171 protein-coding genes, 2 tRNA genes and 2 pseudogenes are annotated in these 196,318 nt (G+C 66.9%); 110 read left to right on the plus strand and 65 right to left on the minus strand.

Going from position 1 to position 196,318, the window contains the following annotated elements:
* Positions 1 to 120, plus strand: a 120-nt coding sequence (locus AC1D2H_RS13980) for an IS3 family transposase (RefSeq protein ID WP_478011491.1), incomplete at its 5' end; no start/stop codon positions are given.
* Between the two features lie 64 nt (positions 121 to 184).
* Here the strand turns inward: AC1D2H_RS13980 and AC1D2H_RS13985 are convergent.
* Entirely contained in the window at positions 185 to 673 is a 489-nt protein-coding gene (locus tag AC1D2H_RS13985) for a fasciclin domain-containing protein (protein ID WP_477936660.1), read from the minus strand.
* A gap of 229 nt (positions 674 to 902) precedes the next feature.
* Here AC1D2H_RS13985 and pstS point away from each other — a divergent pair, with 229 nt between their 5' ends.
* The 7 genes from pstS to phoR all read left to right on the plus strand — a co-directional run bounded on the left by pstS (position 903) and on the right by phoR (position 7,535).
* The gene (gene pstS / locus AC1D2H_RS13990) at positions 903 to 1,943 is read left to right on the plus strand and encodes a phosphate ABC transporter substrate-binding protein PstS (RefSeq protein WP_477936658.1); all 1,041 of its coding nucleotides are present in this window, start codon (positions 903 to 905) and stop codon (positions 1,941 to 1,943) included.
* 165 nt (positions 1,944 to 2,108) lie between these two features.
* On the plus strand, positions 2,109 to 3,068 hold the full coding sequence (pstC, locus tag AC1D2H_RS13995; RefSeq protein ID WP_477936656.1) for a phosphate ABC transporter permease subunit PstC: 960 nt from the start codon (positions 2,109 to 2,111) through the stop codon (positions 3,066 to 3,068).
* Positions 3,065 to 3,928: a phosphate ABC transporter permease PstA gene (gene pstA / locus AC1D2H_RS14000; RefSeq protein WP_477936654.1), complete on the plus strand. Its 864-nt coding sequence runs from the start codon at positions 3,065 to 3,067 to the stop codon at positions 3,926 to 3,928. The genes pstC and pstA overlap by 4 nt, the downstream gene beginning before the upstream one ends.
* 12 nt (positions 3,929 to 3,940) lie before the next feature.
* Positions 3,941 to 4,726, plus strand: a complete 786-nt coding sequence (gene pstB / locus AC1D2H_RS14005; protein WP_477936652.1) for a phosphate ABC transporter ATP-binding protein PstB — start codon at positions 3,941 to 3,943, stop codon at positions 4,724 to 4,726.
* 14 nt (positions 4,727 to 4,740) lie between these two features.
* The gene (gene phoU, locus AC1D2H_RS14010) at positions 4,741 to 5,448 is read left to right on the plus strand and encodes a phosphate signaling complex protein PhoU (RefSeq protein WP_056195475.1); all 708 of its coding nucleotides are present in this window, start codon (positions 4,741 to 4,743) and stop codon (positions 5,446 to 5,448) included.
* Positions 5,449 to 5,450: 2 nt separating this feature from the next.
* Positions 5,451 to 6,152 carry a phosphate regulon transcriptional regulator PhoB gene (gene phoB, locus AC1D2H_RS14015; protein WP_478011384.1) on the plus strand — a complete coding sequence of 234 codons (702 nt, stop codon included), beginning with the start codon at positions 5,451 to 5,453 and terminating at the stop codon, positions 6,150 to 6,152.
* Positions 6,153 to 6,167: 15 nt separating this feature from the next.
* The gene (phoR, locus tag AC1D2H_RS14020; protein ID WP_478011385.1) at positions 6,168 to 7,535 is read left to right on the plus strand and encodes a phosphate regulon sensor histidine kinase PhoR; all 1,368 of its coding nucleotides are present in this window, start codon (positions 6,168 to 6,170) and stop codon (positions 7,533 to 7,535) included.
* On the opposite strand, the gene AC1D2H_RS14025 is transcribed toward phoR, so the two are convergent.
* From AC1D2H_RS14025 to trxA, 4 genes are all read right to left on the minus strand, one after another.
* Positions 7,529 to 9,169 (minus strand): hypothetical protein, encoded by a 1,641-nt coding sequence (locus tag AC1D2H_RS14025; protein ID WP_477936646.1) that lies wholly within the window; start codon positions 9,167 to 9,169, stop codon positions 7,529 to 7,531. The two genes, phoR and AC1D2H_RS14025, sit on opposite strands and share 7 nt — an antisense overlap.
* A gap of 146 nt (positions 9,170 to 9,315) precedes the next feature.
* Positions 9,316 to 9,567 carry a type B 50S ribosomal protein L31 gene (locus AC1D2H_RS14030; protein ID WP_477936644.1) on the minus strand — a complete coding sequence of 84 codons (252 nt, stop codon included), beginning with the start codon at positions 9,565 to 9,567 and terminating at the stop codon, positions 9,316 to 9,318.
* A 135-nt stretch (positions 9,568 to 9,702) separates the two neighbouring features.
* Positions 9,703 to 10,968 carry a transcription termination factor Rho gene (gene rho, locus AC1D2H_RS14035; protein ID WP_477936642.1) on the minus strand — a complete coding sequence of 422 codons (1,266 nt, stop codon included), beginning with the start codon at positions 10,966 to 10,968 and terminating at the stop codon, positions 9,703 to 9,705.
* 256 nt (positions 10,969 to 11,224) lie between these two features.
* A complete protein-coding gene (gene trxA / locus AC1D2H_RS14040; RefSeq protein ID WP_056195487.1) occupies positions 11,225 to 11,554 on the minus strand; it encodes a thioredoxin TrxA in 330 nt (109 codons plus the stop codon).
* Between the two features lie 151 nt (positions 11,555 to 11,705).
* Between trxA and AC1D2H_RS14045 the strand changes: the two genes are divergently transcribed.
* Both AC1D2H_RS14045 and AC1D2H_RS14050 read left to right on the plus strand, forming a co-directional pair.
* Positions 11,706 to 14,282, plus strand: a complete 2,577-nt coding sequence (locus AC1D2H_RS14045; protein ID WP_478011386.1) for a PD-(D/E)XK nuclease family protein — start codon at positions 11,706 to 11,708, stop codon at positions 14,280 to 14,282.
* Positions 14,279 to 17,494 (plus strand): UvrD-helicase domain-containing protein, encoded by a 3,216-nt coding sequence (locus AC1D2H_RS14050; protein WP_477935857.1) that lies wholly within the window; start codon positions 14,279 to 14,281, stop codon positions 17,492 to 17,494. Before AC1D2H_RS14045 ends, AC1D2H_RS14050 begins: the two co-directional genes overlap by 4 nt.
* Here AC1D2H_RS14050 and AC1D2H_RS14055 read toward each other — a convergent pair whose 3' ends face one another.
* On the minus strand, positions 17,495 to 18,067 hold the full coding sequence (locus tag AC1D2H_RS14055) for a TetR/AcrR family transcriptional regulator (RefSeq protein WP_477935859.1): 573 nt from the start codon (positions 18,065 to 18,067) through the stop codon (positions 17,495 to 17,497).
* Positions 18,068 to 18,201: 134 nt separating this feature from the next.
* Between AC1D2H_RS14055 and AC1D2H_RS14060 the strand changes: the two genes are divergently transcribed.
* Positions 18,202 to 18,933, plus strand: a complete 732-nt coding sequence (locus AC1D2H_RS14060; RefSeq protein WP_478011387.1) for a hypothetical protein — start codon at positions 18,202 to 18,204, stop codon at positions 18,931 to 18,933.
* Positions 18,924 to 19,000: transfer RNA gene (locus tag AC1D2H_RS14065), tRNA-Pro, on the plus strand. The genes AC1D2H_RS14060 and AC1D2H_RS14065 overlap by 10 nt, the downstream gene beginning before the upstream one ends.
* 78 nt (positions 19,001 to 19,078) lie before the next feature.
* Here the strand turns inward: AC1D2H_RS14065 and AC1D2H_RS14070 are convergent.
* Entirely contained in the window at positions 19,079 to 19,369 is a 291-nt protein-coding gene (locus AC1D2H_RS14070; protein ID WP_477935863.1) for a late competence development ComFB family protein, read from the minus strand.
* 43 nt (positions 19,370 to 19,412) lie between these two features.
* A complete protein-coding gene (gene nadA, locus AC1D2H_RS14075; RefSeq protein WP_477935865.1) occupies positions 19,413 to 20,513 on the minus strand; it encodes a quinolinate synthase NadA in 1,101 nt (366 codons plus the stop codon).
* Between the two features lie 131 nt (positions 20,514 to 20,644).
* Between nadA and AC1D2H_RS14080 the strand changes: the two genes are divergently transcribed.
* Positions 20,645 to 21,382, plus strand: a complete 738-nt coding sequence (locus AC1D2H_RS14080) for a substrate-binding periplasmic protein (protein WP_477935867.1) — start codon at positions 20,645 to 20,647, stop codon at positions 21,380 to 21,382.
* A gap of 3 nt (positions 21,383 to 21,385) precedes the next feature.
* Here AC1D2H_RS14080 and AC1D2H_RS14085 read toward each other — a convergent pair whose 3' ends face one another.
* Both AC1D2H_RS14085 and AC1D2H_RS14090 read right to left on the minus strand, forming a co-directional pair.
* Positions 21,386 to 22,159: a LytR/AlgR family response regulator transcription factor gene (locus AC1D2H_RS14085; RefSeq protein WP_477935869.1), complete on the minus strand. Its 774-nt coding sequence runs from the start codon at positions 22,157 to 22,159 to the stop codon at positions 21,386 to 21,388.
* The gene (locus tag AC1D2H_RS14090) at positions 22,156 to 23,220 is read right to left on the minus strand and encodes a sensor histidine kinase (RefSeq protein WP_477935871.1); all 1,065 of its coding nucleotides are present in this window, start codon (positions 23,218 to 23,220) and stop codon (positions 22,156 to 22,158) included. The genes AC1D2H_RS14085 and AC1D2H_RS14090 overlap by 4 nt, the downstream gene beginning before the upstream one ends.
* Before the next feature lie 84 nt (positions 23,221 to 23,304).
* Here AC1D2H_RS14090 and AC1D2H_RS14095 point away from each other — a divergent pair, with 84 nt between their 5' ends.
* Entirely contained in the window at positions 23,305 to 23,709 is a 405-nt protein-coding gene (locus AC1D2H_RS14095; protein ID WP_477935873.1) for a DUF1761 domain-containing protein, read from the plus strand.
* Between the two features lie 202 nt (positions 23,710 to 23,911).
* Here the strand turns inward: AC1D2H_RS14095 and AC1D2H_RS14100 are convergent, their stop codons facing one another.
* The 6 genes from AC1D2H_RS14100 to AC1D2H_RS14125 all read right to left on the minus strand — a co-directional run bounded on the left by AC1D2H_RS14100 (position 23,912) and on the right by AC1D2H_RS14125 (position 28,832).
* Positions 23,912 to 24,415 (minus strand): hypothetical protein, encoded by a 504-nt coding sequence (locus tag AC1D2H_RS14100; protein ID WP_478011388.1) that lies wholly within the window; start codon positions 24,413 to 24,415, stop codon positions 23,912 to 23,914.
* Between the two features lie 4 nt (positions 24,416 to 24,419).
* Entirely contained in the window at positions 24,420 to 26,003 is a 1,584-nt protein-coding gene (gene tnpC / locus AC1D2H_RS14105) for an IS66 family transposase (RefSeq protein ID WP_478011389.1), read from the minus strand.
* Between the two features lie 55 nt (positions 26,004 to 26,058).
* Positions 26,059 to 26,394, minus strand: a complete 336-nt coding sequence (tnpB, locus tag AC1D2H_RS14110) for an IS66 family insertion sequence element accessory protein TnpB (RefSeq protein ID WP_478011390.1) — start codon at positions 26,392 to 26,394, stop codon at positions 26,059 to 26,061.
* Positions 26,391 to 26,756 (minus strand): IS66-like element accessory protein TnpA, encoded by a 366-nt coding sequence (gene tnpA, locus AC1D2H_RS14115; protein WP_478011391.1) that lies wholly within the window; start codon positions 26,754 to 26,756, stop codon positions 26,391 to 26,393. The genes tnpB and tnpA overlap by 4 nt, the downstream gene beginning before the upstream one ends.
* Before the next feature lie 127 nt (positions 26,757 to 26,883).
* Complete coding sequence (locus AC1D2H_RS14120; RefSeq protein WP_478011392.1) at positions 26,884 to 28,038, minus strand: YbdK family carboxylate-amine ligase; 1,155 nt, start codon at positions 28,036 to 28,038, stop codon at positions 26,884 to 26,886.
* A 2-nt stretch (positions 28,039 to 28,040) separates the two neighbouring features.
* Positions 28,041 to 28,832: an SDR family NAD(P)-dependent oxidoreductase gene (locus tag AC1D2H_RS14125; protein WP_478011393.1), complete on the minus strand. Its 792-nt coding sequence runs from the start codon at positions 28,830 to 28,832 to the stop codon at positions 28,041 to 28,043.
* A 244-nt stretch (positions 28,833 to 29,076) separates the two neighbouring features.
* On the opposite strand from AC1D2H_RS14125, the gene AC1D2H_RS14130 reads away from it, so the two are divergent.
* From AC1D2H_RS14130 to AC1D2H_RS14155, 6 genes are all read left to right on the plus strand, one after another.
* Entirely contained in the window at positions 29,077 to 29,406 is a 330-nt protein-coding gene (locus tag AC1D2H_RS14130; RefSeq protein ID WP_478011394.1) for a hypothetical protein, read from the plus strand.
* A gap of 26 nt (positions 29,407 to 29,432) precedes the next feature.
* Positions 29,433 to 29,960 carry a hypothetical protein gene (locus AC1D2H_RS14135; RefSeq protein WP_478011395.1) on the plus strand — a complete coding sequence of 176 codons (528 nt, stop codon included), beginning with the start codon at positions 29,433 to 29,435 and terminating at the stop codon, positions 29,958 to 29,960.
* Positions 29,961 to 30,034: 74 nt separating this feature from the next.
* Positions 30,035 to 30,274 carry a hypothetical protein gene (locus AC1D2H_RS14140; RefSeq protein WP_478011396.1) on the plus strand — a complete coding sequence of 80 codons (240 nt, stop codon included), beginning with the start codon at positions 30,035 to 30,037 and terminating at the stop codon, positions 30,272 to 30,274.
* 191 nt (positions 30,275 to 30,465) lie between these two features.
* Positions 30,466 to 31,185 (plus strand): RsbRD N-terminal domain-containing protein, encoded by a 720-nt coding sequence (locus tag AC1D2H_RS14145; RefSeq protein WP_478011397.1) that lies wholly within the window; start codon positions 30,466 to 30,468, stop codon positions 31,183 to 31,185.
* A 5-nt stretch (positions 31,186 to 31,190) separates the two neighbouring features.
* Positions 31,191 to 31,559 (plus strand): sensor histidine kinase, encoded by a 369-nt coding sequence (locus tag AC1D2H_RS14150; protein WP_478011398.1) that lies wholly within the window; start codon positions 31,191 to 31,193, stop codon positions 31,557 to 31,559.
* A gap of 801 nt (positions 31,560 to 32,360) precedes the next feature.
* On the plus strand, positions 32,361 to 34,364 hold the full coding sequence (locus AC1D2H_RS14155) for a PAS domain-containing hybrid sensor histidine kinase/response regulator (protein ID WP_478011492.1): 2,004 nt from the start codon (positions 32,361 to 32,363) through the stop codon (positions 34,362 to 34,364).
* A 148-nt stretch (positions 34,365 to 34,512) separates the two neighbouring features.
* On the opposite strand, the gene AC1D2H_RS14160 is transcribed toward AC1D2H_RS14155, so the two are convergent.
* Positions 34,513 to 35,688 (minus strand): zinc-dependent alcohol dehydrogenase, encoded by a 1,176-nt coding sequence (locus tag AC1D2H_RS14160; RefSeq protein WP_478011399.1) that lies wholly within the window; start codon positions 35,686 to 35,688, stop codon positions 34,513 to 34,515.
* 182 nt (positions 35,689 to 35,870) lie between these two features.
* On the opposite strand from AC1D2H_RS14160, the gene AC1D2H_RS14165 reads away from it, so the two are divergent.
* Positions 35,871 to 36,446 carry a cysteine hydrolase family protein gene (locus tag AC1D2H_RS14165; RefSeq protein WP_477931439.1) on the plus strand — a complete coding sequence of 192 codons (576 nt, stop codon included), beginning with the start codon at positions 35,871 to 35,873 and terminating at the stop codon, positions 36,444 to 36,446.
* Positions 36,447 to 36,645: 199 nt separating this feature from the next.
* Here AC1D2H_RS14165 and AC1D2H_RS14170 read toward each other — a convergent pair whose 3' ends face one another.
* The 14 genes from AC1D2H_RS14170 to AC1D2H_RS14235 form a co-directional block, all read right to left on the minus strand.
* A complete protein-coding gene (locus AC1D2H_RS14170) occupies positions 36,646 to 37,191 on the minus strand; it encodes a DNA-3-methyladenine glycosylase (protein WP_478011400.1) in 546 nt (181 codons plus the stop codon).
* Positions 37,192 to 37,283: 92 nt separating this feature from the next.
* Entirely contained in the window at positions 37,284 to 37,772 is a 489-nt protein-coding gene (locus tag AC1D2H_RS14175; RefSeq protein WP_478011401.1) for an SET domain-containing protein, read from the minus strand.
* Between the two features lie 373 nt (positions 37,773 to 38,145).
* Positions 38,146 to 39,396: a ferritin-like domain-containing protein gene (locus AC1D2H_RS14180; protein ID WP_478011402.1), complete on the minus strand. Its 1,251-nt coding sequence runs from the start codon at positions 39,394 to 39,396 to the stop codon at positions 38,146 to 38,148.
* 60 nt (positions 39,397 to 39,456) lie between these two features.
* On the minus strand, positions 39,457 to 40,482 hold the full coding sequence (gene ku / locus AC1D2H_RS14185) for a non-homologous end joining protein Ku (RefSeq protein WP_478011403.1): 1,026 nt from the start codon (positions 40,480 to 40,482) through the stop codon (positions 39,457 to 39,459).
* Between the two features lie 17 nt (positions 40,483 to 40,499).
* A complete protein-coding gene (gene ligD, locus AC1D2H_RS14190; protein WP_478011404.1) occupies positions 40,500 to 43,868 on the minus strand; it encodes a DNA ligase D in 3,369 nt (1,122 codons plus the stop codon).
* Between the two features lie 4 nt (positions 43,869 to 43,872).
* A complete protein-coding gene (locus AC1D2H_RS14195; RefSeq protein ID WP_478011405.1) occupies positions 43,873 to 44,058 on the minus strand; it encodes a DUF3606 domain-containing protein in 186 nt (61 codons plus the stop codon).
* Positions 44,059 to 44,068: 10 nt separating this feature from the next.
* Positions 44,069 to 44,443: a hypothetical protein gene (locus AC1D2H_RS14200; protein WP_478011406.1), complete on the minus strand. Its 375-nt coding sequence runs from the start codon at positions 44,441 to 44,443 to the stop codon at positions 44,069 to 44,071.
* A 559-nt stretch (positions 44,444 to 45,002) separates the two neighbouring features.
* Entirely contained in the window at positions 45,003 to 46,124 is a 1,122-nt protein-coding gene (locus AC1D2H_RS14205) for a zinc-binding metallopeptidase family protein (protein WP_478011407.1), read from the minus strand.
* 73 nt (positions 46,125 to 46,197) lie between these two features.
* A complete protein-coding gene (locus AC1D2H_RS14210) occupies positions 46,198 to 46,758 on the minus strand; it encodes a hemerythrin domain-containing protein (protein WP_478011408.1) in 561 nt (186 codons plus the stop codon).
* A gap of 63 nt (positions 46,759 to 46,821) precedes the next feature.
* Positions 46,822 to 47,073 (minus strand): hypothetical protein, encoded by a 252-nt coding sequence (locus AC1D2H_RS14215; protein ID WP_478011409.1) that lies wholly within the window; start codon positions 47,071 to 47,073, stop codon positions 46,822 to 46,824.
* A gap of 49 nt (positions 47,074 to 47,122) precedes the next feature.
* The gene (locus AC1D2H_RS14220) at positions 47,123 to 47,653 is read right to left on the minus strand and encodes a low affinity iron permease family protein (RefSeq protein WP_478011410.1); all 531 of its coding nucleotides are present in this window, start codon (positions 47,651 to 47,653) and stop codon (positions 47,123 to 47,125) included.
* Between the two features lie 33 nt (positions 47,654 to 47,686).
* Positions 47,687 to 50,098 (minus strand): catalase, encoded by a 2,412-nt coding sequence (locus tag AC1D2H_RS14225; protein ID WP_478011411.1) that lies wholly within the window; start codon positions 50,096 to 50,098, stop codon positions 47,687 to 47,689.
* Between the two features lie 406 nt (positions 50,099 to 50,504).
* Positions 50,505 to 51,503: a hypothetical protein gene (locus tag AC1D2H_RS14230; RefSeq protein WP_478011412.1), complete on the minus strand. Its 999-nt coding sequence runs from the start codon at positions 51,501 to 51,503 to the stop codon at positions 50,505 to 50,507.
* A 1,109-nt stretch (positions 51,504 to 52,612) separates the two neighbouring features.
* A complete protein-coding gene (locus AC1D2H_RS14235; RefSeq protein ID WP_478011413.1) occupies positions 52,613 to 53,533 on the minus strand; it encodes an alpha/beta fold hydrolase in 921 nt (306 codons plus the stop codon).
* 161 nt (positions 53,534 to 53,694) lie between these two features.
* On the opposite strand from AC1D2H_RS14235, the gene AC1D2H_RS14240 reads away from it, so the two are divergent.
* Positions 53,695 to 54,141 carry a winged helix-turn-helix transcriptional regulator gene (locus tag AC1D2H_RS14240; protein WP_478011414.1) on the plus strand — a complete coding sequence of 149 codons (447 nt, stop codon included), beginning with the start codon at positions 53,695 to 53,697 and terminating at the stop codon, positions 54,139 to 54,141.
* A gap of 150 nt (positions 54,142 to 54,291) precedes the next feature.
* On the opposite strand, the pseudogene AC1D2H_RS14245 reads toward AC1D2H_RS14240, so the two are convergent.
* Both AC1D2H_RS14245 and AC1D2H_RS14250 read right to left on the minus strand, forming a co-directional pair.
* Positions 54,292 to 54,623: pseudogene (locus tag AC1D2H_RS14245) on the minus strand (transposase); the annotation flags it as partial.
* Between the two features lie 482 nt (positions 54,624 to 55,105).
* Complete coding sequence (locus AC1D2H_RS14250) at positions 55,106 to 56,668, minus strand: methyl-accepting chemotaxis protein (protein ID WP_478011415.1); 1,563 nt, start codon at positions 56,666 to 56,668, stop codon at positions 55,106 to 55,108.
* 331 nt (positions 56,669 to 56,999) lie between these two features.
* Here AC1D2H_RS14250 and AC1D2H_RS14255 point away from each other — a divergent pair, with 331 nt between their 5' ends.
* The 3 genes from AC1D2H_RS14255 (at position 57,000) to AC1D2H_RS14265 (ending at position 59,879) form a co-directional block, all read left to right on the plus strand.
* Entirely contained in the window at positions 57,000 to 57,755 is a 756-nt protein-coding gene (locus AC1D2H_RS14255) for a hypothetical protein (protein ID WP_478011416.1), read from the plus strand.
* A 167-nt stretch (positions 57,756 to 57,922) separates the two neighbouring features.
* Entirely contained in the window at positions 57,923 to 58,285 is a 363-nt protein-coding gene (locus AC1D2H_RS14260; protein WP_478011417.1) for a hypothetical protein, read from the plus strand.
* A gap of 52 nt (positions 58,286 to 58,337) precedes the next feature.
* On the plus strand, positions 58,338 to 59,879 hold the full coding sequence (locus AC1D2H_RS14265; protein ID WP_478011418.1) for a methyl-accepting chemotaxis protein: 1,542 nt from the start codon (positions 58,338 to 58,340) through the stop codon (positions 59,877 to 59,879).
* Between the two features lie 306 nt (positions 59,880 to 60,185).
* Here AC1D2H_RS14265 and AC1D2H_RS14270 read toward each other — a convergent pair whose 3' ends face one another.
* On the minus strand, positions 60,186 to 60,968 hold the full coding sequence (locus AC1D2H_RS14270) for a S1/P1 nuclease (RefSeq protein WP_477935877.1): 783 nt from the start codon (positions 60,966 to 60,968) through the stop codon (positions 60,186 to 60,188).
* Between the two features lie 353 nt (positions 60,969 to 61,321).
* Between AC1D2H_RS14270 and AC1D2H_RS14275 the strand changes: the two genes are divergently transcribed.
* From AC1D2H_RS14275 to AC1D2H_RS14290, 4 genes are all read left to right on the plus strand, one after another.
* On the plus strand, positions 61,322 to 63,319 hold the full coding sequence (locus AC1D2H_RS14275; RefSeq protein WP_478011419.1) for an OPT family oligopeptide transporter: 1,998 nt from the start codon (positions 61,322 to 61,324) through the stop codon (positions 63,317 to 63,319).
* 13 nt (positions 63,320 to 63,332) lie between these two features.
* Positions 63,333 to 63,409: transfer RNA gene (locus AC1D2H_RS14280), tRNA-Arg, on the plus strand.
* Positions 63,410 to 63,713: 304 nt separating this feature from the next.
* The gene (locus tag AC1D2H_RS14285) at positions 63,714 to 63,956 is read left to right on the plus strand and encodes a DNA-binding protein (RefSeq protein ID WP_477935881.1); all 243 of its coding nucleotides are present in this window, start codon (positions 63,714 to 63,716) and stop codon (positions 63,954 to 63,956) included.
* Between the two features lie 2 nt (positions 63,957 to 63,958).
* Positions 63,959 to 65,296, plus strand: a complete 1,338-nt coding sequence (locus AC1D2H_RS14290; RefSeq protein WP_477935883.1) for a type II toxin-antitoxin system HipA family toxin — start codon at positions 63,959 to 63,961, stop codon at positions 65,294 to 65,296.
* Position 65,297: 1 nt separating this feature from the next.
* Here the strand turns inward: AC1D2H_RS14290 and AC1D2H_RS14295 are convergent, their stop codons facing one another.
* Positions 65,298 to 65,966: an NUDIX hydrolase gene (locus AC1D2H_RS14295; RefSeq protein ID WP_477935885.1), complete on the minus strand. Its 669-nt coding sequence runs from the start codon at positions 65,964 to 65,966 to the stop codon at positions 65,298 to 65,300.
* 125 nt (positions 65,967 to 66,091) lie between these two features.
* On the opposite strand from AC1D2H_RS14295, the gene AC1D2H_RS14300 reads away from it, so the two are divergent.
* The 4 genes from AC1D2H_RS14300 to AC1D2H_RS14315 are packed head-to-tail and all read left to right on the plus strand — an operon-like array spanning position 66,092 to position 70,882.
* Positions 66,092 to 66,934, plus strand: coding sequence for a cysteine hydrolase family protein (locus AC1D2H_RS14300; protein ID WP_477935957.1), 843 nt, complete (start codon positions 66,092 to 66,094; stop codon positions 66,932 to 66,934).
* Positions 66,935 to 66,945: 11 nt separating this feature from the next.
* Positions 66,946 to 68,142 (plus strand): nicotinate phosphoribosyltransferase, encoded by a 1,197-nt coding sequence (pncB, locus tag AC1D2H_RS14305; protein ID WP_477935887.1) that lies wholly within the window; start codon positions 66,946 to 66,948, stop codon positions 68,140 to 68,142.
* Positions 68,139 to 69,851 carry an NAD+ synthase gene (locus tag AC1D2H_RS14310; protein ID WP_477935889.1) on the plus strand — a complete coding sequence of 571 codons (1,713 nt, stop codon included), beginning with the start codon at positions 68,139 to 68,141 and terminating at the stop codon, positions 69,849 to 69,851. Before pncB ends, AC1D2H_RS14310 begins: the two co-directional genes overlap by 4 nt.
* The gene (locus AC1D2H_RS14315; protein ID WP_477935891.1) at positions 69,848 to 70,882 is read left to right on the plus strand and encodes a bifunctional nicotinamide-nucleotide adenylyltransferase/Nudix hydroxylase; all 1,035 of its coding nucleotides are present in this window, start codon (positions 69,848 to 69,850) and stop codon (positions 70,880 to 70,882) included. Before AC1D2H_RS14310 ends, AC1D2H_RS14315 begins: the two co-directional genes overlap by 4 nt.
* 18 nt (positions 70,883 to 70,900) lie before the next feature.
* On the opposite strand, the gene AC1D2H_RS14320 is transcribed toward AC1D2H_RS14315, so the two are convergent.
* Positions 70,901 to 71,587: an N-acyl amino acid synthase FeeM domain-containing protein gene (locus AC1D2H_RS14320; protein ID WP_477935893.1), complete on the minus strand. Its 687-nt coding sequence runs from the start codon at positions 71,585 to 71,587 to the stop codon at positions 70,901 to 70,903.
* Between the two features lie 439 nt (positions 71,588 to 72,026).
* On the opposite strand from AC1D2H_RS14320, the gene AC1D2H_RS14325 reads away from it, so the two are divergent.
* The 7 genes from AC1D2H_RS14325 (at position 72,027) to AC1D2H_RS14355 (ending at position 78,424) form a co-directional block, all read left to right on the plus strand.
* Complete coding sequence (locus AC1D2H_RS14325) at positions 72,027 to 72,227, plus strand: hypothetical protein (protein WP_477935895.1); 201 nt, start codon at positions 72,027 to 72,029, stop codon at positions 72,225 to 72,227.
* 11 nt (positions 72,228 to 72,238) lie between these two features.
* On the plus strand, positions 72,239 to 72,562 hold the full coding sequence (locus tag AC1D2H_RS14330; protein WP_477935897.1) for a hypothetical protein: 324 nt from the start codon (positions 72,239 to 72,241) through the stop codon (positions 72,560 to 72,562).
* 275 nt (positions 72,563 to 72,837) lie between these two features.
* A complete protein-coding gene (locus AC1D2H_RS14335) occupies positions 72,838 to 73,407 on the plus strand; it encodes a PEP-CTERM sorting domain-containing protein (RefSeq protein WP_477935899.1) in 570 nt (189 codons plus the stop codon).
* 141 nt (positions 73,408 to 73,548) lie between these two features.
* Positions 73,549 to 75,609 (plus strand): SPFH domain-containing protein, encoded by a 2,061-nt coding sequence (locus AC1D2H_RS14340; protein WP_477935901.1) that lies wholly within the window; start codon positions 73,549 to 73,551, stop codon positions 75,607 to 75,609.
* Between the two features lie 12 nt (positions 75,610 to 75,621).
* The gene (locus AC1D2H_RS14345) at positions 75,622 to 76,905 is read left to right on the plus strand and encodes a sensor histidine kinase (RefSeq protein WP_477935903.1); all 1,284 of its coding nucleotides are present in this window, start codon (positions 75,622 to 75,624) and stop codon (positions 76,903 to 76,905) included.
* A complete protein-coding gene (locus AC1D2H_RS14350; protein ID WP_477935905.1) occupies positions 76,902 to 77,588 on the plus strand; it encodes a response regulator in 687 nt (228 codons plus the stop codon). Before AC1D2H_RS14345 ends, AC1D2H_RS14350 begins: the two co-directional genes overlap by 4 nt.
* A gap of 8 nt (positions 77,589 to 77,596) precedes the next feature.
* On the plus strand, positions 77,597 to 78,424 hold the full coding sequence (locus tag AC1D2H_RS14355; protein WP_478011420.1) for an alpha/beta fold hydrolase: 828 nt from the start codon (positions 77,597 to 77,599) through the stop codon (positions 78,422 to 78,424).
* Between the two features lie 7 nt (positions 78,425 to 78,431).
* Here AC1D2H_RS14355 and AC1D2H_RS14360 read toward each other — a convergent pair whose 3' ends face one another.
* The 4 genes from AC1D2H_RS14360 to AC1D2H_RS14375 all read right to left on the minus strand — a co-directional run bounded on the left by AC1D2H_RS14360 (position 78,432) and on the right by AC1D2H_RS14375 (position 82,736).
* Entirely contained in the window at positions 78,432 to 79,211 is a 780-nt protein-coding gene (locus tag AC1D2H_RS14360) for an SDR family NAD(P)-dependent oxidoreductase (protein ID WP_478011421.1), read from the minus strand.
* An 18-nt stretch (positions 79,212 to 79,229) separates the two neighbouring features.
* Positions 79,230 to 81,545, minus strand: a complete 2,316-nt coding sequence (locus tag AC1D2H_RS14365; protein ID WP_478011422.1) for a xanthine dehydrogenase family protein molybdopterin-binding subunit — start codon at positions 81,543 to 81,545, stop codon at positions 79,230 to 79,232.
* Positions 81,542 to 82,009 carry a (2Fe-2S)-binding protein gene (locus AC1D2H_RS14370; RefSeq protein WP_478011423.1) on the minus strand — a complete coding sequence of 156 codons (468 nt, stop codon included), beginning with the start codon at positions 82,007 to 82,009 and terminating at the stop codon, positions 81,542 to 81,544. The genes AC1D2H_RS14365 and AC1D2H_RS14370 overlap by 4 nt, the downstream gene beginning before the upstream one ends.
* A 136-nt stretch (positions 82,010 to 82,145) precedes the next feature.
* Positions 82,146 to 82,736, minus strand: a complete 591-nt coding sequence (locus AC1D2H_RS14375; protein ID WP_478011424.1) for an outer membrane beta-barrel protein — start codon at positions 82,734 to 82,736, stop codon at positions 82,146 to 82,148.
* A 214-nt stretch (positions 82,737 to 82,950) separates the two neighbouring features.
* Here AC1D2H_RS14375 and AC1D2H_RS14380 point away from each other — a divergent pair, with 214 nt between their 5' ends.
* Both AC1D2H_RS14380 and AC1D2H_RS14385 read left to right on the plus strand, forming a co-directional pair.
* Positions 82,951 to 83,631, plus strand: coding sequence for a response regulator (locus AC1D2H_RS14380; RefSeq protein WP_478011425.1), 681 nt, complete (start codon positions 82,951 to 82,953; stop codon positions 83,629 to 83,631).
* Entirely contained in the window at positions 83,631 to 85,028 is a 1,398-nt protein-coding gene (locus AC1D2H_RS14385) for an ATP-binding protein (protein ID WP_478011426.1), read from the plus strand. Before AC1D2H_RS14380 ends, AC1D2H_RS14385 begins: the two co-directional genes overlap by 1 nt.
* Here AC1D2H_RS14385 and AC1D2H_RS14390 read toward each other — a convergent pair whose 3' ends face one another.
* Complete coding sequence (locus AC1D2H_RS14390) at positions 85,029 to 85,778, minus strand: type 1 glutamine amidotransferase domain-containing protein (RefSeq protein WP_478011427.1); 750 nt, start codon at positions 85,776 to 85,778, stop codon at positions 85,029 to 85,031. It lies immediately after the preceding gene.
* Positions 85,779 to 85,861: 83 nt separating this feature from the next.
* Here AC1D2H_RS14390 and AC1D2H_RS14395 point away from each other — a divergent pair, with 83 nt between their 5' ends.
* The 7 genes from AC1D2H_RS14395 to AC1D2H_RS14425 are packed head-to-tail and all read left to right on the plus strand — an operon-like array spanning position 85,862 to position 91,183.
* Positions 85,862 to 86,356 (plus strand): (2Fe-2S)-binding protein, encoded by a 495-nt coding sequence (locus tag AC1D2H_RS14395; RefSeq protein ID WP_477859669.1) that lies wholly within the window; start codon positions 85,862 to 85,864, stop codon positions 86,354 to 86,356.
* Complete coding sequence (locus AC1D2H_RS14400) at positions 86,353 to 88,521, plus strand: xanthine dehydrogenase family protein molybdopterin-binding subunit (RefSeq protein ID WP_478011428.1); 2,169 nt, start codon at positions 86,353 to 86,355, stop codon at positions 88,519 to 88,521. The genes AC1D2H_RS14395 and AC1D2H_RS14400 overlap by 4 nt, the downstream gene beginning before the upstream one ends.
* Positions 88,521 to 88,889 carry a sulfur oxidation c-type cytochrome SoxX gene (gene soxX, locus AC1D2H_RS14405; RefSeq protein ID WP_477935925.1) on the plus strand — a complete coding sequence of 123 codons (369 nt, stop codon included), beginning with the start codon at positions 88,521 to 88,523 and terminating at the stop codon, positions 88,887 to 88,889. Before AC1D2H_RS14400 ends, soxX begins: the two co-directional genes overlap by 1 nt.
* Positions 88,886 to 89,296: a thiosulfate oxidation carrier protein SoxY gene (locus AC1D2H_RS14410; protein ID WP_478011429.1), complete on the plus strand. Its 411-nt coding sequence runs from the start codon at positions 88,886 to 88,888 to the stop codon at positions 89,294 to 89,296. Before soxX ends, AC1D2H_RS14410 begins: the two co-directional genes overlap by 4 nt.
* Before the next feature lie 2 nt (positions 89,297 to 89,298).
* Positions 89,299 to 89,622: a thiosulfate oxidation carrier complex protein SoxZ gene (locus AC1D2H_RS14415; protein ID WP_478011430.1), complete on the plus strand. Its 324-nt coding sequence runs from the start codon at positions 89,299 to 89,301 to the stop codon at positions 89,620 to 89,622.
* The gene (gene soxA, locus AC1D2H_RS14420; protein WP_478011431.1) at positions 89,619 to 90,341 is read left to right on the plus strand and encodes a sulfur oxidation c-type cytochrome SoxA; all 723 of its coding nucleotides are present in this window, start codon (positions 89,619 to 89,621) and stop codon (positions 90,339 to 90,341) included. The genes AC1D2H_RS14415 and soxA overlap by 4 nt, the downstream gene beginning before the upstream one ends.
* A 44-nt stretch (positions 90,342 to 90,385) precedes the next feature.
* Entirely contained in the window at positions 90,386 to 91,183 is a 798-nt protein-coding gene (locus AC1D2H_RS14425; RefSeq protein WP_478011432.1) for a hypothetical protein, read from the plus strand.
* Between the two features lie 2 nt (positions 91,184 to 91,185).
* On the opposite strand, the gene AC1D2H_RS14430 is transcribed toward AC1D2H_RS14425, so the two are convergent.
* Entirely contained in the window at positions 91,186 to 91,878 is a 693-nt protein-coding gene (locus tag AC1D2H_RS14430) for a glutathione binding-like protein (RefSeq protein WP_477935934.1), read from the minus strand.
* 91 nt (positions 91,879 to 91,969) lie between these two features.
* Here AC1D2H_RS14430 and AC1D2H_RS14435 point away from each other — a divergent pair, with 91 nt between their 5' ends.
* Positions 91,970 to 92,677 (plus strand): hypothetical protein, encoded by a 708-nt coding sequence (locus AC1D2H_RS14435; protein ID WP_478011433.1) that lies wholly within the window; start codon positions 91,970 to 91,972, stop codon positions 92,675 to 92,677.
* Positions 92,678 to 92,830: 153 nt separating this feature from the next.
* Here AC1D2H_RS14435 and AC1D2H_RS14440 read toward each other — a convergent pair whose 3' ends face one another.
* Positions 92,831 to 93,904 (minus strand): phosphotransferase, encoded by a 1,074-nt coding sequence (locus AC1D2H_RS14440; protein WP_477935938.1) that lies wholly within the window; start codon positions 93,902 to 93,904, stop codon positions 92,831 to 92,833.
* Positions 93,905 to 93,966: 62 nt separating this feature from the next.
* Positions 93,967 to 94,671 carry a Crp/Fnr family transcriptional regulator gene (locus AC1D2H_RS14445; protein WP_477935940.1) on the minus strand — a complete coding sequence of 235 codons (705 nt, stop codon included), beginning with the start codon at positions 94,669 to 94,671 and terminating at the stop codon, positions 93,967 to 93,969.
* Positions 94,672 to 94,799: 128 nt separating this feature from the next.
* Here AC1D2H_RS14445 and AC1D2H_RS14450 point away from each other — a divergent pair, with 128 nt between their 5' ends.
* Complete coding sequence (locus tag AC1D2H_RS14450; protein ID WP_478011434.1) at positions 94,800 to 96,521, plus strand: type IV pilus assembly protein FimV; 1,722 nt, start codon at positions 94,800 to 94,802, stop codon at positions 96,519 to 96,521.
* Here the strand turns inward: AC1D2H_RS14450 and AC1D2H_RS14455 are convergent.
* The 4 genes from AC1D2H_RS14455 to lptF are packed head-to-tail and all read right to left on the minus strand — an operon-like array spanning position 96,518 to position 100,045.
* Positions 96,518 to 97,462 carry a CysB family HTH-type transcriptional regulator gene (locus AC1D2H_RS14455; RefSeq protein WP_478011435.1) on the minus strand — a complete coding sequence of 315 codons (945 nt, stop codon included), beginning with the start codon at positions 97,460 to 97,462 and terminating at the stop codon, positions 96,518 to 96,520. The genes AC1D2H_RS14450 and AC1D2H_RS14455 overlap by 4 nt on opposite strands.
* The gene (locus AC1D2H_RS14460) at positions 97,459 to 97,824 is read right to left on the minus strand and encodes a sirohydrochlorin chelatase (RefSeq protein WP_478011436.1); all 366 of its coding nucleotides are present in this window, start codon (positions 97,822 to 97,824) and stop codon (positions 97,459 to 97,461) included. The genes AC1D2H_RS14455 and AC1D2H_RS14460 overlap by 4 nt, the downstream gene beginning before the upstream one ends.
* Positions 97,821 to 98,948, minus strand: a complete 1,128-nt coding sequence (gene lptG / locus AC1D2H_RS14465; RefSeq protein WP_477935947.1) for an LPS export ABC transporter permease LptG — start codon at positions 98,946 to 98,948, stop codon at positions 97,821 to 97,823. The genes AC1D2H_RS14460 and lptG overlap by 4 nt, the downstream gene beginning before the upstream one ends.
* Positions 98,945 to 100,045: an LPS export ABC transporter permease LptF gene (gene lptF / locus AC1D2H_RS14470; protein ID WP_477935949.1), complete on the minus strand. Its 1,101-nt coding sequence runs from the start codon at positions 100,043 to 100,045 to the stop codon at positions 98,945 to 98,947. The genes lptG and lptF overlap by 4 nt, the downstream gene beginning before the upstream one ends.
* Positions 100,046 to 100,075: 30 nt before the next feature.
* Here lptF and AC1D2H_RS14475 point away from each other — a divergent pair, with 30 nt between their 5' ends.
* The 32 genes from AC1D2H_RS14475 (at position 100,076) to AC1D2H_RS14630 (ending at position 146,339) form a co-directional block, all read left to right on the plus strand.
* A complete protein-coding gene (locus AC1D2H_RS14475) occupies positions 100,076 to 101,539 on the plus strand; it encodes a leucyl aminopeptidase (protein WP_478011437.1) in 1,464 nt (487 codons plus the stop codon).
* A complete protein-coding gene (locus tag AC1D2H_RS14480; protein WP_477935953.1) occupies positions 101,540 to 101,962 on the plus strand; it encodes a DNA polymerase III subunit chi in 423 nt (140 codons plus the stop codon).
* 117 nt (positions 101,963 to 102,079) lie between these two features.
* The gene (locus tag AC1D2H_RS14485; RefSeq protein ID WP_477935955.1) at positions 102,080 to 103,222 is read left to right on the plus strand and encodes a branched-chain amino acid ABC transporter substrate-binding protein; all 1,143 of its coding nucleotides are present in this window, start codon (positions 102,080 to 102,082) and stop codon (positions 103,220 to 103,222) included.
* Between the two features lie 712 nt (positions 103,223 to 103,934).
* The gene (locus AC1D2H_RS14490; RefSeq protein ID WP_478011438.1) at positions 103,935 to 105,317 is read left to right on the plus strand and encodes a TIGR03013 family XrtA/PEP-CTERM system glycosyltransferase; all 1,383 of its coding nucleotides are present in this window, start codon (positions 103,935 to 103,937) and stop codon (positions 105,315 to 105,317) included.
* Positions 105,318 to 105,419: 102 nt separating this feature from the next.
* Positions 105,420 to 107,534: an XrtA/PEP-CTERM system histidine kinase PrsK gene (gene prsK, locus AC1D2H_RS14495; protein ID WP_477937824.1), complete on the plus strand. Its 2,115-nt coding sequence runs from the start codon at positions 105,420 to 105,422 to the stop codon at positions 107,532 to 107,534.
* Entirely contained in the window at positions 107,531 to 108,892 is a 1,362-nt protein-coding gene (gene prsR / locus AC1D2H_RS14500) for a PEP-CTERM-box response regulator transcription factor (RefSeq protein ID WP_478011439.1), read from the plus strand. The genes prsK and prsR overlap by 4 nt, the downstream gene beginning before the upstream one ends.
* A complete protein-coding gene (gene prsT, locus AC1D2H_RS14505; RefSeq protein ID WP_478011440.1) occupies positions 108,889 to 111,681 on the plus strand; it encodes an XrtA/PEP-CTERM system TPR-repeat protein PrsT in 2,793 nt (930 codons plus the stop codon). The genes prsR and prsT (AC1D2H_RS14505) overlap by 4 nt, the downstream gene beginning before the upstream one ends.
* A gap of 150 nt (positions 111,682 to 111,831) precedes the next feature.
* Entirely contained in the window at positions 111,832 to 113,013 is a 1,182-nt protein-coding gene (locus AC1D2H_RS14510) for a PilZ domain-containing protein (protein WP_477937818.1), read from the plus strand.
* A 168-nt stretch (positions 113,014 to 113,181) separates the two neighbouring features.
* On the plus strand, positions 113,182 to 113,898 hold the full coding sequence (locus AC1D2H_RS14515) for a S1C family serine protease (protein WP_478011441.1): 717 nt from the start codon (positions 113,182 to 113,184) through the stop codon (positions 113,896 to 113,898).
* 191 nt (positions 113,899 to 114,089) lie between these two features.
* On the plus strand, positions 114,090 to 115,025 hold the full coding sequence (locus tag AC1D2H_RS14520) for an EDSAP-1 family PEP-CTERM protein (RefSeq protein ID WP_477937814.1): 936 nt from the start codon (positions 114,090 to 114,092) through the stop codon (positions 115,023 to 115,025).
* A gap of 179 nt (positions 115,026 to 115,204) precedes the next feature.
* The gene (gene prsT, locus AC1D2H_RS14525) at positions 115,205 to 117,997 is read left to right on the plus strand and encodes an XrtA/PEP-CTERM system TPR-repeat protein PrsT (RefSeq protein ID WP_478011442.1); all 2,793 of its coding nucleotides are present in this window, start codon (positions 115,205 to 115,207) and stop codon (positions 117,995 to 117,997) included.
* 25 nt (positions 117,998 to 118,022) lie between these two features.
* On the plus strand, positions 118,023 to 119,546 hold the full coding sequence (locus AC1D2H_RS14530; protein WP_478011443.1) for an FAD-binding oxidoreductase: 1,524 nt from the start codon (positions 118,023 to 118,025) through the stop codon (positions 119,544 to 119,546).
* Between the two features lie 268 nt (positions 119,547 to 119,814).
* Positions 119,815 to 120,384, plus strand: a complete 570-nt coding sequence (locus AC1D2H_RS14535; protein ID WP_478011493.1) for an XrtA/PEP-CTERM system exopolysaccharide export protein — start codon at positions 119,815 to 119,817, stop codon at positions 120,382 to 120,384.
* A gap of 66 nt (positions 120,385 to 120,450) precedes the next feature.
* Positions 120,451 to 122,043, plus strand: coding sequence for an XrtA system polysaccharide chain length determinant (locus tag AC1D2H_RS14540; RefSeq protein WP_478011444.1), 1,593 nt, complete (start codon positions 120,451 to 120,453; stop codon positions 122,041 to 122,043).
* Position 122,044: 1 nt separating this feature from the next.
* Positions 122,045 to 123,031: an XrtA-associated tyrosine autokinase gene (locus AC1D2H_RS14545; protein WP_477937312.1), complete on the plus strand. Its 987-nt coding sequence runs from the start codon at positions 122,045 to 122,047 to the stop codon at positions 123,029 to 123,031.
* On the plus strand, positions 123,012 to 124,535 hold the full coding sequence (locus tag AC1D2H_RS14550; RefSeq protein WP_478011445.1) for a TIGR03016 family PEP-CTERM system-associated outer membrane protein: 1,524 nt from the start codon (positions 123,012 to 123,014) through the stop codon (positions 124,533 to 124,535). Before AC1D2H_RS14545 ends, AC1D2H_RS14550 begins: the two co-directional genes overlap by 20 nt.
* A gap of 82 nt (positions 124,536 to 124,617) precedes the next feature.
* The gene (locus tag AC1D2H_RS14555) at positions 124,618 to 125,715 is read left to right on the plus strand and encodes an XrtA/PEP-CTERM system-associated ATPase (protein ID WP_477937316.1); all 1,098 of its coding nucleotides are present in this window, start codon (positions 124,618 to 124,620) and stop codon (positions 125,713 to 125,715) included.
* A gap of 13 nt (positions 125,716 to 125,728) precedes the next feature.
* Complete coding sequence (locus AC1D2H_RS14560) at positions 125,729 to 126,622, plus strand: XrtA system polysaccharide deacetylase (protein WP_478011446.1); 894 nt, start codon at positions 125,729 to 125,731, stop codon at positions 126,620 to 126,622.
* On the plus strand, positions 126,623 to 127,672 hold the full coding sequence (locus tag AC1D2H_RS14565; RefSeq protein WP_477937319.1) for a FemAB family XrtA/PEP-CTERM system-associated protein: 1,050 nt from the start codon (positions 126,623 to 126,625) through the stop codon (positions 127,670 to 127,672).
* A gap of 84 nt (positions 127,673 to 127,756) precedes the next feature.
* Positions 127,757 to 128,950: a TIGR03087 family PEP-CTERM/XrtA system glycosyltransferase gene (locus AC1D2H_RS14570; protein WP_478011447.1), complete on the plus strand. Its 1,194-nt coding sequence runs from the start codon at positions 127,757 to 127,759 to the stop codon at positions 128,948 to 128,950.
* Positions 128,947 to 130,506, plus strand: a complete 1,560-nt coding sequence (gene xrtA / locus AC1D2H_RS14575) for an exosortase A (protein ID WP_478011448.1) — start codon at positions 128,947 to 128,949, stop codon at positions 130,504 to 130,506. Before AC1D2H_RS14570 ends, xrtA begins: the two co-directional genes overlap by 4 nt.
* Before the next feature lie 43 nt (positions 130,507 to 130,549).
* Positions 130,550 to 131,830, plus strand: coding sequence for a nucleotide sugar dehydrogenase (locus AC1D2H_RS14580; RefSeq protein WP_478011449.1), 1,281 nt, complete (start codon positions 130,550 to 130,552; stop codon positions 131,828 to 131,830).
* Complete coding sequence (locus AC1D2H_RS14585) at positions 131,827 to 132,987, plus strand: TIGR03088 family PEP-CTERM/XrtA system glycosyltransferase (protein ID WP_477937327.1); 1,161 nt, start codon at positions 131,827 to 131,829, stop codon at positions 132,985 to 132,987. Before AC1D2H_RS14580 ends, AC1D2H_RS14585 begins: the two co-directional genes overlap by 4 nt.
* Positions 132,988 to 133,101: 114 nt before the next feature.
* Positions 133,102 to 135,039 carry an XrtA/PEP-CTERM system amidotransferase gene (locus tag AC1D2H_RS14590; protein WP_477937329.1) on the plus strand — a complete coding sequence of 646 codons (1,938 nt, stop codon included), beginning with the start codon at positions 133,102 to 133,104 and terminating at the stop codon, positions 135,037 to 135,039.
* On the plus strand, positions 135,036 to 136,250 hold the full coding sequence (locus AC1D2H_RS14595; protein WP_477937331.1) for a TIGR04063 family PEP-CTERM/XrtA system glycosyltransferase: 1,215 nt from the start codon (positions 135,036 to 135,038) through the stop codon (positions 136,248 to 136,250). The genes AC1D2H_RS14590 and AC1D2H_RS14595 overlap by 4 nt, the downstream gene beginning before the upstream one ends.
* Positions 136,250 to 137,443: a glycosyltransferase family 4 protein gene (locus tag AC1D2H_RS14600; RefSeq protein WP_478011450.1), complete on the plus strand. Its 1,194-nt coding sequence runs from the start codon at positions 136,250 to 136,252 to the stop codon at positions 137,441 to 137,443. Before AC1D2H_RS14595 ends, AC1D2H_RS14600 begins: the two co-directional genes overlap by 1 nt.
* Positions 137,436 to 138,758, plus strand: a complete 1,323-nt coding sequence (locus tag AC1D2H_RS14605) for a putative O-glycosylation ligase, exosortase A system-associated (RefSeq protein ID WP_477937335.1) — start codon at positions 137,436 to 137,438, stop codon at positions 138,756 to 138,758. The genes AC1D2H_RS14600 and AC1D2H_RS14605 overlap by 8 nt, the downstream gene beginning before the upstream one ends.
* Positions 138,755 to 139,735 carry a polysaccharide deacetylase family protein gene (locus AC1D2H_RS14610; RefSeq protein ID WP_478011451.1) on the plus strand — a complete coding sequence of 327 codons (981 nt, stop codon included), beginning with the start codon at positions 138,755 to 138,757 and terminating at the stop codon, positions 139,733 to 139,735. Before AC1D2H_RS14605 ends, AC1D2H_RS14610 begins: the two co-directional genes overlap by 4 nt.
* 11 nt (positions 139,736 to 139,746) lie before the next feature.
* Positions 139,747 to 141,012: a glycosyltransferase gene (locus AC1D2H_RS14615; RefSeq protein WP_478011452.1), complete on the plus strand. Its 1,266-nt coding sequence runs from the start codon at positions 139,747 to 139,749 to the stop codon at positions 141,010 to 141,012.
* Positions 141,009 to 142,493 (plus strand): oligosaccharide flippase family protein, encoded by a 1,485-nt coding sequence (locus AC1D2H_RS14620; protein WP_478011453.1) that lies wholly within the window; start codon positions 141,009 to 141,011, stop codon positions 142,491 to 142,493. Before AC1D2H_RS14615 ends, AC1D2H_RS14620 begins: the two co-directional genes overlap by 4 nt.
* 27 nt (positions 142,494 to 142,520) lie before the next feature.
* Positions 142,521 to 144,425: an acyltransferase family protein gene (locus AC1D2H_RS14625; protein WP_478011454.1), complete on the plus strand. Its 1,905-nt coding sequence runs from the start codon at positions 142,521 to 142,523 to the stop codon at positions 144,423 to 144,425.
* A 24-nt stretch (positions 144,426 to 144,449) separates the two neighbouring features.
* A complete protein-coding gene (locus tag AC1D2H_RS14630; protein WP_478011455.1) occupies positions 144,450 to 146,339 on the plus strand; it encodes an acyltransferase family protein in 1,890 nt (629 codons plus the stop codon).
* Between the two features lie 37 nt (positions 146,340 to 146,376).
* Here the strand turns inward: AC1D2H_RS14630 and wecB are convergent, their stop codons facing one another.
* Genes wecB through AC1D2H_RS14645 form a run of 3 tightly spaced genes read right to left on the minus strand, consistent with a single transcriptional unit; the run spans position 146,377 to position 151,409 of the window.
* On the minus strand, positions 146,377 to 147,492 hold the full coding sequence (wecB, locus tag AC1D2H_RS14635) for a non-hydrolyzing UDP-N-acetylglucosamine 2-epimerase (RefSeq protein ID WP_478011456.1): 1,116 nt from the start codon (positions 147,490 to 147,492) through the stop codon (positions 146,377 to 146,379).
* A gap of 18 nt (positions 147,493 to 147,510) precedes the next feature.
* Positions 147,511 to 149,187, minus strand: a complete 1,677-nt coding sequence (locus AC1D2H_RS14640; protein WP_478011457.1) for an asparagine synthetase B family protein — start codon at positions 149,185 to 149,187, stop codon at positions 147,511 to 147,513.
* 20 nt (positions 149,188 to 149,207) lie between these two features.
* Positions 149,208 to 151,409, minus strand: coding sequence for a GNAT family N-acetyltransferase (locus AC1D2H_RS14645; protein WP_478011458.1), 2,202 nt, complete (start codon positions 151,407 to 151,409; stop codon positions 149,208 to 149,210).
* Positions 151,410 to 151,716: 307 nt separating this feature from the next.
* Between AC1D2H_RS14645 and AC1D2H_RS14650 the strand changes: the two genes are divergently transcribed.
* Genes AC1D2H_RS14650 through AC1D2H_RS14660 form a run of 3 tightly spaced genes read left to right on the plus strand, consistent with a single transcriptional unit; the run spans position 151,717 to position 155,343 of the window.
* Positions 151,717 to 152,805 carry an NAD-dependent epimerase/dehydratase family protein gene (locus AC1D2H_RS14650; RefSeq protein ID WP_478011459.1) on the plus strand — a complete coding sequence of 363 codons (1,089 nt, stop codon included), beginning with the start codon at positions 151,717 to 151,719 and terminating at the stop codon, positions 152,803 to 152,805.
* The gene (locus AC1D2H_RS14655) at positions 152,802 to 154,223 is read left to right on the plus strand and encodes a GMC oxidoreductase (RefSeq protein ID WP_478011460.1); all 1,422 of its coding nucleotides are present in this window, start codon (positions 152,802 to 152,804) and stop codon (positions 154,221 to 154,223) included. The genes AC1D2H_RS14650 and AC1D2H_RS14655 overlap by 4 nt, the downstream gene beginning before the upstream one ends.
* Positions 154,224 to 154,233: 10 nt before the next feature.
* Complete coding sequence (locus tag AC1D2H_RS14660; RefSeq protein ID WP_478011461.1) at positions 154,234 to 155,343, plus strand: glycosyltransferase family 4 protein; 1,110 nt, start codon at positions 154,234 to 154,236, stop codon at positions 155,341 to 155,343.
* A 262-nt stretch (positions 155,344 to 155,605) separates the two neighbouring features.
* Here the strand turns inward: AC1D2H_RS14660 and AC1D2H_RS14665 are convergent, their stop codons facing one another.
* Genes AC1D2H_RS14665 through AC1D2H_RS14685 form a run of 5 tightly spaced genes read right to left on the minus strand, consistent with a single transcriptional unit; the run spans position 155,606 to position 159,236 of the window.
* Entirely contained in the window at positions 155,606 to 156,520 is a 915-nt protein-coding gene (locus tag AC1D2H_RS14665; protein WP_478011462.1) for a glycosyltransferase family 2 protein, read from the minus strand.
* A 10-nt stretch (positions 156,521 to 156,530) separates the two neighbouring features.
* Positions 156,531 to 157,199: a tetratricopeptide repeat protein gene (locus AC1D2H_RS14670; protein ID WP_477933852.1), complete on the minus strand. Its 669-nt coding sequence runs from the start codon at positions 157,197 to 157,199 to the stop codon at positions 156,531 to 156,533.
* A gap of 35 nt (positions 157,200 to 157,234) precedes the next feature.
* A complete protein-coding gene (locus tag AC1D2H_RS14675) occupies positions 157,235 to 158,182 on the minus strand; it encodes a hydrolase 1, exosortase A system-associated (RefSeq protein ID WP_478011463.1) in 948 nt (315 codons plus the stop codon).
* On the minus strand, positions 158,179 to 158,982 hold the full coding sequence (locus AC1D2H_RS14680; RefSeq protein WP_478011464.1) for a hydrolase 2, exosortase A system-associated: 804 nt from the start codon (positions 158,980 to 158,982) through the stop codon (positions 158,179 to 158,181). Before AC1D2H_RS14680 ends, AC1D2H_RS14675 begins: the two co-directional genes overlap by 4 nt.
* A complete protein-coding gene (locus AC1D2H_RS14685) occupies positions 158,979 to 159,236 on the minus strand; it encodes an acyl carrier protein (protein ID WP_477933846.1) in 258 nt (85 codons plus the stop codon). The genes AC1D2H_RS14680 and AC1D2H_RS14685 overlap by 4 nt, the downstream gene beginning before the upstream one ends.
* A gap of 124 nt (positions 159,237 to 159,360) precedes the next feature.
* Between AC1D2H_RS14685 and AC1D2H_RS14690 the strand changes: the two genes are divergently transcribed.
* The 3 genes from AC1D2H_RS14690 to AC1D2H_RS14700 all read left to right on the plus strand — a co-directional run bounded on the left by AC1D2H_RS14690 (position 159,361) and on the right by AC1D2H_RS14700 (position 163,210).
* Positions 159,361 to 160,950 (plus strand): acyl-CoA ligase (AMP-forming), exosortase A system-associated, encoded by a 1,590-nt coding sequence (locus AC1D2H_RS14690; RefSeq protein WP_478011465.1) that lies wholly within the window; start codon positions 159,361 to 159,363, stop codon positions 160,948 to 160,950.
* Positions 160,947 to 162,209 carry a pyridoxal-dependent decarboxylase, exosortase A system-associated gene (locus tag AC1D2H_RS14695; RefSeq protein ID WP_478011466.1) on the plus strand — a complete coding sequence of 421 codons (1,263 nt, stop codon included), beginning with the start codon at positions 160,947 to 160,949 and terminating at the stop codon, positions 162,207 to 162,209. The genes AC1D2H_RS14690 and AC1D2H_RS14695 overlap by 4 nt, the downstream gene beginning before the upstream one ends.
* Positions 162,210 to 162,283: 74 nt before the next feature.
* The gene (locus AC1D2H_RS14700; protein ID WP_477933840.1) at positions 162,284 to 163,210 is read left to right on the plus strand and encodes a hypothetical protein; all 927 of its coding nucleotides are present in this window, start codon (positions 162,284 to 162,286) and stop codon (positions 163,208 to 163,210) included.
* A 1-nt stretch (position 163,211) separates the two neighbouring features.
* Here the strand turns inward: AC1D2H_RS14700 and AC1D2H_RS14705 are convergent, their stop codons facing one another.
* The gene (locus tag AC1D2H_RS14705; protein ID WP_478011467.1) at positions 163,212 to 163,946 is read right to left on the minus strand and encodes an arginyltransferase; all 735 of its coding nucleotides are present in this window, start codon (positions 163,944 to 163,946) and stop codon (positions 163,212 to 163,214) included.
* Positions 163,943 to 164,674, minus strand: coding sequence for a leucyl/phenylalanyl-tRNA--protein transferase (locus tag AC1D2H_RS14710; protein WP_478011468.1), 732 nt, complete (start codon positions 164,672 to 164,674; stop codon positions 163,943 to 163,945). Before AC1D2H_RS14710 ends, AC1D2H_RS14705 begins: the two co-directional genes overlap by 4 nt.
* A 23-nt stretch (positions 164,675 to 164,697) precedes the next feature.
* Here AC1D2H_RS14710 and AC1D2H_RS14715 point away from each other — a divergent pair, with 23 nt between their 5' ends.
* The 3 genes from AC1D2H_RS14715 to AC1D2H_RS14725 all read left to right on the plus strand — a co-directional run bounded on the left by AC1D2H_RS14715 (position 164,698) and on the right by AC1D2H_RS14725 (position 167,155).
* Positions 164,698 to 165,066 (plus strand): ArsC family reductase, encoded by a 369-nt coding sequence (locus AC1D2H_RS14715; protein ID WP_477933834.1) that lies wholly within the window; start codon positions 164,698 to 164,700, stop codon positions 165,064 to 165,066.
* Between the two features lie 131 nt (positions 165,067 to 165,197).
* On the plus strand, positions 165,198 to 166,406 hold the full coding sequence (locus AC1D2H_RS14720) for an ammonium transporter (protein WP_478011469.1): 1,209 nt from the start codon (positions 165,198 to 165,200) through the stop codon (positions 166,404 to 166,406).
* Positions 166,407 to 166,453: 47 nt separating this feature from the next.
* A complete protein-coding gene (locus AC1D2H_RS14725) occupies positions 166,454 to 167,155 on the plus strand; it encodes a riboflavin synthase subunit alpha (RefSeq protein ID WP_477933830.1) in 702 nt (233 codons plus the stop codon).
* On the opposite strand, the gene AC1D2H_RS14730 is transcribed toward AC1D2H_RS14725, so the two are convergent.
* On the minus strand, positions 167,139 to 167,873 hold the full coding sequence (locus tag AC1D2H_RS14730; RefSeq protein WP_478011470.1) for a substrate-binding periplasmic protein: 735 nt from the start codon (positions 167,871 to 167,873) through the stop codon (positions 167,139 to 167,141). The two genes, AC1D2H_RS14725 and AC1D2H_RS14730, sit on opposite strands and share 17 nt — an antisense overlap.
* Positions 167,874 to 168,049: 176 nt before the next feature.
* Between AC1D2H_RS14730 and corA the strand changes: the two genes are divergently transcribed.
* From corA to AC1D2H_RS14775, 9 genes are all read left to right on the plus strand, one after another.
* Complete coding sequence (gene corA, locus AC1D2H_RS14735) at positions 168,050 to 169,018, plus strand: magnesium/cobalt transporter CorA (protein ID WP_478011471.1); 969 nt, start codon at positions 168,050 to 168,052, stop codon at positions 169,016 to 169,018.
* Positions 169,009 to 171,699, plus strand: coding sequence for a DUF4118 domain-containing protein (locus AC1D2H_RS14740; protein ID WP_478011472.1), 2,691 nt, complete (start codon positions 169,009 to 169,011; stop codon positions 171,697 to 171,699). The genes corA and AC1D2H_RS14740 overlap by 10 nt, the downstream gene beginning before the upstream one ends.
* Before the next feature lie 17 nt (positions 171,700 to 171,716).
* Positions 171,717 to 172,382, plus strand: coding sequence for a response regulator (locus AC1D2H_RS14745; protein WP_477933866.1), 666 nt, complete (start codon positions 171,717 to 171,719; stop codon positions 172,380 to 172,382).
* On the plus strand, positions 172,379 to 172,585 hold the full coding sequence (locus AC1D2H_RS14750) for a DUF3820 family protein (RefSeq protein WP_477933822.1): 207 nt from the start codon (positions 172,379 to 172,381) through the stop codon (positions 172,583 to 172,585). Before AC1D2H_RS14745 ends, AC1D2H_RS14750 begins: the two co-directional genes overlap by 4 nt.
* Positions 172,582 to 173,277, plus strand: a complete 696-nt coding sequence (locus AC1D2H_RS14755) for a phosphodiester glycosidase family protein (protein WP_478011473.1) — start codon at positions 172,582 to 172,584, stop codon at positions 173,275 to 173,277. Before AC1D2H_RS14750 ends, AC1D2H_RS14755 begins: the two co-directional genes overlap by 4 nt.
* A gap of 121 nt (positions 173,278 to 173,398) precedes the next feature.
* Positions 173,399 to 174,265 (plus strand): ABC transporter ATP-binding protein, encoded by an 867-nt coding sequence (locus AC1D2H_RS14760; protein WP_478011474.1) that lies wholly within the window; start codon positions 173,399 to 173,401, stop codon positions 174,263 to 174,265.
* A complete protein-coding gene (locus tag AC1D2H_RS14765; protein ID WP_478011475.1) occupies positions 174,262 to 175,842 on the plus strand; it encodes a hypothetical protein in 1,581 nt (526 codons plus the stop codon). Before AC1D2H_RS14760 ends, AC1D2H_RS14765 begins: the two co-directional genes overlap by 4 nt.
* 56 nt (positions 175,843 to 175,898) lie before the next feature.
* Positions 175,899 to 176,423 carry a hypothetical protein gene (locus tag AC1D2H_RS14770; RefSeq protein WP_478011476.1) on the plus strand — a complete coding sequence of 175 codons (525 nt, stop codon included), beginning with the start codon at positions 175,899 to 175,901 and terminating at the stop codon, positions 176,421 to 176,423.
* A 28-nt stretch (positions 176,424 to 176,451) separates the two neighbouring features.
* Entirely contained in the window at positions 176,452 to 177,195 is a 744-nt protein-coding gene (locus AC1D2H_RS14775; RefSeq protein ID WP_478011477.1) for an ankyrin repeat domain-containing protein, read from the plus strand.
* 1 nt (position 177,196) lies between these two features.
* Here AC1D2H_RS14775 and AC1D2H_RS14780 read toward each other — a convergent pair whose 3' ends face one another.
* The 5 genes from AC1D2H_RS14780 to AC1D2H_RS14800 form a co-directional block, all read right to left on the minus strand.
* Complete coding sequence (locus AC1D2H_RS14780; RefSeq protein WP_478011479.1) at positions 177,197 to 177,571, minus strand: hypothetical protein; 375 nt, start codon at positions 177,569 to 177,571, stop codon at positions 177,197 to 177,199.
* A gap of 51 nt (positions 177,572 to 177,622) precedes the next feature.
* Positions 177,623 to 180,259, minus strand: coding sequence for a TonB-dependent receptor (locus tag AC1D2H_RS14785; protein WP_478011480.1), 2,637 nt, complete (start codon positions 180,257 to 180,259; stop codon positions 177,623 to 177,625).
* 76 nt (positions 180,260 to 180,335) lie between these two features.
* Positions 180,336 to 181,568 carry an MFS transporter gene (locus tag AC1D2H_RS14790; RefSeq protein ID WP_478011481.1) on the minus strand — a complete coding sequence of 411 codons (1,233 nt, stop codon included), beginning with the start codon at positions 181,566 to 181,568 and terminating at the stop codon, positions 180,336 to 180,338.
* Entirely contained in the window at positions 181,565 to 182,512 is a 948-nt protein-coding gene (locus AC1D2H_RS14795; RefSeq protein WP_478011482.1) for a carbohydrate kinase family protein, read from the minus strand. The genes AC1D2H_RS14790 and AC1D2H_RS14795 overlap by 4 nt, the downstream gene beginning before the upstream one ends.
* 63 nt (positions 182,513 to 182,575) lie before the next feature.
* Entirely contained in the window at positions 182,576 to 183,826 is a 1,251-nt protein-coding gene (locus AC1D2H_RS14800) for an ROK family transcriptional regulator (RefSeq protein ID WP_478011483.1), read from the minus strand.
* Between the two features lie 261 nt (positions 183,827 to 184,087).
* On the opposite strand from AC1D2H_RS14800, the gene AC1D2H_RS14805 reads away from it, so the two are divergent.
* The 6 genes from AC1D2H_RS14805 (at position 184,088) to AC1D2H_RS14830 (ending at position 192,440) form a co-directional block, all read left to right on the plus strand.
* Positions 184,088 to 185,215, plus strand: a complete 1,128-nt coding sequence (locus AC1D2H_RS14805; RefSeq protein WP_477933800.1) for a hypothetical protein — start codon at positions 184,088 to 184,090, stop codon at positions 185,213 to 185,215.
* On the plus strand, positions 185,212 to 187,017 hold the full coding sequence (locus AC1D2H_RS14810; RefSeq protein WP_478011484.1) for a glycoside hydrolase family 9 protein: 1,806 nt from the start codon (positions 185,212 to 185,214) through the stop codon (positions 187,015 to 187,017). The genes AC1D2H_RS14805 and AC1D2H_RS14810 overlap by 4 nt, the downstream gene beginning before the upstream one ends.
* Before the next feature lie 57 nt (positions 187,018 to 187,074).
* Positions 187,075 to 188,025, plus strand: coding sequence for an RNA polymerase sigma factor SigJ (sigJ, locus tag AC1D2H_RS14815; protein ID WP_478011485.1), 951 nt, complete (start codon positions 187,075 to 187,077; stop codon positions 188,023 to 188,025).
* A gap of 49 nt (positions 188,026 to 188,074) precedes the next feature.
* On the plus strand, positions 188,075 to 188,554 hold the full coding sequence (locus AC1D2H_RS14820; protein WP_477933795.1) for a carboxymuconolactone decarboxylase family protein: 480 nt from the start codon (positions 188,075 to 188,077) through the stop codon (positions 188,552 to 188,554).
* A gap of 139 nt (positions 188,555 to 188,693) precedes the next feature.
* Positions 188,694 to 189,767: an NAD(P)-dependent alcohol dehydrogenase gene (locus AC1D2H_RS14825; protein WP_478011486.1), complete on the plus strand. Its 1,074-nt coding sequence runs from the start codon at positions 188,694 to 188,696 to the stop codon at positions 189,765 to 189,767.
* Between the two features lie 3 nt (positions 189,768 to 189,770).
* Positions 189,771 to 192,440 carry a bifunctional acetate--CoA ligase family protein/GNAT family N-acetyltransferase gene (locus AC1D2H_RS14830; RefSeq protein ID WP_478011487.1) on the plus strand — a complete coding sequence of 890 codons (2,670 nt, stop codon included), beginning with the start codon at positions 189,771 to 189,773 and terminating at the stop codon, positions 192,438 to 192,440.
* Between the two features lie 327 nt (positions 192,441 to 192,767).
* Here AC1D2H_RS14830 and AC1D2H_RS14835 read toward each other — a convergent pair whose 3' ends face one another.
* Positions 192,768 to 193,121: a hypothetical protein gene (locus tag AC1D2H_RS14835; RefSeq protein ID WP_478011488.1), complete on the minus strand. Its 354-nt coding sequence runs from the start codon at positions 193,119 to 193,121 to the stop codon at positions 192,768 to 192,770.
* 717 nt (positions 193,122 to 193,838) lie between these two features.
* Here AC1D2H_RS14835 and AC1D2H_RS14840 point away from each other — a divergent pair.
* The 3 genes and pseudogenes from AC1D2H_RS14840 to AC1D2H_RS14850 all read left to right on the plus strand — a co-directional run.
* Entirely contained in the window at positions 193,839 to 194,903 is a 1,065-nt protein-coding gene (locus AC1D2H_RS14840; protein ID WP_478011489.1) for a helix-turn-helix transcriptional regulator, read from the plus strand.
* A 110-nt stretch (positions 194,904 to 195,013) separates the two neighbouring features.
* Complete coding sequence (locus AC1D2H_RS14845; RefSeq protein ID WP_478011490.1) at positions 195,014 to 195,925, plus strand: hypothetical protein; 912 nt, start codon at positions 195,014 to 195,016, stop codon at positions 195,923 to 195,925.
* 151 nt (positions 195,926 to 196,076) lie between these two features.
* A pseudogene (locus AC1D2H_RS14850) lies at positions 196,077 to 196,318 on the plus strand (IS5/IS1182 family transposase); the annotation flags it as partial.

Consider the following 196,318-nt stretch of genomic DNA (forward strand, 5'->3'; position numbering starts at 1 on the left):
GTGGCAGAACTGCGTAGCGGCTTGCGTCGCTACATCCACTACTACAACCACCACCGCATCAAACTCAAGCTGAAAGGCCTGAGCCCGGTGCAGTACCGAACTCAGGCCTTGGGCCACTAGATCAACTGTCCAACTTCTTGGGGTCAGTTCAATCGGGCGGCCTTCTTGTTTCTCTCGGCAGCAGTTACTTCTTCGGCGGCATCAGCACGCGGTCGACGACATGGGCCACGCCATTGGTCGCGACGATGTCGGCCTGCTGCACGACGGCGTCGTCCACGGTGACGAAGCTGCCGGCCTTGGCCAGGGCCAGGGTCGCGCCCTGGTGGGTCTTGGCAACGCCCGGTTTCACATCGGCGGCAGCCACGCGGCCGTCGATGACGTGATAGCCCAGCACGGCTTTGAGCTGGGCCGGGTCGGCGGCCAGCGCTTCCAGCGTCTTGGCCGGCACGGCCTTGAAGGCCTCGTCGCTGGGGGCGAAGACGGTCAGCGGGCCGGCGGCGCGCAACTCGTCCACCAGGCCGGCCTGGGCCACCAGGCGGTTGAAGGTGCTGAGCTGCGGGTCGCGGGCCAGTGTGTCGGCCAGCGGCGCCGGGGCGGGCGCTGTGGGCGCAGAGGCGCAGGCGGCCAGCAGGGCGCTGGCGGCCAGGGCGATCAAGGAGGTGCGGCGGATCATGTCGGAAGCTCCGGTTGGGTCGGTAAACGGCTGGCCGGGACTCTAGAAGCGGGATATGACGATTGCATGAATCGAAAATGACAGTGTCACAAAGCGGTTCAGAGCGCTTCCCAGCCGCCCCTCGACGCGCTCCAATCTCCGGGTAGATGACGGGGAGGTCACTGAATCGTCACATTCGATCCCTAGGATGACGGTCATCGTCAAAACCGCCACGCGGAAGGTGTCTCAGATGAACTTTGTCCAGGTCAGCAAGTCGCTCGCAATCGTCGCGAGCCTGTTTGGCGCCCAGGTGGCCCTTGCCCAGGACGTGACCGGCGCTGGCGCCACCTTCCCGGCGCCCATCTACGCCAAGTGGGCCGATGCCTACAACAAGGCCACCGGAGCCCGCATCAACTACCAGTCCGTCGGCTCCGGCGCCGGCATCCGCCAGATCAAGGCCAAGACGGTCGACTTCGGCGCCTCCGACATGCCGCTGAAGGACGACGAACTGGCCAAGGACGGCCTCGTGCAGTTCCCGATGGTCATCGGCGGCGTCGTGCCCGTCGTCAACATCAAGGGCATCGCCCCGGGCCAGATCAAGCTGACCGGCCCTGTGCTGGCCGACATCTACCTCGGCAAGGTCACCAAGTGGAACGACGCGGCCATCACCGCGCTGAACCCGGGTGTCGCGCTGCCTGACGCGGCGATCGCGCCGGTGGCACGCGCCGACGGCTCGGGCACGACCTTCATCTTCACCAACTACCTGTCCAAGGTCAGCGAAGACTGGAAGACGAAGGTCGGCGAAGGCACGACGGTCAAGTGGCTGGCTGGCACGGCCGGCAAGGGCAACGAGGGCGTCGCCGCCTTCGTGCAGCGCCTGCCCAATTCCATCGGCTACGTCGAGTACGCCTATGTGAAGCAGAACAAGATGAACTACGTCCAACTGAAGAACAAGGACGGCCAGTGGGTCAACCCGAGCGACGACGCCTTCAAGGCCGCCGCCGCCGGCGCTGACTGGAACAAGACCTTCTACCAGATCACGACCGACCAGCCCGGCAAGACCGCCTGGCCGCTGACCAACCCGACCTACATCCTGATGTTCAAGTCGCAGGACAAGGCGGCCCAGGCCAGCGCCGCGCTGAAGTTCTTCGAGTGGGCCTATGTCAACGGCGACAAGGCGGCCGACGACCTCGACTACGTGCCCCTGCCCGCCGCCGTGAAGGACCTGGTGCGCAAGCAGTGGACCGACCAGATCAAAGACACCGCCGGCAAGGCCGTCGCCTTCAAGTGATCCCTGGGCGCTGACGCTGACCTGAATGCAGCCCGGCCCCGGCCGGGCTCCGCCACGTCCCAGCGCCCATCCCCTGACCCGACTTTCGGAGGTTCCTTGGCAGCCATCCTTCCAGCCGGCAGCGCAGGCGCTGATCGAGGCGAGCGGCGCTCGCATACTTCACCCATGGAACCCAAACCCCAGCGCCGCCGCGTCGCCCCCTGGGCCGACACCTTGTTCGCCGCCCTGTCGCAGGGCGCCGCCTGGCTGACGCTGGCCTTGATGGTCGGCATCATCGGTTCCCTCATCATCGGCGCGGCGCCGGCCCTGAAGGCCTTCGGCCTGGGCTTCCTGACCAGCGCGGAATGGGACCCGGTGCAGGAGAAGTTCGGCGGCCTGGTGATGATCTACGGCACGCTGGCCAGTTCCTTCATCGCCCTCGTCATCGCCGTACCGGTCAGTTTCGGCATCGCCATCTTCCTGACCGAGCTGTCGCCCAGCTGGCTCAAGCGCCCCCTGGGTGTCGCCATCGAGCTGCTGGCTGCCGTGCCGTCCATCGTCTATGGCATGTGGGGCCTGCTGGTCTTCGGCCCCATCCTGGCCACCTTCGTGCAGCAGCCGCTGCAGGCCGTGCTGAGTGGCGTGCCCCTGCTGGGTTCGCTGGTCTCCGGCCCGCCGGTGGGCATCGGCATCCTGTCGGCCGGCATCATCCTGGCGATCATGATCATCCCCTTCATCGCCTCGGTGATGCGCGACGTCTTCGAGGTCACGCCGCCGATGCTGAAGGAATCCGCCTACGGCCTGGGCGCGACGACCTGGGAGGTCGTCTCGCGCGTCGTGCTGCCGTATACCAAGACCGGTGTCGTCGGCGGCATCATGCTCGGCCTGGGCCGGGCGTTGGGCGAGACGATGGCCGTCACCTTCGTCATCGGCAACATGAACCAGCTGAACTCGCTGTCGGTCTTCGAGGCCGCCAACAGCATCACGTCCACGCTGGCCAATGAATTCGCCGAGGCCGGCGAGGGCCTGCACCAGGCCTCGCTGATGTACCTCGGCCTGGTCCTCTTCCTCATCACCTTCGTCGTGCTGACCATCTCCAAGCTGCTGCTGCTGCGCCTGAAGAAGAGCGAAGGAGCCCGTTCATGAGCTCGACCCTTGACACTCGCCGCCTGGCGATGCACCACAAGCGCAAGCGCACCAATGTCATCGCGCTGGCGCTGTCGCTGGGCGCGATGGGCTTCGGCGTGTTCTGGCTGGTCTGGATCCTGTTCGAGACCATCTATCTCGGCATCGGCGGCCTGAGCCTGGCCACCTTCACCGAGATGACGCCGCCGCCGCAGGGCGAGGGCGGGGGCCTGGCCAACGCCATCTTCGGCAGTTTCGTCATGGTCGGCCTGGCCACGCTGGTCGGCACGCCGGTCGGCATCCTGGCCGGCGTCTATCTCGCTGAATACGGCCAGAAGACCTGGCTGGGCAGCGCGGTGCGCTTCATCAACGACATCCTGCTGTCCGCCCCGTCCATCGTCGTCGGCCTGTTCGTCTACGCCATGGTCGTCGCCAAGCTGAAGAGCTTCTCCGGCATGGCGGGCGCGCTGGCCCTGGCGCTGCTCGTCATCCCCGTCGTCATCCGCACGACGGAGAACATGCTCAGCCTGGTGCCCAACGCGCTGCGCGAGGCCGCCTATGCGCTGGGCACGCCGAAGTGGAAGGTCATCCTGACCATCACGCTGAAGTCGGCGCGTGCCGGCGTGCTGACCGGCATCCTGCTGGCCCTGGCCCGCGTGTCGGGCGAGACCGCGCCGCTGCTGTTCACGGCGCTGTCCAACCAGTTCTGGACCAGCGACATCAGCTCGCCGATGGCCAGCCTGCCGGTCACCATCTTCAAGTTCGCGATGAGCCCCTACGAGAACTGGCAGAAGCTGGCCTGGGCCGGCGTCTTCCTGATCACCGTCGGCGTGCTGCTGCTGAACATCCTCGCCCGCGTGCTCTTCAAGAACAAACACTAAGGACCCGATCTCATGGACGCCAAGATCGAAACGCCCGTGGGCGAGCGCGCCAAACTCTCGGTGCGCAACCTGAACTTCTTCTACGGCAGCTTCCACGCGCTGAAGAACATCAACCTCGACATCCCCGAGAACAAGGTCACCGCCTTCATCGGTCCGTCGGGCTGCGGCAAGAGCACGCTGCTGCGCACGCTGAACCGCATGTACGAGCTCTACCCCGAGCAACGTGCCGAAGGCCAGATCCTGCTGGACGGCGAGGACGTGCTGGCCAGCAAGGACGATGTCTCGCTGATCCGCGCCAAGATCGGCATGGTCTTCCAGAAGCCCACGCCCTTCCCGATGTCCATCTACGACAACATCGCCTTCGGCGTGAAGCTGTTCGAGACGCTGCCGCGCGTCGAGATGGACGAGCGTGTGGAGTGGGCCCTGAAGAAGGCCGCGCTGTGGACCGAGGTGAAGGACAAGCTCAACCAGAGCGGCTCCGGCCTCTCCGGCGGCCAGCAGCAGCGCCTGTGCATCGCACGCGGCATTGCCATCAAGCCCGAGGTGCTGCTGCTCGACGAGCCCTGCTCGGCGCTGGACCCGATCTCCACCGGCAAGATCGAGGAGCTCATCCACGAGCTCAAGGCCGACTACACGGTCGCCATCGTGACCCACAACATGCAGCAGGCCGCGCGCTGCTCGGACTACACGGCCTATATGTACCTGGGCGACCTGATCGAATTCGGACCGACCGCTGAGCTCTTCATGAAGCCCAAGCGCAAGGACACCGAGGACTACATCACCGGCCGCTTCGGCTGATCAAGGAGGACGGTATGGTGGACAAACATCTCTCGACCCAGTTCGACGCCGAGCTCAGCGGCATCTCGACCCGCGTGCTCGAAATGGGCGGCCTGGTGGAAGCCCAGGTGGCCCAGGCCGTGCAGGCGTTGGTGGACTTCAGCGCCGCATCGGCCGACGAAGTGCTGACCAAGGAAAGCCGCGTCAACACGATGGAAATCGAGATCGACCGCGATCTCTCGACCATCATTGCGCGCCGCCAGCCGACGGCCCGCGACTTGCGCCTGCTGATCGCCATCAGCAAGAGCATCGCCAACCTCGAGCGCGTCGGCGACGAAGCCGCGCGCATCGCCCGCACGGTGCAGCGCCTGGTGGCCAGCGGTGTTTCGAGCCGCATGCGCCTGCCGATGTCCGACCTCAGCTTCGAGGCCGAACTCGCCACCACCCAGCTGCGCAAGTCGCTGGACGCCTTCGCCCGCCTGGACGTGGAGCGCGCGCTGGACGTGCTCAAGCACGACGACGAGATCGACAAGGAGTTTGATGGCCTGCTGCGCAAGCTCATCACCTACATGATGGAAGACCCGCGCACCATCTCCTCGTCCATCGACCTCGTCTTCGTGGCCAAGGCCATCGAGCGTGTCGGCGACCACGCCAAGAACCTGGCCGAGGTGGTCATCTACGTGGTCAAGGGCCAGGACGTGCGACACAACTCGCCCGAGGCCGTCGAAACCATGGTGCGTTGATCATGAGCCGAGTCCTTGTCGTTGAAGACGAATCGGCGATCGCCGAGCTGATCTCCATCAATCTCCGCCATGCCGGCTTCGAGGTGACGATCGCCGGCAGCGCCACCCAGGCCCAGTACGAGGTGGACCGCGTGCTGCCCGACCTGGTCGTGCTGGACTGGATGCTGCCCGGCCAGAGCGGCGTGGCGCTGGCGCGCCAATGGCGTGGCGTGGCCCGCACCAAGGAGCTGCCCGTCATCATGCTGACGGCGCGCGCCGAGGAAGGCGACAAGATCGCCGGCCTGGATGCGGGTGCCGATGACTACATCACCAAGCCGTTCTCGACCAACGAGCTGCTGGCGCGCATTCGCGCCGTGCTGCGTCGCAAGGCGCCCGAGGCGCTGGACAGCGCGGTCGAGGTCGGCCCCTTGCTGCTGGACCCGGGCACGCGCCGCGTCAGCCGCGATGGCGCCGAGGTCAAGCTCGGCCCCACCGAGTTCCGCCTGCTGCATTTCTTGATGACGCACCCCGAGCGTGTGCACAGCCGTTCGCAGCTGCTGGACCGCGTCTGGGGCGACCACGTCTTCATCGAGGAACGCACCATCGACGTCCACGTCAAGCGCCTGCGCGAAGCGCTGGAGCGCGTGCAGTGCGCCCGCATGATCGAGACCGTCCGTGGTGCCGGCTACCGCTTGACCCAACAGAGCAGCGCGCTCTCTGCCTGAGTTTCATCCGCCGACATGACCTGGTTACTGCCGCGACTCCTGATGGCCCTCGGGGCCGCGCTGTTCGGGTTTGTCATTGGAGTGGGGGTACGCACGGCCACGGGTATCGACAGCCTTGGGCTGGGCGTCGGCGTCGTCAGCGGCGTCGTGCTGACTTTGCTGGTCGACGCGGTGCGTGGCCACCGCCTGCTCAGCTGGCTGCGTGGCAACCAGCTCGAGAACGCGCCGCGCGACACCGGCCTGTGGGGCGAGGTCGGCTACCGCATCGAGCGTGCCGTGCGCGATCGGGACCGCAGCGTGGGGCGCGCCCGGCTGGAGCTGGAGCAATTCCTGTCGGCCATCGAAGCCTCGCCCAACGGCGTGCTGATGCTGGACTCGCACGAACAGATCGTCTGGTGCAACCGCGTCGCGGCCGACCACTTCGCGCTGGACCCGCAGCGCGACCTGCGCCAGCGCATCACCAACCTCGTGCGTGCGCCCGCCTTCGTGGCCTATCTGCAGGCCGGCACCTTTGCCGAGCCGCTGGTGCTGGGCAATGGCCGCGGCCCGGGCACGCTGTCCATCATCGTGCGCGAGTACGGCGAGGGCATGCGCCTCGTGCTGTCGCTGGACATCACCGAGCGCGTGCGCTCCGAGGCCATGCGGCGCGACTTTGTCGCCAATGTCTCGCACGAGATCCGCACACCGCTGACGGTGCTGTCCGGCTTCATCGAGACCATGCACACGCTGCCGCTGACGGCCGTCGAGCGTGAGCGCGTGCTGGTGCTGATGAACCAGCAGACCCAGCGCATGCAGACGCTGGTGGCCGACCTGCTGACGCTGGCCCAGTTGGAAGGCAGCCCGCGCCCGGCACCGGACCGCTGGGTGGGCCTGGACGGCCTGCTGCTGCGCATCGCGGCGGATGCCGAGGTGCTTTCCGCTGGCCGTCACCAGCTGCATCTGAGGCCGGAGACCAACGTCGAGCTGGCCGGCATCGAGAGCGAACTGCTCAGCGGCATCGCCAACCTCGTCACCAATGCCGTGCGCTACACGCCGGACGGTGGCGAGGTCGAGGTGGCCTGGCGGCTGCTCGAGGGTGGCAATGGCGAGCTGACCGTCATCGACACGGGCCTGGGCATCGCGCGCGAACACATCCCGCGGCTGACGGAGCGCTTCTACCGTGTCGACGGCAGCCGCTCACGCGAGACGGGGGGCACGGGCCTGGGCCTGTCCATCGTGAAGCACGTCATGCAGCGCCATGGCGGCGAGCTGATGATCCAGAGCGATGTCGGCAAGGGCTCGCGCTTTCGCCTCGTTTTCCCGGCCGCGCGCGTGCGCCAGGCCAGCGACTCGGCGCTGGGCGACGAGGCGGCCTTCAACGCGGCCGCGCTGTCGGATCACTGACGCTTCAGGAGCACGAGACTGGCGCTGCCGCTGCGGTCCGTTGGCCGCTTCACCTGCGCAACCACCTGCCAGCCCTGGGGTGTCGGTTGGCCGGCGCTGATGACGGCGTGGCTGCATGCGGAGGTGGTCAGCGAGCCACGGCCGCGAACCAGCCAGCCGCCATGCCATTCCAGCGCCGCCAGCGTCGCGAGGTTCTGGCCCGGTGCGGCCAGGCAGTTGGCGTCGGCCGGCACGCGCGCCTTCAGCCGGGCGACCAGCGGTGCCAGGCTGCGCGCATAGTCCAGCGGCGGCAGCAACAGGCTCATGACCAGCAGCCAGCCCAGGGCGACGCCGCCGGCCGGCAGGGCCAGGCTCTTCCACAGCGCATGGCGATGGCGGGCGGTGCGCCAGCGCACCAGGGCCAGCCAGGACAGCGTCGCGGCGATGGCGAACAGCAGGGCCAGCACGCTGAACTCCGGCTCGAAACCCTCCGCCAGGCGGCGCAGATTGGCCATCGGCCGCGCCGGCCAGCCGGTGTGCATGGACACGTAGTAAAGCCAGCCGAACAGCGCCACCGCGGAGAAGATGAAGACGCAGAACCAGTCCACGGCGGCCGAGACGCTGCGGCTCAGCGTCGGCAGTGCGAAGGCGGCCAGGATGGCCAGCGAGGGCAGGGCCAGCAGGAGCGCGCGCTCCGAGCCGTCCATCGTGATGCAGGCCACCAGCGGCACCAGCAGCGCAATGGCCGGCACGGTGATGTGGCGGCGCAGGCCATGGCGGCGCCAGCGCCACAGCGTCCACAAGGCCAGCGGCCCGGACGGCCAGCAGAACCAGGCCAGCAGGCTCAGCAAAGAGGCGAACTGCAGGCCGGGCCTGACGCGCCAGGCCCAGCCGTCGAAGGCCCAGGCCGCCAGCACGGCCAGCGTCAGCGAAGCCAGCAGCCAGAGCCTCTGGGCCTTGGCTTCGTCATAGCTGGAGCGGTGGTTGAGCAGCAGGCCGAGCAGGCCGAGGGCGCAGGCCACGGTCGGGGCGCCGCTGGCAGCCAGCGCAGGCAGAGCCAGCAGGATGGCTGCCCGTGCGCGGCCCTGCTTGAAGGGCGCTGCGGCCAGGCCATAGAGGTAGCCCGCGATGGCCAGCAGTTGCATCAGCTCGGGGGTCGTCTCGTGGCCCAACTGCAGCAGGCCGAGCGACGCCATCAGCGCCAGCAGGGCGCCGTCGGCCAGGGCCCGGGCGTAGTCGATGGCCTGGGCTTCGCCGCCAAAGGCGAAGGCCACCGGCTGGGCCGCCTCGGTGCGGGCCAGATGGAAGCAGGTGTACCAGACCGCCACGAGCACGCCGACCAGCACCAGGGCATAGGGCAGGCGGGCGGCGACGGGCGCGTCCAGGAAGGGCAGGATCTTGATGGCCAGCGCGCCCAGCCAGTAGGGCAGGGGGCCGCCCTCGGCGGGGATGCCGGCGATGGCCGGCTGCCACCAGGGCGCGTGCCCCTGGGCGATGCTGGCCATGAAGCCGAAGCTGCTCAGGTCGGCATTGCGCCAGGGGGCGCGACCGAAGATGCCCGGCAGCACATAGGCGGCGCACAGCAGGATCAGCGCCAGGCGTGGCAGGCGCTCGACGCCGCGCTCGGCGACGATGGCGGGGGTGGGGAGATTCACTCGCGAAACTTCGATGAAACCGGCCGGCATCATGCCGTCAAACGCCGGCCGAACGGCGGAGTCGGCAGTTTTGAGCTGCCAAAAAGCAAAAGGGCAGCCTGGGCTGCCCTTTGGACGTTGGTGCGGCGAAACAGCCGCGAGCCAATTTACTTCTTGAGGTGAGCGAACTTGTTGCGGAACTTCTCGACGCGGCCGCCCAGGTTGTCGATGCTCTTTTGCGTGCCCGTGTAGAAGGGGTGCGACTCGCTGGTGGTTTCCAGCTTCACCAGCGGCAGCTTCTTGCCGTCGATCTCAATGGATTCCTTGGTCTGCACGGTCGAACGCGTGACGAACTGGAAACCGTTGGACTGGTCGACGAACGCGACGTCGCGGTAGTTGGGGTGAATGCCGTCTTTCATGGGAACCTCTTGGCTAGGTCGGGAGCCACGCCGACGATGTCAATCGCTTGGTCGGCGCACTTTCCGGGGGTGTCAGGGCGGAAAACCCGCGATTGTAGCGGGCTTCCTTGCGGTTTGGCCAGTTTCGGGCTGAAGTTACCCGCCGCGCCGCATCATGTCGAAGAAGTCATGGTTGTTCTTCGACGCCTTCATCTTCTCGAGGATGAACTCCATCGCCTCGATTTCGTCCATGTTGTAGAGCAGCTTGCGCAGGATCCAGCTCTTTTGCAGGATCTCGGGCTTGAGCAGCAGTTCCTCGCGGCGCGTGCCGGACTTGTTGATCAGCAGCGACGGGTAGACGCGCTTCTCGGCCATGCGGCGATCCAGGTGGATTTCGCAGTTGCCGGTGCCCTTGAACTCTTCGTAGATCACCTCGTCCATCTTGGAGCCGGTGTCGATCAGGGCGGTGCCGATGATGGTCAGCGAGCCGCCTTCCTCGATGTTGCGCGCCGCGCCGAAGAAGCGCTTGGGGCGCTGCAGGGCGTTGGCGTCCACACCACCGGTCAGCACCTTGCCGGAGCTGGGCAGCACGTTGTTGTAGGCGCGGGCCAGGCGCGTGATCGAGTCCAGCAGGATGATCACGTCCTTCTTCAGCTCCACCAGGCGCTTGGCGCGCTCGATGACCATTTCGGCCACCTGCACGTGGCGGGCGGCGGGCTCGTCGAAGGTCGAGCTGATGACTTCACCGCGCACGGTGCGGATCATTTCGGTCACTTCTTCCGGGCGCTCGTCGACGAGCAGCACGATGAGGTGGCAGTCCGGGTGGTTGGCCACCAGCGCGTGCGCCAGGCTCTTCATCATCTCGGTCTTGCCCGTCTTGGGCTGGGACACGATCAGCGCGCGCTGGCCTTTGCCGATGGGCGCCACCAGGTCGATGATGCGACCGGTGATGTTCTCTTCACCCTTGTAGCCTTCACGTTCGAGCTTGAACTGCTCCTTGGGGAACAAGGGCGTCAAGTTCTCGAACATGATCTTGTTCTTGCTCTCCTCCGGCGTCTGGTTGTTGACGCGGTCGACCTTGACCAGAGCAAAGTAGCGTTCGCCGTCCTTGGGCACGCGCACTTCGCCTTCCACCAGGTCACCGGTGTGCAGGTTGAAGCGGCGGATCTGGCTGGGCGACAGGTAGATGTCGTCCGTGGAAGCCATGTAGCTGGCCTCGATCGAGCGCAGGAAGCCGAAGCCGTCGGGCAGGACTTCGAGCACGCCATCGCCGAAGACCTGCTCGCCAGCCTTGGCGCGCTTCTTCATGATGGCGAACATCAGTTCCTGCTTGCGCAGGCGGGTGACGTTGTCGATCTCCAGCGCCTCGCCCATCTCGATGAGGGCGGAAACGTGGAGCGCTTTGAGTTCGGAAAGATGCATGGGCGAATACCCGTCAGGGGCCGCAGCGCCAGCCAAGGCGCAACGGCGATTCCACGGCCGCCCCGGAGTAGGACCGAATAGCTACCGTCAAACAGCGAACGGCGCGGATCCGGAAACTAGCAAAGTGGTGGGAGGGGGAGCCGAGTCCACGCTGGCTGGGTGCTGAATTTGTATCCAGGAACCCGGGGCGTGTTGGCTTTGGCTGCTGCAGTGATCGCGCTGAGGGCGCCGGAATCACTGCAGCAGTTGGACGCGATTATAGGTTCGCGTCGAGGAAGGCGGTCAACTGGGCCTTGGAGAGGGCGCCGACCTTGGTGGCGGCGAGCTGGCCGTCCTTGAAAAGCATCAGCGTCGGGATGCCACGGATGCCAAACTTGGCCGGCACTTCGCGGTTCTCGTCGACGTTCATCTTGGCGATCTGCAGCTTGTCACCGTAGCCGGTGGCGACCTCGTCCAGGATGGGCGCGATCATCTTGCAGGGGCCGCACCATTCGGCCCAGTAGTCCACCAGCACCGGCTTGCCGGACTGGATCACGTCGGCGTCGAAGGACGCGTCGGAAACATGCTTGATCAATTCGCTGCTCATGGGAGGGTTCCTTGGCCTCAAAGGGTTGGCGGTCGCCGCGCAGGCGCCGTCCGAATAGGCAAAATCATTGTGACATAGCCACTTTTGCCCGGACGGTCACGAGGGTGACCGAAGCAATGGCAGACATCAGGGCGGGAGGCCCGCTTTACAAGTGCAACAAGCCATCAACCTGGGTCTGATCCCCGGGGAAGACATCGAAGCCTTCTGGCGCCGGGTTGCCGGCACCTGCGCCGGCTGGCTGCTCGAGCAGGGCGCGCCGCTGCGCGACGCCGTGCTGCTGCTGCCCTTCGCCCAGCAGCTCGCCCCGGCCCGGCGCGCCTTCCTGGCCCGTGGCGGCTGGATGCCGCGCATCACCACCAGCCACAGCCTGGCCTCGGCGCTGGGCCCGACCGCATTGGCCACCCCCGACCAGCTCTCCGGTGACGCCGTCATCGACGCCTTCACGGCCGACCGCCTGCTGGCCGAGCAGAGCTGGGTGCAGCCCCTCAAGCGCAGCAGCCCGCGCGACTACCGCGTGGCCCTGGCCCGCCTCGTCGACACCGCCCAGGCGCTGACCCGCGCGGCCGCCCAGGTGCCGCCGCAGGAGCGAGCTGCCTTTTTCGACACCGCCCACGAGCGGCTTGCGGCCCTCGATGCCGGCCCCGGCCTGCTGGAGCGTGCGCTGGCGCAGGTCGCGCTGGCCTGGGTGGCCTCCGACGAGCGCCGGCCGGCCACCGACACGCTGTTCGCGCTGCGGCCCAGCGCCTGGATCTGCCTGCGTGTGGGCGGCCCTGACCTGCTCGCCCGAACGCTGCTCGCCCAGGCCGGCGACGTGCCCACCCTGTGCCTGGACGGCGACCTGGACATCGACCAGGCCTGGGCCGGTTTCACGCCCACCGCCCGGGTGGAGGAGGCCGTCGCTCCCGATTTCGAGAACCTGGCCGAGCAGGCCGCCACCGCCGTCATCCAGCACCTGAACGCCGGCCGCCGGCCGGTCGCGCTGCTGGCCCAGGACCGCGTCGTCATCCGCCGCGTGCGTGCGCTGCTGGCACGCCAGGGCGTGCCCGTGCACGACGAGACCGGCTGGACGCTGGCGACGACGCCCGCCGCCGCTGCGGTGATGGCCCTGCTGCGCGCGGCCCTGGCCGGTGGCGCGGTCGACGACTGGCTGGCCTGGCTGAAATCGGCGCTGGCAACGGACTGGGACCTTGGCGACCTGGAGTCGCGCTGCCGCCGCTTCGGCTGGCGCCAGGCCGCCCAGCTCGACGCGGCCACGCTGCCGCCGGCCACCGGCGCCGCCTGGCAGCGGGCGCGGCGCCAACTGGAGCCGCTCGCAGGCGGCTCGCGTTCGCTCGGCGGCTGGCTGGTGGGGCTGGGCCAGGCGCTCAACGGCCTGGCGCCGCTGGCCGAAGTCGAAGGCGGGGAGGCGCTGCTCGAGACGCTGTGGATCTCTCGCAACCCCTGGGCCGGCAGCGCCCACGAGGCGGCGTTGGCGCAGACGCGGCTGCGGCCCGATGAATTTCTCGCCTGGGTCAACGACACGCTGGAGGCCGCCCAGTTCGAGCCCGCCGAGGAAGCAGGCGCGCCCGAAGTCGTCATCACGCCGCTGGCTCGCGCCATGCTGCGGCCCTTCGGCGCCATCGTGCTGCCCGGCGCGGATGCCGCCACGCTGGGGCCGGTCAACCCGCAGGCCGGCCTGCTGGCCGATGCGGACGCGTCCGCCCTGGGCTTGCCCAGCCTGCTTGAGCGGCGCGAGGCCGAGGCCCTGGGCTTTGCCCAACTGCTGCGCGCGCCGGTGCTGACGCTGTTGCGCTGCGCCTTTGCCGGCGCCGAGCCGCTGCCGCCCAGCCCCTTGCTGGAACGCCTGTCCGGCGCGGCGGCCAAGGCCGGGCAGGCGCTGCCGGCATGGGCCGACGAGCGCGAGACGGTCGTGCCGCCGCTTCATCCGCAGACCCGGCCCGCCGCCGACGCCGGCAGCCGCCTGCCCGCGGCGCTGAGCGCCAGCGCCATCGACGCACTGCGCAACTGCCCCTACCAGTTCTTCAGCCGCGTGCTGCTGGGCCTGCGCGAGGCGGATGAGCTGGAGCAGGAGCTGAGCAAGCGCGACTACGGCACTTGGCTGCATGCGGTGCTGAAGCGCTTCCACGAGGCGCGTGATGGCGACGACGACACCGCCCTGCGCGCCGCGGCAGAGGCCGAGCTGGCGCTGCTGGATGCGGCCGATTTCCTGCCTTTCTCGGCCGCCTTCGCGCGGCTGTGCCCGCTCTACCTGGCCTGGCTGGCCGAAACAGAAGCTGGCGGCCAGCGCTATGCCGAGGGTGAAGTCGCCCGCGAAGCCCGCCCTTTCGACGCGCCACTGGATGGTCTAGTCGTGAAGGGCCGCATCGACCGCATCGACGAGGCCGGCGGCCAGACCTGGCTGCTGGACTACAAGACCGGCGACGCCAAGGGGCTGAAGGACAAGGTGGCCGGCAAGCTGGAGGACACCCAGCTCGCCACCTATGCGCTGCTGACTGGCGCCGAGCCCGGGTTGAAGGCGGCCTATCTGGTGCTGGACGACGGCAAGGGCATCGCGCTACTGCCGCACGAGGATGTCAGCGACACGGCGCTGGCCCTGCGCGATGGGCTGCAAGCCGACCTCATGGCCATCAGCGAGGGCACGCCCTTGCCGGCGCTGGGTGAGGGCAAGGTCTGCGACTACTGCGAAGCCCGCGGCCTGTGCCGTCGCGACGACTGGAGCGCGACATGAGCGCCGAACTGGCCTACTGGGCCGACGGCTACCGCATCCCGCGCGAGCGCTTCTACGCGCTGGCTTGCGACCCCGCGCGCAGCATCGTTGTCGAGGCCTGCGCCGGCGCCGGCAAGACCTGGATGCTGGTCTCGCGCATCCTGCGTGCGCTCCTGGCCGGCACCGAGCCGCAGCAGATCGTCGCCATCACCTTCACGCGCAAGGCCGCTGGCGAAATGCGCCAGCGCCTGGCCGAATGGCTGGCCGAGTTCGCGAAGGCGCCCGAGGCCGAGCAGATCGTGGCGCTGCGCCAGCGCGGCATCTCGGCGGAAGACGCCGTCACGCTGCGGCCGCGCCTGGCCATGCTGCAGGCCGAGCTGTTGCGCGGCGGCCGGGCCGTCGAGGTGCGCACCTTCCACGGCTGGTTCTCACAACTGCTGCGTGCCGCGCCGCTGGCCTTCCTGCAGGCGCAAGCCATCGCCCCCGAGCTGCAGCTCATCGAAGACGAAGAGGAGCTGATGCCCACGCTGTGGCGGCGCTTCCACGTCGCCGTGTTGGCGGATGAGACGCTGCGGGCGGACTTCCAGGCGCTGACGCAGTCGCGCGGCCGCTTCAATCTGCGCGAATGGCTGCTGGGTGCCTTTGCGAAGCGCGTCGAGCTGCGCCTCGCCGAAGCCGCTGGCGTGCTCGAGGGCAGCCTGCCGGGAGCGGTGGACCTGCTGGGCACGACGCCGGAACAGTTCTTCGGGCATCTGCGCGAGCCGTTGATCGCGCTGGCCCGCCAGCTCGGCCAGGCCAAGGGCAAGAAGGCGCAGGACGCCGCCATGGCGCTGGAGCGGGCGCAGGACTTTGACGCCAGTTTCGCCGCGCTGTTCACGCTGAAGGGTGAGCCGCGCAAGCTCGGCGTCGACAGCGCGGACCTGGACGAGCTCTGCGAAGAGCTGCTGCTGCTGCGCGCGGCCATCGCCCAGCAGCGCGCCGCCGACGAACACGTCGCGATGCGCCGCCTGGCCCTGCAACTGGTCAACGCCTTCGAGGCGTTGAAGCGCGAACGCGGCCTCGTCGACATGAACGACCTGGAGCGCGGCGCCCTGGCCCTGCTGGCAGACGCCCAGACGGCTGGCTGGGTGCAGCAGCGGCTGGACGCCCAGGTGCGCCACCTGCTCATCGACGAATTCCAGGACACCAGCCCGCTGCAATGGCAGGCCCTGCATGGCTGGCTGCAGGCCTATGCCGGCGCGGGTGCGGGCTCGGCGCTGTCGGTCTTCATCGTCGGCGACCCCAAGCAGAGCATCTACCGCTTCCGGCGTGCCGACCCGCGCGTGTTTGCCGCGGCCCAGGAGTTCGTCTGCGAAGGCCTCGCCGGTGTGCGCCTGGCCTGCGACCACACGCGCCGCAACGCGCCCGAGGTGCTGGCGGCCGTCAATGCGACTTTCGACGGCGCCCAGCGCGCCGGTGCCTACGAGGGCTTTCGCGTCCACACGACCGAGCAGGCCGGTGTGGACGAGCTGGCGGGGCTGTGGGCGCTGGATGCCGACGTCAGGGCCGCGCCGGCCCAGGCGGACGTCGACCCGCTGCGCTGGCGTCCCAGCCTGACCGAGGCCCGCGTTGAAGCGGAGATCAGCCGCCGTGCGCCGGAGTGCGAACGCGTCTGCGGGGCCATCGTCGGCCTGCTGCGTGAGCGCCCCGAACTCAAGCCCGGCGACATCTTCGTGCTGGCCCGCAAGCGCGACCCGCTGCGCCAGCTCAGCGAAGCGCTGACGGCCGCCGGCGTGCCGCACGCGGCGCCCGAGGAGCAGCCGCTCGCCGAGCTGCCCGACGTGGCCGACCTGCTGGCCCTGCTGGACGTGCTGGCCTCGCCCGGCCACGACCTGTCGCTGGCGCATTCGCTGCGCAGCCCGCTGTTCGGCGTCACCGAAGCCGAGCTGCTGGCGCTGGCCGAAGCCGCCGGCACGGCCGAGTGGCTGGGGCGCCCGCCCGCCGAGCGCCGCCGCTGGTGGGACGCGCTGCAGGGTCTCGAATCACCCAGCCCGGCGCTGGCGCGCGCCCAGGCCCTGCTGCGTGACTGGGCCGCGCAGGCCCGCCAGCGCACACCGCACGAGCTGCTGGACCGCATCGTCGACGAAGGCGATCTGCTCGCGCGCATCGCAGCGGCCGTGCCGGCTGCCGATGCGGCAGTGCGCCTGCAAAGCGTGCACGCCCTGCTGCACGCGGCGCTGGACCTGGACGGCGGCCGCTACGCCCAGCTCTACGGCTTCGTGCGCGCGCTGAAGAGCCGGCCCGTCAAGTTCGTGCCCGCCGCAGCGCCCGATGCCGTGCAGCTGCTGACCATCCACGGCGCCAAGGGCCTGGAGGCCGAGGTCGTCTTCCTGCTCGACACCGATGCCGCGCCGCCCAAGGCCGAGACGCTGGGCCTGCTGCTGGACTGGCCCGTCGGCCAGCTCGCGCCCAAGCGCGCGGCCTTCCTGGCCTCCGAGGCCCGGCCGCCGCCTTCGCTGCAAGCCCTGGTCGACGAGGAACGTGTCGCTCGCGAGCGTGAGGAGCTGAACGGCCTCTACGTCGCGCTGACGCGGGCGCGACGCGCGCTGGTGCTCAGCCACACGCCCGGCCGCAGCCAGGCCACGAGCTGGTGGGACCGGCTGCAGCCGCTGGCGCGCCCCTGGCCTTTTGCGATGGACGCCGGCGCGCGCACCGACATGTTGGCACCTCGCCTCGCACCGCTGCCGCGCTGGCAGCCACCGCCCGCCGCGCCCGTGCGCGACGGCACGGCCCGCAACGAGCGGGAGGCCAGGGTCGGCGAAGCCCTGCACCGCGTGCTGGAGTGGGTTTCGGCACCCGGCCAGACCCAGGCGCTGGACGTGCTGCTGGCCGCGTCGGCCCAGGCTTTCGGCCTCGACGCCAAGGCCCGTGAGCAGCATGCCCAGGCGGCCCGGGCCATCCTGGCCAGCGCCGACTGCCGGCCCTTCTTCGATCCGGCCGACCTGCTCTGGGCCGGCAACGAGGTGGCCGTGGGGCAGGGCGGGGAAGACCAGCGCATCGACCGCCTCGTGCAGAAGCGCGACGGCACCTGGTGGGTGCTGGACTACAAGCTCGGTGCCACGCCCGAGCGGGAGCCGGCCTATCTGGCGCAGATGCGCGGTTACGTCGCGGCCGTGCAGCTGCTGCAGCCGGGAGAGCCGGTGAAGGCCGCGCTGATCAGCGGCACCGGCCGCTTTGTGCCGGTCGAGCTCTAGTCAGGCCGCCACCGCCGCTTCCAACCCCGGAAAGCTCAGGCGTTGGAACAGTGCGTTCAGGTCCTCGGGCGCCAGGGGTTGGGCGCTCTCCATCCACCAGATGAAACTGGACCACAGCGCGCCGACGACGTAGTGGGTGGCGAGGTCGAGCCGCGCGCCGGTGATGGGTGCGTGCCGGCGCCGCAGGTCCTGACGCACGAGGTCGGTCAGCATCGCCTTCACATGGCGCTCGACGCTGACCTCGCTCTCGCGCGCCACCGTCATCTCGTAGATGCGCCGATGGCTGGCCAGGTGCTGGAAGAAGGGCAGGGTGAAGCCCAGGGGCTCATCGCCCTGCGCCCGGCCGGTCTGCTCCAGCCAGCCGCGCAGCCGCCCGATGCTGGCGGCCAGCAGCTCGTCCTTGCTCTGGAAATGGGCGTAGAAGGTCGCGCGGCCGACGCCGGCGCGGTCGATGAGGTTCTGGATGGTCAGTCTCTCGTAGCCGCGCTCGAGCATCAGCGCGAACAGGGCTTCGAGGATGAGCTCGCGCGAGCGCTGGGCGCGGCGGTCGGTCTTGGCAAGCGTCTCTGGCATCGGAAGAGGGGTTTGCCGAACAAAGCGCAGGCGGTTGTTCGGTAGCGAACAACCGCCTGCGGCCTGTTCGGGCCATCGGCGGGGGCGCTGAGTATGGTCGGTTTCCTCATCGTTTCATTCCAGGAAACCGCTTCATGCACCATGACTCCCACCCGCAAGCGACCGCCCCGGCGGGCACGCGTGCAGCCGGCATCGCCATCGGCCTGGCCACCGTGCTGTCCACCGTCTTCGTTGCCCTCGATGAAAGCGGTGGCGGCCAGGGCCAGCTTGAGATCCTGCAGAGCATCGCGCGGCTGCAGTTGCTCAAGGCCGTGGTCCACGGCGTCRCCATCGCCAGCCTGTGCGCTTACGCCTTCGGCTATACGGCGTTGGCCCGGCGCCTGTCGCTGCGCCGTCCCGCGGTGCTGGCGGGCCTGGTTTGCTATCTGATGGGCTGCGTGGCCCTGGCCGGCGCCACCGTCGTTGACGGCTTCGTCATCCCGCACCTGGCGGCAGACGCAGCGGCCGGCTCGGCCACCCGGCTGCAGGTCGGCTATGAGCTGGTGCACGCCGCTGGCCTGGCCCTGACCGATGCGGCCAAGATCGGCTGGCTGCTGCAGGCCGCCGGCGCGCTGCTCTGGGCTGGCGTGTTGCTGGTCGAGGCAGGAGGGACTCGCATCGTCGGCACGGTAGGCGTTGTCGCCAATCTCGCGGTCGCTGCGGCGGTGCTGGGCGCAGGCGTCAACATGACGATGGCTTCCATCCTGACGGTGCTGCTGGCCCAACTGGTTTGGAACCTCGCGGCGGCTTTCTGGCTGATACGTGCACCCAGGCTTGGTGACGATCGCGAAACTGGCACTAGAATGGCGGGCTTGATCGGGGCGTAGCGCAGCCTGGTAGCGCATCTGCTTTGGGAGCAGAGGGTCGCGAGTTCGAATCCCGCCGCCCCGACCATCTATAACTGATTGATTCCCTTAAGGAATCTTGTGAAAGGCCCGCTTCGTGAGACGCGGGCCTTTTTCATGGCCGCGCCTACTTGCGCGACCTCAACGCCGTGCGTGCCTGCACAAAGTTGAACGCATACGACACCGCCTCAACAATCGCGTTGTCGATCTCCAGGCGTTCGTGCTCGGTCAGGTAGAAGCTGAAGTCCACCTCGTGGCGGATGTAGCGCGGGGGCAGGCGGTTCAGGGCGACGCAGGCGACGTCGCACAGCAGGTCTGCGCTGGCGGCAATGTCGGGATAGTCGGGTGCCGAGGCCAACACCGCCGCGAAGATCTCGCGCTCATGGTGGTTGTAGAGGGAGCTGAAGTCGGCGTTCATGGCGGGCCTCGTCAAAGACGTTGAATGCCGATTTATAGCCCCATCAGGCCGCGCCGATACCTGGGGTCATGCCCGCCGCGGCACTCTTTCTCGCGGCGACGAAATCCAGCATGCGCGTGATGCAGGCCTGGGCCTTCAGGCGCACAGCCTCGTCGACCTCGATCTCGGGCTGGCCGCTCTCCAGGCAGTCGACCAGGTTGGCCAGGCCGTTCATGGCCATCCAGGGGCAGTGGGCGCAGCTCTTGCACGTGGCGCTGTTGCCTGCCGTCGGAGCCTCGATCAGCACCTTGCCCGGCGCCAGCTGGCGCATGCGGTGCAGGATGCCGTTGTCGGTGGCGACGATATAGGCCGGCGCCGTGCCTTCGACGACGGCCTTGATGAGCGCCGAGGTCGAGCCGACGACGTCGGCCTGCTCGACGACGCTCTTGGGCGACTCGGGATGCACCAGCACCAGGGCGCCCGGGTGCTGCTCGCGCAGCAGCTCCAGCTCCAGCCCCTTGAACTCGTCGTGCACGATGCAGGCGCCGTTCCACATCAGCATGTCGGCGCCGGTCTGCTCCTGGATGTAGCGGCCCAGATGCCGGTCGGGCGCCCACAGGATCTTCTCGCCCTTGGCATGCAGGTCGGCCACGATCTCCAGCGCGCAGGAGCTGGTCACCATCCAGTCGGCGCGGGCCTTCACGGCGGCGCTGGTGTTGGCGTAGACGACGACCTTGCGGTCGGGGTGGGCGTCGCAGAAGGCCGCGAACTCGTCTTCCGGGCAGCCCAGGTCCAGCGAGCAGGTGGCGTCCAGGTCGGGCATCAGCACGCGCTTCTCGGGGCTGAGGATCTTGGCCGTCTCGCCCATGAAGCGCACGCCGGCCACGACCAGGGTCTGGGCAGCGTGGTCGCGGCCGAAGCGGGCCATCTCCAGCGAGTCGGACACGATGCCGCCGGTCTCCAGCGCCAGGTCCTGCAGGGCGCCGTCCACGTAGTAATGGGCGACGAGGACGGCGTTGTGCTTCTTCAGCAGGGCCTTGGCTCGCGCAGTCAGCGCAGTGCGCTCGGGCGGCGTCAGCGGCGCGGGTGTCTTGGCCCACGCAAAGGCCGTGGAGCAGGCGCCGGCGGCGTCCTGCTTGGTGTAGTCGAACAGCTGGGTTTCCATGGAATGCGAGCGGGTCTCTCGAGGGGATGCGGTGTGGCGGCGGCTGGGCTTCCTACACTCGGGGCATGGCGATTTCAGCGGATTGTCCGCCCGTGAGGGCCTTGCCCAGCGGCGGCGCGACAAAGCCCCTGATGCGAGGCCTGGCCACGGTCCTGGCACTCTGGGCCGGGTTGGCCGGTGCACAGGCGGCGCCAACGCTGCGCTTCATCGTCGGTGAGGATTGGGCTCCGCCCTATCTGGTGCTGCGCGACGGCCAGCCCGTCGGCGGCCTGGCCTTCGAGTTGATGGAGGCGGTGGCCCGCGCCGCCGGCGCCCGCCCCGAGTACCTGATGCTGCCGCCCAAGCGCACCCAGGCCGCCCTGCACGCCGGCGAGGCGGACCTGATGTGCATGATGAGCCCCAAGTGGCTGGCCCAGCCGCTGGGGCGGGATCGTGTCGGCCCGCCCATGGTGGTGGTGGAAGACGTGCTCGCCGTGGCCGCGGGGCGGGGCGATGGCAAGCCGCTGGACCTGTCGGCCCAGCGCGGCCTGCGGGTGGGCACGGTACTGGGCTATCGCTACACGGAATTGGGCCCGCTCTTCGATGACGGCCGTCTCGTGCGCGAAGACGCCGCCACACAGCAAGGTGTGCTCGACAAGCTGGCTCGCGGACGCACCGAAGCGGCGGTGGTCGATCGCTTCGTGCTCACCCAGTACAACCGCGGCCGCGCGCCCGCTGAGACGCTGCAAGCCCTGCAGGTCGTCAGCCAGACGGTGACGCATTGCCTGCTGGGTGGCAAGACCCGGTTGCCGGCCGGTCGCCTGCAGCAGGCGCTGCGGGCCGTGGTGGAGCGCGGTGAACTCACGCGGCTGATGCAGCGCTACCGTTGAGCCTCAGCCTTCCAGCCAGGCTCGAAAGGCCGCAGCCCGCTCCTGGCTGATCAGCAGCTCGCCGTCCAGGGCCGGGCTGAGGTCCAGCTTCAGTCGCCCCTTGCCGGCCGGCGCGAAGCGCTGCACGGCCCCGGCCGCCACCAGCAGCTGCCTGTTGGCGCGGAAGAAGCGCTGCGGCCCCAGTTCCTCTTCCAGCACACCCAGCGTCGGCTCGACCAGATAGCGTTCGCCCGCCTGGGTGACGGCGAAGCTGAGCTTGTCCACGGACACGAAATAGGCGATGTCGGCCAGCTCCAGCGCATGGAACTGCTGGCCCCCCTTGCGGCCGACGATGCGCTGGCGGCCAGTGGGCGGGCTCAACCGCTGCAACAGGCCGTCGAGCTGGTGATTCCAGCGCGCCTGAGCCTGCGCATCGAAATGGCGCCGCCACTGCTCGGCCTTGGCCAGCGCCTGAGCGAGTGCCGTGTCCGACACGGGCTTGAGCAGATAGTCCACCGCCAGGGCCTGGAAGGCCTGCAGCGCGAACTGGTCGTAGGCCGTCGTGAAGACCGTGGGCACGGTCAGGCTGCGGTCGCGGAACAACTCCAGCGACAGGCCGTCGGCGAGCTGGATGTCGAGCAGCAACAGGTCGGGCTTCGCGTTGGCAGCCAGCCAGGCCAGCGTGCCCTGCACCGTGTCGCTGTGGCCCAGCACGCGGGCCTCGGGCGCCACGCGCGTCAGCGTGGCCGTCAGGCGCTCGCGCGCCGGGGTCTCGTCTTCGGCGATGAAGATCTTCATGGGCGGGCCAGCAGCGGAATGGAGACTTCGAACACGCCGCCCGCGGCGCTGCGCTGCAGCGCACGGCCGGCCAGCAGGCGGCAGCGTTCGTCGAGATTGGCCAAGCCCAGTCCTGACGAGGGCAGGGCGCTGCGGCGCGGCTGCAGCGCATTGCGTGCGTTCACGTGGTCACCTTGCAGCGTGAAGCTGACGGTCAGCGGCTGGGCGATGCTCGCTTCGTTGTGCTTGATGGCGTTCTCCAGCAGCGTCTGCAAGGCCAGCGGCGGCACCAGCCACTGCGCGGTCTGCAGGGCCGGGTCCAGCACCAGCGGCATGGCGGCGCCAAAGCGCAGGGCCAGCAGCCGGTGGTAGTGGCGCAGGAAGGCGAGCTCCTCGTCCAGCGGCACCAGGTCGCGCTGGCGGCTGTCCAGCACATAGCGGTAGATCTCGGCCAGGGTGTCGCTGAACTCGCGGGCGCTGCGCGCGTCGCTTTCGATCAGATGGCCCAGCGTGTTCAGGCTGTTGAACAGGAAATGCGGATCGACCTGGGCCTTCAGCGCACCCAGCTCGGCCTGCGTGCGTGCGCGCTCCAGGCGCTCGACGCGCAGCATGTCCGACTCCCGTTCGCGGATCAGGAACATGGTCTCGTAGGCATGCGTCACGAACAGCACGCAGATGACATTGGTGGCCACGACGAGCTTGAGCGCATTCACGTCCAGCGGCAGGCCCGCAACCTGGAACCAGGCCCAGATGGCGGCCAGCGTCAGCGGCGCGGTGTAGAGCACATTGGCGCTGACCAGCATCAGCAGCTTGCGCAGCGGGTGGGCGAACCAGTTCAGGTGCTCGCGCTGCTTGAACAGCAGCCAGCGGTTGCCGCCCCAGATGGCAAAGGCCAGCGCGATGAAGCCGGCAAAGCCGACCCAGAAGCGCGCGTCGCCCGGTCCCAGCGGCCCGAACAGCCCGGTCAGCCAGGGGATGGCCAGGCCGAAGGCCAGCGAGCCGCCCGTCATCAGCAACCGGTCGTCCAGGCGTGCCTGCGTGGGCGGGTTCGGCAGCGGTTTGTCGGGCTTGGGCGTGCTCATCTTCGACTTGGGCGTGCGGCCACTGTTGCCGGCGACCGGCGCGCCTCAGCATCGCCGCACCAACAACTTCACGAGGGGACTGCGATGGACGCAGTGCAATTCAACTTCCCGGCGGTCATTGTGGCGGCGTTGACCAGCTTCCTGATCGGCGGGCTCTGGTACTCGCCCATCCTGTTCGCCAAGTCGTGGATGGCCGAGGCCGGCCTCACCGAAGCCCAGACCAGGCAGGCCAGCCCGGCCAAGGTCTTCGGCCTGTCGGGCCTGGCCTCGCTGGTGATGGCCTTCAACCTGGCCGCCTTCCTCGGCGCCAAAGCCACCCTCAGCTTCGGCCTGTTCGCCGGCTTCGCCACCGGCCTCGGCTGGGTGGCCATGAGCCTRGGCGTCATCTACCTCTTCGAGCAGCGCCCGCTCAAGCTCTGGCTCATCAACAGCGGTTACCAGGTGGTGGCGTACACGGTGATGGGCGGCATCCTGGGGGCATGGCACTGACGCGAGTCCGCGTCAGGCTGGCTGCTGCCGCTCGGATTCGTCAGTCGTGGGGCAGCAATGTGCCCATAGCGGACGTCGGTCGAACTACGGGGCCAGGCTGGTTTGCGACGTTCGCAGGCCGATGCTTGAGCCGCAGGAACCACGAACGACGTTAACCGTAAGCGTCCCGGCAAGTCAGGTTGACTCGTCGGCCAGTGACGCGCTAGACCTTCGAGGCAGTAGCCAATGCGCGAAAGCTCGTTAGGGAGACGACGACACAACCGACAACCGTTGGTACGCCCCAGAGCCACGTTGCGCCTCTTTGGAGTCTCCATAGGCCGAGCAAAGCCTCTGACCAGCCGACCTTCGCGAAGTTCGAATCAGCCACAAATGTTAAGTGCCGGGCAAGATCGCCGAACAACAAGGCGACGCAGATATACGTCAATGCGCCGAGTACCAGACCGGTGGTTGCTCGCTTCCAAGCGTTCGAGCTCGGCAATGTTGGCCAAGCCTTTGAACACGCCTTGAAAATTGCCGCCACCAGCACTCCGTTGGCTATCGCTGCTATGAGCAATACAGGAAGGGTTGCCGGCAATAGCGCCATGGTCACAGCCAGAGCATCAAGCCCTTGCGCGCCTTCGCGGGCTGCCATGACGGTAAATCCCGTGAGTGCTGCGGCAGCAACAAAGAGTACCGTGGAACGCCTGAAAAAGTCGCTGGTCTTCACCGAGTCATTGTGATCCTGAAGGCGTCCAGCGATGGGGCAACAGCTCGTCAATACTGCATGCGCGCTGCGTCGGCAGCCGCTGCAGAACGTCCCGAAGGTAGGCGTAGGGGTCGTGACCGTTGAGCTTCGCCGTCTGGATGAGGCTCATGATGGCCGCGGCACGCTGCCCGGCGAGCAGCGTTCCGGCGAAGAGCCAGTTCTTGCGGCCGGTGGCCCATGGCCTGATCTGCTGTTCGTCGAAATTGTTGTCGATGGGCAAAGTAGGGTCGCCGAGGTAGCGTGTGAGCGCCGCCCAACGGTGCAGGCTGTAGTCCAGGGCCTTGGCGGTCGCCGAGCCGTCGGGCACCTTCGGCCGGTACTCCAGCAGCCACCGGTGCAGGGCCTGCGCGACCGGTGTCGCGCGCGTTCGTCGCTCTCGTAGCCGATCCTCGGCTAGCAGGTCCTTCACTTCCCGCTCAATGCCGTAGAGCTGCCCGATGAACTCGATGGCGGTGGCCGCCAATGTGCTCTTGTTGGTCAGGTGCAGCTCCACGAACTTGCGGCGCGCGTGGGCCATGCAGCCTGCCTCCTTGATGCCGCCGTCGAGGAACAGCGCCTTGTAGCCCGAGTAGTCGTCGCACACGAGGCTGCCCTTCCAAGCGCTCTCCGAGCCGTGACCGAGGAAGGTCCGCGGATGCTGGCCGGAGCGGCTCTCGGTGAGGTCGTAGACCACGGCGCGCATGGCCTCGAAGGCGCCGCTGGCGTAGGCCCAAAGATAGGCGCGATGGGTCTTGCCCGTACCGGGCGCCAGCATGGCCACCGGCGTCTCGTCGGCGTGCAGCACCGGCAGGCGCAGCAGGTCAGCCTTCATGGCGTCCACCAACGGCTGCAGGCGCACGCCGCACACGCCCACCCAGGCCGCCAGCGTCGAGCGTGGGATAGCGAGGCCGGCCCGCTCGAAGATCGCTTCCTGCCGGTAGAGCGGCAGGTGGTCCGAGTGCTTGGCGACCAGCACATGTGCGAGCAGGCCCGAGGTGGGCAAGCCCTTGTCGATGATCTCCGCCGGCACGGGCGCCTGGGTCAAGGTGCGGCACTTCGCGCAGGCCCACTTGCCGCGCACATGGCGTTCCACGGTGAAGCTGCCGGGCGTGTAGTCCAGCTTCTCGCTGACGTCCTCGCCGATGCGCTTCATCTGGCAGCCGCAGGGACACATCGTGTCGCTGGGCTCATGGTGGCGCTCCACGCGCGGCAGATGGGCGGGCAAGGCGGCGCGCTTGGGTCGCTCGGGAGCCGGCTCAGCGTCCTTGCGCTTGGCTGCCATCAGCTCGGCCAGCTGCGCTTCCAGCGCGGCGAGGTCAGCATCGACCGCCTCGTCGAAGAGCGCCTTCTGCTCGGCATCGAGCTGCTCGCTCTTCTTGCCGAACTTCACGCGACGCAGCTGCGCCATCTCGAAGGTCAGCTTCTCTATCTTGGCGTCGCGCCATTCGATCTCGTGACGGTCGTGCGCCTGGCGGTCCAAGAGCGCTCGCGCCTTGGCGCCGATGTGCCCGAGCCCCGCGGCTTCCAGCGAGGCGATGTCTTCGGCACTGACGGGCTCGGCGACTGCCATGACGGCAGTGTGGAGCGTCGGCCAGTCACGCGCATCGGCGCGAGCACCGATTGCGTCACAGCAGACGGATCGAGCCGTCGTCTTCCACGCGCTGCCACGGCAGGCCCAGCACCAGGGCTTGCAGCTGCGGCTGCGTCAGCGGCATCTGGTCCAACGTGACTTCGCGAGGCCACACGAAACGACCCTGGTGCAGGCGCCGCGCCGCCAGCCACACGCCGATGCCGTCGTGCACGAGCACCTTCATGCGCGTGGCCCGCCGGTTGGCGAAGAGGTAGGCATGGTGCGGCTTGGCGCCGCCGAAGACCTGGACCACGCGAGCCAGGGCGGTCTCGGTGCCGGCGCGCATGTCCAACGGCGTGGTCGCAAGCCACACGGCGTCGATGCGGATCAACGCAGCAGCTCGCGCATCCAGGCTGCGCACGCATCGGCAGCGCTCGCTGGCCACGTCAGAGCGATGGTGGTCGAGCCGCGGCGGACCTCAACGCGGATGGGCTCAGCGCTTGGCGCAGGTGGCGCGGGTGGCGCGGGCATCGGCAGCGCGATGAAGCCAACAGGCTTCTCGCTGACGGTCACCGCATCGACAGGAGGCTGAGCCCTCTCATGAACCCAGCGCCGCAGCAGGTTGGCGTTGATGCCGTGAGCCATTGCAACAGCGGCCATCGACACGCCCGGCTGCTGCGAGGCCTCTACTACCTGATCCTTGAACTCGGTGCTGTGAAGTCGCCGCCGACGGCCTGGCACTGCTTGGTCCATAGTGCGTACGTACCCATCAAGTCGTTGATGGATACGAGCATCCTAGGCACCGGTCAGCGGATCAACGTGACTTGCCTGGACGCTTACCGTTAACCAGCCTCAACGAACCGTCCGATGCGTTCCACGCCTAGCGCGCGTCCAAAAGCATGTCGCACAGGTTCGCGGAATACGCAGCCAATGTCTCACCACTTGGAGACGACCCCTCAGGCAAGCGGCCGGACGGAGAAAGGTCCTGCCAGAGCTTGCGCATGCGTGTGTGGTCCTCTTCGTCGGGTATGCCAGCAGCCAGCCCTTCGAGCGCCTGCGTATCCCCCGCGGTGGGCTGGTAGCGCGCGATCTGTTCGCAGAGCGCCAGCGCCCAGTCGCGCGCGATCAACCACCGCCCGCTGACCGGATCGAACAGCCTTGCCTGCAGACCATCGCGGCAAGCTAAAAAGCGGCTGACCTTGCTTTCTGTGACGTGCTGGCCGGGCCTCGGCAGGTCGAGCTTGCCGCCCAGCACGAGGCCGGCGAGTGCGCGCGTCCAAGCAGCCAAGTTGACTGCCTTGGTCACGCTCAGAGGGGTATCGAACACCCGCACTTCCACAGTCCCGAATTCGGGCTTGGGCCGAACGTCCCAGTAGATGTCCTTGAGTGCGTCGGCGATGCCGGTGTCGAAGAACTCCTGCACGACCGACTCGAAATGTGGCCAATCCGCCAGGTGCGGCATGGGGCCGCCATGGGGATAGACCAGCGTCTCAAGAGGGCGGCAGGCGGCATAGCCCGAGTCGCCGTGCTGAAGGAATGGCGACGAGGCTGCCATTGCGATGAACAGCGGTGCGTGGGCTTGGAAAACGTTCGCCACTCGCAATGCGCTCTCGGGATCCGGCATACCAACGTGCACGTGCATTCCGTAGGTCGAGAAGCGCTTGGGCAGGAAGCCAAACCGGTCGTCCAGCTTGTAGGCCCGCTCCGAAGGGGTCAGTACACGCTCGTTCCAGAACTGCGCGACATGGGTGCCGCCTCCGCACACCGCCATGCCCTGTGACCACGCGACATCCTGGAGCTGTTTCACACGGTCAAACACCTCCTGGCGCATGGACTCCGCGTCCTTGTGAATGGACGAATTCAATTCGATCGTCGCCTGGGTCGCTTCCAAGGCGAACTGCGCGCCGTACGGGCTGGCTTGCAATTCCTGCCATATCGGCATGCTGGATGGCGACAACTGCCCGGTGGCAGGCTCGATCACCTCAAGCTCCAGTTCGAGCCCGAACGTCAGACTTTCTGATGCAGCGAAATCCATTTTCAGGACTGGCCCGACCCGGGCTCTGCCATCTTGCGATGCTGGGCCGCGAGGACTTCGGCCGGCATCACGTTGGCCAGGATCGCTTGAAGCTTGTTCTTCCATCCGGCGACAACGTCGCTTTCGCCGTCCAGCATCGCTTCGTAGCCGGCCTTGGCGACGTCGGCCGGATCGGCCTTCTTGTCGGTGCCGACCTTGGTGTCCGTCATGTCGGCGCGTTCGAAGAAGTGCGTGTCCGTCGGCCCGGGCATGAGGCAAGTGACGGTCACGCCGGTGTCCTTGAGCTCGTCGCGCAGCGCGTAACAGAAGGAGTCGATGAACGCCTTGGTGGCGTTGTAGACCGCCTGGAACGAGCCGGGCATCAACCCAGCGATGGAGCCCGTCACGAGGATGCGCCCTTGCCCCCGGTCTCGCATGCCGCGCGCCACTTGCTGGATCAGATCCACTGTGCCGGTGATGTTGGTGTTGATGACGTGACGGATGTCGTTGAAATCTTGGTCCAGCACGCCGCGGCCCAGGCCGTGGCCGGCATTGGCCATCAGTACGGCGACCGGGCGAGCGCCAACTGCTGCTAGAAGTTGTTCCACACCGTCTGCGGTAGCCAAGTCGACCTGCAATGCTTCGACATGTCCGCCGTGGGTGCGCATATGCGCGGCGACTTCCTCCAACGGTCCCTGGTCCGCGGCGAGGAATAGGTCGTAGCCGTCCTTTGCCAGCAGGTGGGCGAGTTCGCGACCGATACCAGACGAGGCGCCCGTGACGATGGCAATGGGGCGATGGGGAACGGTGGTCATGCTGCAAATCCTTGAGTGTGGGTGCACCAGGACTGACGTTGCATCGTTCGGGCGCCTCGCAGGTGTAGGACTCGACCGCCGTTACAGCCCTATCACTAGGGGCAGGTTCTTCTATCCGCCAGGAGGTTCCTGCCCGCTGGCTCTTCGGCGCCAGCCGACTCCTACATCTGAACATCGCTGCAGCCCACGACCATCGGCCCACGTCAGCACGAAAGTGCAGCTCTCTTTCAACCGGAGGCTAACCTTGAAAACCACCGCACGTATTGCCGCTTCCCTGGCACTTGCCGCCGCCTCGTACGCGGCGGTCGCGCAGACCACGGGCACGCCATCAGTAGCCGCGTCGCAGCCCAATGCCGTTGGCGTGACGCCGGAAACCGCGAAGGCCGCCAACGACAAGGCGATCCAACGTTCCGACGTGGCTACCGTCGTTCAGACCGGCCCCACAGCAGCGGATCGGGCGCGCCAGGCTGGCCACAAGGTCAAGACCACCACGGCTCGAACCACCAACGCCGACGGGACGACGGTGGCGGCCGCTGATGGCACCACGCTCGCTCCTCGTCCCGACCGCCACTGATCCACCCTCAACCTTCTGGAGTTCCCATGAGAACCACTGAAAGCAATCGCCTGGTCACTGGCCTGTTCCCCGACCGCACGAGCGCCGAAGCTGCGTACAACGCCACCAGCGCTCGCGGCTACGGCAATGAAGATGTCGACGTTGTGATGTCCGACGAGACCCGCAGTCGACACTTCGTGCCCGCCGGCACCGAGACCGAGCTCGGCAACAAGGCCGCCGAAGGCGCTGGCATCGGTGGCGCCATCGGCGGCACGCTGGGTGCCATCGCCGCCGCCGTCGCGGCCATCGGCACCAGCATTGCGATTCCGGGCCTTGGCCTGGTGGTCGCGGGCCCGCTTGCCGCAGCCATCGCCGGCGCAGGTGCAGGTGCCGCCAGTGGCGGCCTGGTCGGCGCCCTGGTCGGTTGGAACATGCCGGAAGAGCGCGTCAAGCACTATGAAGAAGGCATCAAGAACGGTGGCATCCTCGTCGGCGTCCGCGCCAAGAGCGATGAGGATGCCGAGCACTTCGAGCGGGAGTGGAAGGGTGTGAACGGCCAGCACGTCTATCGCTGACCGACCACGCTTTTAAAAGGGGGCGGCCTGGCCGCCTCTTTCCGTTTCCGGGCTGCTGGCCCTGAGGAGCCGCCATGGATCTGATGTTCGATGCCGTGCAATGGCCGGCGATGGTGGTGACCATCTGGGCGGCTTGGTTCGTGGGCTCCTCTGGCGAACGCAGGCGCGGAACCGGGTTTTGGTTGTTCCTCGTCAGCAATGTGCTGTGGGTCCTCTGGGGCTTGCACGCGCACGCCTACGCGCTGATCGTCCTGCAGGTGTGCTTGGCAGCAATGAACATTCGAGGCGCGTCGCGCACGCAGGCCGCCAGGTAGCGTCCGGCTTGCCGACCTCCCGGATTGCTCGGGCTAGGCATGCACACAAGTGCCATCAAATCCCCAGTCAACGAAACCAGACCACAGCCCACGATGCGAGCTCGGTGAGTTGTCGCTAGGCCTGTCACGCAGCGGTGTTCGCCCGAAGCGTATGCTCAATCATGCGCTTAGCCGAGTTCATCGAGTCCAACATGGAGGCAATCCTCTCCGAGTGGGAGCTTTTTGCCAGAACCTTGTTGCCGGCGGCTGGCGGGTTGGACATGGGTGCGCTGCGAGACCACGCAGAGCAAATCCTCCAAACTGTCGCGCGTGATCTTGGAACTAGCCAAAGTCTGCGTGAGCAGTCCGCCAAGTCGCGTGGAGAAGCTGTTCGGCCGGCTCAGGACCCGGAGACGGCAGCAGAAAGCCATGGGCTGCTGCGCGCCAGCGGTGGATTTACCTTGAAGCAGTTGGTGGCTGAATACCGTGCCCTTCGCGCTACCGTGCTGAGGCTGTGGGCGGATGCGCACGTACCGGGACCTCACACCATCGATGACATGACCCGGTTCAACGAGGCGATTGATCAAGCCGTTGCGGAGTCCGTCGATTTTTTTGCTCATGAGACCGAGCGTTGGCGCAACGTATTCCTCGGGGTCCTTGGCCATGACCTACGCGGCCCCCTGAATGCCATCCTGCTGACTTCCCAGCTGCTCTCCAAGCTCAACGACGGATCTCCGGGCGACAAACTCACAGCCCGCTTGATCAACGGTGGTGAGCGGATGAAGCGGTTGCTCGACGATTGCTGGACTACAGCCGCGCCTCGCTTGATCTGGGAATTCCGATTTCACCAATCGGCACCGATCTGGCACAGGTTTGTGAAGAAGAGATCGAACTCCAACGCGCGATCTGGCCGGCGCATGCGATTGACCTGACAAAGGTGGGCCCCACCCACGGGGTATGGGACGCGGCTCGACTGAAACAGGTCATCGGCAACCTCATATCCAATGCAGCGAAATACGGCGATCAAGGAGCGCCGATCATGATCCGGCTCGTGGGAACCGACCGTGACGTGGTGCTTTCCGTTGAAAACAACGGTCCAACAATCTCACCCGCGAACGTGGAAGTGTTGTTTCAGCCTTTGCAACGGGACTCCCATGGCGATGCCGAGAATGAGCGGACGAGTCTTGGCCTCGGCTTGTTCATCGTGCGCCATATCGTCAAGGCCCATGGCGGCACGGTGACGCTGACGTCGGTCAATCGACGAACAGCGTGCACGATTGCGCTGCCTCGAAACCTGCCACCATGAATGGCCGGACAGCTTGGGCTACCTGCAGCGTAGCGGCGTTTGGCTGCTGCTGGGCGTCTGGATGTCTGGCCAGTGCCGCTCCTTTGCGCCCAGCAGCCTCACCTCGAGAGCGTCTCGCTCGGTAGTGGCGAGACGCTGGACGTGCACGGCTGTAGGCCAGCCTAGTTCATTGCTGTCGAGGCTCGTCACCATCGCAGCTGCCTCGACGGCACGAGTTGCCGCTCGGCGAAAGTTTTGGGTGTCGATGGCGAAGCGTGCCGCGCTTGTTGCGTCATCAAAGGCTAGCTGCTCCGTAGGCCAGGACTTTGACAGCCCTACCCAAGCTGGAGACTGATCCTCACCCAGCAGAAGGTATTGCCCGAAGTAGGGCCCAGCACCAGTGGCGCGCCTCACAAATTTCTGCCCGTCATGAGTGAATATCACACAAGCCATAGGGCTCTCCTGATGCACCCGCCTTGGTCTCGCCGCCGCAGTCGTGCGCTGACATGCAGCCGTGCATGTTCTTGCTTCTGCCACGATCGGTCGGTGCGGTAACGCACTCACGGCGCCAGCGACAGGCGGAATGGCCCGGAATCACCGTCTGGTATGGCATAGGGGACAGCACGGGCGCCCGGGGTGCGCTCAGCTTCGCGCCGTTGTCCGACACAGGATATTGGCCGTTGAACCTAGCCTTGCCCTTGCCAGCAATCATTTTGTTTGCCAGATGACCAATTCCAATGCTGCGGTCGAGGTTGTCGGCGCTTCTTGAGGAAATGCCTGGTGCCCATTGCAGATAGACAGCCGAGCGAAGATCAGCACGACGTGTCGCGCGAGCGTGAAGACCGATTCCGACTGCTCGTCGAGGGTATTCAGGCCTACGCGATTTTCATGCTCGACCCCACGGGCCACGTTGTGACCTGGAACGCGGGAGCGGAACGGCTGAAGGGCTATCGCGCCGAAGAGATCATCGGCAAGCACTTTTCAACGTTCTACCCGTTGGAAGCGCTGGCCAGGAAGCTTCCCGAGCATGAGATGAAGGTCGCCGCCAGCTCAGGGTCGTTCGAGGATGAAGGCTGGCGCTTGCGCAAGGACGGGTCACGGTTCTGGGCCAATGTCGTCATCACGGCCATGAGGGAAGCGAACGGTCAACTCGTCGGGTTCTCCAAAGTGACGCGGGACCTGACGCAACGTCGCGTTCACGAAGAGGAGCTGAGACGTAGCGAGGAACGCTTCCGATTGCTTGTTGAGGGCGTGTCGGACTACGCCGTCTTCATGTTGGATCCGAACGGCCACGTCGCGACATGGAACGTCGGTGCAGAACGCATCAAAGGCTATTCCGCCAACCAAATCATCGGTCAACACTTCTCGAAGTTCTATCCGGCCGAGGTTCGCGAGGCGGGCTGGCCGGAGCACGAGTTGATGATGGCCACTGCAGAGGGCAGCTTTATCGACGAAGGCTGGCGCGTGCGCAGTGACGGCACGCAGTTCTGGGCCAACGTGACCATCACGGCTCTTCGAGATGATGCAGGCCGCTTGATAGGCTTCGCCAAGCTCACTCGCGACCTCACGGAACGAAAGCGGGCGGAGGCTGTCAAGCTGGCCAGTCAAGAGCGCGATGAGATACTCGAAGCCGAGCGCAGCGCTCGCATGACTGCGCAGCATGCGGTCCGGATCAAGGACGAGTTCTTGGCGACGCTGTCGCATGAGTTGCGCACACCGTTGAGCGCCATCCTGGGTTGGACCCAGGTGCTCCTGCGGCAGGGGGCGCCAATGTCACCGCAGCAAGTGCATCGAGCCCATGAAGTCATCGACCGCAACGCTCGCGCACAGGCGCAGTTGATCGACGACCTGCTGGATCTGAGCCGCATCGTCAGCGGCAAGGTAAGGCTAGAAGTCCAACAGGTCCAGATCGCGGACGTCGTTCAAGCCGCCGTCGATTCCGCCCGGCCTACTGCTGAAACGAAGGGCATCAAGCTGCGGGCCATGCTTGAGCCGATGCAATCGCTAATAAGTGCCGACCCATCACGACTGCAACAGGTCGTGTGGAATCTGCTCACGAATGCCATTAAGTTCACGCCCAAGGGCGGCCAGGTGCAGGTGCTCCTGCAGCGCGTGAACTCGCACGTTGAGTTGAGCGTTAGCGACACCGGCATCGGTATTCCGCCGAGCTATCTGCCTCATGTGTTCGAACGTTTCTCGCAACGGGAGGCCTCAACGACACGGAGCTACGGCGGACTGGGCTTGGGCCTGGCGATCTGCAAGCAATTGGTCGAGTTGCACGGCGGGACCATCCGGGCGGCCAGTCAAGGCGAGAACCTGGGCGCTACGTTCTTTGTCGACCTCCCGCTGTCAATCATTCAAATAGACCAAGAACAAGAGAAGCGCACTCATCCCACAGCACCAGTTCACCCGGAGCCCTTGAACTTGCTAAGGCTGGATGGCGTTCACATCTTCATCGTTGACGACGAACCCGATGCTCGAGAGCTGATGCGCCGGGTGCTCGAGGACCAAGGCGCCCAGGTGACAGACTTCACCAGTGCCGAAGACCTCCTGGTCGCGCTCGAGAGCACGAAGCCTTCCCTCATCGTGAGCGACATAGGCATGCCGAAGATGGATGGATTCCAATTCATGCGAGCGCTGCGAGCCGCGGAGCTAAGCAATCAGCGCATTCCGGCTCTTGCGTTGACCGCCTTCGCGCGCGCCGAGGATCGCAAGCGGTCGCTACTGGCTGGATATCAGGCCCACTTGGCAAAGCCTTTCGACGTCGCAGAGTTTCTTCTAGTTGTCGCCGATCTCGTTAGCGCGGCGCGCAGTGCACCTCGCTGACTGGGATCATCCGATCTGATACCTGCGGGGCGGTGCGGTCGAGTGGCACATGCCGGGCGGCGGAGGGGTGCCGGGCGGTGGAGGGTGATTGTCTGCTCTATGCCCGGCGACTGATCTCCTCTGGGGGAGAGATCGAAGCTACGCTCACTCAGACAGCGCCTGGTCGCAGGATCACCTTTCGGCAGTCCTCCAGCTTGTCGTTGAAGATCTCATAGCCACGGGCGGCGTCCTGTAAAGGCATGCTGTGCGTGACGATGACTCCCGGCTGCAGGGCTCCTGCGGAGATCCGTTCCAGCAGCTCCGGCATGAAGCGTTGGGCGTGCGTCTGGCCGCTCTTGAACGTCAGGCCCTTCTCGAAGGCGTCGCCGAACAGGAAGCCATGGATGAAGCCGGCATAAACGCCCGGCACGCTGACGATGCCGCCGCGGCGCGTGGCTGCAATGGCCTGGCGGAGGGCCGCGCCACTGGACCCTTCGAGCCGCATCGTCGTTAGCACGGTCTCGGTGGTGCTGCCCTTGGCCTCGAATCCCACCGCATCAATGGACGCGTCCACGCCATGGTGTCCGGTGGCATCGATGATGTAGGCGGCTGGATCATCGATCTCGTCGAAGTTGATCGGCACCACACCGTACGTCGCCACCGCGAAGTCCAGACGGTACTGGTGGTGGTCGATCATGAAGATCTGCTCGGCACCCAGCATGCGGCAGCAGGCGGCGGCCATCAGTCCCACTGGACCGGCGCCGAAGATTGCAACCTTCGACCCKGGACCTACCTCGGCGTTCACTGCCGCCTGGTAGCCCGTGGGCAGGATGTCGGACAGGAACAGCACCTGTTCGTCGCGCAGCGTTGAATCGGGAATGAGCAAGGGACCAACATTGGCCTTGGGAACCCGCACAAACTCCGCCTGCCCGCCCGGGTAGCCGCCGTACAGGTGGCTGTATCCAAACAGGCCTGCGCCGGGACGGATGTCTTTCTTGTTCAGGATGGCGCCACGGCCGGGATTGGTCGTCTCGCACGCAGCAAAGAGCTTGCGGCTGCAAAACATGCAGTCGCCGCATGAAATCGTGAACGGGACGACCACCCGATCGCCCTTACGGAGCTGCGTCACCCCCGGCCCGACATCCTCGACGATGCCCATGAACTCGTGGCCGAGGATGTCCCCGGTCTTCATGTCGGGGATCTTGCCTCGGAATATGTGCAGGTCCGAGCCACAGATCGCAGTCGCCGTGATGCGCAGGATGATGTCGTCGTCGGCATAGCGCACCGGGTCGGGAACGGTCTCGACGCGAACATCCTTGGAGCCGTGGTAGGTCAGTGCTTTCATGTGGGGTTCTCGGTGGTGAGCGCCGCGGAGGGCTTTCGGGTGTTGAGATCGATGTGGACGTCAAGGGCAAGCGCCATGCCGTTCTCATCGAAGGACCACCTACGTTCGCCCTGGTTTTTGTTGTTCGCGGGTGTTGAGGAAGTTTGCGCAACCGACGGCCTGCCGATTGCCAGGACGCGCCCATGAGCAAGATCAGGACCGACGCGTTGCAGCCGAGCAGAACTGTGCTGTTGCTGGTGGACTTCATAAACCCGCTCACCTTTGATGGCGGGGAGGCCTTGGCCCCGTCTGCACTTGAGGCCGCAAAGAAAGCCAGCAAGCTGCGTCGTCGACTAGGCGCCGAGGGCGTCCGCACCATCTATGCCAACGACAACTACGGGCAATGGACGTCTGACTTCCAAGCGCTCTGGCGGCACTGCCTGGCCGCACCAGGCAACGCTGGAAAGATTGCGAAACTCATGACGCCCCGGCGCGATGACTTCGCGCTGCTTAAACCGCGCCATTCAGCCTTCTACGCCACGCCGCTGGATCTGCTGCTGGGGCAGCTCCGCTGCAAGCGCCTCATCGTCACGGGTATCGCCGCCGACAGCTGCGTGTTCTTCAGCGCTATGGACGCCTATCTGCGCGGCTACTCGGTGTGGGTGCCCATCGACTGCGTGGCCGCCGAATCCACCGACGCGCGGGACAAGGCGCTGGAACAGATGGCGCGCGTGCTGAAGGCCGACATCAGGCCTTCAGAGGTTGCCCGAACGAGGTAGTTCCCGCGCCAGAGTGTGTTGACCCGCGTGGTTAGACCGGTGTGGTGTGCGGCTTCGTGGCCGAAGGCTCCACCGCCACCTCTCCGGCTGGTGTACTACTCGACCCAGGTGTTCCCGGTCGCCTGCGAGATTCAATTGGGTGTACGACCAGCGTATCGGGTCACGCCATGAGACGTCGCAGCAAGAACGGCGGTATCGGTCAGCTGAATCGCTTGCTGAGGAAGGAAGAGTTGGCCATGCCGAACCGCCACGGCAGATGCCCGGCTTTCGAGATGCCGATGCGCACCCCGACAGCCAACTCGATGTCGCTCCTCGGAGCCAGCAACCGAAACGGCGGCTCATCGAACGCCAAGGAGTTGAACGAGCGGTCGATTGCCAGCGCCTGGCCGACGCGCCCCGGACCGGATGCCAGCAGCTCCACGCGATCCACCCCGCGGCGTTCGCGCATCACGTCCAACCCCTGGGTGGGCTCAAGCGCGCGGATGAGCACCGCTGCACCGTGATGGGCCTCCCGGCACACGACATTGAGGCACCAGTGCAGGCCGTAGCTGAGATAGACGTATGCGCGGCCAGGCGGGCCGAACATGGGTGCATTGCGTGGCGTCGGACCTCGGTAGCTGTGTGACGCCTCATCGCCCATGTCATAGGCCTCCGTCTCGACAATGACGCCGCCGATGCCATCCACCAGCAGCGTCCAGCCGATGAGCTGACGCGCCACGGATTCAGGGCTCTGCGCGAAGTTCACGAAGGTGCATGCAGGCTTCACAACTTGGGCTGACGGTGTTCACCACGCGACGCCAGGCCATTGGCCGACAGGCCGTTTATGGCGGGTCGCGATCACGATTCTGGAGAGTGACCTTCCTCAGGGCTCACCATCGTCTGACGACACGTCGTTGCTCCGCAACGGCAGGGGTAGGCCATGGGTTGATCTGTCACGTCGACTATCAGCGAGTAGTCGAGAAAGAGTTCTTCCGCTATCGAAATAGCACGGAGCGTCTTGATGCGCACGCCCAGGCGTCCACCGGGCATGCGGTATTCCTCAGCGTGACAGTTGGGCTCGCAGGAATGGTTGATGAAACGAGTCGCGTTGCCTCCTTCCGCCCCGTCGATGTACCCGCCCTCCGATAGGGCGAACAGATAGGTCAGTCCGTCATCGCGGCACACGGTTTCATCGCTACCGATCAGCCGGCCAGCGTAGTCCCCGACGAGCTGCCCCCGCTTCAATTCCGACTTCGAAAAAGCTCCCATGCCGTGGACGCCGCTGGACCGGATTTCTATTGCATCGAGATCCAGCGAGCTTGGGTTGGTATTGCGAGCTTTTCTCATGGCGGAGCTGCAAGAATTTTTTGGGCCCCGATGCCAGAGCCTTGTCCGAAGCTAGGCCGGCCGAGCGGCCGTGCTGGCGCACGCTTACGACGCGCTTAACCTTGGCAACCGGCTCACGGATGCTTGGCTCCGCGGCCACTGTCAGCCCTTCTTGCCCGGTCCTGGCGTAACTCCCTTGGCGCCTCCTGTTATTCCCTTCGCGGTTTCCGACTTCTCGGCGGCCTTTGCCTTTTTGTCGTCCTTTGCAGGACGCTGCCCACCGACGTCCGCCTTCGAATGCTGCTGCCCGGATTTGGCCATGTGAAGTTCTCCAACGCGGCGAAGCTGCCGCAGCCAGCTCTGGCAAAAGATGTACCCGTTGTCTCGATCGCACTCACGAACCGGCCGCCGCTGACAACTTCTTCGCCATGCGGCGGAGGGCTTGGTCCAAGTGGTTCTTCCGCCCCTCATCGATGGGAAGGGCGCTGACCTGAACGCAGATCTCACTGGTTCGCTCCACGAGGTGATGGAGTGCGCAGTCGAGGTTTGCAGGGCCTTCCGAGTGCCTGTACATAGTGAAGCTAGGGCCGGCCATCAGGCCTGGCTCGTCACCCGCCACCTGCTCGGTCAGCGGGTCCGCCAACTCCCCAAGCAGGTGCATGCACGAGAGCATGTGCTCGACCAGAGCTTCGGCGGCGGTGGTGTTGGACCCGCTCGCGTACAGCGCGGTCAGAGTGCGGAGCATCATCCAGTACACGGCATTGAACGCGTCCAGGCAGGCCAAGGCGTGCTCTGCTTTGACCGGCATTCGCTCAGTGTCCTGGGGTGGCCGCATGACTGGGTTCGCGCCGACATTGCGTGACGGCTCGAAAGCCGGCCTCGCGCTTTGCAGGCGATCGAGTTCCTCCAACATGTCGGTGAACCGCGCAAAGTGCGAGTCCTCTGCGTGGTCGCTCCCTCCCTCGCCCTGTTCGACGATGCGGTCTATTGCAAGCAAGGCGTCGTCAAGCGTTCTGACGACAAGCAAGTCTTCCGATTCGATCAGCGCGCCTTCGAGTTGATACACGTCGGACACAAACGCGCCGTCGCCCTGCTGAGCCGCGAACGATTCAAGTGAGCGGCGCAGCACGCTGTAGAACTCGCCGATGGTCTCGTACTCCGGCGCCACCGGAATCAGCTTGGCACGCACTCCGCCCCGCTCGACCGCCGCGTCTGCGCTTGCGGAGAATCCGTCGGAATCGTGGCAGTCCGCGCTGTCCGGACGCTCAAGGAAGACAAAATGCTTCAGCGTCTCGACGTTGAAGGGCGTCAGCGCCACCACGATCGAGGCCGGGTGGTAGCCAGGTGCGGCGGGCAGGTTGGGTCGGTTGAAGTGCGGCGCGGCACCCAGCGACGCGGTGAGGTTGGCGACCTGGGTGAGGTGGACCATCTCTTCGACGCATACGCTCAAGAGCAGCTTGCGCCACCGCTGGACCGCGGCATGCTCTGCTTCAGACAGCCCCTCGTCCAGCCGCCGCTTCAGACTGAAGTAGGCGAATAGATAGCTGCAGAGCAGGTTGTGTTCGAGCTCGCTTGCTTCCGCGAGCAGATGCAGAAGCCGCTCCCGCGTAGCGGTTGGAAGTGTTTTCAGGTTTGGTACCGGCATACCTTGGAGAGCTCTTCCTGGTGTTCGCTGACGGCGACGTATCTGCGTTCTCAAAGCCGGCTAGGCAGACTTCTTGACCTTGGTGGCAGCGGGCGTGTCGGCCGTACTGCGGCCGGCGGACGTTTTCTCGGAGTGGGATGCCTGCTTGTCAGAATTTCGGCCCTTGTTGGCGCCAAGGCTTTGACGCAGCAATTCGCTGAGATCCACCACGTTCGACCCACTGATGTCCGGCGCTTCTTCAAACGGCGTGACCGCCTCCTTATCGCCAGCCTTGGCCTTCTTGTCGATAAGCGCTCTTACTGCGCTGGTGAAATCGTCCTTGAACTCCTCTGGGTTCCACGCCGACGTCATCTCGGCGATCAGTTGCTGCGCCATCTTGAGCTCGGCCGGCTTCAGGCTGTTGGCCTCCGCTCCTTCCTTGGGCAGCTCCAGCGCGTCTGGTGAACGGATCTCCTCAGCCCAGCGCAGCGTCCCCAACATCAACGCCGGACCGGCGGGGATCAGCGCGGCTAGATGTTCCTTGTTGTGCAGCACGAAGCGCGCGATGCCGATGACGCCGGCCTTGCTCAGCGACTCGCGCAGCAGCGCGTAGACACGGTCTGCCTTGCCCTCAGGAGCCAGGTAGTACGGCTTCTCGGTGTAGACGAAGGACACGTCAGTCGCCTTGACAAAGGTCTCAATGGCGATGGTCTGCGTCCGCTTGGGATAGGCAGCCTTGATCTCGTCATCGGACAGCACGACGTATTCATCGCCTTCGAGCTTCACGCCCTTGACGATGTTCTCCTTGTCGATTTCCTTGCCAGTACGCTTGTTGATCCGCTTGTAGCCGACGGGATCCATCGTCCTCTTGTCGAGCCAGTCGAAGTCGACCTCCTGCTCATCGGTCGCCGTGTGCAGCGATACAGGCACATGGACGAGCCCGAACGAGATCGCCCCCTTCCAGATGGAGCGAGAGCTGGTCTTGCGTTTGTCTGCGGCCGTCGTCGTTTCAGGCTCGCTCTTGGCGGCGCTTTTGGCGGCGCGCTTGGCCGTTGGCTTGGCGCCAGGCTTGCTGCTGGATTTCGTTGCGGATCTGGCGGTGGCCATGTCGGACTCCTAGGGTGTCACTTCAATCGCTTCCTCGCCGCGGCGAGCGTCTGCTTGGACTTCCAGTATTCGGTCCAAGGGTCGGTCTTCTCAAAGGACAGGTACTCGCGCGCCGTGGCGATGGTCCACTGGGCACCGCTCTTCAGCGTGGGAAGCTGGTCCCAGCTCACCGGTACCGAGACGCCAAGGCCGGGCCGGGCCCGCGCCGAGAACGCTGCAGCGGTGGTCTGCCCATGCCCATTGCGCAGGTAGTCGATGAAGATCTTGCCCACGCGATTGCTGCCTCCGCTCTTGGCGACGAACCGCTGCGGGATGGTCTTGGCCATGTGCGCGACGACCGCACGCGAGAAGTCCTTCACCACCTCGTAGTCCAGCTTGGGCGCCAGCGGCACGACGACGTGCAATCCCTTGCCGCCGCTGGTCTTAAGCCAGCTGTGGAGGCCGAGCTCGTCAAGCATCGTGCGAGTGAGCACGGCTGCCTCTTGGATATGCGCCCACGTCACGCCCTCTCCCGGGTCCAGGTCGAAGATGACTCGGTCCGGCTGGTCGATTCGCTTAGAGGTGGAGTTCCAGGTATGGAACTCAATCACGTTGAGCTGAGCAGCGTTGATTAAGCCCTCCACACTGTCTACGGACAACAGAGATTCGTGTCCCGGCCATAGGGCCGCGTCCAACTCGGTGAGACCGGTGATCTTGGCGTCAGAATGCTTCTGGAAGAACAACTGACCGGTGATGCCCTGCGGAGCGCGCACCAGCGATACCGGCCGGTGTCGCAGGTGGGGAAGGATGCGGTCGGCCACGCTCTCGTAGAAGTGGACGAGGTCGATCTTCGTCAGCCCAGTGGACGGGTCGATGACACGATCGGGGTTGGAGATCTTGACCGAGGTCTTGGGCCTGGCAGGCGGCGTCACTGCCGGGGGCGGGGTTGAGGCCTGTTCACGCCGGATGGACTTCGCAGGCTTGTCGGTGCGGACGCCGCGGAACGTGGCGTGCCGAATGTTTCCGTCGGGTGTCCATTCACCGAAGGCGACCTCGATGACCATCTCAGGCCGAACCCACCGCTCAGTGCCACGCGCGCGTTTGGACCAGCGACCTGGCTTGGCCTCGTCGGGATCGACGGTAGGGCCCTTGGTCTCCAGGCGAACGACCTGGTCATGCAGTTCACGTCCCTGAGCGGACGACCAGCCGGTGCCAACGGACCCGGCCGAGCGCAACTTGCCGCTGTCGTCGTAGTACCCAAGCAGCAGCGCGCCCACTTCTTGGGAGGAGTTGGTCCGGTCAGTGAACCCGATAACGACAAACTCCTGGCGTCGTTGGCATTTCAGCTTCAGCCAGCTTTCGCTTCGACGCGAGACGTAAGGCGAATTTGCCTCCTTGAGCATCACGCCCTCGAGACCTAGCTGGCAGGCCGCCGTCAGCACGGCAGACGGCGTCGACGGCAGTTCATCGCTGAAGCGGATGCGCTCAGACGCATTCCCCTTGAGCAGCTCCTGCAGCACCATGCGTCGGCTGCGCAACGGCACCTCACGCAAATCCATGTCGCCCAGCACCGGCACGTCAAACAGGTACAGGACGATGTCCTTGGTGCGGGCGTTGTCGAAGGCGTTCTGCAGGCGATTGAAGTCGGGGACGCCGTGCTCATTCATGACGACCATCTCGCCGTCCAGCCATGCCTTGTCGATGCCGATCGCCTCAATTTCTGCGGCCAGCAATTTCAGCTTTGCAGTCCAGTCGTTGCCGTTGCGGGTGAAGATCTGGGCCTTGCCCGCCACGATCTTCACCATGGCGCGGTAGCCGTCGAACTTGTTCTCGATGATCCAGGCTCCCGAGGCAGGCGGTGCCGCGGTCAGCGTGGCAAGCTGGGGATCAAGCGATGCCGGGAAGCGCGTCTTGACGGCTTTGGACAGGTCGGGACCGGAGGCCGGTTCCCGGACCGCCAGCGCGCGCGGCTCACGCTCTTCGATCAGGCCAAGGGGCTTCTCGACCACGCTGTCGGGCAGCGCCTTGATGACGTCGTATTCAGCAATCGGCCGTGCCCACGCGTCGCCACGCTTCTTGAACAGAATCCACTGGTCCTGCTTCTTGGCACCCGGCTTTGAAATTCGGACCAGCTCCCACAAGCCAGCCATCTTCTGCCCGTGCATCTGGAAGACCAGCTTGCCGTTGGCGAGGCCGTCACGCGGGTCACCAACGGGGTTCCACGTGCCGCGATCCCAGATGATGACCGTGCCGCCGCCGTACTGCCCTTTGGGAATCTCGCCCTCGAAGGTGTTGTAGCTGACGGGATGGTCCTCCACGTGAATGGCCATCTGCTTCATGGTGGGGTCGTAGCTCGGCCCCTTGGGCACAGCCCAACTGACCATGACGCCGTCAAGCTCCAGCCGGAAGTCGTAGTGCAGGTGTGAAGCCCAGTGCTTCTGGATGACGAACTGGAGTTCCTTGGCCGAGCTCGCCTTCTTGCGCGGTACGACGCCGGCAGGCTCGGCGGTGAGCTTGAAGTCGCGCTTGGCGTTGTAGCGCTCGAGGGGCACATGTTCACTGGCTCGCGTGGGCGCAGCGGCCGCCTTGGCCGACTTGGGCGTTCTTGCTGCGGCCTTCTTCGCCGGCGCCTTCCTGGCCTTGATGAGTTTGAGTTCGGCCCATACAGGTGCGTGGTCGCTGGGGCTGTCCTTGCCACGCTCCTCCTTGTCGACGCCGGCGTCGACGACCTGGAGCTTGGAACTCACCAGGATGTGGTCGATGCGCAAGCCCGCATCGCGCTCCCAGCGCTTGCGCATGTAGTCCCAGAACGTGTAGGGCGTGTTGACCGGTATGGCCGTCTTGAGCGCGTCCGTCCAGCCCTGGGCCAGAACGTTCGCGAAGGCCTCGCGCGACTCGGGTTGCAACAGGGCGTTGTCCTTCCACGACTCGGACTTGTAGATGTCCGCATCGGTGGGCACGACATTCCAGTCACCCAACAGCACGACGGGTTCGCCAGACGCCCAAAGCTCGGCGGCGCGCTTGCGCAGGCGCTCGAACCAGCGCAACTTGTAGTCGAACTTGGGGCCCGGCTGCGGGTTGCCGTTGGGCAGGTACAGACATCCGAACAGCACGCCGTCAATCGCCGCTTCGACGTAGCGCGCTTCCTTGTCTTTCGCATCGCCAGGCAGAGCCGTGATCACCGGCACAAGGTCGCTGCGGCTGAGCAGCGCCACGCCGTTCCAGGTTTTCTGGCCAACGGCCAGGGCCTGGTAGCCCGCTGCAGCTAGTGCTTCCGTCGGGAAGGCTTCGGTCGTCGCCTTCAGCTCCTGCAACGCGACGACGTCGGGCTGCGTGCGAGCAAGCCAATCGAGCAGCAGATCGAGCCGCTTGGTGACATTGTTGATGTTCCAAGTGGCGACCCGCACGGGACTACCGCTTCGTGCTCTTGAGGTGGGCTTCCACTGCAGCGGCGTCATTCCCGACGGCCGCGACGGCTGTCTTCAACTGCTCTTCGGTGACCCCGAACTTCTTGGACCAGTCGCGGACTTCATAGTCTTCAGACAGGCTGATGCGCTTGCGGTCTTGGCCACCGGGTTTGGATTTGTCGTCGGACATGTTTTTGCTCCTAGGCTTGGAGCCCTGAAAGTAGGGCGAACTGCGATACGTGCGTGTCAGACAACCGCGCGAAACAAAGATGGCTGTACTCCAGACGCGTGCGGCGGAATACAGGCATTTGCTTTGCCTGCTGGTTATGCCGGGCAAATTCTTCGGCGCCACATTGGAGACATTCATGAGCCAGCAAAATCGGAACGACGGCCCTCAAGACGACAACCAGACTAGCGGCCAGCAAGGCGGGACGCAGCGTCAGAGCGGCCAAGGTCAGCAGGAACAGCAGGGCGGGAACCAGAACCAGCAAGGCGGTGCGCAGCGGCAGGGCAGCCAAGGCCAACAGCAGCAGGATCGCGGTGGCAGGGACCAGCAACAAGGTGGTGGCCAGCAACGCGACGGCAGCCAGGGCCAGGACCCTGCAGGCCCGCAAGGGAACGATGAGGCACCGAACGCCAGTCGCGATCAAGGACGCTCTGACCAGCGAACCTGACGTTTGACAGCCGGCCGGGCCAAGCGTGCCAGGCGTGTTTCATGACGCCTAGTAGCTGACATGCGGCTTCGCACTGCTTAGTAGATTCGCGCTCTGCAATAAGGGGACACCACTTGGTGGCCCCTTTTTTGCGTCCTTCGGCGTCAACGCGATGTCGGTCGTTACGTACGGCCTGCTGACTGCCGGCGCCGCGCTCACGCTTTGTCAGATAGCGCACCAACTCGGCAATTCGCGCTGGCCGCCGTTAGGTATGCCCTGATTTACTGCATGCTTGCCCAAGCCGTTTAGGAGCAGACGTACCTGGCCGCTCGCTCGCCTGGCTGGCTTCACCCGCCAGTTACCTCGACACCTATGGCACACCAGTCGCTGGATTCAGAGAACTTGCTCGTGCGCCTGGAAATGGCGAGGCCGCAAGCGGACTCGGGCGCGGCCGACGAGCTGATGGCGCCGTCGATGCAGCTCACGCCCCAGGCTGTACAGGCTCTGCCGGGTGACGGCTGAAGTTCATTTCGATATCGCCTCTGACGCCTGCAGCGACTACATGATGGATGAACTCCAGCTTCTCCAAAACGGGGTCTGGCATGACGAAGGGGTAGGCGTCATGGCTTCCCATGCTCCGGGACATGGCATTGCTGAACTGCGAGATGGGCAGCCAGAAGCTGACGACCTTGAGCTTGAAATCCTGATCCGCAGTGCCGAGGGCAGTGGCCTGCACCGGCGGCGTGTCCGGCACGGCATCATCCAACCTCAGCCCCCAGGCCGCTGCGGTCTCCAGGCCGTCCCACAGGTGCATGTAATGGGCCCAGCACTCGGCCCAGTCTTCCCAGGGATGCGAGCTGGCATACGCGCTGATGAAGCGCTCCAGCCAGTCCAAAAGAGGTGAGTCGTAGTGCCGCTTTAATGCCTGGCCGTAGTCGGCACGCTCATCACCGAACAGCGCTCTGAATCGGTCCAGCCATGGCGTCTCAGCGATGAGCCGGTCCCAGTAGTAATGACCAATCTCATGCCTGAAATGACCGAGCAGGGTACGGTAGGGCTCGTGCATGCGTGTACGCACCTCCTCGCGACGCGCATCATCTGCCTCGGCGATGTTCAGCGTGATGACGCCATCGTCGTGGCCGGTCAGCACCTTCTGCTTGGAATCGGTTTCTTCGAGGAAGTGGAACGCGACGCCGTTCTTGGGGTCCACCTTCTTGTTGGGAATGGTCAAGCCCAATGAGAGCAGGCCATACGTCATCCGCCGCTTCGCGGCCTCGATCCGCGACCAGTGGGCGCCGTTTTCCGGCTTGTTCAACGCCGGAAAGATCTCGGTGGTTCTGCACGACGTGCATAACGGGTCCACATCGTCCGACCGGACCATCCAGTTGCACGCCACAGGGTCGGCGTGGTGGGCGCATCGCCGGTAGCGAACATCAGACGATACCCAGAGCCTTTGCAACGGTTCATCGGTCGCGTCTTCCGATTCGAACCCACCCATCGTGAGCTCGTTGGGAATAAAACCAAGCTGCGCCTTGCAGGACTCACAAGTGACGTTTTCAAAGAACACGCGAGCGCCGCAGCGCTCGCAATTGAATCGTTTCATGATGACGTAGGCTGGCGTTCAGCCTGATGTGAACTGAGGACTGGCCCGGCGCCATGCGCCGGGCCGTCAATAGTTAGTGGGGATCGCCCGCCTGACCGAGCAATTCCGCCTTGCGCGCGGCGATGTCTTCCCCGAGGGAATCCAAGTCCAGGTCAGACTTGCGCACCTTGGGGAACATCTCGCCTTCCTCTTCCTTCACGTGGTGGTCGATGTACTCACCCAACACCTTGACCTTGGCGTCATACAGGGGATCGTCAGGCGTACCTGCCTCGATCTGGGCGATCAGTTCCTTGGCGCTCGAATGTTCGACGTCGGCTTCGTCGACCAAGTCTTCGTCCTCGCCGAGCACCTCACGGGCGGCGGGGTAAAACAGCTCCTCTTCGGCCGTGGCGTGCGCTGTCAGCATGGCGCAGATCTGGAGCGCGATCGACTCCTTTTCGCCGGAGTCGGCTTCGGCCTTGACGAGCTTGTCGTATTCCTTGAAGAGTGCCTTCACCTCCTTGTGATCGGCAATGAGCAGGTCGACGGCGTCCGGTGCACCCGAGGCCTTTGACCCAGCGGTCTTCTTGGCAGCCGATTTGGTCGAAGCGCCCTTCGACGCCTTGGCTGAGGTCTTCGTAGCGGTGGTTGGCATGAGAGGTCCTACTGGCTAGTGGCAAGAAAAGCCGCTGCCCTCGCAGCGGCGCGGGGAAAATCGTCACCAATCGAAGCAGTCGACTTCGGACAGACCATCCGGATGAAGATTGGCCGCGTCCGTGCGACCAACACCTTGGTTCCCAATGACATTCGGAACCGACTGCTGCCTGCGAATGCGGGCGTGCCTTAGCTGCGAGCCCTGCTGGGACTGCTGGCCTTGATGCTCTGGGCTCGGCTGCTGCTGCTGTTGTTGCCGCTGGGCGGGCTGATCGGTTCCAGCGGTCATGTCGATGAGGCTGAGGTGGAATGACATAGGCGTGGATAGAAAGTTCCAGACCTTGGACGTGGCAAAGCGCGTGCCCTTACTGGTGCTCTCGCGCAGGAGGTTCCGAAGTCGGCATACCGTCTTCGTCGATGGAGTGAACCTCCTTGATGGGGCCGGAGGTCTTGGCACGTTCTGCCAGACGCGTGTAGAACGCTGCGACCTCACGCAGATCCTGTTCATCGAGCGACTCGATACCGATCATCCGATTGCTCGCCGTCTTGTGCGCCGCCAGGAGCTCGTTGAGCTTCAGATGCAACGCCACGCTGTCCTTGTTCTGGCTCTGCTGGATCAGGAACACCATCAGAAAGGTGACGATGGTCGTCCCGGTGTTGATGACCAGCTGCCATTTCTCGGAATAGGAATTCAGTGGCCCAAGTGCCGCCCAGATCAACACCGTGGCCAGCGCTAGGCAGAACGCCACGGGCGTGCCACACCACCGTGTCGCTGCCGACGCGAAGTGATCGAAACCTGTCAGCAGCGTGGACCGGCGGGCGTAGCTCGCGGTGTTCGTGCTGGGCATGGAGCCCAGCACGCCCGTCTCTTTCAGATCTGTGGTCGGAGTGGTCATGAAGTCCTCCTACAGGTGGGCTGGGATGCGGCCTCAGACGGCGGGTGGGTCGGTTTCACGCTCGGGATGGCGATGCTTGGTCAGACCCTGGATGAAACCTGCCGCGCCGGAAGCCGCATCCGCCGCGATCGTCAGACCGGGATCCGGCTCCCCATTCGGCAACGCAGGCTCGATGCCGGCGATGTCGAGCAACTGCGACGCCGTGCCGAGGGCAAGGATTGGCTTGCAGTGGCGATACTGGTCGCGGATGGCTTCCATCGCGTGTCCATCCCAAGACAGCGCGGCAACGGCGGGCTCGCCGTCGGGCAGCACCAGTCCATCGAAAAGGAACCCCGGTTCGTTCTCCGTAGAAGCGTCAGCTTCGATCGCGACGCCGTCTGCCGTGGCGACAGGACCGATTCGAGGGCCGACGAAACGTGGAACGGCGCCGGCCGCAAGAAGCTTCGCGTGCACGTCGACCACGCTTTGGCCAACACAGCCTTCAGCGACCAGGATCGCGACCTTGCGGCCCTTGATCGAACCGTCACCGGGACGGGCGGTGAGCGACAGCGCGGGTGACGTTTGGACCTCGGGCTTGATCTTGCGATCCGTCGCGCGTGGCATCGGTTCAGGCAGAGGGTTCATGTTCAGACCTTCAGCCACCTTGGCAGCAAGGTCCTCAGACGCGTTGCGGAGCATGGACACGACGCGCTGGCGGATTGCCGGCACTGTGACCTTGCTCAGCTCGAAACGGAACGCTGCTGCGATGTGGGCCTGCTCGACCGGTGTCTGGCTATTGAAGAACAGGGCCGCCTGGTTGAAGTGCTCAGCAAACAGTTCGGGCTTGGCACGCACCTTGGCTTGGTCCTCGCGCGCACGCAGGCGTGAGGCCACGGACGTGAAGCCCTGGGCGGCACCAGCCTGGAATGGGCAGCCGCCGCCAAGCGAGTTGGGCTCATACGCGACCTTGCCGCGGTGAATGGCTTGGCGGTGCATGCCATCGCGCTGGTTGTTGTGCACCGGTGCGATAGGCGAGTTGATCGGGATCTCGTGGAAGTTCGGCCCGCCCAGGCGACTGATCTGGGTGTCGATGTAGGAATGGATGCGGCCGGCTAGAAGTGGGTCGTTGGAGAAGTCGAGCCCCGGGATGATGTTTGCCGTGCAGAAAGCGACCTGTTCGGTTTCGGCGAAGAAGTTGTCGGGGTTGCGGTTCAACACCATGCGTCCCACGGGCTGGATCGGGATCAGCTCTTCAGGGATCAGCTTGGTGGCGTCCAGGATGTCGAAGCTGAACTTGTCGGCCTGTTCTTCAGTGAAAACCTGCAGGCCCAGCTCGTACTCAGGGAACGCGCCGCTCTCGATGCGTTCCCACAGATCGCGGCGGTGGTAATCGGGATCCGCCCCGGAGATCTTGACGGCCTCGTCCCAGACCAGCGAGTGCGTGCCAGCTTTGGGCGTCCAGTGGAACTTGACGAACACGGACTCGCCAGCCTCGTTGACGAGGCGGTAGGTGTGCACGCCGAAGCCCTGCATCGTCGCGTAGCTTCGCGGGATCGCACGGTCGCTCATGACCCACATCAGCATGTGGGTGGACTCGGGCATCAGGGACACGAAGTCCCAGAAGGTGTCGTGCGCGCTAGCCGCCTGAGGCATGGCATGGTGAGGCTCGGGCTTGACGGCGTGAACCAGGTCCGGGAACTTCATCGCGTCCTGGATGAAGAACACTGGGATGTTGTTGCCCACCAGGTCCCAATTGCCTTCGTCGGTGTAGAACTTGACCGCAAAGCCGCGCACGTCGCGCGCGGTGTCCTTTGAGCCCCGTTCACCCTGGACGGTCGAGAAGCGCACGAATACCGGGGTGATCTTGCCGGCCTCCTTGAAAGGGGCGGCCTTGGTCAGGTGCGGGATGGGCTTGTAGGCTTCGAAAAAGCCGTGGGCAGCAGATCCGCGAGCATGAACGATGCGCTCCGGGATACGTTCGTGATCGAAGTGCGTGAGCTTGTCGCGCAGGATGAAGTCTTCGAGCAGCACGGGGCCACGCGTGCCGGCCTTCAGCGAGTTCTGGTTGTCGGCGATCCGCACACCCTGGTTGGTGGTCAGCGGCTGGCCACCGCCGTCGACACGCACCCGGTCAAGCGGGCCGGTGGCCGGATTGCTGCCGTCGGGGGCTGAGCCGCCGGTCTTGGCCGACGTGTTGGCTTCCGACAGCGTGCTGGCGGTCGGACGGCGGGACGGCGGCTCGACCGTGGCGCCGGCCGCTGGGTTGAGACCATTTGCCTGGCCGTGCTCGCCAGCCTTGCTGGCGTTGAAGGGGACCGCGGCGGCCATCTCGCCGACTTCGGCCGCTCTCAGCGCGGCTTCGTCGTTGCCGGGATCGCCGGGATTCGCTGGTGCGCTGTCGGTGTTGCGAGCGGCAGCCTTCGCGGCTGCTTTCCCCTGCGGAGGCGCGGATTTGCGTGTGGCCATGGTGGTCTTTCAGCGAGGTGGATGACACGCACGCCGGTCGCGCCGGCGCTGCGAAAGGAAAAGCCGTTGGTTCAGCGTCGCCTGGCCAACGGCCCAAGGCAAAGCTTTTCAAGACTGTCGAGCGACCTCTCGAACTGGGCGGACGCCAGCAAGGATCGCGGCACAAGACCGGCCTGAACGGCGCCAGCGTACTGAGCACGCATGGCGTCGAAAGGAGCGCACAGGCAGGTCTGCGTGGCATCACGAGCCCGAACCAGCGAGGCCTGGAACGGCTGGCCCGCGGCGGTCGCGAGCGCAGCCCGGTGGTCAGCAGTCATCGCACAAACAGCGCGATCAGGATGATGATGGGGATGGGCACGCCCAGGAACCACAGAAGAAGAGAGCGCATTGCAGTACTCCAGGTGTTTTAGAACTGGTCGCGGTGGCGACCGCCGAGCGTCGCCAGAAAGCTGGCCACGAAGGCGCCGACCAGCAACGAGACAAAGAACCACAGGGACGCCATCGCGGAGGCCTTGCGAGCCTTGTCGGCAGCCGCCTTCGCTTCTTCCTTCGCCGCCATGGCCTTGGCCTGCATGCGGTTGAAGGTGTCTGTCACGCGCTTTTCGGCATCCGCTTGGGATAGGCCGGTCTTCTGGGCAACCAGCTGACCGAGATATCGGGCATCTTCCTGAGGCAAGGAACCGGCTGCTGCGGCGTTGGCGAAGATCCTCAGCGCTTCGCCAGACGGCTGACCGGAGTCGCCAGACTGCCCAGGTTGCGGCGAGGTTGTTGAGGCGATCGCAGATGCGCTGGAGGCCGGCGCGCTCGCCGACGCAGCGGTAGATGCGGCCGTCATCGAGTCCTTTCGGAACAGAGAGTCCACGAAGTACCCATTGCTCCCGGCGGCGCTTGCAGCGTTCGCAACAGCGGGAGCTGCAACAGCTACCGCGGTTGCAGCTGTCCCGGCCACCGCCGCGCCCGCCTTGGCGCCGCCGCTGACGATCGTGCCTACGGCAGAGCCGAGCACACCAGCCGTCAGCAGCGTGGCGATTGACCAGGCAAGGAAGCCATGCGCGGTGTCACGGAAATAGACCTCGTCCGTATGGACCGAAGACCAGCGCGAACGCAGTCGGCCAGCGAGGTATCCGCCCATGCCTGAAGCAGCAAGCTGGGTGAACGTCAGCCACAGGATGGTGGAAAAGCCGAACGCTTCTGCGGACACGCCCTCGCTCGCCCAAGGTGAGACTGACGACAAGCCCAGCCCGACACCAAGAATGAGCAGGAGGAGGGACAGCGCAGCGGCACCGGCGGCCCCAGCAAAGATTGCACCCCAGCACACGCCGTGACCGGCAGTCTCAGCTGGCAAGATCGGATTGATGCTCGGACGCGCTGCGAAGGGTTCGCGAGCCACGGAAGTTTCATTCATAAACGTCTCCGAAAGTTGTTGTGCAGGATGGTCCGGAGGCGAGGCACTCTGGACTGCCAGACTGCGGGCAAACCGGAGGTAGGACGGCAAGCCTCGTGCCTGCCTCACCTGTAACAACACAAGGACCCGACTAGACGGAATGGAGCACGTCGCGGCCAGCGCTGGGACGTTGGCGGACACAAGGCTCTTCGGCCGGCTGTACTTCTACGGACAGCACCTTGCTCACGTCGGCGTCGTCGGGCAGCTTGATGTGGACGTCGTTGCCACATCCATGAGCGCCAACGAAGCGCAACGCGGCTGCGGTCAACACCGCCTTGGGCCGCAAGCGGTGCACGTGATATTCGCCCGGTAGTAGGGTCACGCGCTGCCCGGCCACCGTGAAGCCGGTCAACCGTCTGCCCTCGGGCACCTTGACGCGATAGCACTCGGTTCGCCGCCCTCACAGGCTGGAGCAGGGAGGAAGACCACGAGGCTCGTCGAAGGGTCTAAGGCGCGCCCCACCAACTTCCGACCGCACAGGCGTGGCGCGCTCGTGAAACTTCCATGTCAGCCCGATCTGGCACGCGCACTGTAGGCTCCTGGCGCACCCAGTTATCGCCAGCGCGCGTCTTCGGAAAGCGGCCCGGCAGACCGCCGCCAACGCATATCGGACCGACGGGATTTGCGCCCGGGGAGCATCACCTAGAGTTCGGCCGGCTGCGGGTCGGCCGGGAAGCGCCGGCGACAATCATGATTAGCACCCATGTGCTTAAAGCCGGCGGCGGCGCAGGGCGAAGTCTGCTGGACACACTGCCAGCACCAAGGCGCTCTGAAGCGGACACTGGTGAGCTTCTGCTTCGGGCACATTCCTGACCGCCGTAATCCAGTTGGCGGCGGCTTCGTGCGCAAAGCCGAAGTTCGCAACCAAAGACGGAGGACAGCGCTGCAGCGATAGATGACGACGCAGCGCCCCATCCGACTGGCCGCATTTATCGCGACTTCGGACGCTCGCGGCGCGCTCCAATATGCGCAGCATTGATTGCTGCAGATCGCACCGATCGGAGTGCTTCAGCTGTTCCGACCTGTCCATGTCGACGCTTGATGTGCCCTGCGAAGGATGCCTTTAACGATTAAGCGTCTTGCAGGAATCGACTGACAATTTTTCCGATCTCCACCGGCGCATCCTCCAGGCTGTAATGCCCGACACCCGGCAACCGATGGATCGGCGCTCGGGGAAACAGCTCGGCGAAGAGTGGAAGGAATTGCTCCGATGCCAGCGTTCGATCGGCTTCGCCCCAGATCGCCAGCGCCGGCCTGTCGCCGATCGCGCGCCTTGCCGCAGCGTCTGGCGACTCGAATCGATGCGCGCCGCTGGCGAACCCTTCGGCCCACCCGATGGCGCCGAGACAGTCTTGCGGCGTCTTGAATCGTCCGGAATAGGCGGCGAGCCAAGCCTCGCCGATCACCGCGTGATTCTCGAATCCGTTGAGCTTCAAGGTGCTGAGCATGTTGAAGCCGAGCTCGCCCAGCACGCGCTCCAAGCGCCCCTGAGCGTGTGCTTGCAGGATCCATTGGAACCATGGGGAAGTCTGGGCATTGGCGGCCAGCCGGTCGCCAAGATCGAGTTGGCCGAACGGCGTCGGGCCATTGATTGAGACGATGCGCCGGACGCGATCGGGATGACGCGCCGCGAGGCCCATGCCAACCGGGCCGCCGAAGTCGTGCATCACCAGGGTGACATTCCTCAGGTCGAGTGCCAGCACGAAGCGCTCTAGGTTGTCGATGTGATCCTGCAACCAGTAGGTGCGGTCGCCCGGCGTCTCGCTCCTACCGAAGCCCATGTGGTCGAGCGCCAGCACGCGATGCGTCTCCCTCAAGGTGAAGATCAGGTGCCGGAACAGATAGCTCCAGGTTGGCTCGCCGTGCAGGCAGAGCACGACATCGCCATGCGCAACACCCTCATCGACGTAATGCATTCGGAAGCCGGGGGCGCTGGTGAAGCGGGGGGTAAAGCAGAAGGTGCCATCGAAGGTGTCGTCAGATGCGTGCATGTGGGAGGGTGGTTGCGCCAGCTAACGGAGAGTGCCGCCAGGCAGCTTGGTTGCAATATGAAACCAGAACTTTGTAGTCGTTTTGGTTTTATGATGCAACCGTGCGGTCTTTGTTCTGCGCCGACGACTGCAATGCCAATCGAACCAATCCAAGACGAGCTATGGTCAAACGCACGAGCCACAGGGATGCAGGGTGCGCGTTGGCGCGCCCGCTTGACGCGATCGGCGACGGGTGGTCGCTACTGATCGTGCGTGACGCTTTCGATGGGCTGCGCCGTTTCAGCGAATTCCAGCGCAGCCTCGGCTTGGCGCGAAACATCCTGTCGACGCGGCTTCGCAACCTCGTGGATCACGGCATCCTGGAGATGGCGGACGCAGCCGACGGAGGTGCCCACCACGAGTACGTGTTGACTGAGAAGGGGTACGGACTTTTTCCGTTGATGGTGGCGCTGCGCCAATGGGGCGAGGACTACTTTTTCGAAGGCGATCGGCCCCTCGCGAAGCTGGTCGATCGAAAGCACGGTCAGGCGCTGCAACGGCTGGTGATTCGCGCGCAGGATGGGCGGTGCCTCGATGCCAATGACACGGTGACTCTGATCGAGAATTGACCAGGCTGGGTACCTGTCGATTGGTCGCGACGCGACCTCACTTCCTAGTTCGAAGCAATCCGCACAAGGACGGCTGCCACGTCAATGAGCTGGAGGCCGAAGTGCTCGCACCAGCCTAGCGCCAATTTCCCGGCCGATCGTCTGCAACGGGTCCGCAAGCAGTCTGCCAACAAGCAGGCCTTGAACGACAGCAGCCAGCCACATCAACTCAAGATTGCGCTGGCATTCGCGCTCAAGGCGCCGGCTGGATTGGATGCGGTTGAGGTAACCGTAGATGTAGATCTTCAGCAGGACTGCCGGGTGATACGACGGACGACCCGTCGTCGCTGGGTTGGCGCCTTCAAAGCCCAGCTCCTGCAGAGCCAACTCATCGACAAGGCGTCAACGACTCGGACCGGGCTGTCTGCGTCGACGAGGTCGTCAAGGCACTCGGGTAGCAGCGTGACCTGGTGTCGGCCTTCTCCCTCGATGAATCGCTTCATGTGGCAGCTCGTGCTGTGGCGTTCACAAAATTTAGGCGGCGGTGCGTCCAATCAAAGGAGGGTTTTCACACAGCCTCAGCCTGTTGCTGCTGTCCGGCGGATTTCCGGTTTGGCACCTAGCTGCCAGCGGCCTAACGGTCCGCGTCTCAGGAAGCAGGTCAGTGCCCAAAGCGGAAGCTCGTGATTCACGACAAAGGGCTGTGCAGCGGATGCACAGCGAAGACCAATGCTCCAACGTCCGTCGCCGCCGATCTCGCGGCATCGGTGGGCTCATATCGGGGACGGTCGTCGCTGCAACCAGTCAGCGTCAATACAACCGCAAGCAGCGTTGGACGCTGAAGCCAGCGTCCCCTGGGGGTCAAGACGAAAGCTGAAAACACGGGGCTGAATCCCGACTGACGGGAGTGGAAGATAGCGCGCAGTGTTCCGCCGGAACTCTAGCGCTCCGGCCTTCTTAACAGCAGCCTCAGTTTGTGCGGGGGCTATGCACGCGCAGTCTTGAACTGTCCGATGATGTCCAAGAGGCCGGCGGCCTGCTGCTGCAGACTCTCGGCGGCTGCGGCGCTCTCTTCCACAAGCGCGGCGTTCTGCTGGGTGCCCTGGTCGATGGATGCAACAGCCTGGTTGACCTGAACGATGCCGCTGCTCTGTTCGGTCGCGGACGCGTTGATTTCGGCCATCAAATCGGTCATGCGGCGCACCTGGCTGACGATGTCGCTCATCGTCGTGCCTGCCTCGCCGACGAGCTGGCTCCCCGCCTCGACCTTCTCGACGCTGGCGCCGATCAGGCCCTTGATCTCGCGCGCCGCATCGGCGCTGCGCTTGGCCAGCGCACGCACTTCACCGGCCACGACAGCGAACCCGCGGCCTTGCTCGCCAGCGCGAGCGGCTTCCACGGCGGCATTCAGCGCCAGGATGTTGGTCTGGAAGGCAATGCCATCGATGGTGCCGATGATCTCGGCGATCTTGCGACTTGCATTGCTGATGTCGCCCATAGTGGTCACGACGCGCTGCACGACGTCGCCGCCGCGACCCGCCACTTCGGTCGCGGCGCTGGCGAGCTGGCTGGCTTGGTGCGAACTCTCGGCCGTCTGTTGAACGATCGACGTCATCTGCTGCATCGAGGCGGACGTCTGCTGCAACGAGCTGGCCTGATGTTCAGTGCGGCTGGATAGGTCCTGGTTGCCGCTGGAGATCTGCTGGGAAGCGGTGGCAATGCTGTCGGCCGATTGGCGCACGCGGCCAACCATGTCGACCAGGCCGTCATTCATGCGCTTGAGCGCCGACAGCAGCTGACCAGTCTCGTCTTGGCGATCGACGACGATGTCCGAACTCAGGTCGCCAGAGGCCACCGCTTCTGCCAACCGCACGGCCCGCTCCAGAGGCCGGGTGACGGCGTTGCTCAGCGTCCAGCCCAGCACGATGGCGGCACCGATGGCACCGACGCAAGCAAGCAGCATCAGGGTTCGATCGAGATTGAAGGCGCCCTCGGCCTTCTGCGTGTTCGCGGCCGTTTGCTGGCCTTCGTAGACGATGAATTCGTTGACCGCCTTCAACAGGGCTGCCAGCAGCGGCCGGCATTCCGCGTTCATCTTGGCGATGGCGTCGTCGCGCTTGTCGTCCAGCGCCAGACCTACGATCGCCAGGGCCACCGGACCATACTGCGACTCCACTCGCTCGATTTCCCCAACCAGAGCCTTGTCGCGCTCGCCAAGATCAGGGCCGTTGACCACGGCATCCTTGAGCTTGGCAAGAGTCTTCTGCACATCGTCATGCGCTTGGGTGACGGCCGCCTTCTCGACTTCGCGATCGGCCGGAGTCGTCACCAACACCAAGTTGCGCGCTGCAATGGCCCGTCGGGTCGCAGCGCCGCGCACTTCAGTTGCCAGGTTGTCACGGCTACCGATGCCCTCGAGGTAGCCCGTGAAGCGCGCATTCGCTCGCACCAGCGAATTCAGGGCCAGCCCGGAGACCACCAGCACAACGGCCGCGAGAACGGCAAATCCAAGCATCAGCTTGGCCCTCAGGCGCATATTGTTCAGCATCATTCGACTCCTAGTCCGGGAAACGCAGCGGAAGAACTCGTCTTCGGCGACGAGTCACACGCGCTGGTCAGGAGACTCTAGGTAGCCCGATCAGCACGGGCTGTAGGGAGTTCTTGATGGCGGCGGTCGGGACTATCGGAAACCCGGTGCTCGGATGACGTCGTTCACGTTGCGTGCCTGGCCGAGAGCGGCCGAAGATCAGGCGGTGGCGTCCTACACCGCCTCACGGCGGATTAATCTAACGTCGAAATTTCCGCATAGGTCTGCGTCCGGGCTATCGATACCGGACGCTCTGCGCGCGCGTATACCCATGACGTTGCACCGAACCCCAATGCAGCCCTTTTACACCTGTCGCGGAATTGCGCGAAGGAAGGTGTGTGCCGGCCTTGGGCTCCTCGCCTTTTCTCCAGTGGCCTTTGCAGGGCAGACGATCGAGATCTCCGTGCTCGACAACGGCGTGCTGGCCAGTGTGGCGCTGGCCGTCCTAGAGCGTGCCTACGCCAAGCTCGACGTGACGCTGCATACCCAGACGTTCCCGCTCAGGCGCGGCGTCCAGATGGCTGATGCAGGAGAACTCGATGGTGACTTGATGCGCGCCGAAGTTTCTCTCAAAGACTGGTCCAGGCTCGTCGTGGTGAAGGTGCCGGTGGCTCGAGTGGTGTTTTCCGCCTACCGGCGCAGTGATTGCCCGGCCCAGGTATCGATTGACGACCTGTCAACCAAGCGAATTGCGTACATGCGCGGCGCCCGCAGCATCGAGACCCTCATTCCCGAATCCGCTTTGGTCGGGGCCAAGAACAACTGGGATGCGCTGAGGCATGTTCAACGTGGCATCGCGGACTTCGCGGTGGTGGATCAGACCGAGGCAGAGGTGCTCCTTATCAAGGCAGGAGCGACAGGCATTTGCCGCGTCTCGGAGCCCGTGCTGGCAGCAGATTTGTTCCACTCTCTCAACGTCAGGCATGCCGCACTGGCCGCCAAGGTTGAGGCCGTTCTTCAGGACATGGAAAGTCAAGGACAAATCAAGCGAATCTGGGCTCGCGAAACCGTGCGCGCGCAGGCGGTGGCCGTTGCTCGCGCGCTATGACCGCAGCTTCAAGCCAAGCGACGAGGATAGGTGTTATGTCTGGACGCATGACGGAGGCGGGCGTCGTCGCAAGGGTGAACACTCATCCGGCAGCTTGTTCCCGCCGCCGCCGAGAAGCGCGACCGCCAGGGTTCCCAGCGCATTCATGAGCTCACGATTAAGGTGTCATGGAAAGCCAACTCTGGGTTGAACCCGTCGGGTCCGTCATCATTGCCCGGCTCCGTGGGCTGCCGACGGTTGAGCTTTTGGCAGATTGCCAACGCCGCGTGCTCGGCCTCATGGAGGACACCGGCAAGCCGTTGGTCCTCTACGACGCCTTGGAAATGATTGCCCCGGCTACTGACGTGGCATGGTCCCAGAGGGCGCTGGATGCCACGCTGCCGCTGCGACCAAAGCGTGCCATCGTGGTCCCAAACACGAAGATCGCTTTCCTCGCTCGCCTTGCGTTTGCGGACGACTACGGTGACAACAGGGTTTTCTATAACGACATGGCTGCTGCGTTTGAGTGGCTGCTGGCGCCGACCGTTTGAGTTGATGCTGGTGGACTCCGACGTGGACTTGCAACCACGACAGGAGGCAATGATGAAGATGCAATCCTTGCGCATTGGCATGCGGCTCGCTCTGGGCTTCGGCATCGTTTTGGTGCTTCTGGCGCTGGCTGTAGGGCTGAGCTATCGGCAGATGGCCACTGTCGGACCCCACATCGATTTGTTGGTAGAACTCCAACGCCAGCAAGACCTGGCACAGGACTGGCGGACTCAGACCCAGCTGAACGTGACGCGTACCGACGCCGTTGCACGCGCCGGCGGCGCGGGTCCCGTGGCGGATTTCTTTGCGCCCGTCATCAAAACCACCAGCGCCAAGATCACTGAGCTGCAGGAGGCTTTGACCAAGGCATCCGACACGCCTCGCGGCAAGGCCAGCCTCGACGAGATCAGTGCCGCCCGCAAGGCCTACGTTGACATCCGCAATCAGGTCTTTGCCCAACTCAAGGCCGGGGAGGCGGAAACCGCACTGCAGACCCTCGAAGGCAAGATGCGCCCCGCGTCGGAGGTCTATGTCGCGTCCATCAGTCGGATGGCCGACTACCAGGGTGAACGGGTCCGCGACGAAACGCGCGAGGTGCTCGATGCCGCACGCCGCACGCAGATCGTCATGCTTGCGCTCGCTGCGATTTGTCTGAGCATTGGCGTGGCGGCGGCTTGGCTTATCACCCGCTCAGTCGTGCGGCCGCTGCGTGCGGCCATCTATGAAGCGGAACAGGTTGGCCGAGGCGATCTTTCACGGGAGATTCACTCCGTCGGCAACGACGAGACGGCGCAGCTCACGCACGCCCTGGCCGGCATGCAGCAGTCTTTGCGCCATCTGGTCGGCGCGGTGCGACACAACGCGGACGGCGTGGCCACCGCCAGCTCGGAGATTTCGCTCGGCAGCAATGACCTCTCCGCCCGCACTGAACAGCAGGCTAGTGCGATTCAGCAGACCGCCGCCTCCATGGAGGAACTGTCGGCAACCGTCCGACTGAACGCTGACAACGCGGGCCAGGCGGATCAGCTCGCGCATGACGCCAGTGACGTCGCGCGTCAGGGCGGTGAGGTGGTCGGCGAAGCCGTCCAGCGCATGCGCGGCATCGAGGAAAGCTCGCGCAAGATCAGCGACATCATCAGCACCATTGACTCCATCGCATTCCAGACCAACATCCTGGCGCTGAATGCCGCCGTGGAAGCGGCCCGTGCTGGCGAGCAAGGCCGAGGCTTCGCCGTGGTCGCCAGCGAKGTGCGCATGCTGGCGCAACGCAGTGCAGCCGCGGCAAAGGAGATTAAGGTCCTGATCGGCGACAGCGTTGAGCGCGTTGAGCAGGGTGCGGTGCTCGTGAACCGCGCTGGCGAGACGATGGGCCAGGTCGTGACATCCATCGAACGGGTTGCGCAGATCGTGCGCGAAATCAGCGCCGCCAGCCGTGAGCAGAGCACCGGGGTTGGCCAAGTTGGCCAAGCCATTTCTCAGATGGACGAGGCCACCCAACAGAATGCGGCCCTTGTCGAAGAGAGCGCTGCAGCGGCCGAGAGCCTGAAGCACCAGGCGGAAGACCTGGTCAAGCTGGTTTCGACTTTTAAGATCTGACGCCGGTGCCAACCCAACAGCGCGCGTGCGTCTGGACTCCAGTCCGACTTCCGCTGATTGCGCAGCCCGGGTGGCACAAGCCACCGCAATAGGCAAAGCGCGCTCAAAATTGCGGAGGGGCGCTGGAGCGCCTACCTGAGCCACTGCCCGTCGAGTGTCGTGTGCCAGAACGCAGCGGTCGCTCGGACCGTCTGCCGCGAAGACTCGGACCAGCCTGTTGCCGCGGATCGGCGGATTTCCGCTTTGGGCACTTTGCTGCCCTACGAACGCCGGCCGCGAGCGTCAGTAGCCGCTGCGAAGCCGTCCTCAGCGCGCTCGACTGAGTTTGTCGTTTAGCGTGCTGGCGAGCCTGCGCCCTGCCAGCGCGAGCTGCTCCACCAGCGTGCCGTCCCACCGTTCAGCATAGGCCGGGCCTACCACTCGCCCCTCAGGATAAAAACCCGCGGCGCTTCGGGCTGCACATGACTCGTTCACCCACTGCGCCGGGTCAACCGTGCTCGCGCCGTCGGGACTTGGGGTCGATGCGTCGAGCAGTAACCGGCTTAGGCCGCCGGCGCGGCGCCGGATGAGTTCGCCGTCCCAGACTGCGTGTAGGTTGGAGCCGCGTCCGAACGCCCGTACCTGGAACAGGTTGCCTCCCTTGTCAGCGGCCATGCCCACATGCAACGGCTGATGGATGTCGGCCACCAAATGGATGACCCACTTCAGCGCTATCAGCCGTTCCGCATCCGGAGCTGTTGAACTCAGGATCGCGATCTTTGCCGACATCGCCTCGACCGCGCATCTACCGTTTGGGCAGTCGCGCCCTAGGTAGTAATTGCACTCTCCTTCTGGCAAGTTGACGTAGTGCAGCGGCGCCGTGGCGTTCGACCGTCTCTCGTCTGCCCAGGTCGATACTGACGCCATCGTGGCGCCGGGCTCCAGGCTTAGCAGGCGATTGACCTCAGCGGACGCCGCGGGCGTTAGCTGCATCTGAGCCAGCTCGGCGATGAGTCGATGGCCGTTCGCACCCCAAGCATGTGACTCGGGAGCGCCGATGGCGCAAAGCGCGAGGGGTATACGGAAGAGGGCTTTGACGAGGCGGAACATGCCGCAAGTGTCCTTGGTGCGGTCGCGGTGGACGTAACTCGGCCTTTGCGACTCGGCGATTCCAGAAGCCGCCGTTGATATCGCCGACGTTGGACTGCGGTGGTGTTTGTCGCCATGAGTGGTGTGGCGCTGGCCGCCCCGGCGAAAGCTGGCAAAATCCCTTGCCGCTGCAGGCAAACCAACGGCCTGCATGCGAATGAGCCGCCGTCGGCATTGCCGTGGCGGCATTTTTTCAGGCCCCCGCAACCCAGGGGCTTTGACCCAGGGCATATCCCAAAGTCCGACCGAGCGGTCGGCCGGGACAATCCCCAGCTTTGTTCAACAGGCCGCGCCACAAGCGCCGCCGTGATCCCATGGCAATTCAACACCTGACCGACGAGCAGATCGCCACCATGTCACGCGCCCAAAAGGACGAGTGGTGGTTCAAGAACGTCTTCCGCGGCGACATGGCCCAGCTTTCGCTGCGCTCGGGCATCACCGGTTTCCTGCTCGGCGGTGTGCTCTCCTCCACCGGCCTGTACATCGGCGCCAAGACGGGCATCTCCCTCGGCGTTGGCCTCACGTCGGTCATCCTGGCCTTTGCGCTGTTCCGTGCGCTGCACGCGGCCGGCCTAGCCCAGGACTACACCATCCTCGAGAACAACTGCACCCAGTCCATCGCCACGGCGTCGGGCTATGTGACCACGGCGCTGATCTCCAGCCTGCCGGCCTACATGCTGGTGACGGGCCATGTGCCGCTGTGGTGGCAGATCGCCATCTGGATGTTCCTGGTGTCGCTGGTGGGCGTGCTGCTGGCCTTCCCGCTGAAGCGCCGCTTCATCAATGAAGACCAGGCCCCTTTCCCGGAAGGCCGCGCCTGCGGCGTGGTGCTCGACTCGCTGTACCACGGCAAGGGCAGCGAGGGCATGTTCAAGGCCAAGCTGCTGGGCTGGGTGGCCGGCGGTGCGGCGCTGCTGCAGGGCATCTGCGGCGAGGGCTGGATGAAGCTGGTCCAGTTCAAGCTGCTGGCCATGGACAAGTGGGCCGGCATGGCCGAGCCCTGGCATCTGCACGAGCGCATCGATGACTACTACTACGCCTGGGCCGTCAAGGCGCATGGCTTCATCCCGAGCATCCTGGGCACCGACTTCCGCACCCTGGGCCTGCGCCTGGTGGTGGACGCCGCGCTGATCGGCACCGGTGGCCTGATGGGCCTCGCGGTGGCGGCGAGCTGTTTTGTGGGCGTGATCGTCAACTTCGTGATCCTGGCGCCGCTGATGATCCAGGCCGGCGACATCGCACCGCGCCTGGGCGCCAATGGCGTGCTCATCCCGCTGAACCGCGTCGAGATCGTCAACCAATGGTCGCTGTGGTGGGGCGTGACGATGATGGTCGTGGGCGCCCTGGTGTCGCTGCTGGCCAAGCCCGAGATCTTCACGAGTGCGTTCAAGCGCAAGACCCCGGCGCAGATCGCTGCCAAGGCCGAGCCCAAGAGCGACCTGCTCAAGGACATCGAGGTGCCGCTGTGGATCAGCTGGATCGGCGTGCCCGTCGTCAGCCTGATGGGCTGCTATGCCACGCATGCCTTCTTCGGCGTGCCGCTGTGGCTGGCCATCGTGTCGCTGCCGCTGATCTTCGTGCTGACCGTGATCTGCACCAACTCCATGGCGCTGACGTCCTGGACGCCGACCGGATCGCTGTCCAAGATCACGCAGTTCACGATGGGCGCGCTGGACCGCACCAACCCCGGCTCCAACCTGCTGCCCGCCGGCATGACGGCCGAGATCGCCTCCAACGCGGCCAACCTGCTGTCCGACATCAAGCCCGGCTACATGCTGGGCGGCAAGCCGCGCCACCAGGCCATCGGCCACATCATCGGCAACCTGGCTGGCGTGCTGGTCTGCGTGCCGCTGTTCTTCCTGCTCTTCATCAAGCCTGATGCGAACGGCGCTGCCAGCGCGGCTGGCATGGTGTCCGACCAGTTCGGTTTCCCCGCTGCGCTGCAATGGAAGGGCGTGGCCGACATCATCGCCAAGGGCCTGAAGAGCCTGCCCACCTCTGCGCTGATCTCCATGGGCGTCGCGGCCGTGGCGGCCATCGTCATCGAGCTGGCACGCATCGTCACCAAGGGCAAGTCGGGCCTGTCGGCCGTGGCCATCGGCCTGGGCGTCACGCTGCCGCCGCAAGCCACCTTCATGATGTTCGTCGGCGCGCTGATGTTCTGGTACATGGCCAAGAAGTACAAGAACGCCCCCGCCGAGTCCCGCGGCCACCGCATCTGGGTCGAAGGCATGGAGCCCATCTGCGCCGGCCTGATCTCCGGTGCCGCCCTGATGGGCATCGGCGACGCGATCATCGGCGTGCTGATCTAATCGCCTGTTCTGTCTGCCCGTAGCTCAACTGGATAGAGCAGCTGCCTTCTAAGCAGCAGGTCGGGGGTTCGAGTCCCTCCGGGCAGGCCAAATTCAAGTCCCGCGACTCCCAAAGCGTCTAATCCCTTCAAGGGCTTAGGCGCTTTTTTGTTCCCAGACGCGCGCCTCGGCTTGCTGCCGCTTTTGGCGAGAGAAAAGGCGGGTTAGATTAGGTTCGTGCAAATAGAACATACCAAAGCGTCGCGATGAGGTAAATTCTATTTGTATGCCTAAGCTTTCCAAAGCAATCCTTCAGATGCCTCCGGCGACTGCGAATGCCTTGCAGCGGCTGGGGGCTGACCTCACGGTCGCCAGGCTTCGAAGAAGGGAATCCCTGAGAACCTGGGCGAAGCGATTGGGGATCACCATCCCCACGTTGCTGCGGCTGGAGGCTGGGGATCCTTCGGTCAGCGTGGGCATCGTCGCGACGGCGCTCTGGTTGATTGGGCGAGACGGCGAGTTGACGCGGCTTGCGGCGCCCGAGCATGACAGGGGCGCCTTGGAACTCAGCGTCAGGGAAGCCATCGAGCTTGCCGAGGATCGCGCACGGTCGACCGCCGAGGCTGCCATCACCAGCAAGGCGCGTCAGCCCAAGTAGCCATGCGGCACGACATCCTCTTCCTTTGGTACATCGAGGATCCCCGCTCGCCGGTACTCGTTGGACAGTTGCGCCTCGTGGAATCGGGCCGCGGCGTGGCCCTGCAATACAGCGCCTCCTGGCTCGATGCCGGTTTCCCGCTGAGCGAAGACCTGCCGCTGAGTGACGGCGAGTACGCGCCGCGAGGACGGCTGCAGGCTGATTCGCCTCGAGCGGTCGGGGCCGTCGACGACGCGAGGCCCGATCGGTGGGGCGAGCGGGTGATCAGATACGTCGACAAGCCGGCGCGGCTGTCGTTGATGGAGTACCTCTTCTATGCAGGAGACGATCGGTTTGGCGCATTGGGTGTCTCGACTTCCGACGCCGCATACCTTCCTCATCGCGGCCAGGCGCTGCCGCGGCTCGAGATGGTGCAAACGGTCAGCGAGGTTGTCGCCAAGTTGGAGGCATCCGAGCCGCTCACCGTTGCGGAGCAGCGCATCCTTTCCGCGGGCGGGACACTGGGAGGCGCTCAGCCCAAGGCTCTGATGGAGATCGAGGGTGATGAGTGGGTCGTCAAATTTCCGCGCAAGGACGACCCACTGAATTCACCGCTCATCGAGCACGCGGCCATGACTTTGGCGAAGCTTGCCGGCATTGCCGTGGCCGACACTTTGCCCATCCCGCTTCGCCGGCGCCACGCCGTTGCCATCCGGCGCTTTGACCGCGACGGTCAGCGTCGAATTCACAGCATTTCGGCCGGAACGGCGTTGCGAGCCGTCGCCCCGGACGCTGACGATCCTGAGCTTTCCTACCCCGCGCTTGCACTCTTGCTGAGGCGGGCCGGCGTCGCGACCGCGGGAGTGAACCAGCTTGATGCCCGAGAGTTGTTCCGTCGCATGGTGTTCAACATCCTGATCGACAACACGGACGACCACGAGAAGAACCATTCGCTGATGGTCGTCGAGCCACGCAGCAACGGCCGCTACAGACTTTCACCGGCATACGATGTCCTGCCCTCGGCAGGGGCGCATGGATACCAGGAGTTCGTCTGTGGCTCCGAAGGGCATGATTCGACGCTGAGCAATGCGATGTCGCAGTGCGCGGCGTTCGGCCTGCAACCACCCGACGCAGCCCAAGAGGTCGCCAGGGTGATTCAAGCCGTGAACGGTTGGCGAGAGCACTTCAAGGCGTGCGGGGTGTCGGAGGCAGATATCGCCTCGACCGCCCAGCATGTCGACGGCGACGCCTTGCGCTCCCAGCGCGAAGGCTTTTCGCCGCAGGACTACGCGGTAGCTGCGAACCCGAGGAGAGGGCGCAAGCACCTCTTCATTCGATCGAGAACGCCCGCCAAGGACTGACTCAGGCATTCAACCCCCGCCCCACCAGCCGCAGCGTCTGCCTGAACTCCTCCTTCAGCCGATACAGCTGCGCCGGCCGGTGCGGCCCGTCGGCGCGCTTGGCGCCCGGTACCGCTTCGAGGATGGCCAGTTCGTCCATCTTGCGGCGAAAGCTCACCGGGTTGATGGCCTCGCCGAGCAGGGCCTGGTAGATGGCGTGCAGTTCGGGCAGCGTGAAGGGCTCGGGGCAGAGGTGCACGGGCAGGGACGAGTACTGGCTCTTGTTGCGCACGCGCTCGGCGGCGGCGACGACGATGCGGCCATGGTCGAAGGGCAGTTGGGGCAGACGGTCCACCGGCAGCCAGTGCTGGCCGGGCTGGCTGGCCTCGGGCGTGGCCACCAGCGCGAAATAGGCCACCGACACGCTCCAGCCGCGCGGGTCGCGGGCGGGGCCGCTGAAGCTGGCCAGTTGCTCGAGGTAGGGGCTTTGCAGCCCGGCCTTTTGCAGCAGCACGCGCTGGGCGGCATCCTCGCAGCCCTGGTCTTCATTGGTGTGAACATAGCCACCCGGCAAGGCGAGGGCGCCTTCGAAGGGTTCGCGGTCGCGCTTGAGCAGCATGACCTGCAATTGGCCCTCGCGCAGCGTCAGCAGCACGATGTCGACCGTGCAGATCAGCCGGGTGTCCGTCAAGGAGTTCGTTGAATTGTTCACCGAAGCAAGGATAAGCCTTCAATGGGACCGAAGGCTGCTCGGCGACTACTTAGTTGCAAAAATAATTTAAGTGGAGTTATCATGTGGCCACACCACAAGAGGACATGCACATGAAGACGCATCTGCTGCTGATCGATCCCCAGAATGACTTCTGCGACCTGCCGCCGGACTGGCTGCCACGCTCGCCGGTGACGGGCGAGCTCATCAAGCCGGCGCTGCCGGTGGCCGGCGCCCACGCCGACCTGCAGCGCGCGGCCAGCCTGGTGAAGCGCCTGGGCGGCGCGATAGCCGCCGTCACCGTGACGCTGGACTCCCACCACCGTATCGACATCGCCCACCCGGGCTTCTGGGTGGAGACGGCCAACCAGCGCGCGCCGGGACCCTTCACGCCCATCACGGCGGCCCAGGTGCGCGCCGGCGCCTATCTGCCGCGTGATGCCGCCCAGCTCGACCGCGTGCTGGCCTATCTCGACGCACTGGAAGCCACCGGCCGCTACACGCTGATGGTCTGGCCCGTGCACTGCCAGATGGGCAGTTGGGGGCATGGCGTGCACGCCGGCCTGCAGGCGCAACTGGACGCCTGGTCGGACGGGCAGGGGCGCTCGGTGGAAGTCGTCACCAAGGGCGAGAACCCCTGGACCGAGCACTACAGCGCGCTTCAGGCCGAGGTGCCCGACCCTGACGACGAGGGCACTGAACTGAACCAGGCGCTGCTGGCCGAGCTGGACCGCTTCGATCGCGTGCTCATCGCCGGTGAGGCCGGCAGCCACTGCGTGCGCGCCACCGTCGAGCATCTGGCGGCCCATCTGCCTTCCGGTCGCATGAACAAGCTGGTGCTGCTGACCGACTGCATCAGCCCTGTGGCAGGCTTCGAGGCCCAGCAGGCCGAGTTCCTGGCTGCCATGCAGGCACGTGGCCTGCAACTGGCCCTCAGCACCGAGATTTGAGAAGCAACAGCATGAGCACTCCCGTCATCACCAGCCTGCTGGACACCGACCTCTACAAGTTCACGATGTGGCAGACCCTGCTGCATCGCCATCCGCAAACCCAGGCCGAGTACCGCTTCGTCTGCCGCAACCAGCCGGGCTACCCGCTGGCCGAGTTGAAGGCCGACGTCGAGCGCGAGCTGGAGGCGCTGTGCAGCTTGAGTTTTCGCGCCGATGAGCTGGCCTATGTGAAGGGCCTGCGCTTCATCAAAAGCGACTTCGTCGATTTCTTGCGCATCTTCAAGTTCCAGCGCGATTTCGTCGAAGTGACGACCGACGGCGCCCAGCTCAACATCGTCGCCCGCGGCCCGCAGGTGCATGTGATGGGCTTCGAGATCCCGGTGCTGGCCATCGTCAACGAGCTCTACTTCCGCCGCCTGGATACCCCCGCCGTGCGCGCTGAAGGCCAGCGCCGCCTGGACGACAAGATCGCCGCGCTGCAGGCCTTCGCGGCCGAGCCGCGGCCGCAGCGCCATCCTTTCGACCTGTTCGACTTCGGCCTGCGCCGCCGCTTCTCGGGCGCCTGGCAGCGCGAGGTGGTGACCCAGCTGCGCGACGCCTTGCCCCAGCATTTCAAGGGCAGCTCCAACGTGCTGCTGGCCAAGGAGCTGGGCCTGGTGCCCATCGGCACCATGGCCCACGAATACCTGCAGACCTACCAGGCCCTGGGCACGGTGCGCCTGCGCGACCACCAGAAGGCCGCGCTGGAAGACTGGGTGCAGGAGTACCGCGGCGACCTCGGCACGGCGCTGACCGACGTCGTCGGCATGGATGCCTTCCTGGCCGACTTCGATCTCTACTTCGCCAAGCTCTTCGACGGCTTGCGCCACGACAGCGGCGACCCGGTCGCCTGGGGCGAGAAGGCGCTGGCCCACTACGCCAAGCTGCGCATCGACCCGCACACCAAGCGCCTCGTCTTCAGCGACGGGCTGACCGTCACCAAGGCCATCGAGCTGTATCGTCATTTCGCTGATCGGGTGCAGGTCGGCTTCGGCATCGGCACCCACCTCAGCAACGACTTGGGGCCAACGCCGCTGAACATCGTCATGAAGCTGACCCATGCCAACGGCCAGCCCGTGGCCAAGCTCAGCGACAGCCCCGGCAAGACGCTCTGCGACGACGAGACCTTCCTGGCCTATCTGCGTCAGGTGTTTGGCATCAAGTCATGATGAAGCTCACCCTTGCCCAGCTCAACCTCACGGTGGGCGACGTGACCGGCAACGTGGCCCGCATGGTGGCCGCGGCGCGCCAGGCGGCCTGGGCCGGCTCGCAGCTGGTCGTCTTTCCGGAACTGGCCGTCAGCGGCTACTACCCGGGGGACATGCTGGATGAACCCGCCTTCCTGCGCCAGATCGAAGCGGGCCTGCAGTCGCTGCGCGCGGCCTCGCGCGAGCTGCCCGAGCTGACTTGGGTGTTCGGCGCGCCGCTGACGCGCGAAGGGCCCGGCAAGAAGCTGGAGAACGGTCTGCTGGCGCTCAAGGGTGGTGAGGTGTTGCTGCGTTATGCCAAGCAGCTGCTGCCCACCTACAACATCTTCGACGAGCGCCGCCACTTCGAGCCCGGCCCCGATGTCGCCAAGGTGCTGCGCATCGGCTCGGCCCAGGTCGGCCTGCTGATCTGCGAAGACGGCTGGAATGACGGCGGTGCCGACTATGGCGTCAACCCCTTCGAGCGGCTGCGCGATGCGGCGCCCGACTTCGTCATCAGCATCAACGCCAGCCCCAGCAACATCGGCAAACGCGAGCAGCGCCACCAGGTCTTCGCGTCGGCCTCCCGGCGCAACGGCTTGCCGGTCCTCTACGTCAACCATGTCGGCGGGCATGACCAGCTCGTCTACGACGGCGCCAGCTTCGCCGTCGAGCCCGAGGCAGGCGTCGTCTTCGAGGCGGAGCGCTTCGTCGAGTCGGTCCGCACGCTGGGCTTCGAGGAAGGGCACTTTGTCGAACCGGACGGCAGCCGCCTCGCGCGGCCCGAGCCGGCGGGCCTGAGCGCCATGGCCTTCTACCGCGCCCAGACCGTGCTGGGTCTGCGCGACTACGCCCGCCGCTGCGGCTTCACCAAGGCGGTGGTCGGCAGCTCGGGCGGCATCGACAGCGCGCTGACCCTGGCCCTGGCCGCCGAGGCCCTGGGCGCGGACAACGTGGTCGGCATCACCATGCCGTCCAGCTTCTCGTCCAGCGGCTCGGTGACGGACTCCGAAGCCCTGTGCCGCAACCTCGGCATCCAGCTGCTCAACCACCCCATCCACGCCGCCGTGGAGGCGCTGAAGGCCCAGTTTGCCGACAGCTTCGGCGCGCCCATGCAGGGCCTGACGCTGGAGAACCTGCAGGCCCGCGTGCGCGGCACCATCCTGATGGCCTACTCCAACGCCAACGGCCACCTGCTGCTGACCACGGGCAACAAGAGCGAGGTGTCGGTCGGCTATTGCACGCTGTACGGCGACACCAATGGCGGCCTCGGCCTCATTGGCGACCTCTACAAGACGGAGGTCTTCGCGCTGTCGCGCCACCTGAACGAAGCGGCCGGGCGCGAGCTCATCCCCACGGCCATCATCGAGAAGGAGCCGTCGGCCGAACTCGCGCCGGGCCAGCGCGACAGCGACAGCCTGCCGCCTTACCCCGTGCTGGACGAGATGCTCAAGGTGCTCATCGAAGGCGAACGCCTGGCGGGCGGGGAGCGCGAGGCCGCCGAGGCCCGCATGGCGGCCCTGCGCGCAACGCCCGAGGGCAGGGCGCTGATCGAGCGGATCGCCCGCATGATCCAGCGCAGCGAGTACAAGCGCCGCCAGGCACCGCCGCTGATCCGCTTGCGCGCGAGGGCCTTCGGTCAGGGGCGGCAGATGCCGATCGCGGCGGTTTTTCCGAGCGTGCTGTCATGAGCGAAGTCGCCATCGTCATCGGCCGCTTCCAACCCGTCCACAACGGCCATCTCGCCCTGCTGCGCGCGGCGCTGGCCGAGGCGCCGCGTGTCATCGTCATGCTGGGTTCGGCCCATCAGGCGCGCTCGCCGCGCCACCCCTTCAGCTGGACCGAGCGCGCCGAGATGCTGCGCCTGGCCCTGAGCGAGGAGGAACGCGAACGGGTGGAGGTCGTGCCTTTGCGCGACCTCTACGACGAAGCCCGTTGGGTGCAGGCCGTGCGCGGCGCGGTGCAGCAGCGCGTGGGCAATGCCGACGTGACGCTGGTCGGCCACTTCAAGGACGCCACCAGCGACTATCTGCGCCGCTTCTCGCCGTGGAAGCTGCACAGCCTGCCGCGCCAGCACCGCGTGGACGCGACGGACCTGCGTGCCGCGCTGTTCGAGGCCGAACCCGAGGATTTGGACGGCGTGCTGGCCAGCTGGGTCGACCAGGTGCCGCCGGGCACGCGGTCCTTCATGCAGGCCTGGGCGCATCTGCCGTATCTGGCTGCGCTGCGGCGCGAGTGGGCCATGCTCAAGCGCTACCGTCAGGCATGGGCGGCAGCGCCCTATGCGCCGGTCTTCGTCACCGTCGACCTGGTGCTGCAATGCGCCGGCCATGTGCTGTTGATCCAGCGCGCCCAGGACCCGGGCCAGGGCCTGTGGGCCTTGCCCGGCGGCTTTGTCGAGCCGCGCGACACCCTTTACCAATCGGCGGTGCGCGAGCTGGAGGAGGAGACCGGGCTGCGCCTGCTACCCGAGACGCTGCAGCAGGCGCTGCTGGGCGTGGCCGTGTTCGATCACCCGGACCGCAGCCAACGCGGCCGCACCATCACGCATGCCCATCACTTCGACCTGGGTGAGCGCGAGCTGCCCGAAGTGCAGGGAGCAGACGATGCGGCCCAGGCGCGCTGGGTGCCGGTGGCCGAGTTGGCGGGCATGGAAGAACAGTTCTTCGACGACCACTTCCACATGCTGGACCGTTTCCTGGCCCTGCTGCCGGTGGAATGACTCGTCGCCCAACTTAGTTCAAGGCAGGCGAGCCAGCATCGTGGCCTCGGTCGCCTCGTCCCAGGCCAGCGGGTAGAGGCTTCGTGCCGACGCCAGCGAGTCGGGGTGGCCGCCCCACAGCGCGATCTGCTCGCGGATGGTCGCGAAATCGATGCTCATCAGCACGGCCGGCGCATCGACGCGCGGGTTGTGGCGGGCGGCCGTGTAGGGCACCAGCCCCAGGCAGCGCCGGTAGAAGCCCACATGGCGCGGGTTGACTTCGATGACGAGGCGTTCGCAGCGCGCGCGGCGGTGGGCGTGCAGATAGCCGAGGTGGAAGATCTGGGCCAGCACGCGCTTGGGGTCGTGGGAATGCTTGTCCACGGCCAGGCCGCCGAACTCGCAGAGCTTGACGCCCGCGGCGCGCCATTCGTCCAGTTCGGCCTTGAACAGCAGGTCGGCGTGCAGGCCGCCCTTGCCGTCGAAACGCACGGACAGGGTGCCGACGATCTGGTCGCCGTCGCGCCCGGTGCAGACGATGTCGCCGTCCTGGTTGCGGCTGCTGTAGCGCTCACGCGAGATGACCAGCCCGCGGTCGCCATAGCGGCGCTCGACGAGGCCCAGCGCCTCGCCATCGAGCGCGCCGAAGTCGCTGTTCATGTCCAGCGCAGCGCCCGCAAAGGCGTGGGGCGGCGGGCTGCGCCGCGCTTCAACAACAGGGACCATGGACTGCATCCTTTTCCGCGCTGAATTGCGCGAGCGGCGCAGTCTAGGGAGTCACCCCCCTGAATGGGTGGGGTCTCACAGACCGATACATCGGTGGCATTTGTCTCATGAGATTTCTCACGCGGCGCCGGTTGCGAGGCGTGTCGTTTGTCAGCGCATGTTTCTCGCTGCTGCGGCGACGTCCTACATCAGTGCGGCCCTCGTCGCGCTAACCTGAGCTTGTCTGTTTCTCCCTCCCTGAGCAGACCACTGGTACGGCCTCTCAGGCGTCCCAGCGATTGCAGCCCCGGCCACTGGCCGGGGCATTTTTTTGCCATCCCCCTTTGGAGGGATGCGAGGGGGAGGCACCCCCCAGCACATCGCCCTGCTGCACCCCTAAGGGTGATTTCCGCATGGCCCGCTGCTGCCGAGACTGTCGTTCTCGACAACGGAGCCCGCCATGCAGATTCCCTTCCAGACCCTGGCCCAGGACTCGGTCCTGCAGATTCGCGACGCGATGCGCCGCGTGAAACGCCTGCACGAGACTGGTCCGCAAGAAGCCGTGCCCATCGGCTTCTTCGGCGGCCCGGTCGATCTGCCCAAGCCGGATGCCATGGTGTGGGAAGACACCGAAATCGACGTTCGTCGGGTGGTGCTGTGAGGGCGCTGACGTTGGCGGTCGCCGCCGTCGCTGCAGCCCTGGTTGGCGCCGCACTGCTGGTGATGGCACCGCTGGCCGACGCGAGGCCGCAGCGGCCCAGCGCCGCCGTGGCGGAATTCAAGCGCTCCAACCCTTGCCCGGCGACCGGCCAGACCGCGGGTGTCTGCCCGGGCCATGTGATCGGACACATCGTGCCGACCTGTGCCGATGGCGAGGACGCCGCTGCCAATATGCAGTGGCGCACCGTCGTCGACGCCAGGGACCATGAGGGCTGGCGGCGGCAGTACTGCCGCTTCCACCGGGTCAGGGCGCTTGCTGATGTGGCTTCGCACTGATGTTCCCCGACACATGAAGGAGTGCTCGGAGCTCGCGCGCCTCTGCGTGCCTCACCGTGAAAACCCTGCCCACCGGGGTGGGCAGGGTGTCGGCTAAATTGACAGCGCTGCCTGTCGTTACATCTTTCCATCCAATAAATCAATGGGTTAGCTCAACGGCTCGATAATTGCTTACGGAAACTTACTTTTATCCCGGGGCCGCCTCTGGGACATCAGTGCCTCGTCTTTGCTGGGCGGCGTGATCAAGTCAGTTTCTACCCCCGGAGAACTCACACATGCTTTTCAACAAAACGTTGGCCATTGCGGCCCTTGCAGCGCTGGCCGCCTCCTCGGCCCAGGCCGGCCTCGTGGGCACCACGGTGGACTTCAACGCCTCGGCCACCGGCGCCACACAGATGAAGACCTTCGGGCCGGCCTCTGCCACGGTCGGGGCAGGCGGCGAGTTTGCTGCCTGCGTGGGCCCGTCGGCCAACAACTGCTCGTCGTCCGGCTTATTCGTGGGCATCGACATCTCGAACACGGCGATCACCATCAGCTTTGCAGGCTCCACGAACAGCGCCGCGGGCTCCTTCTTCCTGGACCTGTCCGGCTTTGATGAGTCCATCTCGGCGCTCGCACTGGCCTCGTCGAAGAACCTGGCGGCCGGCGGCCTGGGCAGCTTCAGCTTCACGGACAGCACGGCCAGCTTCCGTTTCGACACTGCCAACTTCTACAACGGTACGAACGCGGCGTTCTACTCCTTCAACATCACGACGGCTGCGCGCGTGCCCGAGCCGGCTTCGCTGGCCTTGGCCGGTGTCGCGCTGCTGGCCTGCGGCGGCGCTGCCCGGCGTCGTCGCGGCTGACGCCSCGCCCACGCTTTCGCCCCCCAGGGCGCCCGGCTTCGGCCCGGCGCCTTTTGTTTTGCCGCAACGACCGCGGCGTCCTTATGTGGCCCTAACGCGGTGCCGCCGAGAGTGCAGGCTCCTTCACAACAGTGGCCTCACATGGACATCCTGTCCTTCCCCGTCGTTCACCCCTGGCTGACCGCCCTCGTGGTCGCAGCCCTGCTGGCCCTGGTCTTCTACAAGCGCACGCTGCGCCTGTTCGGTTTCGTCATCGTGCCCGACGATTCCATCGGCACCGTCACCAAGGGCTTCGTGCTGTTCGGCAGCCACCGCGAACTGCCGCCTGGCCGCATCGTCGCGCTGTTCGGCGAAGCCGGCCTGCAGGCCGACACGCTGGCCCCCGGCCTGCACCTCGGCCTGTGGCCGTGGCAGTACGAGGTCGAGCTGGTCAAGTTCACCGTCGTGCCCGATGACGCCATCGGCATCGTCGAAGCCTGCGACGGCGCGCCGCTGCCGGACGGCCGCGTGCTGGCCCGCCATGTGGCCTGCGACAACTTCCAGGACGCCCGCGCCTTCCTCGCCAGTGGCGAGCGTGGCCTGCAGACCAGCGTCGTGCCCCCCGGTGCCTGGCGCATCAACACGCTGCTGTTCACCGTGCGCCTGGAGCGCATGACCATCATCGAGCCCGGCAAGATCGGCATCGTCGAAGCGCGCGACGGCCGCCCGCTGGCCGGTGGCCGTGTCATCGGCCGCGCTGTGGCCTGCGACAGCTTCCAGGACGCCCGTGCCTTCATGGACGGCGGTGGCGAGCGTGGCCCGCAGATGAGCGTCATTCCCCAAGGCAAGTACCGCATCAACCCCGGCCTGTTCAAGGTCGCGCAGGTGCAGGTCACCGACGTGCCCGACAACAAGGTCGGCATCGTGACGACGCGCGAAGGTGCGTCCCTGACCACCGGTGAGATTGCCGGCCCCGAAGTGCCCGGCCACAACCTCTTCCAGGAGCCCCAGGCCTTCGTCAATGCCGGCGGCACCAAGGGCCTGCAGGAGCAGGTGCTGCTGGCCGGCCGCTACTTCATCAACCCGATGTTCGCCACCGTCGAGATCATCGACATGACCGAAGTGCCCATCGCCTCCGTCGGTGTCGTCGTCGCCTTCGTCGGCACGCCCGGCGTGGACGTCACGGGCGAGGGCTTCCGCCACGCCAACATGGTCCGCCGCGGCGAGAAGGGCGTCTGGGTGGATGTGCTCGACCCCGGCAAATACGCCATCAACACCTACACCCACAAGGTGCGCGTGGTGCCCACGGCCAACGTCGTGCTGAACTGGGCCACCGGCAAGACCGAGGCCCACAAGCTGGACGCGAATCTCTCGACCATCACCGTGCGCTCGGCCGACGGCTTCACCTTCAACCTGGACGTGAGCCAGATCATCCACATCCCGCGCAATGACGCGCCCAAGGTCATCGCCCGCTTCGGCAGCATGGAGGCCCTGGTCACGCAGGTGCTGGAGCCCACCATCGGCAACTACTTCCGCAATGCCGCGCAGAACTCTGACGTCATCGACTTCCTGAAGAAGCGCAGCGAGCGTCAGGCCGAAGCCAAGGCCGCGATTGCCGCGGCGCTGAAGGCCTACGACGTCGGTGCCGTCGAGACGCTGATCGGCGACATCGTGCCGCCCGCCGAGCTGATGAAGACGCTGACCGACCGCAAGCTGGCCGAACAGGAGAAGGTCACCTTCACGATCCAGATGGAAGCGCAGGGCGTGCGCCAGCAGCTCGAGCAGGCCACGGCCCTGGCCCGCACCCAGGCCCAGGTGGTGGACGCCGAGCGCAAGGTGGCGATGGCCGAGTTCAACGCTCAGGCGGCGGTGAAGACGGCCGACGGTGCGGCGCGCTCCAAGAAGATCACGGCCGAGGCCGACGCCGAGGTCACGCGTGTCACCGGCCAGGCCGAAGCTGGTCGCACCTTGGCCATCGGTGAAGCCGAGGCCGAGGTCATCCGCCAGAAGATCGGCTCCATGGAGTCGGGCAACTACGCCATCGTGCAGGTCGCCCAGGCCCTGGCCGGCGCCGGCGTGCAACTGGTGCCCGAAGTGCTGGTGGCGGGCGGTGCGCAAACGGGCGGGCAGGGCGGCACGCTGGTGGACGTGCTGCTGGCCGGCCTGGTGAAGGACCGCCTGGCCAGGCCGGAGCCGGCCCAGGTCGTCGTGGAGGCCACCTAAACTGCGCCGCCCATGATTCCCCGCCCCATCGTCCAGTTCCTGCCCTGGATTGCCACCGGTTCGCTGATGGCGCTCGCCTGGGTGGGCTGGAAGCTGCGCCAGGCCTGGGAGGGCCTGCGCGCCGCGCAGCGGGCCGCCCAGCTGGAACGCGCCCTGCGCGAGTTCGGTGACCTGATGCGCGATGCCGACCAGCCCGAGGTGCATGTGCACGAGTTGCTGCAGGCCCTGGCCGGCAACACCGGCCTGGCCACCGCGGCGCTGCTGCGGCCGTCGCCGGGTGCGCAGGACATCGTCGTCGGCGAGCCCGATGCCAATGCGCTGGCCGGCCTGCAGTTGTGCGCCGACAGCGGCCGGGCGCTGGGCCCCGGCACGGCCCACCATGCCGAGGAGCCCGACCTCTATCTGCCGCTGCGCGGCCGCGATGCGGCCCTGGGCGCCGTGACGCTGCGCGGCCTGGGCACCGAGGCCTTGGCCATCGACCAGCTCGCCCATGCCCAGGCCCTGTGCGACCAGATGGGCCTGGCCCTGCAGCGCCGCCGCGTGCAGGACGAGGCCCGGCTGGCCGGCGAACTGGCCGAGACCCAGTCCACCCGCAACGCCATGCTGGCCGCCATCTCTCACGACTACCGCACGCCGCTGGCCACCATCATGGGCTCGGCCTCGGCCCTGCAGACCCAGGGCGACAGGCTGACGGCGGCCCAGCGCAGCGAGCTGGCCAGCCGTATCGTCGACGAGACGGCCCGCCTCGTGCGCCTGACCGACAACACCCTGCAGCTGGCCCGGCTGGGCGCGCCGGGCGTGGCCCTGCGCTGCGACTGGGAGTCGGCCGAGGAGATCGTCGGTGCGGCCCTGCGCCGCGTGCGCCGCCGGCCGGACGGCGAGCGCGTGAAGGCGCGCATCGAGCCGGGGCTGCCGCTGCTGTGGTGTGATGCGGCCCTGATGTCTCAACTGCTGGACAACCTCGTCGACAACGCGCTGAAGTACAGCCCGGCCACGGCGCCGGTCGAGCTGGTGGTGCGTCGCCTGGGCGGCGAGGCCCTGTTCGCCGTGCGCGACCGCGGTCCGGGCATTGACCCGGCCTGGCGCGACCGCGTCTTCGATGCCTTCCAGCGCGGCGACCTGGCCGCCTTTTCGCAACGCCCGCCGGGCTCGGGCGTGGGCCTGGCCTTGTGCCGCGCGATTGCCGAGGCGCATGAGGGCTCCTTGAGCCTGCGCCCGCGCGGCCATGGCGGCTGCAGCTTCGAGTTGCGTCTGCCGCTGCGTGCGGTGCCCGAGTTGCCGGAGGCCGCCGGATGAAACTCCTGCTTGTCGAAGACGACCGCGAACTGCGCGTGACGCTGCGCGAGGCCCTCGCCGTGGAGGGCTACGAGGTGCTGACCGCCGCCAGCCTCGCCGACGCCATGGCCCAGCTCGCCCATGCCGGCCACCTGGACGCCGTGCTGCTCGACCTCGGCCTGCCCGACGGCGACGGTGAGGAGCTGCTGCAGGTCCTGCGCCGCGACCGCTCGACGCCCTTGATCGTCATCTCGGCCCGCCAGGTCGAGGGCCAGAAGATCCGCCTGCTCGATGCCGGGGCGGACGACTATCTCGTCAAGCCCTTCGGCATCGGCGAGCTGCTGGCGCGGCTGCGCGTGGCGCTGCGCCACCGTGGCACCGTCGCCCAGCCGGCCATCACGATGTACCGCCGTGCCGGCCTGGAGGTCGACCTGGCCGCCCACCGCGTACGTCGCGACGGTGTCGACGTGCGCTTGACGCCCACCGAATTCAAGCTGCTGGCCCGCCTGGTGCGCCAGGCCGGCCAGGTCGTCACCCACCGCCGCCTGCTGGCCGACGTCTGGGGCCCGGACGACACCGAGCAGACCCACTACCTGCGCCTTTACATGGGCCAGTTGCGCGCCAAGCTGGAGGTCGAGCCTGCCGAGCCCTGCGTGCTGCTGACGGAGCCGGGCGTGGGCTACCGCATCGCCGAACCGAATTGATCTCCCTCGTGCAAGTCACCCACTGGATCCCCGTCGACGGCGCCGAGCTGGCCGTCGAATACCGCCCCCACGACGATGGCCGCGCGCCGCTGGTCTTTTTGCATGCCGGCGTCACCGACGGCCGGTTGTGGGACGGCGCCATGGCTGCCGCGGCTGGCCTGCGGTCGGCGCTGCGCATGGACCGCCGCGGCTTTGGCCAGACTCGTGTCACCGTCGCCCGCCCGCACGCCTGGGTGAGTGACCTGCGCGCCGTGCTGGACGCGCTGCGGCTGGATCGCGTGGAGCTGGTGGGCTGCTCGCTGGGCGGCCGCATCGCCATCGACTTCGCGCTGGCTTCGTCCGAGCGCGTGGCCGGCCTGACGCTGGTGGCGCCTGCCGTCACCGGCGCACCCGACCCCACGCCCGAGCTGGATGCCGCCAGCCGTGAGTTGAACGACGCCACCCAGGCCGCCCGCGCCGCTGGCCAGCTCGACGAGGTCAACCGCCTGCAGGCCCGCCTGTGGCTGGATGGCCCCGGCCAGCCCGAAGGCCGGGTCGGCGGCGCCGCGCGCGAGCTGTTCCTGGCGATGAACCGCATCGCGCTGCACGCGCCTGCCATCGGCGAGCTGCAGCCCGCGCCCGACGCCTGGCCGCGGCTGGAGCAACTGGCCGTGCCCACGTGCGTGGTGTGCGGCGACCTGGACCTGCCTTATCTGGTGCAGCGCTGCCGGCAGATGGCCGCGCGCATCCCTGGTGCGCGCCACGTGGCGCTGCCGGGGACGGCCCACCTGCCGTCGCTGGAAGCGCCGGAAGCCTTCACCCGCGTGATGCAGGACGCCGGGCTGCTGGGCCGCTGACGACGGCTCAGCGCGGCGGCTTCACGCCGGCCAGGTGCATGCCGCTGTCCAGCATCAGCAGCTCACCGGTGACCGTGCGGGCGCCGTCCACCAGCCAGACGATGGCTTCCGCCACGTCCTCGGGGGAGCAGGCGCGCTGCAGCGGCACGCCGGCTTCATAGGCCTTCAGGCCCGCCTCGTAGCCCGCTTGCCCCACGCCCTGCACGAACCAGCGTGACGTGATGAGGCCAGGGCACACGGCGTTCACGCGCACGGCGGGCGCCAGGGACCGGGCCAGGTGCAGCGTCATCGCGTTGATGGCGCCCTTGGACGCGATGTAGGGCATGGACGAGCCCACGCCCAGCGCGCCGGCCACCGACGACACGTTGACGATGCAGCCCTGCGCGGCCTTCAGCGCGTCGACGCAGGCGCGCACCATCTGGAAGCTGCCCAGCGTGTTGACGGCCAGGATGCGCTGGAAGGTGTCGGCGTCCAGCGCGTCCCAGTCGGCCGCGGCGCCGAACACCGACACGCCGGCGTTGTTCACCAGGGCGTCGATGCGGCCCCAGCGCTCCAGCGCGGCCTGCGCCAGCGCGCGGCAGTCGGCGTCCTGCGCCACGTCGCCCTGCTTCACGAGCACGTCGGCCCCGGCCGCACGGCAGGCCGCGGCGCAGGCTGCGGCCTCGTCCGCGCTGCGCGAGTAGTTGATCAACACGTCGTAGCCCTTGCCGGCCAGCATCAGCGCCGTGGCGGCGCCGACACCCGTGCCGCCGCCGGTGATCAGTGCGACCTTGCCTGCCTTGGCCATGCTTCTTCTCCAGCCGCCTCAGGCCTTCTTCGCCGTCAGCTGGTCCTTCAGCGGCAGTTGCCGGATGCGCTTGCCCGTCGCCGCGAAGATCGCGTTCATCAGGGCCGGTGCGATGGGCCCGATGGCCGGCTCGCCGACGCCGCCCAGCGGTTCGTCGTAGCCCTTGCTCGGCATGATGTGCACGGCGATCTTCTTGGGCGCGATATTGAGCCTTGCGATCTCGTAGTCGTGATAGTTGCTCTGCTCGACGCGGCCGTTCTTGAAGGTGATCTCGCTGTACAGCGCCTGGCTCAGGCCCATGATGCAGGCGCCCTCGACCTGGGAGCGGATGCGGTCCGGGTTGATGGCCGGGCCGCAGTCCAGCGCCACGTCGATGCGCGGGATGCTGAGCTCGCCCTTGGGCGACACGCGCACCTCGACGATGACGGCCATATAGGTCACGAAGCTGTAGTTGGCCGCCAGCCCAAGGCCCTGGCCCTTGGGTAGCTTGCGGCCCCAGCCGGCCTCCTTGGTGACGCGCTCGATGCAGCCGCGCAGCCGGCCGGTGTCGACCGGGTAGAGCTTGGGCGACTCGCCATGGTTCCAGCCGTCGCCCAGTTGCGGCGGCGGGATCTGCGCCGGCGGGCCGAGCAATTCCAGCAGGAAGTCGCGGTGGTCGCGCTTGGCGGCGTGGGCCAGTTCGGCGACGAAGGACTGGGCCGCGAAGGCATGCTGGATGTTGTTGACGGAGCGCAGCCAGCCGATGCGGGTATGCGCCGTCGCGGCCGGGTTCTCGATGCGCACGTTCGGGATCGCATAGGGCAGGTTGATCAGCCCCAGGCCCAGTTCGAACTCCGCCAACTGCTTGGGGTCGGGGGCGAAGATGGACAGGATGGTCGGCTCGGCCGCGCGCTGCAGCCAGGCGGTGACCCGGCCCTTGGCGTCCAGCCCCGCTTCCAGGTGCTGGGCGGTGACGGTGTGGAAATAGTCGTGATGCAGGTCGTCTTCGCGCGTCCAGGTCAGCTTGACCGGCACGCCCTGCATGGCCTGCGACACCAGCGCCGCCTCGACGGCGAAGTCGGGCTTGGACTTGCGGCCGAAGCCGCCGCCGAGCAGCGTCACGTTGACCGTCACCTTGGCCAGGTCCAGGCCGAGCCGCTGGGCGACCCGCTCGCGCGCGGCCTGCGGCGACTGCACCGAGGTCCAGACCTCGCAGCGGCCGTCCACGATGCGCGCGGTGGCGGCCGGTGGCTCCATCGTCGCGTGGGCGAGATGGGGCACGTAATAGTCCGCCGCCACGCGCCTGGCGGCCTTGCCCAGGGCGGCCTCGGCGTCGCCGTCATTGCGCACCACCTTGCCGCCCGGCTTGGCCACGGCGGCCTCCAGTTCCTTGCGGAAGGCGGCCGAGTCATAGCTCGCGTGCGGGCCATCGTCCCAGACGATCTTCAGCGCCTCGCGGCCCTTCATCGCGGCCCAGGTGTCCTTGGCCACGACGGCCACGCCGCCCAGCGGCTGGAACTCCGACGGCGGCGGCGTGCCCGCCAGTTCGATGACCTTGACGACGCCCGGCACCTTCAGCGCCTCGGAAGAGTCGACGGACTTGAGCTTGCCGCCCAGCACGGGTGGCCGCGCGACGACGGCATACAGCATGCCCGGCAGCCGCGTGTCGATGCCGTACTGCGACTTGCCGGTGACGATGACCTCGGCGTCCACCAGGTGGCTGTCCTGCTTGCCGATGTAGCGGAAGTCTTTCGGGTCCTTGAGCCTGAGCTTGTCGCGGGCCGGCACGTCCAGCCTGGCGGCGGCCTCGGCGAGTGCGCCATAGCCCAGCGAGCGGCCGCTGGCCCTGTGCGTGACGGCGTGGTTGCCGGCCTGCACCTCGGCCACCGGCACACCCCAGGTCTGGGCCGCGGCCAGCTCCAGCATGGCGCGCGCGGCGGCGCCGCAGCGGCGCATGGGCATGAACCAGTGCCGCATGCTGCGTGAGCCGTCGGTGTCCTGGTTGCCGTATTTGTCCTCGTCGCCCGGGGCCTGCACGACCTTGACGCGCGCGAAGTCGGCCTCCAGCTCGTCGGCCAGCACCTTGGGCAGGCTGGTGCGCACGCCCTGGCCCATCTCGGAGCGGTTGACGACGATGCTGACCGTGCCGTCGGGCGCGATCGCCACGAAGGTGCGCGGGCTGTCCTGGATGCCGTGGGGCATGCCGTCGCCGCCGTATTTCTTGGGTTCATCGGCGCCCGCCATGCCGGGCAGGCCGACGGCGAGCACCAGGCCCGTCAAGGGCAGGGCGCTCAGCAGCGCGCGGCGGCTCAGGCCCGTGTCACTCAGCAGCTGCTGGGGAATGAAGGCGTTCATGCGGCACCGCCTTCCAGGCCGGCGGCCGTCTTGATGGCGCTGCGGATGCGCGTGTAGGTGCCGCAGCGGCAGAGGTTGCCACTCATGGCCGCGTCGATGTCGGCGTCGGTCGGCTTGGGTTTGTGCTCCAGCAGGGCCGTCGCGCTCATGATCTGACCCGCCTGGCAGTAGCCGCACTGCGGCACGCCGAGCTTGACCCAGGCGTGCTGAACGGCCTGGCCGGTCTTCGTCGCGCCGACGCCCTCGATGGTCACGACGCGCTTGCCCGCCGCGGCGGACAGCGGCGTCTGGCAGGCGCGCACCGGCTGGCCGYCCAGGTGCACCGTGCAGGCACCGCACAGCGCCAGTCCGCAACCGAACTTGGTGCCGGTCATGCCGAGGTGGTCGCGCAGCACCCATAGCAGCGGCGTCTCGTCGCTGGCCTCCACCGTCGTCGACTGGCCATTGATCTGCAATGTCGTCATCGAAGTCTCCGTGTTTGTTTGGACCTGCTCCGAGCCTCGGGGCCGGCCGATTATTCGAGGATTGGGCGCGGCGTGCACGTGACGCGGAAAAGCCCTGCCGGGCCAAGGCCGGGCAGGGCTTTTGGAGGCTTGAGGCTCAGAAGCGATAACGGACGCCGGCGCTGAAGAGGTTGGCGCGCATCTTGTTCGAGACCTGACCGAAGTGGTCGAAGTCGGCCGTCAGGGCGAGCGCGTTCGTCAACTGGTACTCGGCGCCGATGCCCCACATGAAGGAGCGCTTGGAACCCGTCATGTCGGCCGCGACGGGCAGCACGTTGCTGCCGCTGGCCTTGCCGAAGGAGACGCCGGCCTTGCCGGTCAGCGCGAAGTCACTGGACAGCGGCAGGCGGCTGGTGGCGGCGACGTAGAGGCTGCGGGCCTTCACGGTTTGCGAGACCGCGTTGTTGCCGACGGTCAGGGTCTCCACGGCGTTGCCCAGGCGCACATAGCCGGCTTCGACACCCAGGCGATCGCTGAAGCGATAGCCGCCATAGACCTTGCTGGCCTGGGCGGATTCGTCGCTGCCGGTCTTGGGCAGGCCGAGGTTCTTGGCCGAGAACGAGGTGCGGCCGAGGGCGGCGCCGACGTAGGGGCCGGACTCCTGCGTGGTGGGTTCAGTGTTGCCAGCCCAGGCCGACGAGATGGCGAGCATGCTGAGCAGGGGCGCGGCGAGTTGGATGCGATTCATGGTGTTTCCTTGGAGTTGTCGAAGCGGATGAAGAGGTGTGCCGGGCTGCCGTGCTTCGCATTTCGGTGCCGGCGGCCGAGTTGTGTTTCGGCGCCAATGCAGTGTCGAAATCGCAGATGAACCGAAGCCAAAGCCTTTCTGAAGGCTTCATGAACGGGCACCATTCGCCCTCCGCTTCAGGCTTTCTTCATGTAGCGCCGCTCCAATTCCTGGCATGAACATCCTGTTGGTTGAAGACGATCTCGAACTGGGCAATGGCGTGCGCATCGCGCTTGAAGACCAGGGCCTCGCGCTGCTCTGGGTGCGCCGCCTGGGCGATGCGCTGCAGGCGCTGGACAGCCGGCCCTTCGACCTCGTGCTGCTGGACCTGGGCCTGCCCGACGGCGACGGCCTGACGTTGCTGGCCCGCCTGCGCCGCGAGGGTGAGACGACGCCCGTGCTCATCCTGACCGCGCGTGACGCGCTGGCCGACCGGCTCGCTGGCCTGGACCGCGGCGCGGACGACTATCTCGTCAAGCCCTTCGCGCTGGCCGAGCTGGTGTCGCGCGTGCGGGCGCTCGCGCGTCGCAGCTACGGCATGGCGGGCGAGACGCTGGAGGTGCGCAAGCTGGCGCTGCACACGGCGACGATGCGGGTCACCGTCGACGGCAAGCTTGCTGAGCTGTCGCGCAGCGAGTTCGACCTGCTGAGCCTCTTGATGAAGCGTGCCGACCGCGTGCTGACGCGCCGCATGCTCGAGGAGCAGGTGCTGCCCGGCGGCGCCAACAACGAGAGCAATGTGCTGGACGTGCACATCTCCAATCTGCGCCGCAAGATCGGGCCGGGCTATATCCGCACGGTGCGCGGCGTCGGCTATGTCATCGACCGCATCGACAGCGCCGGGGAGCCGGGCTGATGTGGGCCCGTCTGCGCAGGCTGCTGTTCGCGTCGCTGGTGGGGCGCCTGGTGCTGGCCCAGATGGCCTTGGTGCTGCTGCTGTGGGGCAGTGCCTGCGCCTATCTGATCCACGACACCGCGCGCTACGACGAGATCCTCGAGCCCAGGCTGGCCAGCCCGCGGGCGGACATGATCCTGGCCGTCGTCGATGCGCTGGCCGACCAGCCCGACAAGCTGGCGGCGGCGCTGAAGCGCATCGACGTCTTCCAGCGCCGCGAGAGCAACGAGGAAGACGACCCCGCCCTGCGCCAGACCATGGTGGTGTGGAAGGGCGACAGGCTGGTCTACGCGTCGCCGGGTGAGCCCGGCGTGCTGCGCACGCTGAAAAACCGCCAGCTGGAGAAGCTGGAAGTCGACGGCACGCCCTGGCGCACCTACAGCCAGGCCTCCGAGGTGTCGGACGCCCGCGTCACGCTGATCCGCTCGGGTCACACGATGAAGATCATCTTTGCGCTGGGCTCGCGCGGCATCCTGATCCTGCCGCTGCTGATCAGCCTGCCTTTCCTGGTGTTGCCGGCCTGGCTGTCGGTGCGCCTGGCGCTGCGGCCGTGGCGGCGTTTCTCCGAGGAGATCTCGTCGCGGGGCCCAGATGACCTCGCGCCGCTGCAGTTCGGCAGCAGCTACAGCGAGCTGCGCCCGCTTTCCAAGGCGGTGAACCAGCTGCTGGCGCGCGTGGCGGCCAGCGTGGAGCGTGAGCGCAGCTTCATCGCCGACGCGGCGCACGAGATGCGCACGCCGCTGGCGGCCATGCGCATCAACGTCGAGGCCCTGCGCAGCCACCGTGACAACCCGCGCGACCAGGAACTGCTGGACGGCCTGGTGCGCAGCAGTGTGCGCACCAGCCGCCTGGTGGCCCAGCTGCTGGGCCTGATGCGCAGCGACGCCGCACGGCCGCTGAGCGAGCGGGTGCGCCTGAGCCTGGCCGAACTGGTGCAGGAGAGGCTGGCGGCCTTGAGCGGCCTGGCGCGCCAGGGCCGCATCGAGCTGGAGCTGCGCGCTCACACCGAAGGCATGGTCGACGGCGAGCGCGAGGGCCTGACGTCGCTGATCGACAACCTGGTCGAGAACGCGATCAAGTATTCGCCCGCGGGTTCCAGCGTGGAGCTCGGCCTGATCGAGCAGGGCGCGGAGCTGCTGCTGTGGGTCGAGGACACCGGCCCCGGCATCCCCGAGGACCTGCATGGGCGCGTCTTCGACCGCTTCTTCCGCGTGCCCGATCAGGCCCAGCCTGGCAGCGGCCTGGGCCTGGCCATCGTCAAGGCGGTGGCCGACCGCCACGGCGTTGCGCTGCGCCTGTCGCGCGGCGCCGACGGCCAGGGCCTGCGTGTCGAGTTGCGCTTTGCGCTGGCGGTCTGATCAGGCTTGCAGCAGTTGGGCCAAGGCCAGCGCGAAGGCGTGGGCGTCGCCCGGCCAGCGGGCGCTGAGGTAGTTGCCGTCGCGGACGGTGAAGCCGCGGCCGAGATGCGCCGGGTCGTCGCGCAGCAGCGGCGGCGGACCGGTGTCGAAGTCCTGCGGCCTGGCCAGCAGGGACTGCACTTCGGTCTGCAGCGGCGTGGCATAGGTGCGGTAGTAGCTGCCCAGCCAGGCCGCCGTCATCAGCCAGGCGGTCATCTCCTGCTGTTTCGTCAGGCCGGTGGTGCGCCGACCATGCAGCACGGACTTGCCGTCGGCACGCCTGGATCGGGCCACCAGCAGCACGCCGTGGCAGATGGCGGCCACCGGCTTGTCGGCCGCGAACTGAGCCGCCACCAGGGCCTGCAGCCGGAGTGACTCCAGATAGACCTTCATGCCCGGCGCATGGCCACCGGGCAGCAGCAGGGCGTCGACGCTGCTGGCGTCGATGTCGTCATAGCGGACCGGTTGCCGGAATGCCTCGCTCCGCACCATGGCCGCATGGGCCTCGCGGGCGTTGGCATCGGCCCGCAGCACGCCTTTCCAGACGCCCAGACCGTTGCCGTCCAGCATGCGCGGATCCGCCTGGGCCGGCCGGCCATCGGGCGTCGCGAAGCGGATGTCGTGGCCGCTTGCGCTGAGCAGCCGCCAGGGGATGGCGGCCTCGGACGGGTCGTAGTCCTGGGCGGGCAGGGGGATGAGGATACGAGCCATGTTGAGCATCCTAAAGACAGACGGGTGACTAAGCTGCTAGGCTGCCCCGCGCCCGCCAGCGGTGGCGGATGGGAGCAAGCGGCATGGCGGAATTGACGGTCAACGGCAAGCGGATGCAGTTCGAGGCGGAAGCCGACACGCCGCTGCTCTGGGTGCTGCGTGAGCAGCTCAGCCTCACGGGCACCAAGTACGGTTGCGGCGTCGCGCAGTGCGGCGCCTGCACCGTGCACATCGACGGCGCGCCGGTGCGCAGCTGCGTGATGCCGGCCTCGGCGCTGACGGCGGCGCAGAAGATCACCACCATCGAGGGCCTGGCGCCCAACGCCTCGCATCCGCTGCAGAAGGCCTGGGACGCGCTGGACGTGCCGCAGTGCGGCTTCTGCCAGAGCGGCATGTTGATGGCCGCCGCGGCGTTGCTCAAAGCCAAGCCCAAGCCGACCGATGCCGATATCGATGCGGCCATGACCAATATCTGCCGCTGCGGCACCTACAACCGCGTGCGGGCCGCCATCCACCTGGCCGCCGGCCAGGTGCAGCGCAAGCAGATCCCCATCGTCATCGAGGGAGGCCAGGCATGAGCGCGGTTCTCTCACGCAGGTCCTTCCTGCACACCACCTCGGCCGCGGCCGGCGGCTTGATGGTGGGCTTCCATGTGCCCGGTCTCGCCCAATCGGCAGGGACGCCCGAGCTGAACGCCTGGGTGCAGGTCTTGCCCGACGAAACCACCGTCATCCGCATCGCGCGGTCCGAGATGGGGCAGGGCACGCTGACTGGCCTGGCCCAGCTCGTGGCCGAGGAGCTGGAGTGTGACTGGAGCAAGGTCAAGACCGAGTACCCGACGCCCGGCCAGAACCTCGCGCGCAACCGCGCCTGGGGCAGCATGAGCACCGGCGGCAGCCGCGGCGTGCGCGAATCGCATGAGTATGTGCGCAAGGGCGGCGCGTTGGCGCGGGCCCTGCTGATCCAGGCGGCGGCCAACCAGTGGCAGGTGTCGGTCGTCGAATGCGCCACCAGCTCGGGCTGGGTGACCCACGCCGGCAAGAAGCTCAGCTATGGCCAGCTCGCTGCCGAGGCCGCCAAGCTGGCCGCACCGGCCGACATCCAGCTCAAACCCGCCAGGGACTGGAAGCTGGCCGGCCGGCCGATGAAGCGGCTGGACACCAAGCCCAAGCTGGACGGCTCGCTGGTCTACGGCATGGACCTGCAGCTGCCCGGCATGCTGAACGCGGCCATCAAAGACTGCCCCGTTTTTGGCGGCAAGCTGAAGAGTTTCGACGCCGCGGCCATCGAGGGCCGGCCCGGCGTGAAGAAGGTCGTCAAGGTCGGCGACTCGGCGGTGGCCGTCGTGGCCGACACCTGGTGGCGGGCCAAGACGGCTCTGGAGGCCTTGCCCATCGTCTGGGACGAGGGCGCCAATATCAGCCAGAACAGCGCCGACACGGCGGCCACGCTGAAGGCAGCACTGGACGCGCCCGAGGCCGCAGTCGGCAGCAGCCAGGGCGATGTGAAGGCGGCGCTGGCCGGTGCCGCGAAAAGGGTCGAAGCCGTCTACAGCTACCCGCACCAGAACCACGCAACCATGGAGGTGATGAACGCCACCGCGCTCATCACGCCTGCAAAGCCCGGGACGCCTGAGCGCTGCGAGGTCTGGACGCCGACGCAGAACGGTGAAGCCGCACTGGCCGCAGCGTCCGAAGCCTCGGGCCTGACGCCGGCGCAGTGCGAGGTCTACAAGCTGCATCTGGGCGGCGGCTTCGGCCGGCGCGGCGCCGTGCATGACTGGGTGCGCCAGGCCGTGGCCATCGCCAAGGAACTGCCGGGCACGCCGGTCAAGCTGATCTGGAGCCGCGAGGAGGACATGCTGCATGGCCGCTACCACCCGGTGACCCAATGCAAGCTGACGGCGGGCCTGGACGCGGCTGGCAAGCTGACGGCCCTGCACATGCGCATCTCGGGCCAGAGCATCATCGCGGGCATCTTTCCGCAGAACATCAAGGACGGTAAGGATCCTGTCGTCTTCCAGGGCTTGAACGCTGGTGGTGCGGAAGGCGCGCTCGGCTACGCGGTGCCCAACCTGCTCGTCGACCATGCGATGCGCAACCCGACGGTGCCGCCGGGCTTCTGGCGCGGCGTGAACCTGAACCAGAACGCGGTCTACATGGAGTGCTTCATCGACGAGGTGGCCCATGCCGCCAAGCGCGACCCGCTGGAGCTGCGTCGCGAACTGCTGGCCAATTCGCCCAAGCATCTCGCCGTGCTGAACGCGGTGGCGGCCAAGGCCGGCTGGGGCAAGCCGCGGGCGAAGGGAAGGCATCTGGGCCTGGCCCAGATCATGGGCTTTGGCAGCTATGTGGCGGCCTGCGCCGAGGTGTCGGTCAACAAGAAGGGCGAATTGAAGATCCACCGCATCGTCGCCGCCACCGATCCCGGCCATGCCGTCAACCCGCAGCAGATCGCGGCCCAGGTCGAGGGCAGCTTTGTCTATGGCCTGTCGGCGGCACTGTTCGGTGAGATCACGGTCAAGGACGGCCGCGTCGAGCAGCAGAACTTCGACACCTACCCGGTCTTCAAGATGGAGCACATGCCGGCCGTCGAGACCATCGTCATGCCGTCGGGTGGCTTCTGGGGCGGCGTCGGCGAGCCGACCATCGCGGTCGCCGCACCGGCGGTGTTGAACGCGGTCTTCGCGGCGACGGGCAAGCGCATCCGCGACCTGCCGCTGGCCAAGCACAAGCTGGTGTGATGCGCTGGCTGCTCGCTCTGCTGTGGGCGGCCCATGCGCAGGCCGCCGACGTGGAGCGCGGCCGCGCCCTGGTGGCCGATCGCACCCAGAGCCTGTGCCTGCTCTGCCATGCACTGCACAGTGCGGGCGACGCCAACCAGGGCAATCTCGCGCCGCCGCTGGAGGCTGTGGCGACGCGGCTGGATGCCAAGGGCCTGCGCGAGCGCATTGCCGACATGCGCCGCTTCAACCCGGCCACCGTCATGCCGCCGTTTCGCTCGACCGAGGGCCTGCGTGACGTCGCGCCGGCCTGGCAGGGCAGAGCGGCCCTGACCGAGCAGCAGCTGGACGACATCGTGTCCTACCTGGGCACGCTGGGCAGGCCATGAAGCGGCGCGAGTTCGCCATGACGGCTGCAGCCTTGGCGTTGCTGCCCGAGGCGCAGGCCAGCGACGAGGCCATGCGCGCGGCCATCCGCACCTGGGCCGGGCGCACGCCCGAGGCCGGCGTCTTGAAGATCGAGATTGCCGAACTGGTGGAAAACGGCAATGCGGTGCCGGTGCGCATCGTGGCTGACGAGGCTGTGGTGGGGCTGGCCCTGTTCACGCCGTTGAATCCCGAGCCCGAGGTCGTGCATGCGGCCTTGGGCGCGGCCATGGCCCGGCCCGAGTTCAGCACGCGCATGCGCCTGGCGCGCAGTCAGCGCATCGTCGCCGTAGCCAAGGCGGCCGACGGGCGTTGCTGGCAGACGGGTGTGGACGTCATCGTGACGCTGGCCGCCTGCGTGGAGCCCTGAGGATGGCCAGCCGCGCCGTCATCACCCTGCCCGCCGCCGTCAAGGCCGGCGAAGCCTTTGAAGTGAGGGCGGCGGTGGCCCATGCGATGGAGACGGGCTACCGCACCGGCGACGACGGTGCACGGCTGCTGCGCGATCTGGTGCGTCGCTTTGAGTGCCGTCTGGATGGCGAACTGGTCTTCGCGGCCGATCTCTACGCGGCCATCTCGGCCAATCCCTATCTGGCCTTCTGGATGCGCTCGGACAGGTCCGGCGAGCTGAGCTTCGTCTGGCGCGGCGACAACGGCTTCGAGCACCGTGAGATTCGCCCGCTGACCGTGGCATGAGAGCCTGGCTGCTGCTCTTCATCGCGCTGGCCGCCGGCGCCGACGAGCGCCGCTCCGGCCGCGACACGATGAGCCCGGCACTGCGCACGCTGCAGGCCGACGACGCCCAGCATCCCGCCCAACTTGCGCTGGCCCTGGGCCGTGAGCAGTGGGGTGCCGGCGCCAGGTCCTGCGCGAGCTGCCATGGCGAGCCAGAGAAGCTGCGCGGCGCGGCGACGCGCTACCCGACCTGGGATCAGGGACTCGTCGACCTGACCGGTCGCATCCAGCGCTGCCGCGTTCGCCATCAGCAGCAGCCTGCCTGGGCGCCCGAAGCCGAGCCGCTGCTTGCGCTGAGTGCCCTGGTCGCCCAGCAGTCGCGCGGCCTGCCGCTCAGCCCCCCGCGCGGCCCTGAACTGGACCGGGCGGCCAGCCGGGGCCAGCGCCTTTACACGACGCGCATCGGCGCCCTCAACCTGTCCTGCGCCCAGTGCCACGACGAGCGCGCAGGACTTCGCCTGGGCGGCAGCCTCATCCCCCAGGCCCATGTTGACGACTACCCGGTCTTCCGCCTGGAATGGCAATCCCTGGGCAGCCTGCAGCGCCGCCTGCGCGGTTGCCTGAGCGGCGTGCGCGCGACCGTGTGGGACTGGGACAGCGCTGAACTGCTGGCGCTGGAGGTGTATCTGGCGCGGCGTTCGGCCGGCATGGCAATCCAGCCTCCCGGAGTGCGCCCCTAACAAACAGGGTGACTGTTACACCCCCTCCTTCCTAGGATCGGGCCATGGCAGTCACGACAACAAGGCGCGAACCGACACTGGAGCGCCTGCGGCTGCCGGTGGGCGAAGCGCTGGTCTTCGTCGACCTGGCCAGCGGGGACCTCATCACGACGGGCCTGCGCTGCAGCCTGGTGCAGCGCGGCGGCGGCCGGCTGCTCGGTCGTTCAGTCGTCACGCCATCGGGCCTGCATGTGTGGCCCGACCTGCCCGAGCGCTGGCGCCAGCCGCAGGAGGCCTTCAGCGCCGACGTGCTGGTGCGCGATGAGTTGCAACGCTTCCAGCCCCTGAGCCTGCCCTGGCCGCTGCCAGCCAGGCCGGTGGGCCAGATCCTCAGTGACCGGGTGCTGGGAGGCATGCGCATGATGCGCGTGGGCCTGCTCAGTGCGCCGACGCGCAGGCCGCCACCGGGTGTCTGCAGCGTCTACGGCCTGCTGACCTGGCAGGGCGACGGCGAGCCGGCGGCCTGGGCCCGAGTGTCCCTGGTCGATGCCGAAGGCCGTGTGCACGAAGGTGCGAGCGATGGCGAGGGACGGCTGGCCTTGCATCTACCGCCGCCGCGCGCGGGCAGCGTCGGGGCCGCGGCACTGCAGGTCTTCGCCGATCCAGGCTTCGGCGCGGCTTCCATGGGCTTGGGTGCGCCCGATGTGCTGGCCTTCGCCGACCAGCCGGCGGTGATCGCATTGGCCGACGTCGAGGGGCGGGCGGCTTTTGTGCCCGGCGCCGTGGCGGCGCATGAGCCCCTCATCCTCGCCAGCCATGGCCTGCCACCGGCGCATCGCGAGCTGCGCCTGGTGCCGGCCTGACGTCAGCGTTGCTCGAGTTGGCGCTTGCCGAACAGCACCTCGCGCGCCTTGTCGTCCGTCAGCGGCTTGCGCGCGCCGGCCAGTACCTCCACACCGCGCTGCACGGCGGGGCGCTTGGCGATCTCGTCGAACCAGCCCTTCAGGTGCGGATAGTCGCTCATTTCCACGCCCTGGTTTTTCCAGGAGCGCAGCCAGGGGAAGACGGCGATATCGGCAATGCTGTAGTCAGGCCCCCCGAGATAGGTGGAGTGGGCCAGGCGCTTGTTGATGACGCTGTAGAGCCGCCGGGCCTCGTTGGTGTAGCGGTCGATGGCATAGGGCAGCTTCTCGGGCGCGTAGATGCGGAAGTGATGCGCCTGGCCCAGCATGGGGCCGACGCCCCCCATCTGGAACATCAGCCACTGCAGCACCTCGTATTTGCCATGCACGTCGGTGGGCAGCAGCTTGGCCGTTTTGCCGGCCAGGTAGAGCAGGATGGCGCCGCTCTCGAACAGCGAGATGGGCTTGCCCTCGGGGCCATCCGTATCGGTGAGGGCGGGGATCTTGTTGTTGGGGCTGATGGCGAGGAAATTCGGTGCGAACTGCTCGCCGGCGCCGATGTCCACGGGATGCACCCGGTAGGCGAGGCGACACTCCTCCAGCATGATGTGCACCTTGTGGCCGTTGGGCGTGGGCCATGAATACACTTCGATCATTCGTCGCCTCCATGCGGTGTGCCTAGCAAGCAGGCCCCATTCTCAGACTTCCTCACGACTCATGGTGGTAAAGCAAGTCAAGCACTGGCTCGTGACGCGCGCCAACGCAGCGCGCTGGCGCCCGATCGAGGAGTGGGCGGAGTCACGCAATTCCGAGTTCAGCCAGACGCGCGACGGCCTGGGCTTTCTCATCGAGGCGCCCAAGGCCCTGCCTGGCCCGCTGCGCATCGAGTGGGGGGTGTCGCAGCGCAGCTACCTGCCCGGCTTCGAGTTGCGCATGCGCTGCGAGATGGGCCTGCACCACGACCTGCAGATGATGGTGCTGTGCCGCGCGCTGATGGAGAACCTGGAGCGCGCCGTCTTCGAGGCCTATACCGACACGCTCAAGACCCGCGTCGACACCGACACGCCGGAGGAGATGCGCTGGCTGGTCATGTTCCCCAAGTTCAACAACGCGGCGTCGCAGATCGTGCGCCAGCGCTACGGCATCGTCGGCGTGACCAAGGAGCTGACGAGCGCGTGGATCGATGGCGAGCTCAGCGAAATGCTGGTGCAGGCCAGCCAGGATCTGCTGCCCGAAGGCCATCCCTTCGTGCTGATGAGCATGCGCGGCAATCTGTATCTGCGCACCGAGATGAGCGAGGCCGACCTGCCCAAGGTGCAGGCCCTGGTGCGCCTGCTCGAGACCGCGGCGCGCGAGGCGCAACGCGTCAGCGGCCGGCTGTCCGAGGGCGGTGCCTGGCCGACGACGACGTCGATCGCCTGGACGCCGTCAACGCGCCCCGGTGATGTGAGCTGAAGCCCCTCGTCCAGTCTTGCCGCGCTGGACGCCGGCAGGCCTGGCCGGTCCCCCGAGGGGACGGCGATGCTTGCCGGCTCGACCGGCAAGCACATCGCCCTGCGCGGGCCGGCTAGGGGCGGCCCGTCGCTCGGCCCGCAACTGGTACGGTGCTCACGCCTTCTGCGCGAAGCTCCAAGCCAACTCAGCGAGGGGGCGGGCGTTCTTGGCGGTTTCCCTGGCCTGATCGCTGGACGCCGTGCCGTCCACCACGCGTTTGGCGATGCCTTGCACGATGGCCGCGATGCGGAACAGGTTGTAGGCCATGTAGAAGTTCCAGTCGGCCATGACGGCGCCGACGTCGGCGCGGCCGGTGCGCTCGCAGTAGCGCTGCACATACTCGCGCTCGCTGGGAATGCCCAGCGCGGCCAGGTCCTGGCCGCCCAGGCCGCGCGCGGCGCCCGAGGTCTGGATGTGCCAGCTCATGCAGTGGTAGCTGAAGTCGGCCAGCGGATGGCCGAGTGTGGACAGCTCCCAGTCCAGCACGGCGATGACGCGCGCCTCGGTGGGATGGAAGACGACGTTGTCCATGCGGTAGTCGCCGTGGACGATGCCGACCTCGTTCTCGTCGCGTGCCGAGGCCGGGATGTGGGCCGGCAACCAGGCCAGCAGTGCATCCATCGCCGGGTTGGGCTCGGTGACCGAGGCCAGGTATTGCTTGCTCCAGCGGCCGATCTGGCGCTCGAAGTAATTGCCCGGCTTGCCGTAGGCCTCCAGGCCCACGGCCTTGAAATCGACCTGGTGCAGGGCCGCGATGACGCGGTTCATCTCGTCGTAGTGGGCGGCGCGATCGGCATTGCTCATGCCGGGCAGGCTCTGGTCCCACAGCACGCGGCCGGGCATGAAGGACATCACATAGAAGGCGCGGCCGATGACGGCCTCGTCCTCGCACAGCGCATACATGGCCGGCACGGGCACGTCGGTACCGGCCAGCGCCCCCATGACCTGGAACTCACGCTCGATGGCATGGGCCGACGGCAGCAGCTTGGCCACCGGCGCGGGCTTGCTGCGCATCACGTACTGCGCGCCCGGCGTCTTCAGCAGATAGGTCGGGTTGGACTGCCCGCCCTTGAACTGCTCGAGGGTCAGCGGCCCGGCAAAGCCGTCGACATGGGCGGCCAGCCAGGCTTCAAGAGCCGCAGTGTCCAGCGATTGGGCGAGGGGGCGGGTGCCGGTGAATGCTTCCATGGAGGTCGTTTCGCAGGGGTCGAACTTTCCATTCTGAAAGGCAAGGGCCGGCGGGCGTGTCCCTATCGCGACGCTGCAGCCAGCAGCTTCTCTCGGCTCAGCACGACGAGGCGCGTGGGCTCAACCCGCACGGCGCCTTCACGCTCGAAGGCTTTCAATTCCTGGTTGACGCGCTGGCGCGAGGCGCCGAGCAGCTGGGCCAGGTCTTCCTGGGCGAGCTGCAGGCCGATGCGCGTCTCGTCGCCCTCCTGCACGCCGTAGGAGCGCGCCAGCAGCAGCACCTGCTTGGCCAGGCGGGCGGCCAGGGGCCGGGTGTTGAGGTCCTCGATCATGTCGAACATCAGCCGCAGGCGGCGGCAGTTCAGCCTCAGCAGCGCGTCGTAGAGCTCGGAATGAGCCAGCAGCAGCGCGCGGAAGTCCGACTTGCGCACGCACAGCAGCGTCGTCTCGCCATGGGCATAGGCGTCGTGGGTGCGGGGCAGGCCGTCGAAGAGGGCGATGTCGCCGAACCAGGTGCCGGGCTCGACATAGGTCAGCGAGATCTGCTTGCCGGCCAGCGACACCGAGCTGACGCGCACCGCGCCCTTGGCCACGGCCGACCACTCCTCGGCAGGCTCGCCGCGGTGGGACAACATGGTCTCGTCGGCCAGGCGGCGCACGAAGGCGCGCTGCAGGATGTCGTTGCGCAGCGGTTCGGACAGCTTGGAGAACCAGGGGCCCTGGTCGATCTGCTGGCGTTCGGCGGGAGTGAGGCTGAGTGCGTTCATGGTCTGGGAGGCATTGTGCCGCCCGCGCATCCCCTGGGATTGGGGCCATTGGCGGGTGCCCCCCATGCTAGAGTGATCCGCGCTGTCTCCACCCCCTCATTCAACCGATAGCTAGCCGCCTGCAGTCGATGCCCCTTACGGCCCCGCGCCTGACCTTGGCTGGCGCCCTCACACCCGCTTTGGCACTGCTGCTCGGCCTGGCGCAAGACGCTCAGGGCCTGGGTCTGGGGCGACCGCAAATCCACTCCGCCCTGGGCAAACCGCTGGATGCCAGCATTCCGGTGACGCTGGCCGATGGTGAACAGCTGACCGATTCCTGCGTGCGCGCCGAGGTCTCGGCCGGCGATGCGCGAGTGCCGGCCGGGCTGTTGCAGATGCGCGTCGAGGGTGAACCCGGTCAGCAGCGCATCCGTCTGCAAAGCCTGGCCCGCATCGATGAGCCGGCGCTGCGCATCACGCTGGCCCTGGGCTGCCCGCTGCGGCTGACGCGCGAATTCAACGCCTTCATCGATCCGGCGGCGGGTGCTGGCAACGCGCCGGCGCCGCTGCCGATGGCGCCGCCCGCCGCGGCCCCCGCCCCTCAGGTAGTGGCCGAGGCAGCGCCTGCGCCGGCCCCGGTGATTCGGCACAAGCCCCGCGCCAAGCCGCGCACCAGCGGCCCGCGCCTGATGCTGGAGCGGCCCGAGGTGCTGGTGGCCGAAGCACCGCGGCCGGTCCAGCCCGCCGCCAGCGCGCCCGAGATGGAGCTGACGCCCGAACTGGAGGCCCAGATCGCCCAGTTGGAACAGACGGTGGCCCAGTTGCGCGCCGACCTGGAGGCGCGGCTGCAGGCCGAAGCCGCGGCATCGGCCGCGGCCGCCATCCCTGCGGCTTCCGCGCCGGTCGTGGCGCCGCCACCGGCGGTCGTGCACAGCGCGCACGCGTCGCCCTATCGCGACCCCATGACCTGGGTGCTCACGCTGGGGCTGGGCCTGCTGGCGGGTTCGGCGGCCTTCTATGGCAGCCGCTGGCGCGACCAGCGCGCGCGCCGTGAGCTGGCCTACTGGCGCGCCTTGCACGCCGCGGAAGGTGCCGGCCTGCCACCGGCGGCGCCGCCGCCGGTTTCGCCGGGCATGGCGCCACCCTCCGCCGGCCGTGCTGCGGCCTTGCCTGACGAAGGCCAGCACCAGGCCACGCGGCCGCAGCCCCGGCCCATGGCCTGGCCGCCGGCGCCGATCGCATCACCGCCACCGCCGCCTGCGCCGGTCGCGCCGCCCGCGCCCGATCTGCAGGCGACCCAACGTCTGCAGATGACCCAGCGCCTGCAGGCGGCCGCGGCCCCGACGCTGTCCAACGAGCTGACCGTCGCGGACGAGCTGCTGGACCTGCAGCAGCAGGTCGATTTCCTGCAACTGCTCGGCCAGCACGAGGCGGCCGCCGACCTGCTGGCCACGCGGCTGGCGCGCGGCAATGCCGGGGCCATGCCCTATCTGATGCTGATGGAGCTCTGCCAGCAGCGTGGCGAGCCCGAGGTGTTCGCCGAGCTCGTCAAGCAGTTCGAGCCGCGTTTCCGCGTGCAGGCTCCGCAATGGACGCAAAGCCTGGCGCGCGGCCGCAGCCTGGACACCAGCCCCAGCGTCATCGCGCATCTGCAAGTGGTCTGGACCGATCCGGGTACCGCCATGCAGATGCTGCAGGACCTGCTCGCCCGCGGTGGCGGCCCGGGTGTGTCGAGCTTCGAGCTGCCGGCCTACCGCGACCTGCTGACGCTCTACAGCGTGGCCCGCGATCTCTTCGAGGCCGGCCTGCGCGGCGAGGAGGTCGACCTGATGCTGCCGATCGACTCCCGCTTCGGCGACACCCGGTCCTAGAGATCGAAGTCGTCGGCTTCGCCGCTCATGGCTTTTTCGATGAGCTTGCGGCTCAGYCGGTCCGACAGCAGCTCGGCGAAGGCATACACGTAGTTGCGCAGATAGGCGCCGCGCTTGAACGCGATGCGCGTGACATTGCTGCCGAGCAGCGCACCCAGCGGGCGCGCCACCAGGTCGCTGGTGGGTGGCTCTTCACGCATGGCCATTTCGGCCACGATGCCCACGCCCATGCCTAAGCGCACATAGGTCTTGATGACGTCGGAGTCGATGGCTTCGAGCACGACATTGGGCGTCAGGTGACGCGCGGCGAAGGCCTTGTCGATGCGGGTGCGGCCCGTGAAGCTGGGGTGGTAGGACACCAGCGGCTCGCTGGCGAGCTGCTCCAGGCTGACACGCTCGGCGCCGGCCAGCGGATGCTCGCGCGGCACGACCATGACGTGCTGCCATTCGTAGCAGGGCAGGGTGACGAGGTCGGGGTACTGGGCCAGGGACTCGGTGGCGAGGCCGAGGTCGGCGGTCTCGTCGAGCAGCATCTTGGCGACCTGGTCCGGGCTGCCCTGGTGCAGGCTGATGCGCAGCTGCGGCAGGTTCTTGCGCAGCTGGGCCACCGGCGCGGGCAGCACATAGCGGGCCTGGGTGTGGGTGGTCGCGATGGAGAAGGTGCCGCTGTCCTGGCGCGAATATTCCTCGCCGATGCGCTTCAGGTTGCCGACCTCGCGCAGGATGATCTCGACGCAGGCCAGCACCTGCTGGCCCGGCTCCGTGATGCTGCGCAGCCGCTTGCCATGGCGCGAGAAGATGTCGACGCCCAATTCCTCCTCGAGCTCGAGGATGGCCTTGGACACGCCGGGCTGGGAGGTGAACAGCGCCTTGGCCGTCTCGGTGAGGTTGAGGTTGCGGCGGGCAGCTTCCTGGACGAAGCGGAATTGGTGGAGGTTCATTCGAGGACGCCCAGGCAGGCCAGGCTGATGGCGTTGAGCACGGCTTCCTGTTCACCGAGGGGTGCGTGCAGCAGCCATTCCACGGCATGGCGCTCACGCAGACGGTCCAGCAGCGGGGGTATGTCGCGGCGCACATGGCCGCCGGTGCCAAGGAAAAGGGGCAGCACGTGCACGCGCGTGCAACCCRCACTGACCAGTTGTTCGGCGGCCTCTTCGATGCCCGGCGACATGAACTCGAGATAGGCCATCGCCAGCGGCGTGCCGGGCCGTGCCGCGCGCAATCGCTCGGCAATGGTCTCGAAAGGTCTTGCCCAAGCCGGATCGCGGGCGCCGTGGGCGAAAAGCAGCAGCCCTTCGCTCATCGATATCTCACCAGCCACGTGAAGGCCGCCATCGACAGGCCCAGGTAGAGCAGGCTCGGTGTCGCCGCGACGACCCAGGGCGTCCAGTTCTTCAAGAGGCCCAGATGGCCGGCCACGTTGTTCAGCAGCACGAAGCTGATGCCCAGCATGATGCCGCCGAAGACCTTGATGCTGATGCCGCCCGAGCGCCCGTGCAGATAGGCGAAGGGCAGGGCCAGGGCCACCATGACGAAGCAGGCGAAGGGATAGAAGGCCTTGCGCCAGAACTGGATGTTGTGGGCCTGGGCCGACTGCTCCTGAGCCGACAGATGCTCGGTGTAGCGGTAGAGCTCCAGTGTCGACATCGACATGGCCGGCAGCACGGCCGCGGCGATGACGCCGGCATGCAGGGAGCTCTGCCAGTCGAGCTTGTCGAGCTGCTGCTCGCTGACGACGACGTCGCCGACGCTGCCACTGGCCGTGGCCGTGCCGGGGTTCCAGACCGTGCGCCTGACCTTTTGCAGATGCCACAGGCCCTGCGCGTCGACGTCGACGTTCTCGGCCTCGGTGCGCGACATCAGCCGGCCTTCGGCGTCGAACTCGAAGATGCGCACGTCCTCCAGTTCGCCGCCGCCGCCGACCCGGCCGACCTTGACTGAATAGCTGCGCTCCTGGCCGTCGATCTTCTGGTGGTCCTTCAGCCAGGCACCGCGCTTGGCGGGGCTGCTGTCGCGGACGAAGCGGGCGCGCATCTCATCGCCTTCCCGCTCGAAACGCGGGGCCACGTAGTCGCCGATGAAGAAGGTCAGCGCGGCGAAGGCGGCGGCCAGGCCGGCCAGCAGCGCCAGCGCCCGTGCGGGGCCCAGGCCACCGGTGCGCAGGATGGTGAATTCGCTGCTCTGCGCCAGCCGGGCCAGCGCGACGATGGCGCCGATCAGCACGGCGATGGGAAAGAGCTCGTAGAAATGCCCCGGCAGCTCCATCACGGCGAGCAGGGCGGCCTTGCCCGCGCCGGCGCCGACGCGCGTCATGCGCTCGATCTCGTCGACGAAGTCGATGAAGAAGAACAGTGACAGGAAGGCCAGCGCGACCAGCAGCACCGAGCCGGCGATGTCCTTGTAGAGCAGGGCGCGGACGGTTCTCATGCCACCGCCTCCTTGCTGCCGCGCCGGCGCAGGCTGAAGCGGTTGGCGTTGTCGCGCAGCCAGATGACGGTCAGGGCCAGGAAGAGGGCGCTGCCGTGGACGACGACCAGCGCACGCGGCAGGGCCATGCGGCCGTTGCCGACCCAGGACTGCGACAGGTTGATCAGATTGAAGTAGATGATGAAGGCCAGCAGCGCGAAGAGCAGATTCCAGTTGCTGGCGCGGCGCGGGTTGGACGCCGACAGGCCGACACCGAGCAGCGCCATGTTCAGGCCGCCGAGGATCATGCCGAAGCGCCAGGCCAGTTCGCCCTGGTTCTTGGGCGTGGGCAGGCGCAGCAGGTCCAGCGTCGCCATGGCCTTGGGCGGCAGCTGGTTGGCATTGGCCAGCACCTGGGTGTCGGTCATCACCTTGTACTGCTCGAAACGGGCCAGGCTCTTCTCGCCGGTCTTCAGCTGGCTCTCGTTGCGCTGGCCATGGTCCAGCACGAGGAAGCGGTCATCGCCTTCCATCTCGAGATGGCCACGGGCCGAGGTCGTCACCGACTCGCGTTCATGCTGGTTGGCCAGGATGAAGACATTGCGGCCGGTCGCGGCGTTGTCGCCGTCGCGCTCGATGAAAAAAACCCGGCTGCCGTCGCGAGAGGTCTGGAACTGGCCCGGCGCGACGCGCGAGAGGTCGCCGCGCTTCTGGTAGCGGTCGCGCAGCTCGGCGCTGTTCTGGTTACCCCAGGGCCAGACCAGCAGCTCCAGCACGATGACGCCGAGCAGCACCGGCCAGGCCATGCGCAGCACCGGCCGCACGAAGCGCGACAGCGGCACGCCGCTGGCGAACCAGATCGTCATCTCGGACTCGCGGTAGAACCGGCTGAGCGTGAGGACGACGGCGATGAACAGCGACAGGATGAGCATGGTCGCGAGGTGGGCGATGGTGGCGTAGCCCATCAGCAGCACCACGTCCTGGGGCGCCACATTGCCCCCGGCGGCCTGGCCCAGCGTACGGATCAGCGTCGACGTCAACATGATGGTCAGGATGACCACAAGGGTGACGCCGAAGCTCTTGGCCAACTCCGATCGCGTGGATGAATCGAATAACATCAAACGCACTTCTATCTACTTTCGGTCATTATGGACTTCAAGATTCAAACCGCTGAGCTGGATGGGCTCGCGGGTGCAGGTGCCGACGCCCTGATCGTCGTGCTCGGCGGCGAGGCGCTGCCCAAGGGTCTGGATGCTGTCGTCGCCAAGCATGCCCAGGCCGCGATCAAGCTGGGCGACTTCGCGTTGAAGGGCGGTCAGGCGCTCACGCTGACGCAGGTCGAAGGCGTCAAGGCGCCCCGCCTCGTGCTTGTCGCCAGTGGCAAGACGACGCTGGCCGCCGCGCGCGCCGCCCTGGCGGCGGGCCTGGTCCAGATCAAGTCGCGCGGCGTGGTCAGCGCGGCCGTGGCGTTCGCGGGCTTCGATGCGGGTCTGGCCGAGTCGCTGGCCGAGCAGGCCGCGGTGGCCGGCACCGATGCGGTCTATGTCTATCGCCACACCAAGCCCAGCGCGCCGGCCGCATCCAAGCTGGCCAAGCTGGCCCTGCTGGTGGGCAAGGCCGATGTGAAGGCTGCCAAGCTGGGCCTGGCGCGCGGTGAGGCCATTGCTGCCGGCATCGAGCTGGCACGCGAATGCGCCAACCGTCCGGCCAACTATGCGACGCCGACCTATCTGGGTGAGGTGGTGCAGGGCCTGGGCAAGGCCCATGGCCTGAAGGTCGAAGTGCTGGACAAGAAGGCCGTCGAAAAGCTCGGCATGGGCAGCTTCCTGTCCGTGGCCCAGGGCTCGGACGAGCCGCTGCGTTTCATCGTGGCCCGCTATGAAGGCGCGGCCAAGACGGTCGCGCCGGTCGTGCTGGTGGGCAAGGGCATCACCTTCGACACCGGCGGCATCTCGCTGAAGCCCGGTGCCGAGATGGACGAGATGAAGTTCGACATGGGCGGCGCGGCCAGCGTCATCGGCGCGCTGCGTGCGGTGGCCGAACTCAAGCCCAAGCTGAATCTCGTCATGATCGTGGCTGCCTGCGAGAACATGCCCAGCGGCCGTGCCGTCAAGCCGGGCGACGTCGTCACGTCGATGTCGGGCCAGACCATCGAGATCCTGAACACCGACGCCGAAGGCCGCCTCATCCTCTGCGATGCGCTGACCTATGCGGAGCGCTTCAAGCCGGCCGTCGTCGTCGACGTGGCCACGCTGACCGGCGCCTGCGTCATCGCGCTGGGTGGCGTGCGCAGCGGCATGTACGCGAGCGACGACGAACTCGCCGTCTCGCTGACCGCGGCGGGCGACGCGGCCCTGGACCCCTGCTGGCGCATGCCGCTGGACGACGAGTACGCGGAAGGCCTGAAGAGCAACTTCGCCGACGTGCCCAACATCGCCGGCCGCGCGGGCGGCTCGATCACGGCGGCCAAGTTCCTGCAGCGCTTTGCCGGCAAATACCGCTGGGGCCATCTCGACATCGCCGGCACCGCCTGGAAGAGCGGCGCTGCGAAGGGCTCGACCGGCCGGCCCGTGGGCCTGCTGACGCACTTCGTGCTGAGCCACGCGAAATAAGTGGTCGTTCAGGTCAGCTTCTACAGCGACGCGGCGGAGCCGCTGCATTACGCCTGCCGGCTGATCCGTCGCGCCCTCGCGTCGGGCAAGCCGGTGGGGGTCTGTGTGTCGGCCGCCCACGCAACTCGTCTAGACGAGTTGCTGTGGAGCTTCGACGCGGCCGAGTTCATCCCGCATCGGCGTTGGGACGGCGCCACGCCGCCGGCGCCGGGCGAGGTGCTCCTGGTTGATGACGCGGCGCGCCTGCCGCATCGCGGGCTGCTGCTGAACCTGTGCGACGACATGCCCTCGGACGCGCTTGCATTTGAACGCGTGTTGGAGGTCATCGGACAGGCGCCGGAGCGCGTTCAGGCTGGGCGTGCGCGCTACCGCGTCTATCAGCAGGCCGGTGCCAAGCTGGACCACTTTTCAGCGGCAGGTTGACAACGCTGCGTCCACGCTTTCCCGAATGAGAGCCCCCCGGATTTGGGGTATGTTCAATTGGTTGAAAAATCAACAGTTCTCTGTTTGTTCCTCTCTCTTTCAAACTGGAGTTGATCCATGCAAGTTAAATTGAATGTGGTGGTGGGTGCCGTTGCAGCGCTGCTCAGCGGTGCCGCGATGTCTCAGGACCTGGTCGTCAAGATCGGCCACGTCGGCCCGACCAGCGGCGCCATCGCCCACCTGGGCAAGGACAACGAACTGGGCGCCCGTCTGGCCATCGAGGAACTGAACGCCAAGGGCGTCATGATCGGCGGCAAGAAGGCCAAGTTCGAACTGCTGGCTGAAGACGATGCCGGCGATCCGAAGCAGGGCACCGCCGCCGCCCAAAAGCTGGTGGACTCCAAGGTCAACGGCGTCGTGGGTCACTTGAACTCGGGTACCTCCATCCCGGCCTCCAAGGTCTACAGCGACGCCGGCATTCCGCAGATCTCGCCGTCGGCCACCAACCCCAAGTTCACCCGCAATGGCTACAAGACGACCTTCCGCGTCGTGGCCGATGACGTGCACCTGGGTGGCACGCTGGGCCGCTATGCCGCCAAGGACCTGAAGGGCAAGTCCATTGCCGTCATCGATGACCGCACGGCCTATGGCCAGGGCGTTGCCGACGAGTTCGAAAAGGGCGTCAAGGGCGCGGGCGGCAAGGTTGTCGGTCGCGAATTCACCAACGACAAGGCCACGGACTTCACCGCCATCCTGACCTCCTTGAAGGGCAAGAAGCCCGACGTCGTCTTCTTCGGCGGCATGGACGCCGTGGCCGGCCCGATGCTGCGCCAGATGAAGCAGCTCGGCATCGAAGCCAAGTTCATGGGCGGCGACGGCATCTGCTCGGGCGAACTGCCCAAGCTGGCCGCCGGCACCATGGGTGACGGCCAGGTCGTCTGCGCCGAAGCCGGTGGCGTCGAAGGCGAAGCCAAGAAGTCGATGGACGACTTCAAGGCCAAGTTCAAGGCCAAGTTCAACGTCGACGTGCAGATCTATGCACCTTATGTGTACGACGCCGTCAATGTGATGGCTGCCGCCATGGTCAAGGCCGGTTCCGCCGAGCCGGCCAAGTACCTGCCCGTGCTGGCCAAGACGGCCGGCTACAAGGGTGTGACCGGCACCATCGCCTTTGACGAGAAGGGTGACATCAAGAATGGCGCCCTGACGCTGTTCACCTACAAGGGTGGTGCCCGCGAGCAGATCGCCGTCGTGCGCTGATCCGCTCAGCCTCCTGAACGCCCGCCTCGGCGGGCGTTTTTCATGATGAACCCGCCTCGGCCGGCGTTTTTCATGACGAGCCCGCCTTGGCGGGCTCGTTGCTTTCGGGGGCGCGAAATCGGAACAGGCAAATCAAGGACGACAAAGGAATGCCTGCTGCGACAGCTTGCGGCGCCCATCGTGAATACTGCCCAAGAAATAAAGGCGGCAATATTCATTTCGCATGAAAACCTTTTCGGCCAAGCGCCGGACGCACATAAACCGGGTTTCGTCCGATTTCAATGTGGCGCGTGTGCTTTCCGCACGTTTTGCGGAGGGCGCGCAGCGTCTGTCATGGTGCTGTCGCCCGCTTTCGGGTCTACTGCCGCCCGTTGTCAAAGCGACCGAAGCGGCGGGCTTGAGGGACCGCGGCACGACACGGATTCAAGGGTCAGGCCCCCTCTAAACGGGGGGCTTTCAAGCCTGGGGGGCGGAGGCATGATGCCGGCGCGATCAAGGGTTGGTCGGACACGTCCGTTGCTGCGGCAAGTCGGGGCGTCCACAAGCCAGCCGGGCGGTCTCCGAGGCGGTCCGCGACTGTCGGGCTGCCGCAAGGTGGTGATGCGACAGGCGGCCTCCGTGCGAGGGTGAATGGAATATCGAAACTGATTCGAATTTCGTTAATCGGATTGCAAATGCGGAAAACGCCAGGCAGTAGTGATCGGGGATGCAAATGATTCGAATATTCAACCATTACCTGCACAAGCAGACCTTGCTACAGGTCTTCTTTGACCTCGGCCTGATTGTCTTTGCCGTCATTGCCGTCGTCCTCAGCCAGGGCGAGTCCGCACAGACCGTGCTGCCCTTCGCCGCCTCTCATGGCCTGTCCTTGGCAGGCTGCATGTTCGTGATCAATTCGGCGACGGGTTTCTACCAGCACGTCCACAACCGTTCCATCACCGAGTCCTGCGCGCGTGCGCTGTTCGGCCTGCTGTTCGGTCTGCCCCTGGCCTATGCCATCTTCAGCCTGGTGCCTTCGAACACCAGCCATCGTGACCTGCTGACCCTGGTGGCCATGGTGGCCGTCGCCGCGGTGATGGTGCATCGCGTCTATGCCGCCCACTCGGGCACCCAGGCGCGCCTGCGCAGCCGCATCCTGATCTTTGGTACCGGCGTCGCCGCCCGTACCGTGGGCAACACGCTGCGAGCCTCCGACCCGCATGCCCAGATCGTCGGTTTCTACGCCGGCCCGAATGAAGAGCACCCCGAGGTGCCGAGCGCCGAGATCATCAACGACGGCGCCAACCTGACGGAAGCCGCGCTGAAGCACAACGTCGATGAAATCGTCGTCGCCTTGAGCGAGCGCCGTGGCGGCAGCATGCCGCTGCGCCAGTTGCTGGACTGCAAGCTGTCGGGCGTGCGCGTGGTGGATATCGCCACCCACTTCGAAAAGACGCTGGCCCAGATCAACATCAAGCATGTCAACGCCGGTTGGCTGGTGTTTGGCGATGGTTTCAGCCAGGGCATGCTGCGAGCCGCGATCAAGCGTGTCTGCGATGTCATCTTCGCCGCACTGATCCTCGCGGTGACCTGGCCCATCATGCTGGTCACGGCCTTTGCCATCCGCTTCGAGTCGCGCGGCCCCGTGCTGTACCGCCAGGAGCGCATCGGCCTGAATGGCGTGCCCTTCAACGTCATCAAGTTCCGCAGCATGCGCACGGATGCCGAGAAGGATGGCAAGCCGCGCTGGGCGACCAAGAACGATGATCGCGTGACCCGCATCGGCCGCTTCATCCGCAAGGTCCGCATCGACGAACTGCCCCAGCTCTTCAATGTGCTGTGGGGCGAGATGAGCATGGTCGGTCCGCGTCCGGAGCGCCAGTTCTTCGTCGACGAACTGATCAGCAAGATTCCCTATTACGCCGTGCGCCACAGCGTGAAGCCGGGCGTGACCGGCTGGGCCCAGGTGCGCTATGAATACGGCTCGACCATCGAGGATTCGGTCGAGAAGCTTCAGTACGACCTGTACTACGTCAAGAACCACTCGCTCTTCCTTGATCTGCTGATCATGCTGGAGACGGTGGCCGTGGTGCTGACCGGCAAGGGCGCTCGCTGATCGCGACGGCGCTTCGGCGTAAGCGCCGATGCCCCGAAAGCCGGGGGCATGCTTGAATGACGCATGTCTCTCGTTGTCGATTTGGAATCTGCCCCAGGTGCCATGGTTGAGGCGCTTGCCCCCTTCCTGTCCCTGAGCAGCGTCGGCGACCTGATCTGCTGCGTGGCCTACGGGCTGTTCGCGCTCTACTTCGCGCAACGGGTGCTGCGCGGCAACGTGCCGGTTTCGCTGCTCGCCGTCGTGTTCCTGGCCGCATTGACGACCAGCGCCGTCTGGTCTGGCCTGGCCTTGGTCGACGAATTGCGGCATTGGTCGGATCGCCTGCCGACCTGGCTCGTTCCGACGCTCGATCTGCTGCGTTTCGGCTTCTGGTTTGCCTTCATGCTGATGCTGCTGCCGCCGCCGCGGCGTGGCGGGGGGCTGGGTTGGGTGCGTTCGATCACCGCTGTTGCGGTGCTGGCGCGCCTGGTGCTGATCCTGTTGAGCGAGAACCAGCCTGCCGAGAGCCTGGCCCGTCCCCAGGCCTTCGCGGCTCTGGGCCTCGCGGTGCTGGGCCTGGTCCTCGTCGAGCAGATGCTGCGCAATGCGACCGGCGACGCGCGCTGGAATGCCAAGCCGGTCTGCCTGGGCTTGGGCGCCATCTTCGTCTTCGATCTCTTCATCGGCTCGCAGGCGGCGCTGTTCCAGCGTTTCGACGGCGATGCGATCAGCGTGCGCTCGCTGGTTCACGCGGCGGCGGTGCCTTTGCTCTATGTGGCGTCCCGCCGCCATGCCGATTGGCTTGGCAAGCTGCATGTGTCGCGCGCCGCGGTCTTCCATTCGGCGACGCTGCTGCTGGTGGGCGCCTACCTGCTGATGGTGGCCGGCGTGGGCTACTACGTGCGCTACACCGGCGGCGAATGGGGGCGGGCACTGTCCGTCGCCCTGGTCTTCGTCGCGCTGGTGGCGCTGACACTGTTGATTGCGTCCGGCTCGATGCGCGCCCGCCTGCGGGTCTACATCAGCAAGAACTTCTTCAGCTACCGCTACGACTACCGTGAGGAGTGGCTGCGTTTCACGCAGATGCTGTCCGGCAGTGCCGAGCCGCAGCACACGGCCGAGACCGTCGTGCGTGCGCTGGCCAATCTGGTCGAAAGCCCGAGCGGCATGTTGTGGCTGCAGCGCGCTGCCGGCGGCGACTTCGTGCAGGCCGCCCGCTGGAACCTGCCCGCCCAGCTGGGCAGCGAGACGCGCGACGGCGCATTGGCCGCGTTCTGGCGCGAGCGCGCCTGGATCGTCGACGTGGACGAATGCCGTGAACGCCCCGATGCCTATCCCGGTCTTGAGTTGCCGGTCTGGCTGGCCGAGGAACCGCGCTGCTGGCTGCTGGTGCCGCTGCTGGTACGCGACGCCCTGATCGGCTTTGCGGTGCTGGGGCGGCCGCGCGCCGTCGTCGAGCTGAACTGGGAGGTGCGCGACCTGCTGCGCACAGCCGCCAGCCAGGCCTCGGGCTATCTGGACCAGGCCCAGGCCACGGAAGCCCTGCTGGAGGCGCGCAAGTTCGATGCCTTCAACCGCATGTCCGCCTTCGTCGTGCATGACCTGAAGAACATCGTCACCCAGCTCTCGCTGATGATGAAGAACGCCAAGCGCCTGCGCGACAACCCCGAGTTCCAGCAGGACATGCTGGACACGGTGGAGAACTCGCTGGAGAAGATGCGCCAGCTGATGCTGCAACTGCGCGAGGGTGACAAGCCGCACGGCGTGACCAGCGGGGTCGACCTGGAACAGATCGCCAAGGGCCTGGCTGCGGCGGCTGCCAGCAAGGGCAGGGTGCTGGAACTGGTGCTGCAGGGCGGCGTCAGCACGCGCGGCCATGCGGAGCGGGTGGAGCGCGTCCTCGGCCACGTGGTGCAGAACGCTTTCGACGCCACGCCGGCGAGCGGCCGCGTCTGCCTGACGCTGGATGCCCAGGGCAGCCAGGCCCGCGTTCGCGTGGAGGACAGCGGCTGCGGCATGAGCGAGGATTTCATTCAGAATCGCCTCTTCAAGCCGTTCCAGACCACCAAGGCCAGCGGCATGGGCATAGGTGCCCACGAGAGCTATCAATACGTACAGGAACTGGGAGGCAAGATCAGCGTGCAGAGTGAATTGAACCGGGGCACCACGGTGACCCTTTTGCTCCCGCTGTTCCATGCGCAGGCGGACGCACCCTTGACGGCGCTGGACGTCCAATGAGCACGCCCCGCCATGCGCCGCTGCTGATCGTCGAGGACGATCTGGCCTTGCAGAAGCAGCTCAAGTGGTCGCTGGACCGTTTCGAGTCCGTCACTGCCGATGACGTCGCCAGTGCCGTGCTGCAGTTCCGCCGTCACGGCCCCGCCGTCGTCACGATGGATCTCGGCCTGCCGCCCGACCGGGATTCGGTGTCCGAGGGCTTCAAATGCCTGGAAAAGCTGCTGGAGCTCGACCCGGGCGTGAAGGTCATCGTGCTGACCGGCCAGAACGACCAGGACAACGCGCTGCGCGCGATCCGCACGGGGGCCTACGATTTCCTCGCCAAGCCCGTCGACCCTGACGTGCTCAGCCTGACGGTCGAGCGTGCCTACCGCCTCTATGAGTTGCAGCAGGAGAACCGCCGCCTGCAGATGCAGCAGAGCAGCGATGTCTTCTCGGGCCTGATCACCCGCGACCCGGGCATGCAGCGTGTCTGCCGCATGATCGAGAAGGTGGCGCCCAGCGACGCGACCGTGCTGCTGCTCGGCGAGAGCGGCACCGGCAAGGAAGTGCTGGCCCAGGGCCTGCATGACGCCTCCAAGCGCAAGGGCCGCTTCGTCGCCATCAACTGCGCAGCCATCCCCGAGACGCTGCTGGAGAGCGAGCTCTTCGGCTACGAAAAGGGCGCCTTCACCGGCGCCAACAAGTCCACCCTCGGCAAGATCGAGACCGCCAACGGCGGCACGCTGATGCTCGACGAGATCGGCGACCTGCCCATGCCGTTGCAGGCCAAGCTGCTGCGCTTCCTGCAGGAGCGGGTCATCGAACGTGTCGGCGGCCGCCAGGAGATCCCGATCGACGTGCGCGTAGTCGGCGCCACCCACCAGGACTTGAAGACGCGCATCACCGACGGCCGCTTCCGCGAAGACCTCTACTACCGCCTGGCCGAGATCGTCGTCGAGATCCCGCCGCTGCGCGATCGCGTGGGCGACCCGGTCCTGCTTTCGCATGCCTTCGCGCGTCGCTTCGCGACCGAGATGCGGCGGCCCGTGCCGACGTTGTCTGACGACGCCGTGCGTGCACTCGAGACCCATCGCTGGCCGGGCAATGTGCGCGAGCTGCAGAACATGCTCAAGCGCGCCGTCATCATGGCCGAGGAAGACCGCATCACGGCCCCGGACCTCGGCCTGCGTGCCAGCGCGGCGCCCGCCGACGACAGCGCGACGCTGGACCTGCGTACCGTGCGTGAAAACGCTGAACGCCAGGCCCTGATCACGGCGCTCGCCCGCACCGATGGCAACATCGTCCGTGCGGCCGAATTGCTGGGCATCAGCCGCCCGACCCTTTACGACATGATGAATCGGTTGCAGATCAAATGAGCGTCCTGGTGCGCTCATTGCCTGTCCGGCTGGGCGGCGCAGTGCTCGTGATCGGCGCCTTGCTGACCGGTTGCATGGGCCCATCCGCGCCGCAGATGCTCGAGGCTGGCAAGGCGCGCATGCAGAAGGCGGAATACAAAGCCGCCGCCATCGAGTTCAAGAATGCCTTGCAGAAGGATGCCTCGCTGGTCGAGGCGCGCTTCTGGCTCGGCAAGGCGCTGCTGGAAAGTGGCGATGTGCAGGGGGCCTGGGTCGAGTTGTCGAAGGCCAGGGAAGGCGGCTACAACAACGACGACCTGGCGCCGGTGATGGCTGCGGCGCTGATCCTGCGCGGCGAAGTGGCCAAGTTCATCGGCGAGTACGCAGACGTCCGGCTTGCTGATCCCAAGCGCCAGTCGGAGTTGAAGGCTGCGCTGGCCACGGCCTACGGGTCCAGGGGTGAGCATGTTCAGGCCAGGGCTGCGGCAGACGCGGCTTTGCAGGCCGACCCCGGCAACATCGCTGCGCAACTGATCGTTGCCCGTCTGCTGCTCATCGCGGGCGACAAGACCGCCGCGATGGAGCAGGTGGAAGCGACGATGAAGGCGCATCCCGAATCCGCACAGCCGTGGCTGTCAAAGGCCGAGCTGCTGCAGAGCAGCGGTGCCGAAGCTGGCGAAGTGATGGCGGCTTACCGGGAGGCCCTGAAGCGGGAGCCGGCCAACAGCACTGCCCACGTGGGCATCGTCGGCCTGCTGATGCAGCAGCGTGACTTTGACGGTGCTCAAAAGCAGCTGGCCGAGCTGGAAAAGCAGGCCCCCGGCAACTTGCAGGGGCGCTATTTCAACGCATTGCTGGCCCTGGAACGCAAGGACCTCAAGACGGCATACGAAGCATCCCAGCAGTTGCTGAAGGCGGGGTCGGGGAATCCGCGCTTTCTTCATCTGGCCGCTGCGGTCGAGTACGAGCGTGGCGCCTATTTGCAGGCCATCGTGTATCTGAGCAAGGCGCTTCCGAACTCGAAGACGCCCATCAGCATTCGCGTGCTGATGGCGCGCGCGCAATTGAGGGCAGGGGATGCCCGCAAGGCCTTGTCGTTTGTGCAACCCCTGCTCGATGGCGGTGCGGCCCTGCCGGCGGAGGTGTACTCGGTGGCGGCAGATGCCTATCTGCAGATGGGCAATGGGGATGCCGCCAGGAAGATGTTTGCCAAGGCGGTACAGGTCAACCCGAAGGACGCTCGTGGTCGTACCGCGCTCGCGCTGGCCCAGCTTGGCGAAGGTCGCACCGAACAGGCGATGGTGGAGCTCAAGGGCATCGCCACCGCGGCTGGCGAAGGCGCTGCCGAGGCCGAAGTCGTCATGGCCATGGCGCATCTGCGCGGCGGTCGCATGAGCGAGGCGCTGGCTGCTGCCGATGCCATCGAACGCAAACGCCCGGATGCGCCGGTTGCGCCCTTCCTGCGGGCGCAGGTCGAAGGGCGCCTGGGGCATGCGGACAAGGCTCGCGCTCAGCTCGAAATGGCCGTCGGTCTGCAGCCGACCTATCTCCCCGCCGTGTCCGCCCTCGCCGTGATGGACCAGAACGAAGGCAAGCCGGCTGCGGCCGTCTCGCGCTACGAGAAGCTGGTGGCCGCCGACCCGCAGTCAGCGCAGGCGCTGACCGGGCTGATTTCGGCGCGGGCACGGGCCGGCGCCAAGGCGGAGGACGTCAAATCGCAGCTCGAGGCGGCCGTCAAACGCTTCCCGGACGCCGAGGTGCCGCGTATTGCGCTGGCGTCGGCGTTGCTGGAGCGCGGCGAGGCCAAGGCCGCACTCCTGGTCGCCAATGAAGGGGCAACCCGCTTTCCGGACAGCGGCCGACTCCAGGAGATGGTGGGTGTCGCCGAGCTGAGTGCCGGCAACTTCAGCCAGGCCATCCAGGCGTTCAACAAGATGGCTGCGCTGCAGCCCAATACGGCGGAACCGCTGGTGCGCCTGTCCGAGGCGCATCTGGCGCGCAAAGATGTGGCTGCAGCCATCGCCCAGTTGCGCAAGGCGGTCGGCATCAAGCCTGACGCCGTGCCCGTGCAAGCGAGTCTGATCGCCCTGCTGTCGCGCAGCGGCAGGATGGACGAAGCCTTGGCTCAGGCCAAGAGCGTGCAGACCCTGATGCCGTCCGAGCCTTACGGTTGGACCTTCGAAGGCGATCTGCAGGCGTCCAAGGGCAGCAAGCCCGCCGCAGTGGCTGCGTTGCAGGCCAGTTTCGCCAAGCGCCCGATGGTCGAGACCGCGATGAAGCTGCATCGGGCGCTCCTCGCGGCGAACCGATCCGCGGAAGCGGGCAAGCTGGTGGCGGACTGGCTGGCCAGGCAACCCGACGATCCGGCATTCCATTTCTACCTTGGCGACGTGGCCATGGGGCGCAAGGACTACGACCAGGCCGAGCAGGAGTACCGCAAGGTGATTGCCGCCGCGCCCAGGCATGCGGTGGCCTTGAACAATCTGGCCTGGGTGTTGAATCGCGCCGGCAAGCCCGGCGCGCTCGAGACCGCGGAGAAAGCCCTGGCCCTGGCGCCCAATGCCACCGCCTTCATGGACACGGTTGCCGAGATCCAGGCGAGCTCGGGGCAATGGGACAAGGCCTTGGCGATGCAGAAGCGCGCGATCGAACTCGATCCGGATCAGCCCACGCATCGCCTGCACCTGGCCCAATACTTGATCAAGAATAGCCAGAAGGCTTCGGCGAAGGCGGAGTTGGAACGCCTGGCCCAGTTGGGCGGGGCGTTCCCTCGCCAGGACGAGGTACAGAAGCTGATGTCCGGGCTCTAGCCCGGCATCGGGAGCTGCGGCTCCAGTCATTTCCATTTACGAGCTGTCATGCAGATCAAGCAAGCGAGTCTTCGCAAGCGGATGCACCAGGCGATGCGCCGGTTGTTCGGGCGACTGCCACGGGACACGCGACATGCCATCTATCGAGGCATGATCGACTGTGATCCCGCGCCCGACGCGCGACTTGAACTCAAGGTCGCCGAGACCCGCGAGGAACTGGAGGATTGCTTTCGCATCCTGCACGACGCCTATGTCGCCAGCGGCTTCATGAAGCCTTCGCCGTCGGGCTTGCGCGTCACGATGTACCACGCGCTGCCCACGACGACGACGCTCTGTGCGAAGTACGACGGCCGCGTCGTCGGCACGATGTCCATGATCCGCGAGGGCGTGTTCGGCTTTCCGCTGCAGTCGGTCTTCGACCTCAGCGAGGTGCGCGCCAAACAGGGCCAGATCGCCGAGATTTCGGCGCTGGCCGTGCATCCCGACTTCCGCAAGACGGGCGGCGCCATCCTGTTCCCGCTGATGAAGTTCATGTACGAGTACTGCACCGAGTACTTCGATACCCGCCACCTCGTCATCGCGGTCAATCCGGACAAGATCGAGCTCTACGAATCGCTGCTGTTCTTTGAAAGACTGCAGGAGACGGTGGTCGACAACTACGACTTCGCCAATGGTGCGCCGGCCGTCGGTGCCACGCTGGACCTGCCGGTCGCCAAGGAGATATTCCGGCGCGTCTATGGCAAGCGCAAGGAACGCAAGAACCTTTCCCATTACTTCGTCCAGCTGCGCCTGCCCAACATCAAGCTGCCCAAGCGCCGCTATTTCACGACCAACGACCCGGTCCTGACGCCGGCCATCCTCGACTATTTCTTCAATCAGCGCAGCCAGGTCTTCGAAGAGATGGACGACCGTCGCAAGGCCCTGCTGTGGTCCATCTACGATCAGCCCGAGTTCCGCAGCGTGCTGCCCATGATGAGCGGCTCGGCCACGGGCTTCCATCCGATGCGCCGGCACCAGCGCTTCTCCTTGCGCTGCCCGGCCGAGTTGCGTGTGCGGGTCGAAGACGGTGAGCGTTCGATCGTGATGACCGTCATCGAGATCTCGCTGTCGGGCTTCCAGGCGCAGTCCAAGCTCGATATCCCGGTGGGTGCCGATGGCGCGGTCCGGGTGGAGTTGGGCATGCAGGACAGGGCCACGCTGGAGGTGAAGGTGATGCGGCATCACCACTCCGATACCGGCGAGTTCTATGGTTTCCGGGTGGATGAGCCCGACGAGGTCTGGCGCCGCGCCGTCAGCGCGCTCGAAACCGAGCATGTCGCAGGCGATTTGTAGCCCTGACCACGGCCGCCTGCCCCTGAGCGCGGCCAGGCGCTGCCAAGATGTACGGATGCTGCGGCGCTGCCTTTGCGTCTGAAGTCCATTTCACCCTTGCGATCGGATGCGATGAACCCGAGTTGGCGTCACCTGATACTGTTGCTCGGCGCTGTGCCCGTTGTGGGCATGGCTGCCGATCTGCCGGCCCTGATCGAGCGCAGCAAACCGTCGGTGGTCCTTGTCGGCACCTATTCGCCGACCGACAGCCCGCGCTTTGGTTTTCGCGGCACGGGTTTCGTCGTGGACGACGGCAAGCTCGTCATCACCAACGCCCATGTCCTGCCTTCGCCTGAAGTGACCGAGGCCGAACAGCGCGTCAGCATCCAGGTGCGTTCAGTGGGTGGCGAGTGGGCCCTGCCTCAGCCTGCCCGGGTCGCCGCGCTCGACCGCGTCCATGACCTGGTCGCGCTGAGATTCGACGGTCCGCCGGCACCCGCCTTGCGCATTGCAGGCGCCACCGTGCGTGAAGGTCGCGCCGTGTTGCTGATGGGTTTCCCCGTGGGCGGTGCGCTCGGTTTCTCCACGGTGAGCCATCGCGGCATCGTTTCCGCGGTGACGCCGATCTCCTTGCCGGCCAGCAACTCGCGCAGCCTCGATCCACGCGCCCTGCGGCAGTTGCGGGCCGGCAGCTTCGACATCCTGCAACTCGATGCGACCGCCTATCCGGGCAACAGCGGCGGCCCTGTGCTCGACCAGGAAAGCGGCGAAGTCGTGGGTGTCGTCAACATGGTGCTGACCAAGGCGGGCAAGGAATCGGCGCTGACCCAACCCACCGGCATCAGCTACGCCATCCCGGCCACGCTGCTGGCGCCGCTGATCGAATCGGCCAGGGCGGCGAAATGAGCGTCGTGGCGCTGCAGGAGTCCAAGGGCCTGTCGAGTTTTTTTACACCCACGCACGGTGTCGCGGAATCGGTCACGAGCTCAAAATTTAAGTCGTTGATTCGAAACGAGTTTTTTTAAAATCGCGAAGTTGGCACGCAAGCTGCTTTTGTGATGCTGTCTAAACGCTTTTCGGTCCCCGAAGGAGTCCAAATGAACAGCATCTCCCGCATCTCCCTGCTTGCTGCCGGCGTCGCCCTGGCATGCGGCTCCACGGTCGCCCGTGCCGACGCCGTCGCTCAAGCAGTCCTGAACGTCAGCAACTTCCACTTCGCAGTGGGCAACGGCAACGCCACCCGTGCAGCTGACGGCTCGCTGATCGGCGTCGTTGGCATCACCAACGCGACGACCACCGGTGACTCGTTCGCCAAGCTCAACGGCGTCGTTGACAACGGCAGCCTGTTCGGCGCGATCGGCCAGCAGTCCCTGGTTGGCAACACCGCCACGTATGTGCCGGGCGCCATCCTGGCTGGCAACCCCGTGGCAACGTACGCCGCTTCCACCGCTGACCAGACCGGCAACTCGCTGGTGGCCACCGCAACGGCCAAGACCGACGCGATCGTGTCCCTGGCACCGTCGGGCGATGGCTCGACGCAAGGCAACGTGAACTTCAACGCACGTTTCACGCTGAACAACGCTGTTGCTGGTACCAAGGTCGAAATCGCCTTCGACGCCAACTCGTATCTGCGCGCCATGCTGTCCAGCAACGGCATCGTCCCGCCGACGGCCACCGCTGCTTACAGCTTCGTCATCTCGCTGGTTGACCAAAACGGCGACCCGGTCTTCGAATGGGCCCCCAACGGCGCAGCCGGTGGCATCACTGGCGGTACCGAGTACGCCGATGCTTTCCGCATGACGTCCACCCGTTCGGCCCTGGCCGCTGGTGATGACTTCACCGTGAACAACGCGACCGGTCTGTTCCAAGCCGAGACCGATGGCCTGGCTGTGGGTATCTACACGGTGTCGATTCGCCAGACCGTGACCGCTGACGCCTTCCTGAAGGTTCCTGAGCCGGCATCGCTGGCTCTGGTTGGCGCCGCCCTGCTGGGTGTTGGTGCCGTCGGCCGCCGTCGCGCCAAGAAGCAGTAAATCTTGATCGGGCGAAAGCCCGCTCACAAAAAAGCGCGGCTTGCCGCGCTTTTTTCATTGGTGAATCGCCATTCGCTTGCGGGGTATGAAGCGGCATCTGCCCGGTTACGATGCGCGCCGATCACCCATCAAAGATGCCTCGGGTGACCTGTCAAAGAACCGTGGGAGAACATGTGTCAATGAAAACAGGGTTGCACCGTGGCTTGGTGGGAACGGCGGTGGTGTTGGCGGCGCTGACGGGTTGTGTGCGTGAGCCCACGGAAGCCGAACTGATCGCGTCAGCGCGAAAGAATCTTGCCGAAGGCAAGACGCCAGCGGCGGTGATCCAAATTCGCAATGCGCTGGAAAAAAACGCGCAATCTGCCGAGGCGCGCTTCCTGATGGCGGAGGCGCTGCTCGCCAACTTTGAATTCGCGGCGGCGCAGGACGAATTCCGGCGCGCGAAGGCTGCCGGATATCCGGATCAAGCGGTCGTTCCGCCGCTGGCACGCGCCATGTTGTTTCTCGATCAAGCCAAGAAGGTGATCGAAGAGTTCGGCGCGAAGCGGTTTGACGACAAGCTTGCGGATGCCGACCTGAGTCTCTCCCTGGCGAAGGCCTATGGATTCCAGGGCGATGCCGCCAAATCGGAGCAAGAGCTGAAGCGATCGTTGCAGGCGCGGCCCGACTACCCGGCCGCGCTGCTGTTCAAGGTCCGCTCCATCGTGTTGAAGCAGGGCGTGGACGCTGCACTTGAGGAGCTGCAAAGTCACAAGGAGCTGTTCACCAAGAGTTCCGAAGCGGCCTACCTTGAGGGCTCCCTCAAGCTCAATGGCAAGAATGATGTCGATGGAGCGACCGAGGCCTTCAAGCGCTCGGTGGCGCTGGATCCCAAGGCCATCCAGGCGCATGGATCGCTGATCGCGGTCTATCTCTACAAGAAGGACATGGACTCGGCGCGCAAGCAGGTGGAACTGCTGAAGAAGGCCCATCCCAACGCCCCGGTCTCCAAGACCTACGAAGCGGAACTGGCCCTGCTTGAGGGCGATTTCCAGAAGGCGCGAACCCTGACCTCCCAGGTCCTGCAGGTCGCACCCAAGAGCGTTCGTGCGATGTATATCGCGGCTTCTGCCGAGCTGCAGCTGAAGAACAGCTTCCAGGCCGTCACCCTGTTGCAGAAGGCCCTGGCTTTGCAGCCCGACCTGCACGAGGCCAGCAAGCTGCTGACCCGCGCCTACGTCCAATCGGGCCAGGCCCCGCTCGCCCTCAAGGCCGTCGCGCGCGCGCTCGAGCGTGCGCCGGCCGATGTGGAGTTGCTGTCCCTGGCGGCAGAGGCCAATCTGCAGATGGGCGAGGCTCAGAAGGCCGAAGCCCTCTACAAGAAGGCCCTGGCCCTCAAGCCGGAGGACACGCGGACCCAGACCGCCCTGGCGCTGGCCCTGCTCGCCAAGGGTCAGGAGTTGGAAGGTTTGCGCCAGCTGGCTGCGATCTCCCAGCAGGACGCCAGCCCGATCGCCGACATGGTGCTGATGAGCTCCTATCTGGCCCGGGGCGAGGTGGACAAGGCGCTGGCCACGGTGGATGCCGTGGAAAGGAAGCAGCCCAGCAAGCCGGCAGGGCCGTTCGCACGCGGGCGCATTCTGATGCTCAAGGGCGACAACGCGGGTGCGCGGGCCGCCTTCCAGGAGGCGCTGAAGCGCGATGCCTCCTACATCCCGGCCATGAACAATCTGGCGCTGCTGGATCTGCGCGATGGCAAGGCGGATGACGCGCGCGGACGCTTCCAAGCCGTGCTGAAGGCGGACCCCGGCAATGTCGCGGCGCTGATGTCCCTGGCCGACGTGATGGCGACCCAGAACGGCCCTCAAGCGGAGATCACGTCGCTGCTCGACCGCGCCATCACTGCGGATCCCTCCGATCCTGCGCCGCGCCAGATGCTGATCGAGTATCTGCTCTTGCAGAAGAGCTACACCGCGGCGGTGGCTGCCGGCCAGAAGGCAGTCGCGACCATGAACTCCAATCCCGAGTTGTTCAACGCCCTCGGCCGGGCGCAGTCGGCGGTCGGTGAGAGTGCCCAGGCCCAGGCCAGTTTTGCGAAACAGGCGCAGCTTCAGCCATCGGCTACGGCCCCGTACATGGGCGCTGCAGACGCCTATCGGCGCGCCGGCGATCGTGCCAATACCGTGCGCAGCCTGCGCCAAGCGCTGACCCTCAACCCCCAGCTCCTCGCGGCGCAGGAGATCCTGTTCGGTATGGAGCTGCGTGCCGGACGGTTCCCGGCCGCCCTCGAGATTGCCAAGGAGGTGCAGCGCCAACGCCCCACCCAGGCCCAGGGCTATCAGTGGGAAGGTGCGGTGCATGGCACGCAGCGCCGCTGGGATGAGGCCATCGCGGTTTACAAGCGCGGCATCGACAAGCTGCGGGCCGACAAGCGTGACGCCTCGTCGCTGGCGGGACTGCTGCATCAAAGCCTGGTCGCGGCGAAGCGGGATGCCGATGCCACGCGCTTCGCGCGCGACTGGCTGCAGAGCAATCCAGCTGACCTGGGCTTCAGGCTGGCCCTGGGCGATGCCGCGATGGCGCGCCAGGACTGGGACGGGGCCGAGCAGCAATATCGCGCCGTGCTGGAACTGGATGCCAACCACGCGCTGGCCACCAACAACATGGCCGCCATGATGCTCAGGCTCAAGCGCCCGGGCGTTGTGGAGATGGCCGAGCGTGCGGTCAAGCTGGCGCCTGCCAGTGCCGATGCCCTCGATACCCTGATGCTGGGCCTGGCCGCGGAGAAGCAATGGGCACGCGCGGCCGAGGTGCAGCGCAAGCTCATCAGCCTGGTGCCTGGCGCGCCGGCGCTTTGGAGGCTGAATCTGGCGAAGTTGCTGCTGCAGGCCGGCGACAAGTCCGCTGCGGAAGTCGAGCTCAAGGCATTGCAGGCCCTGGGCGGCAAGTTCGACCGTCAGGCCGATGTGGATGAACTGATGAAAAAGCTCTGAGCAATTGGCAGGGCAGGACGCGGCCATGGACTTCGCTTCGCAACTGCGCCAGGGCCTGGCGGTCCTGCAGCCCAAGAGCGTCGAGGACGTTCAGGCGGCTGTCCGCGCCGCGCGGGCCGAGGGCTGGAAGATCTATCCCGTTGCCACCGGGCGCAACTGGGGTTATGGCTCGGAGCGCCCTTTGCCTGCCGGTATTCGCAAGCTGGATATGTCCGGCATGCGCACCATCCTGAATGCCGGGCAGATTTCCCGGGCCGGGCCGGTTGCGGTTGTCGAGCCGGGGGTGACCCAGGGGCAGTTGCAGGAATTCCTGGCGCAATCCCACCCGGACCTGACTTTCAATGTGACCGGCTCGGCGCGGGAAACCAGCCTGATCGGCAATTCCCTGGACCGTGGCGTGGGTTATCTGGGGCCGCGGCGCGACGATCTGTTCGGCTTGGAGGTCGTGATCGGCACCGGTGAGGTCATCCAGACCGGCTTTCGCCGTCTCGGCGAGGACTCGCCGTTGGCCCATTGCCATCCTTTCGGCCTGGGACCGATGCTGGACGGCTTGTTCTTCCAGGGCAATTTCGGCATCGTCACGAGCGCCTGCTTCCGCCTGATGCCTCGCCCTGCCAGCCAGGTGGCGGTCTCGCTGGCGCTGCGTCGAGGCGCCGATCTCGGGCGCTTCATCGACGTGCTGGCCGAGCTGAAGCGCGAGCGCATCATGAGCTCCGTCACCCATGTCGGCAACCAGGCCCGCACGCGCGCCAGCCTGCTCTATGGGATCAGCGACTACCTCGAGCGGCACTGCAAGATGAGCGGTGAAGCGCGAGATGTCGCGGCTCAGCAGGCCCTGCAGCTCGTTGCGCCCCACGAGTGGACCAGCCTGGGAGGCGTCAGCGGCACCGCGGCCCAGGTCAGTGCGGCGCTGAAGGAAGTCAAACGCCGCATGGCGGGCCTGGCGGCGGTCAAGACCTTCACCGATCAGAAGCTTGCCAGGGGCTTCGCGCTGCTGCACCCCTTGCGCGGCCTGCCGTGGGCGCGGGCACAGGCGGCGGCCATTGCTGCCGTCACGCCACTCAACGGTCTGGCGTCGGGCGTGCCAACCAATGCGGCCGTCGACAACCTGCTCTGGCGTTACGGGCGTACCGATTTGCCGACCGAGCAACTGGACCAATCGAACTGCGGCATTCTCTATATCAATCCGGCACTGCCCATGAATGGGCAGTTCGTGGCCCGGCTGATATCTGAAATGACCGCGCTCGCGGCGGAATGCGGCTTTCAGCTTTTCGTGACCATCAACATAGAAACCGAAAACTCGCTGGTGGCGATTGCCAATCTATTGTTCGACCGTGCTTCGGCGGCCGAGTCAATCCGGGCGCAGGACTGCGCTGACCGCCTGCACGCCCATATCCGATCGCACCGCCTGGAGGTCTATCGGGCACGGGCCGACATGATGCCCAGCATCGTCGACCCGGGCTCGCCCTACTGGCAAACCGTGGCCAAGCTGAAGCAGTCGCTGGATCCCGATGGCGTCATCGCGCCGGGGCGCTATAACCTTTGTTGACGGGCATCAGCCGGTAAAAAGCACCGTTGCGTGCAAATCTAGCGCGCCATCCTCTGCCTTGGGGGTGGGCACCGCCGTGGCCAAGCCGGTGTGGCATCATTCTCGGCCTTTGGCTGGCGGCGAGCGCATGCTTGTGCGGGCTGTGACAACGACACGGGGATTAGCCTTGAATCAAGCTCTCAAACCATTGCATCCTGCGGTTCTGGTGCCGCGTCCGGCGGCCTTGCGTGCACTCGGTCTTGGCCTTGGTCTTGTTCTCGCAGGCCTCCTGGCGGGTTGTGCCGGCCTGCGTGGCGACTCGTATCCGGCCGCGCCCGCAACGGTGGCCAACGACGACTACAGCTATTTGATCGGCGCGGGCGACAACCTCAACATCCAGGTCTGGCGCAACCCCGAGTTGTCGATGTCCGTGCCGGTCCGTCCGGACGGCAAGATCGCCGCGCCTCTGGTTGACGAGATGGTCGTGCAAGGCAAGACCTCGGTGCAGGTGGCTCGCGAAGTCGAGAAGCAGCTCGGCAAATATGTGCGCGACCCGGTCGTCACCGTCATCGTCACGAACTTCATCGGCCCGTACAGCGAGCAGATCCGCGTTGTCGGCGAGGCGGCCAAACCTCAATTCCTGCCCTACAAGCAGAAGATGACGGTGCTGGACGTGATGATCGCCGTCGGCGGCCTGACGGACTTCGCATCCGGCAACAGCGCCACCATCCTGCGCACGGCTGAAGGCAACAAGCAGTATTCGGTGCGCCTGAAGGACCTGATCAAGCGCGGTGACGTGTCGGCCAATGTCGAGATGCGGCCGGGTGACATCCTCATCATTCCTCAGAGCCTGTTCTGAACTGAAGGGAAGGGGCTCGCGTCTGCCAGCCTCTCCTAGCAATCGCTTTAACCGAGACCGTTCTCCATGGAATTGCTGATTGGTCAGCTTCTGATCATCGTCCGGCGGATGTGGAAATACCGCTGGGTCGGCCTGGTTGTGGCCTGGGTCGCCGGCCTGGTTGGCGCCGTGGTCGTGTTCGTGCTGCCGGACCGCTACGAAGCCAGCGCCCGGATCTTCGTGGACACCCAGTCCATCCTGAAGCCGCTGATGTCCGGTCTGGCCGTCCAGCCCAACGTCGAGCAGCAGGTGACGATGTTGAGCCGCACGCTGATCAGCCGGCCCAACGTCGAGAAGCTCGTCCGCATGGCCGATCTGGATCTGAAGAACCAGTCCAAGGCCCAGCAGGAAGCCACCATCGAGACGGTGACCAGCAACCTGTCCATCCAGAGCAGCGGCCGGGACAACCTTTACATCCTCGGCTATCGGGACAACGAACCCGAAACGGCCAAGCGCGTCGTGCAGGCCCTGGTATCGATCTTCGTCGAATCCAGCCTGGGCCAGACGCGCCAGGGCACGTCCACGGCAACGACCTTCATCAATGAGCAGATCAAGGCCTACGAGGCCAAGCTCGAAGAGGCCGAAACGCGGCTCAAGGAATTCCGCCTCAAGAATCTGGCCAATATGGCCGGTGATGGCAAGGACTCCGCGGCTCATATCGCGGAGTTGAGCAGCCAGCTGGAGCGCGCACGCCTGGAGTTCCGCGAGGCCGGCAACGCGCGCGACGCGGCCAAGGCACAGTTGGAAGCCGAGAAGGCCCGCGGGGGTACGCAGACGACGGCTCAGAGCCTCATGCAGGAGTCCAACGCCAACGTCAGCACGCCCGAACTCGATGCGCGCCTGGCCGAGCATCGCCGCAACCTCGATGCCCTGCTGCAGCGCTATACCGATCAGCATCCCGACATCATCGCGACGCGCAAGCTGATCAAGGATCTGGAAGAACAGAAGAAGAAGGAATTGGCTGAGCTGCGCAAGGCCGCCATGAACGTGCCGACGGCTTCCATGGCCCAGAACAGCGGTGGCAGCCTGGCCATGCAGGAGCTGGTGCGCATCGTCGCGACCACCGAGGTGCAGGTGGCGGCATTGCGTGCGCGCGTCGACGAGTATTCCAGCCGCTATTCGCAGGCCCTGATCGCCATGAAGACGGCGCCGCAGGTCGAAGCCGAGGCGGCGCAGCTGAATCGCGACTATGCGATCCACAAGAAGAATTACGAAGATCTGGTGCAGCGCCGCGAGCAGGCCTCGATCTCCGGCGAACTCGACGTGGCATCAGGGGTGGCTGACTTCCGCGTCATCGACCCGCCGCGCGCGAATCCCAAGCCCGTCGCACCGAACCGCCTGCTGTTGCTCGCCGGGGCGATGGCCGCGGCTCTGGGCGTGGGCCTTTTCACGACGTTCGCGGCCAGCCAGCTGCGTCCGGTCTTCCATGATGCGAACGACCTGCGTGCCCGTGTCGAGCTGCCCATCCTGGGGGTCGTGACCCGCCTCGTGACGGACGCTGATCGCGCGCGCCAGCGGGTCGAGCTGATTCGCTTCTCCGCGGGGGCCGGTGGCCTGCTGGCGATGTTTGCCGTCGCGTTGACGGTCTTGGCTGTTCAACTGAGCCGGCAGGTGGTTTGACATGACGAGCTTGATCGAACAAGCCGCCCAGCGGCTCGAGCAATTGCGACAGGCCGGGGTTGTTTTGCCCGGCGATGAGCAGGCTCCGCCAGTGGCGGCGCAGCCGCCGGCTGTCCTGCCGGTAGCGGCGCCACCCGCCGCCGCCGTGCCGGCGCCAGCAGGACCGCGGCCTCATGTGGGCATTTCTATCCAGGACGATGGTCATCACCCCTCGTCCAAGCGGGTGGAGCTGGACGTCGTCGCCCTGGCCGCCCAGGGATTCCTGATGCCTCATACGCCGCGTTCGCAGACCGGCGATCAGTACCGGGTCATCAAGCGCCCCCTGATCAAGAACGCGATGGGCAAGGGTGCGGCGACGATCAACCACGCCAACCTGATGATGGTGACCAGCGCCCTGGCGGGCGAGGGCAAGAGCTTCACCTCCATCAACCTCGCGCTCAGCATCGCGGCCGAGCTGGACAACACCGTCATGCTGGTCGATGCCGACGTGGCGCGGCCTTCGGTGCTGCGCATGCTGGGCCTGACCCAGGGGCCGGGCCTGCTGGACGTGCTGGAAGAGCGCGTCGACATGTCCGAGGTCTTGCTGCGGACCAACGTCGAGAAGCTGACCATCCTGCCGAGTGGCACGCCCCATCCCCGCGCGACCGAGTTGCTCGCCAGCGATGCCATGAGCCATTTGCTGGACGCCATGGCCAAGCGCTATCCGGACCGCATCATCATCTTCGACTCGCCGCCGCTGCTGCTGACGACGGAGTCCCGCGTGCTGGCTTCGCACATGGGGCAGATCGTCATCGTCGTCCATGCCGAAAAGACTGCGCAAAGCGCCGTCCAGCAGGCCCTGGCCGCCATCGAGACCTGCCCGGTCAAGATGATGCTGCTCAACCAGGCCAGCCCGAACGCCGCCGGCGGTTATGGCTACGGCTACGGCTACGGCTACGGATACGGCTACGGCTACGGATATGGCAGTAATGACTCGGCTCAGTCCTGAGCTGCGCCATCTGCCTCTGGCCCTCGCCGTCCTTGCAATGACGGCCCACGCCCAGCAGGGTGAGGGCGCCGGTTCCGGCGGCGGCATCCAGCCACGCCTTGGCGTCGCGGTGACGGTGACCGACAACCTGCGTCTGAACGACCGCGAGAAGGACGGTGCGGTGATCGCGACGCTGTCGCCCGGCATCAGCATCGTGCGCAACAGCGGCACGCTGCGTGGCAGCCTGGACTATTCGCTCAATGGCATCACCTATGTGAAGACCAGCTATGGCACGCGCGTGCAGAACGCGCTGACGGCAAGCGGGCAGGCCGAGCTCGTCCCTCGCACCTTGTCGGTCGACGTGCAGGCCAGCATCGGGCAGCAGAACACGTCCGCGTTCGGCTTGCAGTCGACGCCCACGCAGGACTCCGCCCTGGCCAATCCCAACCGGCGCGAGACCGGCACGTTGATGGTTTCGCCGCTGCTGCATGGCCAGCTCGGTGGGCTGGCCAGCCTGGATCTGCGCGGCAATTTCTCGATGACCGAGGTGCGCGAGAGTGCCCTGGGCGACAGCCACAGCACTGGCGGCTCGCTGCGCATCACGCAGCTCAACGCGGGCGTGCTGGGCTGGTATCTGCAGGCCAGCACCCAGCAGTTCCGGCCCAAGAGTGCACCGTCCAACCGCAACAGCTCGGCGACGGCAGGCCTGAACTATCGACCCAACCCGGACTGGGTCGCCAGCGTCAACGTCGGCAAGGAGCGCAACGACTACCAGGGTGGGAGCAGTGCCCCCCAGGACGGCTTCACCGGGGGGGTGACCGCCGACTGGACGCCTACGCCGCGCACCCGCGTCRACGGCAACTGGCAGCACCACAGCTATGGCAACAGCCACGGTCTGAGTTTCGAGCACCGCATGCGCAACTCGGTCTGGCGCTTCTCGGACTCCCGCAACGTCACGCTGGGCAATACCGGTGCGTCGGGCGGCGTGCGCACCAATTACGAGTTGTTCTACCTGATGTTCGCGTCGGAGCCTGATCCGATCAAACGCGACGCCATGGCGCGCGCGGCGCTGGCGGCGCTGGGCCTGTCGGCCGACGCGCCTTCCTCCGTGGGCTTCCTGTCCACTGGGCCGAGCCAACTGCACGCCCAGATGCTCAGCTTCATGCTGCAGGGCGTGCGCAGCAATGTGACGGCCAGCGTCAGCCGCTCCGTCACGACCCGACTCGGCAGCGGCCTGAATCAAGGTGATCTGGCCAGCCACGCTCTCATCGAGCAGCGCTCCTACTCGTTGGCGGGCAGTTACCAGCTCACGCCGGTGTCCGGCTTGTCCTTGACCGCCATGCGCCAGGAGACCTCGGGTGACTCGAGCAGCCAGCGCACGAAGTTGACCAGCCTGCTGGCGAACTGGAATACCCGCCTGGGCACGCGCATCAGCATGCAGCTCGGCGCTCGGCACAGCCGTTTTGAAGGCTTCACGCCGTACTCCGAGAATGCGGTCTACGCCAACCTGACCCAACAGTTTTAAATGAAAACGCCCCCAAGCTCGCCCTGCCAGCTGCCCCCCGAGGGGGCGTGTCAGTGGCTACGGGCGGCCGGGCGCCACTGACATGTACGAAGCCTTCTATGGCTTGAGCAGCAAGCCCTTCCAGCTCAGCCCCGACCCGAACTTCTACTACGGCAGCAAGCAGCATCGCCGGGCCAAGGCCTACCTGGACTATGGCGTGCTGCGCAATGACGGCTTCATCGTCATCACCGGCGAGATCGGTGCGGGCAAGACCACGCTGCTGCGTGGCCTGCTGGACAGCCTGAACCGCAGCAATGTCGTCATCGGCAATGTCGTGACGACCCAGCTCGATGCCGAGGACACGCTGCGCATGGTGGGCGCGGCCTTCGGCGTGCGCGTCAAGGACGCGCCCAAGTCCGAGCTGCTGATGACGCTGGAAGCCTTCTTCGTCAACCAGGTCACGCAGGGCAAGCGCTGCCTGCTCATCGTCGACGAGGCGCAGAACCTGACCGCCCGCGCGGTCGAAGAGCTGCGCATGCTGTCCAACTTCCAGTTCGCCAACCAGTCGCTGCTGCAGACCTTCCTGGTCGGCCAGCCCGAGTTCCGCGGCATCCTGCAGAAGCCCGAGATGGAGCAGTTCCGCCAGCGCGTCGCGGCGACCTGCCACATCGGCCCCATGGACGAGGACGAGACCCAGCGCTACATGGAGCACCGCCTGAAGTGCGCGGGCTCCACCGGCAAGCCCACCTTCGACCACGATGCCTTCCCGGCCATCCACAAGGCCAGCAACGGCATCCCGCGCCGCATCAACCGCCTCTGCGACCGCCTGCTGCTGCTGGGCTTCATGCAGGGCCGCAGCCATCTGACGCTGGCCGATGTGAAGGAAGTGCTGCGCGACATCGCCCAGGAAAGCGAGACGCCGCGCCACAGCGACGCCAGCCCGCTGGACAGCGTGCCCGCCAGGCTGCCGGACAGCCGCCCCGGCGCGCTGGACAGTGCGCCAGGCGCGCTGGACATCTCCAAACTGAAGCTGAGCGTCGCCGAGGTCGATGGCCTGTCCACCGAGATCGCTGCGCTGAGCGCCGACCACCACACCGACCGCCTGCAGCGCCTGGAGCGGAGCATGATGCGCCTGGAGCGCATCAATCTGCAGACGCTGGCGCTGCTGCAGAAGCTGGTGGACGCCGTGAAGCAGCATTGATGGAGTCCTGATCATGCTGATGCCCACCAAGACCCCGGCCCTGCGCAATGCGATGAGCATTGACGTGGAAGACTATTTCCAGGTCTCCGCCTTCGCGCCCTACATCCGCCGCGAGGACTGGAACGGCCTGGAGTGCCGCGTCGAGCGCAATATCGAGCGCATCCTGGCGCTGCTGGCCGACAAGCAGGTCAAGGCCACCTTCTTCACGCTGGGCTGGATCGCCGAGCGCTATCCGCAGGTGGTGAAGGCCATCGTGGCCGGCGGCCATGAACTGGCCAGCCACGGCTACGGCCATGAGCGCGCCAGCGACTTGAGCCCCACCGCCTTCCTGGACGACATCAGCCGCGCCAAGAAGATGCTGGAAGACCTGGGCGGCGTGCCCGTCGTGGGCTACCGCGCGCCCAGCTTCTCCATCGGCAAGTCCAACCTCTGGGCTTTCGACGTGCTGCGCGATGCCGGCTACCGCTACTCCAGCAGCGTCTACCCCATCGCTCACGACCACTACGGCATGCCCGACTCGCCGCGTTTCGCCTACCCCGTGCGCGAAGGCCTGCTCGAGATCCCGGTGACCACCGTGCGCATGGGCTCGCGCAACCTGCCCAGCAGTGGCGGCGGCTACTTCCGGCTGCTGCCCTATGCGCTGTCGCGCTGGATGATCCGCCGCGTCAACGAGATCGACGGCGAGCCGGCGGTCTTCTACTTCCACCCCTGGGAGATCGACGCCGAGCAGCCGCGCATCCCTGGCATCAATGCCAAGACGCGCTTCCGCCACTACGTCAACATCCCGCGCACCCACGACCGCATCGCGCGCCTGCTCGGCGATTTCCGCTGGGGCCGGATGGACGAGATCTTCCTCGGCCGCGAGGCCAGCCCGCGCGCTCCGGCGCCCTCGCTGACCCCCGTCTGAATGAGCAGCTCTCTTCGCATTGCGCGCCTCGCCGCGCAAGACAAGGCTGTGTCCGCGCGTTGGGACGAGTTCGTCTTCGCCCACCCGCAGGCGACCTTCTTCCATCGCAGCGGCTGGCTGCGCATCATCGAGTCGGTGTTCGGCCACAAAGGCTTCTTCCTCTATGCCGAACGTGATGGCCTCATCGAGGGCGTGCTGCCGCTGGCCGAGGTCAAGAGCCGGCTGTTCGGCCATTCGGTCACGAGCCTGCCGTTCGGTGTCTATGGCGGCGTCGCGGCGCTGAACGACGAGGCCACGGCGGCGCTTGAAGCCGAGGCCGAGAAGATCGCCAGAGGGCAGGGCGCCGAGCACCTGGAGTACCGCAACCTGGGTCCCACCCGCCACGCTGACTGGCCGCGCCAGGACCTCTATGTGACCTTCCGCAAGGAGATCCTGGCCGACGAGGAGGCCAATATGCTGGCCATCCCGCGCAAGCAGCGCGCCATGGTGCGCAAGGGCATCAAGAACGAGCTGAAGGCCGACATCGACGCGAATGTCGACCGCTTCTTCGACCTCTACGCCGACAACGTGCACCGCCACGGCACGCCGGCCATGCCCAAGAAGTATTTCCAGGCGCTGCTGGACGAATTCGGCTCCGATGCCGAGGTGCTGACCGTCACCGGCCCCGACGGCAAGCCGCTGTCGACGGTGCTGACGTTCTACTTCCGCGACGAATGCCTGCCCTATTACGCCGGTGACGACGAGGCCGCGCGTGACCTCGCCGCCAACGATTTCAAGTACTGGGAGCTGATGCGCCGCGCCTGCGCGCGCGGCCTCAAGGTCTTCGACTACGGCCGCAGCAAGCAGGGCACCGGGCCGTACGCCTTCAAGAAGAACTGGGGCTTCGAGCCGCAGCCCTTGAGCTACGAGTACCGGCTGTTCAAGCGCGACGCGATTCCCCAGAACAACCCGAACAACCCGAAGTACCAGCTGATGATCAAGGCTTGGCGCAAGCTGCCCATCGGCTTTGCCAACTGGCTCGGGCCCTTCATCGTCAAGAACCTGGGCTGAGATGAGCATGCCCCCACGCTCACTTCGTTCACTGCCCCCCGAGGGGGCGCGTCAGCGCCTTCGGGCGGCCGGGCGGTGCTGACCTTGAAGATCCTCTACCTCGTCCACCGCCTGCCTTACCCGCCCAACAAGGGCGACAAGGTGCGCTCCTACCATTTGCTCAAGCATCTGGCGGCGCGGCACGAGGTGCATCTGGGCACCTTCATCGACGACCCGGACGACGAGCAGCACCTGCCGCGCGTTCAGGCGCTGTGCAAGAGCATGCATGCCGCCCGGCTGAACCCGCGATCCGCCAAGCTGTTGAGCTTGCGCGGCCTGCTGGGTGGCGAGGCGCTGAGCCTGCCCTACTACCGCGACGCCGGCCTGCAGGCCTGGGTCAACGAGACGGCCGCCCGCGTGGGCTTCGATGCCATCGTCGTGTTCAGCGGCGTCATGGCCCAGTACACCCGCGGCCTGAAGGGCGTGAAGACGCTGGTGGACTTCGTCGACGTCGACTCCGCCAAATGGCGCGATTACGCGCCTGAGCATGCCTGGCCGATGTCCTGGCTCTACCGGCGCGAGTTCGCCAAGCTGCTCGGCTTCGAGCAGCGCGTGGCGGACGAGGCCGCCTGCAGCTTCTTCGTCACCGACAACGAGGTTGCGCTCTTCCGCGAGCTGAGCCCGGGCCGCGACCTGCGCCTGGCGGCCCTGGGCAACGGCGTTGATGCCGATTTCTTCACGCCGGACGCGGCGCGCGCCAGCCCCTTCTCGGCGAATGAGCTGCCGCTGGTGTTCACTGGCGCCATGGACTATTGGCCCAACGTCGACGCGGTGACCTGGTTCGCCGGTGACATCCTGCCGGCGCTGCGCGAGCGCTTTCCGGCGCTGCGCTTTCATATCGTCGGCCGCAGTCCGGCGCCTGCCGTGCAGGCCTTGGCGAGCGATGCCATCCACGTGACCGGCACCGTGCCGGACGTGCGCCCCTATCTGCAGCACGCCGCCGCCGTCGTCGCGCCGCTGCGCCTGGCGCGCGGCATACAGAACAAGGTGCTCGAAGCCATGGCCATGGCGCGGCCGGTTGTCGCTGCCAGCACCTGCGTGCGCGCGATCACGGCAGGCGGGCAACCCGGTCTGCAGCCGGCCGATACCGAGTCCGACTATGTCGAACGCGTCAGCGCGATGCTGACCGACCCCCAAGCCGCCGACAGCGCAGGCCGAACGGCGCGCGATTTCGTGCTGGGCGCCTACAGCTGGGATGCCCACCTGTCCGGCCTGGACCGTCATCTGGAGACTGCGTGATCCATCTGCCCAAGCCCTGGCGGCTGCCCCTGCTCGGCCTGGTGCTGGCCTGGGGCCTGCTCGCCTTCCTGTATTTCGCGACCGGCGCCGCCATGGTCGGGATCTGGAACCGCTCCGAGACCTTCGCCCACGCCTGGGTCGTGCCGCCGATCTCGGCCTGGCTGGTATGGCGGCGGCGTGCCGAGCTGGCCTCCATCACGCCGCGCCCGTCACCGCTGTGGCTGCTGGCCTTGCCACCGCTGGGCATGCTCTGGCTGGCGGGCGACCTGGCCTCCGCCAACGCGGCCACGCAGTTCGCGCTGCTGGGCATGGGCGTGGCCCTGGTGCCTCTGCTGCTTGGCACGGAGGCTGCCGGTCGCATCGCCTTCCCGCTGGGCTTCCTGTTCTTTGCCGTTCCCTTCGGTGATTTCCTGACGCCCTGGCTGATCGATCGCACCGCCGACTTCACCGTCCTCGCGCTGCGTGGCACCGGCATTCCGGTGTTTCGCGAGGGTAATCAATTCGTCATTCCAACCGGCTCCTGGTCTGTCGTGCAGGCCTGCAGCGGCATTCGCTATCTGATGGCCTCGCTCATGGTGGGCACGCTGTTCGCGTACCTGAACTACAGCACCAACAAGAAGCGCTGGATCTTTGTCGGCGTGGCCATCGTCACGCCCCTGATCGCCAACTGGCTGCGTGCCTACATGATCGTCATGCTGGGCCACCTGTCCGGCAACAAGCTCGCCGTCGGGGTGGATCACATCATTTACGGCTGGGTCTTCTTCGGCCTCATCATGCTGGCGATGTTCATGATCGGCGCGCGCTGGACCGATCCTGACCCCGAGCCTGTACCGGGCGCCCCGGCCGACCGGGCGGGCGCACAGCCGATCAACCGTTTCGCCACGGCCCTGGTCGCCGCGCTGGTTTTCGTGGCCCTGCCCACGGGCGTGCGCGCCCAACTGGCGCTTGCCGGCGCCCACGGAGAGCCGATGCTGGCAGCGCCGGCATTGCCGGGCTGGACCTGGGTTGCCGAGGCGCCGAGCAACTGGAAGCCGCACTTCATGAACCCGGCGTCGACGCTGCACGGCCGCTTCGAGTCCGCCGAGGGCGGTGTGTCGGTGGGGCTGTATGTCGGCTACTACCGCGACCAGCGCTATGGTCGGCAGCTGGTGACGTCCGTCAACGAGTTCGTCAATTCCGAGGCAGAAAAGGAATGGGCGGTCACGGCCTCGGGGCTTGATCAGCTCGATGCCCGGACCTGGCGGACCGCCGACCTGCGCGGTCAGGCGCTGAGCCAGATCAGCGGTGACGGCAGCCAGGCGCCGCGGCTGCGCGCCTGGCAGATCTACTGGATCAACGGCAAACCATTCATCAGCGACTGGCAAGCCAAGCTCTACGGCGCCTGGCAAAGCCTGCTGGGCCACGGCGACGATGCCGCCGTCGTCATCGTCTATGTCGACAAGGCCGCTGCCGGGCCTGACGATGCCCTTTTGCGCGACTTCCTTCACAGGCATTGGGCCGCGCTGGACACCGCTTTGCGGGACGTCCGGGATCGGGATGTCACGCCCAAGCGGTGACAATCACGCGCCTTCGAAAAATCACAGCAACGAGAAACGACCCATGAATACGCTCGCAGTCATCGGCCTTGGTTATGTCGGCCTGCCCCTGGTGGTGGAGTTCGGCAAGCAGATCCGCACCATCGGCTTCGATATCGCCAAGAACAAGGTCGAGGCCTGCCAGCGCGGCACGGACCCGAGCCGCGAGCTGACGGATGAAGAAGTGCAGGCCGCCACGCATGCGGTCTATACCGACGACCCCAAGATGCTGGCCGAGGCCGACGTCATCATCGTGGCCGTGCCCACGCCGGTGGACGAGGCCCACATCCCTGACTTTCGCCCGCTGATCGGCTCGTCGACCAGCGTCGGCCGGAACATGAAGAAGGGCGCCATCGTCGTCTACGAGAGCACCGTCTACCCGGGCGCGACCGAGGAGGTCTGCATCCCCGTGCTGGAGCGCGAATCGGGCCTGAAGTGGAAGCAGGACTTCTTCGTCGGCTACAGCCCCGAGCGCATCAACCCGGGTGACAAGGAGCACACGCTGACCAAGATCCTGAAGATCGTCTCCGGCGACACGCCCGAGACGCTCGACAAGGTTGCCAAGGTCTACGAGAAGATCATCGTCCCGGGCGTGCATCGCGCGTCCAGCATCAAGGCCGCGGAAGCCGCCAAGGTCATCGAGAACACCCAGCGCGACCTCAACATCGCGCTGATGAACGAGCTGTCCATCATCTTCGACAAGCTCGGCATCGACACCTCCGAGGTGCTGGAAGCCGCCGGCACGAAGTGGAACTTCCTGAAGTTCAAGCCGGGCCTGGTGGGCGGCCACTGCATCGGTGTCGACCCCTATTACCTGACCCACAAGGCCGACATGCTGGGCTACCACCCGCAGGTCATCCTGGCGGGTCGCCGCATCAACGACGGCATGGGCAAGTTCATCGCCGAGCAGACCATCAAGCAGATGATCGCCAGTGGCAGCCACGTCAAGGGCGCCCGCATCAACGTGCTGGGCCTGACCTTCAAGGAGAACTGCGGCGACCTGCGCAACTCCAAGGTCATCGACATCATCAACGAGCTCAAGACCTATGGCGTCGAGATCTTCGTGACCGACGCGCAGGCCGAGGCCGAGGAAGCCATGCACGAGTACGGCGTGCGCCTGATGCCTTTCGACGACCTGCCGCAGGCCGACGCCATCGTGGCCGCCGTGTCGCACAGTGAGTACGCCGCCTTGAGCGTCGCCGACATCGGCAAGAAGCTCGTCAAGGGCGGCGCCTTCATCGACGTGAAGGCCGCGTTCGACGCCAAGGCGCTGCTCGGCGCGGGCTTCCGCCTCTGGCGTCTGTGACCCCAGCAATCAGCACGGATGCGCGACCGCTGGTCGTGCATCTGCTGAACCGCTTCGACACCGGCGGGCTGGAGAACGGTGTCGTCAACATCATCAACCACACGCCGCAGTTTCGGCACGCCGTGGTGGCGGTGACCGAGATCACCGCCTTCAAGGATCGCGTCAAGGCGCCGGGCACCCGGTTCATCGAGCTGCGCAAGCCGCCGGGGCAGGGCTTCTGGATCTACCCGCAGGTCTACAAGCTGCTGCGCGAACTGCGCCCGGCGGTGCTGCACACACGCAATATCGGCGCGATGGAGTTCCAGTGGCCAGCCTGGGCGGCGCGCGTGCCGCTGCGCATCCACAGCGAGCATGGCTGGGACATGGACGACCTGGGCGGCGTCAGTCGTCGCAACCAGTTGATCCGGCGCGTCTACGGCACGCCCGCCCACCGCTTCGTCGCGCTGTCGCGCGCGATCGAGACCTATCTGACCGGTCCCGTCGGCTTCCCGGCGCGACGCGTGCAGCGCATCTGCAATGGCGTCGACACGCGGCGCTTCGCACCCGCTGTCGGCGTGCCCGAAGGAATCGGAGCCTGGCCCTTCCGGCGCGGTGAGCATCTGGTCATCGGCGCCGTGGGGCGCATGCAGACGGTCAAGGACCCCTTGAATCTCGTCGACGCCTTCCTGCGTCTGCGCGACCTCTGCCCGGCTGCCTGGCCCCGGTTGCGGCTGGCCATGCTGGGGGGCGGCCCGCTGCTCGAAGCCGCGCGTGAGCGGCTGGCGCAGGCCGGCGCGGCGGACCAGGCCTGGCTGCCCGGGGATCGCAGCGACGTCGCCCAGTTGTTGCCCCAGGTCGACATCTTTGCGCTGCCGTCGCAGGCCGAAGGCATCAGCAACACCTTGCTGGAAGCCATGGCCTGCGGCTGCGTGCCGGTGGCGACCGATGTGGGGGGCAATCCGGAGCTGGTGGAGGAGGGCGTCAACGGCCTGCTGGTGCCGGCGGCCGACAGCGCGGCCCTGGCCGCCGCCTTGGCCCGCCTCGTCGACGACCCCGGCCTGCGCGCCAGCCTCGCCGCGGCCTCGCTGCGGCGCGCCCGCGAGCAGTTCAGCCTCGATGGCATGCTGTCCGCCTATGCGCAGTTGTACGCTGGGGAGGCCCCTCGTACAGGGGGGTAGTCGTGTGCGACGTCACGCTGCCTGCCCGCCAAGGCCGGCGCGGCGGCCAAGCTCGGTAAGAATCCGTCTTTAGCCGCGCTTTTGCGCGGCGTCTTTCAATGGGCTGAACTCTTCATGTGCGGCATCACCGGTTTGTTCGACACCCGCGGCCAACGCCTCCCCGAGCGCCAGCGGCTGCACCGGATGAACGAATCCCAGCACCACCGCGGCCCCGACGAGGGTGAGCTGCACATCGAGCCCGGCCTGGGCCTGGGTCACCGGCGCCTGTCCGTCATCGACATCGCGACCGGCCAGCAGCCCATCTTCAACGACGACCGCAGCGTCGCCCTGGTCTTCAACGGCGAGATCTACAACTACCAGGAGCTGATGGTCGAGCTGCGCGCGCTGGGCCACCACTTCCGCACCAAGAGCGACAGCGAGACCATCGTGCGCGCCTGGGAGCAGTGGGGCGAGGACTGCGTGCTGCACCTGCGCGGCATGTTCGCGTTCACGCTGCATGACCGTCGCCGCGATTGCCTTTTCATGGCGCGCGACCGCCTGGGCGTCAAGCCCATGCACTACGCGCTGCTCGACGATGGCTGGCTGCTGTTCGGCTCCGAGCTGAAGAGCCTGCTGGCGCATGGCGGCATGCCGCGCGACCTCGACCCGCATGCCGTCGAGGAGTATTTCGCGCTGGGCTACGCGGCCGACCCGCGCACCGTCTTCAAGGCGGCGCGCAAGCTGGAGCCGGGCCACCGCCTGTTGTGGAAGCGCGGTGAGAGCCCGCGTCAGCCCCAGCCCTACTGGGACGTGCGCTTCACGCTGGACAACCCCATCTCCCAGGCCGATGCCGAGCAGGAGCTGCGCGAGCGCCTGAAGGAGGCCGTGGCGCTGCGGCTCAAGGCCGAGGTGCCGCTGGGTGCCTTCCTGAGCGGCGGCGTGGATTCGAGCGCCGTGGTGGCCGTGATGGCGGGACTGCAGGGCGACATGCCGGTCAACACCTGCTCCATGGGCTTCGACGATCCGAAGTTCAACGAGGTCGAGTTCGCGCAGATGGTGGCCGACCGTTATCACACCAACCACCGCGTGCAGACGGTGGCGAGCGACGACTTCGACCTCATCGACACGCTGGCCCGCCTCTACGACGAGCCGTATGCGGACAGCTCCGCCATCCCGACCTACCGCGTCAGCCAACTGGCGCGCCAGCACGTCACGGTGGCCCTCAGCGGCGACGGCGGCGACGAAAGCTTCGGCGGCTACCGCCGCTACCGCCTGCACATGATGGAGGAGCGGCTGCGCGCCGCCATGCCGCATGGGCTGCGCAAGCCGCTGTTCGGCACGCTGGGCAACCTTTATCCCAAGATGGACTGGGCGCCGCGCTTCGTGCGCGCCAAGACGACCTTCGAAGGCCTGGCGCGCACCAGCGTGCAGGCCTACTTCCACTCCATGTCCATCCTGCGCGGGCCGATGCGCGCGGCGCTGTTCTCGGACAAGCTCAAGCGCGAGCTGGCCGGCTACGACGCGTTCTCGGTCTTCGAGCGCCATGCCGCCAACGCCGGCACCGAAGACCCGCTGGCCATGATCCAGTACCTGGACACCAAGACCTACCTCGTCGGCGACATCAACACCAAGGTCGACCGGGCTTCCATGGCGCACAGCCTGGAGGTGCGCGAGCCGCTGATGGACCACAAGCTGGTGGAGTGGCTGGCTACCTTGCCCTCGCACCTGAAGCTGCGCGATGGCGAAGGCAAGTTCTTGTTCAAGAAGGCCATGGAGCCCCTGCTGCCGAACGACGTGCTCTACCGCCCCAAGATGGGTTTCGCCGTGCCGCTGGCGCGCTGGTTCCGTGGGCCCTTGCGCGAGCGCGTGCGTGAGGCCGTGCTGGGCGAGCGCCTGGCCGACACGGGCTGGTTCAACCGGGATGAGTTGCAGCGCCTGGTGGACCGTCATCAGAACGGCCAGAGCGACTTCAGCGCGCCGCTGTGGACGTTGATGATGTTCGAGGCCTTCCTGCGCCAGGTGGTCGATGCGCCCGATTCCATCGGCCTGCCGGTGCCGGAGGCCGTGGCATGAGAGTGCTGCATGTGTTCGATCATTCGATCCCACTGCATTCGGGCTACACCTTCAGGTCACTGTCCCTGCTGAGAGGACAGCGCGCGCTGGGCTGGGAGACCTTCCACATCACCAGCCCCAAGCACAGTGCCGGCCTCGCCGCGAAGGCCGACGGCGCGCTGGAAGACGATGTCGACGGCTGGCACTTCTACCGCACGCCCACCGTGCCCGCGGGCGCGCTGCCGGGCCTGGGCGAGTACCGCCTCATGCAGGCCCTGGAGGCGCGGCTGGAAGCGGTGGCGCGCCAGGTGCGGCCCCAAGTCATCCACGCCCATTCGCCGGTGCTGAACGGGCTGCCGGCGGAGCGGGTCGGTCGCCGACTGGGCATCCCGGTCGTGTACGAGGTGCGTGCCTTCTGGGAAGACGCCGCGGTCGACCACGGCACCACGCGCGAGGGCAGTGCGCGCTACCGCCTCACGCGCTGGCTGGAAACGCGGGCGCTGCGCCGCGCCCACCACGTCTTCACGATCTGCGAGGGCCTGCGCAGCGACATCGTGGCGCGCGGCATCCCGAGCGCTCGCGTCACCGTCATCCCGAACGCGGTCGACATCGAGGCCTTCACGCCCGGCGGCCAGGCCGACCCGGCCCTGCAGGCGCAGCTGGGCCTGACGGGCTGCACTGTTCTCGGTTTCCTCGGCAGCTTCTACGCCTACGAGGGCCTGGACCTGTTGCTGGACGCGCTGCCGGCCATCGTCCAGCAGCGGCCCGATGTGCGCGTGCTGCTGGTCGGCGGCGGCCCGCAGGAAGCGGCGCTGAAGGCCCAGGCCGCGCGCCTGGGGCTGCAGGACCATGTGCTGTTCATCGGCCGCGTGCCGCATGCCGAGGTCACGCGCTATTACGACCTGGTGGACCTGCTGGTCTACCCCCGCCACGCCATGCGGCTGACCGAGCTCGTCACGCCGCTGAAGCCGCTGGAAGCCATGGCCCAGTCACGCGTGATGCTGGCTTCGGATGTCGGCGGCCATCGTGAGCTGATCCGCGACGGCGAGACGGGGCGACTGTTCAAGGCCGGCTCTGCCCAGGCACTGGCCACCACCGCGCTGGACATGCTGGCCAAGCGCGAGCTGTGGCCGGCCATCGGCGCGGCGGGGCGGCGCTTCGTCGAGACCGAGCGCAACTGGACGCGCTCGGTGTCGAACTACGTCGAGCCCTATACCCGACTGGTCGGTTGATGCGGCTGCTGACGTTCTCGTCGCTGTACCCGAGCAGCGCTCGCCCGCGCCACGGCCTGTTCGTCGCCGCGCGCTTGCGCGAGCTGCGCCAGCGGCACGGCTTCGACGCGCAGGTCATCGCACCAGTGCCCTGGTTCCCGTTCACGGCCGATCGGTTTGGCGACTATGCCGAATGGGCGCGCACGCCGCGACAGGAGACCTGGCAGGGTCAGCAGGTGCACCATCCGCGCTATTTGATGCTGCCCAAGATCGGCATGGCCATGCAGCCCGATGCGATGGCGCGTGCTGCCATTGCCTGTGTCGAGCGTGAGGCGATGGCCTTCGACCTCATCGATGCGCACTATTTCTATCCCGATGGCGTTGCCGCCGCTGCGCTGTCGCGTCATTTCGGCAAGCCTCTCGTCATCACCGCGCGCGGCTCCGACCTGAACCTGATCGGCCAGAACGCCCGTGCCCGTGCCCGCATGCTGCAGGCCTGCGAGCATGCGTCGGCCTGTGTCGGCGTCAGCCAGGCGCTGGTGGACGTGCTGCATAGCTGGGGCGTGCCGGCGCGCAAGCTGCACACCATCCGCAACGGCGTGGATCTGGACCGCTTCGCGCCGCTGTCCCCGCAGGATGCACGCGCCGGCCTTGGCCTGGATGACGCGCCGCTGCTGCTTGCGGTGGGCAACCTGATCGAGCTGAAGGGCCATGCGCTGCTGATCGAGGCCTTGCAACTGTTGAGCGCATCCCATCCGCGACTGCAACTGGCCATCGCCGGCGAAGGGCCGGAGCGCGAGTCCCTCGAGGCCTTGGTGGCCCGCCATGGCCTCGCCGGCCGCGTGCGCCTGCTGGGGGCTGTCGCTCATGCCGACCTCGCGCGCTGGTACGCGGCGGCGGACCTGTTCGTGATGCCCTCCAGCCGCGAAGGCCTGCCCAACGCGCTGCTGGAAGCGCTGGCCTGCGGCACGCCCGCGCTCGCCACGGCCGTCGGCGGCATCCCGGAGGTGCTGGCCGGTGTGCCCGAAGCCGGCGAGCTGCTGCGCGAGCGCAGCGCTGCCGCGATTGCCGAGGCCGTGCAGCGCTGGCTGGCCCGCGACGTGGACCGCGCTGCCGTGCGCCGCGCGGCACAGGCCTATGACTGGGATGCCAGTGCGGCGCAGCTCGCCACCTTGATGCAGGCGGTGGCCGCCGGGGAGGCCTGCCATGCGTGAAATCGTTCTGCTTGCCATTCTCGGCTTTGTCATCCTGCAGGCCTTTCGGCGCCCCTGGATCGGCATCCTGGGCTGGACCTGGCTCAGCATCATGAATCCGCACCAGTTGACCTGGACGCTGAAGACCATGCCTTTCGCGGCCGCCATCGGCGGCGCCACGCTGGTCGGCCTGTTCATCACGCGGGACCGGCGCGACTACTCCCAGAGCCGCGAGGGCATCGTGCTGATGGTGTTCATGGTGTGGATGTGCATCACGCTGCCGTTCTCGATGATCTTCGACGAGTCGTTCGATCTGTGGAAGCGGGTCATGAAGATTGACCTGATGATCCTGGTGGCCATGGTGCTGCTGCACAGCAAGCGGCACATGATGCTGCTCACCTGGGTGCTGGTCATCTCCATTGGCTTCTTCGGGGTCAAGGGCGGGGCTTTCACGCTTGCCACCGGTGGCAGCTACCGGGTTTGGGGGCCGGAGAACACCTATATCGAAGGCAACAACGAGGTGGCGCTGGCCATCGTCATCGTCATTCCCCTGATGCGCTTCCTGCAGATGCAGATGCAGGCCAAATGGGCCAAGACGACCATGACCATCTGCATGGTGCTGATGGCCATGGCGGCGCTCGGTAGCCATTCACGCGGTGCATTGCTGGCCATTGCCGTGATGGCGCTGGTGCTCTGGTGGCGTGGCAAGAAGAAGGTGGTGGGCGCCGTCGTCACTGTCGTGGTGGCCCTGGCACTGCTGTCGGTGATGCCGGCCGAATGGTGGGAGCGCATGAACACCATCAAGACCTACCAGCAAGACGAGTCGGCCATGGGCCGCATCAATGCCTGGTGGATGGCCTGGAACCTGGCCAAGGCCAATTTCTTCGGTGGTGGCTTCATGATCTGGGTCGGCCCCATCTTCACGGTCTATGCGCCCGACCCCAACGACGTCCACGCCGCCCACAGCATCTATTTCCAGGTGCTTGGCGAGCAGGGCATCCTGGGTTTGATCCTGTTCCTGGTCCTGTTCACGATGGTCTGGTTCACGGCGGGCACGCTGCGCGTCAAGGGGCGAGCGCAGCCGCAGACCCAATGGTTGTCCGATCTCGGCGGCATGCTGCAGGTCAGTCTGGCGGGGTATGCGGTGGGCGGCGCCTTCCTGAGTCTGAGCTACTGGGACCTGCCCTATAACCTGCTTGTGCTGGCCGTCATCGGCCGCCGCTGGCTGGACCGCAAGGAGTGGCTGCGCGAGAAGGAAGAGCCCGTCATCTACTGGCCGGAATCCCTGAAAAAGCGGCTTCCAGGACAGCGCAAGCAGGCACCAGACCAGCCATGAAACCCCTGTTCAGTCTTTTGTCACCCTCCGGCGCGCGCGGCCGTCTGAGCGTGCTGATCTTTCACCGCGTGCTGCCGCAGCCCGATCCGCTCTTTCCTGACGAGGTCGATGCGGCGCGCTTCGACGAGCTGCTGGGCTGGATCAAGTCCTGGTTCAACGTGCTGCCGTTGGACACGGCGATCCGCCAGTTGCATGAAGGCAGCCTGCCGTCGCGTGCCGCGGCGCTGAGCTTCGACGACGGTTATGCCGACAACCACGACGTGGCCTTGCCGCTGTTGCGCAAGCACGGGCTGCCCTGCAGCTTCTTCGTCGCCACGGGCTTCCTGGATGGCGGGCGCATGTGGAACGACACCTTGATCGAATCCGTACGCCTGAGTGCGCTGCCGACGCTGGATCTGCGCGGCCTGAGCGATGCCCAGGGTGACGACCTGGGCCAGCACGCGCTGGGCGATACCGCCGGCCGGCGCGCCGCGCTCGGCCGACTGATCGAGCGGGTCAAATACCTGCCGCCCGAGTCGCGCCTGGCCTGCGTGGACGCCATCGCCGTGCGTGCCGAGGTGAGTCCTCCCAACGACCTGATGATGAGCAGTGATCAGGTGCGTGGCCTGCACCGTGCCGGCATGCAGATCGGCGCGCACACGGTCAGCCATCCCATCCTGGCCTCCATCGATACGCAACAGGCGGGCGACGAGATCGGCCGCAGCCGCGATGTGCTGCAGGCGCTGCTGGGCGAGAAGGTCGGCCTGTTCGCCTACCCCAACGGCAAGCCTGGCACCGACTACCTGCCCGACGTTCACCCGGCCATCGTGCGCGAGCTGGGGTTTGATGCGGCCGTGTCGACGCGCTGGGCCGCAGCGACTCGCAGCGACGACGTCTTCCAGATTCCCCGCTTCACGCCCTGGGATCGGGGGCGGATCAAGTTCGGCATGCGGCTGATGAACAACCTGGCCCGCAGCGACGCCAGCGCGGTCTCTTGAAAAGAATTCCCATGCGTTCGCTGCTCTTCATCGCCTATATGTTCCCGCCGTTTGCGAATTCGGGAACGCGCCGTTCACTCGAGTTCGCGAACAACCTGCCGGACTATGGCTGGCAGCCGACCGTCATTTCGTTTGCCAACCCCAAGCCGCGAGACCGCGACGACAAACTGCTGGACGAGGTCAGGCCGGGCACTCGCGTGCTGCCGGTGCCGCATGCCAGCGGCCGCTGGGCCCGCAACCTGGGCCGCCTGGTGCCGACCAGCCTGCGTCAGCGCGTCGTCGAAGGGCTGACCTGGCGCCTGGACCAGTTGTGGGCCGTCCCCGACGATGCCGCAACCTGGCGCAGCGAAGCCGTGGCAGCGGCGTTGCAGGCGCATCGCGAGACGCCCTTCGACGCCATCCTGGCGACGGGCTCGCCCTGGACCTCCTTCCTGGTGGCGCACGATGTCGCCAAGCGCACTGGCCTTCCCTATGTGCTGGACTACCGCGACCCCTGGCGACCCAGCAACACGGTGGCCTGGGAGACGGAAAGCCGGCTGCAGCGCTGGTTCAGTCCGCGGCTGGAGCGCATGGCCGCGGCCAAGGCTGCGGCCGTGGTCACGACCACCGAGACGCTGACGCGCACGATGCAGAAGGACAACGGCCGTGATGACATGCAGTGCATCACCAACGGCTTCGTGCCCGCCGACTTTGCCGGCTTGCCGGCGCCGCCGGGCGATGGCCTGGTGCGCGTCAGCTACACCGGCGTCTGGCGGCCGGGTTACGGGCCGGACCTGCTCTACCAGGCTTTGAAGCGCTTGAAGGAGAGCGGTGCGCCCGGCCTGGAGCGTTTGCGCGTCGACACGGCCGGCTTCCCGCCTGGCCCTGCAAAAGAGTTTGGCGTGCAGGACATCGTGCACGAGCATGGGCGCGTCACGCACGCGACGGCGCTGCGCCTGATGACCGAGTCGGACATGGTCTTCCTGCCCGTGTCCAACGGCTTCTTCGCCATGGCGTCCCTGCCGGGCAAGTTGTTCGAATATGTCGGTAGCGGCCGCCCCATCCTGGCCGCCACGCTGCCGGGCAGCGAAGTGGCGCGGGTCATCGAAGACGTGGGCGGCGGCCGGCTGGTCCTGCCTGACGATGTCGAAGCCGCCGCCGGCGTGCTGGCCGACCTGTGCGCCGGCCGGGGCCTGACGGGCTTCTCGACGCCGCGTCCCGAGCGCGTGTTCGCCTACACGCGAGCCGCCACGGCCCAACAGATGGCACGCATCCTGGACAAGGCGGTCGCGGGGTGACCGACAGCGGCAAAGGCGTTCGCCGGGCGCTGGCTTTCTCGTTCATCGAACGCTGGCTCAGCATCGTCATTGCGCTGGGCAGCAATGTGCTGCTGGCACGGCTGCTGTCGCCGGAGCAGGTGGGCATCTTCTCGGTCAGCCTGTCCGTCATCGGCGTCGCTCAGGTGCTGCGCGACTTCGGGGTGGTGAACTACGTCATCCAGGAGAAGGAACTCCAGCAGGACTCGCTGAGCACGGCCTTTGGGCTGTCGCTGCTGCTGGGCGGGGGCTTGTTCCTGGTGGTCGCCGTTGCGGCGCCTGCCATCGCTGGCTTCTACGGGGAGCACCTGGTGCGCGACACCCTGTGGGTCTGCTCGCTCAACTTCCTGCTGCTGCCATTTGCGACAGTGACGCTGGCCCTGCTGCGGCGCGAGATGGCCTTCCGGGCCTTGGCGGTCATCGGCCTGTCCAGCGCGGCCCTGGGCGCCATCGTCAGCATCGGGCTCGCATGGGCCGGCCACGGCGTGATGTCGCTGGCCATCGGTTCCGTGGTCACCAACGCCGCCAATTGCGTGGGGGCATGGATCGCCCGCCCCGACAGCGCCAGGCTGAGGCCGAACCTGAAGGCGTGGCGCCGCCTGCTGGGCTTTGGTGCGCAGAGTTCGCTGACCGGCGTGATCACCTCCATCTCGATGGACGTGAACGATCTTGCCGTCGGCAAGCTGATGGGCTTCGAGCCCGTTGCCATCCTCAGCAAGGCGCAGGGGCTGATGCAGTTGTTCCACCGTGACGTGATGACGGCCATCCGCAACGTGGCCTATCCCGCCTACGCCAAGGCCGTGCGCGAGGGGCAGGATCTTGAGGCCCAGTACATGATGGGCGTCACCCATGTCACGGCGGCCGCCTGGCCTTTCTACGGTTTCGTCAGCCTCTACGCGCTCGAAACCCTGAGGCTGCTGTTCGGCAGCCAGTGGGATGCCGCCGCGACGCTGGTGCCCTGGTACTGCCTGTGCGGGGCCGTGGCAGCCACGGCCAACCTGATCAACCCGCTGATGCTGGCGGCCGGCCGGATCGACCTGCTGACCAAGGTCGAACTGCTCTGGCAGCCGCTGCGGGCGGCCATGGTCATCGTGGCGGCGCTGTGGTTCCGCTCCATGCTCGCCTGCGCCATTGCGCTGCTGCTGGCGTTGCTGCTGCAGGTGCCATTGCTGTACGCGGCCAAGGCGCGATTCATGCACACCCACTGGCGCGCCTGGGCACGCAATCTGGCACGCAGCGCACTGGCGGCTGTGGTCAGCCTGGCGGCGCCGATGGCGATTGCCTGGCATTACGGCCTTGAACGCAGCACGCCCATGCCTGCCGGTGCGTTTGCGCTGGCGATCCTGCTTTGCATGCTGACGTGGATTCCTGGCCTGTTGTTGGCCGGACATCCGCTGACGCGCGACCCGGTTTTCCTGAAGTTGCGGGGGATGGTCGGCAGGGCCATGCCGTCACGGCGCTAGCGCATGCGCTGAGCTGATTCCTCGCGCATGAAATTCCGCCCCGACATCGAAGGACTGCGAGCCCTGGCCATCGTGCCCGTGGTGGTGTTCCATGCCTGGCCAGCGCTGCTGACCGGCGGCTTCGTCGGTGTGGACATCTTCTTCGTGATCTCGGGCTACCTGATCACGACGCTGCTGCTGCAGCGGCTGCAGGCCGGCACCTACAGCATCGCCTCCTTCTATGCGGCGCGCATCCGGCGCATCTTCCCGGCGCTGTTCGTCATGCTGGCCCTCATCGTGCCGGCGGCGTGGCTGCTGCTGGCGCCTCAGGCAATGAGCGAGCTCGCGCGCGTGTTCGGCGCGACGGGCGTGTTCGCATCCAACCTGGAGCTCTACCGCACCACGGGTTATTTCGAAGGCGCGACCGAGCTCAAGCCGCTGGTGCACACCTGGTCGCTGGCGGTGGAGGAGCAGTACTACATCGTCTTCCCGCTGCTGCTGGCGGCCCTGTACCGCTGGGCACGCGGCGCCCTTGGCCTGGTGCTGGCGGGCGTGGGGCTGCTGTCGCTGGCCTATGCCCAGTACCTGATCGGTAGCGACGCCGCGCTGGCCTTCTATTCCGCGTTGTCGCGCACCTGCGAGTTGATGGTGGGCTCGCTGCTGGCCGTGCGCGTCGCCAGCGGTCGCGCACCTTTGTCGGCCGGCGCGCGGCAAGTGCTCGGCCTGGCAGGCCTGCTGGCCATCCTGTCGGCCTGCCTGCTGCTGACGCCGGAATCCTCATTCCCCGGCATGACGGCGTTGTGGCCCTGTCTGGGCGCGGCCGCGCTGATCGAGGCCGGGCGAGGGGAGGGGAGCCTCGCCAGCCGTGTGCTGGCGCTGGCGCCGCTGCGCTGGATCGGCGCCTTGAGCTTCTCCCTCTATCTGTGGCACTGGCCCATGCTCGTGTTTGCACGCCATCTGCTGTTGGGCCATCCGGACGCGCTGCAGGCGGGAGTGGCCGTGCTGTTGGCCGTCGGCCTGGCCTGGGCGTCGCTGCGGTGGGTCGAGGCGCCGGTGCGCCATGCGTCCTGGAGCCAGCGCAGCTTCCTGCTGTCGGGCGCTGCCGCCATCGCGGCCTGCCTGTTGCTGGCGGGCGGCCTACTGTTTGCCGCTCGACTTGCGGCTGAGGCACCGTCGCCAGCCAACAAGCTGCTGGCGTCAGCGGTCGACCACAGCCCTAGCCGCGAGCGCTGCCATACGCGCGAGCGAGTACAGGTCGCCTACGTCGACCGCTGTCAGTTCGGCTCTGCCGATGCACCACACCAACTCTTCGTCTGGGGCGACAGCCATGGCGTGGAGATTGGTCATGTGCTGGTAGAGTCGCTTGAGCCTAGTCGCAGCCTCGCCGTGATGACGGCCGCAGCTTGCCCACCGGCGCTCGGCTTCGCGCTTCCTGGCCGTTTCTACTGTGAGAAACACAACGACGCGGTGTTGGCCGGCCTCATGGCTGATGCCAAAGTGGACCGTGTACTGGTCGTCAGCCGTACATCCGCCTACCTGAGAGACCCGAAGTCGGCTGACGCTTTCGAACGCGGGCTGCAGAAGGCCGCGCAAGCGCTGGTGGACGCCGGCAAGCAGGTCTGGCTGCTGGATCCCGTGCCGACCTATGACTATCCGGTGCCAGCCGCGCTTGCCCAATACGAGCACCGCGGCCAAGATCCTGCGGCGTTCGGCATGCCGAGCGGCGACTACCTCCGTGCTGAAAGCCCGGGCTTGGCGACGTTGAAACGCGTGGCTGCGGCCACTGGCGCGCAGCGCATCGCGATCGACGCCGCCCTGTGCGGCGAAGGGCGCTGTGCCGTCATCGGCACGGATGGCCAGGGCTTGTACCTCGACAACAATCATCTGAGCATGGCCGGATCGCGGTTGCTGGCGAAGCGGGCGCTTCAGCCCGTGCTTGAGGCGAGCCATTAGTAAGGCGGAGACGCTGCATCACAGATGAAATTCCGCCCCGACATCGAAGGCCTTCGAGCCCTGGCCATCGTGCCCGTGGTGGTGTTCCATGCCTGGCCCGCGCTGCTGCCCAGCGGCTTCGTCGGCGTGGACATCTTCTTCGTGATCTCGGGCTACCTCATCACGACGCTGCTGCTGCAGCGCCTGGCGGCCGGCAAGTACAGCATTGCGTCCTTCTACGCAGCGCGCATCCGGCGCATCTTCCCGGCCTTGTTCGCGATGCTGGCCATCGTCGGGCCGCTGTGCCTATGGTTAATGGAGCCGCAGCCGCTGCGTGAATTCGCGCGACTGCTGGGCGCCACGGGCCTGTTCGTTTCCAACATCGAGTTGTATCGAACGACTGGCTATTTCGAAAGCGCGGCCGAACTGAAACCGCTGCTGCACACCTGGTCGCTCGCTGTCGAGGAACAGTACTACATCGTCTTTCCTCCGTTGCTGGCCTTGCTATGGCGATTTGCGCCACGCTTCATCGGCTGGGTGCTGTTGGGTATCGGTGCCGTGTCACTGGCTTATTGCCTGCGGCTGATGCCCTATGCCCCCGACCTCGCGTTCTACGCCGCGCCGGCGCGCACGTTCGAGCTGATGACGGGCTCTGTCCTGGCATGGTGGGTGAGCCGAGGTGGTGGACGCATGGCGCGCCCCGACTGGGTGAATGACGTCGTCGGCTTGACGGCATCGCTGGCGCTCGTGGCCGCATTGCTGCTGCTGCGGGCAGAACACGACTTCCCCGGCCCGTCAGCGCTATGGCCCTGCCTGGCCACGGCGGCGCTGATCTGGGTCGGTGAAACCGGGCGCTGCCATGCCACGCGCTGGCTGTCGGTAGCGCCACTGCGCTGGATAGGCGCGCAGTCCTTCTCGCTCTACCTCTGGCACTGGCCCATGCTGGTGCTGGCGCGGCACTGGTTGCTGGACGAGCCCACGGCCCTGCAGGCAGCCGTGGCCGTCGCGGCGTCCGTGCTGCTGGCCTGGGCCTCATTGCGCTGGGTCGAGGCACCGGTGCGCCACGCGGCGATACCACAACGCGTGCTGCTGTTCGCTGGCGCGTCGACCATCCTTCTCAGCCTGGCTGGCGCCTGGGGCCTGACGCTGGCGTCGGACCATCGCGCCGCGCAGCCAGGGCGCGACGCGCTGCTGCGGGCGGGCGCGGACGACTCTAGCCCGGACCGCAAGCGCTGCCACTCGTCCGGTAGCCGTTGGTTGGACTACAACGCGCGCTGCCTGTTCGGCCCGCCGACGGCGACCAAGACATTGGTGGTCTGGGCCGACAGCCATGGGGTCGAGATCGCTCGCGCCTTGGGCGACCAAGCGGTTGACCACCGCGTCTCGCAACTGACGAGCTCCAGCTGCCCCCCAGCATTGAGCTTTGCCGTGCCGGGCCGGGGGCGCTGCGAGGCMGTGAATCGGGCCTTGCTGGAGCACATCATTCGCGATGAGAGCGTCGACGCAGTGCTTCTGACGGCGCGATACGAGTTGTATATAGATGGCGCCGACGCGGCAGCCTTCGAGGCCGGCCTTGCGCAGAGCGTGAAGCGCCTGCGCGACGCCGGCAAGCAGGTGCTGCTGCTGGACCCCGTGCCGACCTATCACTACCCGGTCCCGGCCGCGTTGGCCTTGCGCTGGCGGCGCGGCGACGAACTGGAACCTCAAGGCCAGACGCCGTTGCAGTACGACCACCGGCAGGCGGCCGCACTGGCCATGGTGGAGCGTCTGGCCACGCAGGGCGGCGCCACGCGTGTATCAGTGCGAGAGCAGCTGTGCTCGGGCGAGCGCTGCCGCCTGCTCGAAGGCGACAGCCCGCTCTACTTCGACAGCAACCACCTCAGCATGCATGGCGCTGCACTGATCGTGCCGGCCGTACTGCAGCGGCTCAAGTAAGCGCCAAGCCGGCGCAGCCACCGCGCCGGGGAGCGCCTCAGGCGTTCAGACGCGCCGCCAGCGCCTCGACGATGCGCTCCGACGAATGGCCGTCCCAGAGCGCGGGGCGACGCCCGGCCTTGGCACGCCCGCCCAGCGCATCGCGACAGGCTTCGAGCACGCGCGCCGGGTCGGTGCCGGCCAGCACATTGCTGCCCTCGTCCACGGTCACGGGCCGCTCGGTGCTTTCGCGCATCGTCACGCAGGGCACGCCCAGGGCGGTTGTTTCCTCCTGCAGGCCGCCGCTGTCGGTGAGCACGACGACGGCATCCTTCCACAGGTGCAGGAAGGACATATAGGGCTGAGGGCCCAGCACATGCACGTTGGGCGCCAGCGCCACGCCGAGCGCCTCCAGGTTCTTGCGGGTGCGCGGGTGCATCGGGAAGACGACGGGCACCTCGGCGGCCAGTGCATTGACGACGCCGGCTGCGCGCCGCAGATTGGCTTCGCCGTCAACGTTGCTGGGGCGGTGCAGCGTGACCACCGCGTAGCGGCCCAGCTGGCGCTTCAGCGCATCGCTTTCGAGCGTGGTGGTGTCGAAATCCTGCCCCAGCTTGGCGGCCTGGTAGAGCAGGTTGTCCACCATCACATGGCCCACGTCGTGGATGGCGTCCGGGGATTGGCCTTCGCGCAGCAGATGGGCACGGCCGGAAGGCTCCGTCACGAAGAACCAGTCCGTGATGGCATCGGTGACGAGGCGATTGATCTCCTCCGGCATGGCACGGTCACCGCTGCGCAGGCCGGCCTCCACGTGTGCCACCGGCACGCCGGCCTTCTTGGCCACGATGGCGCAGGCCAGCGTCGAGTTCACGTCACCCACGACCAGGCAGCAGGCCGGGCGGTCCTCGGCGACGCAGGCCTCGTAGGCCATCATGATCTTGCCGGATTGCTCGGCATGTGTGCCGCCGCCGCAGTTCAGGCGCACGTCCGGCGTCGGGATGCCGAGTTCCTGGAAGAACACGTCATTCATGTCCTTGTCGAAATGCTGGCCGGTGTGGATCAGTCGCGCCTGCAACCGGCCGTCGGCCGCGATCGCGCGCAGCAGCGGCGCGATCTTCATGAAGTTGGGCCGGGCGCCGGCGATCAGGTGCACGAGGGGGCGAGGATCAGACATGGCGTGTATCCAAAAAAGTTAGGCGGCGATGCGGTAGTCCGGCGCATGGCGTCGCATCCACTGCTCCAGCATCATCAGCGTCCAGACCGTCTCGCCGTAATAGCCGGCATGCTCCTTGAGACGCTCGGTCAACAGGCTTTCGACGAAGTCGGCACGCACGATGCCGCGGGCGGCGATGCCGCGAAGCGACTCAGCAGCCAGCGCGTTCAGCGCGGCGTCCTTCACCGCCCACGGGCCGAAGGGCAGGCCGAAGCCGTGCTTCTTCTTCGTCAGGATCTCGTCGGGCAGGAAGCCGCGCAGCGCCTCCTTGAAGAACCAGCGCAGCTTCATGCCCTTGAGCTTGTAGCTGGTCGGCAGCTTCAGCGAGAAGTCCAGCAGGCGCGTGTCCAGCAGCGGGAAGCCKACGTCGACACCGGCCAGGGCCGTCGTGCCGACGACCTTGGGCAGGTCGTTCTCGGCCAGCGTGTAGCGCCAGTCGAAGGCGAGCATCTGGTTGACGAGGCTGGCTTCGCGCGGGCCGGCGGCCCAGGTGGCACGCTGGTGCTGGCGCGGGCCATCGGTATCGACGGCGGCCAGGAAGGCCGGTGTCAGCATATTGGCCAGGCCCAGGCGATCCAGCAGGTTGTAGCTCTGCATCCGGTCCGGCATCGGCACGCGGGCCTGGCGGATATAGCTCGTGCCCTTCTTCAGCAACGGGATGTTGCCGGTGACGGGGTTCATGAACAGCGGGTTCAGCAGGCCGGCCCGCAGCGGCGACGGGATCTGGCTGTAGACGTGGAAGATGCGCTCCTTGGCATAGCGGGTGTTGCCGCCAAAGAGTTCGTCGCCGCCGTCGCCGGCAAGGATGCGGGTGTAGCCGTCGGCGCGGGCCTTGCTGGCGCAGTAGAAGGCCGGCACGGCCGAGGAATTGCCGAAGGGCTGGTCGTAGTGGGCCGCCACGTCGGGAATGGACTTCACGAGGTCGGCCGGCGTCACGTAGTACTCGTGGTGGTCGGCGCCATAGGCCTTGGCGGCGATGCGCGCGTACTCCATCTCGTCATAGCCTTCGGCTTCGAAGCCGATGGAATAGCTGGCGGGTGGTCGATCGGTCGCTTCACGCAGCAGGCCGCAGACGCTGGAGCTGTCGGTGCCACCGCTCAGGAAGCAGGCGGTCTTGCCATCGGCGCTCAGCCTGTCCTTGACCGATGCCCGCAGGATGCTGCGGAACTCGTCGCGCAGCGTGTCGAAGTCGGGGTTGGCCTGCTCGTTGAAGCGCGCAACCCAGTAGGGCGCGACCGTCAGCTGGCCGTTCTCGAACAGCGCGTAGTGCGCGGGCGGCAGCCGGTGGATGCCGACGTAGATGGTGCGCGGCGACGGGATGCAGTGGTGGAACAGGTAGTTGAAGAGGGCCTGGGTGTCGAGCTCGCGGATGCCGAGCTGGCGGGCCAGGTCATCGGCACGTGTGGCGAAGTGCAGGCGCCCGTCGCGCACCGCATAGCAGAGGCTGTGCACGGCGAAGCGGTCGACCGCGAGATAGGTGCCGCCGCTGGGCAGGCTCATCGCCACCGAGAACTCGCCGCCCACGTCGGCCGCGCAGGCCGTGCCGCGCGCGGCATAGGCCTGGCTCCAGGCAGCCAGGGCGTCGGAGGCCCGGTCGGCAAAGCGAGGCGTGCCGGAGGCGAAGGGCGTGTCGGGCGGCAGGGCTTGGGCGTGCATCTCTTGCTGTCGTGTTGAATTCAGGCGGCCGAATTGTCGTGGGGTGGCGTCGTTTTGGGGCGCAGCCGGCGCCAGGTTTCGCCGACGGCCTGGCGCGCCAGGCCGATGAGGCCGCGCAGCGTCAGCGGGTCGTAGGCGACGAGGCCGAAACGTTCGCGGCGGTGGCTCATCCAGGTCTTCTTGTAGGCGTCGTCGCCGATCAGATAGTCCACCACGGAGACTTTGTCGCGCTCGATGGCCTCTTCGAGCAACAGGGCCGTGACCAGGGTGCCCGGTGCGATGGCCTTGAAGGCCTCGTCGTAGGCGACCTTGTAGATGTGGGCGCGGCCGGCATTGACGATCCAGAGCTGGGCCGCGATGGGTTTGTCGCCGATCCAGGCCAGGCCCAGGCGCAACCAGCCGCGGCGGGCGCACAGGCGGATCAGGCCGGGAATGAATTCGACAAAAGGCTCGGGCACCTTCCAGCTGGCGCCGTAGACCGCCTCGTAGGCGGCGATGCCGCGCTCGGCGTCGGCCTCGTCCCGGATGATCTCCAGGCGGCCGTTTTCCTCGCCCGCCAGGCGTTTGCTCATGCGCTTGATGGTGCTGCGCAGTTGGCCGGTGCGATTCTTCAGATAGGTTTGCCAGTCACCGTCGACCTGCAGATACCAGTTGCCGAACGCGAAATACTCGCGGGGCCTCAGCCCGACCAGGCGCAGCGCGTCCCGCAGCAACCGGAACTCGCGCGTCTGCGGGTCCATCGGCCAGAAGCGATAGGCCGGCGTGCCGCGGTGATCACGCCGCATGGCCAGCATCAACGGCAGCAGGTCCTCGGCTGCGAGGTCGTCCTCCAGGGCCGGCGAATACAGCGTGGTGTAGAAATTCGCCAGCGCGCCGACCTCCGGGCCGGCCTCGCCTTGCTGGGTGCCGATGGGCAGCACTGCCAGCGTGCGGCCGTGGCGCTTCAGCACATAGAAGGCCGCTTGCGGCGTTTCGCGGAAGACGGTGTCGCGCAACAGGCCGAACCAGTCAGCGCCGAATTCGACGTAGTCCTGCTCGCGCCGCAGCAGCAGAGCGATGGCGTCCTCGGGCAGTTCTCGCGGGTGATTGAAGCGCTCGACCGCGGCGCCGCTGCGCTCCACCATGGCGTTGGCGTTGACGTCACGGAGCTGCTTGCGCCGGCCCCAGCCGCGGCTGCCGCGCCTGAGCAGGCTGTACAGGGCCGGCAGGCCGGCGTGGCGGTAGACGCTGACGTGGTTGATCCAGCGCTGCGATGTCGACCAGGCGAGCAGATCGGCCTCGGCATTCGTGTAGAACTCGACGACACCACCCGGCGCACGCGCGAACAGGTCCTCCAGCGTGCGCAGCAACAGAATGCGGCCCGGCGCAAAGCGCTCGAACTGCTCATGGAAGGCCGTCTTCAGCATGACGGCCATGCCGTCGCGCAGCAGCAGCATGCGCGAGGCGAGCAGGTCATCGCCCAACCAGAGTTCGTAGACCAGGGCCTCGCCACGCGCCGCGAACTCGCGCATCACGTCGGCGTAGAAGCGGCCCTGCGGGCTGTCGCTGCTGATGGCGGTGCCTTCGCGGCCCTTCCAGCCGCTGGTCTCCAGCACGGCATAGCGCTCCACGGCCGCCGCCATGGCCTCGGGCTCACCGACGACCACCAGCCGCTCCCCGCCGGGTTCGGACTGCAGCCGGCGCATGTAGCGGCGCATGTTCTGGATCAGCTTGCGCGGTCGCTGAGCCCAGTAGTCGTCGAAGCTGCCCTTCAGGCCCACGCTCATCGTCAGCGCGTGCGGCTGGCTCTGCACGGGCAGCCGGGGCAACTCGCGCAAGTCGCCGAAGCGGGGGTCGTTGCACAGCAGGTCGAGCTCGCTCGCATAGCCAGGCAGCAGCGGGAACAGGCCGCGAAGATCCAACCCGGGCGGGACGAGGCTGGGACCGATCTGGGTCTGCGACGGCATGAAGCTGCACCACACGCCCAGGCCACGCGCCTGCGCGCTCAACAGCAGCATCGCCACCGGCGCGCCACCGACCTCGGCGCGGGCCAGCAGCACGCCGTTCTCGCCGAATTGGCGGATCAGGCCGTCAACGAAGACGCTGTCGAGCATGCCGTGTCCAGCCATCAGGCGCTGGTTGAGGGCATCCCAGGCTGCGCGATAGGCACCCAGGCCCGTCGCGGCATCGAGCGGCTCGCAGCGCCAGGTCGGCGTGTCCGTCACTGGCTGATCGGTTGACATGGACGGGCTTGCGACCACTTCAGGCACGGCCGGACCCCAAGCGTCCAGGCGAGAACGGCAGCGCGGCTTCGGATCCAGATGATGACGGCGATGGTTCGAACATTCGAGCGGATTCACCGGAAAGCTGCCGGGTGCAGGCGTGGTATCCGGCCGTGCTCTGCGGTCGAGCGGGCAGCCAAGGGGCGCGGAAGTGTAGTCCGCGAAGGCGCGGGATAGCCCCGCCAGCCTCCCCGCAGTTGGGCGAAGCGCCGGCGCCGGCAGCTGCCTCGGTCCCCTATGATCGCCGACCGCCGGGGGTGGGGGCATCGTGCCGCCTGAACCCACCTCCCTCTTCTTCCTGATTGCCGGTCTGCAACGAATGAGCCATGCCAACTCGCGCGCGACGCGCTGCCTGATCACGGGCGCTTCGGGCTTCATCGGCAATCGTCTGTGCGAGCGCTTGGACGCCCAGGGCGGGCAGCCCTATGTCGCCATGGCCCGCAGCGCGGCCGGGGCGGCCGCGCTGCGGGCGCAAGGGCGAGCTTCGGTGGCCGCCGATCTGGCCACGCCGGGAGCCGCCGCGCAGGCGCTGGCGGGCTGCGATGCCGTCATCCATCTTGCGCACGGCAATCGCGGCCCGGAAGTGACGCGGCGCCTCGTCGAGGCGGCCGTGGCGCAGAAGGTGGGTCGTTTCGTGCACATCAGCACGATGTCGGTCCATGGCCCGCGGCCCGGCGTCGAAGCGGCGCATGAGGACACCGCGCGCATCGGCCGCTACGACGAGGGCTATTCCGATTCCAAGGCCGAGCAGGAAGAGATCGTCCAGGCTGCCATCGACCGCGGCGACCTCGCGGCCGTCATCCTGCGGCCCACGGTGGTCTATGGCCTGGGCGGTCATTTCGAAGGCCAGGTGCTCGAACAGGCGCGCGCCGGGGAAGTGACGCTGTTCGATGACGGCCGCGGCGTCTGCAATGCGGTGTTTGTCGACGACGTCTGCGATGCGATCACGTCGGCGCTGGTGAGCCCGGCGGCGCTCGGGCAAGCCATGTTCATCAATGCGGACCGCTCCATCACCTGGGGCGAGTTCATCCGTGGTTTCGCCGCCATGGTGGAGCCGTCCCCGCGCTTCGTCAGCCGCTCCGCTGCCGACGCCGAGGCCTGGTGGGCGGCGCACCCGCCGGAACCGGTGGGAGGCTTGCCGACCCGTGTGCTGCGCAAGCTCAAGCGCCTGGCCGGCTGGCGGCCCCCCGTGGCGCCGTGGCCACCGTTGGGCCGAGTGAGGCGTGAAACCTTCCCCATCACCTTTGCCAACGACAAGGCCAAGCGGCTGTTGGACTGGTCGCCGCGTGTCGACTTCGAACAGGGATTGGTGCTGTCCCGCGAATGGCTGCTCGCCAAGGGCCAGCTGCCGCGATGAAACCCCGCGCCGTCATCGTCGGCGCCGGGCTGGGGGGATGCGTGCTCGCGCATGCCCTGCTGGATTCCCACGAGGTGGTGCTCGTCGAGCGGGGTGCCACGGCTGATGACCGGCGCTATCCGGTCGTGGATACCGGCGTTCCCGCCGTCACGGAACCGCATGTCGGCGCGGGCCTCGGCGGCACGACGCAGCTGTGGCACAACGGGCTGATCGAAATCGACGAAGAGATCTTCGCCACCCATTGGCCGTTCCCGAAATCGACGCTTGACGCCTGGTATGAGCAGGCCTTTGCGCTGCTGGCCGGGGTTGGCCTCACACCGGTTCGGGCGGCCATCGCCGAGCTGCGCCGCAAATACCTGGGCCTGGGTCTGCCCGAGGGCTTGCTTCAGGGTTTGTACTATCCACGCTGGCCGCGCAATGTCTGGGACAGCCTGGGCCTGCAAGGCCGGGTCGAGTTGGTGCGCGCCGATGCGGTGGATTTCGAACTGGACGAGACCGGATCGCGCATTGCCCGTCTCAGCGTGATGGAGGGCGGGCAACAACGCCAATTGGCCGCAGACGTGTTCGTGCTGTGTGCCGGTGGGCTCGGGTCACCGGTGTTGCTGCAGAAGCTGGCGGCGCGGACTGCGCTTCCAGCCTTGCGTCATGCTGGGGCGTTTTACGAAGACCATCCCATGGGCTTCGTCGGCGAGGTCGAAGTCACGGTGCCGCTGTACAAGCTCTGGAACTATCGCGTGCCGGGCACGGACGGCAATCTGCGCCTGCCGATGGTGGTCAAGCGCGCCGGACTGCATATCTCCTTCCAGCTGCGCCCCGCGGCCAACTACCACCGCAACAGCCGTCGCGAGCGCGTGGGCACGGTGCTGAACGATCTGCGCCGCAGCCCGTGGAACCCCTTGCACTACGCCAGGCTGTTCGGTCACTGGGACGACATCCTGGACATCCTGTCCTTCAAGTTCGGCATCCATCTGCCGACGCGGCACTACACCCTGCTGCTGTGCGCCCAGATGCCGACGACGGCCGATCTGTCGATCTGGAGCGAACGCGATCCGTCCAGTGGCGGCGAAGTCCGGGTCCGCCGCTGGCAACTGCCCGAGGAATACCTGGGCCAGCTCGAGGCCTCGGTCCAGGATGTGCTGGCCTGGCTGGCGCCGGTGACGCGGCGCTCCCGCGTGTTCAGCGGCTGGCAGCGTGAGCTGCGCTCAGCAGCCCATCATTCAGGCACGGCCCGCCTGTCCACCGATGCTGAAGGCGGCGTCTGCGATGCCGACGCCCGCGTCCACGGCCTGAGCAATCTGCATGTCTGCGATGGCTCGCTGATTCCGGCCAGCGGCATCGCCAATACCGGCCTGACGATCGCCGCCCTGGCCCTGCGCCTGGCAGCCCATCTGCGCCGACCCCTCACCTCAGCTCCCTGAAGACGCCCCCATGAATCTGCATGTGGCGATGTGCGCCCGCACCTTGAACGTCAAGCATCTGCGCGGCACGGGCCGCTATGTGCAGGAGCTGCTGCGCAACACCCGCCCCACGGACGGGCTGCGCTGGACCGCCTATGGACACGACCCGGCGCTGCCGTTCCGCGTCCCCGAAGGGCTGCTGGGCCGCGCCGAAGTGTTCGAGTTCCGCGGCGACCGCTTTCACCTTTGGGAGCAATTGGGGCTGCCGATGAAGCTCAGGCAGGGTGGCATTCAACTGCTGCACTGCGCCGAGAACACCGCGCCCATCTGGCAGCCCGTCCCCACCATCGTGACCATCCACGACACGGTGCCATGGGCGGAAGACACGTCCGGCTTGAACCGCTTCTATCTGCACGACGTGCAGGGCGTGGCGCTGCGGCGCTGTGCGCACCTCATCACCATCAGCGAGTCGTCGCGGCGCGACATCGTCGCGCGCTGGCCCTTCCTGGCGGACCGCCTGACGGTCATCCCGCACGGCATCGCCGACGAGTTCTTCAGCGACGCGCACGCGCCGCTGCCGGCCGCTCTGCAGCAATCGCTGGGTGATGCGCCCTATCTGCTGTACCTCGGTGGCGCGCAGGCACGCAAGCGCTTTGACTGGGCGCTGGAGTTGCTGGCCCGCAGCGGCCGCGACGACCTGCACCTCGTCGGCTGCGGCTTTGGCGCCGGCACGGCGCCGCTGGAGCGCGTGCCGGAGGCCTTGCGCGGGCGTGTGCATTTCGCCCCCTTCCTGGAGGACAGCGAGCTCGTCTCGCTCTACCGCGGCGCGCAGGCGGCCATCTATCCCACGCTCTACGAAGGCTTCGGCTTCCCCGCTGTCGAGGCCCAGGCGGCCGGCACGCCGGTGCTGTTCAGCCCCGTCAGCAGCCTGGTGGATCTCGTCGGCCCGCTCTCCTGGACCAACGAGGCGCAGGACTTCGACGCCTGGCTGGCCTCATTGCGCGAAGTGCTGGCGCTGCCGGCTGCGGCGCGAGCCGAGCGGGCCGCTGCAGCGGCAACCTGGGTACGGGGTTTCTCATGGCGCCGCAGCGTCGAGCGGCATTTCGAGGTCTACCGCGAAGTGGTCGAACGCAACCGCTAGGGCCTGTTAACGCTACGGCAGTAGGCCGCGAAGGCCTTCCGCCAGAGGGCAATCAAGGCGCAGCGCGACGCCCGCATTGATATGCGGGCAAGCGGTGCAACGCCGAGTGGCCCTGGCGGATGGCCTTCCCTTCGGGTTGTGGCCAGAAAGCCCGCGCGCGGCGTTGCGAAGCCWCGCTGGGGGCCTGCCCCAGCTTCGTTTCGCGCCTTGCTCACGGGCTTTCTGGCCACAACGCGACCTGCTGCCGTAGTGTTAACAGGCCCTAGTCTTTCGGAATCCAGCGGCGCACCAGCGACTTGCACGCCTTGGACAAGGTGCTTGCCCGGGAGGGGCCGCTGACGAGCAATTTGCCAAAGGTCTTGAGGCCCAGTCCGAGGTCACCCTTGACGCAGTGGGCGTCGGCGAAATTGGCCCAGCCGCGGTGCTGGAAGGCCTGCAGCGCCTTGTTGTCGATGGGGTTGCCGGCCGGTGCGCTCATGCCGAAGCGCCGGATCAGGTCGGCGCGCATCAGCTCGGTGATGTTGGTCGCTGGCACGCGCTTGGACAGCGACGCCGGGTGCTGCCTATACAGCACGAAGGGCTCGGCGAGGCGCACGAAGCGGTGCTGGGTGCTGGCTCGCACCAGGTATTCCCAATCGTCCGTCTGCTGGTGATCCGTCAGGAAGCCGCCCATGCGGTCCCAGGCGCTGCGCCGCCACAGCACGGAGGAGGGCAGGGCATGGTTGTCGAGAATGAGGCGAGGGTAGATCCAGCCGGACAGCGTCTCGTCGATGCGGCCACTGCGAGGTTCCTGGAAGAAGCCGGGGCGCGGCTCACCATGCCAGACCTCGAAGGCCGTGTAGCAGAAGTCGTGGTCGGGGCGGTCTTGCAGGGCCTGCAGTTGCAGGCGCAGCTTCTCCGGGTGCCACAGGTCGTCGGCATCGAGCAGTGCGACGAATTCCGAATCCGCTTCGGCCATGCCGCGATTGCGAGAGCGCGACATGCCGCGGTTCTCCTGCGAGATGACACGCACGCGCGCGTCGTCCAGGGCGGCGTGTGAGGCGGTAGCGTCCTTGGAGCCGTCGTCGATGACCGTGACCTGGAGGTCGGTGAAGGTCTGCTGCAATGCCGAACGGACAGTGTCGGCGATGAAGGCTTCAGCGTTGTAGGCGGGAACGACGATGTTGACGCGAGGCATGGGGCGGAAGTCAGGGAGAGGTCTGCGAGGCGGCCGATGCGGCTGCTTCGGCGGCAGGCGCCGGATCCGGCTCCTTCCAGCGCCCGACCGAGGTCAGCCGGTCGCGCAGTTCCGTGCGCGTCATGCCCATGGTCATGACGAGATGGGCCTGAGCCAGGGCCTTGTCATAGTCCTTGATGTCGAAATACAGCATGCCCGCATTGAAGTGGGTCAGTGCGCTGTCTCCCGCCTGTGTCACGACGTAGTCGAGGAAACGGCGGGCGTCCTCGATCTTGTTGCGTCGAGTCAGGTAGCTCACGTAGAGCATACGGAACACCAGGTCGTCCGGCACGAAGTTCATGCCGCGCACGAAATAGCACTCGACCGTCATGTCGGCACCCGGCGGTGGGTCCGCCTTCTGCCTTTCGACGAGGCGCTCGATTGAATAGATCGCGCGTGGATGGTTGGGGAAGACGGCCAGCGTGTAGCCGATGTCGCCGCCGAAGGCGCCGGTCGCGCCTTTGGTCAGGGTTTCGACGCCCCTCGTGAAGTGGGCATTCTCGACAAGGAAGCGCTGGGAGGGGTGCGCCGTGCGGTAGTCGAAGGGGCCGTAGAGGTTGTGCGTTTCTCCGCAGCCTTCGGGCGATGGCGCGGGCTTGGCCGCGACGGCCAATGGCAATGTGCAGAGAAGCAGGGCCAACGCAACGCCGAATGCTTTGGCAGGCGAGTGGGGGGTCATCGGGTGGGGTCCGCTAGGCATCGTGTCCTCAACCAATCCAGGCAGATATTGCTTTGGGCATCCTGATCCGCGATCGTCGAGAAGGTGTGATCGGCGGTGGGCATTTCGTGCAGTTCGAGCCTCGGGCCGGCGAGCAGCCCGTCCCATGCCGCAGCGGACTGGGCATGGCCCGTGAACTCCCGGGCAGTGTAGTCATCGCCGCTGAGCACCAGCAGGGCCGGGCCGTCGAAGCCCCGCAGGCCGGCAGCCATGCGGTCCTGGAAGCTGCGCGAGTCCGAGGCTTTGCCGGCCTCGCGAGCCAGGCGCAGATTGCTGCCCAGGGCGCCCAGCGCTTTGGCGCCCACGCCACCCTTGAGCAGCTTGAGCCAGAACTCCTTCTGACGCAGGCGGCGCCAGTAGTAGTGCTTCACATGCGTCTGGGCCAGGGAAGCGGCCGAGCGGACCCAGGGGTTGAGCAGGGCGACGCCGGCGACGCGGGCGTCGCGGGTCGACTCCAGGTAGAGCAGGGCGGCGGAGGCCGCATCGCACAGGCCCCAGAGGGCCACGCGCTTCAGCGTCGGGCGGGCGGCCAACAGGGCGTCAATGGCAGCCTGGATGTCGGCGTCGACCGCAAGGAAGTCGCGCGCCTCGCCGGGGCTGTCGCCCATGCTGCGGTAGTCGAAGCGCAGTACCGCGAAGCCGTTGGCCGCCAGATGACGGGCCAGCAGCGTGAACTGGCGGTGGCTGCCGGCGCGGTATTGCGGGCCGCCGACGATGACGATGACGCCGACTTCGGCCGGCGTGCCTTCTTGTTGGGTTTCAGGCTCGGCCAGGATGCCGACCAGGGGCTGGCCCTCGCAGGTGAAATCGAGCACCGACTCCTTGCCTGCGGCGCGCGGCCGCCCGAAGCCGCTGGCAGCCCCCTCGGGGGGCAGCTCGCTGGGCGAGCGTGGGGGCAGCGTCATGCCAGAGCCTCCACCGTCGCAGCAATCAGGGCCGGCGCGAGTTCGATCTCGGCCGTGGCCCAGAAGCCGGGGCCTTGAACGATGCGCGGGCGCACGGCCCAGCCGGCGTCGCCCCAGGCCTTGATGGCCTGCTCGCTGACCGGCGTCAGTACGGCGTCCTCGCGGGTGCTGAGCTCCAGCCATTCGACGCGGCCCGGTGTGCCGGCGGGGGCCAGCTTGGCGCCCTCCAGTCCGGCGGCCAGCGCAGCACCGAGGCGGTAGCCGGCGATGTCCACCGGTCGGCCGGCGGCCAGCTCGGTCTTCATCGCCTCCATCAGCCCCTTGCTCGCGCCGCTGGCCATCTCAGCCGCCAACTTGAGGCGCAGGAACTGCTGCAGCGCCAGCTTGCCGCTGGTCATCGGCTGCCAGAAAAGGTAGTTGACCGGCCGTGCCCAATCGGAGGCGGTCAGCAGGCAGCCGGCGCGCAGGCCCCAGAGCCACAAGGGCGCATCGGGCGCATGCTTGTCCAGGCATTCCAGCCCCAGGCGCACGTCGGCCTGCCAGTCGGCCCAACCGGCGTCGCCGAAATCAGCGGAAGAGTCGCCGCAGCCGCGCAGGTCGATCTGCAGCACCGCGTGACCCGCTTCGGCCAGCGCGCGGCAGGCCAGCGCCGCCATGCGGCGCGACTTGTTCATCTCTTCTGCAAACGGGTGCAGGTAGAGGATCTTGCTGCGCGGAGCGCCGGCCGGCGCATGGAAGAGGCAAAGCCGCTGCTCGCCGCTGGCGGCGGGCAGGAAGAAGACTTGCGGGTGAGGGATCAACCCAGGCGGGCGGCGACAAAGTCCGCCAGCGAACCCACGGTGGCGAAGGTGTCGCCGTCGATGTCGTCGTCGTCGACCACCAGGCCGAGCTGTTCTTCCAGCCCGGTGATGAGGCTGACGACGGCCATGGAATCCAGCTCGGGCAGGGCGCCGAGCAGGGCGGTGTCACGGGTGAAGGTCTGGGCGCGGCCGTTCAGGCTCAGCACATCGTCGAGAAGCCTCAGCACGTGGCCGAGTACCTGATCCTTGTCCATTGGGGCGTCCAACCTAAAAAGCAGCCGCGCAGTTTAGCCGGCTGCCCCCTCGGCTCCGGGGAGGCCACCCCTCGGCCTCGGGGGCGCGTGAGATACTTTTTTCACCCTGATTCGCCCCCTGTCCATGCCCGAATCCACGTTGTTGAACGAGCTGGTGGCCGTTGCCGCCGAGCGTGCGCCCGACGCGCCGGCCCTGACCTATGGCACGGCAACGCTGAGCTATGGGCAGCTGGACGCAGCCGTGCGGGGCTTCGCCAGCGGCCTGATGGAGCTCGGCCTGGCACGTGGCGAGCGGGTGGCCATCTACCTGGAAAAGCGCTTCGAGACCGTTGTCGCCAGCTTTGGCGCACCGGCGGCAGGCGGCGTCTTCGTGCCGCTGAACCCCTTGCTCAAGCCCGACCAAGTCGGCTTCATCCTGCAGGACTGCGATGTGCGCGTGCTGGTCACGTCGCCCGAGCGCCTGGCCCAACTGGGTGAGGTGCTGACGCAGTGCCCGTCGTTGCGCCATGTGGTGCTGACCAGCGGCACAGGCTCGGCGCCGGTGCCCGTGCACGACTGGGCCGCGCTGTTGGCGTCGCCCGCCCGTGCCGGCCACCGCGTCATCGACACCGACATGACGGCCATCCTCTACACCTCGGGATCGACCGGCCGGCCCAAGGGCGTCGTGCTGTCCCACCGCAACATGGTGGCGGGCGGCAAGAGCGTGGCCAGCTATCTGGAAAACCGCGCCAGCGACACCCTGCTGGCCGCGCTGCCGCTGTCCTTCGACGCCGGCTTCAGCCAGCTCACCACCGGCTTTCACAGCGGCGCGCGCGTCGTGCTGTTGAACTATCTGCTGCCCAAGGACGTGCTCAAGGCCATGGAGCGCGAGAAGGTCACGGGCCTGACCGCCGTGCCGCCGCTCTACATCCAGCTGACCCAGCTCGAATGGCCGGCCGCCATCGATGCCAATCTGCGCTATTTCGCCAACACCGGCGGCCGCATGCCGCGCGCGACGCTGGACCTGCTGCGCGCCAAGGCGCCTTCCGCCCAGCCCTTCCTGATGTATGGCCTGACCGAGGCCTTCCGCTCGACCTATCTGCCACCTGCCGAGGTGGACCGCCGGCCCGACTCCATCGGCAAGGCCATCCCCAACGCCGAGATCCTGGTGCTGCGCGAGGACGGCAGCGAATGCGCAGCCGACGAGCCGGGCGAGCTGGTGCATCGTGGCGCCCTGGTGGGCCTGGGCTACTGGAACGATGCCGAGAAGACGGCTGAGCGCTACAAGCCATTGCCCGTCGGCGTCGGTGGGCGCGAGGGCGGCCTGCAGCTGCCCGAGTTCGCCGTGTTCTCCGGTGACACGGTCAAGCGCGATGCCGAAGGCTTCCTGTACTTCGTCGGCCGCCGCGACGAGATGATGAAGACCTCGGGCTACCGGGTCAGCCCCACCGAGGTCGAAGAGGTCCTGTACGCCACCGGCCTGGTCGGTGAATGCGTGGCCTTCGGCGTCTATCACGACACCCTGGGCCAGGCCATCCAGGTCATTGCGACGCCGCCGGAAGGTGCTGCCGAGCTGGACCTGGCCGCGCTGACCGCCGCCTGCAAGGCGCGCATGCCGGCTTACATGGTGCCCCATGGTGTCGACGCTCGCAGCGGCCCGCTGCCGCGCAACCCCAACGGCAAGATCGACCGTAAAACCCTTTCGACCGATTGGCTTGAGCGCCACGCTGCATGAGCGATTCCATTCCCCCCAAGCGTGTCCTCGAACACGCACCCCTGCTCTTTCCCCGCAACGCCGATGGCGAATTGCTGGTCGGCGGCCAGCGCCTGTCGGTGCTGGCGGAGCGCGTCGGCCAGACGCCCTTCTATGCCTACGACCGCGGGCTGCTGAAGACCCGCGTCGCCGAGTTGCGTGCCGCTCTACCCAAGGGTGTCGAGTTGCACTACGCGATGAAGGCCAACCCGATGCCGGCCCTGGTCCAGTTGATGGCGGGCCTGGTGGACGGCATCGACGTGGCGTCTGCGGGCGAGCTGCAGGTGGCGCTGAACGCCGGTGCCGACCCGCACGAGATCAGCTTTGCCGGCCCCGGCAAGCGCGACATCGAACTGGGCCAGGCGGTCGCCGCCGGCGTGCTGGTCAATGTCGAATCGGCGCGTGAGCTGCTGCCGCTGGCCCGCGCTTCGCAGCGCCTGGGCCTGCCGGCGCGCGTGGCCCTGCGCGTGAACCCCGACTTCGAGCTCAAGGGCTCGGGCATGCGCATGAGCGGCGGCCCCAAGCAGTTCGGCATCGACGCCGAGGCCCTGCCCGAGGTGCTGGCCGAGGTGGGCCGGTTGAGTGGCGATGGCCTGGCCTTCGAAGGCTTCCACCTGTTCGCCGGCTCCCAGAACCTGAAGGCCGAGGCCATCTGCGAGGCTCAGCTCAAGAGCTACGAGCTGGCCCTGCGCCTGGCCGAGGCCGCACCGTCGCCCGTCAAGTTCCTGAACCTGGGTGGCGGCTTCGGCATCCCCTATTTCCCCGGCGAGTCGCGGCTGGATCTGGCGCCCATCGCCGACAACCTGGCCGCGCTACAGGTGCGTGCCAAGGCCGATCTGCCGGCCACCAAGCTTGTCGTCGAACTGGGCCGCTACCTCGTCGGCGAGGCCGGCGTCTACGTCAGCCGCATCGTCGACCGCAAGGTCTCGCGCGGCCAGGTCTTCCTGGTGGCGGACGGCGGCCTGCACCACCACCTGTCGGCCTCGGGCAATTTCGGCCAGGTGCTGCGCAAGAACTACCCGGCCTCCATCGAGCCCCAGGGCCGCCGTGAACCGGCCACCGAGGCGGCCAGCGTCGTCGGCCCGCTGTGCACGCCGCTGGACCTGCTGGCCGACCGCATGGACATGGCCAAGGGCGAGATCGGTGATCTGGCTGTCGTCTACCAGAGCGGCGCCTATGGCCGCAGCGCCAGCCCCGAGGGCTTTCTGGGGCATCCGGCCTGCGTCGAGGTGCTGGTCTGAGCGACGGCGTCTCGGCTGCGGTCGAAACACGGATTCCAGCCAGCGGCGTTCGCTCGCTCGTCTGGGATGGTGATGTGCTCGTCGATTGGGTTGATGGCGGCCGGCGATTCCAGCTCGATGGGCAGATCTCTGACAGTCGCGTTCGCTATGCGTTCCCATTCGATGCGGCCATTGCGCTCCCTGGAAGTGAGTTCGCGGTGCTGTATGCCAGGGCGGGCACCAAGGGCTTGATCCTTCGCGACGGTGCGGTCGTCCGGGAGATCAACCGGAGCTTCTACTGCGCGAATGCCTATGAATACCCGGTCGCCGTATCGCGCCTGAAGTCGGGCCGTGCCGTGCTGATGCATTGCCCTGACGAATATTGCCGCCTGGAGATCGAAGACTTGGCGTCGGGCGAGCGTCTCACGGCGTCGAACGCACGTCAGCCAGCAGATTTCTTCCACTCTCGGTTGGCAACGTCACCCGACGGGCGATACCTGATCAGCGCGGGTTGGGTGTGGCATCCCTTTGACAGCGTCAAAGTGTTCGATGTAGAGGCCGCCATCGCCATGCCGTCCCATCTGGATGGAGAGGGTCTGGCTGGCGGTCACCTGTGGGCAGATGAGAGCAGCGCCGCCTTTCTTTCAAGACATCGGATGGGCGTTGCCCTGCGTGGTTGGGAGGAGGAGGAGGACGGTCCTCAGGAGGCCACCCGGCTTCATGTGATTGACCTGCACCAGCCGGATCAGTCAGCCCTCGTCGAGACGTCCAGCCGCCTGGGTGCCTTGATGCCCGTGGGTAGCCGGCATGTTCTGGCCTTGTACGGTCATCCTCGGCTGATCGACATCGAGTCGGGCAAGGAGTTGCAGAGTTGGCCGCACCTGAAGACCGGCAGCCGCACCAGCAGCATCCTGGCAGGCGGCGTCGACGAGCCGCCGATGGCTCTGGATGCCAAAGGCGGCCGCATTGCGATCGCGGATGCCGAAGGCGTCAGCGTCCTGCAGTTCCGGCTTCGAGGCTGATCTAAGCCGCGTCTTCCCAGACCCCGTTCTGCAGGATCTGGTGCGGCCTGAAGCCCGCCTTGTAGGCCATCTTCGGGCTTTCCTCGATCCAGTAGCCCAGGTAGAGGTGGCTGAGCTTGAGCTCCTTGGCCTGCTGGATCTGCCACAGCACCCCATAGGTGCCGAAGCTGCCGGCCACGTCCGGGTCGTAGAAGGTGTAGACCGCCGACAGGCCATCGTTGAGGATGTCCAGGATGGACACCATGCGCAGTGGCGTGCTGCCGTCGGGCATGGTTTCGCGGAACTCCACGAGGCGTGAGTTGATGCGGCTTTGCAGCAGGAACTGGGTGTACTGGTCGACGCTGTCGTGATCCATGCCGCCGCCCGAGTGCCGGCCGGCCTGGTAGCGCAGGTAGAGGGCGTAGTGCTCGGGTGAATAGCCCAGGCGCATGACCTTGGCCTGCAGATGGCGGTGGGCCTTCCAGGCGCGGCGCTGGGAGCGGGTGGCCTCGAAGCGCTCGACCGGCACGCGCAGCGCGATGCAGGCGCGGCACTGGTCGCAATAGGGCCGGTAGGTGAATAGGCCGCTGCGGCGGAAACCCGCGGCCACCAGGTTGGAATAGGCGTCGGCGTGGATCAGATGGCTGGGCGTGGCGACCTGGGAGCGCGCCTGACGGCCCGACACATAGCTGCAGGGATAGGCAGCCGTGGCGTAGAACTGGATCTGCGCGAGGGGCAGTTCTTTGGGATGAGTCACGTCGAATTCAGCAACCGGTGCCAGTAGTCCGGATGATAGGTCCAGGGCCCGGGCGAAGCTTCACCCACATGCGTGGCCAGATGGTCCTCGAAAGCCGCCCGCGGGACTTCTGCCGCACCCAGCGAGGCCAGATGGGGCGTGTTCTGCTGGCAGTCGATCCAGGGGATGCCGAACTGGCGGCACAGGCAGACCAGTGCGCACAGGGCGATCTTGGAGGCGTCGGTGCGGCGCATGAACATGGATTCGCCATAGAACATCCGCCCCAGATTGACACCGTAGAGGCCGCCCGCCAGCTCACCATCCACCCAGGTCTCGATGCTGTGCATGGCCGGCCAGGCCAGGTAGGCGGCCTGCAGCTCCGGCACGATCCAGGTGCCCGACTGGCCCTCGCGTGGCACGCTGGCGCAGGCCTTGAGCACGGCGGCGCGGTCATGGTCGATGCGGATCTCGCAGCCGGGCGTGGAGGCAAAGCGCTGCACCGTCTTGCGCAGCGAGCGCGACAGCTTGAAGTCGGCCGTCTTCAGCACCATGCGCGGGTCGGGGGCCCACCAAAGCGGCGGCTGGCCGGGGCCGTACCAGGGGAAGATGCCGCGGCGGTAGGCGGCTTGCAGGCGCTCCGGGGTCAGCGTGCCGCCGGCGGCGAGCAGCCCCGGTGCATCCGTCTCAGGGCCCAGGGCGCGGTGGCTGGGCGGGAAGTCAAGGGTCGCTTCATCGAGCCAGTCGATCATGGCTGCATGGTACGGTGGCGCCCATGATCACCGTCTATGGCATCCCCAACTGCGACACCGTCAAGAAGGCCCGCACCTGGCTGGCCGACCAGGGCCTGGAGGTCGCCTTCCACGACTTCAAGAAGCAGGGTGTTCCCGCGGAACTGCTGCCCACCTGGATCCAGGCCTTTGGCCGCGACAGGATCGTCAATCGCGCCGGCAACACCTGGCGCAAGCTGGACGACGCGGCCAAGGCGGCCGTGGTGGATGACGCCGCAGCGGTGGCCCTGATGCTGGCCGAGCCCAGCGTCATCAAGCGCCCGGTTGTCCGCTGGCCGGATGGCCACTGGACGCTCGGATTCAGTGCGGAAGCGTTCGAGAAGAGTGCATTGAACGCACCAAAGAAGAGCTGATCGCTCGTTTGTGGTGCTTTCCGGGTGCGAAATTGTGCCTTGAAAGCGGGCATCGAATTTGCAATTTCGGTGCGGTTTGGTTCGGCTTGGTGCATGTCGCCCAAGTCTGGAGCCGCCGGCCGGAGACAGCGTTGGAGACGACATCGATCAAGCAGGGCGCGGATGCGCTCTTCATCCTCCTGGGCGCCATCATGGTGCTCGCCATGCATGCGGGCTTTGCCTTCCTCGAACTGGGCACGGTGCGCAAGAAGAACCAGGTCAATGCGCTGGTCAAGATCCTGGTGGACTTCGCGGTGTCCACGCTGGCCTATTTCCTGGTCGGCTATCTGGTTGCCTACGGCACGCATTTCTTTGTCGGCGCCGAGCAACTGGCGCAGAAGAACGGCTATGAACTCGTCAAGTTCTTCTTCCTGCTGACCTTCGCGGCGGCCATCCCCGCCATCGTGTCGGGCGGCATTGCCGAGCGGGCGCGTTTCGGCCCGCAACTGGCGGCCACCTGCGTCATCGTCGGCTTCATCTACCCGCTCTTCGAGGGCATCGCCTGGAACCAGGCTTTCGGCATCCAGGCCTGGCTGAAGGCGGCCACCGGCGCCGAGTTCCACGACTTCGCCGGCAGCGTCGTCGTGCATGCCGTGGGCGGCTGGATCGGCCTGGCCGCCGTGCTGCTGCTCGGGCCGCGCCTGAACCGCTACCGCAAGGACGGCGCCATGAGCGCGCACCCGCCGTCCAGCATCCCCTTCCTGGCCCTGGGCGCCTGGGTGCTGACGGTGGGCTGGTTCGGCTTCAATGTGATGAGCGCGCAGACGCTGGACAAGATGTCGGGCCTGGTCGCCGTCAACTCGCTGATGGCCATGGCCGGCGGCACGCTGATGGCCGTGCTGCTGGGCCGCAACGACCCCGGCTTCGCCTACAACGGCCCGCTGGCGGGCCTGGTGGCCGTCTGCGCCGGCTCGGACGTCATGCACCCGCTGGGCGCCCTCGTCACCGGCGGCATCGCCGGCTGGGTGTTCGTGCAGTTCTTCACCCTGACGCAGAACCGCTGGAAGATCGACGACGTGCTCGGCGTGTGGCCGCTGCACGGCCTGTGCGGTGCCTGGGGCGGCATCGCCTGTGGCGTCTTCGGCCAGAAGGCGCTGGGCGGCCTCGGCGGCGTGTCTTTCAGCGCACAACTGATTGGCACGCTGGGTGGCGTGGCCTGGGCGCTGGCGGGCGGCTTTGTCGTCTACGGCGTCATCAAGCGCCTCACCGGCCTGCGGCTGGACGCCGAGCAGGAGTTCGAGGGCGCCGACCTGTCCATCCACAAGATCGGCTCGACGCCTGACCGGGAAGTGAGCTGGTAAGCTGACCCGAACGCTGTTCAAAGGGCCTCGCTGGAGGCCTGTTTTCCATGTTCACAGGCATTGTCCAGGGCGTCGCCCGCGTCGAATCCATCGAGGCCCGTGAGGGCCTGCACACCCTGCACCTGAAGTTCCCCCAAGGCTTCGACGCGGATCTGGCCATCGGCGCCAGCGTGTCCTGCGACGGCGTCTGCCTGACCGTCACGGAGCGCCCGGCGCCTGATGTGGCCAGCTTCGACGTGATGGCGCAGACCCTCAGCCTCACCACGCTGGGCGGCCTGATGGCGGGTTCCGGGCTGAACGTCGAGCGAGCCGCTCGCGAGGGCGTCGAGATCGGCGGCCATCCGCTGTCCGGCCACGTCGACGTCTCCGCCCGCATCGCCCAGATCCGCAAGCCCGACAACAACCATGTCATCCGCTTCGCGCTGCCCGCGCCGTGGATGCGTTATGTGTTTGCCAAGGGTTATATCGGCGTCAACGGCTGCAGCCTGACGGTGGCCGAGGCCCAGCGCGAGCGCGACGGCTCGGGCTGGTTCGAGGTCTGGCTCATCCCCGAGACGCTGCGCATGACGACCTTTGGCGACAAGGGCGTGGGCGACGCGGTGCACATCGAGATCGAGCGCAGCACCCAGGTCGTCGTCGACACCGTGCGCGATGCGCTGGACGAGAAGCTGGGCCCGCTGCTGCCGGTGCTGGAGGCCATCGCACGGGAGCGTGGCATCGAGCTGACGCAGCTCACTCTGCCGCGCTGAGCCGCAGCCGATCCAGCTCGGCTCGCGAACGCGAAACGACGCGGTTGATCCTCTCGATCACCCAGGCCCAGCGGCTGTTGTGGCCGGTTGCGAAATGCAGTGAGGTCGTCGTGAGGGGCAGGGGCACCAGGGCGAGGCCCCGTTCGTGCATGCGGGCCAGCGCCGGGTGCCCGGCGGCCTGTGCGGCGTCGCCCGTTTCCAGCGTGATCAGCGCCGCGCGGCAGCGTCCGGCCGCCGCCATGCGCAGCGCCGTGTCGTCGTCGTTGGCTTCCAGGGCCTGCATGCGGCCCAGGCCTGCCTGGCTGAAGAGCTCGCCATAGCTGGAGCCGCGTGCCCAGCAGACGGCCTGGCCGTCCAGGTCGCCGTAGCGCTTGATCGCGGCCTCGTCGCCCCGACGGGCGACAGCCCAGGTGTGGTTGGTCCATATCGGCAGACTGAACAGCAGTTCCTTCTCGCGCTTCGGCGTGCGGCTGAGGCCGTACATGACGCCTTCGCCGGCCGCAGTGAGCTTTTGCGCGCGCAGCCACGGGGTGGGTCGGTAGTCCCAACCCAGCCCGGCCTGCGCGCCCAGCCAGGCCAGCATCTGCGGCGTCTGGTCCGACGGCGGGCCGGTGCCGACAAACAAGGGCACCAAGGGTGCGGCCCGGGCCGGCAGCACCAAGGTTCCAAGCGCCAGAGCCAGGGCCAGACGGCGGCCGGGCTCGTGCTTTGAGGTCATGGGCCGATTCTAGGAAGCAGGCCCCAGCGTCTTGATGCTTTCTTGATGCCGCCCGCCGCCTTCTTGTCGGCGGTTTGAAGGCGCGATTTCCAGGATGACGTTCCAAAACGTGCTGGCCCTGAATCTCGCGCTGGAGCATGCGACGATGACCGCAAGATGACTCCAGGCAGACCGCCATGCTGATCAACAGCGTCGTGTACGAGGATGGCCGCGTCGTGGCCGAGCCGAGCCTGGAAGGCGTTTCCGAAGCCTTGGAGAGCACGGCCGGTTTCGTCTGGATCGCGCTGCGCGACCCGAGCGATGCCGAACTCGACCTGCTGCAACGCGAGCTGGACCTGCCGCCCCTGGCCGTCGAGGATGCCCGCAAGGGCCATCAGCGTCCCAAGCTCGAGGAATACGGCGACATGCTGTTCGCCGCCATGCACCTGCTGGAAGACGGCCCCGAGGGCCTGGAAGTCGGTGAGGTGCATGTCTTCGTGGGCGCGCGTTTCATCGTGTCGGTGCGCCACCGCAGCGCCCAGGGCTTCCTCGGCGTGCGCGGGCGTGCCGAGCGCGAGCCCGATCTGCTGCGCCAGGGACCGGGCTTCGTCTTCTATGCGCTGATGGACGCGGTCGTGGACCGCTATTTCCCTCACATGGACGCCATCGAGGCCGAGCTTGAGCAACTGGAGGCGACCATGTTCCAGCCCCGCCAGAACCGCCAGGACGTCGTGGAGCGCCTGTTCGGCCTGAAGCAGCGCCTGGCCACGCTGCGCCATGCGGTCACGCCGCTGCTGGAGGTGACGGCCAAGCTGCATGGTGGCCGCGTGCCCGTCGTCTGCAAGGCCCTGCAGGACTATTTCCGCGACGTCTACGACCACCTGCTGCGCATCCAGGCCAGCATCGACGCCGCGCGCGAAACCATCATCGCGGCGACCCAGGTCAACCTCACCCTCGTCACGCTGGACGAGTCCCTCGTCACCAAGCGCCTGGCCGCCTGGGCCGCCATCTTTGCGGCCTCCACCGCGCTGGCGGGCATCTGGGGCATGAACTTCGAGCACATGCCCGAGCTGAAATGGGCCTTCGGCTACCCGATGGCGCTGGCCGTGATCGTCCTCGTCAGCGGCGCGCTGTACTGGCGCTTCAAGCGCCTCGGATGGTTGTGACCGACACCCGCCCCGACCCCGATGCGCTGCTGGCCCAGTTGCAGCGCGACGAAGCTGCCGCCCAGCGCGGCCGGCTAAAGATCTTCTTCGGCGCCAATGCCGGCGTCGGCAAGACCTTCGCGATGCTGGCCGCCGCGCACGCGGCCCAGCGCCAGGGCAGGGCCGTGCGCATCGGCGTCGTCGAGACGCATGGGCGGGCGGACACCGAGGCCATCGCGCGCGACCTGCAGCGCTTGCCGCTGAAGGACATCGCCCACCGCGGCCAGACGCTGCGCGAGTTCGACCTCGATGCGGCGCTGGCCTGGAGTGCTGCCGAGCCCGGCGGCGTGCTGCTGCTGGACGAGCTGGCCCACAGCAATGCGCCCGGCTCGCGCCACACCAAGCGCTGGCAGGACGCGCAGGAGCTGCGCGAGGCCGGCGTGGAAGTCTGGACGACGCTGAACGTGCAGCACCTCGAGAGCCTGAACGACGTTGTCGGCGGCATCACCGGCATCCGCGTCTGGGAGACCCTGCCCGACAAGGTCTTCGATGCGGCCGACGAGGTGGTTGTCGTGGACCTGCCGCCGGACGAACTGCTGCAGCGGCTCAGAGAGGGCAAGGTCTATCTCCCGCAGCAGGCCGAGCGCGCGGCCAAGAACTTCTTCCGCAAGGGCAATCTGCTGGCCCTGCGCGAGTTGGCCCTGCGCCGCACGGCCGACCGCGTGGACGACCAGATGCAGGCCTACCGCCGCGAGCACAGCGCGGGCACGGTGTGGCCCAACCGCGAGTCGCTGCTCGCCTGCGTCGGCCCCGGCGCGGCCAGCGACAAGGTGGTGCGCAGCGCCGCGCGGCTGGCGCAGCAGCTGGGCCTGGACTGGCATGCCGTGCACGTGCAGACAGCGAGGGCCTTGAGCGACGCGGCCCGCCAGCGCGTGCAGCATACGCTGGAGCTGGCGCAGTCACTCGGCGCGCGCACGGCCGAGCTGTCGGCGCCCGAGGTTGCGGCGGCCCTGGTGGGCTATGCGCGTGAGCACAACCTGGCTCGCCTGGTGGTCGGCCGGCGCGAGCAGGCCTGGCGCTGGCCCGGGCGGCCCTCCCTGGCCGAGGCGCTGAGCCGCCTGGCCGACGAGATGGACGTGTTGCAGGTCGCACTGCCGACCGCCACACGCGAGCGCGAGCCGCAGGCGCACATGCCGCGCGGCCTGCGGGCGCCGCAGGCGCTGCGTGGCTATGCGGCAGCCCTGGCCGGCGTCGTGCTGACGACGGCCATCGCCCATGCCTTGCTGGACTTCATGGYGCCGACCAATATCGCCATGCTGTATCTGCTCAACGTCGTCGGTGTGGCGCTGCGCTTTGGCCGCGTGCCGGCGGCACTGACGGCACTGCTGGGCGTCGCGGCCTTCGACTTCGCCTTCGTCGAGCCCAGGGGCTCCTTTGCCGTCGGCGACGCGCAATACCTGGTCACCTTTGCCGTGCTGCTGCTCGTCGGCCTCGTCATCGGCCAGCTGGCGGCGGGCCTGCAGGCCCAGGCGCGAGCGGCGCAGGAGCGCGAGCGGCGCGTGCGGGGGCTCTACGCGATGTCGCGCGACCTCGGCGCCGCCCTGGTGTCCGAACAGGTGGCCGAGATCGCGACGCGCTTCCTGCGTGCCGAGTTCGGCGCCGCGTCGGCCGTGCTGGCGCCACCGCTTGGCGCGACGCCGGGCCGCGAGGTACTGGCCGTGCTGCCTGTATCAGGTTCAGCCAGCGCCCAGCCCGACCTCGGCGTTGCCCAATGGGCCTTCGACCATGGCCAGGCGGCGGGGCAGGGCACCGACACCCTGCCGGCCAGCCCCTGCCTGATGCTGCCGCTGACCGCGCCCATGCGGCTGCGTGGTGTGCTGGCGGTGGAGGGCCAGGGCCGGCGCTGGTCGCCCGAGGAGCGCGAGCTGCTCGACACCTGCGCGGCCCTGCTGGCTATTTCGCTGGAGCGCATCCACTACATCGAGGTGGCCCAGCACAGCACGCTGCAGATCGAGAGCGAGCGGCTGCGCAACTCGCTGCTGACGGCCATTTCCCACGACCTGCGCACGCCACTGGCGGCTCTCGTCGGCCTGGCGGATGCGCTCAAGCTGACCCCACTGCAGGCCCAGCAGGCCGAGGTGGCCGACGCGATGCGCCGTTCGGCCCTGCGCATGAGCGCGCTGGTGTCCAACCTGCTCGACATGGCTCGGCTGCAATCCGGTGCGGTGCAGCTCAACCGCCATTGGTTGCCGCTGCAGGAGGTGGTTGGCAGTGCGCTGGCCAGCCTGGACGAAATGCTGGCGGGCCGCGACGTGACCGTGGAGCTGCCGGCCGAACTGCCGCTTGTCGAACTGGATGCCGTGCTGATCGAACGCGTTCTCGTCAACCTGCTGGAGAACGCGGCCAAGTACTCGGACGGCGGACTGCGCATCAGCGCGCGCACGGCCGGCCGTCATGTGGAGATCGACGTGGCCGACAGCGGCCCCGGTTTCCCGGCCGGCCGCGAGGCCCAGCTCTTCGACAAGTTCGAGCGTGGCGACCGCGAGAGCGCGACGCCCGGCGTCGGTCTGGGACTGGCCATCTGCAAGGCCATCGTCGAGGCGCATGGCGGCCGCATCAGCGCCCACAATGTGGCGACCGGCGGCGCCTGTGTGCGAGTGGAACTTCCCCTCGGTCAGCCCCCGGTGGAGAAACCCGAGTGAGCGCCGCCCGCGTGTTGATGATCGAGGACGAGCCGGAGATCCGGCGTTTCGTGCGCATGGCGCTGGAGAGCGAGGGCCTGGAGGTGTTCGAGGCGGTGACGCTGCAACGCGGCCTCATCGATGCCGCCACGCGCCGGCCCGAGCTGGTCGTGCTGGACCTGGGCCTGCCCGATGGCGACGGCCTGGACTTCATCCGTGAGTTCCGCGGCTGGTCGCAGGCGCCCATCCTCGTGCTGTCGGCCCGCGAGGGCGAGGAGCGCAAGGTGCAGGCCCTGGACGCCGGCGCCGACGACTACCTCGTCAAGCCCTTCGGCGTGGCCGAGCTGCTGGCTCGCGTGCGCGTGCAGCTGCGTCGGCACGGTGGTGGTGGCAACGAGGCCGACCCCGTGCTGCGCTTTGGCGATATCGCCATGGACCGCGCGCTGCGCACGGTCATCAAGTCGGGCGAGGAGTTGCATCTGACGCCCATCGAATACCGCCTGTTGCAGGAACTGGCCACCGCGCCCGGCCGCGTGCTGACCCACCAGCACCTGCTCAAGGCCGTCTGGGGCCCGGGCCATGCCGAGGATGTGCATTACGTGCGCGTGCACATGGCCAATCTGCGCAAGAAGCTCGAAACCGACCCCAACCGGCCGCAGTGGCTGGTGACGGAGGCGGGGGTGGGCTATCGACTCAAGACATGAATGCTGAAGACCTGCCCAAGCTCGTGAAGACCGAGATGCCCTTTGGCAAGCACCAGGGCACGCGGATCGCCGACCTGCCCAGCAACTACCTGGCCTGGTTTGCGCGCGAGGGCTTTCCCAAGGGCGAGATCGGGCGACTGCTGGCACTGATGCACGAGATGGATGTCAACGGCCTGCGCGAGCTGTTGAGGCCGCTGCGATGAGGCGGGTGCTGTTCGCCCTGAGCCTGCTGCTGACCAGCCTGGGCTGCGCGGCGCAGGGCGATGGTGGCTACACCGTCGTGCGGGTCGAGGCCGACAAGCTGCGCCTGTTCTGGCGTGACGACCAGGGCAGGCCGCTGCGCCGCCTGGACCGGCTGGCGGCCTGGCTGAAAACACAAGGCAAGACGCTCGCCTTCGGCATGAACGCCGGCATGTATCACGCCGACGCCGGCCCGGTCGGCCTGCTCGTCATCGACGGCCGCGAGCTGGCGCCCCTCAATCCTGCGGGCGGCCAGGGCAATTTCTTCCTGAAGCCCAATGGCGTCTTCTTCATCGACGCCCAGGGTCCGCATGTCGTCGATGCGGTGGACTATCCGCCCTTGAGCAGCGGCGTGAAGCTCGCCACCCAGTCCGGGCCGCTGCTGTTGAAGCAGGGCCAGATTCACCCAGCCCTGAGCCCGAACTCGGCCTCGCGCTACATCCGCAATGGCGTCTGTGCAGCGGGATCGCAGGCCGTCTTCGTCATCTCCGAGCGGCCGGTCACGCTGCACGAATTCGCCGGCCATTTCCGCGACGCATTGCACTGCCAGGACGCCCTCTATCTGGACGGCGCCGTCTCCAGCCTCTATTCGCCCGGCCTCGGTCGCAACGACCGCTGGAGCGAACTCGGGCCGCTGTTCGGCACCACCGAATGACAACCGCCCAGGCCGCGCTTTTGCCGGCCTGAGCCGCGCCCTCGACGGTCTGTCGCGAGGCTGTTGGCGATCACTGCCGCCATCCCTAGGCTGCCGCTCATTCGCATAACGAGGAGTGGCCGTGCTGCAGATTCAAGACGTCACCAAAAGCTTCGGAAAACTCAATGCCGTGGACGGCGTGTCGCTGGACCTCCAGCCCGGCGTCGTCGGCCTGATCGGCCATAACGGCGCGGGCAAGAGCACGCTGATGCAGATGCTGGCCACGCTGACGCCGCCCACCCGGGGCAGCATCCTGCTGGACGGCCAGGACATCGTCGCCAAGCCCGAATTGATGCGCCGCCGCCTGGGCTATCTGCCGCAGGACTTTGGCGTCTACCCGCATCTGACGGCGCTGGAATTCCTGCAGTACTTCGCGGCCCTCAAGGGCGTGCGGGATCGGCAGCGGCTGCAGACGCTGCTGGAGCTGGTGAACCTGCACGAGCAGGCCCACCGTCCGGCCGCCGGCTTCTCGGGCGGCATGCGCCAGCGCCTGGGCATCGCGCAGGCCCTGCTGAACGACCCCGACGTGCTCATCGTCGACGAGCCCACGGCCGGCCTGGACCCCGAGGAGAGGCTGCGCTTTCGCCATCTGCTCGGCGACCTCGGCCGCCAGCGCCTCGTCATCGTGTCCACCCACATCGTGTCGGACGTCGAGAACATGGCATCGCACCTGGCCATCCTGCGCCAGGGCCGGCTGGTGGCGTTTGAAACACCCGAGGCCGTGCTGGCACGCGCCGCGGGCAAGGTCTGGACGGCCCTGCTCGCACCGGCCGACTACGAGGCGCTGAAGGGCCATGTGCAGGTGCTGCAGGCCCAGCCCCAGGGCGGCCGCATGCAGGTGCGCATGACGCACCCGTCGCGCCCCTTTGCCGAGGCCGAGCCGGCCAACGCCAGCCTCGAGGAGGCCTTGATGGCCCAACGCTATGCCGATGCGCGGGTGGGTGCATGAACACCGCGTTGTACAAGGCCCTGGTGCTCAACGAATGGCGGCTGCGCAGCCGGCGCGTCAGCAGCCTCGTCATCCTGCTCGCCGTCGTGGCCGTCAGCTGGTTGATGGTGCTGGACCCGAAGAGCGGTGCCGCCATGATGGTGGTGAGCAAGCAGCGCATTGCCTACGAGAGCCAGGCCCTGGCCTTCGCGAGCAATCTGATCGCTTCGCTGCTGTTCGGCCTGGCGGGCTTCTACCTGGCGCGCGGGCGCACCCAGGAGGACCTGCGCTGCGGCACGGCCGGCGTGCTGGCCGCGACACCGGTCAACAACGCCCAGCTGCTGGGCGCGCGCTGGCTGGGCGCCTTCGGCTTCCTGTTCTCGCTCGGCGCCGTCGTCATGCTGACGGTGTGGGTGCTGCAGCTGGTGCGCGGTGAGGGGCCGCTGCAGCCGCTGCCCTATCTGCAGATGCTGGTGCTCGGGCTGGCGCCCGGGCTGATGCTGTGCGCCAGCCTGGCCGTGCTGGCGGATGCCTGGCTGCCGCTGATGGGCAAGCGCGGTGATGCCCTCTACTGGCTGCTGTGGATGCTGCAGTTCGCCTTCGTTCCGGCGACGCTGGGGCAAGGCGGTGTCGTGCATCTGAGCGGCTGGCAGGTGTTCGACGTCAACGGCATGTCGCCCCTGCTGGTCGGCGTGAGCCGGCTGATGGACGTGAACCACATCAGCGTCGGCGGCTCGCCCTTTGACGCCACGCTGCCGATCCTGCACATGCCGGCGGGGCTGTGGAGTTCGGAACTGGTGGCCCTGCGCGTGGGCGCGATGCTGGTGGCCTTGCTGCCCCTGGTGCCGGCCGTGCTGCTCTTCCACCGCTATGCCCCCGACCGCGTCAAGCTGCGCAACCCGGGCGGCCGCTGGCGCCTGGTGCTGGCGCTGCAATGGCTGCTGGGCCCGGTGATGCGCCCCTTCACCCGTGCGCTCGCCCTGCTGATGAGCGCCGGCGCCCGTCTGCCCGGCATGCCCGGCCGCTGGCTGGCCGACGTCGGCCTGGTGCTGCTGAGCCAGCCGCTGCTGGCGCTGGTGATGCTGGCCGGCGCCGTGGCGAGCGCCTTCGTGCCTGCGGCGCTGCTGCCGGCGGTGCTGGCGGGCACGCTCTGCGCCTGGGGCATCGCCGTGGCCGATGTCAGCTCGCGAGACCTGCAAAGCGGCACCCTGGCCCTGGCCAGCGCCGTGCCCGGCGGCGCGCTGGAGCGCGGCTGGCGCCAAGCCCTGGCGGCCTTCGGCCTGGGCTTGTTGCTGGCCTTGCCGGCCCTGCTGCACATGGGCATGAACGCGCCCCGGCTGGCCCTGGCCTGCGTGGCAGGCCTGCTCTTCCTCAGCGCCGCGGCAACGCTGCTGGGGCGGCTGACGCAGGGCTCGCGCACCTTCCTGGCCCTGTTCCTGTTCGCCCTCTACCTGGACATGCAGAAGACCGGCGTGCCGGCCCTGGACCTGCTGGGCCTGGTGGGCGACGCGAGCGCGGCCAGCGCGGCGGGCTATGCGCTGGCGGGTGTGGCGGGCTTCACGGCCTTGCTGGCCCTGCTCCGGCTGCGTCGGACCTGAGGCGCAGGCCGCGGCCTACAGCGCGGCGGCTTGAAACGGCGCAAGATTGAGTGGCCATGACCGCAGATTCCTTCGCCCGAGCCGTTCGCCTGTGTGGATTGCTGTGCGCCTTGACAGGCGGCGCGGTCCACGCGGTGGAGCAGCTGCCGAAGTCGCCTGCCTGCCGTACCGCGCTGCAGGCGCTGGAAGAGGCCGAGGACGCCATCGCCGCCTCGGCGGCTGCATCGGCCACCGCGTCGGATCAACGGCGTCAGCAGGCGGTGGCCGCAAGGCTGCAACCGGTGCGAAAGCGTGTGGCCGATGCCTGCCTGGGCGGCCTGACGAGCTCGCCATCGCCGTCCCAGCACAGTTGGGTCGCTCCAGCCCGACCCGCTTCGCCCGCTGCGCCGCGTGTGGCCATGCCGGCGCCGCCCGCGGTGATCGTCACCGTGCCGCGCCCGGAACCACCCGTCACGGTGACCCATTGCACGGCGGCAACCTGCATCACCAGCGATGGCGCCACGCTGACCCGCGTCGGCCCCAACCTGATCGGGCCGCGCGGCAGCTGCACCGTGCAGGGCAACTTCCTGCGCTGCCCTTGAGGCCTGCGGCGGCGTAGCATCGCCCGCTGTGAAAGCCCTCCACGAACGGCTGCTCGGCGCCTTCGAGACCCACGACGCCGGCGCGATCCGCGCGATTCTCGAGGCCGGTTTCGATGCCCGCGCCCGAATCGACGGCAAGCCGGCCGTGACCCATCTGCTGGAGATGTATTGGCGCTCGGACGGCTTCCCCGCCTGCCTGAAGCTGATGCTGGACAGCGGTGCCCAGCTCGACGACCCCCGGCTCGCGCCCGTGCTGCTCAACGACGCCGACGCGCTGGCTGCGGCCGTGGCGCTCGAGCCGGCACTGCTGCAGCACCGCACGCAGATGCGCTGCAGCTTCACACCGCTGGATGGGGCCTCGCTGCTGCATGTCGCGGCCGAGTACGGCCATTTCGCGGTGGCCGAGCGCCTGCTGGCCCTGGGTGCAGACCCGAACGCGGTGGCCGATGTCGATGCCGACGGGCTGAACGGGCAGACGCCGCTCTTTCACACGGTCAACTCGAATGCCAATCGGTCTGCACCCCTGATGCGCCTGCTGCTCGCGGCCGGTGCACGGGCCGATGTGCGGCTCCAGGGCATCACCTGGGGGCGAGGCTTCGACTGGGAGACGGCTTGCTATGACGTGACGCCGCTGTCCTATGCCCAGCTCGGCCTGCTGCCGCAGATGCACAGGGCCGAGGCCGATGTCTACGCCAATGTCGCCGCGCTGCTGGCGGCCCAGCAGCGCCCGGCGCCGCGGCTGGGCAATGTGCCGAATCGCTACGTCCGCTAGCTCAGCCCAGTTGGCTGGCGATCCACGCCCTGGCCTCGGCCACCGTGCCGAAGACGCGATACGGCGCCGTGACGAAGGCATAGCGTCGGAACTCGTCGATCGCGGTGAGGATGTCGGGCCGATCGGTGACGGCCGCCAGCAGCACGCCCGGGTTGGTGAAGAGCGGCCCGATGTGCAGGGCCGCGATCTCGGCCGTCGCTTCCGCCGTCACCTCATAGCGCTCCACCGCGAGATAGTCGGTCAGCGCATAGCGCAGGCCGTCGAAGCGGTGGTCGCCGGCGATGGCGTCGAAGGAAGCGCGACGCTGCGCGATGGTGACGTCCYCAAAGTAGGTTCGGTAGACGCCTTCCGGTTCCCAGGTGATGCGGTAGGGCATGGCCGCCTGCTGCTCGTGACAACGTCATGATAGGCGGCCTCGTTTTCCGGCTCAGTAGTCGATGCCTACGCGAATGCCGTAGGTGCGGGGGTCGTTCCAGTAGGCGCGCACGAAGCCGCCGCCGTCCTGCACCGCGTTCTTCGTCATTCGGTTCGTCGCGTTCAACACATAGAGCTCGGCGCGCCAGTACTTGGGGGCCTGCAGCTTGAGGCTGGCGTCGATCTTGGTGAAGGCCTTCTGTCCGTCGGAGATGTGCGGGTTGTCCAGGTTGAGCATCGTGAAGTACATCTTGTCCTGCCACTTCAGGTTGGCCCAGGGCGTCAGCTCCCAGCCCTCGCCGAACATGAAGCTCTGCGAGAAGTTGATGCCGAAGCTGTACTTGGGTGACAGCGGCAGGTGGTGGCCGGTGATGTCCAGGATCTGGCGGCCGGCGAACTCGCGGTTGGGGCCGCTGTAGGGGTCGGGGCAATGCGGTGCGCCGACCTCGTCGCGCACGCCGCAGTTCCAGGTGTCGCTGTAGGACGGGTAGTCCTTCATCTTGCTGTTGATGTAGCTGAAGAAGGCCCCCAGGCGGGCACCCGGCCAGGGCTTGTAGTCGACCTCCAGCTCCAGGCCCGGGATGCTGACGACGCCGACGTTGATGGTCTGCCACTTGGTGACGATGTCGCAGGTCGGGTTGTCGTCGGGGCAGGGCGTGGAGCGCTTGATGCGCGAGGCGAAGTTGTCGCCGGTGACCTGCATGTCCTTGTAGCGGCTGAAGAAGACGGTGGCCGACAGGCTCAGGCGCTTGTTCAGCATCAGGCCCTTGTAGCCGAACTCGAGGTTGGTGACCGTCTCGGGCTTGTAGGAGAAGAAGGTGTATTGCGGGCCGGCCGGGCCGTCCACGCAGTCGTGGCCGCCGCAGCGGTCGTCCTTGTCGCCGAAGCCGCCGGCCTTGTAGCCGGTGGAGAGGGACGTGTAGATCATGTCCAGCGGCGTGAGCTGCTTTTGCAGGCCCAGGCGGTAGGTGATCTTCTTCCAGCTCTCCGAGTTGTCATTGCCCGCCGGGGCGCCCCATTCGGCGTAGGCGCCGGTACCGGCGAAGGGCCCCATCTGCTCGGTCAGGTCGCGGCCGTTGTGCGCGCGAAAGCCCGGGTCGCCGGGCGTGCCGGGGTGATAGAGGCCGTTGTAGTAGGCCGGCGTGGAGCCGTCCCAGCCGCCGAAGACCTGGCCACCCTTGTCGGTCTTCTTGTCGTAGCTGTAGCGGGCGCCCAGCGTCGCCGTCCAGGTCGGCGTGAACTTCCAGTCGGCCTGGGCGAAGACGGCCTTGGCGTCGATCTGCCGGTCCGGCTGGTGATAGAACTGGCTGGTCGGGAAGCCGAAGGGCGCCGTGACGAGCTGCTCCTGCGCATAGTCGATGGCGTTCTTCTCATGCATCCAGAACAGGCCGGTGACGAGTTGCAGCGTGTCGCTGTGGTGCTTGAACTGCAGTTCGTGCACGCTGGACTTGTAGGTCGAGCCCAGCGTCAGCGAGGTCATGTCGCTGATCGGCCAGGTGCCCCAGTCGCCATCGGGGCCGACCGGCAGGCTGGCCGTCACCTGGCTGGCTATGGGGTGGTAGCCGCCGTCGTCGTCGGCCTGCTGGGTGCGCTTCTGGTTGGCGAAGGCGAAGCCGTATTCGAGGCTGCTGCTGGGGCTGAGGTTCCACACCAGGTTGGAGCGCAGCGTGCCGATGGACATGTCCGTCTTGCCGGGCACGTTGATCTTGACGTCCCATTTGCCACCGGTGCAGGCGAAGGCGGTGCCGGCCGCCATGTCGCAGTCCTTCATCGCGACGTCGCCGGCGCCGTTGTTCTGGAACTTCTCGTAGGCCAGCAGCCATTCGACGTTGTCGCTGAGCTTCAGGCGCCCGGCGATGCGGGCCGCCCATTCGTCGCGGTTGTAGTAGTACCTGCTCTTGGAGACCAGGGTGTTGCGGCGCTGGTCGACATCGGGGATGCCGTCGGCGACGAAGCCATGCGCCGGCAGGTTGACGTCGGTGAAGTCCTGCTGCTGGTTGATCCAGCCATCTCGCTGTACCTTGCTGACGGTGGCACGAAGCGCGAACTTGTCGTTGATCGCGATGTTCTGGATCAGGTTGACCTGGCGCTTGCGGTAGTTGCCGAAGTCGGCCTCGACATTGCCGTAGGTGGAGCCGAACTCGGGCTTGGCCGGAATGATGTTGACGCTGCCGCCGGTGGAGTTGCGGCCGAACAGGGTGCCCTGCGGGCCGCGCAGCACTTCCACCTGCTCCAGGTCGAACATCAGCGCCAGCGCGCCCTGGGGCCGCGGCGAGTAGAGGCCGCCCACGTGCAGACCGACGGCGGGGTCGCCGATCTCGGTGAAGTTGGTGGAGCCGACGCCGCGGATGTTGATCTGGATGCCCGAGTCGGCGCCCGAGGAGATCTGCAGATTGGGCACGGTGCCGGACAGGCCGCGCACGTCGTGGATGCCTTCGCGGCTCAGCGCCTCCTGCGTGATGGCGGTGACGGCGACCGGCGTTTTCAGCAGGTTGGAGTTGACGCGTGTCGCGCTGACGGTGACGGTAGGCAACTCGTTCTTTGCGTTCTCCTTGTCCGTCGTCGTGTCCTGCGCGAAGGCTGCGCCGGCCAGCAGGCCGACTGCGGCAGCGGTGACGGTTTGGGTGAATCCAGCTCGGTTCGGTCTCATCGCTCTCGGCTCCTTTTGATGTGTATGGGCGGCCGCCGTCCTGGCCCGAAAGCCACGGCGTGTTTGAGTCAGGAAATCAGGCCCCCGGTTTGGGCTTGGTCTGTGAGAACAGCTGCGCCAGCGAGACGGTCTCGTTGCGCACCAGTGGCCTGGCCCAGGCGCTGACGCTCAGGATGTAGGCCAGGGTCAGGAAGACGGTGGACATCGCGGCACGCAGCCCGATGGCATCGCCGAGCACGCCGACGATCATGGGCGCGATGGCGCCGCCGAGGATGCCGGTGCACAGCACGCCGGAGAAGGCGCCGTGGTGGCGCGGCACGGAATTCAATCCCAGCGAGAACACCACGGAGAACATCACCGACAGGAAGAAGCCCGATGCGGGGAAGGCCAGCTGCGATGCGGCCGCCGGGCCGAAGAGGGCGATGGCCGCGCTGCCCATGGCCAGCACCGTGAAGCCGGCCAGCACGACGCGCGAGTCCAGCAGCTTGAGCAGCAGGAGGCCGAGCAGGCAGCCCAGCGACATCAGGCCCCAGAAGCGGCCGACCGCGTCGGCACCGGCGTCGGTGGCCGAAACGCCGTGATAGGTCGAGAGGAATTGCGACATCCAGTTCGCCAGCGTCTGCTCGGTGCCGACGTAGGCCATGATGCCCAGGAAGAAGAGCCGCACATCGCGCCGCGCCAGCAGTTCCTTGTAGGCCGCCCAGCCGCCAGCGCGCTCATCGTCCTTGAGCTCGACCCGGGGCAGGGGCAGGGTCTGGTTGGTGATGATCAGCGCGACGAAGGCTGCCGTGAAGATCCAGTAGAAGGCGACCCACACCAGCGGGCTGCCGGCCGCGCCCGGGCGCTCCATCAGCAGCTGGAAGGCCATCGGGCTCAGGAAGGACGCCAGCCCGAAGACGAGCTGGCCCATCACCGAGAAGAAGGCGAAGTGGGCTTCGCCACCGGCCGTGCGCATCAGCGGGTTGATGACGACCTGCAGCAGGGCCATGCCCAGGCCGATGACGAAGAGGCCGCCAATGGCCGTCGCGTAGCTGTGCAGTAGCGCGATGGCCAGCGAGCCGGCCAGGTTGAGCGCGAAGGCGACCAGGATGGTGAGCCGCGCGCCCCTGGCCTCCACCAGCATGCCGCCGGGGATGGAGACCAGCCCGTAGGCCAGGAAAAAGGAGAAGGGCAGGAAGCCGGCCATCGCCAGGCTGAGCTTGAAGTCCTGGATGATGATCGGCATCAGCGGGCCGATCAGGTTGGTGACGAAGGAGATCACGAACCAGATCAGCAGGATGTAGCCGACGATGAGGGCGCGGTGCTTCATGCGATGCAGTCGGCGAACTCGCCAGCGCGGATGGTCTTGCGCGGGAAGCGCGACAGGATGGCGCGCGCCGTGCGGCAACCGGCGGCGAGCGCCTCGGCCAGGTGGGCGCCGCGCAGACGGGCCGAGAGGTAGCCGGCATTGAAGGCATCGCCCGCGCCGATGGTGTCGAAGATGTCGGCGGGCTCGGCGTCGTGCTCGCTGCGGCGGCCGCCTTCGAAGCCCAGGGCCCCGCGCGCGCCGACCTTGACGATGAGGCTGGCGCCCGGCTTCAGCGCGCGGGCGATCAGCACCAGGGCGGCGTCCAGGTCTTCCGTGCCGGCGATGCTGCGCGCTTCCAGTTCGTTGATCAGCAGGTGGTCGCAGTGCGGCAGCCAGCCCAGCACTTCGGCGCGCACCTCGGGCGTCCAGCCCTCGGGCGGCCAGCCGGTGTCCAGCGCGATGGCATAGCCGCGGGTGGCCGCTTCGGCGAGCAAATCGGCGTAGCGGGCGCGCAGCTCGGTCAGCAGGAAGGGCGCCGTGAACAGGGCGACGGCCGGCACGTCGCTGGTCAGCAGATGCTTCAGCACATGCTGGACCGACAGTTGTTGCAGATGGCCGTGGGTGGTGAAGAAGTTGCGGTCGCCGCAGGCGTGCATCAGGCCCACCGAGATGGTGGTCTCGCTGGCGCAGCTTTCCAGGTTGGTGCGCAGGCCGGTGAACTGCTCACCGAGCCACTGGCCGAAGTGATCGTTGCCCACCGCCGAAATGAGCTGGGTGCGCTGGCCGATGTGGCGCGCCGCCAGCGCCGCGTTCGCGGCAGAACCCCCGGCGCGCAACTCGCTGCGCGGCATCAGCAGTTCCGTGCCGATGCGGGGCCAACCATCGAGGGAGCCGAGAACGAGATCGACGCCGACGTCGCCAACGATGCTGAGCTGGGGGCTGAAAAGTGCGCGATCCGTGTCCATGGCGCCAACTATAGGAGCCCTGGAAATGGCCTGTCAATAAATAAATCCAATGGATTGAAATATTTATCCGGCTCGCTTGGCGGGCGGCTTGTGGCCCAGCAATTCGGCCACGTCGACCTCGGGGCGGCGCTCCTGCTGCAGCACTTCGAGGCGGGGCGACAGCATCTCGTAGATGGGCAGCACGGCCGCGCCGAGGATGGAGCTGTCGTCCTGGCGGTCCGACAGCACGATGCGGGTCTCGGGCTCGGCCACGCCGCCGCGCACCGAGCGGTGCCAGGGCAGGGCGAGGGCCACGAGGTGCTCCACCAGCACCTTGGGTGCCGAGCCGCCGATGACGATGGAGCGCGGGTCCAGCATGTTCTCGATCATGCAGACGGCGTCGCGCAGGCGGTCGGCGGCCTGGCGGCACCAGCCGTGCAGGGCGGTATCGCCGGGCTGCTGCAGGCGCTGCGCGAGGTCGACGCTCCAGACATCGTGGTCAGACACGCCCAGGGCCTCGGCCAGCGAGTGCATGGACAGATAGCGCTCCAGGCAGCCGCGGTTGCCGCAGTAGCAGGCGGTGCCGCCCGGCACGATGGGCACGTGGCCGATCTCGGTCGCGTTGCCGTCGGCGCCGGGGTATGCCGAGCGGCCGATGACCAGGGCTCCACCCAGGCCGAGGCCGAGGTGCAGATAGAAGAAATCGTCGAGGTGGCGGGCCACGCCGAAGAGCGTCTCGCCCAGGGCGCCGGCAACGCTGTCGACGCGGTAGAAGAGGGGCAGGCCGGTGGTTTCGCGCAGCTCGTCCAGCACGGAAAGATCGTTCCAGCCCTCCAGCGCCGTCGGGCCGATGAAGCTGATGTCAGTGTGGCCGAGCGGGCCGGGCAGGGCGACGCCGATGCCCCAGAGCCGCTCGGTCGATTCGCGCCGCAACTGGGCGACGAGCTGCAGCATGGCGGCCAGCATCTGGCGGCGGTCGCTGCTGTCCATCTCGACCTCGCAGCGGCTGCGCACCTCACCGACGAGGTTGACGAGGGCGGCCGAGGCGCGGCCCGGTTCCAGGCTGATGCCGATGGAGTTGCCGGCCTGCGGATTCAGTTCGAAGGCGATGGGCGGCTGGCCGCGGGATTTGTCCACCTTCTGCCGGCGCGACACGATGAGGCCGATGGCCTCCAGGTCGTTGGTGATGTTGGCCACCGTCTGCGGGCTCAGCGACACCATGTCGGCGATGTCCTTGCGCGAGGCGGCGCCCTGCTGGCGGATGAAGTCCAGCACAACGCGGCGGTTGTAGGGTGCGCTGGACTGCTGGGTGGCTCCTCGTCCAATGGTTCTCATGCGTGCTCGAAGCTGGGCCGGGGATGACGGTGGGCGCATTCTGTCTCAGGGTCGGACCGGATCTCCGGCCCTCGATGAAACAAATACAAACAACCAATGGATTTAAATATTGACGAAGTGGAGTGGCCTCACTACATTCGCCGCCGAGGTCCAAGCCGGCGCGCTGCAGAAGGCGCGCTCCTCTGACGGCGGCGCGCCGATGCGCGGGCCGTGGGCAACAACCACCCGTGGCACCCGCCACTGACTTCCGTTGAGGCAAACATGCAATCACTTCGACCCAGCGTTCGCCGGATCGTCTCTTGCGCGGCGCTCGCGCTGCTCGGTGTTTCGTCCCTGGCCCTGGCGGCCGGCAATCGCAGCACGGAGAAGGCCAGCGCCTTTGTGCAGGACGGCTGGCTCTACACCAAGACCGAGACCGCCAGCGGCCAGGCCCTGGTGACGGCCGTGCAGCCGGCGGCAGCCAGCGGCGTCATCCCGGTGGGGGACTCGCGCGTCTGGGGCAATGTCTTCGACAAGAACCGCAAGCTCACCGTCGCCCAGTGGCAGGCCGTGCTCAGCATGGACGCCTACCCGGAGAACGGCACCACCAACTACCAGGACGTCGGCCCCTGGCGCTATTGCGAGGTGGACTACGAGGCCAGCGTCGGCATCTCCGACTACCGCGGCAACACCTTCGGCCCGGTCGGCGTGACGACGGTGGGCGACTTCCCCGACTACTTCAAGAACGCCTTCGCACCCTATGTGCTGGGCAAGACGGGTGCGACCAACACCGACATGAAGAACTGGGGCGTGCAGGTCACCGGCGTGTCGGCCAGCAACTTCAAGGCCGACGACGAGCGGCTCGATCCCTATCCCAACCTCAGCCGCTCCAACTCCACCAAGCGCGCGGCCCTGACCAAGATCTGCAAGGCGCTGCAGTCCGCCTTCGACACCCAGCAGGACAAGTATGTGATGAGCCATTACGCGCACATCAACAACGACAAGCTGCTGCCGGTGCTGAGCGCGCTCAAGGGCGTCGGCTTCACGGCCTTCGACAAGTACAACCTCGTGGGCCTGGCCTTCCAGGTGCAGGTCAACACCGGCTCCATTGGCAGCGTGTCGGCCTTCACCTCGGTCAAGAACGCCGGCAATTGCGGCAGCATGAGCAACGAGACCTGCTTTGCCACCTACCTGACCGACCAGTACATCCGCTGGCTCAAGTCCTCCAGCCTCGGCGACGATGCGGGCAATTGCTGGCGCGCCAGCATGGCCCTGGACATCTACAAGAAGAACCCGGCCATGAACAGCGTCAGCACGGTCAACTCGGTCATCAACGCCAGCTACCCGAACAACAGCGGAAAGTGCCCGACCTCGGGCATCAAGTGGTCCAAGAACATGGCATGGGAATGAAGCGAATCCTGATTGCAGCGGCCCTGGTGGCCGCAGCGCCGCTGTGCGTGGCCGCCGAGGCGGCTGCGCCGGTGACGACGGTGTCGGTCAAGTTGCCGACCGATCCGCTGCTGGTGCAGATCAACCAGGTGGCGCTGGAGCGCGTCGGCCCCAAAAGGGCTGTCGTCGAGTCCACGGGCCCGGCGCAAGCCGGGCGCTACCGTGTGCTGGCCGGTGGCAAGCTCGTTGCCCAGGGGGAATTGAAGGCCTTGCCCGGGTTCTCGGCATGGGGCGCGGGCAAGCGCTATTTCGAGGTCGACTTCTCGGCCATCGAGAAGGCGGGCGTCTATCGCGTCGAGGCCACGCTGGGCAACAAGCGCGCGCTGTCGGCGCCGGTCCCGGTGCGGGACCAAGCCCTGTTCACGACGATTGCCGACAAGACGCTGGACTACTTCCACCGCAGCCGCCACACGGGCAAGGGTGACAGCCGCATCCGCATCTTCGAGACGGACAGGTTCGTCGACGTGCATGGCGGCTGGAAGGATGCCGGCGGCGACACGGGCAAATACCTGTCCCACCTCGGCTATGCCAACTTCTTCAACCCGCAGCAGACGTCGATGGCGGCCTGGGTGCTGGCCTACACGGCCCACACCTCGGCCGATCTCTACCGCCGTGCCGGGCTGCTGAAGCGTGCCGAGAACGAGGCCTTCTGGGGTGCGGACTATCTGCACCGCATCCTCGACGCCGAAGGCTATTTCTACACGACGGTGTTCGACAAATGGGGTGACGAGAAGGCCGAGCGCATGGTGGTCGGCTACGAGGGCGAGGACGGCAGATACACCCAGCTCTATCGTTCGGCCTACCGCGCGGGCGGCGGCATGGCCATCGCGGCGCTGGCGCGGGCCTCGCTGCTGGCGAAGCAATCAGGCCGGCAGGGCGAGTTCAGTGGCGCGACCTATCTGGCCGATGCGGTCAAGGCCTTCGACCATCTGCAGCAGTTCAACGCGCAGTACACGGCCAACGGCATCGAGAACATCATCGATGACTACACGGCGCTGATGGCGGCCGTCGAGCTCTTCCTTGCGACGCGTGAGCCGCGCTTTCTCGATGCGGCCCGATTGCGGGCCGAGAGCCTGATGGGCCGCCAGACCGCTGCCGGCGGTTTCATCAGCGATGGTGGTGCACGGCCCTACTACCACGCGGTCGAAGCCGGCCTGCCCGCGTTGAGCCTGTCGCACTACCTCGCCATCGAGACGCAGCAGGCCCGCCGCGGCCGCGCGACCGCCGTGATCGCCGCGGCCCTGAAGCATGAAGTCGCCATCACCCAGCGAGTGTCCAACCCCTACGGCTATGCGCGCCAGGCCTTCCAGCTCGCACCGAACGGCAAGGCCGAAGGCGAGGTGATGGAAGGCTTCTTCATCCCGCACAAGAACGAGACCGGCTACTGGTGGCAGGGCGAGAGCGCACGGCTGGCCTCGCTGAGCACGGCCATGGCCGTGGCCAGCCGCCAACTGGGCGCCGGCATGCCCGAGGGCTGGGCGGCTTTCTCGCAGAGCCAGCTCGACTGGACGCTGGGCCGCAACCCTTATGGCATCTCCATGCTCTACGGCTTTGGCAAACGCAACCCGCCGACGGTGGCCTCCAGCGCCGGCGACATGTTTGCTGGCGGCATTTCCAACGGCATCACCGGTGCGGTCGGCAGTGACAGCGGCGAGGGCATCGCCTTCGGCCCCGGGCCCGACGGCGAGCAGTGGCGCTGGGTGGAGCAATGGATTCCGCATTCGGCCTGGATGCTGCTGGCCGCGGTGGCGACCGCGCGCTGATGTCACAAACGTGGGGGCTGTTGCGTCAGGAGGGGGTTGAGACACGAAACTCCCGCCATGACCGACGACCTCTCGCCAACCGCCCGCGCCCTGCGCTTTGACCGTGACCACGCGCGCCGCCTGCGCGCAATGGCCTACCGCATGCTCGGCTCGCGCGCCGAGGCCGAGGACATCGTGCAGGAGGCTTGGCTGCGCTGGGCCGAGGTGGATGCGGCCAGCGTCCAACACGAGGGCGCCTTCCTGTCGCGGCTGGTGACCAACCTCTGCCTGGACAGGCTGCGCTCGGCCGCCGTGCAGCGCGAGCACTACGTTGGCGTGTGGCTGCCCGAGCCCATGCTGGAGGACGAGGCCCTGTTCGGCTGGGCGCCCGGCCCCGAGAAGCAGGCCGAGTTCGCCCAGGACGTGTCCATCGCCTTCATGCTGGCCCTGGAGCGCCTGTCGCCACTGGAGCGCGCGGCCTTCCTGCTGCACGACGTCTTCGACCTGGACTACGACGAGATCGGTCGCCACCTGGACCGCAGCGAGGCCGCCTGCCGCCAGCTCATCAGCCGCGCGCGCAAGAACATCAAGGCCGACTATGCGCGGCGCGAAGTGGCCAAGGAGGAGGCGGACCGCCTGGTCGGCGCCTTCATGGACGCGGTGCGCAGCCAGGACGTGTCGGCCCTGGCCCAGCTGCTGAGCGAAGACGCCGTGCTGATGGCCGACGGCGGCGGCAAGGTCAGCGCGGTGCCGAAGCCGCTGCATGGCGGTGCCGTCATCGCCCGCACCTTCATCGGCTTTGCGCAGATGCCGACCAGCCAGGGCTGGCGCCTGGTGCCCACCAGCGTCAACGGCTTGCCGGGTGTGCTCATCGTCGATGACGCCGCTGGCGGCCGCCTGGTGCAGACCATTGCGCTGGCGCCGGCCGCCGAGGCGGGCCAGGTGGGCGCTGTCTATATCCAGCGCAACCCCGACAAGCTCAGCGGGATCAGGATGCGTGTCACAAACGCCGCGGCTGATCCGTCTTGAGTGTGAGGCCGGCGATTCCGCGGGCCCGCCACACCCCAAGGACATCGCCATGAGCACGCATACCGCCCGCCTCGACTACTTCCGCCAGTCCGCCGACCTGTCCAAGAAGTACCTGGACTTCAGCATGGCCTTCCGCATGGACAAGACCCTGGCCGTGCTGATCGACATCCGCGCCTCGCAGATGAACGGCTGCGCCTTCTGCCTGGACATGCACGTCAAGCAGGCCAAGATGCACGGCGAGCGCGAGCTGCGCCTGCACCATGTGGCCATCTGGCGCGAGTCGCCGCTGTTCACGCCCAAGGAGCGTGCCGCCCTGGCCTGGACGGAGCTGCTGACCCACATCCCGACCGAGGGCATTTCCGACGCCGCCTATGCCGAGGTCAGCGAGCATTTCTCGCCGGAAGAGTTGTCCGAGCTGACCTGGCGCGTCGCCGCCATCAACGGCTGGAACCGCATGAATGTGGCGGTCCGCAATGTGCCGGGGTCGGCGGACAAGATGTTCGGCCTGGACAAGGCGGGCCTGAACTGATCTGGCGCAAAGCGGCCGCCGGCCTCGCGTCCTACCCTGCAACGGCGCTTCCACCCTGCACCTGGGCAAAGTCTCGGAGTAGGGTGGTCTGACGTCATGGAAACCTTCCGGGCGCGTAGCGCCTTCTGGAGGATTTGCCATGGCCATGATGAAAGCCGCTGTCTTTGTCGAGCCCGGGCGCATCGTGCTGGACGACAAGCCCATCCCCGATGTCGGCCCGCAGGACGCGTTGATCCGTGTGACCACGACGACCATCTGCGGCACCGACATCCACATCCTCAAGGGCGAGTACCCCGTCGAGCGCGGCCTGACCATCGGCCACGAGCCCGTGGGCGTCATCGAGAAGCTCGGCTCGGGCGTGCGCGGCTACCGCGAGGGTCAGGGTGTCATCGCCGGCGCCATCACGCCCAGCGGCTGGAGCACGGCCTGCCTGTGCGGCTGCGGCTCGCAGGACGGCGCCGGCACGGCGCATGGCTGGAAGGCCATGGGGGGCTGGAAGTTCGGCAACACCATCGATGGCTGCCAGGCCGAGTACGTGCTGGTGCCCGACGCGATGGCCAACCTGGCGCCGGTGCCCGACTCGCTGACCGACGAGCAGGTGCTGATGTGCCCCGACATCATGTCCACCGGCTTCAGTGGCGCCGAGAGCGCCGGCGTGCGCATCGGCGACACGGTGGCCGTGTTCGCGCAGGGCCCCATCGGCCTGTGTGCCACGGCCGGCGCCAAGCTCAGCGGGGCGTCCATGGTCATCGGCGTCGATCGCCTGGCCAACCGCCTGGCCATCGCCACGCAGATGGGCGCCGACCATGTCATCGACGCCAGCAAGGTCGACCCCATCGAGGAAATCATGCGCCTCACCGATGGCCGGGGCGTGGACGTCGCCATCGAGGCGCTGGGCACGCAGCAGACCTTCGAGGCCTGCCTGCGCGTGCTGCGGCCGGGCGGCACGCTGTCCAGCCTGGGCGTCTATTCCACCGACCTGACCATCCCGCTTGGCGCCTTTGCAGCCGGGCTGGGCGATCACAAAATCGTCACCACGCTCTGCCCGGGCGGCAAGGAGCGCATGCGCCGCTTGATGGCCGTCATCGCCGCGCGCCGCGTCAACCTGGAAGCCATGGTGACCCATCGCTTCAAGCTCGACGACATTGAGGCGGCCTACGAGCTGTTCGGCCACCAGCGCGACGGCGTGCTCAAGGTCGCCATAACTCCCTGATCTATGAGCATCCGCCACCTCGACCAGCTTCTCTCACCGCGCTCGGTCGTGGTGGTCGGCGCCTCCGACCGTCCCGGCAGCGTCGGCGCGACGGTCTGGCGCAACCTGCGCGCCGGCACGTTTGCGGGCGCCGTGTTCGGCGTCAACCCCAAGCACGCCGAGCTGGACGGCGTGGTGCTGGCGGCACGCGTCGCCGACCTCACCGAGCCGCCCGACCTGGCCGTGCTGTGCACGCCGCCCGACACGGTGCCCGGCCTCATCGCTGAACTGGGCCAGTTGGGCACGCGGGCCGCCATCGTCATGACCGCGGGCCTGAACGCTGTTCAGAAGCAGGCTGCGCTGGACGCCGCCCGGCCGCATCTGTTGCGGCTGCTCGGCCCCAACTGCCTGGGCCTCCTGTCGCCGCGCATCGGCCTGAATGCCAGCTTCGCCCATGTCGACGCCTTGCCCGGCGAGATCGCCTTCGTGTCGCAGTCGGGTGCGCTGGTCACGGCGGTGCTCGACTGGGCGCGCTCGCGGCGCATCGGCTTCTCGCACATGGTGTCGCTGGGCGAGCGGACCGACGTGGACTTCGGCGACCTGCTCGATCACTTCGCCAGCGACCCGCACACGCGGGCCATCCTGCTCTACATCGAATCCATCGAGTCGCCGCGCAAATTCATGTCGGCGGCGCGCGCGGCGGCGCGCAACAAGCCGGTCATCGTGGTGAAGGCCGGCCGCGCCGGCAAGGGCCTGCAGGCCGCCGCGTCGCACACCGGTGCGCTGGCGGGGTCGGACGTGGTGATCGACGCGGCCATCCGCCGCGCCGGCATGCTGCGCGTGGACACGCTGCAAGACCTGTTCATGGCGGCCGAGACGCTGGCGCACTTTCGAGGCAACCCGCAGCGGGGCCTGACGCTGATGACCAACGGTGGCGGCGCCGGCGTCATGGCGGCCGATGCCGCCGCGCTGGCCGGCGTCGAGCTGCCGCCCCTGAGCGAGGCGCTGCGCGGCAAGCTCGACAGCGTGCTGCCGCCCACCTGGTCGCACGGCAACCCCATCGACATCATTGGCGACGCACCTGTCGAGCGCTACACCGCCACACTGCGTGCGCTGCTGGACGACCCCGACACCGGCACGGTGCTGTTCATGCACGCGCCGACGGCCATCGTGCGCAGCGAGGACATTGCCCTGGCCTGCGCGCCGCTGGCCCGCGAGGCGGCCGGCCGCTTGATGAGCTGCTGGCTGGGCGACGCCGGCGTGGCTGAGGCGCGGCGTGTCTTTGAGGGCGCGGGCGTGGCCGGCTACGACACGCCCGAGGAGGCCGTGCGCGCGTTCGCGATGCTGACCCGCTACGCCAGCAACCAGGCGCTGCTCACCGAGGCGCCCACGGCCAGCGAGGCCGGGCCGGCGGACCGTGCGGCGGCGCGCGCTGTCGTCGAGGCGGCACTCGCCGCCGGCCGCGACATGCTCGACGAGCTGGAGGCCAAGGCCGTGTTGCAGGCCTATGGCATCCCGGTCGTGCCGACGATCGCGGTCGGGCCCTCGGCGGATGCTGCGGTCGAGGCCGCAGGTGCCATCGGCCATCCGGTCGCGCTGAAGATCCTGTCGCCCGACATCAGCCACAAGTCCGATGTGGAAGGCGTCGCGCTCGGCCTGTGCGACGACGCGGCCGTGCAACTGGCCGCCAAGCAGATGCTGGCGCGGGTCCGCGCCATCAAGCCGTCGGCGCGCATCACCGGCTTCACGGTGCAGTCCATGGTGCGCCGGCCGCATGCGCAGGAGCTGATCGTCGGCGCCAGCGTCGACCCGGTGTTCGGTCCGGTCATCCTGTTTGGCCAGGGCGGCACGGCGGTCGAGGTGATGGCCGACCGTGCCATCGGCCTGCCGCCACTGAACCGCGTGCTCGCCCGCGAGCTGGTGGCCGGCACCCGCGTGGCCAGGTTGCTGGCCGGCTATCGCGACCATGCGCCCGCGCGCATCGATGCCATCTGCGACGTGCTGGTGACCGTCTCGCAGATGCTGGCCGACCTGCCCGAGCTGGCCGAACTGGACATCAACCCGCTGCTGGCTGACAGCGACGGCGTCATCGCGCTGGACGCCCGCCTGCGTGTCACCCGGGCGGCCAGCGCCGGGACGTCGCGCTTCGCGATCCAGCCTTACCCGGCCGAACTCGCCGAGACCTGGACCTGGCAGGGCCGGCAGCTGCTGGTGCGGCCCATCCGGCCCGAAGACGAGGCGCGGCATCTCGCGTTCGCGAAGCAGCTTGCGCCCGAGGACATCCGCCTGCGCTTCTTCAGCCTGCGACGCGAGCTGCCGCGCAGCGAGCTGGCCCGCCTGGTGCAGATCGACTACGACCGCGAGATGGCCTTCGTCGTGCTCGAAGCGCAGCCCGACGGCACGCAGCGCACGCTCGGCGTCGTGCGCGCCGTGGCCGACCCCGACAACGTCGAGGCCGAGTTCGCCATCATCCTGGCGGCCGAGGTGCAAGGGCAGGGCCTGGGCCAGCGCCTGCTCGACAAGATGGTGGGCTACCTTCAAGGCCACGGCACGCAGCGCCTGGTGGCGCTGGTGCTGCGCGAGAACACAGGTATGCGGGAGCTGGCGACGCAGGCCGGCTTCAGGCTGGACACGCCAGGGTCGGACCATGAGGCCTTGCGCTACGTGCTGGACCTTTCCCTTGGCGCCGCCTGACGCCGTAGCCGATGCATCCGTCGGCGCCGCTGCCGACGTTGCAGTCCGGTTGGGCACAGACACCGAAAAAGGCCTGACCAGCGCCGAAGCCTCCCGCCACTGAACCTGGCCTTCGGCACCGCACCACTGAGCGTGCGGCAGTGGGCGGTTTGCGTGGGGATGGCCAGCTGCTGCTGTGGGTGGGCGAGCTGCGCAAGGGGGTGACGCGAGTGGCGGGGCGTGAAGCGACGGCGCGATGACTGCCGCCATAGCACTGGAGCAAGCGTCGACTTCAGGCTGGAAGCGGTCTACTTCACTTCCGGAAGCTGATGGACGCGGTGTGCGCTTTCAGCGATACCCGTTCCATTCAGGATCGGCGTCGTCTTCGAGCGCGGTTGCCCAGTCGGCTCTTTGCCATCGCGCAGAAGTCCGGTCGAAGGGCATGCCCGCGAAGAGGCGGGGGCGCTTGCCGCCGTACAGGAGACAGGGCTCTCCGGTGCGACCCAGTTCGGCCAGCCGTTGCATGCACGCGGCCGTCGACAGCCGCGGTGCCTGCTGGAGGAACGACTCGCCCTCCAGCGCCGAGTCGCGCGTGAAGATCTGCCAGTGATGCTTGTAAAGCCTGGGATTGGGATGCAAGGAAAGGGCATAGCTGGCCATGCCTCGGCAGCGCTGCAACATCGCCTTGCTGGGTGGTCGCATGGGGAATCCTGTCGAGGTTGAAAACAGCCAGCCGGCGCTCGCACTGCCAGACCCGGATGCGCGCAATCCGCGTTAGCACGTCCAGCGCGCCCCAGGTTTCATGCATCCAGGCATGAAGCCACCGAAAGGACAGCAGGGCTGAAGCGTAGTCCGCGGCGTTGAAGTCGCGCAGGGCCAGTTCGTTGAGGGCCATCTGGGTGTCCAGGTGCCGCGGGCCGAGCGTTTGCTCGAGCCTGCAGGCCACCAACGCCAGGAGGGCGCGAGCCGCGGCGGGCTCACCTTCGAAGTCCAGCATTGCGGCGATGTTCCGATAAAACTTCGCCAACTGGATCGCGGCGCCCATCCGGTCGCGCTGCTGCAGCAGTTGATCGAGGGAAGGGCGCTTCATGGGCGGATGACCTGGGGCGTCTACTTCTTCTTTTTTAGAGACTTCAAAGCGGCGCGTGCTGCCTTCCGGGCGGGAGTGAGTTTTCGGCCTCGCATAGTTGTACTCCTGGAGTTGGGAATGGATCGGGAGGGGCCTGAGCCAGAAAGGCGCGGGAAGGCCAGGGAAAGATTGTTGCGCGCCAAATTGCCGTGAAGCGTCTGAAATGCCGTAGCAATCCTACAAACGGGAGTGCTGATTTGGCACGTCAGAAAAACGAAAAGTACGTTTTACGTCCTGGCAGGGTGCGACAGTACGGGCGTGAAACGTGCCATCGCAGAATTGAGCGCCTCATGAACTCACGGTTCGACTTGCTGACTTTGATCGACTGGCTGCCGGCGGATCCGCAGGAGGGCAAGACCCTAACGGACATCGCTCGGAAGTTCGGCCCGGCGGATAGCGACCTCGGCGACAAACTGACCGTCCAGGCCTACCGGAAGCGGCTGGAACGCTGGATCGAGTCGCTGGTGGATCAGGAATTCGTGAATAGCTCGGTCGACGAAGCCGAGCGGCCAGTCGGGAAGCGGTCGAAGACTCGACGCTTCTGGCTTAACGAGCAGAATAGGTTGGTGCAGCGCCTCGTCTTCGCACGAGACGGTCTCGCTGTGGCTGCGCTCAGCGCAGACCTACTGAGGCCCTTGCCCGATCTCCTGAAGGGCGCCCCAGCTATGAGGGCGAAGGCAGCTCGCCACGGGGATGCCCGCGCCGAGCGGGCGACCATCTTCCGGGACCGAATCCGCGTGGTCCCGGACGGCATCCCCCGCCAGCGCCACGACGTCAACAACGAATTCGTCGCCACGGCCATCGACGCCATGGCATTGCAGAGATGCATCGAGCTGACCTACACCGCGCAGGATTCAGCCTTCAGCTATGGGCCGGAGAGCGGCCGCTATGTGTTGACGGTGCTTGGGCTGGCGCTGAAGGAGACCGCGGTCTACCTAATCGGGCGAGCCCACGACCGCGACCGCCCCCGGTACTTCAACCTTGTTCGTTGCAAGGAGGCCATGTTGAGCGACAACGCGGCAGGATTGACGGGTCGCTTCGACATTGACCAGTTCATCGAGGAAGAGGACAACCTGACGCGCGCCGAAAGTGCAAAGACCATGGACCTCGTGCTCCATGTGCACAAGAACGCGATCTTTCACTTCGATGAGCGTCCGTTCAAGGGGCAGAAGATGTCAGAACAGGAGGACGGAAGCTTTCTAGTGCAGGCGAACGTCCGGCACTCGATCCAGCTCGAGCCCTTCCTTTGGAGCCATGCACCATGGGTGCACGTCGTCAGCCCTCCCGAATACCGGCGTCGCGTCCAGCTGCACATCATGCAGGCGCTGAAGCGGTACCTCGACTCAGATCTCTGAAGCTTGGTAGGCCTGCACGTCGCCGGAGCAGCAACCGGACGGGTCGTTCAACGCGCATCCGGATCTAACAGCCCTTCCAGAACCCCTTCGACTCCATCAAGGAGCGTCAAATGCCCGTTCAACGTCAGGAACTCGAGAACCTCGGGTTTCACCATTCTCACGATGTCTTCATGCGGGCGGATATGCCGGACTTCCGCGCGATCAACGAGCCCCGTGCAGACGCGTCGATCTACGTGTGGGTCTCGCCGACCGCCGGGGTGGTCAATGAGCTAGATGTTTTATACGTCGGCAAGGCGGGGCGTGGCGTGTCGAAGCGTCTTCGTGAGCATCGCGGCGGCTTCGTCAACAGCGGTACGGGCCGCGAGAACCGGCGGCTCATTTCAGAGTGGATCGCGACGGGGCGAAGCATCATGGTGTTCTCTCGTGTCGCCGCCGTTCACGAAATCTTTGGCGTGCACGTGTCGGCCTACTCGACCGAAGAGCAGGCACTTTGCGAGCGGTTTGTGCCGCGCTGGAATCGGGCTGTCTTCCCGCGCGCGGCCTTTGCGCACGCCGTTCTTCCCATGGAGGCAATGGCGCAGGTTCCCGGGCACAGAGCCGCATATCAGCCGGACTTCGTGCCGCTCTTCGATCAGATGGCCTTTGGCGACGAGGTGGCAGCATTCTGCAACTCGCTGCCCCCCGAAAAGCAAGCGCAGTTCGCCCGCCTGCTTGATTTGCTGCAACAACGCGATCCGACGGCAGGCTACAAGATCGTCAAGGGGTACACGGGCCAACCTAGTGGATACGACGGAAAGCCGATGCTCGTTTTCGGAAAGATCACCGCTGCGGGGCTCGCTAAAGATGCGATCGGGCGCATACCGCTGGTAGACGACGAACGGAGTCCGCTGACTATCACCTTCAAGGCCTCCTCTCGCGCACAGGGTCTTGATGCCGGGCTGTTCGAAGAGGGCCGCAGTGGCTGCTGGCGTCCGCTGGATCTTTCGCATTTTCTGCGGAACATCGATAGCTACCTGAGCTGACCGCGAGTAAGCGGCCGGCCAAGTCATATTGACGCTGTCCGCGGCGATGCAGGTTCGAATTTGCCAGCGGTCCCATCAAGCGGCCATCAGCTGGCACTTCAAGCGCATGCCGCATCAGCAGCACAATTCCACTTCTTGCAGGGCTGCCAACAACCACTTGATCGTCGCGCACGAAGTCACCAACGAAAGTAGCGACCGGTCACAGCTGCGCAAGATGGCGTTGGCCTCACGTGAAGCCATGGGCGCCACCGAGCTACAAGCGCTCGCGGACCGGGGTTACTACAACGGTGTCGAGCTCAAGGCCTGTGAAGACGAGGGCATCGCGGCCTACGTGCCCAAGCCCATGACATCCAACGCGAAGGCCGAGGGGCGCTTCGACAAGACTGACTTCAT

The organism is Roseateles sp. P1_C1_2 (genome assembly GCF_056406535.1).

Excerpts from the sequence above, each read along its gene's own strand:
- AC1D2H_RS14530 (WP_478011443.1), top strand. The coding sequence starts at position 118,023 with ATGGACTTCGCTTCGCAACTGCGCCAGGGCCTGGCGGTCCTGCAGCCC.
- rho (WP_477936642.1), bottom strand. The coding sequence starts at position 10,968 with ATGCATCTTTCCGAACTCAAAGCGCTCCACGTTTCCGCCCTCATCGAG.
- AC1D2H_RS14560 (WP_478011446.1), top strand. The coding sequence starts at position 125,729 with ATGCTGATGCCCACCAAGACCCCGGCCCTGCGCAATGCGATGAGCATT.
- AC1D2H_RS14745 (WP_477933866.1), top strand. The coding sequence starts at position 171,717 with ATGATCGAGGACGAGCCGGAGATCCGGCGTTTCGTGCGCATGGCGCTG.
- AC1D2H_RS14335 (WP_477935899.1), top strand. The coding sequence starts at position 72,838 with ATGCTTTTCAACAAAACGTTGGCCATTGCGGCCCTTGCAGCGCTGGCC.
- AC1D2H_RS14070 (WP_477935863.1), bottom strand. The coding sequence starts at position 19,369 with ATGAACGCCGACTTCAGCTCCCTCTACAACCACCATGAGCGCGAGATC.
- AC1D2H_RS14540 (WP_478011444.1), top strand. The coding sequence starts at position 120,451 with ATGGAATTGCTGATTGGTCAGCTTCTGATCATCGTCCGGCGGATGTGG.
- AC1D2H_RS14625 (WP_478011454.1), top strand. The coding sequence starts at position 142,521 with ATGAAATTCCGCCCCGACATCGAAGGACTGCGAGCCCTGGCCATCGTG.
- AC1D2H_RS14350 (WP_477935905.1), top strand. The coding sequence starts at position 76,902 with ATGAAACTCCTGCTTGTCGAAGACGACCGCGAACTGCGCGTGACGCTG.
- AC1D2H_RS14825 (WP_478011486.1), top strand. The coding sequence starts at position 188,694 with ATGGCCATGATGAAAGCCGCTGTCTTTGTCGAGCCCGGGCGCATCGTG.
- AC1D2H_RS14790 (WP_478011481.1), bottom strand. The coding sequence starts at position 181,568 with ATGAAGCACCGCGCCCTCATCGTCGGCTACATCCTGCTGATCTGGTTC.
- prsT (WP_478011442.1), top strand. The coding sequence starts at position 115,205 with ATGAAAACAGGGTTGCACCGTGGCTTGGTGGGAACGGCGGTGGTGTTG.
- AC1D2H_RS14125 (WP_478011393.1), bottom strand. The coding sequence starts at position 28,832 with ATGACCACCGTTCCCCATCGCCCCATTGCCATCGTCACGGGCGCCTCG.
- AC1D2H_RS14375 (WP_478011424.1), bottom strand. The coding sequence starts at position 82,736 with ATGAATCGCATCCAACTCGCCGCGCCCCTGCTCAGCATGCTCGCCATC.
- AC1D2H_RS14655 (WP_478011460.1), top strand. The coding sequence starts at position 152,802 with ATGAAACCCCGCGCCGTCATCGTCGGCGCCGGGCTGGGGGGATGCGTG.
- AC1D2H_RS14085 (WP_477935869.1), bottom strand. The coding sequence starts at position 22,159 with ATGAAGATCTTCATCGCCGAAGACGAGACCCCGGCGCGCGAGCGCCTG.
- prsT (WP_478011440.1), top strand. The coding sequence starts at position 108,889 with ATGAGCGTCCTGGTGCGCTCATTGCCTGTCCGGCTGGGCGGCGCAGTG.
- AC1D2H_RS14475 (WP_478011437.1), top strand. The coding sequence starts at position 100,076 with ATGGACTTCAAGATTCAAACCGCTGAGCTGGATGGGCTCGCGGGTGCA.
- AC1D2H_RS14400 (WP_478011428.1), top strand. The coding sequence starts at position 86,353 with ATGAGCGCGGTTCTCTCACGCAGGTCCTTCCTGCACACCACCTCGGCC.
- AC1D2H_RS14615 (WP_478011452.1), top strand. The coding sequence starts at position 139,747 with ATGCGTTCGCTGCTCTTCATCGCCTATATGTTCCCGCCGTTTGCGAAT.
- AC1D2H_RS14310 (WP_477935889.1), top strand. The coding sequence starts at position 68,139 with ATGATGAAGCTCACCCTTGCCCAGCTCAACCTCACGGTGGGCGACGTG.
- AC1D2H_RS14175 (WP_478011401.1), bottom strand. The coding sequence starts at position 37,772 with ATGAGAAAAGCTCGCAATACCAACCCAAGCTCGCTGGATCTCGATGCA.
- AC1D2H_RS14165 (WP_477931439.1), top strand. The coding sequence starts at position 35,871 with ATGAGCAAGATCAGGACCGACGCGTTGCAGCCGAGCAGAACTGTGCTG.
- nadA (WP_477935865.1), bottom strand. The coding sequence starts at position 20,513 with ATGGAAACCCAGCTGTTCGACTACACCAAGCAGGACGCCGCCGGCGCC.
- AC1D2H_RS14080 (WP_477935867.1), top strand. The coding sequence starts at position 20,645 with ATGCGAGGCCTGGCCACGGTCCTGGCACTCTGGGCCGGGTTGGCCGGT.
- AC1D2H_RS14800 (WP_478011483.1), bottom strand. The coding sequence starts at position 183,826 with ATGAGAACCATTGGACGAGGAGCCACCCAGCAGTCCAGCGCACCCTAC.
- pstA (WP_477936654.1), top strand. The coding sequence starts at position 3,065 with ATGAGCTCGACCCTTGACACTCGCCGCCTGGCGATGCACCACAAGCGC.
- AC1D2H_RS14490 (WP_478011438.1), top strand. The coding sequence starts at position 103,935 with ATGATTCGAATATTCAACCATTACCTGCACAAGCAGACCTTGCTACAG.
- AC1D2H_RS14255 (WP_478011416.1), top strand. The coding sequence starts at position 57,000 with ATGCAGCCCTTTTACACCTGTCGCGGAATTGCGCGAAGGAAGGTGTGT.
- AC1D2H_RS14270 (WP_477935877.1), bottom strand. The coding sequence starts at position 60,968 with ATGTTCCGCCTCGTCAAAGCCCTCTTCCGTATACCCCTCGCGCTTTGC.
- AC1D2H_RS14510 (WP_477937818.1), top strand. The coding sequence starts at position 111,832 with ATGATCGACTGTGATCCCGCGCCCGACGCGCGACTTGAACTCAAGGTC.
- prsK (WP_477937824.1), top strand. The coding sequence starts at position 105,420 with ATGGTTGAGGCGCTTGCCCCCTTCCTGTCCCTGAGCAGCGTCGGCGAC.
- AC1D2H_RS14675 (WP_478011463.1), bottom strand. The coding sequence starts at position 158,182 with ATGACGCTGCCCCCACGCTCGCCCAGCGAGCTGCCCCCCGAGGGGGCT.
- AC1D2H_RS14665 (WP_478011462.1), bottom strand. The coding sequence starts at position 156,520 with ATGCCTCGCGTCAACATCGTCGTTCCCGCCTACAACGCTGAAGCCTTC.
- pstS (WP_477936658.1), top strand. The coding sequence starts at position 903 with ATGAACTTTGTCCAGGTCAGCAAGTCGCTCGCAATCGTCGCGAGCCTG.
- AC1D2H_RS14030 (WP_477936644.1), bottom strand. The coding sequence starts at position 9,567 with ATGAAAGACGGCATTCACCCCAACTACCGCGACGTCGCGTTCGTCGAC.
- AC1D2H_RS14485 (WP_477935955.1), top strand. The coding sequence starts at position 102,080 with ATGCAAGTTAAATTGAATGTGGTGGTGGGTGCCGTTGCAGCGCTGCTC.
- soxA (WP_478011431.1), top strand. The coding sequence starts at position 89,619 with ATGAGAGCCTGGCTGCTGCTCTTCATCGCGCTGGCCGCCGGCGCCGAC.
- AC1D2H_RS14135 (WP_478011395.1), top strand. The coding sequence starts at position 29,433 with ATGAGAACCACTGAAAGCAATCGCCTGGTCACTGGCCTGTTCCCCGAC.
- AC1D2H_RS14590 (WP_477937329.1), top strand. The coding sequence starts at position 133,102 with ATGTGCGGCATCACCGGTTTGTTCGACACCCGCGGCCAACGCCTCCCC.
- AC1D2H_RS14685 (WP_477933846.1), bottom strand. The coding sequence starts at position 159,236 with ATGGACAAGGATCAGGTACTCGGCCACGTGCTGAGGCTTCTCGACGAT.
- AC1D2H_RS14565 (WP_477937319.1), top strand. The coding sequence starts at position 126,623 with ATGAGCAGCTCTCTTCGCATTGCGCGCCTCGCCGCGCAAGACAAGGCT.
- AC1D2H_RS14415 (WP_478011430.1), top strand. The coding sequence starts at position 89,299 with ATGGCCAGCCGCGCCGTCATCACCCTGCCCGCCGCCGTCAAGGCCGGC.
- AC1D2H_RS14230 (WP_478011412.1), bottom strand. The coding sequence starts at position 51,503 with ATGAATGAAACTTCCGTGGCTCGCGAACCCTTCGCAGCGCGTCCGAGC.
- pncB (WP_477935887.1), top strand. The coding sequence starts at position 66,946 with ATGAGCACTCCCGTCATCACCAGCCTGCTGGACACCGACCTCTACAAG.
- AC1D2H_RS14385 (WP_478011426.1), top strand. The coding sequence starts at position 83,631 with ATGTGGGCCCGTCTGCGCAGGCTGCTGTTCGCGTCGCTGGTGGGGCGC.
- pstB (WP_477936652.1), top strand. The coding sequence starts at position 3,941 with ATGGACGCCAAGATCGAAACGCCCGTGGGCGAGCGCGCCAAACTCTCG.
- AC1D2H_RS14690 (WP_478011465.1), top strand. The coding sequence starts at position 159,361 with ATGCCCGAATCCACGTTGTTGAACGAGCTGGTGGCCGTTGCCGCCGAG.
- AC1D2H_RS14805 (WP_477933800.1), top strand. The coding sequence starts at position 184,088 with ATGCAATCACTTCGACCCAGCGTTCGCCGGATCGTCTCTTGCGCGGCG.
- AC1D2H_RS14845 (WP_478011490.1), top strand. The coding sequence starts at position 195,014 with ATGCCCGTTCAACGTCAGGAACTCGAGAACCTCGGGTTTCACCATTCT.
- soxX (WP_477935925.1), top strand. The coding sequence starts at position 88,521 with ATGCGCTGGCTGCTCGCTCTGCTGTGGGCGGCCCATGCGCAGGCCGCC.
- AC1D2H_RS14345 (WP_477935903.1), top strand. The coding sequence starts at position 75,622 with ATGATTCCCCGCCCCATCGTCCAGTTCCTGCCCTGGATTGCCACCGGT.
- AC1D2H_RS14180 (WP_478011402.1), bottom strand. The coding sequence starts at position 39,396 with ATGCCGGTACCAAACCTGAAAACACTTCCAACCGCTACGCGGGAGCGG.
- AC1D2H_RS14840 (WP_478011489.1), top strand. The coding sequence starts at position 193,839 with ATGAACTCACGGTTCGACTTGCTGACTTTGATCGACTGGCTGCCGGCG.
- AC1D2H_RS14315 (WP_477935891.1), top strand. The coding sequence starts at position 69,848 with ATGAGCGAAGTCGCCATCGTCATCGGCCGCTTCCAACCCGTCCACAAC.
- phoU (WP_056195475.1), top strand. The coding sequence starts at position 4,741 with ATGGTGGACAAACATCTCTCGACCCAGTTCGACGCCGAGCTCAGCGGC.
- AC1D2H_RS14785 (WP_478011480.1), bottom strand. The coding sequence starts at position 180,259 with ATGAGACCGAACCGAGCTGGATTCACCCAAACCGTCACCGCTGCCGCA.
- AC1D2H_RS14725 (WP_477933830.1), top strand. The coding sequence starts at position 166,454 with ATGTTCACAGGCATTGTCCAGGGCGTCGCCCGCGTCGAATCCATCGAG.
- AC1D2H_RS14750 (WP_477933822.1), top strand. The coding sequence starts at position 172,379 with ATGAATGCTGAAGACCTGCCCAAGCTCGTGAAGACCGAGATGCCCTTT.
- AC1D2H_RS14240 (WP_478011414.1), top strand. The coding sequence starts at position 53,695 with ATGGTCAAACGCACGAGCCACAGGGATGCAGGGTGCGCGTTGGCGCGC.
- AC1D2H_RS14695 (WP_478011466.1), top strand. The coding sequence starts at position 160,947 with ATGAGCGATTCCATTCCCCCCAAGCGTGTCCTCGAACACGCACCCCTG.
- AC1D2H_RS14205 (WP_478011407.1), bottom strand. The coding sequence starts at position 46,124 with ATGAAACGATTCAATTGCGAGCGCTGCGGCGCTCGCGTGTTCTTTGAA.
- ku (WP_478011403.1), bottom strand. The coding sequence starts at position 40,482 with ATGGCCACCGCCAGATCCGCAACGAAATCCAGCAGCAAGCCTGGCGCC.
- AC1D2H_RS14820 (WP_477933795.1), top strand. The coding sequence starts at position 188,075 with ATGAGCACGCATACCGCCCGCCTCGACTACTTCCGCCAGTCCGCCGAC.
- lptF (WP_477935949.1), bottom strand. The coding sequence starts at position 100,045 with ATGTTATTCGATTCATCCACGCGATCGGAGTTGGCCAAGAGCTTCGGC.
- AC1D2H_RS14195 (WP_478011405.1), bottom strand. The coding sequence starts at position 44,058 with ATGTCCGACGACAAATCCAAACCCGGTGGCCAAGACCGCAAGCGCATC.
- AC1D2H_RS14055 (WP_477935859.1), bottom strand. The coding sequence starts at position 18,067 with ATGCCAGAGACGCTTGCCAAGACCGACCGCCGCGCCCAGCGCTCGCGC.
- AC1D2H_RS14605 (WP_477937335.1), top strand. The coding sequence starts at position 137,436 with ATGCGTGAAATCGTTCTGCTTGCCATTCTCGGCTTTGTCATCCTGCAG.
- AC1D2H_RS14425 (WP_478011432.1), top strand. The coding sequence starts at position 90,386 with ATGGCAGTCACGACAACAAGGCGCGAACCGACACTGGAGCGCCTGCGG.
- AC1D2H_RS14445 (WP_477935940.1), bottom strand. The coding sequence starts at position 94,671 with ATGAACGCACTCAGCCTCACTCCCGCCGAACGCCAGCAGATCGACCAG.
- AC1D2H_RS14795 (WP_478011482.1), bottom strand. The coding sequence starts at position 182,512 with ATGGACACGGATCGCGCACTTTTCAGCCCCCAGCTCAGCATCGTTGGC.
- AC1D2H_RS14365 (WP_478011422.1), bottom strand. The coding sequence starts at position 81,545 with ATGAACGCCTTCATTCCCCAGCAGCTGCTGAGTGACACGGGCCTGAGC.
- AC1D2H_RS14220 (WP_478011410.1), bottom strand. The coding sequence starts at position 47,653 with ATGACCACTCCGACCACAGATCTGAAAGAGACGGGCGTGCTGGGCTCC.
- AC1D2H_RS14555 (WP_477937316.1), top strand. The coding sequence starts at position 124,618 with ATGTACGAAGCCTTCTATGGCTTGAGCAGCAAGCCCTTCCAGCTCAGC.
- AC1D2H_RS14830 (WP_478011487.1), top strand. The coding sequence starts at position 189,771 with ATGAGCATCCGCCACCTCGACCAGCTTCTCTCACCGCGCTCGGTCGTG.
- AC1D2H_RS14765 (WP_478011475.1), top strand. The coding sequence starts at position 174,262 with ATGAACACCGCGTTGTACAAGGCCCTGGTGCTCAACGAATGGCGGCTG.
- AC1D2H_RS14600 (WP_478011450.1), top strand. The coding sequence starts at position 136,250 with ATGCGGCTGCTGACGTTCTCGTCGCTGTACCCGAGCAGCGCTCGCCCG.
- AC1D2H_RS14360 (WP_478011421.1), bottom strand. The coding sequence starts at position 79,211 with ATGGCCAAGGCAGGCAAGGTCGCACTGATCACCGGCGGCGGCACGGGT.
- AC1D2H_RS14595 (WP_477937331.1), top strand. The coding sequence starts at position 135,036 with ATGAGAGTGCTGCATGTGTTCGATCATTCGATCCCACTGCATTCGGGC.
- AC1D2H_RS14275 (WP_478011419.1), top strand. The coding sequence starts at position 61,322 with ATGGCAATTCAACACCTGACCGACGAGCAGATCGCCACCATGTCACGC.
- AC1D2H_RS14050 (WP_477935857.1), top strand. The coding sequence starts at position 14,279 with ATGAGCGCCGAACTGGCCTACTGGGCCGACGGCTACCGCATCCCGCGC.
- AC1D2H_RS13985 (WP_477936660.1), bottom strand. The coding sequence starts at position 673 with ATGATCCGCCGCACCTCCTTGATCGCCCTGGCCGCCAGCGCCCTGCTG.
- AC1D2H_RS14710 (WP_478011468.1), bottom strand. The coding sequence starts at position 164,674 with ATGATCGACTGGCTCGATGAAGCGACCCTTGACTTCCCGCCCAGCCAC.
- AC1D2H_RS14290 (WP_477935883.1), top strand. The coding sequence starts at position 63,959 with ATGCGGCACGACATCCTCTTCCTTTGGTACATCGAGGATCCCCGCTCG.
- lptG (WP_477935947.1), bottom strand. The coding sequence starts at position 98,948 with ATGAGAACCGTCCGCGCCCTGCTCTACAAGGACATCGCCGGCTCGGTG.
- AC1D2H_RS14395 (WP_477859669.1), top strand. The coding sequence starts at position 85,862 with ATGGCGGAATTGACGGTCAACGGCAAGCGGATGCAGTTCGAGGCGGAA.
- AC1D2H_RS14730 (WP_478011470.1), bottom strand. The coding sequence starts at position 167,873 with ATGACCTCAAAGCACGAGCCCGGCCGCCGTCTGGCCCTGGCTCTGGCG.
- AC1D2H_RS14140 (WP_478011396.1), top strand. The coding sequence starts at position 30,035 with ATGGATCTGATGTTCGATGCCGTGCAATGGCCGGCGATGGTGGTGACC.
- AC1D2H_RS14090 (WP_477935871.1), bottom strand. The coding sequence starts at position 23,220 with ATGAGCACGCCCAAGCCCGACAAACCGCTGCCGAACCCGCCCACGCAG.
- AC1D2H_RS14320 (WP_477935893.1), bottom strand. The coding sequence starts at position 71,587 with ATGGTCCCTGTTGTTGAAGCGCGGCGCAGCCCGCCGCCCCACGCCTTT.
- AC1D2H_RS14215 (WP_478011409.1), bottom strand. The coding sequence starts at position 47,073 with ATGTCATTCCACCTCAGCCTCATCGACATGACCGCTGGAACCGATCAG.
- AC1D2H_RS14210 (WP_478011408.1), bottom strand. The coding sequence starts at position 46,758 with ATGCCAACCACCGCTACGAAGACCTCAGCCAAGGCGTCGAAGGGCGCT.
- AC1D2H_RS14450 (WP_478011434.1), top strand. The coding sequence starts at position 94,800 with ATGCCCCTTACGGCCCCGCGCCTGACCTTGGCTGGCGCCCTCACACCC.
- AC1D2H_RS14515 (WP_478011441.1), top strand. The coding sequence starts at position 113,182 with ATGGCTGCCGATCTGCCGGCCCTGATCGAGCGCAGCAAACCGTCGGTG.
- tnpA (WP_478011391.1), bottom strand. The coding sequence starts at position 26,756 with ATGGACCAAGCAGTGCCAGGCCGTCGGCGGCGACTTCACAGCACCGAG.
- trxA (WP_056195487.1), bottom strand. The coding sequence starts at position 11,554 with ATGAGCAGCGAATTGATCAAGCATGTTTCCGACGCGTCCTTCGACGCC.
- AC1D2H_RS14340 (WP_477935901.1), top strand. The coding sequence starts at position 73,549 with ATGGACATCCTGTCCTTCCCCGTCGTTCACCCCTGGCTGACCGCCCTC.
- AC1D2H_RS14390 (WP_478011427.1), bottom strand. The coding sequence starts at position 85,778 with ATGGCTCGTATCCTCATCCCCCTGCCCGCCCAGGACTACGACCCGTCC.
- AC1D2H_RS14250 (WP_478011415.1), bottom strand. The coding sequence starts at position 56,668 with ATGCTGAACAATATGCGCCTGAGGGCCAAGCTGATGCTTGGATTTGCC.
- AC1D2H_RS14380 (WP_478011425.1), top strand. The coding sequence starts at position 82,951 with ATGAACATCCTGTTGGTTGAAGACGATCTCGAACTGGGCAATGGCGTG.
- AC1D2H_RS14225 (WP_478011411.1), bottom strand. The coding sequence starts at position 50,098 with ATGGCCACACGCAAATCCGCGCCTCCGCAGGGGAAAGCAGCCGCGAAG.
- AC1D2H_RS14325 (WP_477935895.1), top strand. The coding sequence starts at position 72,027 with ATGCAGATTCCCTTCCAGACCCTGGCCCAGGACTCGGTCCTGCAGATT.
- AC1D2H_RS14645 (WP_478011458.1), bottom strand. The coding sequence starts at position 151,409 with ATGTCAACCGATCAGCCAGTGACGGACACGCCGACCTGGCGCTGCGAG.
- phoR (WP_478011385.1), top strand. The coding sequence starts at position 6,168 with ATGACCTGGTTACTGCCGCGACTCCTGATGGCCCTCGGGGCCGCGCTG.
- prsR (WP_478011439.1), top strand. The coding sequence starts at position 107,531 with ATGAGCACGCCCCGCCATGCGCCGCTGCTGATCGTCGAGGACGATCTG.
- AC1D2H_RS14145 (WP_478011397.1), top strand. The coding sequence starts at position 30,466 with ATGGAGGCAATCCTCTCCGAGTGGGAGCTTTTTGCCAGAACCTTGTTG.
- corA (WP_478011471.1), top strand. The coding sequence starts at position 168,050 with ATGCTGATCAACAGCGTCGTGTACGAGGATGGCCGCGTCGTGGCCGAG.
- AC1D2H_RS14520 (WP_477937814.1), top strand. The coding sequence starts at position 114,090 with ATGAACAGCATCTCCCGCATCTCCCTGCTTGCTGCCGGCGTCGCCCTG.
- AC1D2H_RS14810 (WP_478011484.1), top strand. The coding sequence starts at position 185,212 with ATGAAGCGAATCCTGATTGCAGCGGCCCTGGTGGCCGCAGCGCCGCTG.
- AC1D2H_RS14580 (WP_478011449.1), top strand. The coding sequence starts at position 130,550 with ATGAATACGCTCGCAGTCATCGGCCTTGGTTATGTCGGCCTGCCCCTG.
- AC1D2H_RS14430 (WP_477935934.1), bottom strand. The coding sequence starts at position 91,878 with ATGATCGAAGTGTATTCATGGCCCACGCCCAACGGCCACAAGGTGCAC.
- AC1D2H_RS14235 (WP_478011413.1), bottom strand. The coding sequence starts at position 53,533 with ATGCACGCATCTGACGACACCTTCGATGGCACCTTCTGCTTTACCCCC.
- AC1D2H_RS14120 (WP_478011392.1), bottom strand. The coding sequence starts at position 28,038 with ATGGATTTCGCTGCATCAGAAAGTCTGACGTTCGGGCTCGAACTGGAG.
- AC1D2H_RS14300 (WP_477935957.1), top strand. The coding sequence starts at position 66,092 with ATGCACATGAAGACGCATCTGCTGCTGATCGATCCCCAGAATGACTTC.
- AC1D2H_RS14770 (WP_478011476.1), top strand. The coding sequence starts at position 175,899 with ATGACCGCAGATTCCTTCGCCCGAGCCGTTCGCCTGTGTGGATTGCTG.
- AC1D2H_RS14260 (WP_478011417.1), top strand. The coding sequence starts at position 57,923 with ATGGAAAGCCAACTCTGGGTTGAACCCGTCGGGTCCGTCATCATTGCC.
- AC1D2H_RS14410 (WP_478011429.1), top strand. The coding sequence starts at position 88,886 with ATGAAGCGGCGCGAGTTCGCCATGACGGCTGCAGCCTTGGCGTTGCTG.
- AC1D2H_RS14715 (WP_477933834.1), top strand. The coding sequence starts at position 164,698 with ATGATCACCGTCTATGGCATCCCCAACTGCGACACCGTCAAGAAGGCC.
- AC1D2H_RS14545 (WP_477937312.1), top strand. The coding sequence starts at position 122,045 with ATGACGAGCTTGATCGAACAAGCCGCCCAGCGGCTCGAGCAATTGCGA.
- pstC (WP_477936656.1), top strand. The coding sequence starts at position 2,109 with ATGGAACCCAAACCCCAGCGCCGCCGCGTCGCCCCCTGGGCCGACACC.
- AC1D2H_RS14835 (WP_478011488.1), bottom strand. The coding sequence starts at position 193,121 with ATGCGACCACCCAGCAAGGCGATGTTGCAGCGCTGCCGAGGCATGGCC.
- AC1D2H_RS14660 (WP_478011461.1), top strand. The coding sequence starts at position 154,234 with ATGAATCTGCATGTGGCGATGTGCGCCCGCACCTTGAACGTCAAGCAT.
- sigJ (WP_478011485.1), top strand. The coding sequence starts at position 187,075 with ATGACCGACGACCTCTCGCCAACCGCCCGCGCCCTGCGCTTTGACCGT.
- wecB (WP_478011456.1), bottom strand. The coding sequence starts at position 147,492 with ATGTCTGATCCTCGCCCCCTCGTGCACCTGATCGCCGGCGCCCGGCCC.
- AC1D2H_RS14440 (WP_477935938.1), bottom strand. The coding sequence starts at position 93,904 with ATGGAAGCATTCACCGGCACCCGCCCCCTCGCCCAATCGCTGGACACT.
- tnpC (WP_478011389.1), bottom strand. The coding sequence starts at position 26,003 with ATGGCAGTCGCCGAGCCCGTCAGTGCCGAAGACATCGCCTCGCTGGAA.
- AC1D2H_RS14610 (WP_478011451.1), top strand. The coding sequence starts at position 138,755 with ATGAAACCCCTGTTCAGTCTTTTGTCACCCTCCGGCGCGCGCGGCCGT.
- phoB (WP_478011384.1), top strand. The coding sequence starts at position 5,451 with ATGAGCCGAGTCCTTGTCGTTGAAGACGAATCGGCGATCGCCGAGCTG.
- AC1D2H_RS14755 (WP_478011473.1), top strand. The coding sequence starts at position 172,582 with ATGAGGCGGGTGCTGTTCGCCCTGAGCCTGCTGCTGACCAGCCTGGGC.